Annotated in this window: 163 protein-coding genes, 2 tRNA genes, 1 other RNA gene and 3 pseudogenes (2 of these 169 cut by a window edge); 64 read left to right on the top strand and 105 right to left on the bottom strand. The window is 57.1% G+C overall.

Translation table 11 applies throughout. The annotated features are described in order from the left end of the window. From HDF08_RS11980 to HDF08_RS11970, 3 genes are all read right to left on the bottom strand, one after another. Positions 1-263: the beginning of a YncE family protein gene (locus HDF08_RS11980; protein WP_179638672.1), read on the bottom strand. It extends 814 nt beyond the left edge of the window; 263 of the gene's 1,077 nt are visible here — the first part of the coding sequence; the start codon lies at positions 261-263; its stop codon lies beyond the left edge, outside the window. Positions 264-351: 88 nt separating this feature from the next. Continuing rightward, positions 352-2,295 (bottom strand): alkaline phosphatase family protein, encoded by a 1,944-nt coding sequence (locus tag HDF08_RS11975; RefSeq protein ID WP_257030990.1) that lies wholly within the window; start codon positions 2,293-2,295, stop codon positions 352-354. Positions 2,296-2,525: 230 nt separating this feature from the next. Then, positions 2,526-4,241: a multicopper oxidase family protein gene (locus tag HDF08_RS11970; RefSeq protein WP_179638671.1), complete on the bottom strand. Its 1,716-nt coding sequence runs from the start codon at positions 4,239-4,241 to the stop codon at positions 2,526-2,528. Between the two features lie 166 nt (positions 4,242-4,407). Between HDF08_RS11970 and HDF08_RS11965 the strand changes: the two genes are divergently transcribed. Beyond that, entirely contained in the window at positions 4,408-5,211 is an 804-nt protein-coding gene (locus tag HDF08_RS11965) for a glycosyltransferase family 2 protein (RefSeq protein ID WP_179638670.1), read from the top strand. Here the strand turns inward: HDF08_RS11965 and HDF08_RS11960 are convergent. Beyond that, positions 5,193-6,518 (bottom strand): ArnT family glycosyltransferase, encoded by a 1,326-nt coding sequence (locus tag HDF08_RS11960; protein WP_179638669.1) that lies wholly within the window; start codon positions 6,516-6,518, stop codon positions 5,193-5,195. The two genes, HDF08_RS11965 and HDF08_RS11960, sit on opposite strands and share 19 nt — an antisense overlap. Positions 6,519-6,534: 16 nt before the next feature. Beyond that, the gene (locus tag HDF08_RS11955) at positions 6,535-7,176 is read right to left on the bottom strand and encodes an O-methyltransferase (RefSeq protein ID WP_179638668.1); all 642 of its coding nucleotides are present in this window, start codon (positions 7,174-7,176) and stop codon (positions 6,535-6,537) included. A 314-nt stretch (positions 7,177-7,490) separates the two neighbouring features. Between HDF08_RS11955 and HDF08_RS11950 the strand changes: the two genes are divergently transcribed. The 3 genes from HDF08_RS11950 to HDF08_RS11940 are packed head-to-tail and all read left to right on the top strand — an operon-like array spanning position 7,491 to position 11,442. Beyond that, positions 7,491-8,351, top strand: a complete 861-nt coding sequence (locus tag HDF08_RS11950; protein ID WP_179638667.1) for an MIP/aquaporin family protein — start codon at positions 7,491-7,493, stop codon at positions 8,349-8,351. Beyond that, complete coding sequence (glpK, locus tag HDF08_RS11945) at positions 8,348-9,844, top strand: glycerol kinase GlpK (protein WP_179638666.1); 1,497 nt, start codon at positions 8,348-8,350, stop codon at positions 9,842-9,844. Before HDF08_RS11950 ends, glpK begins: the two co-directional genes overlap by 4 nt. After that, on the top strand, positions 9,841-11,442 hold the full coding sequence (locus tag HDF08_RS11940) for a glycerol-3-phosphate dehydrogenase/oxidase (protein ID WP_179638665.1): 1,602 nt from the start codon (positions 9,841-9,843) through the stop codon (positions 11,440-11,442). Before glpK ends, HDF08_RS11940 begins: the two co-directional genes overlap by 4 nt. 33 nt (positions 11,443-11,475) lie before the next feature. On the opposite strand, the gene HDF08_RS11935 is transcribed toward HDF08_RS11940, so the two are convergent. After that, positions 11,476-12,237, bottom strand: coding sequence for a heme-binding domain-containing protein (locus tag HDF08_RS11935; protein ID WP_179638664.1), 762 nt, complete (start codon positions 12,235-12,237; stop codon positions 11,476-11,478). 1 nt (position 12,238) lies between these two features. Then, positions 12,239-13,234, bottom strand: coding sequence for a metallophosphoesterase family protein (locus HDF08_RS11930; protein ID WP_179638663.1), 996 nt, complete (start codon positions 13,232-13,234; stop codon positions 12,239-12,241). 140 nt (positions 13,235-13,374) lie between these two features. Here HDF08_RS11930 and HDF08_RS11925 point away from each other — a divergent pair, with 140 nt between their 5' ends. Next, positions 13,375-13,974, top strand: coding sequence for an RNA polymerase sigma factor (locus HDF08_RS11925; RefSeq protein ID WP_179638662.1), 600 nt, complete (start codon positions 13,375-13,377; stop codon positions 13,972-13,974). Further along, complete coding sequence (locus HDF08_RS11920; protein WP_179638661.1) at positions 13,971-14,774, top strand: anti-sigma factor family protein; 804 nt, start codon at positions 13,971-13,973, stop codon at positions 14,772-14,774. Before HDF08_RS11925 ends, HDF08_RS11920 begins: the two co-directional genes overlap by 4 nt. Positions 14,775-15,076: 302 nt before the next feature. On the opposite strand, the gene HDF08_RS11915 is transcribed toward HDF08_RS11920, so the two are convergent. Then, positions 15,077-15,961, bottom strand: coding sequence for a 5'-3' exonuclease (locus HDF08_RS11915; protein ID WP_179638660.1), 885 nt, complete (start codon positions 15,959-15,961; stop codon positions 15,077-15,079). A 134-nt stretch (positions 15,962-16,095) separates the two neighbouring features. On the opposite strand from HDF08_RS11915, the gene HDF08_RS11910 reads away from it, so the two are divergent. Further along, complete coding sequence (locus HDF08_RS11910) at positions 16,096-16,476, top strand: RidA family protein (RefSeq protein ID WP_179638659.1); 381 nt, start codon at positions 16,096-16,098, stop codon at positions 16,474-16,476. Between the two features lie 43 nt (positions 16,477-16,519). On the opposite strand, the gene HDF08_RS11905 is transcribed toward HDF08_RS11910, so the two are convergent. Beyond that, entirely contained in the window at positions 16,520-16,855 is a 336-nt protein-coding gene (locus tag HDF08_RS11905) for a bactofilin family protein (RefSeq protein ID WP_179638658.1), read from the bottom strand. Between the two features lie 262 nt (positions 16,856-17,117). Between HDF08_RS11905 and HDF08_RS11900 the strand changes: the two genes are divergently transcribed. Continuing rightward, entirely contained in the window at positions 17,118-17,798 is a 681-nt protein-coding gene (locus tag HDF08_RS11900) for a hypothetical protein (protein WP_179638657.1), read from the top strand. A 229-nt stretch (positions 17,799-18,027) separates the two neighbouring features. Here the strand turns inward: HDF08_RS11900 and HDF08_RS11895 are convergent. Then, positions 18,028-18,102 (bottom strand) — tRNA-Cys (locus HDF08_RS11895). A 67-nt stretch (positions 18,103-18,169) separates the two neighbouring features. Next, a tRNA-Gly gene (locus HDF08_RS11890) sits at positions 18,170-18,244 on the bottom strand. A gap of 162 nt (positions 18,245-18,406) precedes the next feature. Between HDF08_RS11890 and HDF08_RS11885 the strand changes: the two genes are divergently transcribed. Continuing rightward, on the top strand, positions 18,407-19,861 hold the full coding sequence (locus HDF08_RS11885) for a PAS domain-containing sensor histidine kinase (protein ID WP_179638656.1): 1,455 nt from the start codon (positions 18,407-18,409) through the stop codon (positions 19,859-19,861). Here the strand turns inward: HDF08_RS11885 and HDF08_RS11880 are convergent. The 5 genes from HDF08_RS11880 to smc all read right to left on the bottom strand — a co-directional run bounded on the left by HDF08_RS11880 (position 19,836) and on the right by smc (position 28,245). Further along, positions 19,836-21,746 carry a type II secretion system protein GspD gene (locus HDF08_RS11880; protein ID WP_179638655.1) on the bottom strand — a complete coding sequence of 637 codons (1,911 nt, stop codon included), beginning with the start codon at positions 21,744-21,746 and terminating at the stop codon, positions 19,836-19,838. The two genes, HDF08_RS11885 and HDF08_RS11880, sit on opposite strands and share 26 nt — an antisense overlap. 27 nt (positions 21,747-21,773) lie before the next feature. Further along, the gene (locus tag HDF08_RS11875; RefSeq protein ID WP_179582483.1) at positions 21,774-22,052 is read right to left on the bottom strand and encodes a helix-turn-helix domain-containing protein; all 279 of its coding nucleotides are present in this window, start codon (positions 22,050-22,052) and stop codon (positions 21,774-21,776) included. A gap of 51 nt (positions 22,053-22,103) precedes the next feature. Beyond that, complete coding sequence (locus HDF08_RS11870; protein WP_179638654.1) at positions 22,104-22,640, bottom strand: CvpA family protein; 537 nt, start codon at positions 22,638-22,640, stop codon at positions 22,104-22,106. 5 nt (positions 22,641-22,645) lie between these two features. Next, the gene (locus HDF08_RS11865; protein ID WP_179638653.1) at positions 22,646-23,557 is read right to left on the bottom strand and encodes a phosphoribosylaminoimidazolesuccinocarboxamide synthase; all 912 of its coding nucleotides are present in this window, start codon (positions 23,555-23,557) and stop codon (positions 22,646-22,648) included. Positions 23,558-24,357: 800 nt separating this feature from the next. Further along, a complete protein-coding gene (smc, locus tag HDF08_RS11860) occupies positions 24,358-28,245 on the bottom strand; it encodes a chromosome segregation protein SMC (RefSeq protein ID WP_179638958.1) in 3,888 nt (1,295 codons plus the stop codon). Positions 28,246-28,577: 332 nt separating this feature from the next. Between smc and HDF08_RS11855 the strand changes: the two genes are divergently transcribed. Further along, complete coding sequence (locus HDF08_RS11855) at positions 28,578-28,772, top strand: hypothetical protein (protein WP_179638652.1); 195 nt, start codon at positions 28,578-28,580, stop codon at positions 28,770-28,772. Positions 28,773-29,114: 342 nt separating this feature from the next. Further along, positions 29,115-30,425: a hypothetical protein gene (locus HDF08_RS11850; RefSeq protein WP_179638651.1), complete on the top strand. Its 1,311-nt coding sequence runs from the start codon at positions 29,115-29,117 to the stop codon at positions 30,423-30,425. Between the two features lie 96 nt (positions 30,426-30,521). On the opposite strand, the gene HDF08_RS11845 is transcribed toward HDF08_RS11850, so the two are convergent. Beyond that, entirely contained in the window at positions 30,522-31,655 is a 1,134-nt protein-coding gene (locus tag HDF08_RS11845; RefSeq protein WP_179638650.1) for a citrate synthase, read from the bottom strand. A 116-nt stretch (positions 31,656-31,771) separates the two neighbouring features. Then, positions 31,772-32,854: an NAD(P)/FAD-dependent oxidoreductase gene (locus HDF08_RS11840; RefSeq protein ID WP_179638649.1), complete on the bottom strand. Its 1,083-nt coding sequence runs from the start codon at positions 32,852-32,854 to the stop codon at positions 31,772-31,774. 121 nt (positions 32,855-32,975) lie between these two features. Here HDF08_RS11840 and HDF08_RS11835 point away from each other — a divergent pair, with 121 nt between their 5' ends. The 3 genes from HDF08_RS11835 to HDF08_RS11820 all read left to right on the top strand — a co-directional run bounded on the left by HDF08_RS11835 (position 32,976) and on the right by HDF08_RS11820 (position 36,947). Further along, positions 32,976-33,803, top strand: coding sequence for a TolC family protein (locus HDF08_RS11835; RefSeq protein WP_179638648.1), 828 nt, complete (start codon positions 32,976-32,978; stop codon positions 33,801-33,803). Between the two features lie 598 nt (positions 33,804-34,401). Then, complete coding sequence (locus HDF08_RS11830) at positions 34,402-35,583, top strand: acetyl-CoA C-acetyltransferase (RefSeq protein WP_179638647.1); 1,182 nt, start codon at positions 34,402-34,404, stop codon at positions 35,581-35,583. Between the two features lie 146 nt (positions 35,584-35,729). Beyond that, positions 35,730-36,947 (top strand): OmpA family protein, encoded by a 1,218-nt coding sequence (locus HDF08_RS11820; RefSeq protein ID WP_373563179.1) that lies wholly within the window; start codon positions 35,730-35,732, stop codon positions 36,945-36,947. A gap of 134 nt (positions 36,948-37,081) precedes the next feature. Here the strand turns inward: HDF08_RS11820 and HDF08_RS11815 are convergent, their stop codons facing one another. Next, positions 37,082-38,545 carry an L-serine ammonia-lyase gene (locus HDF08_RS11815; RefSeq protein WP_373563157.1) on the bottom strand — a complete coding sequence of 488 codons (1,464 nt, stop codon included), beginning with the start codon at positions 38,543-38,545 and terminating at the stop codon, positions 37,082-37,084. A 682-nt stretch (positions 38,546-39,227) separates the two neighbouring features. Between HDF08_RS11815 and HDF08_RS11810 the strand changes: the two genes are divergently transcribed. From HDF08_RS11810 to rho, 4 genes are all read left to right on the top strand, one after another. Then, positions 39,228-40,082 (top strand): hypothetical protein, encoded by an 855-nt coding sequence (locus tag HDF08_RS11810; RefSeq protein WP_179638645.1) that lies wholly within the window; start codon positions 39,228-39,230, stop codon positions 40,080-40,082. Between the two features lie 301 nt (positions 40,083-40,383). Further along, on the top strand, positions 40,384-41,976 hold the full coding sequence (locus HDF08_RS11805) for a YifB family Mg chelatase-like AAA ATPase (protein ID WP_179638644.1): 1,593 nt from the start codon (positions 40,384-40,386) through the stop codon (positions 41,974-41,976). A gap of 518 nt (positions 41,977-42,494) precedes the next feature. Beyond that, positions 42,495-42,716 (top strand): DNA-directed RNA polymerase subunit omega, encoded by a 222-nt coding sequence (locus HDF08_RS11800; protein ID WP_179582507.1) that lies wholly within the window; start codon positions 42,495-42,497, stop codon positions 42,714-42,716. A gap of 189 nt (positions 42,717-42,905) precedes the next feature. Beyond that, a complete protein-coding gene (gene rho, locus HDF08_RS11795) occupies positions 42,906-44,156 on the top strand; it encodes a transcription termination factor Rho (protein WP_174336882.1) in 1,251 nt (416 codons plus the stop codon). Between the two features lie 237 nt (positions 44,157-44,393). On the opposite strand, the gene HDF08_RS11790 is transcribed toward rho, so the two are convergent. Then, positions 44,394-45,053, bottom strand: a complete 660-nt coding sequence (locus HDF08_RS11790; RefSeq protein ID WP_179638643.1) for a riboflavin synthase — start codon at positions 45,051-45,053, stop codon at positions 44,394-44,396. Positions 45,054-45,057: 4 nt separating this feature from the next. Beyond that, positions 45,058-46,356: a bifunctional diaminohydroxyphosphoribosylaminopyrimidine deaminase/5-amino-6-(5-phosphoribosylamino)uracil reductase RibD gene (gene ribD, locus HDF08_RS11785; protein WP_179638642.1), complete on the bottom strand. Its 1,299-nt coding sequence runs from the start codon at positions 46,354-46,356 to the stop codon at positions 45,058-45,060. A 622-nt stretch (positions 46,357-46,978) separates the two neighbouring features. On the opposite strand from ribD, the gene HDF08_RS11780 reads away from it, so the two are divergent. From HDF08_RS11780 to HDF08_RS11770, 3 genes are all read left to right on the top strand, one after another. Beyond that, positions 46,979-47,689: a nitroreductase family protein gene (locus tag HDF08_RS11780; protein ID WP_179638641.1), complete on the top strand. Its 711-nt coding sequence runs from the start codon at positions 46,979-46,981 to the stop codon at positions 47,687-47,689. Beyond that, positions 47,686-48,126 (top strand): MarR family winged helix-turn-helix transcriptional regulator, encoded by a 441-nt coding sequence (locus HDF08_RS11775; RefSeq protein WP_179638640.1) that lies wholly within the window; start codon positions 47,686-47,688, stop codon positions 48,124-48,126. Before HDF08_RS11780 ends, HDF08_RS11775 begins: the two co-directional genes overlap by 4 nt. Positions 48,127-48,558: 432 nt before the next feature. After that, on the top strand, positions 48,559-51,255 hold the full coding sequence (locus HDF08_RS11770) for a beta-glucosidase (RefSeq protein WP_179638639.1): 2,697 nt from the start codon (positions 48,559-48,561) through the stop codon (positions 51,253-51,255). Positions 51,256-51,379: 124 nt separating this feature from the next. On the opposite strand, the gene ftsY is transcribed toward HDF08_RS11770, so the two are convergent. Beyond that, complete coding sequence (gene ftsY / locus HDF08_RS11765; RefSeq protein ID WP_179638638.1) at positions 51,380-52,381, bottom strand: signal recognition particle-docking protein FtsY; 1,002 nt, start codon at positions 52,379-52,381, stop codon at positions 51,380-51,382. A 271-nt stretch (positions 52,382-52,652) separates the two neighbouring features. Between ftsY and HDF08_RS11760 the strand changes: the two genes are divergently transcribed. After that, positions 52,653-53,075, top strand: coding sequence for a pyridoxamine 5'-phosphate oxidase family protein (locus HDF08_RS11760; RefSeq protein WP_179638637.1), 423 nt, complete (start codon positions 52,653-52,655; stop codon positions 53,073-53,075). A 29-nt stretch (positions 53,076-53,104) separates the two neighbouring features. Here the strand turns inward: HDF08_RS11760 and HDF08_RS11755 are convergent, their stop codons facing one another. Further along, positions 53,105-53,320: a hypothetical protein gene (locus HDF08_RS11755; RefSeq protein WP_179638636.1), complete on the bottom strand. Its 216-nt coding sequence runs from the start codon at positions 53,318-53,320 to the stop codon at positions 53,105-53,107. A gap of 109 nt (positions 53,321-53,429) precedes the next feature. On the opposite strand from HDF08_RS11755, the gene HDF08_RS11750 reads away from it, so the two are divergent. Then, positions 53,430-53,966: a Uma2 family endonuclease gene (locus tag HDF08_RS11750; protein ID WP_179638635.1), complete on the top strand. Its 537-nt coding sequence runs from the start codon at positions 53,430-53,432 to the stop codon at positions 53,964-53,966. 35 nt (positions 53,967-54,001) lie between these two features. On the opposite strand, the gene HDF08_RS11745 is transcribed toward HDF08_RS11750, so the two are convergent. The 11 genes from HDF08_RS11745 to HDF08_RS11695 all read right to left on the bottom strand — a co-directional run bounded on the left by HDF08_RS11745 (position 54,002) and on the right by HDF08_RS11695 (position 63,429). Next, complete coding sequence (locus tag HDF08_RS11745) at positions 54,002-54,943, bottom strand: ketopantoate reductase family protein (protein WP_179638634.1); 942 nt, start codon at positions 54,941-54,943, stop codon at positions 54,002-54,004. A gap of 47 nt (positions 54,944-54,990) precedes the next feature. Then, on the bottom strand, positions 54,991-55,233 hold the full coding sequence (locus HDF08_RS11740) for a hypothetical protein (protein WP_179638633.1): 243 nt from the start codon (positions 55,231-55,233) through the stop codon (positions 54,991-54,993). A 72-nt stretch (positions 55,234-55,305) separates the two neighbouring features. Further along, on the bottom strand, positions 55,306-55,512 hold the full coding sequence (locus HDF08_RS11735; RefSeq protein WP_179638632.1) for a hypothetical protein: 207 nt from the start codon (positions 55,510-55,512) through the stop codon (positions 55,306-55,308). A gap of 156 nt (positions 55,513-55,668) precedes the next feature. Further along, entirely contained in the window at positions 55,669-56,670 is a 1,002-nt protein-coding gene (locus HDF08_RS11730; protein ID WP_179638631.1) for an NAD(P)H-dependent glycerol-3-phosphate dehydrogenase, read from the bottom strand. Next, entirely contained in the window at positions 56,667-57,278 is a 612-nt protein-coding gene (gene plsY, locus HDF08_RS11725; RefSeq protein ID WP_179638630.1) for a glycerol-3-phosphate 1-O-acyltransferase PlsY, read from the bottom strand. The genes HDF08_RS11730 and plsY overlap by 4 nt, the downstream gene beginning before the upstream one ends. A gap of 84 nt (positions 57,279-57,362) precedes the next feature. After that, on the bottom strand, positions 57,363-58,634 hold the full coding sequence (locus HDF08_RS11720; protein WP_179638629.1) for a competence/damage-inducible protein A: 1,272 nt from the start codon (positions 58,632-58,634) through the stop codon (positions 57,363-57,365). Between the two features lie 78 nt (positions 58,635-58,712). After that, entirely contained in the window at positions 58,713-59,165 is a 453-nt protein-coding gene (locus HDF08_RS11715) for a cupin domain-containing protein (RefSeq protein ID WP_179638628.1), read from the bottom strand. Positions 59,166-59,347: 182 nt separating this feature from the next. Continuing rightward, positions 59,348-61,165: an ATP-binding protein gene (locus HDF08_RS11710; protein WP_179638627.1), complete on the bottom strand. Its 1,818-nt coding sequence runs from the start codon at positions 61,163-61,165 to the stop codon at positions 59,348-59,350. A gap of 171 nt (positions 61,166-61,336) precedes the next feature. Then, entirely contained in the window at positions 61,337-62,410 is a 1,074-nt protein-coding gene (locus HDF08_RS11705; RefSeq protein WP_179638626.1) for a Vgb family protein, read from the bottom strand. Between the two features lie 270 nt (positions 62,411-62,680). After that, a complete protein-coding gene (locus HDF08_RS11700) occupies positions 62,681-63,190 on the bottom strand; it encodes a phosphatidylglycerophosphatase A family protein (RefSeq protein WP_373563156.1) in 510 nt (169 codons plus the stop codon). Continuing rightward, positions 63,190-63,429, bottom strand: a complete 240-nt coding sequence (locus HDF08_RS11695; RefSeq protein ID WP_179638624.1) for a DNA gyrase inhibitor YacG — start codon at positions 63,427-63,429, stop codon at positions 63,190-63,192. The genes HDF08_RS11700 and HDF08_RS11695 overlap by 1 nt, the downstream gene beginning before the upstream one ends. Before the next feature lie 73 nt (positions 63,430-63,502). Between HDF08_RS11695 and HDF08_RS11690 the strand changes: the two genes are divergently transcribed. Then, positions 63,503-64,321: a hypothetical protein gene (locus HDF08_RS11690; protein WP_179638623.1), complete on the top strand. Its 819-nt coding sequence runs from the start codon at positions 63,503-63,505 to the stop codon at positions 64,319-64,321. Positions 64,322-64,346: 25 nt separating this feature from the next. Here HDF08_RS11690 and rimO read toward each other — a convergent pair whose 3' ends face one another. The 4 genes from rimO to HDF08_RS11670 all read right to left on the bottom strand — a co-directional run bounded on the left by rimO (position 64,347) and on the right by HDF08_RS11670 (position 68,330). Next, entirely contained in the window at positions 64,347-66,203 is a 1,857-nt protein-coding gene (gene rimO / locus HDF08_RS11685; RefSeq protein ID WP_373563178.1) for a 30S ribosomal protein S12 methylthiotransferase RimO, read from the bottom strand. A 116-nt stretch (positions 66,204-66,319) separates the two neighbouring features. Continuing rightward, on the bottom strand, positions 66,320-66,736 hold the full coding sequence (locus HDF08_RS11680) for an OsmC family protein (RefSeq protein ID WP_179638622.1): 417 nt from the start codon (positions 66,734-66,736) through the stop codon (positions 66,320-66,322). 76 nt (positions 66,737-66,812) lie between these two features. Then, positions 66,813-67,604, bottom strand: a complete 792-nt coding sequence (locus tag HDF08_RS11675) for a hypothetical protein (protein ID WP_179638621.1) — start codon at positions 67,602-67,604, stop codon at positions 66,813-66,815. Positions 67,605-67,877: 273 nt separating this feature from the next. Continuing rightward, positions 67,878-68,330 (bottom strand): putative quinol monooxygenase, encoded by a 453-nt coding sequence (locus HDF08_RS11670; RefSeq protein WP_218884553.1) that lies wholly within the window; start codon positions 68,328-68,330, stop codon positions 67,878-67,880. A gap of 221 nt (positions 68,331-68,551) precedes the next feature. Here HDF08_RS11670 and HDF08_RS11665 point away from each other — a divergent pair, with 221 nt between their 5' ends. Then, complete coding sequence (locus HDF08_RS11665; protein ID WP_179638620.1) at positions 68,552-69,115, top strand: TetR/AcrR family transcriptional regulator; 564 nt, start codon at positions 68,552-68,554, stop codon at positions 69,113-69,115. A 57-nt stretch (positions 69,116-69,172) separates the two neighbouring features. Here the strand turns inward: HDF08_RS11665 and HDF08_RS11660 are convergent, their stop codons facing one another. Continuing rightward, positions 69,173-70,633, bottom strand: a complete 1,461-nt coding sequence (locus HDF08_RS11660; RefSeq protein WP_179638619.1) for a GH1 family beta-glucosidase — start codon at positions 70,631-70,633, stop codon at positions 69,173-69,175. Between the two features lie 160 nt (positions 70,634-70,793). On the opposite strand from HDF08_RS11660, the gene ffs reads away from it, so the two are divergent. The 4 genes from ffs (at position 70,794) to HDF08_RS11640 (ending at position 73,607) form a co-directional block, all read left to right on the top strand. Beyond that, positions 70,794-70,891: signal recognition particle sRNA small type (ffs, locus tag HDF08_RS11655), an RNA gene on the top strand. 323 nt (positions 70,892-71,214) lie between these two features. Then, positions 71,215-72,231 carry a beta-ketoacyl-ACP synthase III gene (locus tag HDF08_RS11650; protein WP_179638618.1) on the top strand — a complete coding sequence of 339 codons (1,017 nt, stop codon included), beginning with the start codon at positions 71,215-71,217 and terminating at the stop codon, positions 72,229-72,231. A gap of 117 nt (positions 72,232-72,348) precedes the next feature. Then, complete coding sequence (locus HDF08_RS11645; RefSeq protein ID WP_257030989.1) at positions 72,349-72,921, top strand: PadR family transcriptional regulator; 573 nt, start codon at positions 72,349-72,351, stop codon at positions 72,919-72,921. Next, the gene (locus HDF08_RS11640; protein ID WP_179638617.1) at positions 72,921-73,607 is read left to right on the top strand and encodes a DUF2306 domain-containing protein; all 687 of its coding nucleotides are present in this window, start codon (positions 72,921-72,923) and stop codon (positions 73,605-73,607) included. The genes HDF08_RS11645 and HDF08_RS11640 overlap by 1 nt, the downstream gene beginning before the upstream one ends. Before the next feature lie 10 nt (positions 73,608-73,617). On the opposite strand, the gene HDF08_RS11635 is transcribed toward HDF08_RS11640, so the two are convergent. Both HDF08_RS11635 and HDF08_RS11630 read right to left on the bottom strand, forming a co-directional pair. Then, complete coding sequence (locus HDF08_RS11635; RefSeq protein WP_179638616.1) at positions 73,618-74,355, bottom strand: YqaA family protein; 738 nt, start codon at positions 74,353-74,355, stop codon at positions 73,618-73,620. 80 nt (positions 74,356-74,435) lie between these two features. Then, entirely contained in the window at positions 74,436-75,278 is an 843-nt protein-coding gene (locus tag HDF08_RS11630) for a menaquinone biosynthesis protein (RefSeq protein ID WP_179638615.1), read from the bottom strand. A gap of 60 nt (positions 75,279-75,338) precedes the next feature. Here HDF08_RS11630 and HDF08_RS11625 point away from each other — a divergent pair, with 60 nt between their 5' ends. From HDF08_RS11625 to HDF08_RS11600, 6 genes are all read left to right on the top strand, one after another. Next, positions 75,339-75,533 carry a DUF3565 domain-containing protein gene (locus tag HDF08_RS11625; protein WP_179638614.1) on the top strand — a complete coding sequence of 65 codons (195 nt, stop codon included), beginning with the start codon at positions 75,339-75,341 and terminating at the stop codon, positions 75,531-75,533. 59 nt (positions 75,534-75,592) lie between these two features. Then, a complete protein-coding gene (locus HDF08_RS11620) occupies positions 75,593-76,366 on the top strand; it encodes a DoxX family protein (protein ID WP_179638613.1) in 774 nt (257 codons plus the stop codon). 96 nt (positions 76,367-76,462) lie between these two features. Then, complete coding sequence (gene dprA, locus HDF08_RS11615; RefSeq protein ID WP_179638612.1) at positions 76,463-77,647, top strand: DNA-processing protein DprA; 1,185 nt, start codon at positions 76,463-76,465, stop codon at positions 77,645-77,647. A 270-nt stretch (positions 77,648-77,917) separates the two neighbouring features. Continuing rightward, on the top strand, positions 77,918-80,827 hold the full coding sequence (gene topA, locus HDF08_RS11610; RefSeq protein ID WP_179638611.1) for a type I DNA topoisomerase: 2,910 nt from the start codon (positions 77,918-77,920) through the stop codon (positions 80,825-80,827). An 18-nt stretch (positions 80,828-80,845) separates the two neighbouring features. Next, a complete protein-coding gene (locus HDF08_RS11605; protein WP_179638610.1) occupies positions 80,846-81,271 on the top strand; it encodes a DUF4760 domain-containing protein in 426 nt (141 codons plus the stop codon). A 161-nt stretch (positions 81,272-81,432) separates the two neighbouring features. Next, positions 81,433-81,717 carry a DUF427 domain-containing protein gene (locus HDF08_RS11600; protein ID WP_179638609.1) on the top strand — a complete coding sequence of 95 codons (285 nt, stop codon included), beginning with the start codon at positions 81,433-81,435 and terminating at the stop codon, positions 81,715-81,717. A gap of 50 nt (positions 81,718-81,767) precedes the next feature. Here the strand turns inward: HDF08_RS11600 and HDF08_RS11595 are convergent, their stop codons facing one another. The 16 genes from HDF08_RS11595 to HDF08_RS11520 all read right to left on the bottom strand — a co-directional run bounded on the left by HDF08_RS11595 (position 81,768) and on the right by HDF08_RS11520 (position 98,083). Further along, complete coding sequence (locus HDF08_RS11595) at positions 81,768-83,267, bottom strand: ATP-binding protein (protein WP_179638608.1); 1,500 nt, start codon at positions 83,265-83,267, stop codon at positions 81,768-81,770. A gap of 273 nt (positions 83,268-83,540) precedes the next feature. Continuing rightward, positions 83,541-84,566, bottom strand: coding sequence for a ketol-acid reductoisomerase (gene ilvC, locus HDF08_RS11590; RefSeq protein WP_179638607.1), 1,026 nt, complete (start codon positions 84,564-84,566; stop codon positions 83,541-83,543). A 40-nt stretch (positions 84,567-84,606) separates the two neighbouring features. Next, the gene (locus HDF08_RS11585; RefSeq protein ID WP_179638606.1) at positions 84,607-85,305 is read right to left on the bottom strand and encodes a hypothetical protein; all 699 of its coding nucleotides are present in this window, start codon (positions 85,303-85,305) and stop codon (positions 84,607-84,609) included. Between the two features lie 101 nt (positions 85,306-85,406). Continuing rightward, a complete protein-coding gene (locus tag HDF08_RS11580; RefSeq protein WP_179638605.1) occupies positions 85,407-86,414 on the bottom strand; it encodes an SRPBCC family protein in 1,008 nt (335 codons plus the stop codon). 6 nt (positions 86,415-86,420) lie between these two features. Continuing rightward, positions 86,421-87,035, bottom strand: a complete 615-nt coding sequence (gene ilvN, locus HDF08_RS11575) for an acetolactate synthase small subunit (protein WP_179638604.1) — start codon at positions 87,033-87,035, stop codon at positions 86,421-86,423. After that, entirely contained in the window at positions 87,017-87,601 is a 585-nt protein-coding gene (locus HDF08_RS11570; RefSeq protein WP_179638603.1) for a GNAT family N-acetyltransferase, read from the bottom strand. Before HDF08_RS11570 ends, ilvN begins: the two co-directional genes overlap by 19 nt. A gap of 98 nt (positions 87,602-87,699) precedes the next feature. Continuing rightward, on the bottom strand, positions 87,700-88,272 hold the full coding sequence (locus HDF08_RS11565; RefSeq protein ID WP_179638602.1) for a hypothetical protein: 573 nt from the start codon (positions 88,270-88,272) through the stop codon (positions 87,700-87,702). 251 nt (positions 88,273-88,523) lie between these two features. Beyond that, positions 88,524-90,269, bottom strand: a complete 1,746-nt coding sequence (gene ilvB, locus HDF08_RS11560) for a biosynthetic-type acetolactate synthase large subunit (protein ID WP_179638601.1) — start codon at positions 90,267-90,269, stop codon at positions 88,524-88,526. A 248-nt stretch (positions 90,270-90,517) separates the two neighbouring features. Further along, positions 90,518-92,206 (bottom strand): dihydroxy-acid dehydratase, encoded by a 1,689-nt coding sequence (gene ilvD, locus HDF08_RS11555; protein ID WP_179638600.1) that lies wholly within the window; start codon positions 92,204-92,206, stop codon positions 90,518-90,520. Between the two features lie 30 nt (positions 92,207-92,236). Beyond that, a complete protein-coding gene (locus HDF08_RS11550; protein ID WP_179638599.1) occupies positions 92,237-92,749 on the bottom strand; it encodes a hypothetical protein in 513 nt (170 codons plus the stop codon). Next, the gene (leuD, locus tag HDF08_RS11545) at positions 92,746-93,396 is read right to left on the bottom strand and encodes a 3-isopropylmalate dehydratase small subunit (RefSeq protein WP_179638598.1); all 651 of its coding nucleotides are present in this window, start codon (positions 93,394-93,396) and stop codon (positions 92,746-92,748) included. The genes HDF08_RS11550 and leuD overlap by 4 nt, the downstream gene beginning before the upstream one ends. Beyond that, complete coding sequence (gene leuC, locus HDF08_RS11540; protein ID WP_179638597.1) at positions 93,396-94,853, bottom strand: 3-isopropylmalate dehydratase large subunit; 1,458 nt, start codon at positions 94,851-94,853, stop codon at positions 93,396-93,398. Before leuC ends, leuD begins: the two co-directional genes overlap by 1 nt. Then, positions 94,850-95,563 (bottom strand): hypothetical protein, encoded by a 714-nt coding sequence (locus HDF08_RS11535; protein WP_179638596.1) that lies wholly within the window; start codon positions 95,561-95,563, stop codon positions 94,850-94,852. Before HDF08_RS11535 ends, leuC begins: the two co-directional genes overlap by 4 nt. A 5-nt stretch (positions 95,564-95,568) precedes the next feature. Continuing rightward, positions 95,569-95,751, bottom strand: coding sequence for a hypothetical protein (locus HDF08_RS11530; protein ID WP_179638595.1), 183 nt, complete (start codon positions 95,749-95,751; stop codon positions 95,569-95,571). Positions 95,752-95,756: 5 nt separating this feature from the next. Next, entirely contained in the window at positions 95,757-96,866 is a 1,110-nt protein-coding gene (gene leuB, locus HDF08_RS11525) for a 3-isopropylmalate dehydrogenase (RefSeq protein WP_179638594.1), read from the bottom strand. A gap of 23 nt (positions 96,867-96,889) precedes the next feature. Next, positions 96,890-98,083, bottom strand: a complete 1,194-nt coding sequence (locus tag HDF08_RS11520) for a 2-isopropylmalate synthase (protein WP_179638593.1) — start codon at positions 98,081-98,083, stop codon at positions 96,890-96,892. 120 nt (positions 98,084-98,203) lie between these two features. On the opposite strand from HDF08_RS11520, the gene HDF08_RS11515 reads away from it, so the two are divergent. The 3 genes from HDF08_RS11515 (at position 98,204) to HDF08_RS11505 (ending at position 100,512) form a co-directional block, all read left to right on the top strand. Next, a complete protein-coding gene (locus HDF08_RS11515; protein WP_179638592.1) occupies positions 98,204-99,127 on the top strand; it encodes a LysR family transcriptional regulator in 924 nt (307 codons plus the stop codon). A 93-nt stretch (positions 99,128-99,220) separates the two neighbouring features. Next, positions 99,221-99,712, top strand: coding sequence for a Spy/CpxP family protein refolding chaperone (locus HDF08_RS11510; protein WP_179638591.1), 492 nt, complete (start codon positions 99,221-99,223; stop codon positions 99,710-99,712). Between the two features lie 164 nt (positions 99,713-99,876). Beyond that, positions 99,877-100,512 (top strand): porin family protein, encoded by a 636-nt coding sequence (locus HDF08_RS11505; protein WP_257030988.1) that lies wholly within the window; start codon positions 99,877-99,879, stop codon positions 100,510-100,512. Between the two features lie 86 nt (positions 100,513-100,598). Here the strand turns inward: HDF08_RS11505 and HDF08_RS11500 are convergent, their stop codons facing one another. From HDF08_RS11500 to HDF08_RS11485, 4 genes are all read right to left on the bottom strand, one after another. Further along, positions 100,599-101,126, bottom strand: a complete 528-nt coding sequence (locus HDF08_RS11500; RefSeq protein ID WP_179638590.1) for an outer membrane beta-barrel protein — start codon at positions 101,124-101,126, stop codon at positions 100,599-100,601. Between the two features lie 102 nt (positions 101,127-101,228). Further along, positions 101,229-101,873, bottom strand: a complete 645-nt coding sequence (locus tag HDF08_RS11495) for an outer membrane beta-barrel protein (protein WP_179638589.1) — start codon at positions 101,871-101,873, stop codon at positions 101,229-101,231. Between the two features lie 15 nt (positions 101,874-101,888). After that, a complete protein-coding gene (locus HDF08_RS11490; RefSeq protein WP_179638588.1) occupies positions 101,889-103,760 on the bottom strand; it encodes a hypothetical protein in 1,872 nt (623 codons plus the stop codon). A 91-nt stretch (positions 103,761-103,851) separates the two neighbouring features. Next, positions 103,852-104,949, bottom strand: coding sequence for an energy transducer TonB (locus tag HDF08_RS11485; RefSeq protein WP_179638587.1), 1,098 nt, complete (start codon positions 104,947-104,949; stop codon positions 103,852-103,854). Between the two features lie 381 nt (positions 104,950-105,330). Here HDF08_RS11485 and galE point away from each other — a divergent pair, with 381 nt between their 5' ends. After that, positions 105,331-106,302, top strand: a complete 972-nt coding sequence (galE, locus tag HDF08_RS11480; protein ID WP_179638586.1) for a UDP-glucose 4-epimerase GalE — start codon at positions 105,331-105,333, stop codon at positions 106,300-106,302. An 83-nt stretch (positions 106,303-106,385) separates the two neighbouring features. Next, positions 106,386-106,973 (top strand): DUF421 domain-containing protein, encoded by a 588-nt coding sequence (locus HDF08_RS11475; RefSeq protein WP_179638585.1) that lies wholly within the window; start codon positions 106,386-106,388, stop codon positions 106,971-106,973. Between the two features lie 34 nt (positions 106,974-107,007). On the opposite strand, the gene HDF08_RS11470 is transcribed toward HDF08_RS11475, so the two are convergent. Beyond that, positions 107,008-107,193, bottom strand: coding sequence for a hypothetical protein (locus HDF08_RS11470; protein WP_179638584.1), 186 nt, complete (start codon positions 107,191-107,193; stop codon positions 107,008-107,010). 73 nt (positions 107,194-107,266) lie between these two features. Between HDF08_RS11470 and HDF08_RS11465 the strand changes: the two genes are divergently transcribed. Continuing rightward, the gene (locus tag HDF08_RS11465; RefSeq protein ID WP_257030987.1) at positions 107,267-108,607 is read left to right on the top strand and encodes an amidohydrolase; all 1,341 of its coding nucleotides are present in this window, start codon (positions 107,267-107,269) and stop codon (positions 108,605-108,607) included. Between the two features lie 97 nt (positions 108,608-108,704). Here HDF08_RS11465 and HDF08_RS11460 read toward each other — a convergent pair whose 3' ends face one another. Beyond that, positions 108,705-108,866, bottom strand: coding sequence for an MFS transporter small subunit (locus HDF08_RS11460; RefSeq protein WP_179638583.1), 162 nt, complete (start codon positions 108,864-108,866; stop codon positions 108,705-108,707). Between the two features lie 58 nt (positions 108,867-108,924). Next, positions 108,925-110,301, bottom strand: a complete 1,377-nt coding sequence (locus HDF08_RS11455; protein WP_179638582.1) for an L-lactate MFS transporter — start codon at positions 110,299-110,301, stop codon at positions 108,925-108,927. Positions 110,302-110,509: 208 nt separating this feature from the next. Between HDF08_RS11455 and acs the strand changes: the two genes are divergently transcribed. Continuing rightward, on the top strand, positions 110,510-112,465 hold the full coding sequence (gene acs, locus HDF08_RS11450) for an acetate--CoA ligase (protein ID WP_179638581.1): 1,956 nt from the start codon (positions 110,510-110,512) through the stop codon (positions 112,463-112,465). Positions 112,466-112,473: 8 nt separating this feature from the next. Here acs and HDF08_RS11445 read toward each other — a convergent pair whose 3' ends face one another. After that, positions 112,474-114,870 (bottom strand): PAS domain S-box protein, encoded by a 2,397-nt coding sequence (locus HDF08_RS11445; RefSeq protein WP_179638580.1) that lies wholly within the window; start codon positions 114,868-114,870, stop codon positions 112,474-112,476. A 66-nt stretch (positions 114,871-114,936) separates the two neighbouring features. Beyond that, the gene (locus HDF08_RS11440; protein ID WP_257030986.1) at positions 114,937-115,527 is read right to left on the bottom strand and encodes a YybH family protein; all 591 of its coding nucleotides are present in this window, start codon (positions 115,525-115,527) and stop codon (positions 114,937-114,939) included. Positions 115,528-115,605: 78 nt separating this feature from the next. Here HDF08_RS11440 and HDF08_RS11435 point away from each other — a divergent pair, with 78 nt between their 5' ends. Beyond that, a complete protein-coding gene (locus tag HDF08_RS11435; protein WP_179638579.1) occupies positions 115,606-116,997 on the top strand; it encodes a dicarboxylate/amino acid:cation symporter in 1,392 nt (463 codons plus the stop codon). A 71-nt stretch (positions 116,998-117,068) separates the two neighbouring features. Here HDF08_RS11435 and HDF08_RS11430 read toward each other — a convergent pair whose 3' ends face one another. Next, on the bottom strand, positions 117,069-117,428 hold the full coding sequence (locus tag HDF08_RS11430; RefSeq protein WP_179638578.1) for an HU family DNA-binding protein: 360 nt from the start codon (positions 117,426-117,428) through the stop codon (positions 117,069-117,071). Positions 117,429-117,677: 249 nt separating this feature from the next. Then, on the bottom strand, positions 117,678-118,691 hold the full coding sequence (sppA, locus tag HDF08_RS11425; protein WP_179638577.1) for a signal peptide peptidase SppA: 1,014 nt from the start codon (positions 118,689-118,691) through the stop codon (positions 117,678-117,680). A gap of 188 nt (positions 118,692-118,879) precedes the next feature. Between sppA and HDF08_RS11420 the strand changes: the two genes are divergently transcribed. Beyond that, complete coding sequence (locus tag HDF08_RS11420; protein ID WP_179638576.1) at positions 118,880-119,695, top strand: dolichyl-phosphate beta-glucosyltransferase; 816 nt, start codon at positions 118,880-118,882, stop codon at positions 119,693-119,695. Positions 119,696-120,616: 921 nt separating this feature from the next. Here HDF08_RS11420 and HDF08_RS11415 read toward each other — a convergent pair. The 4 genes from HDF08_RS11415 to HDF08_RS11400 form a co-directional block, all read right to left on the bottom strand. Continuing rightward, positions 120,617-123,337: an ABC transporter permease gene (locus HDF08_RS11415; protein ID WP_179638575.1), complete on the bottom strand. Its 2,721-nt coding sequence runs from the start codon at positions 123,335-123,337 to the stop codon at positions 120,617-120,619. Then, positions 123,334-123,681, bottom strand: coding sequence for a PadR family transcriptional regulator (locus HDF08_RS11410; RefSeq protein ID WP_179638574.1), 348 nt, complete (start codon positions 123,679-123,681; stop codon positions 123,334-123,336). The genes HDF08_RS11415 and HDF08_RS11410 overlap by 4 nt, the downstream gene beginning before the upstream one ends. A gap of 374 nt (positions 123,682-124,055) precedes the next feature. Next, positions 124,056-126,209 (bottom strand): hypothetical protein, encoded by a 2,154-nt coding sequence (locus HDF08_RS11405; RefSeq protein WP_257030985.1) that lies wholly within the window; start codon positions 126,207-126,209, stop codon positions 124,056-124,058. Positions 126,210-126,710: 501 nt separating this feature from the next. Continuing rightward, on the bottom strand, positions 126,711-130,727 hold the full coding sequence (locus HDF08_RS11400; protein ID WP_179638572.1) for a chitobiase/beta-hexosaminidase C-terminal domain-containing protein: 4,017 nt from the start codon (positions 130,725-130,727) through the stop codon (positions 126,711-126,713). 790 nt (positions 130,728-131,517) lie between these two features. Between HDF08_RS11400 and HDF08_RS11395 the strand changes: the two genes are divergently transcribed. The 4 genes from HDF08_RS11395 to HDF08_RS11380 all read left to right on the top strand — a co-directional run bounded on the left by HDF08_RS11395 (position 131,518) and on the right by HDF08_RS11380 (position 139,861). Then, positions 131,518-133,566, top strand: coding sequence for a TonB-dependent receptor (locus tag HDF08_RS11395; protein ID WP_257030984.1), 2,049 nt, complete (start codon positions 131,518-131,520; stop codon positions 133,564-133,566). A 757-nt stretch (positions 133,567-134,323) separates the two neighbouring features. Next, positions 134,324-134,551 (top strand): gamma-glutamyltransferase, encoded by a 228-nt coding sequence (locus HDF08_RS11390; protein WP_218884552.1) that lies wholly within the window; start codon positions 134,324-134,326, stop codon positions 134,549-134,551. A 621-nt stretch (positions 134,552-135,172) separates the two neighbouring features. Further along, positions 135,173-138,313 (top strand): TonB-dependent receptor, encoded by a 3,141-nt coding sequence (locus HDF08_RS11385; protein ID WP_353069204.1) that lies wholly within the window; start codon positions 135,173-135,175, stop codon positions 138,311-138,313. Positions 138,314-138,733: 420 nt separating this feature from the next. Continuing rightward, entirely contained in the window at positions 138,734-139,861 is a 1,128-nt protein-coding gene (locus tag HDF08_RS11380; RefSeq protein WP_179638569.1) for an NAD-dependent epimerase/dehydratase family protein, read from the top strand. Here HDF08_RS11380 and HDF08_RS11375 read toward each other — a convergent pair. The 10 genes and pseudogenes from HDF08_RS11375 to HDF08_RS21695 all read right to left on the bottom strand — a co-directional run bounded on the left by HDF08_RS11375 (position 139,858) and on the right by HDF08_RS21695 (position 150,664). Next, positions 139,858-140,556, bottom strand: coding sequence for a glycosyltransferase family 2 protein (locus tag HDF08_RS11375; protein WP_179638568.1), 699 nt, complete (start codon positions 140,554-140,556; stop codon positions 139,858-139,860). The two genes, HDF08_RS11380 and HDF08_RS11375, sit on opposite strands and share 4 nt — an antisense overlap. Continuing rightward, entirely contained in the window at positions 140,549-141,976 is a 1,428-nt protein-coding gene (locus tag HDF08_RS11370) for an MptA/MptB family glycosyltransferase (RefSeq protein ID WP_179638567.1), read from the bottom strand. Before HDF08_RS11370 ends, HDF08_RS11375 begins: the two co-directional genes overlap by 8 nt. Beyond that, positions 141,973-142,701, bottom strand: coding sequence for a TIGR04282 family arsenosugar biosynthesis glycosyltransferase (locus HDF08_RS11365; RefSeq protein WP_218884551.1), 729 nt, complete (start codon positions 142,699-142,701; stop codon positions 141,973-141,975). Before HDF08_RS11365 ends, HDF08_RS11370 begins: the two co-directional genes overlap by 4 nt. A 27-nt stretch (positions 142,702-142,728) precedes the next feature. Then, positions 142,729-143,466 (bottom strand): class I SAM-dependent methyltransferase, encoded by a 738-nt coding sequence (locus HDF08_RS11360; RefSeq protein WP_353069201.1) that lies wholly within the window; start codon positions 143,464-143,466, stop codon positions 142,729-142,731. A 90-nt stretch (positions 143,467-143,556) separates the two neighbouring features. After that, entirely contained in the window at positions 143,557-143,934 is a 378-nt protein-coding gene (locus HDF08_RS22160) for a molybdopterin-dependent oxidoreductase (RefSeq protein WP_353070427.1), read from the bottom strand. Positions 143,935-144,706: 772 nt separating this feature from the next. Continuing rightward, positions 144,707-145,282, bottom strand: a pseudogene (locus HDF08_RS22155) (cytochrome b/b6 domain-containing protein); the annotation flags it as partial. Between the two features lie 315 nt (positions 145,283-145,597). Next, the gene (locus tag HDF08_RS11345; protein WP_218884648.1) at positions 145,598-146,035 is read right to left on the bottom strand and encodes a response regulator; all 438 of its coding nucleotides are present in this window, start codon (positions 146,033-146,035) and stop codon (positions 145,598-145,600) included. A gap of 211 nt (positions 146,036-146,246) precedes the next feature. Next, a complete protein-coding gene (locus tag HDF08_RS11340; protein ID WP_179638564.1) occupies positions 146,247-148,322 on the bottom strand; it encodes a beta-galactosidase in 2,076 nt (691 codons plus the stop codon). Between the two features lie 58 nt (positions 148,323-148,380). After that, positions 148,381-149,697, bottom strand: coding sequence for a xylose isomerase (xylA, locus tag HDF08_RS11335; protein WP_179638563.1), 1,317 nt, complete (start codon positions 149,695-149,697; stop codon positions 148,381-148,383). 583 nt (positions 149,698-150,280) lie between these two features. Further along, positions 150,281-150,664 carry a hypothetical protein gene (locus HDF08_RS21695; protein ID WP_257030981.1) on the bottom strand — a complete coding sequence of 128 codons (384 nt, stop codon included), beginning with the start codon at positions 150,662-150,664 and terminating at the stop codon, positions 150,281-150,283. A 373-nt stretch (positions 150,665-151,037) separates the two neighbouring features. Between HDF08_RS21695 and HDF08_RS11325 the strand changes: the two genes are divergently transcribed. The 3 genes from HDF08_RS11325 to HDF08_RS11315 all read left to right on the top strand — a co-directional run bounded on the left by HDF08_RS11325 (position 151,038) and on the right by HDF08_RS11315 (position 155,024). Continuing rightward, complete coding sequence (locus tag HDF08_RS11325; RefSeq protein ID WP_179638562.1) at positions 151,038-152,309, top strand: ROK family protein; 1,272 nt, start codon at positions 151,038-151,040, stop codon at positions 152,307-152,309. 20 nt (positions 152,310-152,329) lie between these two features. Then, the gene (gene xylB, locus HDF08_RS11320) at positions 152,330-153,811 is read left to right on the top strand and encodes a xylulokinase (protein ID WP_179638561.1); all 1,482 of its coding nucleotides are present in this window, start codon (positions 152,330-152,332) and stop codon (positions 153,809-153,811) included. Between the two features lie 130 nt (positions 153,812-153,941). Further along, the gene (locus HDF08_RS11315) at positions 153,942-155,024 is read left to right on the top strand and encodes an ATP-dependent DNA ligase (RefSeq protein ID WP_179638560.1); all 1,083 of its coding nucleotides are present in this window, start codon (positions 153,942-153,944) and stop codon (positions 155,022-155,024) included. Between the two features lie 30 nt (positions 155,025-155,054). Here HDF08_RS11315 and HDF08_RS11310 read toward each other — a convergent pair whose 3' ends face one another. The 9 genes from HDF08_RS11310 to HDF08_RS11270 all read right to left on the bottom strand — a co-directional run bounded on the left by HDF08_RS11310 (position 155,055) and on the right by HDF08_RS11270 (position 176,735). After that, on the bottom strand, positions 155,055-156,419 hold the full coding sequence (locus HDF08_RS11310; RefSeq protein ID WP_179638559.1) for a DNA polymerase domain-containing protein: 1,365 nt from the start codon (positions 156,417-156,419) through the stop codon (positions 155,055-155,057). Between the two features lie 586 nt (positions 156,420-157,005). Beyond that, entirely contained in the window at positions 157,006-158,568 is a 1,563-nt protein-coding gene (locus HDF08_RS11305; protein WP_179638558.1) for a tetratricopeptide repeat protein, read from the bottom strand. Then, positions 158,565-162,389: an FG-GAP-like repeat-containing protein gene (locus tag HDF08_RS11300; protein WP_179638557.1), complete on the bottom strand. Its 3,825-nt coding sequence runs from the start codon at positions 162,387-162,389 to the stop codon at positions 158,565-158,567. The genes HDF08_RS11305 and HDF08_RS11300 overlap by 4 nt, the downstream gene beginning before the upstream one ends. 20 nt (positions 162,390-162,409) lie before the next feature. After that, complete coding sequence (locus HDF08_RS11295) at positions 162,410-164,008, bottom strand: tetratricopeptide repeat protein (RefSeq protein ID WP_179638556.1); 1,599 nt, start codon at positions 164,006-164,008, stop codon at positions 162,410-162,412. Positions 164,009-164,020: 12 nt separating this feature from the next. Then, a complete protein-coding gene (locus tag HDF08_RS11290) occupies positions 164,021-167,665 on the bottom strand; it encodes an outer membrane beta-barrel protein (protein ID WP_179638555.1) in 3,645 nt (1,214 codons plus the stop codon). Between the two features lie 406 nt (positions 167,666-168,071). Beyond that, positions 168,072-169,196, bottom strand: coding sequence for a multiheme c-type cytochrome (locus tag HDF08_RS11285; protein WP_179638554.1), 1,125 nt, complete (start codon positions 169,194-169,196; stop codon positions 168,072-168,074). Positions 169,197-169,202: 6 nt separating this feature from the next. Next, the gene (locus HDF08_RS11280) at positions 169,203-170,606 is read right to left on the bottom strand and encodes a hypothetical protein (RefSeq protein ID WP_179638553.1); all 1,404 of its coding nucleotides are present in this window, start codon (positions 170,604-170,606) and stop codon (positions 169,203-169,205) included. A 223-nt stretch (positions 170,607-170,829) separates the two neighbouring features. Continuing rightward, complete coding sequence (locus HDF08_RS11275; protein WP_179638552.1) at positions 170,830-174,360, bottom strand: glycosyl hydrolase 2 galactose-binding domain-containing protein; 3,531 nt, start codon at positions 174,358-174,360, stop codon at positions 170,830-170,832. A gap of 278 nt (positions 174,361-174,638) precedes the next feature. After that, positions 174,639-176,735 carry a hypothetical protein gene (locus HDF08_RS11270; RefSeq protein WP_179638551.1) on the bottom strand — a complete coding sequence of 699 codons (2,097 nt, stop codon included), beginning with the start codon at positions 176,733-176,735 and terminating at the stop codon, positions 174,639-174,641. A 1,458-nt stretch (positions 176,736-178,193) separates the two neighbouring features. On the opposite strand from HDF08_RS11270, the gene HDF08_RS11265 reads away from it, so the two are divergent. From HDF08_RS11265 to HDF08_RS11255, 3 genes are all read left to right on the top strand, one after another. Next, positions 178,194-179,333, top strand: coding sequence for a GntR family transcriptional regulator (locus tag HDF08_RS11265; RefSeq protein ID WP_257030980.1), 1,140 nt, complete (start codon positions 178,194-178,196; stop codon positions 179,331-179,333). A gap of 248 nt (positions 179,334-179,581) precedes the next feature. Continuing rightward, complete coding sequence (locus tag HDF08_RS11260; protein WP_179638550.1) at positions 179,582-183,154, top strand: TonB-dependent receptor; 3,573 nt, start codon at positions 179,582-179,584, stop codon at positions 183,152-183,154. Positions 183,155-183,395: 241 nt separating this feature from the next. After that, positions 183,396-184,811 carry a glycoside hydrolase family 32 protein gene (locus HDF08_RS11255; RefSeq protein ID WP_179638549.1) on the top strand — a complete coding sequence of 472 codons (1,416 nt, stop codon included), beginning with the start codon at positions 183,396-183,398 and terminating at the stop codon, positions 184,809-184,811. 381 nt (positions 184,812-185,192) lie between these two features. Here HDF08_RS11255 and HDF08_RS11250 read toward each other — a convergent pair whose 3' ends face one another. The 3 genes and pseudogenes from HDF08_RS11250 to HDF08_RS11235 all read right to left on the bottom strand — a co-directional run bounded on the left by HDF08_RS11250 (position 185,193) and on the right by HDF08_RS11235 (position 190,331). Further along, on the bottom strand, positions 185,193-186,470 hold the full coding sequence (locus HDF08_RS11250) for an MFS transporter (protein ID WP_257030979.1): 1,278 nt from the start codon (positions 186,468-186,470) through the stop codon (positions 185,193-185,195). Continuing rightward, positions 186,467-187,138, bottom strand: coding sequence for a carboxymuconolactone decarboxylase family protein (locus tag HDF08_RS11245; protein WP_179638548.1), 672 nt, complete (start codon positions 187,136-187,138; stop codon positions 186,467-186,469). The genes HDF08_RS11250 and HDF08_RS11245 overlap by 4 nt, the downstream gene beginning before the upstream one ends. Continuing rightward, positions 187,101-190,331 (bottom strand): annotated as a pseudogene (locus HDF08_RS11235) (TonB-dependent receptor). Before HDF08_RS11235 ends, HDF08_RS11245 begins: the two are co-directional and overlap by 38 nt. Before the next feature lie 211 nt (positions 190,332-190,542). On the opposite strand from HDF08_RS11235, the gene HDF08_RS11230 reads away from it, so the two are divergent. Beyond that, positions 190,543-191,127: a carboxymuconolactone decarboxylase family protein gene (locus HDF08_RS11230; protein ID WP_179638545.1), complete on the top strand. Its 585-nt coding sequence runs from the start codon at positions 190,543-190,545 to the stop codon at positions 191,125-191,127. A gap of 389 nt (positions 191,128-191,516) precedes the next feature. Then, a complete protein-coding gene (locus tag HDF08_RS21690; protein WP_257030978.1) occupies positions 191,517-192,140 on the top strand; it encodes a 4Fe-4S dicluster domain-containing protein in 624 nt (207 codons plus the stop codon). A gap of 727 nt (positions 192,141-192,867) precedes the next feature. On the opposite strand, the gene HDF08_RS11220 is transcribed toward HDF08_RS21690, so the two are convergent. Continuing rightward, positions 192,868-195,255: a glycoside hydrolase family 31 protein gene (locus HDF08_RS11220; RefSeq protein WP_179638544.1), complete on the bottom strand. Its 2,388-nt coding sequence runs from the start codon at positions 195,253-195,255 to the stop codon at positions 192,868-192,870. 943 nt (positions 195,256-196,198) lie between these two features. Here HDF08_RS11220 and HDF08_RS11215 point away from each other — a divergent pair. Next, the gene (locus HDF08_RS11215) at positions 196,199-197,209 is read left to right on the top strand and encodes a LacI family DNA-binding transcriptional regulator (RefSeq protein WP_179638543.1); all 1,011 of its coding nucleotides are present in this window, start codon (positions 196,199-196,201) and stop codon (positions 197,207-197,209) included. 171 nt (positions 197,210-197,380) lie between these two features. Here HDF08_RS11215 and HDF08_RS11210 read toward each other — a convergent pair whose 3' ends face one another. Both HDF08_RS11210 and HDF08_RS11205 read right to left on the bottom strand, forming a co-directional pair. Beyond that, entirely contained in the window at positions 197,381-199,774 is a 2,394-nt protein-coding gene (locus HDF08_RS11210) for a glycoside hydrolase family 2 protein (RefSeq protein WP_179638542.1), read from the bottom strand. 55 nt (positions 199,775-199,829) lie between these two features. Beyond that, on the bottom strand, positions 199,830-202,052 hold the full coding sequence (locus HDF08_RS11205; protein ID WP_257030977.1) for an alpha-galactosidase: 2,223 nt from the start codon (positions 202,050-202,052) through the stop codon (positions 199,830-199,832). 254 nt (positions 202,053-202,306) lie between these two features. Between HDF08_RS11205 and HDF08_RS11200 the strand changes: the two genes are divergently transcribed. Next, a complete protein-coding gene (locus HDF08_RS11200) occupies positions 202,307-204,061 on the top strand; it encodes a carboxypeptidase regulatory-like domain-containing protein (RefSeq protein WP_257030976.1) in 1,755 nt (584 codons plus the stop codon). Between the two features lie 64 nt (positions 204,062-204,125). On the opposite strand, the gene HDF08_RS11195 is transcribed toward HDF08_RS11200, so the two are convergent. The 3 genes and pseudogenes from HDF08_RS11195 to HDF08_RS22150 all read right to left on the bottom strand — a co-directional run. Beyond that, complete coding sequence (locus HDF08_RS11195; RefSeq protein ID WP_179638540.1) at positions 204,126-205,916, bottom strand: CRTAC1 family protein; 1,791 nt, start codon at positions 205,914-205,916, stop codon at positions 204,126-204,128. 53 nt (positions 205,917-205,969) lie between these two features. Next, the gene (locus tag HDF08_RS11190; protein ID WP_353070426.1) at positions 205,970-208,552 is read right to left on the bottom strand and encodes a tetratricopeptide repeat protein; all 2,583 of its coding nucleotides are present in this window, start codon (positions 208,550-208,552) and stop codon (positions 205,970-205,972) included. A 60-nt stretch (positions 208,553-208,612) separates the two neighbouring features. After that, positions 208,613-209,032 (bottom strand): annotated as a pseudogene (locus HDF08_RS22150) (FG-GAP repeat domain-containing protein); the annotation flags it as partial. A 1,147-nt stretch (positions 209,033-210,179) separates the two neighbouring features. On the opposite strand from HDF08_RS22150, the gene HDF08_RS11185 reads away from it, so the two are divergent. The 4 genes from HDF08_RS11185 (at position 210,180) to HDF08_RS11170 (ending at position 217,928) form a co-directional block, all read left to right on the top strand. Continuing rightward, positions 210,180-213,908, top strand: coding sequence for a TonB-dependent receptor (locus HDF08_RS11185; protein ID WP_257030973.1), 3,729 nt, complete (start codon positions 210,180-210,182; stop codon positions 213,906-213,908). Between the two features lie 115 nt (positions 213,909-214,023). After that, entirely contained in the window at positions 214,024-215,454 is a 1,431-nt protein-coding gene (locus HDF08_RS11180; protein WP_373563155.1) for a tetratricopeptide repeat protein, read from the top strand. Positions 215,455-215,660: 206 nt separating this feature from the next. Beyond that, on the top strand, positions 215,661-216,716 hold the full coding sequence (locus tag HDF08_RS11175; RefSeq protein ID WP_257030972.1) for a hypothetical protein: 1,056 nt from the start codon (positions 215,661-215,663) through the stop codon (positions 216,714-216,716). A 3-nt stretch (positions 216,717-216,719) separates the two neighbouring features. Further along, on the top strand, positions 216,720-217,928 hold the full coding sequence (locus HDF08_RS11170) for a hypothetical protein (RefSeq protein WP_179638536.1): 1,209 nt from the start codon (positions 216,720-216,722) through the stop codon (positions 217,926-217,928). Between the two features lie 216 nt (positions 217,929-218,144). Here HDF08_RS11170 and HDF08_RS11165 read toward each other — a convergent pair whose 3' ends face one another. Then, complete coding sequence (locus HDF08_RS11165; RefSeq protein WP_179638535.1) at positions 218,145-221,804, bottom strand: carboxypeptidase-like regulatory domain-containing protein; 3,660 nt, start codon at positions 221,802-221,804, stop codon at positions 218,145-218,147. Positions 221,805-222,262: 458 nt separating this feature from the next. Here HDF08_RS11165 and HDF08_RS11160 point away from each other — a divergent pair, with 458 nt between their 5' ends. Further along, positions 222,263-223,267 (top strand): tetratricopeptide repeat protein, encoded by a 1,005-nt coding sequence (locus HDF08_RS11160; RefSeq protein WP_179638534.1) that lies wholly within the window; start codon positions 222,263-222,265, stop codon positions 223,265-223,267. Positions 223,268-223,391: 124 nt separating this feature from the next. Here HDF08_RS11160 and HDF08_RS11155 read toward each other — a convergent pair whose 3' ends face one another. Then, a complete protein-coding gene (locus HDF08_RS11155; protein WP_179638533.1) occupies positions 223,392-225,134 on the bottom strand; it encodes a CRTAC1 family protein in 1,743 nt (580 codons plus the stop codon). A gap of 171 nt (positions 225,135-225,305) precedes the next feature. Continuing rightward, on the bottom strand, positions 225,306-226,811 hold the full coding sequence (locus HDF08_RS11150) for a cytochrome c3 family protein (protein ID WP_179638532.1): 1,506 nt from the start codon (positions 226,809-226,811) through the stop codon (positions 225,306-225,308). A gap of 331 nt (positions 226,812-227,142) precedes the next feature. On the opposite strand from HDF08_RS11150, the gene HDF08_RS11145 reads away from it, so the two are divergent. Then, complete coding sequence (locus HDF08_RS11145; RefSeq protein ID WP_179638531.1) at positions 227,143-228,162, top strand: LacI family DNA-binding transcriptional regulator; 1,020 nt, start codon at positions 227,143-227,145, stop codon at positions 228,160-228,162. Between the two features lie 121 nt (positions 228,163-228,283). On the opposite strand, the gene HDF08_RS11140 is transcribed toward HDF08_RS11145, so the two are convergent. Next, positions 228,284-229,972, bottom strand: a complete 1,689-nt coding sequence (locus HDF08_RS11140) for an alpha-L-fucosidase (protein ID WP_179638530.1) — start codon at positions 229,970-229,972, stop codon at positions 228,284-228,286. A 72-nt stretch (positions 229,973-230,044) separates the two neighbouring features. Then, on the bottom strand, positions 230,045-230,686 hold the 3' portion of the coding sequence (locus HDF08_RS11135; protein WP_179638529.1) for a glycosyl hydrolase family 95 catalytic domain-containing protein. It continues 2,040 nt past the right edge of the window; the window shows 642 of its 2,682 coding nt (coding positions 2,041-2,682); its start codon lies beyond the right edge, outside the window; it ends in the stop codon at positions 230,045-230,047.

Below are 230,686 nucleotides of genomic sequence, written 5' to 3'. Positions count from 1 at the left end.
TCGCCGATGAGCTTGCCGGTGTCGGTGTCGACGACCATGACGCGATTGGTTCGGGGAATGTAGAGGCGGTGCGCGGGGGCGTCGAGAACGAGGAAGCCCCATCCGCCTTTACCGCCGAGGTTCCATTGGTCCTGGACATGAAACTTCGGCAAGACGGTTGGGCTTGCAGCGTGGAGGAGATGGGTGGCGGCAGCGATTCCCGCGAGGAGGAGGGTTGAGGGAAGGAGTTTTGCGATTAGTTTTTGCAGGCGGAGATTCTTCATTTGATTGATGGCCAATGTGGTTAATAAATTACTTCGACGGCCAGCGTGGGCTGACCGTCGAATGGTTGGATCTTGAGACGTGCTGCGGTTATTTGGTGGAGAATTGGAAGTCATCCGTTAGATCGCCAATTGCTGGGCTGTTCGTCGGGACGTAGGGGCTGGTTGCTTTCTGGATCGGGTTCGGCAGGTTGTCGCGGCTGCGGTCGGAGATGGTGGGCAGGCCCCAGTTCTTCTCGATGAACTTCATGAGGGAGACGTGATCGCCGTACTCGTGCGAGACTTTTCCGCCGGTGGAGTACTTCGAGACAACGATGAGGGGGATGCGGGTACCGTCGCCGAAGAAGTCGACGGGCTGGATGTAGCCGGAGTCATAGTATCCGCCGCCTTCGTCGAAGGTGACGAAGATGGCAGTGTCGGCCCAGAGGGTCGGGTTGGCTTTGACGCCGTCGATGATCTTCTTGGTGAAGCCTTCGAAGAGGTCGAGTTTGGAGGAGGCCGGGTGACCATCGTTGAAGCCGCTGGGCTTGACGATGGAGACTGGGGGCAGGTTGCCGGTGTCGATGTCTTCATAGAGCTCAGTCGTGTCCGCGATGTAGGTCTGGCGGGCAGCCTGGGTTCCCATGAACTGTGTCTGATACTGGAAGGGATTGCAGATGTTGCAGTACTCATCGAACGAGTTCGACTCGGTGGGGTCGGTTACGTACAGATCCCAGTTCTCGCCGAAGTATTTGAAGGGAATGTTGTGAGCAACGAGATTGTCGCCGATGCTCTTCTGGCTGGTTGGTGGAATAGTGAAAGGCGAGTACTGCGAGGTGAGGGTACCGTCGCCGTTGTAGCCGGGGTTGTAGTTGTTGACTAGGTAGTAATCGCCCTTGACGCAGTTCGACTTCACAGGCCGCTTGAGGGACTGGAGGTAGTTGGTGACGGCTGGAACGCCTGGCTGGCTGATGTCGCCGCAGTCGACGTAGCTGCCGCCGCCGTAACCATCCTGATCGTAGAAGTCATTGGTCGCGACCTGGGGGTTGGGGTTTTCGATTTCGTTGGTGGGGGGCTTGGTGGCGGCGCCTTTGGAGTTGGTGTAGAAGATGGCATCGCCGAAGCCGAACATGATGTGGTTGGCGCCGGTGCCGCCCATGACGGACTGGTGGAAGTTGTCGCTGATGGTGTAGTCATCGGCGAGCGTCTTGAAGTAGGGGGCGTCGCCCTGGGCCATGTTGTAGAAGCCCATGGAGGTGGCGCCTTCGCCGGTGGTCGTTTCGTTGAAGTTGGCTGGCTGCTTGGCTCCATTGCCGCCGGTGCCGACCGAGACTTCAACCCAGGGGAAGAGGTCGTTCAAGCAACCGCTGGCGTTCTCTTCGGTGGCGTAGTCGGCGTTGCAGTCGGTCTGCTGCCACATCTGGAAGAAGCGGTGTACGGGGCTGTTGGTGTAGGCGTCGTACGGCATCTTGGGTCCGCTGAGCTGGAAGACACCTTCGCGCAGGTTGGTGTCGTTGGCAATGCGAGTGTCGGGCTTGCCGCCAGCGATGCCGGTGGCACCGGTGAGCAGGAACTTGTTGTAGGCGGGAGCGAGACCGGTGTCAGCAAGTTCGGCGACCTTAAGAGTAGTGAAAGGTGCGCTGGCTACGCTCTGCTTTTCAGGTCCGCCAGCGAGAGCCGCGGGCAGGGTGCTGTAGATGCTCTTTTCCTGTGGGCTATTGGAGTACTTTCCGTTATCAGCGGTGGTGCTGTCGACGGCCGAGAACTGAGCGGAGAGGGAGTAGTTCGGGCCGGGCTTGCCGTTGGCGTTGACGATGCCCTTAGAGAGGAGGTTCGAGACGGTCTCGCCTGCCTTCGGCTTGTAGGTGGCGTAGACGTGATCGAAGGTGCGGTTTTCCCCGATGATGATGATGACGTGCTTGATAGGAGTCTTTGTTTCGGGGACGGCAGTTTGGGCGTAGGCGGATTGTGGCAGTCCCGCAAACACTTGCAGCGCAATCAACATCATCGCGCCGCACTTCAATGTCCCGTTAGGGGCGTTGACAGTACGTTTCAAAATGATACCTCCGGAAAACTGAGGGAACGAATTGACTCGTTGGGGAATACAACCTCAGTGGGATAACCGTAGAGGTAGCGGCATGGTTGGTGTGTCACGTCCAAGTGAAATGATCAATAATTACGGTTACGTTATTGATAGGATTTCGTCGCGAGAAAAATGTTTTTGAATATAACAATCGATTCGCAATCCTGTCACATTCGATTTTGCTCGCAGCGGGTGCGAGTGGGTTACACGATTAGCTTGTAGGGCCTCATCATCTCGTTGTCTTCGTGCTCCAGGATGTGGCAGTGCCAGACGTAGAGGAGTTCGTCGCCTGGAGAGACCTGTGCTCCGTGGGGAAGATCAAAGCGCATGATGACGCGGGTGACATAGCCCGGGTAGGACTTGATCGTATCTTTGTAGGCGGGGCGCTCGTTGCTCTCGGGCGCCATTGGCCTTCCGGTGAAGACGAGCTTGCCGGTCTGCTGGTAGGTTGGCACATCGAAGGTCTGGCGATTCAAGACCTGGAAGCGCACGAGATGGATGTGCAGGGGATGGACGTCGCCGGTGATGTTGATGAAAGACCAGATCTCGGTTGAACCAGCCGTTGGATCTTCGGTGATGGGTTCGTGCCAGCGTGCGTTGCCGAGAAGGCCGGTGATGACGTAGCCGTCGGAGGGGCGCTCTTTTTCTGAGACGAGGAGGAGGCGTTCCCGGGTCGTATAGGTGGGGACAAGCGGCTCGAATGGGACGAGTGTTTCTGAGACGACGCTGGTGTCCTGGCTGGAGAGGGGCTTGTTCACCTTGAAGAGCAGGACGTCTTCGGCGAGGTACTGACCGCCCATGGTGTAGGGGGCAGGGGCGTCGTTGACGAGCGAGAAGGATTTGCCTTCACAGCCAGAGAAGTCGATGACGATATCGAAGCGCTCGCCTGGGGCTATGAGGAGGTAGTGAAGTTGGAGCGGGGCAGGGAGAAGGCCACCGTCGGTGCCGATCTGCTGGAAGGATGGGGTGTCGAAGGAGTCGTTCTGGATCTTTCCGGTGGCGTCTGAGTTGAAGAGCCGCAGGTGATAGAAGCGCGCGTTCGCGGCGTTGACGATGCGGAAGCGGTATCTGCGCGGTTCGACCTCGAGAAATGGGGCGACCTTTCCGTTGACGCAGTTGTAGTCGCCGTAGAACTCCTGAATCCAGATGGGGTGTTCCTTGGGGCCGTTAATAACTTTTGGGTAGTAGAGGGATCCGTCGTGGTGGAAGAGGCGATCCTGCAGCATGAGGGGGATTTCGTAGTCGCCTTGAGGGAGGTTGAGTGCTTTCTCCGCTTCGTCGCGAATGAGATAGAAGCCTGCTAATCCGGCGTAGACGTTCAGCCTGGTGATGCCGAGGCAATGGTCGTGATACCAGAGAGCGGTTGAGGGCTGGCAGTTGGGATATGTCGAGGGGCGGGGGTTGAACTTCGCGCCATGCGGCCCGTGTTCGCCTTGCGCTGTGAACCAGGCTTCGGGGTAGCCGTCGTCGTCGGGCATGGTGCAGGCGCCGTGGAGATGGGCGACGTTGCGGACGGCGGGCAGTGACGATTCGGCGCCGTGTATGGAGTGATCGATGGGGAGTAGATGCGTTGTAGGAAGCTTACTGATCCAGTTGATGCTGAGGGGCTGGCCGCTCCGGGCTTCGATGGTGGGGCCGGGCCAGGAGCTGTTGTATCCCCACAAGGTCGTCGGCGGGAGGTCGCGGTGAACCTTGTGTTGGAACTGGCGCATTTCGACGTCGATGACTTCGTTTGGTTTGCCGGTGGTGCGGATAACCGGCGGGATGGGCAGGGGGTCGACGTAGCTGGTGAGTTTGACTCCACTGCGTACCTGGGCGGGCGAGGCCATGGCCTGTTGCATTGCAGGCACGGTTTTGCTAAGGGTGAGGCCGGCGGCGGAGGTGAGACCGCGCTGGAGTAGGCGGCGTCTGCTTAGCATCGTGCGGCGCCTGGGCTGTATGGATTTTTTGCGAGGAAAGGGTTCATTAATTCAGATTCAATTTGCTTGTTTCTAATACGGCTGCAAAGAAAGACACTAGTCTGATCTTGTTACGGCAAGATGAAGGTGTCCGGATATGGCGCTAAGGGAAATAGAATGAGGGGACATGCCGAAAGCGACACTCTCTGTAGCCATCATCACCTTGAATGAAGAAGCCAATCTCGCGCGGACGCTGGCCAGTGTGGGGTTTGCGAATGAGGTGATTGTGGTGGACTCAGGCTCGACCGATCGCACTCTGGAGATTGCGGAGTCGTTTGGGGCAAAGATTTTTACGGAGCCGTGGAAGGGATTTGCGAGGCAGAAGAACTCTGCCATTGAAAAGTGTGTGGGGACGTGGGTACTTTCGCTGGATGCGGATGAAGAGCTGACGGCGGAGTTGCAGAGGGAGATTGGGCAGATGCTTGAAGGGGACGCCGAGGTGCGCCCACCTGTGGATGGCTATCGGCTTCGACTGCGGCATGTCTTTCTCGGACGCTGGATGCGTCATGGAGGCTATTATCCGGATCTCAAGCTGCGTTTATTTCGGCGTGTGGCGAGCGCTGGTGCGGCCGGCTTCACTGAGCGGCCGGTGCATGAGTCGGTGCAGGTTGCGGGGAGGGTGGAGATGATGAAGAACGATTTTCTCCACCATGGTTATCCTGAGTTGAATATTTATCTGGAACATATGAACCGCTACAGCAGTCTTGGCGGCAAGATTGTTGCGGCAAAGGGGAAGGTCAGCCGCTCGTGGGTGGCTTTCTGCTGGAACGTTGTTTGGGTTCCGCTGCTGACGTTTGTGTGGAACTTTGGGTTTCGGCTGGGTTTTCTGGATGGGCGCGAAGGGTTGCTGCTCCATCTTTATCATTCGGCTTATATCAGCTGGAAGTATGCCAAGGCGTGGCAGATTGGGCGTTACGTCGGCTCTCGCTGAGACGCTCGAGTGGCGGACTGGAAGAGGTAGACGGTGAGGATGGTCATGAGGGGTTCGAGCGGGTGGCGAAAGCGAGCCTGGACGGTGACGAAGTAATAGGTGAGCGGTAGAAGTGCGAAAGCCCATGCGAAGAGGATCGCTCCAGGGATGCGCTGCTTGAGCGCTAAAAAGAGACCTAGAAGTCCGGCGAGGCTGACGAAGCTGTAGTTCAGGACACGGAAGGCTTCGTTGAGGACTCCTTTTTCGACCGGCTTGGGAACGCTGATCCAGTAGAAGTAGAAGCGCTTGAGAGCGAGTTCGAAGAATCGCATTTTGTGGGTGCGGATATGTTCGCGTGCGAGTTTGCCTTCGTGCTGGACGTAGGCGTACTCTCCCATGGTTTTGTATCTGAGGTACTCCGGGCATACGTCACAGACGGGCACTCTTGTGCCGACGGTGAAGCCATTGTAGGAGTCGAGAACGGAGTCGTGCAGCTCTGCGCCGAGGTTGCCGCGAATGGGGATGAATGCGTGAAAGACTCTCTCGTTGCGCAGCATCCACGGTGCGAGACAGGCGAGAAAGATGATTGCCGAGAGGATGGCTTTGCTGATTGCGGGGCCGAGGGCGGGTTTTGGCTTTGCTCCTCCGAGGAGCATCCAGATGCCGCAGACGGGGAGGAAGAGAAGGATCGTTGAGTTGAGCAGGGCGATCATGCCCCAGAGGAGTCCGAAGAGGCACCAGCGGAGGGTGGTTTGAGGATTGGGTGCTGGAGGTTCTTCTCCGATGCTGCGAACACGCAGGGCGATCACGATGACGGCGGAGAAGAGGAAGGCGGTGAGGGCCATGTCCCAGACCCAGTGGACGGCGTATTGCAAGGCGGCGGGGTAGAGCGCCCATAGCCAGGCTGACCAGAGGGCGATCTTGCGGGCTCGTCCGGTGGGTTGAAAGCACCTTGCGGCGATCTCGAATATGAGGAGAGCTGTTGCTGCGGAGAAGATGCTGTTGATGGTGAGGATGACCCAGGTGGATTTCGCGGTGTAGACGCCGAAGAGTTTGAAGACACCGGCAAGGAGCAGAGGGTAGAGCGGCGGCACCCAGGCGGTGGGGCCGGAGTGGCCTGTGAATGGGTCGGCGTATCCAAAGCCGGTGGAAAGTGCCCGGGCGATGCGGCCCATCTCCCACCCAAACTGCAGGTGATCCTCGGAGGGGCGGATGCGGTAGGTGTGGGCGAGGGTGATGTAGAGAACGCGGAGAAGGAGGCCGGCCCAGAAGAGATACCACGGCGCTCGGAAGGGATGAGAGTGCTTCTGTGTTTGTGGAGTTGGCATCCGCTTAATCCTACGTCTAGCTGCGCCCGGCGCGGGGTTGAGCGATGACGAGTCCGCGAGGCGTGGGTAGAAAGACGACGGAGAGCAGGCCTTCGGCCTCCATTGATTTCGCAGCGTCGCGAACGACTTTGTGGTGCGAACTGGCGTCGTGCATGAGGATGAGTCCGTTGGGGTTGATCTGGGGAAGAAAGCGTTTGACCTCCTGCTCGCGGATCGGCATGTCGGAGTCGGAGAAGAAGAGATCGATGGTGCCGTCAATCTTCATCTCAAGGCTGGACTGGTTGCGGAGTTCGATCCAGGGCTTGAGCGGGGAGGCATCGAGGCGTTCTTTGGCGCGAGCGTAGACGACGGGGTCAAACTCGCAGCTGATGACTTTGCCGAAGCCGTTGCGCTCGAGGCCCTTTGCAATCCATTCGGTCGAGACGCCTAGGAACGATCCGGTTTCAACGACGAGCCTGGGCTTGATGGTTGTCACCAGCGTCGCGAGGAATTCGAGGACTTCGAGCTCGGCGGTCATGGAGTCGACCATGCTCCAGTGCTGGGGTTGCGGGCACTCGGGCGTGGCGCGGTGGGTCTCGGACTGGAGCGTACCGGCGGCGCGATCATGCTGCAGCATGACCTTGTGTTCCTGCTTTATCTTCTTGCTGAATAAACCCATGCAAAACTCCCTGATATTCCATTATGCGGGATTGGATGGCGCAGGGACGAGTGGGTACAGGGGTTCAGGCGGTTGGCGAGAGATGGCTTTGGTGTCTATTTCACCGCTGTGGTCGCAGGTAGAAGCCTGTGGCGGTCTCGTCGACCTTCCCGTCTTGGCGGACGGGCCGATACCGAATTTGGCCGGTATTGTGAGGCAAACCTTCGCTTGCGGAGAAAAATGTAGATAATGGCCAGCGAGCGGAGAGACGGAGTTTTCGACTTCCGTGGTTCTTCCCAAGTAGATCGAACAGACAAGCAAGGAGAAGACGCTGAATGAGCAAGACGTTCGTGGGGCAACTGATATCAGAAGCTGTGGCTATGTTCATTGTGATTGCCTTTGGAGATTCGGTCGCGGCAATGTACACGCTTTACAATCCAAGCCCGTACCAGCAGGCCTATTGGGGAGTGTGTATTGCCTGGGGGCTGGCGGTGACGATCTCGATCTACACGACGGCTTCGGTGAGCGGGTGTCATGGGAACCCGGTGGTAACGCTGACGCTCGCAGTCTATCGAGGGTTTTCCTGGCATAAGGTGCTTCCGTATTGCCTTGCACAGGTGACAGGAGCATTTTTGGGGGCGGGGATCGTCTATACGCTGTTCTCGCCGGTGATCGACAACTTCAACCTGACGAACCACCTCACTCGAGCTGGGGGCGGGGCTGCGGGAGTTTTCTTTACTCACCCGGGTTTGGCGATCACACCCATGCATGCCTTTGGCGATGAGATTATTCTGACTGCGTTTCTGATCTTTGGGATCTTTGCGATTACGGAGCAGTACAACGAGATGGCTCCCGGCGCGAATGCGGGAGCGCTGATGATCGGATTCCTGGTGGCGTTGATTGGCGCCTCGATGGGTTATCTGGAGGCGTGGGCGCTTAACCCTGCGCGCGATTTTGGACCGCGGCTCTTCTGCTTCTTTATGGGTTGGGGTTCTTCTGCGCTTCCTTCGCCACAGAGTTATTGGTGGATTCCCATCGTTGCCCCGCTGATCGGCGGAGTTTTGGGTGGCGGAGCATACCAATTTCTGATTCGGCCTTTTTTGCCAGCCAGACAGAAAGCACTGCTTGATGTAGTGAAGCAACTCTCAAAGGACGAATCGTCCTTCGAACTGCGAACATCCAAGGAGATAAGATGAAGTACGTACTCTCACTCGATCAGGGAACGACGAGCTCTCGCGCCATCCTCTTCGATCACGATGGGCAGATTGCGGGAACTGCGGCGCATGAGTTTCCGCAGATCTATCCGAATAGTGGCTGGGTAGAACATGATCCCTTCGACATTCTGACGTCACAGCTGAGCTCTGCAATTGAGGTGATGGGTAAAGCGCGAGTGCGTCCAAGAGATGTCATCGCTCTGGGGATTACCAACCAGCGGGAGACTACGATCGTTTGGGATCGCGAGACGGGAAAGCCGGTCTATAACGCGATCGTCTGGCAGGACAGCCGTACCGGCGCCATGATGAAGAGGCTCGCTGATGAGGGGGCTGAGGAGATCGTTCGGCAAAAGACAGGGCTCCTTCTAAGCCCCTACTTCTCTGCGGGCAAAGTGGCGTGGATACTGGAGAATGTTGAGGGAGTGCGTGCCCGTGCAGAGGCGGGAAAGTTAGCCTTCGGAACGGTTGACAGCTGGCTGGTGTGGAATTTGACCAGTGGTAAGCGTCACGTCACGGATAGGACCAACGCTTCACGAACTCTTCTCTACAATATCGTTGAAGACAAGTGGGACGATGACCTGCTGAAGCTTTTCAATGTTCCCAAGAGTCTTTTGCCTGAGGTGGTGTGGTCTAACGAGAAGGTGGGAGAGGTGACGACCTCGCTTGGGCTGGGCGAAGTTGAGATTGCAGGTATTGCCGGGGATCAGCAATCGGCCTTGTTTGGGCAGCTCTGTGTCTCTCCTGGCGATGCGAAGAATACTTACGGTACGGGTTGTTTTCTGTTGCAGAATATTGGCGGGAAGTTCACGCTTTCGAGCCATCGCCTGATTACAACCCTTGCCTGCAGCACAGACCGGAAGCTTGCTTATGCACTTGAAGGCAGCATCTTTATAGGCGGCGCTGTGGTGCAGTGGCTTCGGGATAACATGAAGTTTTTTCGGAAGTCCTCGGAGGTGGAGGCGGTTGCGGCCACTGTACCTGACTCGGATGGTGTGGTCTTTGTGCCTGCATTTACAGGTCTCGGAGCGCCTTACTGGGATGCCGAGGCGAGGGGGTTGATCATAGGCCTGCAACGCGGAACGCAGATCGCTCACATTGCGAAGGCGGCTGTCGAGAGCATTGCGTTTCAGGTCGCGGACGTTCTTCGCGTGATGGATTCAGATACCAAGAATCCCTTTACAGAGCTTCGCGTCGATGGGGGAGCCGCAGCCAACGATGACCTGATGCAGTTTCAGGCGGACCTGCTAGGTGTGCCGGTTCGTCGTCCTGCGGTGCTGGAGACGACTGCTCTTGGTGCCGCCTATCTGGCGGGCCTGTCCAGTGGATTCTGGAGCAGCATCGATGAGTTGAAGCTGCATCGCAAGGCGGACACGCTCTTCGAGCCAAAGACGGATAAGAAGCAGATGCAAAAACTGCAGGACAACTGGAGAGAGGCTGTCGAGCGCTCTCGCCACTGGAACAAGGAGAGCAGATGAATCGCGATGAGATGTTAGCCCGTGTACGCAATCGCAAAGAGCCCTGGGACATTGTTGTGATCGGCGGAGGAGCCACAGGCGCTGGCGTTGCCGTTGATGCGGCATCGCGAGGGTATGATGTGTTGCTGCTGGAGCGGGAAGACTTTGGCAAAGGTACATCCAGTCGCGCCACCAAATTAGTTCATGGTGGTGTTCGTTATCTTGAGCAGGGAAACGTTTCGCTGGTGATGGAGGCGCTGAAGGAGCGGGGGATACTTCTGCGGAACGCACCTCATATCGTGAAAGATCTGAAGTTCATAGTTCCCAACTACTCCTGGTGGGAGGCGCCGTTCTATGGGATTGGGATGAAGATTTATGACTTCCTTGCAGGCAAGTACAGTTTTGGCTCGTCCAAGGTGCTTTCCCTGGAAGAGACGTTGCAGCTTCTGCCCACGATTCGCAGGGACGGACTGCGCGGCGGGGTGATGTATCACGACGGGCAGTTTGATGACACGCGTCTCCTGATCAATCTGATGACTACTGCCGCGGAGCATGGTGCGACTCTTTTGAACTATGCGGGTGTGGTTGAGCTAAAGAAGGACGAGTCGGGCTTTGTGCAGGGTGTGCGGGCGGTCGATAGTGAGAGCGGGGAGAAGTTTGAGATTGAAGCGCGTTCCGTGGTGAATGCGACAGGAATCTTCACCGATGAGATCCGCCGGCTGGCGGAGCCCGGGGTCGAACAGATGATGGCTCCCAGTCAGGGTATTCACCTTATGTTCGACCGCTCCTTCCTGGTGGGCGACACAGCTTTGCTTGTACCCCAAACAGACGATGGTCGCGTACTGTTTGCGGTTCCCTGGCACAACCGCACTCTGGTCGGTACTACGGATACGCCCATCGAATCGATATCGTATGAGCCGCTACCCTTTGAGGAGGAGATCGACTTTGTGCTTGAGACGGCGGGCCGCTATCTGAGCCACAAGCCGACTCGGGAAGATATTCTCAGCGTCTATGTTGGCATTCGACCGTTGGTAAAGGCTGCAGGGGCCAGCGACGGAAAGACTTCATCGCTGTCGCGCGACTATACGATTCATATCGACCACTCCGGTCTGCTGACGATTGTCGGGGGAAAGTGGACGACCTATCGACATATGGCCGAAGACACAGTGGACCACGCCATGACTCTCGGAAGACTGGACGAAAGACCATGTGTCACGGCGACCATGCACATTCATGGATACCATCAGCATCCCGAGGAGTTTGGGAGTTTGTCCGTCTACGGCTCCGATGCACCGGCGATCCTGGAGCTATCCAAAGAAAGGCCTGAACTCGGCGGACTCCTGCACCCTGATCTGCCATACACTGCGGCAGAGGTTGTGTGGGCGGCACGAAATGAGATGTCTCGCACGTTGGATGATGCTCTGGCGCGACGCACTCGAGCGCTGCTGTTGAACGCGCGTGCTGCAGTAGAGATAGCGCCTGCGGTCGCGTCCCTGCTGGCTAAGGAACTCGGCAAGGATGCGGCGTGGGCGGAGGAGCAGGTGAGGATTTTTGGTGCGTTGGCAGCCCAGTACATACCACAGGGGACGAGGTATCCGGCCGCGCCACCTGTGGTATGAACCGGGTGATTTCGGTGTAGAGCCGATCTCTTGCTATTGCTTTAGGTAAGCGATCAAGTCCCGCCGGTCTTCGGCCTTGGGAACACTGAAGCTCATCTTGTTATCCGCTATCAACAAATCCGGATCGCTCAGCCACCTCTCCAACGTCGCCTGGTCCCAAGTCAGACCGGAGTTCTTCAGTACAGCTGAGTATGTAAATCCAGGGCTGCTTCCGGCTTTCCTGCCGAACACACCCGCGAGGCGCGGTCCTTCACGATCCGCGTCCATCGCATGGCACCCTGTGCAACGTCTCTCAAACAGGGCCTTTCCGTGGGTAGCATCGGCGGCTCCCTCCGAAGCTACTTCGCTCTTTCCCACATTCTTTCCTAGCATCGAAAGGGTAAGCACATCGGACTTGGAAAGGGCTGCATTCCAATGCAATAACCGATACTGCATGGGAGGCATCTCTCCACTCTTCGTCTCTTGAACAATCTTCGACATCAGCACATCCTGCTGATCCGGGGATAACTGTTCCCATTGCGACAGATTCATCTTTTTCCGCGCTTCAACGATATCCCGCTCGATCAGCCATGATCCCGGAGCGATCCGCGCATACATCGGCCACCGCGTCTCGCTTGAATGGCAGTCAGCGCACTTGGTTATCAAGACTGCCTTTGCATCCGACGGCATCTTCGCACTATGCAACAGCGTGCCGAGCCCATTTGCGGGCTCGACACGCGGAATGCCAAACGGGTGCACAAATCCGAACCCGACAACGGCAGCCACAGTCAATATTGCTACAGACCACACGCGCATTTTAAACGGTCTCCGCGAGTGTGGAGTCGATAACTGCCAGGTGATTGTGCCCGCGAACAACCTTAACTTTTGTCACGCCAAGCACACTCTCCAGCTTGCCTGCGGGGACTGTCATCGGCCCCGGATTTGGCGCAGCTCCGGGAGCAGGCTGTGGAAACGCGGTCGACATCGCGGTGTGGAACGCCACGTTGCCTTCGACCTTCTGGACGATCTGGTGAATATGCCCATTCAACACCGTCACCGAACCAAACGGTTTCAGCATAGCTAATGCCTGCTCGCCGTCCTTCGTCCCCCAGCCCCACTTCTCGTACACCATCCAGAGCGGAATGTGCGCAAACACCACGATCGGTGTGGAATGGCTCAGACCCGCCAGATCTGACTTAAGCCACGCCAGTTGGTCGCTGCCCAGGTTGCCCATTGCATCCACCTGCACGCAGTTGTTCAAACCGACAAAGTGAACGCCCTTGTGGTTGTAGCTATACCAGCCGTTGCCAGCGGTGCCCTTGCCGAAACGTTGTTTGTACTGAACGCCATCGTCGATATAGTCATGCTCCCCGGGGACGTAAAACACTTCGCCCCTGAAGCCTTTGATCACCTGCGAAGCTGTATCGAACTCTGCCGCCTTCGAGTTCTGCGTGATGTCTCCGGTGTGAAGCATAAAATCCGGAGCCTTCGCGCCGGCAGGCGCAAGATTTGATCTGTCGATCGCCTTCTTGAGCGTGTGGGTTACATCCGGATTTGCACCTTTGTTGAAGCCGATATGACAGTCGCTTATCTGTACGAAGGAGAAGTCTTCAACTTTGCCACTCCCTCCGCCGCTCTTGATCGCCTGCGCCAACAGCTTTGAAGTTGGCACGCCGCCAACCATCGACCACAGCAATCCTGTTCCAGCCCATGCCATGCATCCCAGAAAATTGCGCCGGTCGATGCCATCGTTTTCCGACTTTGCAGTATTTTCGTGCTCCTGTACTACTTCGTCCTCTTTAAACCGGTTCATGTCAAACTCCATTTTGCGTATTTTTGATTGCCTGCACCTCCCTAAACTGAGTTAGTTCACTTTTATTCCAGCGCATAGGCAAATAATTCGTGGAATAATCTGTCTGCGATTTGGTTAACGGTAGCGATGTTTCCTAATCGATGCTGTTCTATGCCGTATTCCTGCAACTCGGCAATCTCACACCCACCGAGGCACACTGCACCGTGTCGTCCGCCACCACCCGTAGCGCAGACTTCGAGCAACTCGCGCTGCCACTGTTTGGTTCGCTCTACAACCACGCCTTCTGGCTGACCCGCAATCAAGCCGATGCCGAGGATCTGGTGCAGGAAACCTTCTCCAAGTCGCTCCGCGCGTTTGATTCGTTCCAGTCTGGCACCAACTTCAAGGCGTGGATCTTTCGTATTCTCCGGAACACCTTTTTGACCACACGCACCGGCATCGCGGCGTCCCGCACCGTTTTCCTCGAAGATCATCCGGAGACTCTCAACGCCACTGCTATTGATTTCACTCCAGAAGACAATCTCATTCGCCTCGGCGATCAGGCTGCTCTTCACAGCGCGCTAGAGCAACTTCCGCCGCTATTCCGGGAAGTATTGCTCCTCTGCGACGTTGAGGAGATCAAGTACAAAGACATCGCCCTTATTCTCGATGTCCCTATCGGCACTGTTATGTCACGCGTCTCTCGCGCCCGCAGCACTCTCCGTCAACTGTTGCAGCCGCAATTTGGGGAATCGCTATGAATCAGATATCTCAAAACGATCAATCAACGGAACATCTCAATCCGAATGTGGTCAATGCTTTTATTGACGACGAGCTTTTACCAGAGGAACAGCAGGGAGCTCAGCATCATCTCTCCACCTGTCATAGCTGCACGCTCCGCGTCCTCTCCGCGACACGACTGAAAGCTGCTACCGGCCGCGCTGGCCAACGCTTTGCCCCGCCGCCCGAAGCCCTCGCTCGCCTTACCGCCCATCTTCATTTGCAACCAACGCAGACCGAGCCAAGGGGGAAGAAGGTCGTATCCATCGATTCTTTTCGCGCTGCGGCCTGGACGGCACTCGCCGCGGCTATCCTGCTTACCATCTCATTCTTTGGCTGGCGCCAGCTGCATCAAAGGGACACCCTCGCTGCTGAACTCCTCGACCAGCACCTCTCTACTCTTTCCGCTGGAGCGACCCCAGAGGTCATCTCCACGGATCGGCACACGGTCAAACCCTGGTTTCAGGGGCGTCTTCCCTTTAGCTTCAACCTTCCCGAAACCCTGCCCCCCGACACAATTCTGAAGGGAGCTGATCTCACCTACTTCAACGGTCAACCGGCGGCCCTGCTCCTTTACACCATTCATAAACACGAAGTCTCTATCTTTGTAACGCAGCGATACACAAGCCCGACCCATGGCCCTCTGCCGAACACACGTGCAGGCTTTTATCTTCGAACCGCTACCACATCCGACCTGAATCTTTTTGCAGTCAGCGATGTGAATCCCACCGATCTCGATCTCCTGGTGGCCGCTTTGGTTTCTGTACAGAAACCTGCGTGAAGTTGATTGAACATTCCTTCGACAGGAGAGTGCTCTTCTGCAAGTGCTCAGCATGTGGAGTAGATTTCGCACTGTGTTCGCGTGGCCACGAGTCACAAGCCGATTTGTCAATTTGCCATCGCGGCTGAAGAGTCTGGGTTTGTTTACAATAGTGGTCGTGCGTGTCCGTAAGTAATGCACACTCAGGAGATGTGGCTTTTTAGTAAAGTCGGAGGCGCGGTTTCTACTTCCACGCGATAGCACGGGCTATTCCAAGCTTTCGGGCGGAAGATATGCCGTTTCAAGCCTGGTTAGGCGCGGAACTAAATCTTGCCGTCTTCCCGGGAACGCGGAACGCGCTTCGCAGAGAACTTAGCCTTGTCCAGGCGATCTGCCATTGGAGGAAAGTCAGGCGTAGGCCCCGTCCAAAGCAGATCGTCGACAGTTGCGAAGAGGGGAAGATTAGGACGAAGCATAGCAAGGTCTCGGAAGAGAAAGGCAAGATCCCGCTTGCTGTTGAAAACTTCGGACAGGCTCTTCCGATTGGAGACGTTTACCTGCCAATCCTTTGCGTCGGGTGGAATTGCTTCCAATCTGCCAAAACGGGATAGGACAGCAGAAGCAGACTTCGCACCCCATCCTGGTAGGCCAGGATAGCCGTCTGCTGTGTCGCCAACTAAGGCGAGGTAGTCCGGAATGGAGCGTGGTTTGACTCCGAACTTCTGAACGACTCCCTCTTCATCCCGCTCTAAACGTCTTCGACGGTCGAGTTGCACAACTCGCGTACCTTGAACGCACTGTGCCAGATCTTTATCGGGGGTACTAATGACCACACGCTTGACTCTAGGGTCCTTTCCTGCGAGAAAAGCTGCCGACGCCAGCGCGTCGTCTGCCTCATACTCTTCCATCGCCCACACCACCACTCCGAGTGCCTCGAGCGTTTCTTCCAGCAAAGGGAACTGGGCTAACAGCTCAGGGTCCACGCCCTGCCCGGTCTTATATCCGGGCCACATTCGGTTCCGGAAGGATTCAATCACATGATCTGTCGCCACCCCAATGTACGTCTTACCGGCCTGCATCATGCCCAAAAGTGAACCGAGAACGCCGCGCACCGCAGCGACCTCGCGACCTTCGCTGTCTCTAGCGGACGGCAGGGCATAAAAATGCCGGAAGAGCTCGTAGGTCCCATCGATGAGGTGCACTTCCATAACGCTCCGTCAGAGTTTCGAAGTAACTATCCCGCCACCAGGTTAGACAAGGTAACTTGTATCGATGTGCAATCGAATCTGTAGCAAACACGGCCCAATTCGCAAACTTTAGTGAAACTCCAAAGGAGTTCATCATGACGCGTCAAACCATCTTTACCTCCAAGGCCGCGAAGCCGTCACCGACTTATAGCCAAGCTGTTAGGGCAGCAGGTCTCGTGTTTGTTTCGGGCACAGCACCAGTAGAGCCGGAGACGGGTGAAATCAAAGGGACAACCATTCAAGAACAGACACGGCAATGCCTGACCAATATTGCCGCTATTCTAGAAGAAGCTGGAACTTCAATGGAAAAGATCGCAAGTGCCACGGTTATTCTGGCGGACGAGGATGATTTCGCCGGCATGAACGAGGAATGTATGCGATGGTTTCCCGAGAATCCGCCTGCACGTCAGGGCGCCAAGCTGCCGGCACGCATTCCGGGCCTCAAGATCTCAATCGCTGTCATCGCTGAGGCTTAGGGTTGGCGTTAGACAGGAAAAGTCTAAAGTTTCATCGCCAAATTCAGGAGCGGCGAACGTCTATGTTGCCTTTGACGAACGCTCCATCTGCGATAGATATTCTCGAGACGATCGCATCCCCGCTCATCGATCCCTCACTTCGAATGTCGAGGTGATCGCTTGCCTGACAGTTCCCGCGGACTTGTCCAAGCACAACTATTTCATTCGCTATGAGCAGAGCCTCGGTCTGACCGGCTCGTCCCACTGTGATCGTCTGTCCGGGAAGCGCAATGGAACCCTCAACTTTACCTTCGATATGCATAGCCTCCATCCCTGTTACCTCACCTTTGAGGATAAGAGACTTGCCTATCAGCGTCCGATGCACGTTTGCTTCTACCATTTCGATTGCCTTCCTGAACTCGCGATGAATTGAATTGCTGATGACCTTCACGGTATCCAGAGTGCAGTCACCTGGACATAACACTTTCGTGTCGATGTCATTGTTTGCGCTTATGGGACTAATCACGCAAGACGAATCGATATCACCCCATCAGCTCACACCACTGTTGGCGAGCCGTCTACACTATCAGTGGCGAACCAACGCCGCCGGACCTCCTCTGACCATATCCCCCCTGGGGGGACACCTAAGGAGTACTCACCTAATGCAGCAATCCCTTCCCGGCGCTCCCACCCTCACCGCTCCGCGCTTCTATATCACCGGTCGCCAGCCGCTCAGTCCTGCGGTTATCCTGCTTGCTACCGTCGCCGCCGGTGCCGCGCTCTGGTTAGTTCTCTATGCTTTGGGTCACAATAAACGTCTACCTCTTATCTCCGGCGCTGCCCGATCCGCAAACGCCTCATCAGAAGCGTTTTCAGACGAGAAAGACGATCCAAACCAGATCGACACCATTGTTCTCGGTGATCCCGCCGACGCTCCTGTGCCAGCACGCCGGGGAGACCATGTCAGCCCCGTTCACCCCACCATCCTCGTTCGCCTACCGCGTTTTGGGGACCAGGTAGGCCTCATCCCAGATACTCCCGCCGGACGCCTTCTCTACGCTTGGCTCGCCGCGTTCAACCAGGCAAGCTACCCCGCGCTTGGCAACGCTCTGCCAAACGTCGCTCTCGCCCCTGCAGCCGCTGCCCAGATCGAGCTTCGGAATCAGACCGGCGGCTTCAATCTACTATCTGCCAAAGAGGTCCAGCCCGGAGTCCTTGTCTTTCGGCTTCGCGACCAGACTCCCGCGGCGATCGAGGTTCTCGGCACCCTCCAGGTGCGTCCGGACTCCAGCCCTGCCGCCATCGCAAGCTTTAGTCTCCGTGCCGTTTCCCCAAGCAGCTAGTACGCCTCAAGCTGGTTGCAATCCTCTTTGGAAGCCGTAGCAACAGCGCTGCGAGTGTTACTTCGCTGGAGCGTAGTGCTCAGTCAGATCGAGGAGGATACTTTCGCGAGAGGCCCACGCAACGTGTACTCGAGCTTCGGTTTCCTTCGTGAGCCGCCCTTTGTGTACATCGATCGCATCTTTGATCGATGTATCTACGTATCCACGAGGTCAAAAGATATTGATATTTTGGAGGCGCGGGTCGGGATCGAACCGACGCATAAAGGTTTTGCAGACCTCTCCCTTACCACTTGGGTACCGCGCCTCTGGTGGGCTATGTGATTCTGCCCTGCTGGATTGTAGGAGAAGTGTACCGCAGGCAGGATGCTATTTGGAGCGGGAGACCGGGGTCGAACCGGCGACATCTTCCTTGGCAAGGAAGCACTCTACCACTGAGCTACTCCCGCTCTACAGATTCAAGTATAACGGCCATGTTCCGTATGGTCAACGCGCTATGAGGTGTCGTCGTAAATCCGATTGCGTTTCTGAGCGACATGGGAGGCAAAAATGTGCATCTCATTTGTTGATTGGCGCAGACTTAGCGAAAGTGCCAGATCGAAATGAGGTAGATGACGCAACCATTACTACAGAATGTAGGGCAGATGCAGCATTGGCAGGCGCTGCTTGACTCTGCCGGAGAGGGCATATGGGGTCTCGACCTTAAAGGGAATTGTACGTTCGTGAATCGTATGGCGGTGAATTGCTTTGGTTTTGCGAGCGAGGAGATTCTGGGCAACAACATGCATGAACTGGTGCACCATCACTATCCGGACGGGCGTCATTTTCCTGGCTCCGAGTGCCCGATTTACGATGTGGTGCGGAAGAGTAAAGTTCTCAGGCAGCTGACGGACACAATGTTTCGGAAGGACGGGACTAGTTTCGTTGCAGAGCTCTCCGCGCAGCCGGTTATCGTTGAGGGATCTGTGATCGGAGTCGTGGTGACGTTTCGAGAGATCACTGAAGTGCGACAACAACAAGAGAAGATTCGACGGGCCTATGAACTGGCAGAACAGAAGACGGCTGAGCTGGATGCTGTTATCGAAAGCATGCCGCATGGGGTTTATATCTCGACTTCTAATGCAAAGCTCCGCTCCAACCACGTTGCGAAGATGATGAGCGGCGGAACCTTTCCGCCGGAGTTGAAGACACTGGATACGGCGCTGGCTGGGCAGTGGTCCACCGAGACGGTAAAGACGTCCGATCGCTGGATTCGGAGTGTTGCCGCGCCGATTTTTCTGAATGGAAATATACTCGGCGGCGTCGCTGTGAATACTGATGTTACGCAGGCCCGGCTGCAGGACGAGGCGCTGAGGAAGTCAGAGAAGCTGGCGGCGGTAGGGCAATTGGCTTCTTCGATTGCCCATGAGATCAATAATCCGCTCGAGTCGATTACGAACCTGCTCTATCTGATTCGACAGTCGGAATCGATGGAAGATACGCAGCACTATGCGGCTCTGGCTCAAGGAGAGTTGGCTCGCGTCACTGAAATTACATTGCAAACCTTGCGGTTCAACCGACAGCATAGCAAGCCGATCGAGGTGGATATGGCGGAGCTGTTGCGTACGGTGATGGCTTTGTATACCGGGCGGACTCTGGTCAGGAACATTGAGATTGATTTGAAGCTGCTGGCAACTCCGAGGGTGAGGGTGCTCGAAGGAGAGATTCGCCAAGTGATCAATAACCTGGTGAGAAACGCACTCGACGCGATGAGCAGAGGGGGACGGCTGACGATAAGGCTGCATCCGCAACGGGGTAGTCTAAGCGGCGCTCACGGGGTGCGTTTGACGGTTGCAGATATAGGTGAGGGAATCAGGCCAGAGATGCAGGAGCATCTTTTTGAGGCGTTCCAGACGACGAAGGAACTTACCGGAACAGGGCTTGGGCTTTGGGTGAGCAAGGGGATTGTTGAGAAGCACGGCGGGCGAATCCGGGCAAGGACACGACGCGGCGAGAGACATGGCACTGTGTTTTCGGTTTGGTTGCCGGTGGAGGGGAGTCCTAACCTGGTGGCTCAGGTAAATTGATTGCGATTCTAGGGCCTACGGTGAGGTTGGATCGGCGACGGGTGATGTGGGGCGTGAGGAGAAGGAGGAGTTCGCCGGAGCTGGTGTCTGTCAGGCGGTCCGCGGTAAGGGTTTGAAAGCCGGGTAGCTCACTCAATATGGGATATCCGTTGATACTCGCAGATTCGCTTCTGCTGAGGCTGCTGACCATGAGCGCAGTGTCTCCGTCGTCGAGAGTTACGTCCGAGGCGAATTGCTGGCTATTGAGGATTGGGATGTTGTTGATCGTGCCGCCGTTGAGTGCCTCGATCTTCAGGTCGATGTGCATTTTGATTGCGCCGGACTTCTGCACGGTTGGTGTTGCCTTCAGGGTCAAGCCGAGATCCTCGTATTGAATCTGGGGAATTGTCGCTGCTGTACCGGCTGCGGAGTTGAGGAGGCTGGAGACGGGGACTCCGTTGATGGTGGCGTTCGAGGGCACCGAGGAATTGCTGATTCCAGAGGAGTAGGTTGCGGTAGTAATGGGGTAGCGTTCTCCGACCCTGAAAGTGGCGGACTGCCGGTCGCCAACTCGAATCTGAATATCATTGAGGGCGCGGGTGTCGCTTGCACTGAGGGAGAGGCTGAAGGCTGCAAACTGATTAGTAGTGACGCCTGTCTGGGTGAGGCCTCCGCCAAAGAAGCCGACGGTGTTGGAGAGCAAAGTGCTCTGGACGAGGCCTGACGCGATGAGTGCAAGAGCTATGACGATGTTGCTCGACCCGGCTGGAATCAGCCCCTGGGCGATGGCCTGGTTGACGAGGCTTTGATTGGAGCTGACGATACTTTGCGCCGCTGAAGCTACGCTGTAGATGCCGACCTGTTGCGGAAGCTGTGCGCCGATGTTGCGTTGATTGGTCTTGTTGACCGAGTAGAGTTGAAGGTCGATCATGACCTCACTGCCACCGTCGATGAGATCGGCGAGGGTGAGGTTGATGTAGGTCAGGGTCTCCTGAGGGGCACGGAGGACGAGGGTTCCAGAGGCCTTCCCAACGGTAATCTCTTTGATATCGAAGATATTTTTTACAAGGGTGCCGAGGTTGTCCATCTCTTCATTGGTCATGCCGGGGATGTAGATTGTCTCCTGCAACTGACGTTCGAGGCGCTGGCGGTTCTCCTGGGTGTCTTTGGCTATGAAGACGCTTTTGGCATCCAGAGGGACAGCGAATAGATGGGTGATGTTCAGGAGGACTGGGACAGCCTGCTGATAAGACGAGTCGTCGAGATCGAAGCGCAGATCTTCTCTTTGGACCGATTCATCAAATACTGGACGGACGCCATAACCTGACACGACCTGGCGAATAACGCTCTGAACATCGGCGTGTAGATGGAAGTTCTTCTTCCCGGGAGCAGGCTCGAGGGTGACGGGCCCCGCAATGGCAGGGCCTTCACGAATCCAAGGTTCTATCTCCGGATGGAATGCCTTCGGGAGTTCGCCGTTGTCGACCTGGGAGCCTACGATCTTATTCTCGGGGTCCAGGAGGCGGGCTTCGGCGAGGAGTGTTTCGGCCTTTTCATGCTGGCCGAGGAGACGCGCTTTACCCGCCTGCTGTATCAGATCGGAGACGTGGCGTTGGTGGGTGATGCTTAGCGCCAGGGCGTAGTCATGGTTGGAGGAGTTGAGAGTGGTTGCTTCGCGGAATTTCAGTTCAGCGCCGGTTAGATCGTTATGATCCAGTAGTCGCGCACCAGAGAGGTAGGCGTCTTCAGCGGCGCGAACGTTTCGTTTGGAGACAGAGTCAGACGCGCTGGCGTTTGGGCCCGGATTGGACTGGGCCAGGGTGGGAAGAGAGGCGATGCCGATAATCGTGAGCGCGGCGGTATATTTTGCAACTGCGGCCGCACGGGCTTGGAAGGTGGGTCTCATCGACTGCTGATTAGACGGACGGGGACGTTAACGGGCGCTGGCAATATTTTGGATGTGTGGGCGCTCGCTTCTGGGGGGGCGGCGCATGCCGTTGCGGATCTGGGCGGTGTCCATGTCGAGCTCAGCGAGGGTACGACTAAGGGTGTTGCGGTGCATACCGAGCTCGTCGGCGGCCTTGCACTGGTTTCCCTTGTGGTGCGCCAATACTTCGAGGATGTAGCGCTTCTTGAACTGACGTACGGCCTCCGAGTAGGGGATGCCGGCGCTGTGCATCTGAGTGATCAAGCCGTCCATTTCGCGCTTCAAGGTTATTCCTCGCTGGCGGCTCCTTCGTGGAACCGCACTCTCATTGTGCCTCTACCGTAGCGGTTTGATCCAATAGGGCGCGTTGTGCTTGAGTTGAGCGGCGCCATCCAGAATCCGTTGCTGAAGGTCGTGAGGTACAACGAAGGATACCGCATGCGCCCCCGCAAGGAAATAGGAAGATAGCTGCGAATTTTTAATCCAAGTGGAATGAGGGTAGAAGGCGGCGATCGCCATCAGGATGGCTACTCCGAAGAGGCAACCACGGGCGAACCCGAAGACTGCGCCGAGGATACGGTCGAAGAAGCCGAGCCCGATGGCATGGGCGGTGCGGTTGAGGGCTCGGCCGAGCAACGCACTTAGCACCATGACTCCCATGACGAGAAAGAGGAAGGAGACCATCTCTGCGATGGATGGTGTGGCGATGACACGCAGCAGGTAGAGTGCCAAGCGATTGTAGTTCCAGCCTGCGATTAGGATTCCCGCGATCAGGCCGCCCAGGGAGAAGATCTCCCGGATAATGCCTCGGAAAAAAGCCACGATGGTGGAGTAGGCCAGGGTTGCTATCAGGAACCAGTCGAAGAGGTTCATGCGGCTTAAAGGTTTGTGCGGCCGGTGAGCAAGCGGTAGGCTTCGAGATACTTCTCGCTGGTACGGAGGACCACCTCACGTGGGAGCGCTGGTGCGGGAGCCTGCTTGTTCCAGTGAATCGATTCGAGATAGTCGCGGACGTACTGTTTGTCGAAAGAAGGTTGCGGCCCACCAGGGTTGTAGGAGTCTGCTGGCCAGTAGCGTGAAGAGTCGGGCGTCAGTACCTCGTCGGCAAGAACGATCTGCTCGTTTCCCGATTTGTCGGTGACGAGGCCAAATTCAAATTTGGTGTCAGCGAGGATCAGCCCTTTGCTGGCTGCATGCTCAGTTGCTTTTTTATAGATTTTGAGTGTAAGTGAGCGCAGTTCATCGGCATAGGTAGCGCCTAGCGTCTTTTCAACCATTTCGTAGGAGATATTTTCGTCGTGGCCGCCGGAATGAATCTTTGCAGCCGGGGTAAAGATTGGCTCAGGTAGGCGGTCCGACTCTCGAAGACTGGCAGGTAGTTTGATGCCGCAGATGGAACCGGTTTGCTGATAGTCTTTCCAGCCGGATCCGGAGATATAGCCGCGGACGACACACTCGATAGGGAACATCTTCGCTCTTTTGACGAGCATGCTGCGTCCTTCGAGTTGGTCGAGGAATGGCTGTAGTTCAGACGGAAACTGTGCGGTATCGGCGGTGATCAAGTGGTTTGGGACGATCGGTTGGAGGAGATCGAACCAGAAAAGCGAAAGCCGGGTGAGGATCCTCCCCTTGAAGGGAATGCCACTGCCGAGAACGTGATCGAAAGCAGAGATGCGGTCACTAGCCACGAAGAGGAGCTGGTCGGCGGAGAGGGCGTAGATGTCACGAACCTTACCGCGGGCTGTGAGGGGAAGCGATCCGAGATCGGTTTGAATCAAGGCTTTTGCCATGGGCTTGACGGTACCACCTTTGTGTTCTGCAAATCAGGCTGGAATAGACAGTAAAAGCCTAGAGCAGCGGGAGTAACTTGTCGACCGTTCCCGGGGCCTGCGATGGCCACCGGGGGCACCGACCGAGGACGGTTCCTTTGTCAGGGAAGGGGATAGCGAAGGCAGCAGTTGAGTTGCATTCGCTATCACTGAAAGGGATGGTTCGGGCTCTACGACGGAGGAATGGTGCGAAGGGAGGACGATAGGAGACGATCACGTCCGAGCCCTTATTTCCGCTGCCTGGGTCACCCCATGGTTTCACTTTGTAGAACATGTTGTTGCCGACTGGCACCGACTTGTAAGACGAGGGGTCAAAGATCTCGCCTAGTGGCATAAGGATGCTTGCTCCAAAGACCGGAATCAAAAGGATTGCCGCGCTAAAGTATGTCAGCCATCTTGGTGTGAGCCGAGTAAAGAGGAGAATCAGAAGCTCATAGGACGCAATGGCCAGCCAATTGATGAAGATGTTCAACCTGTCAGATGTCGTCCCCCACCTGGTAGCAGCGAAGAACGCATGAAGGAGAAGCAGGATGATGGAAAGGGTGAAGATAGAAGACCTGACACGAGGTGGGATGCGTTCCCAAAAGATCCGCAGTAGAAGCATCGCCCCTGACAACAAAATAAGAACAGCAGTTGTGAGCGGTATATTCATGCCGTCTTTAGATTAGCTGCTTTCGCGATGAGATGGGACAAGAGCATGACGGCGTGAAAAAAAGCTGGAGCGAGTGGTGAATCGCTCCAGCTGCGCAAAGGCCAGGGCATTACGCTACGGCGCGGCGGTTGTCGGGGACTTCGCGGCGATTGAGGTTGACGCTGACGATCTTCGAAACGCCTGGCTCCTGCATGGTGACTCCGTAGATGACGTCCGCCTGGGACATCGTGCGTTTGCTGTGGGTGATGACGACGAATTGAGTGGTCGCGCTCATCTCGTGAATGAGCTTTGCGAAGCGGCCCACGTTGGTTTCGTCGAGTGGAGCATCGACTTCATCGAGGATGCAGAAGGGGGCGGGTTGGAACTGGAAGATTCCGACGAGCAGGGACAGAGCAGTAAGAGCCTTTTCCCCTCCAGAGAGCAGAAGGATGTTCTGCAGCTTTTTGCCTGGGGGCGAAGCGACGATATCGATGCCGCTTTCGTTGGAGTTCTCGGCATCCGTGAGCTTCATGAACGCCTGGCCACCACCGAAGAGCTTGGTGAAAGTGACGGAGAAGTTGTCGTTGATGACTTTGAAGGCCTCATCGAATTTGAGACGGGAGACGTCGTCGATCTCTTTGATCGAGGCCTGAGTATTTTCGATGGAGTCGAGCAAATCCTTGCGCTGTGTCTCGAGGAAACTATGCCGGGTGGCGGTTTCGTTGTACTCGTCGAGAGCCATCATGTTGACCGGACCCATGGCTTCGAGCTTCTGCTTGAGGGTGCGTGACTCATCTTCCTGAACGTGGAGGTCGTCGCCTTCAATACGGGCGATGGTGTGGTCTTCGCGGAGGGTGATGGCTTCCGCGCCGAGGTCGTTGAGGCAGGTGGCGTCGATATGTTCAATGTCGGAGGCGAGCTTTGCGGCACGTGCGGTGAGAGCAGCGCGCTGTTCGCGCAGTGCCTCGGTTTCATGACGCAACGTGCGAAGCCGGGCATCGAGTTCGGCCATGGAAGCACGGAGCGCGTGAGCCTCTTCGGTGAGCCGTGCGCCTTGAGCTACGGCGTTGGCGCGTACCTCCGAGAGCTCGGCTTGCTGAATGGCGAGCGTGGCTGTTTCCTCCTCGCGACGAAGTTTTTCTGCTCCGGCCGAGGCTAGCTGTTGGTCGAGCTGTTGGATGCGCTGGCTCTGGCCGTTGTGAAGGCGGGTAGTCTGCTCGAAGTTTGCGGCGGCGTTGCGGCGGCGTTCTTCCAGGCCGGCGAGTGCGGCGGAGGCTGCTGCTGCGCCCTGCTGAAGCTCTTCGCGGCGGCGGCGCAGTTCTTCGAGTTGCTCCTGAAGCGCGGTGAGGCTCGCCTCAAGCGTACTGCGTTCGTTCTCGAAGGCGGTTGCCTCCTGCTGGCGCCGGGAGATCAAGTCTGCTTTCTGATTGCGGGCCTCGCGATTGCGTTCGTTGGTCAGAGCCCAGTCCTGCAGGCGGCGCTCGATGCGGGCGACCTCCGACTCCATCTGGCGCAAAGCCGCTCCGGAGTTGGCTGATTCACGCTCGGCGTCGCGACGCTCGTGGGTCTTGCCTTCGATGGCGGACTGGAGGGCCGCGATTTGATGCTGCAGCTCGATGGTGCTGCGATCGGTCTGAATTAGTTCTTGTTCTGTCTTTTCGAGCTTTTGCTGGACTTCGGCTAATTCGCGTTTGAGAGCCAGAGGCCCCTGTGTGCGGGGGCGCCCGCTGGTGACTGTGACGTTGTGGAAGGTCTCGCCGGTGGGAGAGAGGAAGAATGCCTGAGGGTTCGAGAGGGCAAGGGAGCGTGCGGTGTAGGAGTCTGGGGCAACGAAACCCTCGCGGAGCTTGGGCAGAATGACCTCGAGGGATTTACCGAAGCCGTCGAGAACACGGACGCACTCTTTAAGAGGGATGACGCCTTCGATTTCGTCGATGTTGGTCTGAGCGATGCTGGGCATGCCCTCGGCAAAGGCGAAGTTGGCCTGGGAGTCATTGGGATGGACGAGGAAGGTGGCGCGTCCAGTGACGTCGGTCTGGAGGAGATGCATGCCTGCGTTGGCGGCATCCCAGGATTTGACGACGACATAATTGAGCTCGTCTCGGAGGAATTCATCGACGACATTTTCATATTTACCGTCGACTTCGAGGAAGTCTGCGAGAGTGCCCACAGCTGCCATGCCGTCGGAGTTCTGCTTATAGGCGTCAGTCTTGAAGAGATTTCGAACGGTGTCGGTGGAGTAGCTGTGCTCGCGAATGAGCGCTTCGAGGGAGGTGCGCCGACCGGCGAGGGTTGCTGCTTCGCCTCGCAACTGGTCGCCGTGGCGTTTGGACTCAGACTCTTCATTGCGACTTGCTTCAATCTGAAGGCGAAGTTCGACGATCTCGACTTCGAGACGTTTAAGGCGTTCGGTCACTGACTCGAAGGACAACTTGACCTGGCCACGCTGCAGGCCCAGGGTCTCGAGTTCTTGTCTGGCGATCTCGGACTCGGAGAGGAGGCGTTCCGCTTCGCGATCCAGGCCGGCGAGAGCTGCAGCTGCCTGAGCCTCTTCGTTGCGAGTCTGTGCGATGCGTTGAACCAGCTGCATGGTGGAGCGGCGGTTTTGTTCGGTCTGTTGTTCTGCTGACGCGACGGCACGTGCGGCCTCCTGCGCCTGCGCTTGATGGCTCTGTGCGGCTTCACGGGAGCTTGTCGACTCGGCTGTAGCGTTGTTGAGGAAATTCCGATGTTCTTCGAGCTCGGCGGTAAGGCTTGAAAGCTGTTCGCGGGCTTGGGCGAGATCGTCGGAGCCAGTCGCGAGCCGGTTGGTGAGTTCCGTGATGCGGTCGGCGTTCGAGGCGGAGCGGGCAGAGATGCGCTCGAGTTCGACGGCAGACTGGTTTGCCTGAGCTCCGGCTTCGCGAATCTGCTGATCGAGACTGTAGCCCGAGTTGACGCCCTCGGTGTGCTCGGCGTCCATCGCTTCGACGGTTGCAGCCTGAGTATCTATCTGAGTTGCAAGAGCAGAGATTTTTCCCGTGGTGGCGGCCTGCTCGATATCCAGCTGCGACATGCGACTGGCGAGTACGACACGGAGGCGGGTGCGGAGTTCATCGCGGAGTGCCCCATAGCGTTCCGCCTTGGCAGCCTGGCGCTTGAGGGTAGTCATCTGCCGAGTGACTTCGTCGAAGATGTCGTTGACACGGGCAAGGTTTTGGCGTGCGGATTCCAATCGCAGCTCGGCGAGGCGTTTCTTTGTCTTGAAACGGGTGATGCCCGCGGCCTCTTCGATGATGGAGCGACGGTCGTGCGGCTTGGCGGAGAGGAGTTGGCCGATGCGCTCCTGGCCGATGATGGCGTAGGACTCGCCGCCGAGGCCTGTGCCCATGAAGATGTCCTGAATGTCTCGCAGGCGGCAGATCTTGCCGTTGAGCAGATATTCGCTGTCGCCGGAGCGGAAGAGGCGGCGGGTGATAGTGAGTTCGCCGGCGCGGACGGGGGCGCGGCCGAACTTTCGGCGACGAATCTTCAGAACGACGTTGTTTGGATTTGCGAGTTCTGCTGCCGCGTCGGCTTCTGCAGGGGAAGGAACCACATGAGGACCTTTGGCCTCACCTTCGATGACGGTGCCAGGTTGGGCTTCGGCGACGGCCTCCTCGGTCTCTTCTGCTCGCAGCTGGCGAAGTGTTGTCTCGTCCCAGTCGGTGGGGAGGCTCTCGTCGATGACGATTTCAGGGTCGTCCTGAAGACTGGCGCCGTCGTAGACTTCGGGGTCGACGAGGGTGAGTGAGACCTCTGCCATACCCGTAGGCTTGCGATCGCGAGTACCGGCGAAGATGACGTCTTCCATCTTGAGGCCACGGAGACTCTTGGCAGACTGTTCGCCCAAGACCCAGGTGATGGCGTCAGAGATGTTGGACTTGCCGCATCCGTTGGGGCCAACAATGGCGGCGATTCCTTCGCCGGAGAGCTGAACCTCGGTGCGATCACAGAAGGATTTGAAGCCGAGTATCTGGACTTTTTTGAGCTTGAGCAAGTGCACCTCTGCGGGGCGGACGGCAAGTGATCCGGAACTCGCCCCTGTCGATAGGACTACTTCAACTGTAGCTGCGGTTGTGTACGGAATCAACGGGTACAACACCACCTGTTGTGGATAAGACGGACGAAACACCATAAATAGGTGACTCGAGCAAGATGCGCTCTCAGTAACCCGCTTTATAACCATTCTGTCCCGCGATTGGGATGTTGATGGAATGGTAATCGAGCCATTTACGCGAGATTTTAATCCGACAGAGACGTAAGCGAAAAGGAGCGACGCGTAGGTTCGCGGAAGTAACCACAGCAGAAGTTTCCGACAAAGGGAGATCAATGGCACACGAAGCGCACAAGAAAGCAGCGGAGCATCACGAGCACGCAGCAAAAGCACACCACGCAGCAGCCGAGCACCATGCAAAAGGCGATCATGTAGCCGCCCACGAGCATGCTGTGAAGGCGCATGAGCACTCCACCCAGGCACACGCTCATTCGGGCGAAGCTCACCAGAAGTCTGTGGCGCATCAGTAACTTACTGCGGTAGAACAGATGCCCTGGCTGACTGGCGTTGGTCAGGGCGCATCTTTTCCTGGTGCAGGTTATTTGCAATCAAATCCTTAGGCGCGGTTGTTCGTGTATAACACTTTAATTGCAGCTAAAGGTTGGGTGGGCTTGCGTTTTGAGCAACGGCGTTTCTATAATCCGCATCATCATCCCGAGATGCCAAGAACACTTCAACCGCCTGGCCGAAGGGTTAGGCACGGCGAGGACAACGACCGAGCAGTATGATCGGTCTCTGCTTCGTCTTATATCCAAGTGACCCCGGAAGTCTCGGCGACACATTTGAAAGAAAGATTTATTGAGGAGTGTGGAATGAAGAAGGTAGTCGTTGCGTCTCTCCTGGCGGTCGCTAGCATGGCAAGTGTTACGGGACCCCTTTTAGCACAAACCCAGGTAAGTCTTGGTTCCAACGCGCAGGCCACGAGCGGCGGCGTACAGATGTCCCCTGCCGAATACAAGGCCTATAACGATGCAATTAGCCAGACGACTCCGCAGACGAAGGCTCCTGCACTTGAGCAATATCTGACGGCTTATCCCCAATCTTCGGTGAAGGCGTCGGTACTGGAGCAGTTGATGCTGTCCTATGCGGCGTTCGATCCAGCTAAGACGCTGGATGCAGCGGATCGGCTGCTACAGGTTGATCCGAATAACCTCCGGGCGCTGACCTTTGAAGTGTACTTCCGCAAGCAGCAGGCGGAACAGGCGACGGATCCAGCGGCGAAGCAGACTGCGTTCGACTCGTCTGCGTCCTATGCGCAGAAGGGACTTGCGGTAACGACCAAGCCAGCGGACATGAGCGATGCGGACTTCGCCAAGGTCAAGGATGCGGCTACTCCCGTCTTCTATGGTGCGATTGCCGAGGCAGCACTGAACAAGAAGGACGATCCGACGGCGATCACGGATTTTAAGGCTGAGCTAGGCAGTGTGCCTGTTGCGCAGACGCAGACTCCGGGACCGATGTTGCAGGATACTTTTGAGCTTGCCCAGGCCTACTATCAGTCGACTCCGCCGGACTATGTAAACTGCACCTGGTATGCCACTCGCGCTGCGGCCTTTGCGCCGGAGCCATATAAGAGCCAGATGCTGCCTCTGGCGAAGTTCTGCTACAAAAAATACCACGGTGCCGACGATGGTTACGATGCAGTGACAACTGCGGTGCAGACGAACCTGAATCCGCCGGCTGACTTCAAAATTAAGCCAGCTCCGTCGCCTGCAGATATCGTTGCGGGGGTTATCTCGGGCACTCCGGATCTTTCTACCCTTGCAATCAGTGATAAGGAGTTCATTCTGACGAATGGCAAGCCTGAGGATGCTGCGAAGGTATGGGACACGATGAAGGGTAAGTCAGTCCAGTTCCCAGACTCGACCGTCATCGCTGTCACAGATACAGCTCTGCAAGTTGCGGTCTCTGACGATGCAGTGCAGTCCAAGACGGCGGACTTTACCTTCCAGCTGGCTGCTCCGTTGAAGACGCCACCTGCGGTGGGAGCGAAGGTTACCGTAAGCGGCACCTATGCTTCCTTCACACCTAGCCCAATTCAGATTACGATGAGCGATGGCGCGGTGGTTGAGCCGAAGAAGACGCCGGCGAAGGCACCTGTGCATCATCCAGCTCATCACTAAACTGCGGATAGCTACAAAAAATGCAGCCCTGACGGGCTGCATTTTTCGTTTGAAGAGATAGACGCATCTCCCCATGGCGATATTAAGTGCTTCAGGTTAACGCTTTTCTATTGGAATGTAGGTCGCCGGGTAGGCTGGGCCGGTGTAGTCGGCGCGTGGGCGTATGAGGCGGTTGTCGTCATGCTGTTCTATGACGTGGGCGGCCCAGCCGGAGATGCGGCTGATGGCGAAGATGGGGGTGAAGAGATCTATGTCGATGCCGAGGGTGGTGTAGGTGGAAGCAGAGTAGAAGTCGACGTTGGCGTTGAGTTTCTTTTCCTGCTTTACGAAGAGCTCGATCTTGCGGGACAAGTCGAACCACTTAGTATTGCCAGCTGCTTTGCCCAACTCCTCGGACATGCGGCGGAGATGGGTCGCTCGAGGATCTTCGGTATGGTAGACGCGGTGGCCGAAGCCTGAGATCTTCTTCTTTTCGGCGAACATCTGTTTGACGTACTCGACGGGGTCAGCCCCAGCCTTGTCGATGGTATATAGGAGTTTCATCGTGGCCTCGTTGGCTCCTCCGTGAAGAGGACCTTTGAGGGCGCCGATGGCACCGGTAATGGCGGAGTGAATGTCGGCGAGGGTAGCTGCGATGACACGAGCAGCGAAGGTGCTGGCGTTGAGCTCGTGGTCGGCGTGAAGGATGAGGGCGATATCGAAGGCGCGGGTCGCGGTTTCGGAGGGCTTTTCGCCGTTGAGCATCCAAAGGAAGTTAGCGGCGTGGGAGAGAGACTTGTCGGCTTCAACAAGAGACTTGCCCTTGCGGATGCGGTCGAAGAGAGCGACGATCATCGGGATCTGTGCTGTGAGACGAAAGGATTTGCGTACGTTGGCGTCATGGGTGCAGTCGGCTTCGTCCGCGTCGTAGATGCTGAGAAGTGAGACAGCGGTGCGGAGAACCTGCATCGGGGTGGCGTTGGCGGGGGCACTGCGAAGGAAGTCGACAATCTTCGAATTGAGCTCGCGCGCGGCGGACAGATGGTGGGTAAACTCTGCCAACTCGCCAGCGGACGGAAGCTTGCCAAACCAGAGGAGATAGGTGGTCTCCTCGAAGCTGGAGAGCTGGGCGAGTTCGTGAATATCGATGCCTCGATAGGAGAGAACGCCGGCGTCTCCGTCAATCCAGCAGATGGCGGACGTGGTGGCGACAATGCCTTCCAGGCCCTTCGGTGCGACAGCGGTAGACATAAGGCGCTTCTCCAGGAGCGAATTCGATGCGGACTCAAACTAAGTACATCTGGTTATAGCGCAGCGGAGAAACGGTTGTCACGACCGCCTGGGCGAATATCGGCGCCGTTGTGCGACTAAGGCGATGCGACCTGTGTGGAGGCTCGAGCTGGAGAGAAGGGCGAGAGGTCTACGGAGGGCTCTTCGCCGAGGATGAATTCTGCCATGACGCGTGCGGTGGCTGGCGCGAGGAGGATCCCGTTTCGATAGTGGCCGGTGGCAATGAAATGATTCGGTTGAGTTGGGAGAACTCCGAGGAGGGGAAGACCGTCGGAGGTTGCGGGACGCAGGCCAGACCAGGCTTCAAGTTGGGAAGCGTTCGCGATGCCGGGAAGGAGAGTGGCGGCGAGAGTACGGAGACGGTCGATGTTGGCCGGATAGACCGTCTTGTCGAAGCCGATATCTTCGACGGTCGCTCCAATGATGGCGCGGCCGGTGGCTGGGCCGGCTGTACGCGGGACGATGTAAATGCCGGGGGTGCGGATGACCAGGTGCAGTGGAAGCGATGGAGGCAAGACGACGGAAAACATCTGGCCCTTCCTTGGAGCTACCGAAATGTTTGACAGGCGCGAGGTGGCGGCGGCCCAGGCTCCTGCGCAGTTGATGAACTGGGCGGTATGGATTGTGCCGTTTGGAGTGGTGATCTCAACTGCGTCGTCGATGGAGTAGGTAGATAAGACGCGAGTGTGCGGTTGGAGGTCGATGTTAGTGGCGCGGACGGCGGCCAGAAGCGCTGGGGCGAGTTGACGGGGGTCGACGCTTTGCTCGTCGAGGAGGAGGAAGCGGTGGTCGCTGGGAGTCAGAGCGGGTAGGAGATGAGCAAGATCTTCCCGGGTGAGCTCACTTTCGGCAGTGCATGTGCCGGGCGGAACCGACTGTAAAGTAGCGTGGGTCTGAAAGGGAACCCGGATGCCGGAGAGAGTGTGGATACGGTCAAGGAAGTTGGAGTAGAGCGAGAGGCTGAGGGAGGCAAGAGGCAAGAGCTCTGGTGGGTTATCGGGATCGTGGGCAGCCAGCATACCCGCGGCCGCAGTGGACGATTCAGCGAGCGGAGCGCCCTGGTCAAACACCGTGACAGGATAGCCGCGGTCGTGGAGTTCAAGGGCGAGAGAGAGGCCGATGATTCCGGCGCCAGCGATACAGAGGTCGGGGTGGTGCATGGAAATAGTTTAGTTGGCTTTGGAGAGAGGTTATAGTTTGGGTGTGTCTGTTTTACGCGGATCATCGTCCGTGAGTTGTTGATTCGCGCTGCGTCAAAGAAAGAGAAGCTAGGAGAGAGTGATGAGCGAAGAGTACGTGGAGCAGAGGTCGATCTCGGGAGCACTGCTTGGAGTGGTGGCGGTCGCGTTGCTGGCGGCGCTGGGTGGACTGGTGTGGTGCTACGGGCTGCAGAATCATCTTGCTGCGGCGGAACAGAAGATCGTGGCGGCCGACCAGAAGAACGCTGAACTAACGGAAAAGCTGGAGGCGACGAATGCGCGGCTCCGAGCGACTAGTGAGACGTTAGGTCAGAGCGTCGGTGTTGCACAAAAGCAGATCGAGATGCGGACTCAGAGCATCATTGCGCAGCAGAAGGTTGCGACGGCGAAGCTGGAGGAGGAGGCGGCGAAAAACTCCAAACAGATTGGCGCGGTGTCAACCGATGTTGCGAGCGTGAAGACGGATGTGGGCGGCGTGAAGACCGACGTTGCCACGACGAAGTCTGACCTGGAGGCGACCAAGACGCAGTTGAATCGCGTCGTCGGCGACGCGGGGGTGATGAGTGGGTTGATCGCAACCAATCATGACGAACTAGAGGTACTGAAACACAAGGGGGATCGGAACTACCTGGAGTTCACCCTGCAGAAGGGCGCCAAGCCTACGCTGTTGTCGACGATCAAGCTGCAGTTGAAGAAGGCGGACGAGAAGCATTCGCGCTACACGTTGAATGTGAGCTCGGACGACCGGACGATCGAGAAGAAGGATAAGGGGCTGGATGAGCCGGTGCAGTTCTACAACGGCAAGGACCCAGTGCTGTACGAGCTGGTTGTGAATGTGATTGAGAAGAACAAGGTCTCTGGCTATCTGTCGACGCCGAAGAATGGAGCAAAGGCGACTGCGACCCAATAACGACGGGCACTTTCAGATGCAGAAAGGGGGACGCTTATCGCGTCCCCCTTTCTGTTTGCCTTGGTTGGATTACTTTTTGGTTGCCTTTTTTGCTGCCTTCTTCGCTGGTGCTTTTTTTGCGGCTTTCTTAGTTGCCATGTGCCTATTCTCCCTAGTGATTAGACATTGACTCTACAGCTAGCTGCATTGCAGCTAACGAAGGTATAGATTTACGAAATTTCACTGTCAAGCAAAAAATGAAGGAGAAGCAAATTCTTTTTTGCATAGAGAGTTCAAAACGACGACAAGCTTCGTGCTGGGACATTCGTTTTGGAGCCGCGTGGAGCGATGGCAGCTTGCAAATATCGAGAGACAAGACGCCGGTAGAGTACGACCTTTGTGTGATCGAAGTGGCGGGAAGAAATACGAAAGTTGTCATGCGGGCGGAGGCTAATAAGATTTAGTTGGTGGAGGTGGGCTCTTTGAAGAGGAACAAAAAAACCTCGTGTGCATTTCTCCTTCCTTTCGTCAGGCTTGATTTTGTCCTTACGAGAGATGAGCTACCGGTTGGTGCGAAGGTCCAGCCAGAGGAGTAGAGTTTCATCGAGGTATTTGATCGATGAAGGATGTTGTGATTGTTGCTGCAGTGCGGACACCGGTGGGAAAGTTTCAAGGGGCGTTTGCAGAGATGACCGCGGTAGAGCTTGGTGCGATCGCGGTCCGCGAGGCGCTGAAGCGGGCTGGGATTGATGCAGCAAGCGTGGATGAGTGTTTGATGGGATGCGTGCTTCCTGCTGGGCTTGGACAGAATCCGGCGCGACAGGCAGCGTTACGGGGCGGTCTGCCGGATACTGTTTCAGCCATGACGATCAATATGGTGTGCGGGTCGGGTCTGAAGGCCGTGGCGCTGGCAGCGCAGGCAGTGATGGCCGGAGATGCCGAAGTTGTTGTGGCTGGCGGCATGGAGTCGATGTCCAACGCGCCCTACCTGTTGCCGCAGGGGCGAAAGGGATTCCGCATGGGCGACTCCGTCGTGGTGGACTCGATGGTGAAAGATGGTCTGTGGTGTGCTTGTGAGGACTATCACATGGGCATTACTGGGGAGAACGTAGCAGAAAAGCATTCGATTACGCGCGAAGAGCAGGATGCTTATGCGCTAGCTTCGCACCGCAAGGCGAGTGCTGCCTGGAAAGAGGGGCGGTTCGACGCTGAGGTGGTGCCGGTAAGCGTGCCGGGAAGGAAGGGCGCAGTCACAGTAGTGTCGCGGGATGAGAGCGTGCGGGAGGACGCTTCCGCGGAGGCGCTTGCTGCGTTGAAGCCGGCCTTCAGGAAGGATGGGACTGTGACTGCGGGAAATGCTCCAGGAGTGAATGACGCAGCTGCGGCGGTAGTGGTGATGTCGGCGGACCGAGCGAAGGAGCTAGGTTTGAAGCCCATGGTGACGATCAAGGCGCAAGCTACGAGCGGAGCTGCTCCGAAGTGGGTGATGCTCGCCCCTGTAACTGGAGTCCGGAGAGTATTGAAAAAAGCTGGGTGGGAGCGGGATGAGGTGGATTTGTTCGAGTTGAATGAGGCGTTCAGCGTTCAGGCTTTGGGGGTGATGAAGGAGTTAGGGCTAGATGCTGAGAAAGTGAATGTGAATGGCGGGGCGGTGGCGATTGGACATCCCATTGGAGCGAGCGGTGCGCGAGTGCTGGTGACACTGATCTACGAGATGATGCGAAGGGACGCGAAGAAAGGGGTAGCAGCACTCTGTCTGGGCGGAGGGAATTCAGTAGCGCTGGCAGTGGGGCGAGAATAGAGTTTCATTACCAAGATTTCACTAAGGAGGACTACTGTAGTTCGTGAAACAAAATCTTATGCGTCTATCTCTAGGCTCTAGATGTGTGTATCCGAAACCCGGGCCCTGCAAGTTGATTCCTGATTTTGACTCAAAAAATAATCTAAATTTGGTCTAAAAAGGAGAGTTATGGCGGGTTCTATCGTGGAAAGCCTCATGGGTCTGTTGGTCCTCAGGTTACTGGCCCAGTGGCTTCGCAGCTTGGAGAGTCGACTGACACTGTCCAACGTGGTCTGCAGGCGGGGTCTGCCGCTATGCTCGCGGGTCTTGTCGCGAAGGTTGGCCAACCGGGATTTTTGGGACAGATATTCAGCCTTATTACAAACCCCGCGAACGGTCCAAGCGCTCTTTCAGGCCTTACGTCGAATCTAGGGTCGTTGGCCTCCGGCGCTGCGTCCTCTCCTGTCGCGAATCTTGGCAGCCAGTTTTTATCTAGCATCTTCGGCTCCAATATGTCCTCAGTGACCGATTCGATCGGCCGATCCGTAGGTGTCTCGAGCGGCAAGGCAGGATCCCTCCTAGCTATGGCTGCTCCGCTGGTACTCGGAGTTCTAGGGCAGCATGTTCGACAAAATAATCTGAGTGCCGCCGACCTTGGTTCGACGTTGAAGGCTGAGGCTCCAAGTTTCCAGCGCTTCCTGCCTGCTGGACTCGGTAGTCTATTTGGCGGGGCTTCGAATGTAGCTTCGAATCTGACAGCTGCGGTTCCGGCGAAGGTCGCGACGGGCAACCGTTGGTTGTGGCCTGTCGTTTTGCTGGCTGCATTGCTGCTTTGCCTGTTCTGGTTCTTCAATCGAACCAAGGCGCCAGTCAACGATGCGGTGCAGACCACTTCAACTGCTGCTTCCTCCGCTGCTTCGGCTCTTGGGGATTTTTTCAAGACGAAGCTGCCGGATGGAGTTGAACTGAATATTCCCCGATTCGGTATTGAGAACAAACTGATCAGCTTCCTGGGAGACTCTTCTAAACCGGTGGATACGACGACGTGGTTTAATTTTGACCGCTTGTTGTTCGACACCGGGAAAGCCACTCTGCAGCCATCGTCACAGGAGCAGCTAGGCAATATTGCTGCGATTCTAAAAGCGTATCCCAACGTTCATGTGAAGCTCGGTGGCTACACCGATAACACCGGAGACGCGGCAACAAATGTTGCGCTCTCCGATGCGCGGGCTAAGAACGTGATGCAGGCTCTGGTAGCGGCAGGGGTTGATCCATCGCGGCTGGAGTCGAAGGGCTATGGGGATCAGTACCCGGTTGGCGACAACGCCACTGAGGAGGGACGGGCTCAGAATCGCCGTATCGCTCTGCTGGTGACGCAAAAGTAGCAAAGCTGTTCGAGTGAGTGTTCTAAAGGGCCGATGCAGAATCTGCATCGGCCTTTTTCTTTGCGAGAACGAAAGCAGTGATGTCCGAAGGCGGAGGCTTGTCAAAGATAGTCAAAGATAGTCGAGCGATGTCACTAGCACTCGATAATGTTGAGAGCGAGACCGGCAAGCGAGGTTTCTTTGTATCGGGACTGCATGTCGAGACCGGTCTGATACATGGTTGCGATGATCTGATCGAGTGAGAGTTTGTGGTCGCCGGTCTCGTGCATGGCCATGCGGCAGGCGTTGATGGCTTTGACTGCTCCCATGCCGTTGCGCTCGATGCAGGGGATCTGGACGAGGCCGCCGATGGGATCGCAGGTCATGCCGAGGTTGTGTTCCATTGCAATTTCGGCTGCATGTTCGACTTGGGCGTTCGTACCATTGAGCGCGGCGACCAGTCCGCCTGCGGCCATGCTGCAAGCGACTCCGACCTCTCCCTGGCAGCCTACCTCTGCGCCTGAGATGCTGGCGTTCTCTTTGTACAAAATACCGATGGCAGCGGCGGTAAGAAAGTAACGGAGAATGCCCTCTTCTTTCTCTGCTTCGGTTCCTTCAATAAAGCGCATGTAGTAGTTGCCGATGGCAGGAATCACTCCGGCCGCTCCATTCGTGGGAGCGGTTACCACTCTGCCGCCGGCGGCGTTCTCTTCGTTGACAGCCATGGCGTAGACAGTAACCCAGTCGATGGGTGCGAGTGGGTCTTTGGAGCCGATCGTGTTTAGGCGCTCTGCGAGGCGATGGGCGCGGCGGCGAACGTTGAGTCCACCTGGGAGGATGCCTTCGGTGGCGATACCGCGTTCGGTGCACTGCTGCATGGTTTGCCAGAGGGCGAGGATACTGGCGCGGATCTTGTCCTCGGGGGATTGCGCTGCGGTCGAGGCGGTGGCTTGAGGGCGGTTGATGATGTTGTCGGGGTCGTTGAGCAGGGCGACCTCGTTCGCCAGCAGGAGATCGGAGATGGTGAGGTTGTGTCGCTTCGCGGTGGCGAGGAGGTCTTCCGCGCTGCGAAAGGGATAGGGAACGGTGCGAGAGCTAGCAGGCGCTTCGGCGGTGCGCTCGGCTAGGAGCTCCGGGTGGGAGACGATGAAGCCGCCGCCGATGGAGTAGAAGATCTCTTCGGCGAGACTTCGACCGGCGTTGTCGAAGGCGGTGAAGCGCATGCCGTTGGGGTGCGAGTGCACGGCGGGATCGGGGTACATCTGGTTGCGGCGAAAGTTGAGGTCTTCGGCTTCGTGGAAGGGGATGGTTTTGCTTCCGCCGAGAGAGATGGTGTTGGTGTTGCGAATAGCGGCGATCTTGGTTTCGACGGTGTAGGGGTCGACGGTGTCGGGCGCTTCGCCGAGGAGGCCGAGGAGGATGGCGCGGTCGGTTCCGTGGCCGATGCCGGTAAGGGCGAGCGATCCGTAGAGGTTGACTTTGACTCTTGCGGTTGGTTCGAGGAGATTTTTTTCAGTGAGTTCGCGGGTGAAGCGGAGGGCGGCGCGCATGGGGCCGACGGTGTGGGAGCTTGAGGGGCCGATGCCGATTTTGAAGAGTTCGAAGAGGCTGGTGTTCACGAAAGTTATTGTAGGGTGCGGTGGGTGGCTTTGGTCGGAGGCGCTGATTTGTCGGATTTTGGCTGCGACGCGTGGAAGCCGGATGGCGAGGCGGCGGTTATGCGTGATTTTGTTGCCATCTTCGTCCCCTCCTGTCCCTTCTGTCCTGGGGGTACCCCCCCCCATATTACCCGCGTGTAAGTATCTTTGTTTGAATGGTTTATGGGTAGTCATGGTCCGCAAAATATTGCAAACAAATGAGTTACCCGCAGATATGTGCAAACAAACGAGTTAGCGTGCAATGCTGTCCGGAGCCTTTGCTTTCTTTCGACTACTAGAAGTATAGCCAAGCGGACCTAACTAAAGTGCCAAGTAGATCTCCTTGTGGTTCAGTGGTTTAGATGGGTTTGGGGCTTGACATGCGATTTTTGGGCTAAATTCGAAGGAATATTCGTGGGATTCTCTTGCACCTGTTTGTTTGCGGGCACCGTGCGGATTCTTCGCGAGTGCCAACCCCTCGCTAATTGCCCACCGTCTTGGCGAAGACGATTCGTTTTCTGAACTGTTCACGTGATGAGGCGGTAGAGCGAACCACAAAGAAAAACTGAACGTCAACACAGACTGTAGAAAACGCCTTCTCTATGTTCAAGCGTTATGTCTTTCATTCGATTATCCTAATCCCGGAATAGCGGGGTTAGAGATATTGAGCAAGAATCGGAATAATCGCGGCAATACTAAAGACAGTCCCAATCGCGGTGAAAATCCAACCCAAACCGAAAAATGTCGGTTCTCCATACCCACCGTTCAGGCTGTAAGAATAGAACCTTCCTCCGAAGACAAGGAGAAATATTCCAACGAAGAGAACTACCGAAGAAAGCAACTCGATCTTTCCGTTTATTTGAACTGGATAACCGCAATCGCGGCTGCTATTAGTCTCCTTGCCCTCGCGGCCCTCTTCATTAGCTTGTGGTTCACTCGTATAGCTACTCAGGCTGCAACTAAACAAGCCACTACTGCTCAAAGAGAATTTGAATCGTCGCAACGGCCATGGCTAGCCACCCAGTACGCGCATGACGCCCTCCTCGTAATAGCTCCTGACTCGATATCTCTCCAAATGGCCGTCTCTATGTCCAACGTCGGTCATTCAATAGCCCAAAACGTTATTTTTCGCCCTATCCTCATGGAGAACTGGAGAGGAAACCTCACTGATTGCGAAACTTGGTCCGAAAATGTGGAGAAACAAGCCGCAATCGTAAGTGGGGGTATCGTAATTTTCCCAAACCAAGTCCTTGGCCCGTTTACTAGAGCAGCATTTCTGACTAAGGATAAGATCGCTGACGCTTTCAGAAATCCCGACCGCCCTGGGAAGGTTACCTTCAAGGTCGTAGGATGCGTCGCTTACACTTCCTCCATCGACGACAAACCTCACCACACTAAATTTGTATTCAACGTCATGCCGAAAGGTTCCAGCATCCAGAACGACTTTGATTTGGCACCGACATCTCAAAATATCCCCGTTGATTTGGAAATGGATATAAATCAAATAACAGCCAACTGAGGCAAGCAAACTTGTGATAGCCGCGCGGTGTCAGGATAAATTCTGAACTTCCGTGCCAAGCAACTATTCGCCAAGCAACTATTCGTAGATGAATCAACCCTCACCCTAACAAAGGAAAATCATTGAAATATTGGTGGGATTCGCTTCCACCTGCTGGTTTTTGCGGGCTCCGCTAGCTGCTACGACTCGCTAGTTGCGCACTGTTCCTGTTGAAGAGTATTCGCTTCCTGAGCCGGGGAGGAAATGAGTCGGGTGCTATACTCGGCAAAATCTTCCGTCCCAAGGGTTCATCGGCTTATCCATGCTTTTCAAGGCCCGTAGTGCTGCTGTATATGGAATTGACGCCCACATCATCGACGTAGAAGTCGATTTTTCCAATATCAAATTAGACCAGGAACAGTTCCACACTGTCGGGCTACCCGATGCAGCCGTGCGGGAGAGTCGTGACCGGGTGCGTTCTGCGATTAAGAACTCCGGATTCGAGATTCCTCCTACGCGGATCACAATTAATCTGGCTCCGGCAGACCTGAAGAAAGAAGGTTCGGGGTTTGACCTGCCGATTGCGATTGGGATACTGGGCGCCTATGGCTCACTGCACATAAAGGATCTGAGCGACTACCTGCTGGTGGGGGAGTTGGGTTTGGATGGCAGCCTGCGGGCGGTGCAGGGGATGCTGCCGATTGCGGTGGCGGCGCGCGCGAAGGGGATTCCGAACCTCATCATTCCGGCGAGTAATGCCCGGGAGGCGGCGGTCGTTGAAGGGGTCAATGTTTATCCGGTGAAGTCGCTGCTGGAGGTGCGAGAGCTGTTGAACTCGGCGGTGATGGGTGGCATCAAGGCGACTCCCCTGAAGGTGGAGACGACCGATCTGCTGAACGAGATGCAGCACTTTCCGTTCGACTTTAAAGACGTGCGCGGACAGCAGGTGGCGAAGCGTGCGCTCGAGGTTGCGGCGGCAGGTGGGCATAACATTTTGATGATTGGGCCGCCGGGGTCGGGCAAGACCATGCTCGCCAAGCGTCTGCCGTCCATTCTGGCTCCGCTCCGGTTTGAAGAGGCGCTGGAGACGACGAAGATCCACTCGGTGGCGGGAGTTTTGGACTCTGAGCAGGGGCTGGTGGCTCATCGGCCGTTCCGGTCGCCACACCACACGATCTCGGACGCCGGGTTGATTGGCGGTGGGATGATGCCGCGGCCAGGCGAGGTGTCACTGGCCCACAACGGGCTGCTCTTTCTGGATGAGCTGCCGGAGTTTCCGCGAAACGTGTTGGAGGTGCTGCGGCAGCCGTTGGAGGATGGCCATGTGACGATCGCCCGTGCGGCGATGAGTTTGAGCTTTCCTGCGCGGTTCATGCTTGCAGCCGCAATGAATCCTTGTCCCTGTGGATATTTTAACGACAAGTCTCGGGAGTGCATGTGCACGCCACCGATGATCCAGCGGTATGTTTCGAAGGTTTCGGGGCCATTACTTGACCGGATTGATATTCACATTGAGGTTCCGGCTGTGCAATATAAGGAGTTGCGGGGCAGTGCGGCGGCGGAGGGGTCGGAGCATATCCGGGCTCGAGTGCTGGCTGCGAGGGAGCGGCAGCATGAGCGATTTGGAGCGGCGGCGGAGCGGACGAAAGGGACGGCGAAGGCGGCTTCGCGGCAGATATTTTCGAACTCCCAAATGAATACGCAGCAGATACGTTCCTACTGTGAACTGTCGTCTGACGCCGAACGGCTGCTCGAACGGGCGATGCTGCAACAGGGGTTGAGTGCACGGGCACATGACCGTATCTTGAAGGTAGCAAGGACGATAGCCGATCTGGGCGGCGAGCGGGATATAGCAGTTAAGCACATCGCAGAGGCGATTCAGTACCGTACGTTAGACCGAAGCTACTGGGCATAAGCGGGCAGATGAGGAAATTGATCCTTTTGCGTAGGGCTAATGTATACCGTTTCTAGAATTTCATTATTTCGAAGTTCCCGAAAAAAGTATTGACCTTGAGCGTCGAACAGTTTACTTTCCATGAAGTCGCAGTTGGTCTGGGACCATCAGGATTTCCCAAAAAGATGGACCGGCAAGCTGTGATGACCTGCGACTTGCCAGATTTCTGGCGAGCCTCCTGTTTCACACCTGGGCGCGGCGAGCGCCGAATCCTACGGAAGAGACAGATTCGGCAAGAAACGCTAACTAGCAGGCCGGGCAGTCTGTTCGGCTTGCAAACGCGATATGTCAGATATCACGATGTTGAGATTTTTGACAGATTGCGGGAGTCCCCGGACGCATTTTTTGCGTCTAATGCACGAGGCTAATTTACGGCAGCGGTCCTAGAAGGTTCAAAGACTGGTTGCCACATTTGAATCACTTCGAGCGAGTTAGCGCTAACAAGACGCTTCCGCTTCGGAAATTGAAAGGGAGAAACTATGCGCTCGGATCTTATCTTTGGAGCTCTCACGCACGTGAACAATCGTTATGAGCTTTGTCAACTGGCGTCGAAGGCGACGCGTAAGCTGCATAAGCCAAATACGCGGTTGCAGGACACCACCAACGAAGTTCTGGATCGCTTCAAGGACACTATCCCTATGGATGAGTCTGGCGAAGCTGTCGTAGAAAAGGTACAATTGCAAGAGCGCCGCGCGGCTTAACGCGCGGCTGTTTCACCTCAGTAACTTTACAAACAAACAAAAAATTCAACAAAATCTTTTTTCATCCGCTTTGCCACCCGCCCGCACTTCCAAGCTTCGTCAACTGGCCTTCCGCACGACCCCCCCGTCAAGCAGATCCCGCCTCAGTTCCAAACAATCCCTCCTAAAATTCAAATTTCCAGGTAAAACATGACGATTTCCGAGTTAAAAGAACACAATATCGCGGAGCTGGGTAAACTGGCGCGCGGTCTCGACATTGCCGGAACCAGCGGTCTCCGCAAGCAAGACCTTATCTTCAAGATTCTGCAGGCGCAGAGCGAAAAAGAAGGTCATATCTTTGCGGAAGGCGTGCTTGAAATCCTGCCTGATGGTTACGGCTTCCTCCGCTCTCCCGACTACAACTACCTGCCCGGCCCCGATGACATCTATGTCTCTCCTTCACAGATTCGCAAGTTTGACCTGAAGACAGGGGACACGATCAGCGGCAATGTCCGGCCGCCGCATGAGGGCGAGAAGTACTTCGCGCTGGTCAAGATCGAGGCGATCAACTTCGAGTCGCCGGAAGAGACGCGAAACAAGATCCTGTTCGACAACCTGACGCCTTTGTACGCACAGGAGCGGGTGAAGATGGAGACGGTTCGCGAGCATATCTCCGGCCGTGTGATGGATCTGCTGACGCCGGTGGGTAAGGGGCAGCGTGGGTTGATTGTGGCTCCGCCGCGTACTGGTAAGACGATGTTGCTGCAGTCGATCGCGAACAGCATTACGGCGAATCATCCGGAGGTGGTGCTGATCGTGTTGCTGATCGATGAGCGGCCGGAAGAAGTGACCGATATGCAGCGTAGCGTCAAAGGGGAAGTGATAAGCTCCACCTTCGATGAGCCAGCGGCGCGACACGTTCAGGTCGCCGAGATGGTGATCGAGAAGGCCAAGCGGCTGGTGGAGCACAAGCGCGATGTGGTGATTCTGCTGGACTCGATTACGCGTCTGGCGCGTGCGTACAACACGATCGTTCCGCCTTCGGGCAAAGTGCTCTCAGGCGGTGTGGACTCGAATGCGCTGCAGAGGCCGAAGCGCTTCTTCGGTGCGGCTCGCAACATCGAGGAGGGCGGTTCGCTGACGATCATTGCGACTGCGCTTGTTGATACCGGCTCGCGCATGGATGAGGTGATCTTCGAGGAGTTCAAGGGAACCGGCAACATGGAAGTGATTCTGGATCGCAAGCTGGTGGATAAGCGTGTGTTTCCGGCGATCGATATCCAGCGCTCGGGTACGCGCAAGGAAGAGCTGCTGATTCCGAAGGAGGATCTGCAGCGGACCTGGATTCTGCGCAAGGTGCTGAATCCGCTGTCGCCTGTTGAAGCGATGGAGTTGCTGACCGATAAGCTGGCGAAGACTCGTAACAATCAGGAGTTTCTGCACAACATGAGTTCGATCTAACTTCGAGTTCCAAGTTACGAACTGCTAAGAAGCGCGGCCTTTTGGTCGCGCTTTTTTCTTTGTGCTCGATGCGTTGTGATGTTGCTGCGGACGGTTAGAGCAGTGTTCTCGAAGGTGAAGACATAGGAAAGCGCCCTAACGCCGGGCGGCCACCACGGGGCCTTCGGCAGGACCTTCGTGGAGTATTGGACGCTTCGCGTGAGATGCAACAGCTTTACAGCAATGGGGAATCCACAGTTAGTAGCCGTTGGCGATGAGGTACTGCTCGGTCAGGGCGAATTTTTCTGAGGAGTGCTGGCGTTCGGCGTATTTGCTGAGGACATCGACCTCGATGTTGAGGAGGGTGCCGGGGGTGAGGGTGTGGAGGCTGGTGGCGGCGTAGGTGTGGGGGATGATGGCTACCTCTACCTCGTTGCCGACGATGGAGGCCACTGTGAGGCTGATGCCTTCGATGGTGATGGAGCCCTGGGGGACGACGTAGCGGGTTAGTGCGTCGGGGAGCTGGAGGCGTAGACGCCAGTCGGTGTCGGGTTGGTTGGGTGTGATGGGGGAGAGGGATTGAAGGACGGCGGTGCCGTCTACGTGGCCCTGGACGACGTGGCCGCCGAGTGGCGAGCCTGCGGGTGTGGGGAGCTCGAGGTTGACGATGGCGTCGGGGCGCAGGTGGGTGAGGGTGGTGCGGGCGATGGTCTCGGCGGCGAGGTCGGCGGAGAAGCGTGGGGGAAAGGCGTTTGGTTCGATGCTGAGTGCGGTGAGACAGACTCCGTTGACTGCGATGCTGTCGCCGGTGTTGAGGCGCGCGGTTAGCGTGGGCGAGGCGATGGTGATGCGGGTCGCGCCTGCGGTTGGGGTGATGGCTAGAAGCTTGCCGGTGGTTTCGATCAGGCCAGTGAACATGGTGTTAGCTTATCGCTTTCGACGGCGGGGGGCCGGGGTTGGGCGGGAGCAGAGGCCAGGGATCGTGGAGGTAGCCGGTCACGCAGGCGTCTTGGCCGTAGGCAGTGCGGGTGACGCGATGCAGGGACTCTTCAAAGAGGTAAGGAGAGCCGATGCCCTGGGCGAAGGGGATGGCCTGGTCGCCGAGTTCGGCCTCGGCGTAGAAGAGCACGGCTTTGTCGACGAGGTTTTGCTGGAGGAAGGCTCCGTTGAGATGAGAGCCGCACTCGAGCAGGAGGCTGAGGATGTCGCGTTCGGCGAGGGTGGTGAGGACGGCGGGGAGGCTGAGGCGTCCGGTGTGGCTGGGGATGTGTTCGACCTCGATGCCGAGTGAGCCGAGGGCGACTGCTTTTGCAGTTGGAGCGAGTTCGCCACAGAGGATGAGGAGATCGTTCTTGGCGGAGCGGATGAGCTGCGAGGTGAGGGGTATTCGGAGCTGGGTGTCGAGGACGACGCGGAGCAGAGGACGGAGGCGAGGCAGACTGCCGGGTGCTGCTGCGTGGCCGCTTTGCGCTGGATCGGGCACTTCGCTGCGCGTTGGATTCTGCACTCCGCTGCGGTCGGTTAGTTGCGGGTTGTCGGCGAGGACGGTGCCGATGCCGGTGAGGACTGCGTCGGAGGCGTGGCGGAGGAGTTGGACCTCGTAGCGGGCGGCGGGGCCGGTGAGCCAGTGGGGCCGGTTGGGGAAGCGGGAGGCCGGCGGCGGTGCGAGTTTGCCGTCGACCGAGAGCGCGGCCTTGAGGGTGACGAAGGGGGTGTGGTGCTGGATGAAGTGGGCGAAGGCGTCGTTCAGGTCGCGGGCTCGATCCTGCAGGACTCCGAGTGTGACCTCGATGCCTGCGGCGCGGAGTTTGGCCAGTCCCTGACCGCTGACGCGGGGGTTGGGGTCCTGGGTGGCGACGACGCAGCGACGGACGCCGGCGGCGATGAGGGCGTCGGCGCAGGGGCCGGTGCGGCCGTGGTGGCTGCAGGGTTCGAGGGTGACGTAGGCGGTGGCTCCGCTAGTGGAGAGGCCACGTTGCGCGGCTTTCTTGAGGGCTACGATCTCGGCGTGGTCACGGTCAGTGTAGAGGTGCGCGCCTTCGCCGATGACCTTCGGAGCGCCTCCGCTGGGTGGCGTCTGGGTGAGGATGCAGCCTACCTGCGGGTTGGGCGAGGCCAGCCCGATGGTCTCCGCGGCGAGCTTGAGGGCTCGCTGCATGAAGGCCTGATCCTGAGAGTCCTGAGAATCTTGGGTGGCACGGGTTGGTGGTGATAGTTCCATTCGGCTTGGATGTTTGCCCTGTCTCCGAAGTCAGCCTGCGGCCGGGGGTACCCCCCATATTACCCGCGTGTAAGATGCTTTGTTTGAGTTGCTTACGAGAGACTTGCACCTGTAAATACGGGCAAATAAAGAACTTACGGCTAAATAGGTGGCATCGAAAGGGTTAGCGGCTTAATGACGAAAGGGCTCCGCACTTCGGAACCCTTTTTTTGTTCTTATAGTAAGTATAACGGATTGGGCATAACTCATACGCCACGCGAATGTGCGGGACTGGCGCGGGTTTTCGCGGTTTGGGGGCTTGACAGGATTTTAATCGTCAACGGCTGAGGGCTTTCTTCGAGTCTTTGCAAATGCTGAGGACGAATTGATTCTGGGTGGATTTTTATGGAAGGGAGCGGCAAGGTGCGACAGCAGATTCGAAGTCCCTCAAGCCCCTGACTCTGATTCGATCTGCCGCAGAATCATCCATTCTGACAAGCCGACTTGTCGTTACTGATCTTGCCTTGATGAGTGATTTGGCGATTGGGGCCACCTGACAGCTCGCTTCCAACCAGCTTCGGACGGGTCATGTTGCAATAACAACATTGATATGTTGTTATAGCAACATAAGAGGTAGCGAGCCATGAACGAGACCCTGGACGCGATCTTCCAAAGGCGAGCGGTTAGGATCTTTGAACCCGTAGAGATCTCCGAAGAGCTACGCGAACAAATTATCAATGCAGCCTGCCATGCTCCCTCAAGCTTCAATAGCCAGCCTTACAAGTTTTATTGGGTGCAGTCCGCGGCAAAGAAGGCCCTGGTGGCGAAACTTTGCCTTGGACAGAAACCCGCGGAAACCGCCTCCGCCCTGGTCGTGGCGGTTACAGACCTCGGCTCGCTGTCAGCCACATCGCAAGGCCAGCTAGAGTGGATGCGCAAAAACAACTTCAGCGAAGAAAAAATTCACGCCTATGAGCGCAGAGCAAAAGTCGGCCGGATACTGTTCATGCCTGGACCATTCGGAGTGTTTGCTGCGATCAAACGGGCCTTCTTCCGACTGCTAAATCTGCGGATGGTGATCGGGATGCCGCCGCTGTCCCGACAGGACTTGTTCAAATGGGCGACGAAGAGTACCTCGTTGGCTTGCCAGAATCTGATGATCGCTGCCGAAGCGCTGGGAATGAACACTTGTCCGATGGAGGGCTTTGATACCCGCAGGCTCTCTCAATATCTGAGTTTGTCCGGCCGGCACCATGAGATCGTGATGGTGATTGCGATCGGGAAGAAATCGCTTGCCCACAACGAGCCACCGCAGTGGCGAAGACCTCTCGATGCAACGGTGTCCGTCCTATGAGCATCCTCCCGAGGAAAGAGATTCCCGATGACATTTTGAAAGACTCGGTTCTCGCCCATCTCGCAGCGGCGTATTTCTCGGTGGGGAAGAGACTGGAGCGAAAAACCCAGTGCTCGGCGACACGCGGTTTTATCCTGTCAGCATTGCGTGGCGGAACGACGTTGAATCAGAATCAGATCGCCACGCTTTTGGGCTTCGACCGCACCGTCGTGCACCGGGCTGTCAAGTCACTGGCCCAGGAAGGGCTCGTGTTGGAGCACCGGGCAAAAACGGGCAGAGCAATTCGAGTCCAGCTGACGGCCAAAGGAAGGAAGTATCGAGAACGGCTGATCGAAGCTCGGGAGATCGCAGAAGAGAGTGTCCGGCGGCAGATGACCTCAGAGGAGCGCAAGACGCTTCTTCGGCTCTTGAAACTGGTTGCGGAATGTGATTTCTGAGGCCGTTCGCCGTAGGCACGGGACCAGCAAGGCGAGTTGGTGCTAACAGGTCAAATCACTCATTGACGACTGTTGGAGTTCCAATAGCCGTCAGAGACCCTTCTGTTGATATTGGTGTTCGCAAGTACGGAGGCACGCAACAGTTTGAAAAGCTGCCTGTACGGTAGACCTCGATCTTTTTTGAACAGAAGAAGCCCTCCAGCTTTGTTGGAAGTAGACCATTGCGGAGGCGTTTCGGCTACAATCCTCGAACTTGAAAAAAGCAGTTTGCTTTGTTGCTGAAAGCTCGGCTGTATGCGGGAGGAGTCGCGAATGGCGTTCGGTCGGCATGAAGCAACTGAATTGTAGACAGGCATGCGGGGAGCTTCTTCTTGCTCTCTTGTTAGCGGCAATGGAACACGTTTCAGTCAGAGAGAGAAGGAATATCGGGCTATGGCTTTGAAGAAGAGCAAGTATCTTGCAGTCGCTTTTTGTCTGGGTGCATTGAGCGTTGTGTCTGTTGCCTCGTGGGCGCAGGCGGTTCCGGCGGAGAAGGCGGATGAGGCCAGGGTGGACCGGCTGCTGAAGCAGATGACGCTGGAAGAGAAGATGAACCTGATTCGCGGTGGGCTCGAGGACCCCACTGTTTATCAGGGGCAGGCGGGGTATCTGCCGGGAGTTCCGCGGCTGCATGTTCCTTCGCTGCGGATGGCCGATGGGCCGCCGGGCGTGTTGTCGCGGGTGGCGGGGCAGGCCGAGACGGCGACGATGGGCGTTGCTGCGACCTTTAGTGCGAAGGATGCGGAGGCCAATGGCGCGGTGATTGGGCGCGAGGCGCGGTCGCTGGGCATCGATGTGGTGCTGCAGCCGTTTATCAATATCGATCGCGACATTACGTTTGCGCGCGCGTACAACACGTTTGGCGAAGATCCGATGCTAAGTGGCGCGATGGGCGCGGCGGAGGTTCGCGGGGCGCAGGCGCAGGGTGTGATGGCGATGGCGAAGCACTATGTGGGGTACGACTCGAATGGGTACAACATCTTTATCGACCAACAGACGCTGCATGAGGTGTATGCGGCACCGTTCGTGGATGCGATCGGGGCTGGGGTGTCGTCGGTGATGTGCTCGTACAACCGCATCAATGGGCCGTTTGCGTGCGGGAACAGCGATACGTTGAAGACGATCCTGAAGGATGAGATGGGCTTCAAGGGGTTTGTGACCTCGGACTGGGGCGGCGTGCATAGCGTTCTGTTTCTGAACGAGGGGCTGGATATGGAGATGCCCGGCGCGGCGGCGGACGACAGTCCGTTCAAGGCGTTCATCAATAACTATTTTGTGACGGCTCCGCCTGATAATACGCCGGTGAAGCCTCTCGACCCGGATGCGCTGGCTGGGATTCTTGGCGGTCCTATTCCTGAGGAGCCAAAGGCGAATGGGCTGGACCTGGGTGGTTTCCCGCGCGATAACGACAAGACGACGATGCGGGAGGCGCTGAAGAATGGCACGGTGACCGAGGCCACGATTACGGCGGCTGCGCGGCGTGTGTTGTATGAGATCGATCGGTTCGGCTATCTGGATGGCAAGCAAAAGCATACGGTGACGACGCAGGCTGTTGAAGAGAATGCTGCGGTGATTCGCAAGACGGCGGAAGATGCTGCGGTGCTGTTGAAGAATGAGCATGCGCTGCCGTTGGGCTCCGATGATTTGCAGTCGCTGGCGTTGATTGGGCCGGGTGCCGGGCAGGTTGCGGCGATTGGTACGTTCGGCGAGCGAAGCCCCGGGTTGACGGAGCGGCAGATTAGCCCGATGGTAGCTCTGAAGAAGGGCTTTCCGGAGGCCAACATTACGTATGCGGTGGACGACGATATGACTGGGGTTACGGTGCCTGCGTCGATGCTGTCGCATGATGGCAAGCCGGGACTGCTGCGTACGGAGGCCAGAGGAAGCACCGTAGTAGACGCGCAGTTGGACTTTACACATAGCAACGGCAGGACGCTGCCTGCGAATGAGACGGTGAGCTGGAAGGGAACGCTGACGGTGCCCGCAACGGGTGAGTACTGGATGTACCTGCAGGTGCTGGGTGCGCGCGGAAAGCTGATGATCGACGGCAAGCGTGTGGGACAGACGGGCGCTGCCAAGGGAACGGTGCACGGCGATGTGCAGTACGCGACCCAGGACAACGGGTTCCCGACGACCGATGGGCTGGATAACGTTCGGCGGGCGGTGCAGCTGACTGCTGGGCCGCACTCGATTACGGTGATAGCGAGCGGCGATACTTCGAATGCGCCGGAGCAGATTCGGTTGAACTGGACGACGCCGGAGCTGCGGGAGAGCAACCACAAGGCGGCCATCGAAACGGCGAAGAAGGCGCATACGGCTGTGGTGTTTGTGTGGACGCGAGGGAAGCCGGACTTCGCTCTGCCAGGGGAGCAGGACAAGCTCGTGGATGAGATTGCTGCGGTGAATCCGAACACGATTGTGGTGATGAATGTGAGCCAGCCGGTGGCGATGCCGTGGATCGGCAAGGTGAAGGGCGTGCTGCAGATGTGGTGGCCGGGTGATGAAGGCGGATGGGCTACGGCGGATGTTCTGCTGGGGAAGGTGAGTCCGGCTGGGCGGCTGCCGTTTACCTGGGCGAAGCAGTTGACCGACTATGCGGCGAATGCCCCGGCGCATCCGGAGCGGTCGGCTAAGGGTGTCGATGGGAAGACGACTTACTCGGAGGGCGTGGATGTTGGGTATCGGTGGTTCGATAAGGAGAAGATTGAGCCGCTGTTTCCGTTTGGGTTCGGGCTCTCGTATACGAGCTTTGCGTACTCGGATTTGAAGGTCGCGAAGGCTTCGGATAATGGGCTGGATGTTTCGGTTCGGGTGAAGAATACGGGTAGCGTGGCGGGAGATGAGGTGCCGCAGGTGTATCTGGATGCTCCGGAGCAGCAGCCTGATGGTGTTCAGTTTGCGCCTAAGACGCTGGCGGCGTTTGATCGCGTGACGCTGGCGTCGGGTGAGAGCAAGGATGTGACGATGCATGTGTCGCCGCGTGCGCTCGAGTACTGGTCGGTGGCGGAGAAGAAGTGGGTGCGGTCGGATGCGCGGCGGGTGCGGGTTGGCTCGTCGTCGCGTGATTTGAAGCTGACTGCGGAGAAGTAGAAAGATGCGAGGGGCCTGTCCTGCCGGACGGGCCCACTGCGCGTGGGGCGGTCACTTCGTGACTTGTGTACCTTGTCTTGACTCGGGAATGGTTTCGGTCCTCGCGATGCTCGGAGGGACTGCTTCAGTCGAGTAGGGAGTCGATGAAGCTGGCGCTGTCGAAGGGGATGATGTCTTCGAGCTTTTCGCCGATGCCCGCGTAGATGACTGGGAGTTTCAGCTCTGTTGCGATAGCCAGGACGATGCCACCTTTGGCTGTGCCGTCGAGCTTGGTGAGGACGATGCCGGTAACGTGGGCGGCTTCGGTGAAAAGGCGGGCTTGCGTCAACCCATTTTGACCTGTCGTCGCGTCCATGACGAGGAGGGTCTGGTGTGGGGCGCCGGGGATCAACTTCTCTGCTGTCCGACGCATCTTGTCGAGCTCTTTCATCAGGTCGGTCTTGGTGTGGAGGCGGCCGGCGGTGTCGACGATGAGGATCTGCGTATTGCGGGCTTTGGCGGCGGTGCAGGCGTCGTAGAGGGCGGCTGAGGGGTCGCCGCCCTGCTTGGTCTTAATGATCTGAACGTCGGAGCGCTGGGCCCAGACCTCTAATTGTTCAATCGCGGCGGCACGGAAGGTGTCGGCGGCGCAGAGCAGGACGGTGCGGCCCTGCGCAGTGAAGTGTGCGGCAAGCTTGCCGGTGGTGGTGGTCTTGCCGGTGCCGTTGACCCCGACCATCATGATGACCTCGGGCGGCGTGGGGGGGTGGGTGATGGGGCGGGCTACGTTGTCGAGGATCTGCTTGAGCTCGGCTTTGAGGAGACGCTTGAGGTCGTCGCCGCCCTGGATGCCGACGCGGAGGGCGCGCTGCCGGAGGTTCTCCATGACGAGGGCGGTGGTGGGGGCGCCGAGGTCGGCGGCGAGCAGGAGAGGCTCGAGGTTGACCAGGGTGGTCTCGTCGACCTCACGGGCGAGGGCGATGACGGAGCTTATGGACTCTGAGAAGGACTCGCGGGTGCGGGTGACCGCCTGCTTCATCCGGTCGAAGAGTCCGCGCTTCGGCTCCTGCGGCTCTGGAGCTACTGCGGTGGGCTGGTCGGGTTGCTGGTCGGATTTGTCGCGTTTGCCGAAGATGGAAAAAGCCATGCTACTGCTAGTTTAGCAATGTTGAGGGAGAGGCTCGACTCGCCAGTGTTCAACGCTCGTTAGCGCAAGACCAAAGCAGGCCAACCTTGCAGCCGGCCATATGAAAATTTGAAATACGAGGATCCCTCACTACGTTCAGGATGACGACTTCAGAGGGGACGGAATAGCGAGTGGGATGGGGCGGTTAAGCTGAACGGGGCTTTCGATCGTTGACTTTCGTGGTGACGGGCTTATCGTTGATGACGGGAATCGTTGTTGGTTATGGACGAATATGACGAAGGCGGAGCTTTACGAGTTCCTTGCGGGTCATAAACTTGCTGTGGTCGCAAGCATCTCGGGCGACGGTGTGCCGCAGTCTGCGCTTGTGGGGATTGCGGTGACGGAAGATCTTGAGATTGTCTTCGATACTCTCAACACCACTCGCAAATACCGGAACCTTACTTCCAATCCGAAGGCCAGTGTGGTGGTGGGATGGGAGGGAGAGAGGACTATTCAGTTGGAAGGCGAGGCGTCTTTGCCGGTGGGCGAGGAATTGACGCGGTATAAGAGTGTCTACTTCTCCGCTTGGCCGGATGGGGTGAGTCGTCAGGGCTGGCCGGGGTTGGTTTACTTTGTCGTTCGTCCGCGATGGATTCGATATAGCGACTTTGATCAGCGGCCTCCGTTGATTGAGGAGATGGTATTTGGTGCTTGATAGGAAGCTGCTCGACAGCGCCCTTAGCGTTAGGCAGCGGCTTCAGATGTGGGTTGTGAGACGAGGTATGAGGTCTGGTGAGGTTTGTGCCACTTGGGAAGGAGCTGTCTGCCCTTGTCGCTCAGCAGAAGATAGGCAGCGATGAAGACGAGGATCATCACGACGCCGCTGAGGAAGACAACGAGGGTGAAGTTTGGTCCCTTTGGGTATTTGCGGTAGTTGGCGGTGGAGGTTGGCTGTGTCATGTCACGTAGGATGCGAGTTTGGCCGGTGCAGCAGGTAGGCGGGGCGCTGGCTGATGCCGCGTCTAGCGGACGCTGTGGATTATGATGAGAGGCAGTGAGGTGATCGACCATGGCAGCTTCGACGCTGGTTCCGTTGCAGGAGTATCTGGAGACGAGCTATCGGCCCGACCGTGACTGGATCGATGGTGAGGTGAAGGAACGGAATATGGGTGAGGGACAGCACGCGGTTTTGCAGAAGTTTTTTACTTTATTATTTGGAACGCGAGAGCAGCAGTGGAGTGTTCGAGTTTTGCCGGAGCAAAGGGTGCAGACCTCGACCGAACATTATCGGATTCCCGATATCTGCGTGACGCGGAGGAGCGCACCGTTTGAGGCGATCGTGCATACGGCTCCTTTGTTATGCATTGAGATTCTTTCGCGGGAGGACCGGATGAGCGAGATGCAGGAGCGGGTGGAGGACTACCTCGGCATGGGGGTTGAGATCGTCTGGCTAGTGGATCCGAGGAGAAGGAAGGCCTTTGTGAACGATGCGCTGGGCTTGCGCGAGGCGGTGGAGGAGCTTACGGTGCCGGGTACTGCGATCCGGGTTGCGGTGACCGAGGTCTTTGCTGAACTGGATGAGCTTGAGGGCAAGGCTGGGGTCTAGTTCGATTTGCTGGGTTGGCTGAGTTGTGGGAGCCTTCAACTTAACTTGAGGTTGTTCTGGTAGACGCGGAGGCGAACGCAGCAGGCCTGGAGCAGAGGCGTTTCGAGGTGGTGGGCGTGGCCCTGGTCGAGCAGGTCGCCGAGGATGGTGTCAACCTCGATGGGAGCGCCTTTTTGCAGATCGCGATACAGGGATGAGGTGAGCTTCGAGTCTTTGGTGGTGGCTTGTTTGCGAAGCCATTCGTGCAGGGGCGGCGGGTAGGGGAAGCCACAGGCTTTGCCGATGGCGGTGCACTCGTCGACGGCCTGGAGCGCAGTCTGTTCGCCATCGGGCACGGAGTTTACCTCCCCGATGGGGCCGCCGAGGAGGCAAGTTACGAGGCCGAGGGAGGCGATCATGACCCACTTATGCCACATGGCCTGGGTGATGGTGGTGGAGAGTTCGGTGTCGAAGCTCGCGTCGCGGAGTGCTTCGTCGAGTGCGCGAATGCGCGGGGTGATTTCGCCGCTGCGCTCGCCTTCGCCGTTGCGTTCGCCATAGATGAGCTTTTGCATGGGCGTCATCTGGACGATGCGGTTTTGATCGTCGAGTTCGGTCGAGACCATGCAGACACCGCCTAAAACTTTTTGCTCGCCGAAGACTTGGCTTAGCGTCTCCATGTGGCGCATGCCGTTGAGCACGGGATAGATCATCGTGTCCGGCCCGACGGCGGGTGTCAAGTCTTTGATCGCCTGATCGAGTGCCTGGGCTTTTACGCTGAGAAAGATGAGGTCGTAGGGAGTGGTGATCTCGCTGGTGGTGATGGTCTTCGGCTTAAGGGTGGCGTCGCCGTGCGGGCTTAGGATGCGAAGACCGTCTTTTTGAAGTTGCTCTGCTCTAGCGGGTCTGACAAGAAAGGTGACGTCGCGGCCTGCCTGCGCGAGACGCGCTCCGAAGTAACCGCCAACTGCACCAGCGCCGACAACGAGAATCTTCATCTTGCTTCTCCAAGAGGTTAAGCATTAAGACTAAGGATCAATCGAGCTTAGCTTAGTTGGATCTTGTCAGCCGGGCTGAAAGATGGACTGGCCGGCATGATCTGTGAAGTAGGGTGAGGTTCTTTGGGGTTAGGAATCGCTTTGGTCTGCCGTGTCTTGATGAAGATGATGGCGGCGACCATGATGACCAGGATCGCAACTGCGAAGGCTACGACGACTGGAAGGAATGAGGAGTCGCTCTCGCGCTTCTCTGGAGTGGGATCGCTGTTGGATGGGGTTGGCTTGCTCATGAGCCATTGGATGCTTGAGTCAGCCGCTGGATTTGCACGCTGGGAGGCGATTCGATTTGGCCGGGCAGAGGTTTAGTTCGGTGCGGAGGTAGATGCCGGAGCGGCGTGAGACGGCCAGACCGACGGGCGCACGAGCAGGAGGAGATAGAGGAAGAGGATTGCAATGAGGACGAGGCCGCCGATGAAGATGTGCGGACGGAATCCCATGTAGGTCTTGTGCCGGGGAAGGTCGGGGGGAGGGATGTGACCGTGTTCGTGTTCGTGCTCGTGATCGTGCATGCGTACCAGCTTAGGCGTAAAACAGCCTGTGTGCCAACTGCGGGGGGCGTCCTGCCGGACGGGCCGCCTGCGCGGCGCGCGGTCACTTCGTGACTTGTATATCTTTTCTCGGTGAGTTGGTCTCTTCGGTCCTCCCTTAGTCGGAAGGGAATAAGGCTATTCGTCGCGGCCTGGGCGGGCCATGAGTTCGCGGATGGCCTCTTTGGGACTCTTGTTGTGGTGGAGGATGGCGTCGACCTGCTCGGTGATGGGCATCTCGACGGCGTAGCGTGCGGCCAGGCCGAGGGCGGCGGCGGTGCTGCGAACGCCTTCGGCTACCTTGCCGTTGAGGCCGGCGATGATGTCCGGAAGCTGGCGGCCACGGCCAAGTTCGATGCCGACGGCGCGGTTGCGCGAGAGAGAGCCGGTGCAGGTAAGGATGAGGTCGCCTGCGCCGGAGAGGCCTGCGAGGGTTTGACGGCGGCCACCGCAGGCTACGGCGAGTCGGGTCATCTCGGCGATGCCGCGGGTGATGAGGGCGGCGGAGGAGTTGTGGCCGAGGTTGAGGCCGATGGCGACGCCGGCGGCGAGGGCGATGACGTTTTTGAGCGAGCCGCCGAGTTCGACGCCGGGGACGTCCTCGTTGGTGTAGACGCGCAGGCTGGGCGAGGTGAAGTCGCGCTGGATGGTCTGGGCGACCTGCGGGACTTCGGAGGCGACGACGACTGCGGTGGGCATGCCGGCTGCGACCTCCTGCGCGAAGGAGGGGCCGCTGAGAACGGCGAAGGGATTGCGCGTGGCGGAGGTGACCGAGGCGACGACCTGCGACATGCGGAGGAAGCTGGTCTCCTCGATGCCTTTGCTGGCGCTGAGGATGATCTGGCCGCGGGTGAGCAGGGGGGCGATGTGGGTGAGGACTCCGCGCAGATGTTGCGAGGGGGTGACACAGAGGAGAATGTCGGCCTCGAAGATAGCGCGTGGGAGGTCGGAGGTGACGTGAATGTCGACGGGCAGGGTGAAGCCGGGGAGGTACGGGAGATTTTCGCCGGCTTCGCTGAGCTGGTCGGCGAGGGCGGGGGAGTGAGACCAAAGGAGGATCTGGTGTCCTCCGCGACGGGCGAGGGAGAGAGCGAGGGCGGTGCCCCAGGCACCAGCACCCAGGACGGCGATTCGGCTCATGCAACCGCCTTTTTTTTGCCGAAGCGGCTCTCGGTGCCTGCCAGGAGGCGGCGGATGTTTTCGTGGTGTTTGACGATGACCAGAAGCGGAATGAAGATGAGGCCGGCGATGACCAGGGGAGTTCGTTGCGGCAGGAAGTAGAGGCCGAAGAGCGGGAAGGTGGCGGAGCCGATCATGGAAGCGAGGGAGACGTAGCGGGTGAGGAGAAAGATGACGAGAAAGATGCCGAAGGTGCATGCGGCTGCGGCCAGACTAAGGGCGAGCATGACGCCGAGCGCGCTGGCGACGCCTTTGCCGCCGCGGAAGCCGAGCCAGATGGGGAAGACGTGTCCCACGATGGCGGCGACGGCGGTGATGACGGCGAGGTCGTAGTTTCCGGGTGCGAGATGCAGGGCGATCTTTACGGCGAGGAAGGATTTGCCGACGTCGAGCAGGAGCGTGGCGATGCCGAGGCCTTTGGCTCCGCTGCGGGCTACGTTGGTGGCCCCGATGTTACCGCTGCCGGTGGCGCGGATGTCTTCGTGGCGAAAGATCTTTACGAGCAGATAGCCGAAGGGGATGGACCCAAGGAGGTAGGCGAGCGGAATGGAGAGGAGCCAGGGGTTCATGTCGTCCGAATGAGTTTAGCAAGTGCGTATGAGGATGGTCTTACGGTCGGCGTGTGAGTGCCGCTGGCGGATTGCGGCGTGCGGCTAGAGGATGTGGTGGCGGATCAGTTCGAGGGCATGCTGGCTGGCCCACCAGCGGATCATCTCGCGGTCGCCGCGGAGGTTGAGCTCTTTGACCTGGGTGGTTTGGGCGCTGGCGAGTGCGATGTAGACGAGGCCGATGGGTTTGTCGGCGTCGGGGCCGGGTGCTCCGGGGCCCGGGCCTGCGATGCAGGTGATCGAGACGCCGAGCGAGGCTCCCGTGCGCGAGCGGATGCCTTCGGCGAGGGCGCGTGCGACTTCGGGGGAGACTGGGCCCTTGGTGGCGACGAGTTCGGAGGGAACGCCGGCGAAGGTGGTTTTGAGGGCGTCGCTGTAGACGACTGCGCCGCCGAGGAAGTAACGCGAGCTGCCGGCGATGGCGGTGAGACGCTGCGCGAGGAGGCCGCCGGTGCAGCTCTCGGCGGTGGCGAGGGTGAGGTCACGGAGGCCGAGGTTGAGGAGTACGACCTCTTCGAGGGATTCGCCGTGGGAGGAGAAGATGGAGTCTTCCATCTCGGCTTCGATCTTTTCGACGAGCTCGTCAACGCGGCGCTGGGCTTCGGCGAGGGTGGGTTTGGCGCAGAGGAAGTGGAGCTGGATCTCGGCGGAGCCGGCGAGGATGGTGGTCTCGACGTCGGAGTACTGCTGGTAGATGGGGGCGGTTCTTGCGTCGACGTGCGACTCGGGGATGAGGGCCATGCGAAGGAGACGCTTGGCGAGGTGGCGCGGGGGAAGATCGGCGGCGAGGCGGGGTTTGACCTCGGTGTCGAAGAGAGGCTTTAGCTCCCGGGGCGGGCCGGGGAGGAGGATAACGATCTTGCGAATGGGCTGGCCGCTGGCATCGAGGACGGCGATGTCGAGGAACTGGCCGGGGGCGCTGCCGGTAGGGTTTTCGAGAATGATGGCGCCGTCGAGCACGTCGGCCTGTTTGACGTTGTTGGGCGGCATGACCATCTGGCGCGCGGCGAAGCGCTTGTGAAGCTGGACGAGGATGGCGGGGTCGGAGCGCAGCGTGAGGTTAAGCGCGGCGGCGACGGCTTCGCGGGTGAGGTCATCTTCGGTGGGGCCGAGGCCGCCGGAGAAGAGGACGATGTCGGCGCGCGCGATGGCGATGGAGGCGGCGCTGGTGAGGTGGGAGAGATTGTCGCCGACGATGGTCTTGAATGCGACCTGGACGCCGACATCGTTGAGGCCGTCGGTAAGGTAGAGGGAGTTGGTGTCCTGCCGATGGGGCGTGAGCATCTCGGAGCCGACAGCGATGATTTCAGCGATCATGTGGGGTGATGGGCTTTCAATGCCTTGCGTGTGGCTCTGTGAATGATGATATGGCTTGCACGGGAGTTTTGTGGAGATTCAATACAGGCGCTTGCTTTGGATGAAGCTTTCGGGTGTTCCGTCGGCGGGGTCTACGAAGTGAACGTCGCTGGGATCGCGGCGCGGGGTGTCGACGGCGAGGACGACGAAGGGCTCTTCAAGGATCTTTGGGATGCCGTGGATGGTGCCCTGCTTGAAGAAGATGAGCTGGCCGGGACCGGCTACGAAGGGTGGGGCTTCGCCGAGGAAGAACTTTGCGCGGCCGGAGAGTACGGAGAGATATTCGTCGCAGGTGGCGTGATAGTGCGCCGCGACTGGACGGTAGACGCGAAAGACGCGGGAGCTGGCGTGAGGCTCGTCGGTGAGACGGGTGTCGATTAGCATGGTGTCGGAGTGGTCTGGAAGGCTGGCGGCGATCTTCTGGAGGTCAAAGACTGCAGAGGCGGCGACTGCGGTGTCGGCGGGTGAGGCATGGTTGGTGTTGGTCGACATGAGGTGACTCTCCCTATGCGTTAGATGACGCATAGGGGCCTGACGCAGCGTGCAATTTACAGAGTTGGACGAGTGGATTCCTGTTTGGGGTGGATGATCCTTCTGAAGACTCTCTATGTAGAGTCGATACACGGGACACCTGTATCGGCTACAAGATGACCTGCGGCATCGTCAATTTAGCTTTAGTTAACGGAGAGATCGCTCTGTGACTGATGTCCGTTGAGTTCTGCTGCGGCTGGGTGTCGCCCTCCCTGAACGGGCAGGAAGATGGAAAAGACTGTGCCGCAACCTGGGATGACGGTGCGCGAGCGGACGCGCAGGCTGCCGCCGTGTTTTTCAACGAGTTCGCGCGAGACCCACAGGCCAAGTCCGGTACCGGTGTCTTTTTTTGTGGTGAAGAAGGGTTCGAAGACGCTGTTGAGATGTTCGGGGAGGATGCCTTGTCCCGTGTCGGCGACGGTGATGCGGACGCCCGGGCGGGTGGAGTTCCGCGGATCGGTGGCCGCGTTGGCTTCCAGGCGAATGGTGTCTCCCTTGGAGCATGCATCGAGGCCGTTGGCGAGGAGGTTGGAGAGGATCTGGCGAAGCTCTCCGGCAGTGCCAAGAACCTCGCGCTCGGTGGTGGTGTTGACAAGAAGAGTTACCCCAAGAGTTGCCGCACGGGTTTGATAGAAGTCACAAACCTCGTGGACGATGGTGGCGGGCTTGAAGTGCGCGGCGAGAGTGGTCTCGCGATAGAAGCCGAGAGACTGGCGGGTGATGTGGGCGATGCGGGCGAGTTCGCTCTCTGCCTGCGAGAGAAGGTGGCGAACCTCGTCAAGTTCATCGGAGCGGCGGGCAATGTAGACGAGGTTGGTGAGGCCCTCGAGCGGATTGTTGACCTCATGTGCCACCGAGGCAGCGAGACGGCCGGCGGCGGCGAGCTTTTCGGCACGCATGAGGGCGCCCTCGGACATGCGCCGGTCGGTTATGTCGCGGAAGACGAGCACGATCCCAATCATGTCCCCGGAGCTGTCGCGAATTGGCGCTCCACTGTCATCGATGCAGATCTCGGAGCCGTCTTTGGAGACCAGGTAGGTATGGTTGGCCAGGCCGACGACAGTGCCGAGGCGACGCACCTTATCGACTGGATTTTCGACCGTGGCACGGGTGTCTTCGTTGAAGATGGGAAAGACGGTGTGCAGCGAGATGCCGTGGGATTCTTCTTCCTTCCAGCCGGTGAGCCGTTCCGCGACGAGGTTCATAAAGACGATGTTGCCCTCGGTGTCGCAGGCGATGACGGCGTCTCCAATGCTGCGGATGGTGGTGTTCAGCCATTGCTCGCGTGCGTAGGATTCGTCGCCGCGTTGTTTGATCTCTTTGATCTGCTGGGTGTAGGCGGTTGTGAGCAGCCGGAAGATTCTTCGCGTCTCCCATGCGAGAAGGCCAGCGATGAGTGCGGCAGTGAGGACAAGGATGATCCTGGCGTTTCGATTGACGAGGATATTTTCGGCGGAACGGACGGCGCGTCGCTCGATGACGATATTGAGGAACTCATCCATCTGGGCGCGTAGATGATCCATATCCTGCTTGCGCTGGAGGAGATCCTGCTCGAGGGTGACTGGATCTTTCGGGAAGGAGTCAATCTCGTGGTAGGCGGTGAGCTCCCACTGCTTGTGCTCGGCCTGAAGACGTTGCAGACGGGCGACTTGATCGGGTCGCTTGACCAGCGAGAAGAGCGTGTCGAACTCGGGCTCGATCTGCAGGTCAGCGGAGTGTAACGGTTCGAGGAAAACGGGATTGCGGGTGAGGAGAAATCCTCGCAGGCCAGTCTCTTCGTCGAGGATTAACCTGGTGAGCCGATTACCGTGGAGAATGACCACGTCGGCGCGGTCGATAGCGCTTGCGCTTTCTTCGACACGCTGCAGGCCGTACCCAAGGATTAGAGCGAGAACGGCAAGTGCTGCAACGGGTAGAGCGAGAAGCCTAAACAGGAGCCTGTTGTAAAGCCGGGATTCCAAAGCATTTTCCTCACGCGTGCGCTGCACATCCAGATGCGATCCAGAGTAGAGGACTCCTGGTTACTCTTCGATTCTACCGGTACGGGGTCGATCTGGCGACAGGATTGAGGAGGCAGCCGCACCACACTACCAAGGGAAGATGCCTGCAGCGCGGAACGGCCACATGACAGGCTAGATGAGCTTGCGACCTTCGACGTCCATGGCTACGTGATAGAGAGCGTCGCGAGTGGCGAGGGTGGCGTTCCCGTCCTCGAGGAAGGCAAGACCTACGAGATTGCTGCCGGAGACGACAAGGGTGGCCTGGTGATGGCGGTCGATGCGGATGATGCCGCGCTGACCGTGGAGGCTGGCGGCGACGTAGAGGTTGTCGTCGACGTCGACCGCCATGCCCTGGGCGCGTCCGAGGCCCTGGTAGAAGATGGTGGCGTTGCCGTCGCGGTCGATGGCGTGGATGACCTGGTTGGATGAGGTGGTGGGTCCAGTGACGAAGAGGGTTCCGGCGTCGTTGAAGGCGAGATGGTAGGCGGCGATGCTGGGCTCGAGCGTGGCGTAGACGAAGGTCTCACCGCTGGTGCCGTCGAGGTTGGCGCGGCTGATCTTGAAGATGGTGCCGGAGCGGTCGCCGACGAAGAGGTTGCCGTCGCGGTCGAAGGCGATGCCGGTGGCGATGCCCATGCCTTCGGCGTAGGTGGACATGGCGCCTTCGGGGGAGATGCGATAGACGGTGCCTTCGGCGCGGGAGCTGGCGTAGAGGTACCCGTCGGGACCGAAGGCGAGGCCGGTGGCGTTCATAAGGTCGCGGACGAAGGGGCGAATCTGGAAGTCGCGCTGAATCTGGAAGATTGACACCGGGACGGCCTGGCCGCGCGAGCCGGAGACGGTGGCGTAGACGTTGCCGTCGGCATCGACCGCGGGGTTGGCGACGGGGTGGAGATTTTCCGCCATGGGCACGGCGACGCGCACTGGCAGCGGGTTGCTGGACTGGCCGCTGCGATGCAGGATCAGGTCGCCGGTGATGGTTCCCTCGGGGACGCGGATGGTGGCGCGGGTGGGCCGGCTTAGCAGGAGTGGAGCGGAGATGTCACCGATGGTTGCTCGGGCGACGAGGGTGTCGCGAGGTTCGAGGTGGGTGCCGTGAACCTCGATCTCTCCGCCGGGCATGGCCGCGAGGGGCTTGACGCGGTCCAGATGCGGTGCGGGTGCGTCGGGCTTGTCGGGGGTCAGGAGCGATCGAAGTGTGTTCATGGCTGTTTTAGCGTAGACCGGCGTGGATGGGAGTGCAAATGCGACGGAAGATATGTCCTGCCGGACGGGCCCACTACGCGTGGGGCGGTCACTTCGTGACTTGTATACCTTGTCTTGGGTAGGGAACGATGCTGGTCCTCCCGTTGGTCGGGCATAGGCTGATTCCGACCAGCGGGAGGAGCTATGTCGCTGGCGCTGCCTGGACCGGTACACGCGCGTCACGAAGTGACCGCTGCCCGCGCAGGGCGCTCGTCCGGCAGGACAGGATTTCTAGAAGTAAAGGTGGATGAGTTGTGCGATGGCGAGAGCGAAGAGGCCGGCGCCTACGTCGTCAAGCATGATGCCGGTGCCGCCGGGGAGGCGCTCGAGCTGGCGGATCGGCGGGGGCTTGAGGATGTCGAAGAATCGGAAGAGCAGGAGCGAGAGCGCGGCGTGTCGCCAGTCAGCAGGGATGGCGATGAGGGCGATGAGCTGGCCGGCGACCTCGTCGATGACGACGTGGCCGGGATCTTCGCGGCCGGACTCATGGGCGACGATGGTGGCCGCGGGGATGCCGATGAGCGTGGCGAGGATCGCGGCGATGGTCGTGCCGATCGCGAAGGCGACTGGAGCTGGGTGGAGGATGTGGGCGGCGGCGTACCAGAGCAGTACGGCGGAGATGCTGCCGTAGGTGCCGGGGCCGGGCTTCAACAGGCCTGCGCCGAAGAACGTGCCGATGGACCATGCCCAGAGGGTCTTCTTTTCGGAGGGCGGATGGGTCTGGATGTTGGAGTTCGCCACTAGTTCACGTCGTCGTCGTTCTGGCGCTTGTGCTTGTTGGAGCGAGCGAGCTCTTCGAGAAGATCGGGATCCTGGATGGGCGTGGAGATCTTGTAGTCGCCGCTGGCCCATTTGCCCAGATCGATGCGGCGGCAGCGGTCCGAGCAGAAGGGGAAGTCTTCGCCGGTGGCCAGGACGATGTTGCGGCAGGTGGGGCAGCGGAGGGTCTTGATCTTTGCAGCGGGAGATTTGTTCGACATGACATCTCTATTTTAACTCCTCTGAGCGGTGTCGAAGGGAGCATCTAAAGTTTCAGAGGGTGGAGGGCGGAAGATGCCGAGAGCGATCTCTTACTGCATGCGTCTATTTGCAGGCTGGCCTGGCGGCCTTCTCGTGGCATCTCTGCTGTTTTTCGGCGCGTCTTCGAGTGCTTCAAGCGATGCGAGAGCTTCAGGGAGTACGCAGCGTAGTGTATCGGTCACGAATCTGGAGCCTTTGCCTGTTGGGGTGACGTTGCCGGTGCGGCTGGGGCGGACGCTGCGTGCGGGGAAGACACGCGTTGGATCGGCGGTGGTTGCGAAGACCACGCAGCGAGTTCCGGTGACGGAGGGAACCTATCTTGATCGCGGCGCGGTGCTCGAGGGTAAAGTTGTCGCATCGGTGGCGGGAGATGGAACGACAGCCTCGCCCTCGGTTCTGTCGATTGAGTTCACCAGCTTGCGTTATCACAAGCAGACCGTCGCCGTGATGACCAGAGCGATCGCGATGGCAAACTTCGTGCAGGTGGGCGACACGTTCCTGCCGGTGCAGGGTGGCTCGGACCGTGGGAACTCGAGCGAGGCGAGTTGGACGACGGCGCAGGTGGGTGGCGATCAGGTGGTCCGGTCGGGCTGGGTTGGTCCTGTGGTTGGCAGCGGACTGCGCACGGTTGGACGAGCAGATTACTACGGCGTCTACAGCCTGCCTGCGGGTCCTTCTGCGCCGCGAGCGATGGGGGTCTTTTCGACGACGGCTTCGGGGCTCTACGGCTTTGAGAGCGGCGCTTCGTTGAGCTCGTCCGGAGGAACGATCACCTTGAGCAGAGTCGGCAAGAGGCTTGGGATGCGGGATGGAGACAACCTGCTGCTGGAGGTTGTCGCATCTTCGCGCTAGTTGCGCGCTCTTATTCTGCGCGCTCTTATTCGAGGATGCGGGCGACGACATCGTAGTCGTGGGACTCTGTGATCTCGGCGCGGTAGAAGGTGCCGGGGACGAGGGTTTCGTGCGGGCCGAAGTCGTTGATGAAGACCTTGCCGTCGATCTCGGGGGCGTGGAGCGAGGTGCGGCCCTCCCAGAGAAGCTCGGTCTCTTCGGACTCGCCTTCGACGAGGAGGTCGATCTCCCGGCCTACCCACTCTGCCTTGGATTTAGTGCTGATCTTCTGCTGGAGCTTCATGAGCTTGCGACGGCGGGTCTGGATGGTGCGGTTGGGGACCTTTGTTTCGTCGGGAAGGTCAAAGGCCTTCGCGCCCTCTTCGTCGGAGTAGGTGAAGACGCCGAGCCAGTCGATCTTCGCCGCGGTGATGAAGGCTTCGAGCTCCTTGTAGTCGGCTTCGGTTTCGCCGGGGAAGCCCACGATGAAGCTGGTGCGGATAACAATGCCGGGGACGATGCGGCGGGCCTTGGCGATGAGGTCGAGGAAGATCTGCGCGTTGCCGCCGCGCTTCATGGTCTTGAGGACGCTGGCGCTGGCGTGCTGCAGAGGGACGTCGAGGTACTTGGAGATGGTGTCGTGCTTCGCCATCGTCTCGAGCAGGCGCGTAGTGACTTTGTTGGGGTAGGTGTAGAGGAAGCGCAGCCAGCGCAGGCCGGGGAGCACCGCGAGTGCATCGAGCAGTGTTGCGAGGCCGTCGGTGAAGCCGAGGTCTTCGCCATAGCAGGTGGTGTCCTGGCCGATGAGGGTGATCTCGCGGACGCCCTGCTTAATGAGGTTTTCTGCCTCGGCGATGATCGACGACATGCGGCGTGAGCGGAACTTACCGCGAAGTTGCGGGATGATGCAGAAGCTGCAGGGATGATCGCAGCCCTCGGCGATCTTGATGTAGGCCGACGCGCGTGGCGTGGTGAGGATGCGCGGAGTGGCGTCGTTGTAGAGATACTCGGGCAGTGCGGCGGTGGCTCCGTCCCACGACTCGCGGGAGAAGCGGCCTGTTCTCTCGCGGGCGTCGCCCTCTGGACGGGAGGGTTGCGACGCGGTTGAAACCCAGGCATCAGAATCGATGCCTGGGGCACCCAGATTTGTGTTGGAGCCCGGATTTGTGTGGACGATGTGGTCGCCGGCGTGGTTCAGCGGCTCGTCGCCGTGCGTGGTGCCGGTCTCGGCGAGAGACTGCACGATGCGGAGCTGCGGCGCGATCTCGCGGTCGTGTTCGGGGTCGGCGAGGGGGCGCGAGTGTTGCGAGACGGCGCTGGGGGCTCGATCGATCAGATTCTGTCCAGCCTGTTGCATGCTGTTCGATTCCAGTTGCGCGACTTCGCCGTCGGTCTGGGACATGCTGATGGCGTGGGTGTGGATGGTCGCCTCGGGTGTGCCCTGCGGGAGGATGTTGAAGGGAGAGTTATTGTTCGCATGGCCGCTGGGCGTGAGGCCTGCTGCGGCGAGGATGGCTTCGAGTTCGCCGGTGCCGACGACTGCATCCACTTCGGGGATGTTTTTCTGTATCTCGTCGCGGTAGCGTTCGACGAGGCAGCCGGCGACGACGATGCGCTGGGCCTTGCCGCCGAACTGACGTTTGTGCTGAACCATCTCGAGGATCGTGTTGACCGACTCCTGCTTGGCCGAGTTGATGAAGCTGCAGGTGTTGATGACGATGATCTCGGCGTCTTCGGCGCGGGGCGTGAGCTCAGCTCCATTGTGGTGGAGCAGGCCCATCATCACCTCGGAGTCGACGAGGTTTTTGGGGCAGCCGAGGGAGACGAAGCCCACCTTGGGGCGAGCAGCTACCGGAGCTTCGGTTTCGATTGTTACCGTAGGAGTCACAGCCTTATAGTCTATCAACCTTAGGCGTTCAGGCGTCAGAGCGCGTGATTTCTATAGTCAGTTCGCTGTAGTCAGTTCGCCGTCAAAATCATCATTCTGTTGAGGTTGCAGCCGGCCTAAGCTTGAAACTCTCAAATTTCGTTGGCTTCGCACTCCGTGAGAACGAGCGATCGAGGGTGTCGTAGCGTGTTCTGGATCTCGGCCACTGTGTCGGTATGACGCATGAGGTCGAGGATCTCTTCGCGAGGTGCTTTCGCGTCGACGGATGCTCGATAGGTGATGTTCTGCGCGGGCTCTCCTTCGCCCCCGAACTCCCCACTCACATGCGCCTTCACCGACGTGACGCTAATTCCGCGTTTCTTTGCCTCGCGATAGATATCGTTGCAGTAACAGGTAGCGAGTGCAAGAAAGAGCAACTCGCCGCCGTTCGCGCTGGAGCCGTAGCCCTGTAGTTTGGAAGGGACTGTCAGAGCCGATTCACGACCATCGGTACTGAGAGTGACAGTGTGCTCCCCCAGACGGTTCGTAATTCGAGCGGAGATATTCATGAGTGCTCCTCGGAAACCTTCCGTTCCATGTCGAAGAGGAGGGAATCGATGTCGCTGGCATTCGGATCTCAGTCCATCACTTTTGCACGGGCATTGGTTCTGCCGGCTGGGGTGACGAATCTATTTCAGGAGGATTCTCATCGACGATCTTGTAGTTGGCGGGGATTACGAAGATGGAGGCGGCGGGTTCGTGGCGTTCGACGTTGCCGACGGCGACGAGCTGCTCGCCGGTGCGCGGGTCGTTGTGCTTGATGATCATGTAGATGGAGAGCTCGGGGGAGTACCAGTACTCATCGACGATGGCGACGTCTTTACCGGTGGTGCTCATGGCCGCGGGGATGATGTGGGTCTTGCGGATGCCGGTGAGGGTGAGGCCGTCGAGCGGCTGGGTGCCGATATCTTCTTGTTTGAAGTAGGGATTGTTTACAGGCGTGCGCGCGGGAGTGGTGTTTGGCGGCGGGGCAGGCGGACCGGTGTAGATGCTCTCGCGGGCGATGTGCTGGAAGGGGTTGTAAAAGATATTGAGGCGACTCGACGGGTCGTAGATATGAGCGGAGAGAAGCTGGGGTTCGCCTTTGAAACTAGTGGGGACAAGCTGCCGGCGCTCGTTGTAGATGCGCCCTGAAGAGGCGCGGGCGATGTGCGCCGTGGTGGTGCGGGTGTTTACTGTGCCGTCGGGCAGGTTCTCGTGAGAGAGGATCTCGATGGTGGCGGTGAAGGGAGCGTTGGGGACGGGCGTGACGAAGATGCCGGGAACGATGGTCTCGACTCCGCGATAGTCGCGGGGCATCTGCTGCTGGTTCTGTGCGTGGGCTGGAATCGCGAGAAGAAGACTGACGACGGCGTGGCAGGAACGGAAGCAGCGCATGACAAACCTCCCGATGACGAAGAGGATAGCGCAAATAGTGTGGATGGACAGGTGAATTTTGAGGTAAAGGGCGCATTCGGCAGCTCTATGAGTGATTTGCCTGTTCGCAACAGTGAACAGGTTCAGGCTCTGGAAGGTGGCAGACCCTCGTCGACTTATGCGGACTGTGAGCGGGCGTATTCGATTCCATTGATAAAGATGTTCTCAGAGAGTTCAGTCGATCGTCTCGAGATCATGAGACGACCGACATTCTCTAATGCCATTTCGGAGGCTTTACTTTGAGGTAATTGTCTTTCCAAACATGACGCTGAATTTTCCAAACATCACATCGAGCCGATAGAGATGTGCTGGATAGGCCAGCATCTCATCCAGTTCTGCGGACCGAAGAAAGTTACTGCCGCCCGGACCGATGTCATGCGCGTTTCGTGCCGCAGTGTCCGGAAAAGCTTCAAAGATTCCAAAAGTGGTGTCGGAGAACCGGCAGCCAAACCATGGACCGGTGCCTGGTTCCTTTTCTACTCCGGCTAGAATGTCCCGGAGGAATTGTTCCACTTTGTCGCCCTTTCCGGGCTTGGCTTCAAGATTGATGTAGTACGCTTTGTGCCCCGGAGTGTTATCGACGCCACTCCGCACCCAGCCCGGGTGGACCTCAAGTTGCTCAGAGTTGGAATTGGGATTGGGACCAGGTGATATTTCGGCTTGCAGGTTTGCGGTAGCGACGGCCATGTTAGTCTCCTTGACGTTACTTTCTAGTTAAGATGCAACTCTGCGTTCGTGCGGGAGCGCTGCGCTTAATGTTGCTTGTCTTCCCGGTCGTCTACCTGCCACTTGGTAGGTATAGTAGTTAGACACTACCTGCCACTTGGTAGATTCTTAATTCGGACATAATCTTTTATTAGTCGACTCCTTGGTCGCTTATAGGGAAGTTGGCAGTGAGGCAGTGAAGTGTGAGCTCAGATTCTCGAGAGAAGATCCTGTTCGCCGCCACAAAGGTTGCGCAGGCGCATGGCTACAACGGACTCAACTTTCGTGATCTCGCGGAAGATGTGGGCATCAGGGCCGCGAGCATCTACTACCACTTTCCAAGCAAGGGTGATCTTGCAGCCGCGGTAGCGAAGCGCTATTGGGCGAACGCCGCAGCTGCTCTTGAGAGTCTGCTGGCCGAATCCGCCGATTGGGTCAGTGCCCTGCGCCGCTATCCTGAGACGTTTCGCGGGGCGCTTGAGAATGAGAACCGTATGTGCCTGAGCGGCTTCATGGCTGCGGAGTATGACGATCTGCCGGAACCTGTAAAAAAAGAGGTTCAGACCTTTGCCGATGTCAATGTAGCGTGGCTCAGCAAGGTTCTCACGGCTGCGAATGTAGTCAGCTCCGAGGAGAGCGAAGGGCGGGCTCGCGCTATCTTCGCCGCGGTTGGCGGCGCTCAGCTGATGGCGAGGAGCCGCTCGGATATCTCGCTGTATGACGCGGTGATAAACAGCTACCGCGTGGCTGGGCTTCTACCGGCATAATAGGTCGATCTGACGGGCAATCCGGAGATAATCGTCCGGCTTGCCCGTCGAGCGCATTTAAGCGAGGCCGTTGCGTGCGATGACTTCGCGGTAGAAGTGCGCGCTCATCTTGGGGGTGCGCTTCTGCGTGGCGAAGTCGACGTAGTGGATGCCGAAGCGGTAGGCGTAGCCGTCAGCCCATTCGAAGTTGTCCATCAGGCTCCAGAGGAAGTAGCCGCGGACGGGGACGCCCTCGGCGACTCCGCGATGAAGCTGCGTGAGGTAGTTGCGGAGGTACATGACGCGGTCGGAGTCGTAGACGTGGCCGTCGGGCGTGAGGACGTCGGTCGAGGAGGCTCCGTTCTCAGTGATGTATATCTCCTTGATGTTCCAGAGCTGCGCGGCGAGCTTCGGTCCCCAGTAGAGCGCCTCGGGGCCAACATGCAGCCAGGGGCTCATCATGTGCGGGTACGACTCTGGTGATGGAACGAGGTCGAAGCCGGCGTGGGAGTCGTCGGCGCGAACGTAGGTGGGGGTGTAGATGTTAAGGCCGATGAAGTCGAGCGGCGTGCCGATAGCCTTCATGTCAGCGTCCGTAAACTTCGGCGCGTCGGCACCCGCATGTGCGAGGTAGGCGTCGGTATAGCGGCCTTCCATGATGACGGTCAGGTATCCAGCGTTGATCTGACGCATAGCCTTTGCAGCGGCGGCGATGTGCTCTGGCGTTTCGATGACGGGCACGGCGGCTCTTGCATTTTCCGCCAAGCCAACCTTGGTGCCTGCTTTTGCGTGGGCGCGGATCGCCTGCACCCCAAGGCCGTGGGCGAGCACCGCATGATGACGAACCTGATTGACGCCTGCGGGTGGAAGCGTGAGGCCTGGGGCATGGCGAGGTGAGGCGTATCCGCTGACGAACGAGCTCATCTCGTTGAGGGTCATGAAGTACTTGACGCGGTCGGAGAGATGTTCGGCGACGTAGCCGGCGTAGTTCGCGAAGGCCTCGGAGGTGTCGCGCGACTGCCATCCGCCCTTGTCTTCGAGGGCTTGCGGGAGATCCCAGTGGAAGAGTGTGCAGTAGGGTTGGATATCGGCTGCGAGCAGCTCGTCGACGAGGCGGTTGTAGAAGTCGAGGCCCTTTGGGTTGGGCGTGCCGGTACCTTGCGGAAAGACGCGCGGCCATGCGACGGAGAAGCGGTAGGTCTTGAGGCCGAGGTCCTTCATCAGCTTCACATCGTCTTTGTAGCGATGGTAGTGATCGTCGGCAACGTCGCCGGTGTCTCCATTTTTAATCTTGCCCGGAGTGTGGGAGAAGGTGTCCCAGATGGATGGGCCGCGGCCGTCTTCATTGACGGCGCCCTCGATCTGATAGGAGGCGGTCGCAGAGCCCCAGCGAAAGCCTTGGGGAAATGTTCGCGCAGCAGGTGCGGAGGGAGTGACTTCAGCTAAGGCCGGGGTGGCGACGGTTGTGAGTGCGGTGGGGGCGAGTGCGGCGGATCCGAGCAGGCGGGCGAAGGTGCGACGGCTAAATCGATTGAGCAAAGTAGACCCTCGTGATATCTCAAAAATTGTAGCTGCTTCAAAGAAGAGATGACAACGACGAAGGGTGAGAGATCTGCTGAAAGTACTCCTCGAAGTTTTGCACTGGATGGAGATAGCGGCGTCAGCACAGTTCGGGTTTGAAGTGCTAAACTAGCTCATGTGCCGGGTCCTACGCGACGTAATCCCGCCAACCCCGCCAGGTCCGGAAGGAAGCAACGGTAACGGGTCATTACGGGCGCAGTAGGTCGCCCGGTGCACTATCCTCGCCTCCATGTACTTCGCCACAGCTTCCCGCGATGGCGGTAGCCCGGTGCATTATTTCGCACTCCATCTGCTTTCGCCGCAGCCTCTTGTGGTGGCACAGTAGGTCGCCCGGTGCACGATCCCCTCTTGTTCTCCCGTTTGCGACATCACGAAATCTTCCTTCGGCGGTCGAAGTGTGTCTTTTTCAGCACCCTGCTCGTCAATGCAAAGGTGACATGCGTTCGCTTCTCAGAGAGAATGGTCTCCGATGGTGAACGACGGTTCATTTTGAATCAGTTTTTTTTATTAGCTACTGCGACATTAGATGAGGTGAGAGTTTGAGTTTGACGTTGAAACCGCAGACGCGGGTACGCGCGAAGATCAGTTCGGTAGGGACCTATGTTCCGCCGCGTTTATTGACCAATGCGGATCTGGAGAAGATGGTCGCAACCAACGATCAATGGATTGTCGAGCGGACGGGAATTCGTGAGCGGCACATCGTGGACCCAGGGGTTGCGACCAGCGATCTGGCGGTGGAGGCGGCGAAGAAGTGTCTCGCGGCTCGCGGCATCGAGGCTAGTGAGCTGGAGGTGATCATCGTTGCCACGGTGACGCCCGATATGTTTTTTCCGGCGACAGCCTGCCTGGTGCAGGACAAGCTCGGCGTGAAGGGCGCTTGGGGGTTCGATCTTTCGGCGGCCTGCTCGGGATTTCCTTATGCCCTGCAGGTGGGAGCGAAGCTGGTCGAGAGCGGGATGCACAAGAAGGTGATGGTGATCGGAGCGGATGTGATGAGCTCAATCATCGACTACACCGACCGGGCGACCTGCGTGATCTTCGGCGACGGCGCGGGCGCGGTGCTGCTCGAGCCCTGCGAAGACGGGGAGATCGGGATGGTCGACTACTGGCACGAGATCGACGGCTCTGGTGCGGCGGCTTTGAACATGCCCGGCGGCGGCAGCTTGCATCCACCATCAGCCGAGACGGTCGCAGCGAAGATGCACTACGTCCACCAGGACGGGCAGGCGGTGTACAAGTTTGCGGTCCGCAAGATGGCCGAAGCTGCGGAGATCATCCTGTCGCGCAACGGCGTGGAGGGCAAGGACCTTAGCTGCTTCATCCCGCACCAGGCGAACAAGCGGATTATTCTTTCGACAGCGGAGCGGCTGGGCATGCCGGAGAGTTCGGTGATCATCAACATCGATCGGTATGGCAACACCACGGCGGCTACGATTCCGATGGCCATGCAGACGGCGCTTGAGGAGAAGCGGCTAAAGAAGGGCGATCTGGTTCTGCTGGCGAGCGTTGGTGCTGGCTTCACCGTGGGAGCCACTTTGTTGCGGTGGGAGTTCTAAAGCATAGGCTCTAAAGAATTTCGAGCGGGTGAAGCCGAGATGCTTCACCCGTTTTCTTTTAGCCTCTTCTAATAATTTTCTTGTTCAGTGTATCTTTTAGATATATATCTTGAAGCTATGAAGATGGAAGGCGGGTCGACCCCGAATGCTTTGCTTGGACTGCTGAGCCTGAGGCCGATGTCCGGATACGACATTCGCCAGATGGTCTCGCGCTCCATCGGGCACTTCTGGAGCGAGAGCTATGGGCAGATCTATCCAGGATTGAAGCGGCTTGCGGCAGCTGGTCTGGTCGAGAAGAAGACCGAGCGCAACAAGGGGAAGCCGGACCGCAACCTGTATTCGCTTACGGCGGACGGACGCGAGCGACTTCAGGAATGGTTGAAGATTCCAGTCGCGGAAGAGACGGCGAGGAACGAGTTGTTGCTGAAGCTCTTCTTCGGTGTGCACGTCGCGATGAGCGTCAACCGCGAACACGTGGCTTCGAATATGGAGTTTCACCAGAGGGCGTTGAAGGTGTACACCGCTATGGCGAAGCAGCTGCGGCGGGATAAGGCGAACGACCCGAATCTGCCCTACTGGCTGATGACGCTGAACTATGGACGCCACCATAGTGCAGCCATATTGAAGTGGTGCAGAGAGACGCTGGCGGAGTTGGATGAGATAGAAAGCAAGGGAAAAAGGAGGAAGTGATGCATGCACTCGATCCGCTGTGGGTAAAGATCTTTCTTGCGATTCATATTGCGGCTGGGGCCTCGTCGTTTCTACTCGCTCCCGTCGCGCTGGTCACGGCAAAGGGTGGCAAGCAGCATAAACGCTGGGGGATGGTCTATCTGTGGTCGATGGGGATCGTAGCGGCCACTGCGATACCGATGGCCTTCTTCTTTCCAGTGCGGTTTCTGGCCCTGGTGGCGGTGTTCAGCTTCTACTTTGCCTTTTCGGGCTATCGTGTTCTGCAGTTGAAGGAGCTGGCGCGCGGAGGAGGAGCGGAGCCGATCGACTGGATCGCCGGTATCGTCACCTTCGCGACAAGTGCGCTGTTGGCCTGGATGTCGTGGTTCCGTCCCGCCTCCATCGAGGTGATTCCGCTGGTAGGTGTGGCGTTCGGATTCATCGGAATGAGAGGCGCGGCGACCCAGTTGCTCTCGTTCGTGCGCAAGCCGAGGGAGAAGATGTTCTGGTGGTACACGCATCTGGGAAACTTTATCGGGAGCTACATTGCGGCGTGGTCTGCCTTCAGTGTAGTCACGCTGACGCGGGTCGTTGGCAATCACTGGTACGTGTGGCTGTGGCCCGTGATGGTGGGGGTGCCTGCAATCATCCTCACTACGGCGTACTACCAGCGCAAGTTTGCTCCGCGGGCAAAAGCTGCGGCTTAAAGAAGTGGACTCAGGCAGCCGTGTTGGAGTGCTTGGCGATTGCTCGCGAGCCTGGATGGACGGTGCGCGAGGTCTTATAGAGCTTCCAGAAGGCAAAGGCGCAGCTTGCGATGATTCCCGTCCAGATGACAATGAGGACAGGAGTTGCGTACTTTGCCGAAAGGCTGTTCCAAAGATGCAGGATGTGCCGTCCGTAGTAGATTCCGAGCCACGCAGCGACCGAGTGGCGCAGGCATCGGCTGATGATGAAGGTGGTAAGAAATTTTCTGCGCGACATCTTGAGCGCGCCGGCAGCGAGCACGAAGGGGCTGAGCGGCATGGGAGGCGGCAGAATCGCCGGCAGAGCCACGGAGAGGATGGCGTGATTTTCCATCCAGTCGCAGACGCGTTTGAAGATGCGCGGCGGAATGTGCTTTTCGATAAAGGCCATGCCGCCCGACTGGCCTACCTGATAGCTAAACCATCCGCCGAGTCCTGAACCGACTGTAGCGAGCAGAATTAACAGGAACCAGCTCTGATGCTGCGCGGACATCACGATGATCATGATGTCGGTGACGCCGGGCAGAGGCAGTGGAACGAAGGAGCTGTCGACGATTGAGACCAGAAAGACGCCGAACAGGCCAAAGCTGAAGAGCAGATGGAGGAAGGGACTACGCGCATGATGCGTGGAGCCAGCCGTCTGCAGGGCTGCGACGAGGCTCTTGACTGGGATCTCGATTAGGATCGTGGCAGCTGCGCGCAGGCTCATAGAGGTTAAGACGCGACCCACGGAGAAGAAGTCGCTGAAATTCTAAAAAGATTGGTGGAGCGGCGAGTATAGCAGAGGACTTACAGGAGGCGAAGATCGGGCAGAGCGGGAAGAACATCGACCTCCGCGGCGTACTGCCGAAAGAGTTTAATGGCATGCATGCAATCCGTATTTAGAACGTAGTGGATATTGCTAGAGAGATAGTGACGAATGACAGCGGGGCTCAGGTTGATTCGCGGAGCCCACTCTTCGACCAGATCTTCGATGTGCAACAGGCCGTGATTGCGCGAGGCTTCGAGGTCTTCGACGAGTTGAATATCGGTGATTCCAGGAGCCCCCAGAGACTCTGGCCGCACGGCCCACACCGCGGCGACCCAGGGTACGTTGGTGCGGATGTGCCACTCATGAGCGAGATCGAACCACTGGCATGGACCAACCACGGCCTCGATATGTTCGCGGCGTTCGAGGGCGAACAGGGCCGGATCGCCGATCAGGATCGCAGCATCTGCCTGCTGCAGCATGGCCACAGGATCGGCTGAAGCGGGCAGGAAGGCCGGATGATTGTTGGCGAATCTGCGGAAGAGAATCTCCGCATACGCGAGCGAGCTGCGAGAGGCGGTGTCGGCCGAGACCGTCTTCACTGTGCTGAAAGTGTGAGGCGATTTGATGATGAGCTGAATAGAACGAACTTCATTCAACGAAGCGATGGTGCAGCCCGGGACGACGGCGAGCTCCGGCGTAAGCGCTGCGATAGGGATGAGGCCAAGGTCGGCGCGGCCTGCGAGAAGCTCTGCGGCGCACTGCGAGGGCTGGGTGTAGTGCAGCGAATAGCGCTGTGCCAGCTCCTGCGCAAGCGGTGCGTGTTCGAAGTCCCACATCAGCGGTGCGGGATTGAGAAAGTTGATGGCAGCGACACGAAGCATGGAAGATGAAGACGAAGTGTTCAAAGGACTAGTTTATTGGATGTCAGGGGGACGCGCTCGATGCAGAGGCGGGTGGTGGGGTTTTATCAGGATGAACAGCAGCACTGGGCGGCCCGGTTGGACTGCGGGCATGGGCAGCATGTGCGGCACGATCCCCCTTGGATTCTGCGGGAGTGGGTGACGACGAAAGAGGGCAGAGCGGCGCACATCGGAAGCCTGATGGAGTGCAAGCGGTGTGACGAGGAGGATAGATAGCAGACTGGTAGTAGGATTCTCACGACGCAACCAGGTCATTCGGAAAGGGAGCAAAAAGAATGGATGGATTGTTGAAGGTCGGTCGTCTCTTCTTTGCCATCGCGCTGGTGTTCTTTGGTGTAGAGCACTTCATCTACGTCGGCGGGTTGAAGGGGCCGATTCCTGGCCCTCCGTGGATTCCGGGGCCGCACCCGATGGCGGTGCTGGCTGGAGCTGTGCTGATCGCGGTTGCAGTCTGCATTGTGACTGAAAAAATGGCACGACTGGCGGCGGCGTTTCTGGGGGTTGCTCTGTTTTTGTACGTCCTGTCTCTGCAACTCCCCAGACTTATCGCGCACCCGCATAGTCCCGATCCCTGGACCAGCGGCTTCGAGCTTCTGGCTTTGATGGGTGGTGCCTTCGTGCTGGCTCGGATCGAGACTCCGGACGGACTTAGGTTCGAGCCGACAAACAAGACCTTGTCGCATCTAGCCACCTTCGGGCGCGTTGCGTTTGCCGTCGCGCTGGTCGTCTTCGCCGCGCAGCATTTTTTGTATGCGAAGTTTGTGGCGACAATTGTCCCCGCATGGATTCCTGCGCGTCTCTTCTGGGCGTACTTCGTCGGAGTCGCGTTTGTCGCAGCTGCTCTGGCGATCATCACCAGGCAGATGGCACGAACCGCGTCAATTCTGTTGGGCACGATGTTTCTTATCTGGGTTCTCATCTTGCATCTGCCGCGCGTGGCAGCCCAACCGCGCAATGGCGACGAGGTCACTAGCCTGCTAGTTGCATTGGCGATGAGTGGTGTGTCCTTTATCCTTGCCGAGAGTTTTGCCTCCGACTCTGCCGCGTGAGATGCGATACAGTGACGGTGAGCCTCTGCCGGTCGGCGATGTTTGAAGTCGCAGACTAGAGAGGCCCGCGAAGCATACCGATGAAGAGGACCATGAATGGCTTTGGCGCAGCAGGATGCAACAGTGGTAAAGGAGCAGGCGCGTTTGGCCTGGGTGGCGTTGACGCTGACGCCGGGAATGGGACCCACAAGAATCTGGAAGGCGATGAATCGATTGGGGGCGGCGGAGCGTGTGCTGGAGGCGTCGCTGACCGAGTTAGAGGGCGCAGGGATGCCGGCGCAGTCGGCGCAGTTCGTCTTTGAAGGCAAAGCCAAAGCTGCGGCGGAAGAAGAGTTAAAGCGCGTCGCCGAAGCCGGCGGTAGTCTATTGACACCCGAAGAGGAGGCCTACCCCGAGCGGCTGCGCGAGATCTACGATCCACCGTCGGCGCTGTGGATCCGCGGCGATGTCTCTCTGCTGGCCCGACCTGGAATTGCCGTCGTTGGAACGCGTCAGCCTTCGCCGTATGGAGCGGGGATGGCGGAGTTGCTCTCGCGCGATCTTGCGAATCGGCGGATGGTCATTCTCAGCGGCATGGCTCGCGGGGTCGACACCGCAGCGCACAAGGGAGCGATCGAAGCAGGCGGCAAAACCGTTGCTGTCTGGGGCACAGGCATCGACGTCATCTATCCCAAGGAGAACAAGAAGCTGGCCGAGCAGATCGTCGCAACCGGCGGAACCATCGTAAGCGAGTACCCCCTCGGAACATTTCCCGCGCCGCAGAACTTTCCCATCCGCAACCGGATTCTGAGCGGAATGAGTGTTGGGGTGCTGGTCATCGAAGCGGCTGAGTACAGCGGAACCAGAATTACGGCGCGGTGTGCGATGGAGCAGAATCGCGATGTCTACGCTGTCCCGGGGAACGTGACGAACAAGAACGCGTGGGGGCCTAACACACTGATAAAACAGGGCGCTAAGCTCACAGCGACGTGGGAGGATATCTGGGAGGATCTGCCCTCCGAGATCAGGCTGGCCTTGGAGGATGAGCAGGCGGCGACTGGGGGAGGCTCTGAATCGAAACCGGGAGGGGCTGCATCTCTATTTAACGATACGCCGCTTCCCGAGCACGAAAGGATCGTATTCGATCGGTTGCGGCACGACGAGTCAACGCAACTGGACGAGCTGATCGAACAGTTGGAGGCAGAGTTAGGCTCTGCCGAGATCTTCACAGCGCTGTTCGAACTGGAGCTTGCAGGCCGCGTTCGGCAACTTCCGGGAAAAAATTATGTGCGGGCGTTCTGAGCCGCAGTGGCAAGGTTGATTCCCACGGCAAACCGGATGCCGCAAAGATAAACGTAAGCTCATGGTTTCGTTTGACTTGGCAGGTTATCCACAGCGTGGGTCGGCTCGCCGGTTTTGGTTGCTGTGCTATGACCTTCTCAGTTCGATTTCGTCAGTTGAGCAAACATGACAAGATGACGCGTTGGCGGAACTCGTGTTAGGTTCGCAATGGAAAAGGCAAGTGTGGAACGTTTTGCCTCGGCATTTCGTTCTGGTGGATGAAGGGAACAAATGGGTAAATCATTAGTTATCGTCGAATCGCCGGCGAAGGCGAAGACGATTGGGAAGTATCTCGGCAGTGACTACGTGGTGGAGGCCTCGATAGGCCACATCATGGACCTGCCGAAGAACGACATCGGCGTAGAGCTGAAGAAGCGGACGTTTGAGCCGACGCTGATCGTGTCTCCAGGCAAAGAGAAGGTGGTGGATCGGCTGAAGAAACTGGCGTCGAAGGCGGACATGGTCTACCTTGCGCCGGACCCTGACCGCGAAGGCGAGGCCATCGCCGCACACCTCTCCATCCAGTTGCTGCCGATGATGAAGGACAAGTCGAAGGTTCGGCGTGTCACCTTTAATGAGATCACCAAAAAAGCGGTGCAGGCTGCGTTCTTGCACGCACGGGATATCGATGAGGATCTGGTCGATGCGCAGCAGACGCGGCGCGTGCTGGATCGGTTGGTGGGCTATCAGGTCTCTCCGCTGCTCTGGGACAAGGTTCGACGCGGACTCTCCGCAGGACGCGTGCAGACCGTCGCGCTGCGGCTGATCGTCGAGCGCGAGCAGGAGATTAATGACTTCAATCCAGTGGAGTACTGGACCATCGATGCACAGCTTGAGCCGACTGCCAACAAGCAGAGCTTCACCGCACGGTTCGTCGGTGTCAACGGCGTGCCTGCTCGCGTCGCCAACGGCAAAGATGAAGAGGGCAAAGAGCTCTTTCTGTCGAACGCGCTGCCCGATCAAGAGGCCGTCGACGAGGTGGTCAGCGAACTGAAGGTTGCGAAGTGGAGCGTCCGCTCGGTCGACAAGAAAGAGCGCAGAAGCAATCCGAAGGCTCCGTTCACGACGAGCAAACTGCAGCAGGATGCAGCAGGGCGTCTCGGCTTCAACGTGCGACGCACGATGGGCGTGGCGCAGCGTTTATATGAGGGCGTGGAGATTGGCGCAGAGGGCACTGTCGGTCTTATCACCTACATGCGTACCGACTCGACCCGCGTCAGCGCAGATGCAATTGCAGAGGCTCGCGAGTTCATCGGCAAGCTGGGTGCGAAGTATCTGCCGGCAACTCCGAACGAGTATGTCGGCAAAAAGCAGCAGGTGGAGGCGCAGGGTGCGCACGAGGCGATCCGGCCGACCGGCGTAAAGTACACACCGGACTCGATCCGGAAGTATCTGAGCGACGAGCAGTACCGCCTCTACAAGCTGATCTGGCAGCGTTTTGTGTCGAGCCAGATGACGCCAGCGGTCTTCGATCAGACGACGGTAGATATTGTTGCGCAGGCAAAGCTCGCCTATGACTTCCGCGTGACCGGCAGTGTGCTCAAGTTCGAAGGTCACCTGAAGTTCGAAGAAGAAGACAAGCGCGCACGCCAGGCAGCCAAAGACAGAGCAGCGAAGGAAGAGGCAAGCGCGAAATCGCCTGTGGACGCTGATGCCGCCGCGCAGGCTGGAAGTGAAGAAGAGGATGAGACAGAAGCAAGATTGCCGGAGTTGAGCAACGGCGAGGCGCTGCGTCTGCAAAAGCTGGACCCTCTGCAGAAGTTTACCCAGCCACCGCCGCGCTTCAACGAAGCGAGCCTGGTCAAGACACTCGAAGAGAAGGGAATCGGCCGGCCCTCCACCTACGCCTCCATCATTAATACGATTCAGGATCGCGACTACGTCAAGAAGATCCAGTCGAAGTTTGTGCCAACCGAGATTGGCACCGTCGTGACGAAGTTGCTGGTGAAGAACTTCCCCTACATCTTCGACACGGCTTACACTGCGACACTTGAAGGCGAACTCGACGCAGTGGAAGACGGTACCGAACGATGGACCGATCTGCTGAGCGGGTTCTACGACCACTTCGAGAAGGAGCTGAACGTCGCCAGCGACAACATGGAAGACGTCAAGCGGATGGAGCAGAAGACCAATGAAGTCTGCGACAACTGCGGCAGCCCTCTCATCTTGAAGTGGGGCAAGTTCGGCAGCTTCTACTCGTGCAGCAACTTCACCAAAGTAAAGCCGATGACGATTGCGGCTGGCCCCTGGAAGAAGGATCCTAAAGCTGTAACGAAGAAGGTTACAAGTGCGTTTGCCTTCCCGCTGATCGTGAAGTCGACTACCGAAGATGTCGTCGAATATTCGAAGGAGGTCGGCGATGCCAAGGAGATGGCGTCGGCCATCGCCGAAGCTGCGGAACAGGGCAAGAAGGTCACGGTCGAGCCGATAAGCTGCGACTTCACCAAGGAGAACTTCGCCGCAAAGCCTGATCTGAGCGCACCCGGAGCCGACGAGGCGCCCGAGGAGGAGGCCTGCGACAACTGCGGACGCACGATGGTGCTGCGCAATGGTCCCTGGGGGCCGTTCATGGCCTGCCCCGGCTACAACGAAGATCCGCCCTGCAAGACGATTCGCAAACTGAATCAGAAGGTGCAGCAGAAGCCGCCGGTCCAGCTCGCAGAGTCCTGCCCGAAGTGCGGCAAACCGCTGCTGCTTCGCAACGGCCAGTACGGCGAGTTCGTCAGCTGCAGCGGCTATCCCAAGTGCAAATACATCAAGCAGGAGCTGCTCGACGTAAAGTGCCCAAAGGATGGCGGCGATATTGCCGTCCGCAAGACCAAGCGCGGCGACCTCTTCTACGGCTGCGTGAACTATCCTAAGTGCGACTTTGCCTCAAACCTGAAGTTGGTCGACCAGACCTGCCCGAAGTGTGACAGCGCGTATGTGCTTGAGGTCGTCAACGACAAGGGAAGTTACCTCATCTGCCCGAACAATCGCGAAGCTCTACCCAAGCGCCGCAAGAAGAAGGGTGCGCCCGAGGAAGAGCCGACGACTCCCCTTTGCACCTACCAGAAGAAGATCGCAGGACCGGCTCCCGCGCCCGTCCTCGAACGGCCCGATCCCGAGAAGACCCGGGCGATTGTCGAGAGCGTAGCTTAACTAAAGATAAGGAACGGCATGGCCACAGCAGCAGACGCAGAGTTGATTATGAAGCTGTACGAGATCCGCCGGGAAGAGACGCTCCGCAAGGCTCGGAGGTTTCTTGTCTTCGAGTTTCAACCCACGACGCTCGAGGAGCTGCGCGTGGTCTCGAGGGACCCCAAATCGGAGCACAATCCATCGTGGCGTCAGGCGCTGAGCTACTGGGAGATGGCGGCTTCGCTAATCATGCGCGGCGCGCTCGACCCGGACCTCTTTCTGGATTCGAACAACGAGGGGATTCTTCTTTACGCCAAGTTCCACCACTTCCACGCCGAAACGGAGAAGGAGAGTGGCAACCGGTTCATGGCCCAGACCGCCGCTCTGATCGACGCCTACCCCGCAGCCAGATCGCGGTACGAGGGGTTTCTCAAGAACTTCGGGCGGCCCACACCCTCCGTCTGAGTCACGACCTGAGCCATACCCGAAGACCCGAGACTTTCCCTTTTTGCATCGTTTCTGTTACAAATGCATCACGGCCCCAAGCTTCCCCGAATGCTCCCGGCACAGGCGGCCTGGCTCGGCTCGTGAACGTAACTCGTTGAAAAGAATGCAGGTAGTGGATTATGGCGAAGGCAGTTTGGAATGGCCAGACGCTGGCCGAAAGCGAAACCTTTGAGACCGTTGAGGGGAACATCTACTTCCCCGAAGAGTCGGTAAAACGGGAGTTTTTGAAGCCCAGCTCGACGACCTCCAGTTGCCCTTGGAAGGGGCAGGCCCGCTACTACACCATCGTCGTGGACGGTCAGGACAACCCCGACGCAGCCTGGTATTACCCTGATCCTAAGCCTGCCGCCCGCAATGTGAAACACCACATTGCCTTCTGGCGCGGCGTCGAAATCACAAAATAGCTAAAGCGAAAGTTGCAATAGGGAGATCTAAATGACTCTTCCCACTGATTTTAGTAAGCCTGCAGACGATCCAGCGGCAACCGGATCTGGAAACAGGTAGCACCCGGCTTCGACTCCACCGTGACAAACCCAGAGTGCTTATTGACGATGCGCTGAACCGTGTCGAGTCCCAGCCCCAGCCCACGGCCCGGCGCCTTGGTGGTGAAGAAAGGCTCAAAGATCCGCGACCGAATCTCCGGATCGATCCCCGGCCCCGAGTCCCAGACCTCCACCAGCGCCATCTGGCCGCCGCCCTTGGTCAGCAGCCGCAGCGTCCCCCTATCGTTCATCGCGTCCAGCGCATTCTCGATCAGCGCCGTCCAAACCTGGTTCAGCTCGCTGCCATAAGCGCTCACCGTCTCCAGATTCGGATCGAACTCCAGCTCCACCTGGACGTTCCGCAGTCTCGAGTTGAACATCACCAGCGTATTTTCCAGCGACTGCGCCAGGTCGACATCCTGAATCGGCGCCTGGTCCATATACGAGTAGTCCTTGATCGCGCTGATCAGGTCAAAGATCCGCACCGTCGAGTCAACCACCGTCTCCGCCATCCGCTCCACCCGCAGCGAGCTGGCCACCGTCGCCACCGCGATCGGCAGCACCTCCGGGCCAACCACCTCCGCCAACTCGTCGAGCAGGTCGAACGCCAGCGTCGTCTCCGAGAGCGCCGGTGCAATCGTCCACGGATTCGGCACGTTGTGGGCGTTCAGCCACTCCACCAGCATCTCCTCGCGATCCGTATTCGCCAACGGATTCTGCGAGCCCTTCGGCAGGTTTGAGTAGGCGGACATCCGCGCCCGTGCATTCTTGATCCAGGCCTTATACTTCTCCGTCGTCTCATCCGGCAGACACATGTTGCCAAGCTTGTACTTCTGCTCGCCATACTCCTTGAGCTCTCCGAATAGGCTCGCGGCCGAGCGTTGAGCAGCCGAAGCGGGGTTGTTCAGCTCGTGAGAAAGGTTCGCAGCCAGCTTGCCCAGCGCATTCAGCTTCTCGGACTGTTGCTCCATGCGGGTCACCTCGCGCACCCGGTCCAGCAACTGCGAGACGCAGCGCTGCGCCATCGACGGGATCGCCGTCAGCATCTCGGGGAATAGCGACTCGGGAACATCGATCGCCCACACCGAGCCGACCGAGTAGCCTTCACCGCCATAGGTCTTCATGCGGGAGAAGGGAAGCTTGCCCGTCATCGAGCCCGCCCGGCCGATAAATAACGCAGCATTCGAGCGGCGACGGCGTACCTGCACCTCTCCCTGGAGGATGAAGTTCATATTGCAGGCAGGTTCACCCTCGCGGAACACGATCGATCGATCCTGGCCGACGCGCTCGCTCCCCTTGGTCGCAATCCAGGTGTACTCCTCCTCCGTCAGGCCATCCAGCGGCGTAATCGTACGGAGCCCGGCGACGATATCCGAGATAGAAGATGGCTGGGCGGGGGGACCTGCCAATTGATCCGCCGGAGGGACGGGAAGTGTCGGGAGAAGGCTTTCGTAGCTGTCAACAGTGGCCATTCCTGGAGCTCCTTCTGTCGCGAAGACGTCTGAACCAGTTCAGTAGATCTTCCCCTCCATTGTTACAGAGGTTCCGCCTCGCGGTAGTTCTCTGCTCCTGAATTTCAAGCAGAACCTTGGCCAGCCCGGCGACCATTACGGATTTGAGGATCATCTGAGATTGAAACGGAGGAAGCGACACCAGATTGGATGCCGCTCCTGCCGTTTTGATTTGTAAATAGATCTATAAAAGTTACGCCAACTCTAACAGGTACAGACTTTAGACGCACCGGCTCACGCTTTGTGCACCTGGCCGTCTTTTACCACGACCGGATCGAGGAACGGCATGGACTTTCTCAGCTCGGCCCCTACTTTTTCAATCTGATGAGCGGCCTCCTGCTTGCGTATGCGGGTAAACTCGTGGCGGCCGGTCTCATTCTCCACGATAAACCTCTTCGCAAAGCTGCCGTCCTGGATGTCGTTCAGCAGACCCTTCATTGCCTTCTTCACTTCAGGGGTCACGATGCGTGGTCCGGCCACGTAGTCGCCCCACTCCGCGGTGTCCGAGATGGAGTGGCGCATGTACTCCAGCCCGCCCCGGTACATCAGGTCGACGATCAGCTTCAGCTCATGCAGCACCTCGAAGTATGCCAGTTCAGGCTGGTAGCCGGCCTCGACCAGCGTCTCGAACCCTGCCTTCACCAGCGCACTGGTGCCGCCGCACAGAACCGCCTGCTCGCCGAAGAGGTCGGTCTCGGTCTCTTCAGTAAACGTGGTCTCGAGCACGCCAGCTCGAGTGCAGCCGATGCCCTTGGCATAGCTCAACGCCAGCGCAAGCGCATGTCCGCTCGCATCCTGCTCCACTGCAACCAGCCCCGGAATGCCGCCGCCCTCGGTGAACACCTCGCGAACGCGATGCCCAGGGCCCTTCGGCGCAACCAGCGAGACATCGGCCGTCGCAGGCGGAGTGATGGTGCGGAAGCGAATGTTGAAGCCATGCGCGAACATCAACGTCACGTTCGGCTTCATATTCGGCTCAATCTCCGCGTGGTAGACCTTCGCCGCCGTCTGGTCCGGCGTCAGGTTCATGATGACGTCGGCCCACTTCGAAACCTCGGCGACGGTATCGACCTGAAGCCCGGCCTTGCGTGCTCGGTCCGCATTGGGCGAGTCCTTGCGCAGCCCCACGCGAACATCAACGCCCGAGTCCTTGAGGTTCAGCGCGTGCGCATGGCCCTGCGAGCCATAGCCGATGATGGCAACTTTCTTTGCCTGGATAAGAGAGAGGTCTGCGTCTGCGTCGTGATATGCCTTTGCCATTGTTCTATTGTCTTCTTTCAGTTTTGGAGTAATGAAATCTTCAACGCTGGGAACGTGTGGTCGAAGGGGTGAACTTTGTCCAGGTGCGTCCAAAGCGAACATTCGCGCCGCCGCACCTTTGATTATCGTAAGCGCTAAACTGGCGAGTGGAGACATCGTACTTCAGATCGATGACACAGCCGGAGAGTTCGTCTCCTTCAATGATGTGCATATACGGGCCGACCACAAAGCCTTCGGCCTTCACCTCGCCGAGGTGTACGTTGTCGTTAAGTCCATACCAGTAGGCCCTGCCGCTCACGTGAAAGCTGTTTGGAGCGTCACCCTTAGTGATCAGCAGGCGGTCGTTCCTCATGCCTGGGCGACTCTTCCCTTGCTGCCACCACCCAATCCACGCACTCGGCGAAATCCGCGGCGTCGTGGGCAACTCACCAAGACTCGTCGAAGGAACCCAGCCGCTCGTCGAGTCGCCCCCCGTAATGCAGGTCCAGCCACTCTTCTCCGCTCCCACGCTGACAACAATGCCGGGCTTGATCGGCAACGAAACGCACACGCCCGCAGGCCTGTTCACCCCGCACGCAAAGTTGTAAGGAACTGGAGCGGTACCCAGCAGCAGCCGTACTGGCGTACTCGCGGGTGCGCTATCGAAGCTGCATGGGTCTGTCGGCGCGGGCGGCAGGGCGCTCTGGCACCAACCAGGAATCGCCGCAAGCGCGACAACAGCGAAAACCAAAATCTTCATCGCACCAATCCTTGGCTAGGAGCATGCCAATACACTGCGTCTACGTCGTGGTATGCCTTTGCCATTGTGTTTGTTCTTTCCCTTTGATTTGTGTTTAGAGTTTACGTGTGCTCGCAGCGGTGTTGAATCACTTTAAGAATACTGATTTGGAGATTCTGCATGACTGCGTCCGACCATAGTCCGGCGTAGCTGTTGAAGTCAGTAGATAGTCTCTGGTGGCTGGTCAGGTGCAAAAGAGTATCGCCATTCGGTAGTGATTCGAGACGATACTCTCCATCAAGAACGTCGAAGTAGGGACCACCGATGGTCACGTGTTCGTCGAGCGTTGTAGGAGGAATGTGAGCCGTATCCGCCTTAATGCTGAAGGCGATGCGATGCTCAGGCTCCCAGGCCGTAACGGTCTCAATAAAGACCAGACCGCGTTCGAAACTTGCGTGACGAATGCCGCCTGCCCCCTCATACGAGAGCGTAGCCTCGACGGGACGAGGAAAGCCGATCTGGTGTGTCCAGGTCGATTGCAGTTCTGCCGGGGAGATAGGGGGAACGCGAATTATGTTGTGCCAAATAACTGAGGGAGAAGCGTGAATGACGATTTCGCTGGCAACGGTATGCGTCTGCACAGGCATAGTGAGATACGTTTCAGCAGGTGCCAGCAAAAACGGCACGAGTGCCACGCAGGAAACCGTACGGAAGTTGTCGGCAGACTTTCGTGCGACGGCACCGCCGACCAGACCCCCAACAGACGAGAAGACAAGAGCGATAGGCAAAGCAAAGATAAGGCAAATCAAACCTTCTATCCGAAAGACAACCGAGAGAAGGCTTGCGAGCAGAATGCTCGGCCAAGGAGCAACGATCCATAACACTGCGTTTCGATGTACTACCCTCTCCGAGAGATAAACCGTCAACAAGCCTACGAAGAAGGAACCGAGAACGAGGAAAGACAAGGTCATCGTTGATGTGTGGTTTGACCTTTGAGCCAAATTTGCGTCTGTGGAAAGCCGGAACAGTAATCCGTAAACAACTCCGAAGACTATTCCAGCTAATAGCGAGAATCGGCTCGCTCTTGAGGCTTTGCTTTGTAGTTTGAGTTTCTCGTAAAAATCCGGCATAAAAGACTAAGCCTCTTCCTCATGGACATCGGTGAACTCATTCGGCAGAATCTCATCAGCCTCCGGCTTTTCAGGGAACGACGTCTCATTGCTGTGGTCATGGTCAGGCGTGCCGAGCGCCTTCAAGACGCGGCTGGTGTGGTGGCCACGCCGCATCGCCATGCGCCCCGTGCGCGAGACCTCAAGGATCGTATATCCGCTCTCGGTGAGCACCTGGACCAGCCCTTCAATCTTGCTGGCCGCCCCGGTCATCTCAAGCATCACCGACTCAGGCGCCAGATCGACCACACGCGCCCGGAAGACGGTGGCAAGCTCGAAGATCTGCGAGCGAGTCTTTGGCCCGGCCGCAACCTTGATCAGGCAGAGCTCGCGGATGACGGCGTCGGCCCGGCCCACCTCGTCCACCTCCACCGTGATCTCAAGCTTATAGAGCGAGGCGCGAATGCGATGCGCAGCATGGTCCGGCGCCTCGCAGACGATCGTCATCCGCGAGATATCGGCCCGCTCGCTCTCACCCACCGTCAGTGAGACGATGTTGATGTTGAGTCGGCGAAACAGCGAGGCGACACGCGTCAACACGCCGGGTTTGTCTTGGACCAGAGCTACAAAGGTGTGGAGCATGAGACCTCGGAGATGTTCGGGTTGTGCAGGCTGTAAAGTGTGTGGCGCTCATACGGATGGCCTGAGGGAACGCGGGGATGATTGAAGTCGAGCTCAGAACGATGGGTCATGCCTAACTTCTCCATGACGCGACGCGAAGGATGGTTAGCCAGCGTCGTAATCGCAACGACCTCAGCGAGAGCGAGTTGCCGGAACGCAAAATCGACGATGGCACGTGCGCCCTCCATCGCCAATCCCAACCCCTGGTGGTCCAGCGTGAGGCGCCAGCCTATCTCGACCGCGGGTTGAGGGAGATTGGGTACGGCGTCGCGCATTGTCTGCAGTCCTATGGTCCCGGCGAACGCGCCCGTCTCGCGCAGGGTCGCGGCGAAGAAGCTGAACCCCTCACGTTCGAAGGCCGCAAGGTAGCGGTCGATCGACTCGTCGCTCTCCTGGCGTGTGAACGGAGCGGGGTAAAACCTCATAACGGCCGGGTCGGCGTTCATTGCGGCGAAGGGCGCACGGTCAGTCTCCTGCCAGCGGCGCAAAAGGAGACGGGGAGTCTCGAGTTGGAATGTCTTGGGCAACTCATCTTCTCTCAAAAAATAGTTCAGTGCGGCAGCTTCGGTGTGGAGCATAAGTGCCTTTCAGCCGGGTGCTGCGTTTAGTAACGAAGTGCGGCGTTTTAGTTTGGACTATGGGGCAGAGAATCGACCGGCGGTGCAGGGTACTGGCGAAGATAAGTCTTGGGAACCTCATAGAGGATGAGCTCGCCCGGCTTGGCCTTCGGGCTTGCACTGCTGCAAAGATTGCCCGCTGTCACTCCAGCGCTGAGAATCGCTGCAACGGAGTAGTTGGTATAGAGCTCACTCCGTGGCCTGCAGTCCGCATACATATTCGCGAGGATGCGGAGAATGGTCGCCTTCTTCGGATCCACCAGGATAAATCCGTTCTTGTCGGTCCCCATAGCGACCGATCCGATCTGATCCTCGCGAAGAGCCACATTCAACCTCTCATCGTGGACAGGCGCGTTGGTGAGCGCGTTGATCACCCGGATGCGAACCTGACCCGGCGGAGGCGGGGCTTCGGCAACAGTTTGAGCCGATGCAGCAGCCTGAACCGGCGCAGCAGCCTGTGCCGGCGCAGCAGCAGCTTGAGCCGAAGCAGCCACAGACGCCGAGACGGCGAGAAGCGGACAGACAACGCGTGCGAGAACTCCGAGTTTTCTACTCGCTCCAGCTCCGAATCGACTCAGCATCTGTAGCCCCTCTCTCAAAAGATCACAATTGTGCAGCAGGTAAAAATAAACTTCAAAAATCTGGCGTATTTTTCGGCGATCAAAAGCACGCTGCTAACGCACCACGTTTGCCACGCATTTCACCACGTTCTCACCATCAAAAAACCACATCCAGAACACCGTTTTTTCTAAAACACCCCTCAAACCCAAGGGAAAAACAATGATCTTAGCTCCAGCACCACAGCCAGAATTTTTCTGGAGAAACCTAAAGATTATTCGTCCTCCGCCGTCTCCAGAAGCGGATCGTTCGCCGGCCGCCGCACCATCTCATGGAGCGCCGCCCCGGGAGCGATCATCGGATAGACCCCATCCTCTTTCTCAACCTGAAAGTTGATCAGAAACGCCTTACCGCTGGTCCGCGCCTTTGTAACCGTGGGGGTCACATGCTTTCGTTCGCTAACATGCGCCCCATCAATACCATGCGCTCCCGCCAGCTTCACGAAGTCAGGCGACAGAATCGGCGATGCTGCGTAGTTCTTCTCGTAAAACGCCTCCTGCCACTGCCGAACCATGCCCAGAAACCCATTGTTAATCACGGCGATATTGATCGCCAAACCCTCCTGAACAATGGTCGAAAGCTCAGCAGCAGTCATCTGAAATCCACCATCTCCTGCGATCACCCACACATCTTTGTCAGGACAAGCGACCTTCGCGCCAATCGCCGCCGGAAGCGCAAAACCCATGGTGCCAAGGCCTCCGCTGGTGATCAGCGAACGAGGCACATCGTGCTTATAGTACTGCGCCTCCCACATCTGGTGCTGCCCGACATCTGTAACGATGATGGTTCGATCGGCGCGGCCCGCTGCGTGTGCTTCGCGCCAGATGTCGTTGATGACATGGGCTGCATAAAGATGGCCATTGTCGGGCAGATTGATGATGTCGCGAACGGCTGCATCGCCCTTCATCGCATTGACCTCACCGATCCAGGTTGTATCTGTCTTCTTCGCCAGCAAGGGTAGAAGAAGTTCAAGAGTCTCGCGAAGATCGCCTATAAGAGCCACGTCAGCTTTCACATTCTTGTTGATCTCGGACGGATCGATCTCGATGTGAATCTTCTTCGCATTCGGCGCATAGTGCGCAAGGTTGCCGGTAACGCGATCGTCGAAGCGCATCCCGAAGGCTAGTAGCAGGTCGGCCTGCTGGATCGCGTTGTTGACCCACGATTCGCCGTGCATTCCCATCATGCCGAGCGACAGCGGGTGATACGTCGGGAAGGCTCCGAGGCCGAGCAGCGTGCTCGCGACGGGGATCTGTTGACGTTCTGCGAAAGTGAGAACCTGTGCTTCAGCGCCGGAGTGCGTGATGCCATGACCGGCGAGGATGACGGGGCGTTTCGCCTGCTGGATGAGTTCTATCGCCTGTTGGATGGAAGAGGACTCCGCCTGCAGCATCGGGTGAGGGCGGTAGGGCGCGGGAGCAGCAGCTTCAAAGTTGAAGGCGGCGGTGTTCTGCTGTGCATCCTTCGTGATGTCGACCAGCACAGGGCCGGGGCGGCCATTGGTCGCAACCTGAAAGGCTTCGCGCAGTGCTGGTGCGATGTCATCAGCACGCGTGACGAGGTAGTTGTGCTTGGTGATGGGCAGCGTGATGCCAGTGATGTCGACCTCCTGGAACGCATCGGAGCCGAGAACCTTGCTGCCAACCTGGCCGGTGATGCAGACGATGGGGATGGAGTCGAGCATGGCCGTCGCAATGCCGGTAACGAGGTTCGTAGCGCCGGGTCCGCTGGTGGCGATGCAGACGCCAACCTTGCCCGATGCGCGGGCGTAGCCATCGGCCATGTGCGATGCGCCCTGCTCGTGGCGCACCAGGATGTGATGGATGGGAAACTTGCGCAGTGCGTCATAGGCAGGGAGGATGGCTCCGCCTGGGTAGCCGAAGACCTTGTCCACGCCTTCGCCGACGAGTGTGGCCCAGATGATTTCCGCTCCGGTGAGTTGGGGGTTGTAAGTGGTCATGGTTAGCTCCCGAAGGGTCGAATTACAGTGAAGATAAAAACAATGTCGACGATGGTAATGACAGCTCCCAGCACGCGGTACTGCTGTTGTTTCTTTCTGCTGTGAAGGCTACTCCGCATCTCCCACGCTTCCTTTGATCCGCTTCTGGCTATTAGGTGGATAGCCAAGGAGGGCTTGATCATCAGGGACGTTCCAATGAGCAAGGCGTAGATCGTAAGAAGAATTGTTATGCCTTCGATCATGATTGGTTAGGTGGTGACGGCTCCTTCGCTGGCGCTGCTTACGGTGTTAACGTACTTGGCGAAGACGCCGCGTTTGAATCGGGGTTCGGGGGCCTTCCATGTGGCGAGGCGTTTGGCGATCTCGGCTTCGGGGATGTTGAGGGTTAGTTTGCGGTTGGGGATGTCGAAGGTGATGGTGTCGCCTTCGTGGACGGCGGCGATGGGGCCTCCAAGCTGGGCTTCGGGTGCGACGTGGCCGACCATCAATCCACGTGTGGCACCGGAGAAACGTCCGTCGGTGAGGAGAGCTACGGTTTCGCTGAGCTCCGGGATGCCCTTGATGGCGGCGGTGACGGCGAGCATCTCGCGCATGCCTGGGCCTCCACGTGGGCCTTCGTAACGGATGACGCAGACGTCGTTGGGGTTGATCTTACCGGCCTCCACTGCGGCGTGGCACTCGTCTTCGGACTCAAACACGCGGGCGGGGCCAGTGTGATTGAGGCGCTCGTGTCCGGCTACTTTGACGACGCAGCCATCGGGCGCGAGATTGCCCTTGAGGATGACGAGGCCGCCGGTGGCCTTGAGTGGGTGGTCGGTGGTATAGATGACCTTCTGGTTGGGCGTCTCGACAGCCGCGGCGGCTTCTTCGGCGAGGGTCTTGCCGGTGACGGTGATCTGACCGCCGTCGATGAGACCAGCGTCGAGGAGTCGTTTAGCGAGAAGGCGGCTGCCGCCTGCGTTTTGATAGTCCGTGGCCGCGTACTTGCCACCGGGGGAGAGATCGCAGATGTGCGGGGTGCGGTCGCTGATAGCGTTGAAGTCGTCGATGGTGAAGGGAATGTTGAATTCGCGCGCGATGGCAAGCAGATGAAGGACTGCGTTGGTGCTGCCACCCGAAGCGCAGGCGGAGACGTAGGCGTTCTCGATAGCTTTGCGGGTGACGATCTTCGACGGGCGAAGGTCGTTCTTGGCTAGTTCCATGACGAGACGTCCTGCTTCACGGCTGGCTGCGGCTTTCTCGGGAGACATGGCGGGGACGCCGGTGATCTGGATGGGGGAGATGCCGAGGAACTCGCCAGCCATGGCCATGGTGTTGGCGGTGAACTGTCCGCCGCAGGCTCCGGGGCCAGGACAGGCGGCAGCTTCGAGGGCTTCGAGTTCGTCATCGGTGATCTTGCCGGCGGCGTGTGAGCCCATGCCTTCGAAGACCTGGAGGATGGTGATCTCCTTGGTGGTGCCGTCGGGCTGGGGAAGCTTGCCGGGGGCGATGGAGCCGCCGTAGAGCATGAGGCCGGGGATGTCGAGGCGGGCGAGGGCCATGATGGCGGCAGGCATATTCTTGTCGCAGCCGGCGATACAGACGAGGCCGTCGAAGGAGTTGGCGCGGGTGATGAGTTCGATGGAGTCGGCGATGACCTCGCGGGAGACGAGCGAGGCCTTCATACCCTGGGTGCCCATGGTGATGCCGTCGTGGACGGTGATAGTGTTGAACTCCATGGGGGTGCCGCCGGCGTCGCGAATGCCTTGCTTGACGGCGGCGGCGACGTCGCGGAGATGGAAGTTGCAGGGACCGACCTCGGTCCAGGTGTTGGCGATGCCGATGATGGGCTTGTGCAGGTCTTCTTTGGTGAAGCCTACACTGCGCAGATAAGAGCGAGCCGCAGCGCGGGATGGGCCTTCTGTGAGGACTCTGGAATACTTCTTTGCGTCGGCCAAGTATCTCTCCTGTTTCCGTTTTGATCTCTACTAATCTTTGGTGTAGCCGGGAACGTGTTGTGGTGGTGCAGCGGTGGCGTTTGGTTGCGTGATGATCTGCAGATCAAACATGACAGCCTTCACGGCAGTATTTTTCGCGAACGGTTCGGTGATGGTCCAGAGACCTATGTGGGTCTGGGTATCCAGTATTGCCAAGGTAAGGTTCGAGTAAGCGTTTGAGTGGCCCTCTCCGTTCAGAACGTCCATAGTGCCGGTTCTGGCCACCATGTGGATTTCGAAGATGAGGTCTGCGGTAGCTGGCGAGGAAACAAGTTGATACTTTCCGAAGGAAGACAATGCGGTGTAGAGACCGTTGTAGACCTCCGCGCAGGTCTTGTAGTCTTCCTCACATCGATTTGAGAGGAAGATTGTTTTGGCGGCGGCGATCTGTGGAGGGATCGGAGCGTACGAAGCTGCAGGTGGGTTTTTGTTCGCACTGGCGCTAGCAGACCCGGCAGCGGTAACAATAGCCAGCGCGAATATGGCTACAATTTGATTTTTCACGAAGTAGCTCCGCTTATTGAAGCGGACTTCGGCTTCAGCCAGAATTCGGTGTCGTGTTTTGTTTCGTAGGTGTCTAGCGCTGATCCGTGGCGCAGGGTTAGGCCTATGTCGTCGAGGCCGTTCAGGAGGCAGTATTTGCGGAAGGGGTCGATGTCGAAGTGCGCGCTGAAGCCTTCGTCGTCGGTGACGGTCTGGGCTTCGAGGTTGATGGTGATCTTGTGGGCGGGATTTTTTTCTGAACGCTGCATCAGGGTTTGCACGTCGGCTTCGGAGAGGCGGACGAGGACCATTCCGTTCTTTCCTGCGTTGGAGAAGAAGATGTCTGCGAAGCTCGGTGCGATGACGCTAAGGAAGCCGAAGTCGGTGAGAGCCCAGGCGGCGTGCTCACGGGAGCTGCCGCATCCAAAGTTTTTTCCGGCGATGAGGATCTTCGCTCCCTTGTGATGGTGCTTGTTGAGGACGAAGGTCCGGTCGGGCTGGCCAGCGTCGGGGCCGTCCTGGATGCGGCGCCAGTCGTAGAAGAGGAAGTCGCCGTAGCCGGTGCGTTCGATGCGCTTGAGGAACTGCTTGGGGATGATCTGGTCGGTATCGACGTTGGGGCGGTCGAGAGGGGCGGCATGGCTGGTAAGAACGTTGATGGGATGCATTAGTTCGCCTCTTTCTGTATAGGCTGATCTTTGAACTGCCAGGTGCGGATGTCGGTGAAGTGGCCGGTGATGGCGGCTGCAGCGGCCATCTGCGGGCTGACGAGATGAGTGCGGCCACCACGACCCTGACGGCCTTCGAAGTTACGGTTGGATGTGGAGGCGCAGCGCTCGCCGGGAGCGAGGATGTCGGGGTTCATGCCAAGGCACATGCTGCAGCCTGGCTCTCGCCAGTCGAAGCCTGCTTCGGTGAAGACTCTGTCGAGGCCTTCTTTTTCTGCTTGCGCTTTGACGGACTGTGATCCGGGTACGACCATCGCTCGAACCGAGGTGGCGACGTGGTAGCCGCGAACGACAGAGGCTGCGGCGCGCAGGTCTTCAAGGCGGGCGTTGGTGCAGGAGCCAAGGAAGACTCGGTCGATCTTGATCTCTTCGATGGGTTCGCCGGCGTGAAGTCCCATGTACTCGAGGGCGCGCTCGAAGGCCTTTTGATCTGCCTCGCTGGCGGTGGGATCTGCCAGGGGAACGGTGCTCTTGACGCCGGTGACCATGCCGGGTGAGGTGCCCCAGCTGACGGTTGGGGTAATGTCGGCCGCGTTGAGGGTGAGTTCGCGGTCGAAGATTGCTCCTTCGTCAGTTACAAGTTCGGACCAATGGGCTATGGCTCCGTCCCATGCAGTGCTGGACGGGGAGAAGCGGCGGCCTTTCAGATACGCGAAGGTGGTGGCGTCGGGGGCGATCATTCCGGCGCGGGCTCCGGCCTCGATGCTCATATTACAAACGGTCATGCGGCCTTCCATCGAGAGGGCGCGAATGGCGGAGCCGGCGTATTCGACGACGTAGCCTGTAGCGCCGGCGGTGCCGATCTCGCCGATAATGTGGAGGACGATGTCTTTTGCGGTGACACCGACGGGAAGCGTGCCTTCGACGTTGATGCGGAAGGTCTTTGGCTTGTCCTGTGGGAGCGTCTGCGTAGCCATGACGTGTTCGACTTCGCTTGTCCCTATCCCAAAAGCTAAAGCGCCAAACGCCCCGTGAGTGCTGGTGTGGGAGTCACCGCAGACGATGGTCATTCCAGGCTTGGTGAGGCCAAGCTCTGGGCCGATGATATGGACGATGCCTTGCTCGGGTGACTGGACGTCGTACAGTTCGACTCCGAAGTCAGCGCAGTTTTTGCGTAACGCCTCGATCTGTTTGGAGGCGATCTGGTCGACGATATGAAGGCGGTCCTCGATGCTGCTGGTGGGGACGTTGTGGTCTACGGTGGCGACGGTGCGGTCGGGGCGACGCAGCTTGCGGCCGGTCATGCGGAGACCGTCGAAGGCCTGGGGGCTGGTGACCTCGTGGACCAGATGCAGGTCGATGTAGAGGATGCTGGGTTCACCCTGGGGTTCGACGACGAGGTGCTGCTGCCATACTTTTTCGAAGAGTGTCTGGGGCTTCGTCTGGGGAGTGTTCATGGTTGTGCCTTTTGCTCGGTTGATGGAGGGAGGGTGAATGTATTGGCTCCGATGGCTGCCGGTTGAATCTGATGAGGCGTACCATCGGGGTCGACGAGAATGGCGCGAGTGATCTGTTGAATGACGGTGCTGCCGGAGGGCGGTTGGGCGGTCCAGCGGGCGACGCTGTGAGTCAGCGCCAGGGGGATGTGGTCTGGGTCGATGGGATGGTTGGCGAAGATCCAGAGAGTGTATTCGGCGCCGGGTTCGCTGGGGGTTCTGCTGTCCTTGATCCAGTCGATGGCGGCGAAGATGATGAAAGGATGGGGAAGTCCGAGGTCGACCCAGAGTAGGCCGCGCGCCGGATTAAAGCGGAAGACACAGCCGGTGATTGAGAGATAACGATTGTCGTCGGCGCGAACTTTATCGGGGACTGACAGGAAGTCGAGCGCGGTCTCGTCGAGTGGTTTGTAGCCGGTCTTGGGACTGCCCCAGAAAGTTTGCGGAGCAGTGAGGTATTGGGCCAGGAATGGCCGGAAGCGGGTATCGAGAACCAGTTGGGTCTCGCGGCCGTCGGCCGGCGGGGGGCCGTATTGCCATAGCCACTCGACGTTTTCTTTTGGCTGCTTCTTGTCTTTCTTGATTTGTGGCGAAGAGATTTGTGCGTGCGCGGCCGGAGTTGCGAAGAGCAGCAGAGTGGCGGCGAATTGGATGGCATGGCGCATCTTCATTTTGGTTAGCGACTGCGTCTAGGTTGATTGAACTTTCTTTGACTGAACCACAGCAGGCCGTTGACCAGAGGAAACATGATGATCGCCGTGATGAGGAGCGCCATCGGCGGCGCACCCCGCAGCCAGCGATAGACCAACGCTACGGTGATTGCGAGGTTTGCCAGGGCCGTCTTGAATCTCAAACTCATGTCCTTTAGACGGCGTGCATGGCCTGGCGGCGGTCGATGGACTCGGCCAGGGCCTGGTGTACGAGCTTGCCCATCTCCTGCGTGCTGACTGGGGTTTGGCCGGGTTGCTGCCCGCGAGCGATGTCGGCGGTGCGGTAGCCAGCGTCGAGAACTTTGTTGACCGCTGCTTCGACGGCCCTGGCATCCTGCTCGAGATTCGCTGAATGGCGGAGGACCATCGCGGCGGTTAAGATCGCGCCGAGTGGATTGGCTTTGCCGGTGCCGGCGATGTCGGGTGCGCTGCCGTGAACGGGCTCGTAGAGATTGACAGCGCCGCCGATAGTCGCCGAGGGCAGCATGCCGAGGGAGCCGGTGATGACTCCCGCTTCGTCGGAGAGGATGTCCCCAAAGAGATTTTCGGTGAGGACGACGTCGAAGTTCCGAGGGATGTTCATGATGTGCATCGCCATCGAGTCGACGAGTTGGTGCTCAAGCGTCACGGAGGGATATTCCTTTGCGACTTCGGTGACGGTGGCTCGCCAAAGTTGAGATACCTCGAGGACGTTGGCCTTGTCGACAGAGGTGACCTTTTGGCGGCGGTTGCTGGCGAGCTCGAAGGCCACGCGGGCTACGCGCACGACCTCGTCGCGAGTGTAACGCATGGTGTTGATGGCCTCGTTGCTCTCGCGGTCCCACCAGCGTGGCGCGCCGAAGTAGAGTCCGCCGAGGAGTTCGCGCACGAAGAGGATGTCGACGTCTTTGGTGACTTCGGGCCGTAGCGGGGAGCTCTCGCTGAGCGCGGTGTAGGCGATGGACGGGCGCAGATTGGCAAAGCCTCCGAGAGCCTGGCGGATTTGCAGAAGGCCAGCTTCGGGACGTTTGTCGGGAGGGAGCGCGTTGAACTTGTTGTCGCCAACAGCACCGAGGAGGACAGCATCGCATTCCAGAGCAGCATCGAGCGTGGCCGTGGGCAGGGGAGAGCCGGTCTCAGTGATGGCTATGCCGCCGATGAGGCCTTCGACGAAGGTGAACTCGTGCCCGCCCAGCTCAGCTACAGCGCAAAGAATATTTGTGGCCTGATGGGTTACTTCGGGGCCGATGCCGTCGCCGGCGAGAACTGCAATTTTGAGTCGCATGACGCTCTTTCCTTTGCGTGGATCTAGTGCGTGGTAACGGAGGACTTGTCCGATTGCAGAAGACCGAGCAGATCCTGGTCGTAGATGGATTTTTTGCGGTCGGCGAGTTCGGTGAAGCGGTGATAGACGTCGTCAAGTTGCGTGCGTGTGAGCGAGTGTCCGAGTTCGGTGAGGCGTTGCTCGAGGAGGCGGCGCCCGCTGTGTTTGCCGAGCACCATGTTGGTTGCGGGGACGCCGACGGACTCGGGTGTCATGATCTCGTAGGTGAGCGGGTTGGCCATCATGCCGTGCTGATGAATGCCGGACTCATGGGCAAAGGCGTTGGCACCTACGACGGCCTTGTTGGGCGAGCAGCCGAAGCTGATGAACTCAGCAAGCATCTGGCTGGTGGGGAAGAGCTGATTGAGTTTGATGTTGTTGGTGTAGGGCAGCTTGTCTCGGCGCACCATAAGGGCCGCGGCGATCTCTTCGAGTGCGGCGTTGCCGGCGCGTTCGCCGACGCCGTTGATGGTGCACTCGGCCTGGCGGGCTCCAGCCTGAATGCCTGCGAGGGTGTTGGCGACGGCCATGCCCAGGTCGTTATGGCAGTGGGTGGAGAGAATGACGTTGTCTCTGCCATTAGGACCAACGATGCCGGGAACCTTTGCGAAGAGCATGCGGAAGGTGGCGGCGTACTCGTCAGGCGTTGTGTAGCCGACGGTGTCGGGGATGTTGATGGTGGTGGCTCCGGCCTGAACCGCGACGGTCACGATCTCGACGAGAAAGTCAGGGTCGGTGCGCGTGGCATCCTCGGCGGAGAACTCGACGTCGTCGGCGAAGGTGCGGGCGAGACGGACGGACTCCGCGGCTTGATGGAGTGCCTCGGGGCGAGTGATCTTCAGCTTGGCTTCGAGGTGGAGGTCGGAGGAGGCCAAGAAGGTGTGGATGCGCGCCTTCTCAGCTGGCTCGATAGAACGGGCGGCGGCTTCAATGTCCTCGCGTTTGCAACGGGCGAGGGAGGCGATGCGGGGGCCACGAACTTCGCGGGCGATCATGCGGATGGAGTCGGAGTCGCCCTGGCTGGCGATGGCGAAGCCGGCCTCGAGGACGTCGACTCCGAGGTCTGCCAGCTGGTGGGCCATGCGCAACTTTTCGTCGTGATGCATCGTGCAACCGGGGGACTGTTCGCCGTCGCGGAGGGTGGTGTCGAAGAAGACGATTTGATTGGGCGAGGACATTAGATTTAGCACTCTCGATCTGGACGTTATCATAATGCATGCTTATGATGGCTTGCAGGTATATCAGAAATTCTAATTGCGACATTCAAGCGGTAGATCTCGGCTGCACGGAGGTAAGGATTGGACTTAGTCCAGATGGAGACGTTTCTGGCGGTGGCAGAAGAGCGTAGTTTCTCGCGAGCGGCAGCACGCCTCCATCGTACTCAGCCAGCGGTGAGTCAGGCAATCGCCAAACTGGAGGGGGAGTTGGGAGAGGTTCTGTTTGAGCGCTCATCGAGGGATGGAACGCTGACCGACGCGGGGGAGGTTTTGCGGGAGTATGCCTCTAAGTTGCTGAATCTGCGGAATGAGGCGGCGGGGGCGCTGACGGAGTTGCGCGAGCTTCACAGGGGCAGGCTGAACCTGGCAGCGAACGAGTACACCTGCCTTTATCTGTTGCCATTGCTTGATGAGTTTCGGAGGCAGAACCCCAGGATTAAACTGGCGGTGCAGCGAACGCTGGCCAGCAGGATCTCGGACGAGGTACTAATGCACTCTGTGGAGCTGGGGGTACTCTCCTTTCGCCCGGACGATGCCCAAGTAAAGTCGATGGTTGTGTACCGGGATGAGTTGGCTTTTGTGGTGAATCCGCGACATCCCCTGGCTGGGGCAGGGAAGGTGTCGATCCGGCAGTTGGGTGGGCAAAACTTTATTGCTCATAACATTCCATCGCCGCAGCGACAAAAGGTTATTCAGGCGTTCAAACGGCATAAGACTCCGCTGCAGATGGGGGTCGAGCTGCCGTCGCTGGAAGCGATCAAGCGGTTTGTTGAGATGGGGAATGGTGTGGCTCTGGTGCCGGGGCTGACGGTACGGACCGAGCTTGAGAGCGGGGCGTTGGTGCGGGTTCAGGTGCCGGAGCTGCAGATTGAGCGCAAGCTGCGGCTGGTTTATCGGAGGCAAGCTAGCCTGTCGCATGCGGCGCTGGCCTTTCTCAATGTTGTGGAGGCCTATGCGGCAGCGCATGGCGATCCGTACTGTTTCCAGGCCGAACGGGGGATGTGAAGACCGCTGTGAATTTTGCAAGAAAGCGGAACATTTGCGAAAAAAGGGCGTCTGTACGAATAGACTTGACCGCCGGAGAAACTCTTCCGGCAGATGCAGCATGAGAGTGAGAATCCGATGATGACACTATTTCGCAAACCAGTATTACAAGCAGCTCTTTTGGCGCTCTGTACGACCGCGCTGAGTGCACTTCCCGCAATGGCACAAGACCCATCTCCTCCGCCGGCGCAGGATCAGGCAGGCCCCCCAAATGGCGGCCACCGGAGTGGCGCTCAAAGGGAGGAGCATCAGGTTGAATTCCTGACGAAGAAGCTCAACCTGACTCCTGATCAGGTGACCCAGGTGAAGGCGATTGACGACGATTCACGAACTCAGATGATGGCTTTGCGGCAGGACACCACAACTCCCCAGGCTGACAAGCGGGCGAAGATGATGGACATCCACAAAGCCTCGCAGGATAAGATACGTGCCGTGCTGACCGACGATCAGAAGACGAAGTATGACGCTCTGCAGGCTCAGATGAAGGAGCGTCGAGAGAGTCGCGAGGGTGGGCAGGGAGCGCCTTCTTCTCCTCCGCCGCAATAATGCGTTAGGAAAAGATGGTCGCAGGGGCTGGAGAGATGCAGATCTCCGGCCCTTCTTGCGTCGGTAGTACAACTTCGGGCAGCGGTGCGGTTACAATGAAGAACAGTGAATACGGCGTGCCATAACTTTTGAAGCGCGTTGCCTGCGGGACAGCGTAGGAAGTTATGGGCGAATTCGAAGGGATCCAGCGAAGAATGAAGAAGACGATGTTGTTGTTGGGCGCGCTGACGTTATCTGCGGCCGCCGGTTATGCGCAGGAGAGCCGGCAGGACGTGAGCGTAAGCGGAAGCGCGGCGTTTGCCCCACAGATTACCGGAAACAGCGTGCAGAAAAACACAAGCACGACTATTGGACTGGTTGCGAGCTACCGCTATCTGCTGACGCCGCGGAGCGGACTTGAAGTTAACTACGGATACCAACAGAACACGCAGTACTATCAGGTCTTTGGCAAGGCTAACGGCGGCATTCATACTCTGCAGCAGGAGGTTAGCGCTGCCTACGTCTTCAACCTGAACTTCAAGCACTTTAACCCGTTCCTTGAAGCTGGTCCGGGGGTAATGTTCTTCTCGCCGTTCAAGGATGCGGGATCGACCAACCTGGACGCGAAGCGGAATACAAACATTGGCGCTCTCTTTGGCGGCGGTGTCGCGTATGAGCTAAGTCCAAGCTTCGACATTCGAGCGGAGTACCGTGCGTTCCTGGTGAAGACTCCGACCTTCAGCCTTCCGGGCAATATCTTCAATACCAATCGCTATGAGATTATCTCGACTCCTTCGATCGGTATTGCTTATCACTTCTAACGGTCTGCAGCTTTAAACAGGAAAAGCCCCGGCGTGAACCGGGGCTTTCTCATGTTCTGAATTACGAGTACCTGACAAACAGTCTTCTATCGGAAGCGATAGGCCGCACCCAGCGTGAGGATGTTCGGGGTAAGACTGGAGCCGGCGAAGCTAAACCATTGCTGGTACTCCCAGTCGGCGCGTATGTAGAGGTACGGTTTCACCTTGTAGTCGGTGCCAATACCGGCAGCTATAAGGTTATACGCGAGATTCGGGCGGAATCCGTCCGGGTTGACAGGGAAGTTGAAGACGCCGCGTCCGTAGAGAACCTTGCCATAAGGGACGAAGCGGCGATATTCGCGAAAGTAGCGGCCGCCCACCTCATAGGTCTTCTCGTAGAGATCATTCTGATCTTTGACGAAATGGAATTCGCCCGTGACCCCGATGTGAGAGAGAAAATCGAAGTCAAAGTAGGCAGCGCCGCCATTGAACCGATCTCCGTAGTCGGAGTTTGCGGTGGAGAAGCCGCCACCAATCTTGAGATCTCCTGTGCGAGTGGCCGTTGGATTGGCCTGCGCGCTTAGCATCGATGCGGTCCCCAACAGACCCAGAAAAAGAACAGTCTTTGTCAGCACGTGCACTCCTGTCGAACAGCGTATTCCTTACCGCAGGCTGAAGAGCGCAACGACAGGACATTGAGGTGAAGCAATAACTTCATCATGAGTCAGACTCTCCGGCTAGCGCCAAGTATAAGCAGCACCAATCGTGTAGGCAATTGGGGAAAGGCCATTGGGTGCAAGGCCGGGCCACTTCTGGAGCTCCACATCGAAAGCCCGTACATTGATATGCCGAGTTGCTCGCACATCCAGGCCGCCGCCGCCCGCATACTGGAAATATGTAAATGTTGCCGGCGTGTTGAAGCTGCCAGACTGGAAACCGAAGCGGCCAATACCGAAGAGGACTTTGACATAGGGCTCAAAGCGCTTGTAATGCCATTTGTAGCGCGGGCCCAAGAGGTAAGAGTTCTCGCTGATATCGCCGGGCGTGATGACGGAGATGTGAATGTCGCCTTCGGCTCCCAAATGTTGACCGATATCGTAGTTGCCGTAGATGGTGATGCCCTTAATATATGGCTGCGTATAGTCGGGACTGATGAACGTTCCTGCGGCACCGATCTGTATCGAAGCTGTGCGAGTGGCGGTTGGAACGGCTTGCGCATGCGACCAGTGAGTCAGACTAAGGACGCAGGCGAAACAGCCGATGAGAATATGCCGCTTCAACAGTTGTGCCTCCTTATCAAACAAAAATTGATGCATACGTTGTGTCGAGGGAGCGGGACCCAGACAATAAAAGGCGTGGACGGTCTGAATGAGCAGGTCCATCCACGCTCTTAGGTTTTAGTTTTGTTGTGCGTTGGTTGGTGGGGGAGTGGCAGCCGGTGCTGCTGCGGCTGGTGCTGCTGTATTGTCTGCAGGAGCTGCGGTCAACGGTTGTGCGGCTGGGGCCGCTGCAGGTTCTGCGGGTGCTTTGTAGTAGCTAAGTTTCAAGTAGACCGGCTCAACCTCAAAGGGCATTTTGTCGGCTGCTGTTAGGAGAGGCTCGAAGGCCGAGTGCAGGACGAATACCTGATCGGTCCAGGGATCGAAGCGGAGGAAGCTGGCCAGTGGCATCGCTGCCTGTTGTTTCAGGTCCTTCATATCCAGCTTCGGGCCCTTTGTCGTGATGGCCTGCATCCAGAAGGTAGGATCTGTGTCGCTCTTGACGAGGCCGTCGCCAATCATCGGCTCGTTGAGCGCTTTCAAACTCTTAACTCGCTGCTGTAGTTGCTGGAGGTAGAGGCTGAAATACTGCTGTCCGCCCTCGAGTTCCTTCGCATTGAGCAATTCCATTGCTTTCTTTGCTGCTGCAGCGTTGTCAGCATCGGTGTGATGCATGGGGATGCGGTTGAAGACTGTCGTGGAAGGAAAGAGCAGACGGTCGTTGAAGGCGTACTTGGTGTCGAGGCGGTGAGCGAGAATGATGTGTGCAATCTGGAAAGCCAGAATTGCATTGAGGTTGCCCATCTGTTGCGCGCCGTCTTGAGTGACAACGCCAGTGGTATCAAGCAAGCTCTTTGAGATGACGATGGTATTGCCAATTGCGAGAGACTCCAGCGGTTCTGTCAGCAGCGTTCGGCATCGTATCGGCCTGGAAAGTGTGATGTTGTTGTACGCAAGAATGTTGCCAGCGAGTGCTTCAAGAGTTTTGTCGAACTCGCTTGGCGCATCGAGTAGACCAGCCTGGAAGAGGCGCTCGACGATATTGTCTTCTGCCTGCTGGACCCAGGCGCGCTGTGCTCCCAGAGGGCTGACATCCTGAGCGTCGTTGCTGACGTCGGTTGCGCCGACAACGTCCATTGAGGTGTTTTCGCTCTCTGGCGGCGGGACCTTCAGAACATAACCCCAGATATGATTAATCGCTTTGAACTTCAGAGTGCGTGAGACGCTCCTGGGGTCGCTCTCTTCCACGTAAAAGGAGGTCGGCAGCCAGAGGTCGGGCTGGACGTTGGTCCGCCAGCTGTCAAAGTGATAGAACTCCTTCTGGTCTTCCTGGGTCCCGGCGAAGTCACCGTTGAAGCGAACAACGTTGCCGCTGCGCGCCTCGATCCAGATACGGCCGAAGAAGCGACCGAAGGATTTCTTACCTTCAATCGGGGTTACGTCAAAGACGGCCGTCGGAGTGTTGCCGAGGAAGTCGTTGCGCACGTAGCCAAAGGTATAGTGCTGACGATCGAAGCTGTTGGAATCCATCAGTAGCATCTGCACAAAGCCGGATTCGTGGAAGTTCAGATGGAGACTATTGCCGAGACCGCCGACGAAAGAGACGGAGTGCTTAAAGAATCCGAGTTTGCCGTCATTGCTAGTGCCCTTTGAGGTCTCTTTGTTGACCACATATGAGTTGTCGCCGATGACGCTCTTGAAGTCGACGCGGCTGAGGAAGTGCTCGTCAGACTCCGGAACCTGACCTAGAAGAGGATCCGGCTTCATGGTCTGGATGTAGGTCTCCACAAGAGGAGCCCGCTCCTTGACGGTCTTGACGATCACCTTTTCGCGGGCGATCGCCTTGTCAATCAGTGCGTTCTGCGCGGCCGTCGGTTTGCGCGTTGAGGAGAGATCATCATCCATCTTCTTCTTTTTGCCAGGATGTAGGATGCCTGCTCCCGCGGGGAGAGTGGTTGCGACTAGAAGTGCCAGCAGCAGACCGGCGGTAGACTGTTTCCCGAGAATCATGATTTACGGCTCCTACGGTGACCCCCTGGGGTCAGCCTGATTATGGACTAGATGCTATTTCATGCTGCAACAACGGAACAAAAAAAGTTTCTTATCCGGCGAGTTGGAAAGCTACATTGACAACACCTTCCCAATCGATCGGATGACCCGATGCGTCTGTTGCGGGTTGAAAGCGTGTGGCCTGTACGGCGTGAATGGCAGAGTCGCCAAGGCCGTGGCCGAGATCGCTGGTTACGCCCAGAACCTGGACAGCACCAGAAGAGGAGACCCGAAGGCGGACAGATACGACGCCCTCAATATGAAGGTTGCGAGCCTCCGCGGTGTACTCTGGCTTGGGTTTGAAGAGAACCTTCGGTGCGGTCTTCGCCATTGCCGCAGAAGGCCCGGCTGGCTTTGGCATCGGAGGAGGAGCGTTTTGGCCGAGATTGACGACGCCGGCGGTGCGACCTGGGGCATTCATCGGTCCAGTGCCACCAGTGACTCCAAGCTTGACGCCGACAACGCCAGCTGAGGCGTTATCTCTACCATGCATATTCTGACTGCCAGCTGAACCGGAACCAAGATTGACAATAGTTGACTGCGCGCCCATGCCGTTATTGGAAGCCGGCATCCCCGACATTCCTTTGTTGCCAAGATTGATGGAAGTTGTCGAAGGACGGTTCGAGGGTGCGATTGGGTTGGTCTGTGAGCCGAGGGCGACAGCAGTTGGATGGGGAGAGTTGTTGATCAGCGCAGCCGGCTGAGCTTGTGCAAGGCTGACGACCTTGGGCGCCGGTGGAGGTTGAACGAGCTTGGGAGGTGCCGGAAGAACAACCGGCATCTGCTGCACCATCTTAATCTCAGGCGGCTTCGGAACGTCAGGCAGCTTTACGTCAGGCAGCTTAATTTTCGGCGGCTCGACCTTAACCACTGGTGTAGGCGGAAGTTTTGGCGGCTTGATCTTGATTGGCGGCGGCTCGTCGGGCTTCTTCATCGGAATCGGCTCAGTCAGCTCAGTAAGCTTGTGCCTAGTGTCAATCGTCTTCTTCGCAGCGGCGCCGATGATAATAGCGCAAAGCGCAAGCACAACGTTCAGAGCGATAGAGGTGAAGAGCGAGGACTTGCTCTGGTTGCCGTCGTTCAGGACGCCGAAGTGTGCGAATTGCATATTCTGCGGTGCGGGATCATCACTGCGAAGCGGCTTTGCCATAAAAGTCCTTGAAGTGCCTCGTACCGAGGGCGGGAGAGTTACACCAGTACTGTTATGAAAACAGAACCGATGCGAAGGAGGAATAACTCCGAGGTGCTATGCCGGAGCGCCATAGGGTGATTCGAGCCCGTCGTCTTTGACTCAATGCAACTTGTCACATCACCGGGGGGGTGGAACGCTGTGTCGGCCCGACTTAAGAGACGCAAGCGAGGAAGGAAAAGGTTGTAGCAGGCTCCATGCTTTAGGGAGGTGTCTTTTTCTTTCAGGGCCGGGGCTCTGCTTTTCTCTTTGTTTACTACTACTGCAAGTATAGTGCCGTAAGCGTAAGTGATTGACACTGGCACTTTTGTGGTATCCAAGAAGGGTACTAGGAGACGATGAATGAAGATTCTGATAACAGGTGGAGCAGGGTATATCGGCGGTACGGTAGCGCGGATATTGCTGACTCAAGGTCATGCCATCACGGTGTTCGATAACCTTTGCCACAGCAAGCGCTCGGCGGTCGCTGAAAACACCAAGTTTATCGAGGGCGATATAGCGGATCGTCCTCTGATCGAAAAGACTCTTCGCGAAGGGTGTTTTGATGGCGTGATGAACTTCGCGGCCCTAATCGAAGCTGGCGAAAGCATGAAGCATCCAGAGGTCTATTTCAGAAACAATACTGCGGCAACCCTGACTCTTCTGGAGGCAATGCTGGCTACTGGACACGACCGGCTGGTCTTCAGTTCCACTGCTGCCTGCTATGGGGAGCCTGAGAAAACGCCGATTCTCGAGGACGCGAAACTGCAGCCTACCAATCCCTATGGTGAGAGCAAGCTGCTTGTTGAGCATATGCTTCGATGGATGAACCTCATTCATGGGTTTAAGTATGCGAGCCTGCGCTACTTCAATGTCGCTGGAGCTGTTGAGGGGTACGGGGAGGCGCATGAACCCGAGTCTCACCTGATTCCGCTGATCCTCGATGTAGCGCTAGGGAGGCGGGCGAATATTAAAATCTTCGGCCGCGACTACCCGACCAAAGATGGAACTTGCGTCCGCGACTACATTCACGTGCGTGATCTGGCTGAGGCCCACCTTTTGGCTCTACAAGCGCTTAGCGACTCAAACAGCCGGCTGATCTACAACATTGGTAATGGACAGGGGTTCAGCGTTCTTGAGGTCATTGAGTCGGCGCGCCGCGTGACGGGCAGGACCATTGCTGTGGAGGAGTGCGATCGCAGGCCGGGCGATCCGGCGGTTCTTGTGGCGAGTTCGGCGAAGATCAAGGCTGAGTTGGGGTGGTCGCCTAAGTATGCGGAGTTGGATCAGATTATGGCCAGCGCATGGGAGTGGCATCAGAAGCGATATGCGTAGCAGCGTTTCGAACTGGGCGGCGAGCGTGGAGTGGCGCGCTGCCGTCCCGGCGCTGATGTTGCGATGAGGTAGAAGGAGGCATTTTGATCGAGAGCATGTTTCATCTGCATCTGCCGCTGCTGGAGAAGATTCTCCGGCCGGTTATCGTCTACCTTTTTCTGATTGGATTTTTGCGGTTGTTCGGTAAGCGAGAGCTTGCGCAGTTGAATCCATTCGATTTGGTGGTTCTGTTGAGCCTCTCAAACACCGTGCAGAACGCCATGATTGGCGATGACAACTCTGTATCCGGGGGGATCATCGGCGCGCTATCTCTGCTGACGATCAATTGGCTGCTGTCGCGCCTACTCTTCAATATGCCAAAGCTCAACCAGGCCTTCGAAGGATCATCTTCGGTTTTGATTCGTCATGGGATTGTCGATTGGGAGGAGGCCAAGCGTGAAGCGCTCACGGAGATTGAGCTGCGATCTGTGCTCCACAAGCAGGGATTCGACGACTTCAGCGAGGTTGAGAAGTGCGTTCTCGAGCCGAATGGAAACTTCTATCTCGAAGGGATCAAGTCGATGAGTGATGACGCGCAACGGGCGGAGTTGAGAAAAGCGATCGAGGAGCTGCATCTCGAGGTGAGACAGATGCGTATTGAACTGGCTTCCCGAGGAGCGTTACCGATTTGAATGAGAGGCCTTGTGAGTAAGTGATCTGAGGCAGCTAAGAGTTTGCTGAGTTCTTCTCGAGCGCTTTTGTGTAGCGTTCCGGCGGGGCTGGAAGTTGGGAATCGCGTACGGCGGCGCGATATCCTCCCATATAAATCGAGTACATCACCGCCAGCGCACAACCCACCCCGAAGGCGAAGCCAAGAAAGACGCCAATCAACGATGGCCAGTAAAAATTCACGATAGTTGGAGTCTACCGCGGCCAGCCATTTAGAGTTCTAGTACAAAATAACGTTCGATCCGGGAGAGTTGCGATGCAGACATGGCAGCGAATAGCGGTATGCTGGATCACTGCGACAGCGGTTGGCATGGCAATTCCATCACGCGCGCAAGAGGTCTCGGCGCTGGTCGAGAAGCAGCTTCCGGACTTTTTGACGACCTACAAGAGTATTCATGCTGCGCCCGAACTCTCTCATCATGAGGCTCAGACCTCGGCCTTGCTGGCAGGCGAACTACGCAAGGCGGGTTACTCCGTTACAGAGCGCGTGGGAAAGTATCCTGACGGCTCGCAGGCGTATGGCGTGGTCGCGATTCTCAAGAATGGCGCAGGTCCAACCTTACTAATCAGGACCGACCTTGACGCTCTCCCGGTGACCGAGAAGACGTCGTTGCCTTATGCAAGCTCTGTGCGATCGAAAAACCCTGCGGGACAGGACGTCGGCGTTATGCATGCCTGCGGGCATGATGTTCATATCACCACCATAATCGGGGTAGCGCGCAATATGGCTGCACTGATGAGCCAATGGCACGGGACGCTGATGTTGATCGGGCAGCCGAGCGAAGAGACGATCGATGGGGCGAAGGCGATGTTGGCTGATCATCTGTATGAGCGCTTCGGTCAGCCGGACTTGGCGATTGCGCTCCATGATGCGAACTTCGCGGCGGGCAAGGTCTCGGTGGTGTCAGGTCCGGCGCTGGCTAGTTCTACCTCAATCGATGTGGTGATGCGAGGCGTCGGCAGCCACGGTGCGGCACCGGAGGCGGGCAAAGATCCGATCGTGATGGCGAGCGAGTTTGTGGTAGCGGCACAGACGATCGTGAGCCGGTCTATTGCTCCCGACCAGCCGGCCGTTGTGACCGTGGGCGACATTCATGGCGGTACGAAGCGCAACATCATTCCAGACGAAGTGAAGATGGAGCTGACAACCCGCTGCTACAGCGAGGCGGTACGACAGGCGATCATCGAGGGTGTACGGCGCACAGCTAAAGGAATCGCCATTGCGGCCGGCGTCCCAGAGGACAGGATGCCACTCGTGACGGTGCTTGAGGGCGAATCGACGCCGGCCACGATAAACGATGCGGTGCTTGCGGCACGGCTGCAGAAGATATTTGTTGAGAAGCTTGGTGTCGAAAACGTAGTCGAGAGAAAGCCCGTCATGGGCAGTGAAGACTTTGGAATATTCAGCCTCGATCACAAGATTCCGGCAGTCATCTTCTGGCTCGGCGCCTATGACCCTGCGAAGGTGGCGGAGAGTGAACGCACCGGCTCCGTGCTGCCTTCACCACACTCTCCCTTCTTTGCTCCGCTGCCGGAGCCGACCATACGTACCGGCGTCACGGCGATGACTGATGCAGCAGTCTCATTGCTGCAATAAAAACTGACACCGATTGAGTGGTCTCGGCGTCAACCTATGGGACTTCTTTCCATACATGAGGCTTAGTTCACTAGGGGATGGTGAAGTTATGCTCGACTCACTTCGCTGGAGCCGTGGGCGTGGGCGTGGAGGCAGCAAAGATCTTCAGGGCGTTTTTTACGGTGTAGTCAAGCCCCCAGGCGGTGGGGATGATGACGATGATCCAGGCCGCCGCGACTAGAAGTGGAGAGGATTTTTTGACGTTTGTGGAATCTGCCATGAGAGCACTCCTGAGTCTGGGATACGGGCGGAGGTAAAAGGCACTCCGCCGGGTTAGGTTAGTGGGCTGGCCCAGCGGCGACGGCGACGTTCTGGTCTTTCAGCCAATACTTTTCAGCAACCGGCCGCACCATCAGGTTTGCCACAAAGCCGACGATCAGCAGACCGCACATGATGTGCAGGATGAGCGGATAGGCTTCCTGCTTACTCATGTGATTTGCGACGTAGTGGTCGAGGATGCCGTTGACGATGAGCGGGCCGATAATTCCGGCAGCCGACCATGCGGTGAGCAGGCGGCCGTGGATGGCAGAGACGTTGAAGCCGCCGAAGAGATCCTTCAAGTAGGCGGGAATGGTGGCAAAGCCTCCGCCGTACATCGAAATTACCAGCGCGGCGATAGCGACGAAGAGCGGAATCGAGTCGATCTTGTCCTGGCGCGAGAAGGGAAGAAAGAAGTAGAGAATGGCACCGAGCGTGAAGAAGGTGAAGTATGTTCCCTTGCGCCCGATGAAGTCCGAGACCGAGGCCCAGAGAAACCGGCCGGCCATATTGAAGATGCTCAGAATCCCTACGAAACCGACAGCGGCTGCGGGGCTGATCTGGCCCTTGAAGAGGTCCTGAATCATCGGCGCTGCCTGCTCCAGGATTCCGATGCCTGCTGTGACGTTGACGAACAGCATGACCCAGAGCAGCCAGAACTGTGGCGTCTTCCAGGCCTCGGTGACGGCGACGTTATGGCTCGATATCAGCGCGGAGTGGTTGACCGATGGAACCCATCCCTCCGGTTTCCAGCCCGTTGGCGGGACGCGTATGGTGAAGACGCCGAACATCATGAAGATGAAGTAAAGGACGCCCATGGTGACCATGGTGTAAGGAATTGAGGGCTGGCCGGCGGCTTTGAAGTGAGCCATCAGGTTGCTGGCAAGCGGTCCGCCGATCATTGCGCCACCGCCAAAGCCCATGATGGCGAGGCCGGTAGCCAGGCCTGGACGGTCGGGAAACCACTTGATGAGGGTCGACACCGGGGAGATATATCCCAGTCCCAGGCCGACCCCGCCAATCACTCCATAACCGAGGTAGATAAGAGCTAGTTGATGCGTGCTGGCTCCAAGCGAGGCAATCACGAAGCCTGCGCCGAAGCAGATTGCGGCGTAGAACATCGCGCGGCGCGGACCTGCTTTCTCCAGCCACGCTCCAAAGAGTGCGGCTGATAAGCCGAGGACTGCGATCGCAATCGAGAAGATGTAACCGACCTCTTTGAGGTTCCAGGCGGAACCATCAGCTGCATGCAGAGCCAATAGAGGATTTTTGAAGACGGAGAAGGAATAAACCTGCCCGATGGAGAGATGGATTGCAAGGGCTGCGGGTGGGACCAGCCAACGGCTGTATCCTGCAGGGGCTATAGAGCGGTCACGGTCGAGAAAAGCCAGGGCCATTGAGAACCTCAGGAGTTGGTAGGTCGTTCATCGTCGAGCGGAAGGCACATAAAACAGTTGATTTCTCTGACAGTCAGATGCGAAAACCACCATACATGATTCGGACAGCACCCGTGTCATCAAAATGCAACGCGCACAGGTTGCCCGGTTAGAGTTGTATAGAGTACCTTCACCTTGCGGGATGAAACCATGGAGGGTTGTGCGGGAGATGTCTGAACAGAGTACGGATCTGGATTCGAGTCTGCGGGAGAACCGCGTATTTCCGCCGCCGCCGGCGTTTGCCGCGCAGGCTCACGTGAAGAGTCTTGAGCAGTATGAGGCTATGTACAGGCACAGCGTGGATCACCCGGAGGAGTTCTGGGCCGAGGCCGCTCACGAACTTGATTGGTTCGCGCCGTGGACGAAGGTGATGGACGGCGAAGGAGCACATGCAAGATGGTTTATCGGGGGCAAACTTAATCTCTCGCATAACTGTGTCGATCGTCATGCTCTGGGAGACCGCAAGGATAAAGTCGCTCTGTTGTGGGAAGGTGAGCCGGGTGAGGTCCGCAAGGTAACATTTGGGGAGTTGCATGAGCAGGTGCAGCGCTTCGCGAATGTGTTGAAGTCGCTGGGAATCCGCCGTGGCGACCGAGTTGCGATCTACATGGGCATGGCGCCGGAGCTTGCGATTGCTTTGCTCGCCTGCGCACGAATTGGTGCGGTGCACTCTGTGATCTTTGGCGGTTTTGCAGCTCATGCCATCTCGGACCGCGTTAATGACTCCAGCTGCGTCGCCATCCTCACGCAGGACACGAGCTACCGTCGTGGTTCCGAGGTGCAGTTGAAAGCAATCGTCGATGAGGCGATGGAGAAGTGTTCCACGGTCAAGCATGTCGTCGTCTTCCGGCGCTCGGGCTCTCCGGTAATGATGCAGCCTGGCCGCGATCTGTGGTGGCATGAGGAGATGGAAAAAGCCTCGGCGGAGTGCGCTGCGGAATGGATGGACGCAGAAGATCCGCTGTATCTGCTGTACACTTCCGGGACTACCGGCAAGCCGAAGGGTCTGCTGCATACCACCGGCGGCTACGCTGTGCAGACCTATCTCACCAGCAAGTACATCTTCGATCTGCGCGATGAGGACGTGTACTGGTGCACCGCAGACATCGGCTGGGTGACAGGGCATAGCTATGTTGTTTATGGCCCTTTGCAGAACGGTGCGACGGTAGTAATGTATGAGGGCGCGCCTAACTGGCCTGAGTGCGACCGCTTCTGGAAGATCATCGACGACCACAAGGTGACCATCTTCTACACTGCTCCGACAGCGATCCGAGCCTTCACAAAGTGGGGAACCGAGTGGGTGAAGAAGCACTCGCTCGACTCTCTGCGGCTGTTGGGTACGGTAGGCGAGCCTATCAATCCCGAGTCGTGGATGTGGTACCACCGCATGATCGGCAAGGAGCGTTGCCCAATTGTTGACACCTACTGGCAGACCGAGACTGGGGCCATCATGATTGCTCCAGTCCCTGGCGCTGTGGCAACCAAGCCGGGCTCGGCTACAAGACCGTTTTTTGGAATTGTTCCCGAGGTGGTTACGAAAGAGGGCAAGCCCGTTCCCGATGGCCATGGGGGGCTTCTTGTTGTACGCAAGCCCTGGCCTTCCATGGCTCGAACCATCTATGGCGATCAGGCCCGTTACGAGGCGGCTTACTGGAGCGAGGTTCCCGGCAGCTACTTTACCGGCGACGGCGCGCGCCGCGATGCCGATGGGTACTTCTGGTTGATGGGACGCGTCGATGATGTCATCAATGTCAGCGGCCATCGACTAGGCACGATGGAGGTAGAGTCGGCGCTTGTTGCCCATCCGAAGGTGGCGGAGGCGGCTGCAGTCGGCAGGCCCCACGAGATGAAAGGGCAGGCGATTGCCGTATTTGTCACGCTGGAAGGTGGTCACGAGCCTAGTGAGGAGCTGCGTCAGGAGTTGCGGCAATGGGTCGCGAAAGAGATCGGCGCGCTTGCCCGGCCGGACGATCTGACTTTCACCCAGGCTCTGCCGAAGACACGCAGCGGAAAGATTATGCGGCGACTTCTGCGCGAACTCGCAACCACCGGTGAGGTGAAGGGCGATACCACTACGCTTGAAGACTTCACCGTGATCGCAAAGCTGCGCGAGGGCGAGGAGTGATGGGACCTCTAGCGTAGGTTGGTGCTGGGTTTGGTGGGGAGAGTGAAGTGGAAGATGGTGCCCTGGTCGGGCGCGCTGGTGGCCCAGATGCGTCCGCGGTGTTGATTGATGATGCTACGACATATTGCCAGGCCGAGGCCTGTGCCGCCCATCGCGCGTGAGTCCGAGGCATCGCCTTGCTGAAAGCGGTCGAAGATGTGTTCGAGCTTATCAGCAGGGATGCCTCGGCCCTGATCGCGAACCTCGATTAGCGCTTCATTCTCGTCAAGATTGCGCGCTGTAAGGTGGATCTCGCTGCCTTCGGGAGAGAACTTGATCGCGTTTGAGATGAGATTGTTCAGCGTCTGCAGAATGCGGTCAGGGTCGGCCCAGACGTTGACACCATGAGCGGCGAAGAAGATGCGGATATTCGGCCGCGGAGTGCGCGTCTGTTGAACGCTCGCCGCTCTTCGCAGCAGATCTTCTGCGCTGCACATCATCGAATGGAGCTCTGTCTTGCCGCTGCTGATGCGCTCAAGGTCGAGAATGTCGTTCACCAAACGCACCAGCCGATCGGAGTTACTGATGGCAATCTCAAGCATCTGCTGAGTCTTCTCCGGGCGATTGGTGAGTGCGCCGCCGGCGAGCAGGCCAAGCGCTCCACGAAGTGAAGTAAGCGGCGTGCGAAGCTCGTGGGAGACGGTGGAGATGAACTCGTCTTTCATGCGGTCGAGGGCGCGGCGTTCGGTCCTATCGGTGAATGCCACAACGACACCAAGCGCTTTGGGTGCGCTCGAATCAGGCGACTGCGAGTCGATCTGCGGCCTCGCGACATACTCCACCGGGAAGCAGCTGCCATCTTTGCGCCAGAAGATCTCATTCGAGATGCGGACCGTCGCGAAGTTGGTAAGGCTCTTGCGGATCGGTGAGTCGGCGGAGGCGTAAGGTGTACCGTCGGCGCGTGTGTGGTGGATCAGTTGATGCATGTTGCGGCCCAGCATCTCCTCCTGCTTGTAGCCGAGCATCTGAGCCGCGGCGGAGTTGACGACCGTTACCTTGCCTTCGAGATCGATACCGTAGATACCGTCGCCGACAGACTCGAGGATAGAGTCGGATTGCCGCGTGAGAGTGCGGAGTCTGCCTTCCGCGCGAACCTGCTCGCTGATATCAACACCGAAGCCGAGAACGTACGGTGCGCGTCCGGGCACGACGATCAGCTTGTTCCGGTAGGCGACTACGCGCATATCTCCATCGCTGTGAGAGAGGTGTAGGAGGCCTTGCGCTTCGCCGGTCTCGCCTATCTTTTTCAGGTAAACAGGCAGAGCGGCCTTCCTGTCGGGCACGATGAACTCCTCGAGATTATGCCCGGTCATCTCCTCGATCGTGCGCCCCAGGGTTTCGGCGCCGTGAGTGTTGATCGACAGAAGTGTTCCGCGCAGGTCGTGGGTGCAGACCATGCCCAGCGATCCTTCGACGAGCTGGCGGTAACGCGCTTCGCTCTCGCGCAAGGTCGCTTCGGCAGCGCGTTGAGTTGTCACATCAATGCCGGTTGCAATGATGAATGCAACCTGACCCTGCGTATCGGTCAGCGCAGTCGCGGACCACGCGATGCGTCGTATGCTGCCGTCACGGTTGAGCCATTGATTCTCGTAAGCGGCAGGGAAGTGGCCAGAGCGGAGACGTTCGAAGGTCTCAATGGCTTCGGGAATCTCCTGACGTGGGATCAGCTTGTCCCACGCGTAGCGGCCGACAAGGGTGGGGAAGTCGTAACCCGATGCGTTCTCGCACGCGCGATTGAAACGAACGATTCGACCGGCCGGATCGAATACGGCGACTAGTGCGCCCACGGTATCGAGAACGGCCGAGACGAAGTTTCGCTCCACGGTAAGGGCAGACTCTACACGCTGGCGTGAACGAGCGGCACGGTCCATCTGACGGATGCGACCATTGAGCTCCAGACGCGTGATGACCTGGCGGCTGAGGACGCTGAGAGCCGAGGATTGAGCCGGAGTCAGCGTGCGGGGATGCCGGTCCAGTACCAGCAATGCTCCAATGCTTACTCCGCCGGGAGTTGTCAGCGGCGCGCCCGCGTAAAACCGGTAGAGACGACCATCGATAAGAATGCCATCGGGAGCGTAGTCGGGGTCGTTGCGTGCGTCGGAGATCTCGTAGACCGTGTCGCCCAGAATAGTGGTCTCGCAGGGAAGGCTACCGAGCGCAACGTCTTGTGAGTCGATCCCAAAACGGGAGCGTAGCCAGATGCGGTCCGAACCGATCAGCGAGATAGCTGCGACCGGCGTGTCACAGATCTGCGCAGCCAGGTTCGTCAGGTCATCCAGGATGGGATCGGGCGCACTGTTGAGTACCTCATATTGGTTGAGGGCCTCGATTCGCAACGCTTCGTCTTTGACCAGGAGAGCATTCATTTCAACAGTTCGATCGTAGGGGATGTGCAAAGGATTGCGCACTCCTACTTTTGTTGCAGCAATGATTTACGGCTTTGGAAGGGTGCAGCACTCCTTCGTTGGAGGAGGCTCTTCTGCGCTCGCGTCCAGGGCGACCTTCCAAGTGCCGTTGGGTAACTTCTTCCATATGGTGAAGTAGCGTCCCGAGATCACCACGGGCTCGCCATTTTTATCTTTACTATGGCCTTCATAGTGCCCCCAGGTGAATCCCATGTCGTTGGAAGGGCCCATCTGGGCGCCCTGCGGAGTCCAGGTAAGCTGATAAGTCTTTGGATCCCACTGAGCCTGTGCGGCGATGGCGGTGCGGCCAAGAATCGCAGGCTTACCGTTGTTGAGAGTAACTCCATCTTCTGCGAACCAGCTGCCAAAGGCTTTTCCCCCGCCTTCGGCAACCGCCTGCGAAAAGCGCCCTTCCAGTTCGAGCAACACCAGGGCACCGGGTGTAAGAGTCGGTTGGGATAGCGGGTTGGAGACGATCCCAGGACTCTGTGCTAGGGAGTCGAAACCGGAGGTGGCAATGATCCCCGACCCGGCACCGCTCTGAGCGATCGTTTGAGCGATCAAGGGAGAAGATGCAATAGCGCAAAACATGATGCTGTTGAGGGTTACGCGTAGCATAGTGTGTATGCTATCAGCGCTCGAAAAGGGTTTGGAGAGCATCTGCTTTCTGTTGAAGACTGGTATTCTTCGCACCTGATGTTAAAGACGAACTTTCAGCGCTTTCTGTTGCTTGCGGCTGCGATTTTCCTCTCAGCTGGAATCTTGCAGGGGTTGATCCATGGCCCCGCGGTTCGCTATGCGGGAGTCGCCCTGCGATGTGTCGCCATCGTGCTCTTGGCTCTGTTTGCGCTCCAGCGCCGCTCCCTAACGCCTTGGATATTCGTTGCAATGGTAACCGGGGCCGAGCTTGGCTTCGATGCGCCCGTGTTGGCGATCAGCCTCCGTGTCTTCAGCGACATCTTTTTGCGGCTGATCAAGACCATCGTCGCGCCACTGATCCTCGCCACACTGGTGACCGGCATCGCTGGTCATGGCGACCTCAAGAGCGTCGGCCGGATGGGAATCAAGAGTCTGATCTACTTCGAAGTGGTTACGACGTTGGCGTTGGTCATCGGTCTCGCAGCCATCAACCTGAGCCATGCTGGAGTTGGCCTCTCTCTGCCCCCGGCTACCTCCGGCGAGACGATCGCATCGCAGCCCCCAACTCACTGGCAGGATTTTCTACTCCACGTCTTCCCGGAAAATATCGCCAAGTCCATCGCCGAAGGTCAGATTCTCCAAGTGGCCGTCTTCGCGGTCTTTTTCGGGATCGCCCTGGCCAGCCTCGATGAAAAAAGACGGACTCCGGTTCTGCACCTGTTCGAGAGCCTGAGCGAGGTCATGTTCAAGTTCACCAATGTTGTCATGTACTTCGCTCCGGTCGGGGTGGGGGCCGCGATGGCCTTCACCGTCGGCCAGATGGGTCTTGGAGTTCTGGTGAATCTAGGCAAACTTCTTCTGACTTTGTATGGTGCCTTAGTGGGCTTCGGCCTTCTCGTTTTGCTGCCGGCTGCGCTGCTTTTTCGTGTGCCGGTTCGGCGATTCCTCGCGGCTGTTGCCGAGCCTGCGACGATTGCCTTTGCCACGTCGACCAGTGAGGCAGCTCTTCCACGCGCGATGGAGTCGATGGAGGCCCTCGGCGTCCCGCGCCGGATCGTCGCGTTCGTTATTCCTGCGGGCTACAGTTTTAACTTGGACGGCTCGACGCTCTATCTTGCGGTTGCCAGTATCTTCGTGGCGCAGGCAGCGGGAGTTCATCTATCGCTTGGCCAGCAACTCCTGATGATGGTGACTCTCATGCTGACCAGCAAAGGAGTCGCGGGGGTTCCCCGTGCAACGCTAGTCGTCCTGCTAGCGACGGCGGCCACCTTCCGCCTGCCTACCGAGCCGATCTTCGTCATCCTCGGCATCGACGCGCTCGCTGATATGGCGCGCACATCGGTCAATGTTGTGGGAAACTGCCTCGCCAGCGTTGTTGTAGCCAAGTGGGAGGGAGAGTTCGGCACGGAGCCGATCTCGGCGGTGGTTTTAGAAGGAATGGCCGAGTGACGGACACTAAACTCCGAAGCAAAGAGCAGGTGCCGAAGCACCCGCCAGCTTGGAGATGGGCATCGCCGTGGTTACATTGCCGGGGGATGATGTGGGTCGATGTGCTCTTTGTCAACCGCTTTTTTCGCAGCTGCAGGTCGAGATTTCACAGCGCCGTTCGGATTCACCGAGTCACGAAGTTCCTTCGACGGCTTGAAGAAGGGAACCCGCTTAGCTGGAACATCGACCTTGGCTCCAGTCTTTGGGTTTCGGCCCGTCCGGGCATTTCGCTGGCGGGTCCGGAAGCTTCCGAAGCCGCGAATCTCGATCTTGTCACCGGTCTTCAGAGCTCCGATGACAGCATCGAAGAGCGTATCGACGATAACCTCCCCGTCACGGCGGGTCAGGTCTCCAAGAGAGGTCACTTTATCAACAAGGTCGGCTTTAGTCATAGTGGGTTCCTTTCGTACTAGGGGGAGGGCGATCGGGCCCGGCAAAGCAATCCGTTGTTGTTGATTGTAGACGGGATGGAGGCTAAAAGGTTGTGCAAGAAGTCAAAAGAATCAGTCGACCAGGTATTGCGTCATAGGATGCAAAATCCGGCCTATCGGTCGGAAGATCAATAAAAAAGAGCCCCATTCCTTCGGGGCTCCGTTCTGTTCTTGCAGGGTTTAGCGAGGTAAAGACTGAAGGACCGTATCTTACTTCCACATAAAATAAAAACCCGGGGCACGGTTCAGCAACTGGCTGGGGTTCGGGAACAGGTCTTCGCCGTCGTCGGCGAGCAGAGCAAACAGCCCGCGCTTATTTTTTGAAGGGCGCACCACATTTGGTTCGCCGGAGATTCCTGCCTCCCTGGCAGTCTCCATCAAAGCCATCCGATAGCCGCCTACCTTATCGATCAAGCCTAGGGGAAGGGATTGCTGCCCCGTCCATACCTGGCCGGTCGCCAGAGGTTTGATCTTCTCGTCCGTGGTATGGCGCCCAGTCGCGACGTCATGAACAAATTGCGTGTACATGTTATCGACCAGTGACTGAAAGTAAGCCTCTTCTTTGGGGGTCAGATCACGGCTGGGATCGCCCGCATCCTTGAATTCTCCGGCGTGGATGACCACGTTCTTCAACTTGGCCCAGCGCAACAGGTCGCCATAGTTGGTCCACTCCATGATCACTCCAATTGACCCGACAACGGAGGCATCGTTCGCATAGATCCTGTCGCAGGCGCTGGCGATGTAATACGCTCCGGATGCGCCCACCGACTCGATGGAGGCGACAACCTTCTTATGGCTCTCCTGCCGCACCCGCAGCACCTCGTGGTAGATCTCCTGAGAGGCAGCAGCCCCGCCGCCAGGCGAGTTGATGTGAAGAAGAATCGCCTTGACCGACGAGTCATCCCCAAACTTGCGCAGCTGCGTGTCGATGGCTTCAGGAGAGAGAATCGCCCCGGAGATGTCGATTACCGCGATGCTGTCCGAACTTAAACCCAGCCCAGCCGAACGTCCGCTGACCGAACGCGCCGTGACCCAGACCATAAACGTGACCAGCAGAAACACAGCGGCCAGGGAACCGGCGATGATCCCTATATAAAACCACGCGGAACGTTGGCGCGGGGGAGGGAAGCCTTGCCGTGGTGGATAAGGATAAGCAGGCGTTTGCGTGTAGGAAAACGATGGCGGCGGTGGCGGTGGCGGCGGTGTTGAGTAGTCTTCCGGCATGTTGTGGAGTTTAGCAGGCGTCTTGATTGCGGTGCGCAGTCGCGGGTTGAGCAGCTAGCCGGGGAGAGATGCAGGCAAAGTGAAAAATAGAGCCAATTGATGCGGTTTTTGCGTCAAACATTGCAGTATGATAAATCGCGACACGCTCCGTGTATCTCTCTGGAATCGTTGAAAGAAAGTCTGACGTTATGGCACATCCGCAGCTAAGTATCGTAATTCCAGCCTACAACGAGAGCGCTCGTATCGAGAATGCTCTGGACAGGGTGTTGTCGTGTGTCGCGGAACAGGGCTGGGATGCCGAGGTTCTGGTCGTCGACGACGGCTCCACCGACGATACCGCTGTGATCGTACAACGTTGGATGACGCAGCACCCGCGTCTTCATCTTGTGCAAAACCCCGGTAACCGCGGCAAAGGCTACTCGGTGCGCAACGGCCTTCTTCAGGCCGCAGGCGAGATTGTCATGTTCACCGATGCAGACCTTTCGGCTCCGATGGAAGAGGCGGAACGCCTAATCGCGGCCCTGAACGATGGGGCAGACGTGGCGATCGGCTCCCGCTGGATGGACCGGACTCGTCAGACGATCCACCAGCCGCTCTATCGGCAGTTCTTCGGTCGCTGCTTCAACTGGGTCACTCGAACTGTCATGGGCCTGCCGTTTAAAGATACCCAGTGCGGTTTCAAGGCATTCAAGCGCTCCGCCGCTCAGGTCATCTTTCGCCTGCAGACCATCGAACGCTGGGGCTTCGACCCCGAGATCCTCTTCATCGCTCGCAAGCTGAAGTATGTCATTCGCGAGGTCCCGGTCACCTGGGGTCACGACGAACGCAGCCGTATGAGCTACCTGAAAGACGGCATCAAGATGCTGGAAGACATGGCGCGCATTCGAGGTAACTTCGTGGCCGGCCGATATGACAAAGCCATCGCCGCCATGAAGGACACCAGCGCAATGGTGACTCCTCAAGTGGAGCAGGTGGCCAAGGTCAGCAGCGCGGAAGTCCGCTAGGTCCTTGTGCAGTCTGCCGGCTGGTTTACTACGGCCCCCCGCCTTGGTAAAAAGCGTCTCCCTATTCGGTGCTGTGTCCTTTATGCTTTCTCTTTCCGATTTCTAATATCGCATTAGAAGGATACTGACGTTAGAACGAATATCGACGATTGCAAGGCGCGTCGGAAAATCTTGTCCGAGCCGGTAGTTCGGCCTCCAAGTAAACCGGTAGTTTGCACCCACGAGGGAGAGATTTTCTTGAGGTGTCACTCCGCCCCTAGTCAAATGTAAATGGTGTTAATGCTGCCGATGATGTTGCCCCGCTGCGATTTGAGTATAGCGAGACAGAGACCGCTCGACGCTAAGTTCAGCATCGCAACGGTGAGAACATTCCCGAGGCTCGTTGGAGGCAGCTTCCTTTGCGGACCGCAATGGCGAAGGTGCCAGACAGCAAGCCAATTGTGCCACCGAGAATGTGCAGGATCAAGAGCGGGAATCGCGTACTTTTTACGGCGTTTTCAGCACTTACGATTGCGAAATCATCTGTGAAGTGAGTCTACGCGCTTTGTGGCGGAAACGTTCGTAGTTTGTGAAGTGTATAAGCGCTAACGCCAAGCTCATCGTGCATCATTCCTGAGGAGCTCTATTGCCCATAAATTCTCGGATGGTCGGCAAACAGGAATTTGTCCGGTTATAGAGGTTCACTTTCGAATAGTCCGTTACCTACCCTCGACTCAGAAACCAAAGATTTCTCTTGTCTGGAGCGTTTGTTAAGTGACTTGGCGATAATGCGTTCGTTGACGACCTGCGGGAATCGTGGGAGTACGGCGTTTTGGGACACATCCTCTGGAACCCCGAGTGGGGTGAATTCATCAGCATCCCAAAGATGGTCATCGGGATGGCCACAACCTGCGAAGACAAATCTCGAGGAGCGCCAGGAAGTCATTCGGAGTGAAGTGTAGTGATTGGATCCAAGCGCATGGCGCGCAGCGCTGGGATGTAGCTGGCGGCGAGCGCGACAGTGGTCAGTGCAAGGGTGACGCCAGCGAATGTGGGCAGATCGGTCGACGACACGCCGTAGAGCAGTCCAGCCATGAGGTGAGAGACAATGAGCGCACCCACTACACCGAGGCCGGCACCAGCGACCGCCAGTCCGAGTCCCCGGCGCAGGACCATCTTGAGAATATTGCCTCTTTGAGCTCCCAGCGCGAGACGAACGGCGATCTCACGTCTTTGTTCATTCACAACATAGGAGATCGTCCCGTAGATTCCAAGTCCGGCAAGCAGCAAGGCAGTGGCCGCAAAAAACGCCACCATTTCCATGGAGAATCGCCTAACGGAGAGCGAGGAGGAGAGAACGTCACCCAGCGCCTCCGCACGGAAGACCGGAAGTTCCGGATCGACAGCCTGGACCTGGCTTCGCTCCTGTTCGAGGATGGTGCTGGGATCGAGTTGTCCGCGAAGAAAGATGGCCAGGCTTTTGGCGGGGTGCTGGTATATGCTGCGGTAGATCTGCGGCGTCGCCACGTTGGCCAACGATTCCGTGCGAGCATCCGCAATCACGCCGACGATCGTGGTCCAGGCTGGCTTGGCCGAGTTCAACAGTTCGCGGGCATCCAAGTGCAAGCGGACACGTTTGCCAAGCGGGTCCTGGTTTGGCCAATAGGTGCGAGCCGCAGCCTGATTGATGACCGCAACCTGGGGCGTGTCCTCAAGGTCCTGGTTGCTGAAGAGGCGTCCTTTCAACAGCGGCATGCTTAACAGGTGAAAGTATTCGGGCGAAACGATGGGGCTATCGATCACAGGTGCCTGATTGTCCATCGTCTCGATACCTTCGCGGATCAATGGCAGTGGGCTTGGATTGCTATGGCCCAGGGGAAGAGCGTCCACGTCGCCGATGGCCGCCTCTTCTACACCCGGCAGGATTCGGCTGCGGCGAAGAACCTCGCGCAGCAAGACCGACTCCTGGGTCGCGGTTCGGTAGATATCCTGATTGGGATCGTTAGGCCCCGGAAGCCAGCTTTGAATGGCCATAACGCGGTCAGGATTGAAGCCGGGCTGTACCTTGAACAAGTCCCAAAAGCTGCGCAGCAGAAGACCTGCGGCGACCATGAGCACCAGCGAGAGCGCCAATTCACTGATGACCAGAATCTGGCGGGCGCGCGAGCGTCCATGTGAACCTACAGACCCGCGGCCTTCCTGCCTGAGCGTACCGATCAAATCGACACCGCTCATAAGCCAGGCGGGAGCAAGCCCGAAGATGGTTCCGGCTGCGACGGAGACTGCGAGAGCGAATACCAGCACGCCCCAGTTGATCGATATGTCGCTCATGTGCGGGAGGCTCTCCGGAACCAACTGCAGCAGGAACTTCCTCGTGAAGAAGAGAATCGCACAACCGGCGATCCCGCCAAGCAGGAAGAGCAGCAGACTCTCGGTCAGAAGTTGACGGATGAGACGCGTTCTTTGCGCTCCCAGAGCCTGGCGAACCGCGAGCTCACGGCCTCGCACACTGGCCCTGGCGAGCAGGAGATTGGCGACGTTGACGCAACTGATCAGGAGGACCAATCCTACGGCGCCGAACAGCAAAATGAGAGATTGTCGAACGCTGCCGACCACGCTTTCGCTCAGCGGAGTCAGGCGCACGGTCCACGCGGCCTGTGGCGGATATTCCTCCGGATATTGCTTTTTCAGCGATTCAACCAGCGCATCGAGGTGCTCCTGCGCGGCCGCAATCGAGAGACCGGGCTTCAAGCGCGCGACCGCTCGACTCTGCAGACGTAAACCGCGCCGTGGGGGCGGAAACGGCAGACCGGCCATGCCGGCTCCCAGCCATACTTCCGTATTCCGCTCCTCGCTGGTTGAGCCCAGATCGCGAAAGCCGCGCGGCATGACGCCCACGACGTGATAAACGTCGTTGTCCAGGCGCAGCGCTTTGCCGACAATGTGCGGGTCGGCTCCGAATTCTCTCCTCCAGAGCCCATCGCTGATCACGGCCTCTAGGTTGAAGCCGGGAGTCGCATCGTTTGGATCGAATGTACGACCCAACTGCGCGTCTACACCGAGGACCGTGAAGTAATTCGGCGTAGCGTGCTTGTAGCTGAGACGCTCGGGCTGTGCACTGCCGGTCAGGTTCACGTCTGCGCCGGTGCCGGAGACCGACACGGACTGGAATATCCCGGAACTCTCGAGGTCTCTCCACTCAGGGACGGAGATGCCGACATTTTGCGCGCCTACGCCCGGAAGGTCGTCCTGAACGCGCACCAGCTCGGATGGGTTTGGATACGGCAAAGGGTGCAGCAGCGTGGCGTCGATTACGCTATAGATCGCGGTGGTGGCTCCGATGCCCAGCGCCATAGTGGCGATCGCAATGAAAGAGAATCCAGGAGATTTCAGGAGCATGCGAACCGCGTATCGCAGGTCGAAGAACAAATTCTCAATAAAGGGAATGCTGTGCTCGGCGTGATGGCCCTCCCGAATCGCCTGGGCCGCGCCTAGTTTAAGCGTCGCCTGCCGCCGTGCCTCGGCGGGCGACATTCCGCCGCGGAGATTCTCCTCTGTCTGGAACGCGAGATGTTCGGCGATCTCATCCTGCAGGCGTTGGTCGGCAGTCCGTGATGTGACGAGATTCGACAAGCGTATAAGCGAGCGTCGCAGGAATTTCATGTTAAATCCTCCGCCTTGAGTTTGAAAAAGCGCGCGATGATCGCTGCTGTTTGCTCCCATTCGCGGGTCTCCGCCTGGAGTTGCTTGCGGCCGGCCGCGGTAAGCCGATAGAAGCGCGCGCGGCGGTTGTTCTCCGATGCGCCCCACTCGGAGGCAATCGAGTCTTCATGCTCCAGCCTGAGCAGCAAGGGATAAAGCGTACCCTGGTTGACAGCCAGAAGGTCTCCGCTAATCTGCTCGATGCGCCGGGCTATTCCCCAGCCGTGCTGCGGTCCCAGGACATCGAGTGTCTTGAGGACCATCAGTGCGAGCGTACCTTGCAAGACGTCGGGCTTTTCCTTCATGACAAATCAACCTTTAGGTTTCCAACAGGAATAATATGGCATGCTTCCTTTTGGAAAGCAACAGGAAATATTAACTTTTGCCGACAAACCCAGAAGAGCCGTCGGGAAACGCCGGAACATTGTTTATTGAAGCGGCGAGTTTGATTTCTAACGAAAAGTCGGCAAGTGTCGAGAGATCTGCAAGTAGCTCCAACCTCAACTGTTGACTTCAGGTCAATGCACTCATTGAGTTCTGTGCCGAGAGCCTTGTGAGTTCCTGATCGACTGCGAACTGCCCGGAGCTGTCTGGTTCGGGCTAGTTCGAATGGCCAGTTGTAGCAGTGCACGAAGACCGGTGTTTTGAGGGCAAAATAGAATCTGCCACACACACTAACTCATTGGGTCGGTAGCAGCCCAAACACTGTCACCCCGTTTTGCGTGCCGACGTACACCTTTCCGTTCACGATCACCGGTGCAATAAACTTGTTGCCGTTCCCAAAGTTGTCGCGTCCATTCGCAGCTTGGCCGCTGTTGTACAACTCATGCGACAAATTCGCCGGATCGTACGCGTGCAATACCCCCGGCATCGTCAAGCCAGACTCTAACGCCCACACGATCCCATTCTGCGTCCCATTCGCCGAAATCGTTGGCGTTGGCCCCGGATGCTGGAACGTCACCGACGTCTTGTTCGAAGGATTCGTAGCCATCACCGCATTCGTCAATGGAAACGCCTTCAGCACATCCCCGTCAGCCGCGTAGTACACCACCCCGTTGAAGTACGCTGGCGTCGAGTACACCATCCCCGCCATCGCCCCTGGAATCTCCTGGTAGATATTGCTGTCCATCGGATCGCTCGCCGGATTGAACTTACCCATGTTGTCCCGATCGGCCAGATAGATATTCTTATCTTTGCCCGCGGCCACAATCAGGTGATGCACCCCGCCGCTGGCATCCTTCTGATCCGGCAGCAGCATCGCTCCACCCGATCCCAAATCCAGATCCTCGCTCGACTCCGCGCTCCCGTTATACGTCTCAAAGTAGTCCACCACCGCCAGCTTCCCACTCGCTGTCGAAAGTTTCACCATCGCATTTCCGTAATCGCCCTGCGCCGGAAATCCCGCCGTCGTCAGCGTCGTATCAAACGTCCCATTCGCATCCAGCAGATAGATGAATCCGCTGCTGTCTGCAGCCATTCCATCCCCGCTCATCCAGATCGAACCCTCGTCCCCATCCGGCGTCAAGTTCAGCAGCTGCGTCTGCTGTAGCGTCGACTCGCTATACCCCATCACCCAACCCGTGTACAAACCCGCATCGCAGTGAGAAGTCCAGCCTGTGTAGATCGTGCCGTTCACCAAAAGAAGCCCCGCCCGCTCCGCATATTGCGCAGGATCAAAGACCACGCTGCCGTTCTGGCTATTGTCTCCCGTTCCCGGATAGCTGGCCGCAATCTCCGTGGGTGTGGACAGATCCGCGCCTGTCGTCAAGTCCAGCGCATGCAACCGATGGTGATATCCCCCACTTGTATCCTTGGTCATCCCGATAGTAAACAGAGTCCCATTTGTCCCCTGCTTGCGATCGATTACCGGAGTCGAGGTGATCCCGATCTCCGGCGTAATCTGCGAGCATCCATGATCGTCGCTCGTCGTCTCGCCGCTGCCCAGGAGCGACTTCACCCACAGCTGTACGCCCGTATCCGCGTCGAACGCATACACGCTGTCATGCTCCGTCGCCACATACAAGACATTGTGCAGCCGGCTGCTCGACTGTCCGAGTATTGGTACATTCGCCAGATAGAGCGGCTGCGCATCCACCTTGCCGTCGGCCGCATCAAACGCGATCTTGCCAAACTGCGTCGAGTTCACATTGCTCGGCGTAAGAATCGTCTCCTGCGCATTCAGCCCATCACGCGCGAGGTCGTAGTGGAACGTCGTCACATCCGGCGCGTTCGTCATCGCCACCGACTGCACCGTCAAAACCAGCGACGCAGTATGGACGATGCCTCCTGACGTACCCGTGATCGTCACTGTGGCCGATGCCGACGCCACACTGAGCGCCGCCGACAGAATCGTGCTCTGCGCCTTCCCCGGAACAAGACTCAGTGTCGCAGGATTCGCCGTCACTCCCACAGGCAGTCCCGCAATCGTAACCGCCACCGTGCCGCTGAACCCGTTCATTGCGCCTCCAGTCACACTCACCGGCACACCAGCTGCTCCGCCGACCAACGTCAGCGATGTGGGCGCCAGCGTCAGCGTAAAGTCGGGCGGAGGCGCGGAGATGGTCGCTGCTACCGTGGAGCTGTGCGTCAATGCCCCGGAATTCCCCGTCAGCGTCAGCGTAGCGTTCCCCACCATCGCGCTCGCCGCCGCAGTTACGGTCACACTCTGTCCCGTGCCAGGAGTCAGCATAAGCGTCGCCGGCTGCGCGGTCACCCCAGCCGGCAGTCCAGTAATTGCAACTGCAACCATTCCAGTAAAGCCGTTCGCCGCTGTCGCAGTCACATTCACCTGCTGTCCCCCAGCGCCCGGCATAAGCGTGATCGCCGCAGGCATAGACGCGAGAGAGAAGTCCGCTGGAGCCGGTGCCGGCGCACTTTTCCCTCCGCAAGACGTCAAGGCAACGGAGAACACAATCAAACCGATTCCAGCTCTAAGCCCACTACGCAATCCTGCACCTGGTCCGTTACCAAGACACCCACTCATCGCCTTCGAGACAGGTCCCATAACCACCCTCCGAGACTGAACACTTAACCTGGACTACCCGCACCTGTCCATTCAAGACAAACCAAAACTACATCCATCCGCTCCGCCAGCTGTCACCAAAATGTATAACTCTGGTCCGCGCTCTCAACCCGAGTTGAGAAGCGGGTAGACTTAGACTACGCGCCCGGGGGCGACTTGGACTGCGACCACGTCAAATGAGAGTTTGCTGACCGACGGCCAATCCGCGATAGACAGATGCAGAAAAATCGTATGTCTGTGCGAAATTGAGTGTTGTCGATTCAATTTGACGATCCGTAACCAAAAACCGGATCCATGCAGCATTTGCGTTTGCTAATTGTGATATGTCCAGTCAAGAATGTTAGCGTTCATGCTTGAGCCGCCACTTCCCGCTGTGAAGCCCAAATAGGCAGTTGTGCCACCAAGTACGCTGGCTAAATTCACAGCTTCGGTCGCGGTAAAGCTCGCAGATGTTGTAGTGTCGGTAAGCGTCAATGTAAGGTTCGTACCGTCGTAAGTGACGTGCGCATGCAAGATGTGTCCGCTAGTCAAGATTACATTGGAAGGAGTCAGATTCATGGAAGGTATCGTTGGCTGTGCTCCATCTGTATAGAACCCGGTAGAGTCTGATCCTTCACCGGAGTTGTTGTGAATATCGAACTTGATTGCCAGACTTTTTCCTATTCCAGAAATTCCGCCTCCGTATCCCAGCGCGTTTCCTGTCGATCCAATGGCCAAGGGTCCTTTAGTTTGAATGGCGAAGGTAAAACCATCTGCCACCCCGTTGAGAATCTGAAAATCAAAGTCGGTCGTAAATGTAGCAATGTTGACAGCCGGTGTAAACCATATCGAACTTCTGGAAGAAGTCTGGCTTGCAGTCATCATCTGCAGCGTCGAACCGCTCAGAATCCCAACTCCGTTAAAGATGAAACTGCTTGCGGCACCCGCGAAACCGTTTGGGAAATTGATTACTTCAGTCGTCGGACTGATCGTGTACCCGCCACTTGACACAGAGCTTGCCGAAAGACCTGGAGCAATAGCCACCGCTTGAATAGTCTCAGTTGATCCAACCAGAATGGGGCTGGAATACACCGAAGAACTGGTGCTGGGTGTTGTGCCGTCCACCGTGTAGTAGATGACACTGCCCGCTGTGGAGTCGGAGAGCGTAATGCTTTGCGCACTCGCATATGTGCCTGGCGCGGGGGAGAACGTCGGCACGGCGGTAACACCAGGTACCGCAGCCGAAATCACATAGGTTGCAGTCGTGACAGCGCTTTGCAAGCCAGATGGCGCAACACCTAGCGCTTCGAATGTTGTCGTCGTTCCTGCATTAACCGCAATAGGGTTGCTGTACACCGAAGAGGATGTTGTCGGAGTCGTGCCGTCCATCGTGTAATAAATCGCGGCACCCGAAGTGGTATCACTGAGCGCAATGTTTTGCGTCGTCGTATAGCTGCCACTCGGGGGACTGAAGGTCGGAGATGCAGGAGGAACTGCGGCCACCGAGGCGCTGTAGGTCCAGGTTAGGATCTTCTGGATTGCTGTGCTTCCGCCGGATCCGCCTGTGAAGCCTACATATGCCGTATTGGCTCCGACAATCTGGGGAATATTAATCGCCTGACTGTAGATAAATGTCTTAGCTGCGATGATGTCGGTCAGAGTTAACGTTAGAGTGGTGCCGTCATAAGACAGATGAGCCTGCATGATGTTGCCACTCTTCAAAATGACCCCGCTTGACGTCATATCGACGGCAGGAATCGTGGGCATTGCTCCATCTATATAAAAACCAGTAGAGTCGTCGCCCTCTCCCGAGTTGTTGTGGAAGTCAAACTTAACAGCAACGCTGGTGGGCATGGCTTTCGTGCTTGCATAACCTAACGCCGAGCCGTTGCTTCCAAGTGCAGTGGCCTTTGCATTCTGTATTGTGAACGTGAAGCCGTCCGCTTGCGGATTAATAAGCTGGAATGCAAAGTCTGCCGTAAAGGCGCGAATATCAATGGGTACGTTATAGAAGGCGCTCCCCGCCTGGCTAACGCCTCCGCTCGTGAGTAGAAGGCACGCGTCACTACTGGTAGTAGCTGAACCGTTAAAGGTGATTCCAGTAGCGGTTGAAAAGCCGCTGCCAAAATTTATGCTCGAACTGCCGGGCTGTATAACATAAGCGCCCGCGACAGCGTGATTTGTCAGCCGCGCCGGATCTACTGCTAAGGCGCTTATGGTTGTATTTGCTCCCACCGCTATGGGACTCGAATAGACAGCAGATGAGGTCGTGGGCGTGGAACCATCCAGCGTGTAGTAGATCGTGGCGGAGCTGTCCCTGTCGGACAATACAACCTGCTGCGCTGAGTTATAGGTGCCTCCGGCTGGGGTGAATACCGGCAACGGCGTCAATGGTGACGGAGTGAAAGCTGCGGAGGTTATCGAGCTCTGAAGGTAGTTGGTTCCACTCGCCATCGCTTTGACCGTTGTAGCGGCCGTTAGCCAGATTGGCGAAGTATAGAGATTGGAACCAGTGGTAGGAGCTGTTCCATCCAACGTATAAAAAATATTCGTCGAGGGCGTTGCCGTACTGAGCCATATCTGTTGGGGCGAATCGAAGACACCCCCGTTGGGTATGAAGGTTGGCACCGCAGCAACTGGTTCGCCGTTGAGTAAGCCAAATACATCAAGCTGATGCTGCGCTCCGACGTACACGTTGCCATTCGTGACAATAGGTACAACAAATTTGTTGGACAGACCAGGATTGTCGCGCGGCTGCTTATCGCTTTCATACAAAACCTTCGACAAGTCGGTGGCATCGAAAGCGTAGAGAACCTCGGGAGCAGTGCCCCCGGTTTGCCGCACAGCCCACGCTATACCGTTCTGTGTCCCGTTTGAAGATATAACGAAACTAGCCCCCGGGAAGCCGGAGGTAATAGTGCCCCGGCTGGAAGAGGTAGATGCGAGTACACCATTATTGAGGCTAAACGCTTTAGGGTAGTCTCCAGTACCCCATATATAAACACTTCCATTCCAGTAGGCGGGAGTGCTGAAGATGCCTGTCGTTGCGCCCAGAATATCCTGCAAAGCGTTTGTGTTCGAAGTGCCTCCGGGTAAATAGCCACCGAGATTATCTCGATCTAAAACCACGATGCGTCCTTCTTTTCCCGCCTGTATTAGGAGGTGAGGATTGGGACCTGTTCGATCGGGCAACAGAAGGACCCCGCCGGAGCCCAGATCGTGATCAGCTGCGGATAACGCAGCCTGATTGAAGGTAGTGAAGGCATCAGTCACAGCAAGACTGCCACCTGACAGACTAACTTCCACAACGCTGTCCCCGAGATTGACACTCGGATTGAAAGGAGGGAAAGGAGTGTTCAAGCCATTACCCGTTGAAAAGAACATTCGCCCGCTGGTCCCTCCATTGTCGATTGGCATTCCGGCACCGGACTCCCAGACACCAGCTCCAGAACCGCTGGGAGACAAACAGATAGCCCCAGTCTGGGCAAGTGTTGTGCCATCAAATGCCAACAACCAGCCATGCCATGGGCCGTTATCACCGTGAGAACCAAACCCGGCATACACTATGCCGTTGTAGTAACTTAAGGCCGCGCGGTTCAGCTGCCATAACGGACTAAACGCGATTTGGCCGCCTGAGCTGCCAGCTCCTGTGCCCAACGCCGTCGCTTGAATTACTGTTGGGCTGTTTGGCTGCTCTGCTCCGGTGAGTATGTTGATCGCATGCAGCCGCTGTACATATCCTCCACCTTCCTTCGTCTTGCCGATGACGTACATCGTGTTGCCAGTGACGTTGATCGCAGGGGTACTAGTGATTCCTATTTCAGGAACAATGTCATTTGAGTCAACATCCGCGCTGGGAACCGTGGTTGCGCCAGGCGCAGCGCCATAAGCTGAGTTGAGCAGGCTTATCTGCCACAGTGGCTGCGCATTTGTGCCAGCATTCGAATCAGCATCGAAAGCGTAAACGGAGTCATGCTCGGTTGCTACAAAAACAACGTTGTGTACGAGCCCATCGGTCATCGTAAGGCCGTTGATGTAGAGAGGCTGGGCATAGACATAACCATCTACGGATCTCGAAAAAAGCAGACCGAACGATGAGCCAGTAACATTAGTTGGAGTCAGTAGTGTCTCCTGAATATTTGCTCCCGCCTCAGTATTGTCGTATCGCCAGGTAGGCACATTTACCGAAGTCGCGACTTGGCCCAACGCTGCCTCAGTCATAGCAGTGAATACGCAGAAAAAAAGCGTTGCTCTTAACAAGGACCTCGCAGCTGCTTCAAACCTGCTTGAAATGTAAGGTGGAAGACCTGAGATGGCCAGACCAATAGGCACAAATTTAACCAGCGACATGACTCCCCTCCAGCGTCCCAAGGTTGTTTCGTTGAGAGGGGAGGATGAATCAAATTCCTAACGAGTTTCCAACCAAGGGCCGAATCGAACGACAGAACTGCAGCAGGATCTTTCGCTCCCGCGGCAGGAGGCCAACAAACGTGCCGACTCATGCAGCACATTAAACGCAAAATGTAATGCATCTGAGCCGAACACGTGTATGCACAGTAGTAATGAAAGCTGGTTACTTTGCCGCGTCGTACGAGCGCCAATCGCAACTTCTTTTAATGGGGATAGTTGAAACACCAACCTACTCGCAGCCCTTGGCCACGCAGACAAAGTCCGTTCATTCAATCAACAATGTTGTTCATGACATCTAAGCTGTCGAATTTTCCCTTGATGACCTGCGATTGGAGATGTCAGCACGAAAACATAAGTGTGCCCATCCTCGGCTCCTTCCCCGAAGGATGGGATGTAAACTGCTCCACACCCAATCCCGCAGGCCTAAAACGTCTAACAAACGGTGAAGGATTTGAATTTACGCCTACCTTTCGGGGTCACAAGATGCCTGCTACTTTGCGTCTGTTCCGCAATGGGTCAGGCGAATACGGGAGAGTTACTTCTAAAAGCGACCGATTCCACTGGAGCAGGACTCGAAGCATCCGTGACCGTAATAAGTCAGGGGAACCAATATAGAACCGTCCTTATAACCGATGAAAAGGGAAACGCTGTTATCCGTCGGCTTCCATATGGGGTTTACTCGATCACCGCCGAGAAACAGGGTTTTTCGTCAGTCTCCAGCACTCTGCAAATGGGGTCATCCATCCCCATCGAATCGGTGGTTCAACTCCAGGTTGCCCCGGTGAACACGGTCGTAGCTGTGAATACCGAGGAGACGCTCATCGATCCGGACCGACCCTCCTCCATCATGCAGATAGGCTCGAGACAGATTCAGGACCGCGTCCAGTCTCTACCCGGCAGATCGATACAAGACCTCGTGGTCTCGCAACCTGGCTGGCTCTACGAGGGCAATGCGGTATTGCATCCGAGGGGTTCTGAATACCAGACCCAGTTCGTGGTCGATGGGCTTCCGCTTACCGACAATCGTTCGCCCAGCTTCGGACCGGAGATTGAGGCTGACGATCTGGAATCAATGAGCATCTATACCGCCGGCTTCCCTGCGGAGTACGGTAGGAAGATGGGCGGTGTGATAGAGCTCAACACCAAGCGCAACCCCGACGCAGGCCTGCACGGGCAGTGGATCCTGACAGGCGGGACATATGACACGTTAGGCTCCTATGCAAGAGTGCAGGAGACGTCGGGCAAAAATACGTTTTCGGCAACCGCGTCGGGCGGTATGTCAGCGCACTATCTCAACCCCGTGGTGCCGGAGAACTTCACCAACCGTGGGACTGTCGGCGACTTTTCCCTGAGGTATGAACGGGATTTCAATGAAAAAGACCGACTGATCGTGGTCGCCCGACACGAGTTTTCGCGATTCGAAATTCCCAATGAACAGTTGCAGCAAGCGGCGGGTCAGCTCCAGACCGGCGACAACTTTGAAACCATAGGGTCGGTGACTTATCAGCACATATTTTCGTCTGACAGCCTGGGAACGCTGGAGGGATTTGTTCGCAAGAATGCCAATGACCTCTACTCCGACGTCTTCTCGACACCTATCATCGCTTTCCAGAAAAACTACTTCAAGGAAGGCTACTTCAAGGGAACCTACTCCAGGCACTATCACAATCAGGAGCTCAAAGCCGGGGTCGAGTCAGATAACAGCTTCCTGCATGAGAAGTTCAACTACTCCATTACTGATCCAACACAGTTCGATCCCGATACTCCCCCGGCGCTGAATTTCGCCGCCAGCCGTCCCGACTTAGAACAGTCTACGTTCGTCGAGGACCTCATCCGTTTGGGGAGTTGGACGGTAAGCGCCGGGCTCCGTTGGGACCACTATCAACTCATTCTGAATGAAATTGGAATTAGCCCAAGAGTTTCGGTCGGCTACTATGTTCCGTCTTGGAAGATGGTGCTGCATGCCTCGTACGACCGAGTCTTTCAGACTCCTTCCTTTGAAAATATCCTGATTTCGAGCTCAACTCAGATTGATGCGCTCAGCAGCGACTTCCTTCGTCTACCAGTAAAGCCGTCGAGGGGTAACTACTACGAGGGAGGTGGAACTAAAGCCTTTGGCGACCGGATACGGCTGGATGTGAACGTCTATCGACGCGACGTGAGTAACTATGCAGACGACGACCAACTCCTCAACACCGGCGTCAGCTATCCGATAGCCTTCGATCACGCGGTCATTTATGGTGCCGAAGGTAAGTTGCAGGTCGTCAGGATGGGTCCGCTTACTGGGTTCATCAGCTACTCCTATATGGTCGGCCGTGTCTGGCTCCCCGTGACCGGCGGCCTGTTTCTTGGCGATGACGCGGATAACGCATTGTCGCAGTTGAGTGGACATTTTCCCGACTCGCAAGACCAGCGAAACACGGCGCGCACCCGCTTTCAGTATCAGCTGATGCCGCGACTGTGGTTGGCGGCAGGCGCTTCGTACGGCTCGGGCTTGCCTTTCGAGTACCAGGGCACGTATCAACAGGCAGTCGATGAGTACGGTCTCCAGATCGTAGATCGATTGAACTTCGAGCGGGGGCGAATTCTCCCAACGCTGGCAGTCACCGCATCCCTTGGTATTGATCTATACCAGGGCGACAAGTTTAACTCTCGCTTACAGCTCGACGGCGACAATCTGAATAATCGCTTGAATATTATCGATTTTGGAGGTCTTTTCTCCGGGAACGCAATCGCGCCTGGACGCAGCTGGGCATTGCGCCTGAATTCGTTTTTCTAGCGATATCGGCCGCCCGTCCTACAAGAAGTCGGAGAAGTACCGAATTTGAGACTTGCGTTACGGTAGGAGTTAGTTGGTTGTAGGCATAAGAAAGCGCCGTTGCCAAATACGCCACCGTCCTACTCCCCGAAGCCTCGGCGACCTGAGCAGAGGCTCGGCTGCAACGACAGCATCTCCTTCGTCGATAGTCCAACAGGGCAGGCTCTTAAGGCGTCGGCCAACATGACCGTGAGCGGAAACACAGACCAGCACGACAAACTCTTGGCTCTATGGAAAACTGACGACTCCCGGGATGTCCTGAAGAGACAATGCTGGCCCAGGCTCCTCATTAGCTGAGGAGAAGCAGTAAATCGTCTTCGCGCTGCGGAACCCCTCTAAACTTGCGACACTACTACGAAACTCATTGCTCGGGCGGAGACAGTCCGCTTGGGTAGAGAAGCAAGGCAAGAACGCCTTGATATATCGGAGTGAAACTCTAAACGTACGGCTTTGATCGCACCTCATTTTTTTGTCTGCGAACATTCGACCAGGAGAACAACATTGCGCCGTCGCTCATTCATCGCCGCACTCCCGCTTGCCATCGCGTAGCTTCAGCCATCCGTCGCCATCGCCAGAGTGGCGACCCGAAATCAGGCTCATCGGACACATCCCTGCCGAACTTCCAGCCCTCAAGCGCCGAACGCTTTGTGCGACCAGACGTGCATGCCGGCGACCGGGTCTCAGGTGCCAGCTTCGCCAGCCGTTCCGCCGCTATGGGATGCTCTGGAGCCGCCGGCACAGCCACCCCATCGCGACCTTGACTGCAATCGAAACTCTGAAGCGAGGCGGCTCCGCAATCGCCGCCAACGCCTGCCTTGGCTTCCTCGAGCCGACAAGCTCCGGCATCGGTGGCGACTGCTACACAATGATCTGGGATCCAAAGCTCGCCAAGGTCGTCTCATTAGCCTTAGAGATGCGCGCAAACGGCCGCGTCCTCGCCTACTAACGTGGCCTGAGATCCATCCTTGCCTGACTTAATACGCGCGGCCCATTTTGGATGATCGTTACTGTTTTGGGGAATCGTCGTCTAACTGGAGTGATGTCTTCGGCAGCTTTTGAGCGCCCTTGTACTTTGTTTTTATCCGATCTTCTTGACACGCTCCGCTACGGCTTCCTCTTTGCTTGCCGTTAGCGTTGAGTCGATGCTCGCATCGTGAATGGCGAAATAAGCTCAAAAAACTGACAGAACTAGTTGATTCCAATAACCGTTTGCACTCATTAATTTGTCGATAGATTGGCGAAAAATAAATCCGCTAGTAATGACTCGGCATATTGACATCGCTGGAAATAGGTGAAATTTTAGATATCATCACAAAAAAGTTTATTGTGGAACGGGTCGCGGTCCGCTTCAGATAGTAAATCGAGGCCGACAAGACCGGTCCACCGGCGTTATTTGGGCCCATCAGATCTAATTGCAATACGTACGTTCGAAGTCCTTTTTCGGGCCGCAGTTCTTCCACATAGAAGTCGTAGGTGCAACTTGATTTGCAGGAGGCCTGAAGTGAAAATTTCTAAATTGTTCTCAAGCGGATTCTTAGGTTTTGTTCTGTTGTTACAGAGCGTTGGCGTGTGCCTTGCACAGTCGACGGCGAATCTGTCGGGCACCGTGATAGACCCAAGCGGTGCGGTGGTTCCAGGCGCGCACGTTAGAGTGCATTCGCTTGCCACGGGCCTTGATCGCGAGGTCGTTACCGATGGGGCGGGAGTTTATGGCGTTCCGTCGTTGCAACCAGGCGAATATGAAATACAGATTTCTGGTGCGGGCTTCAGCCTATATACCGTAAAGAAGTTGACGCTGGAAGTGAATCAGACGGTTGCGGTGAATGCGCAGCTTGCTCTAATATCGGCCGGCGAGACGGTGCAGGTGGACAGCGGCGCACCGCAGATCGAGACACAGACCATGACGGTCGGGCAGGTCATCGACAGGACAACGGTGCAGCAGATTCCACTGAACGGGCGGCACTTTCTGGATCTGACGGTGCTGACGCCCGGCGGCGTGGTTGCTCCGACAGCCGGAAGTCTGACGTCCGCGAGCCGCGGCCTGGGTGCCAACTCCTTTGACTCAGCAGGCAATCGCGAAGACTCGGTAAACTTCCAGATCAACGGCGTGAACCTGAACGATATCAGCCAGAACCAGATCACCTTTCAACCGTCGATCAGCACCACCTCCGAGTTCAAGATCGATAACTCGACGTTCAGCGCAGAGTATGGCCGCAGCTCGGGCTCGATTGTGAACGTTGCCACGCGCTCCGGCACAAACCAGTTTCATGGCGAGGCGTTTGACTACTTCCGCAACGACGCGCTCGACGCGCGCAACTACTTCAACCGCAATTTCAGCCCTGCAACCGGATTACCAATTCCTGGCCTACCGGGCGAGAAGGCGCCGCTCAAGCGCAACAACTTCGGCGGATCGGTGGGCGGTCCCATCTGGAGAGAACACACCTTCTTCTTCGGCAGCTATGAAGGCCTGAGGCAGAAACAGGGCATTCTGCAGAACAGCACGGTGCTTACGGCCGCTCAGCAGGCGCAGATCGCGGCGAACGCGGCACAGTTTCCCGCTGCTGCAAAGCTGGCGGCGCTGCTTCCGCTCCCGAACAGCGGAAGTAATTATGTCGCGTTCACGCCTGGCCCGGTCAACATTGATCAGTTCACCGTCGACATCATGCACCAGTTCAGCACCTCGGATTCGGCGCATGGTTTCTATGCCTTTCAGAAAGACGTTCGTACGGAGCCTGCGTTGCAGGGGGATACGATTCCAGGATGGGGCGATCACCGCAACGCGCATCGGCAGATACTCACCTTCAACGAGACGCATGTCTTCAACCCGAACTTCGTGAATGAAGTGCGTCTCGGCTTCAACCGCATCTCCATCGCCTTCAACCCGGCCAATCTTACTAATCCGAATGATGTAGGCCTTGGCGATGGCCTTCAGGGCAATGTTGGTCTGCCGCAGATCACGCTCTCCGATATTGGTCTGGTCTTTGGTGGGCCCGCGGGATTCCCGCAAGGACGCAACGACACGCTTGGTATTCTTTCGGATACGGCGACATTGCTGCGCGGTAGGCATAGCATCAAATTCGGTGGTGAGTATCGCCGCTATCTGAGTGCCAGCTTTGCCGGGAACATCGGGACGCTTACCTATGTGAGCACAGCCAACAACTTCGAGATGGACAACGCCACGGTCTTTAGTATTCAACCGAATACCGTCACCAGCCGGGTCTACGACACCGCAGTCGGAGGGTTTGTACAGGACAACTTCAAGCTCACACCGAAGCTGACACTGGAGTATGGCTTGCGCTTCGAGTGGAATGGTACGCCGGTCGAGGGTGCGAACAGATTTGTGCTCTTTAATCCGAATGGAAATGGGGGGCCAACGCTGACGCAGGTGGGCACCAATGGAATTTCTGCCAACGGCGCCTACTCGCAGAACTACAACATCGAGCCCCGGCTGGGATTTGCGGCCGATGTCTTCGGCACCGGGAGGACCGTGGTGCGTGGAGGCTATGCGTACCTGGTCGACCAACCGGTTTCGAACGTAGTGGGCGGACTGTACACCAATCCCCCCTTCAGCACGGCAGTCTCTTATAACGGAGCTCCCATTCCTGTCTCGACGCTGTATGCATCGGCGAAGGCTTCGGCCATCGGGATCAGTTCGGTCAACCCTAACCTCAGGAACGGGTACATCGAAAGCTTTAATCTGAACGTGCAGCAGGCGCTTGCCGCCGGCATGGTTGCCTCGATCGGGTACTACGGATCGGTTGGACGCCATCTGCGCATTACAACCAACGAGAACCAGGCATCCGGGCCAGTTGGATCCCCGCATCTGTATCAGAAGCTCTCACCCAATAGCCCCATCGATGCCAACGTCTCCATTGCTTCGAACATTCCGGAGGTAAACAGCATCGGCATCTCGAATTACAACGGGATGTGGGCGACGCTCAGTAAGACCATGAGACGCGGACTTGAGTTTAATGTGAACTACGAGTGGACGAAGTCGATGGATCTCAACTCGCTCGGGTCACAGGGAGGCCTTACTGCGGCAGGTGGTGCTCCGCAGGACAGCAACCATCTCAGCGGCAACTACGGGCTGTCGGATTTCGACACGCGCAATCATTTCGCCGGAACCGCGATCTATAACCTGCCCTTCAAGGGCAACCGCCTGGTCTCGGGTTATCAGCTTTCGACGATCGTTCAATACCAGACGGGAAACCCCATCAACATACTCTCAAGCAGCTCAAACTACAACGGCCTTACGGGTGCTGTACGCCCCAACAAGGTTGGTTCAATCACAACGCATAAATCGCAGACTGCGATTGCCAATGTAACCTTCATTCCGCACTCGAATGTTTGCGCCATTGAACCGACTTTGGCCGTTCCGGACGGATGCAGTCTGCAGATTCAGGGAACGCAGGCGACTCCGACTGCAGCCATCGTCTACACCGGCATCGGCAATATTCAGCGGAACGCAGTGACTGGACCTGGATTTGCGGACGTCGATCTTTCCGGAGAGAAGGACACGAAGCTATTTGAAGGGTTTAACTTTAGACTGCGTGTGGATGCCTTCGACATTCTCAACCATCCCAACTTCGGTCAACCGTCTGGTAACACGCAGTCTTCGACCTTCGGCCAGATCTCCTCGACCCGCTTCGCCACCAGCGATGGCGGCTCTTCCCGTCAGCTTCAAATTAGCGGTAAGTTTGTGTTCTAAATAGACTGGACGGCGCTTCGCTGAGTTGCTCTCAGCGGGGCACCCCTTTGTTTAACATGCGTTCTCAACCTGTTTTTCACTTTGAAAGCCTATCGCTTCTAGCGCCGGGCGGAACGCCTGATGTCGGACTTTCATGCCCTTAAGTTATGTCAAAGCAGCTGGCTCGAGACGGAACACCTCATCAGTTGGTGGGTAAATAGGGCAATTACGAATGCCATTGTGACGCATCCCTCTGTAGGTCTTCGGAATTCGTGTGTGTTTGTTCCGAGCCAACGGTTGCGACGCCAGTTGACCCTTCTATGGGTTTGATGAGCAGGCAGCACGGATGGCGCAGTTCCTTCAGAATAGCGCCTTCAACATCGATATATTTGCAATCGAAGGATCCAGCAAAGGAAAGATCGCTAGGTTAAGATAGAGGTAATGTCACATCCAAAACGCGCATTGGTCACAGGCGGCGCTGGCCTGATCGGTTCTCACGTCGTCGATCTCCTCATTCGTGAGGGCTGGAGCGTTCGTATACTCGACAACCTCGAACCGCAGACGCACAAGAACGGAAGGCCGATGTGGATGAACCTCGCGGCGGAGTTCCGCCAAGGCGACGTGCAGGACTATAAGACCATGCACGAAGCACTACTCGACATCGACGTCGTCTTTCACGAAGCGGCCTATGGCGGCTACATGCCTGAGATGGCGAAGTATGTGCTCGTCAACAGCTTCGGCACGGCACAGATGCTGGAGATCATTCGCGATCATAAGCTGCCGATCCAGAAGGTTGTCGTCGCTAGCTCGCAGGCCGTCTACAGCGAGGGTGCGGCGCTGTGCGTGGAGCACGGTCATGTTGTTCCGCTGCTTCGCCCCGCGGAGCAGTTACGCGCAGGCGACTTCAGCGTGCACTGTCCAATTTGCGGCAGACATACGATCTCGATCCCTACGCCGGAGGGGACGCCGGGCGGCGGCGAGACAGTCTACGCGCTGACCAAGGTGGATCAGGAGCGGCTTGTGCTTTTATGGGGCAAGCAGACCGGCATCCCCACGGTGGCGTTACGCTACTCCTGCACTTATGGGCCGCGCCAGTCGCTGTTCAATCCGTATACCGGCGTCATCGCGATCTTCTGCACTCGGCTGCTGAACAACCAGCCGCCGATTCTGTATGAGGACGGCGGACAGACGCGCGACCTCTGCTTCGTTGAAGATATTGCCCGTGCCAATCTTCTGGTGGCGACGACCGACAAGCTGGACGGTCAGCCGGTCAACGTCGGCAGTGGACATGCCACCAGCGTACGCGACCTTGCGGGTATCATCGCCGAACAGCTCAGTATTCCTCTCGCACCGCTGGCACGCGGCGAGTTCCGTCCCGGTGAGATTCGCTCGTTGATCTCCGACATCAGCCGTATCCGCAGCATTGGCTATGAGCCGCAGACTACGCTCGAACAAGGCATCGCGAAGTATGTCGCGTGGATCAAGACACAGGGTGCGGTAGAGGACTACTTTTCAAAGGCTGAGACAGGATTGCGCGAGAAGGGTATCGTCCAGAGCATTGCTGTCTAAGATTTGCGCGACATGCCAACCCGGAAGGCGACGACGAGGATGCGGACGCCTGCCTTGAAGGAGGTGCGCAGATCGCCGGAGACCTTACTGACGCCGCCGATTCTGCGCCGATAGTTCACAGGCAGCTCGAGAATGCGCAGCTTGTGCTGCGCCGCCTTGATCTGCATCTCCAGGTTCCATCCGTAGGTCATCTCCGACATCTGCAGCCGCTCGAAGCTGGTGCGACGAATCGCGCGGAAGGCTCCCATGTCGGTGTAATGGACGCCCTGCAGCATGCGCACAAGAAAGCCGACGAGGTGCGCTGCAAAGATCTGACTGCCGAGCATCGAGCCTGGCTCGACGTGTCCGCGAATGCGGGAGCCGATCACGAAATCGGCCTCATCGCGCTCGATGGGTTCGATTAGTCGCGGCAGGTCTTCAATGGTGTCGCTGCCATCGCCGTCGAGGTAGACAAGGATGACGCTGCTCGCCAACGCCGCCTCCGATCCAGCCTTGCACGCTGAGCCATATCCGCGAGAAGCCTGAACTACACGCGCGCCTGCGGCAGCGGCAACCTCTCCGGTGCCGTCAGTCGAGCCGTTATCCACAACGATGCACTCCGCGATACGATCCCATGGCATCGAGGCGACGACGTGGCCGATGGACTCGCACTCGTTCAGGGTGGGGATGATGACGGATATCTGCGACTTACTCATGAGGCGAGCGCCTCTGCGCGACGCTGTGGCGCATCGTCCATTGTCGCCATACGACATCTATTCCCAGCGCAACGAGCACGCCGGTGTAGAGGATGCGGTTCAGCAAGAATTCGGACTCCGCCGTACCCGCGCCCAACTGCGTCGCGCAGAGATAGAACAGGCCGCTGGTGTATGCCAACAGCGGAAGGCTCGGCATCAGGGTGAAGAACGGCACCAGCCATGCGACGTACCATGGATAGTGCGGCGAGAAGAGCAGCATCATGGCAAAGGCCAGCACCATCGCGGGGGGAAGAAAGTTTGCGGTAGCAGGAAGGTTGAGGGCTTCGGTCCAAAGTGAACCGCGCACCTCGCCGGGAGCGAGGCTGCTCGCCGTCTTCCAGCACCACACCAGAATTGCAGCGAAGACACAGGCTACGAACACCATATACGCTGGTACGGGCAAAACGTGCAATCCCGGAATATGCTGCGTCAGCTCCAGCAAGAAATAGCGTGCGCCGGAGCGCATGCCTTCTTCTTGAATGTAGCCGCCGAGAAATCCGAAGACGCGCATGCCTACGGTAGCGTAGCAGGCATAGGAGAACGCGCCGAGTGCCGCCAGAATCGCGGGCATTTTGTAATCACCACGGCGGAAGAGCGCGGGAAAGAGTATCAGAGGATAGAACTTGATGAAGATGGCCGCACCGAGAAAAACCCCTGTAGCAAGTGGCCTTCCGCGATAGCGCGCCAACAGAGCGAGAGCGATGAACGCCATCGCGGCGGAGTCCAGGTGCCCGGAGCTGCCGATCTCCCAGATGAGCAGCGGGCACCAGGCGTAGAGCAAGACTCTCTCCCGCGCGAAGCCCATGCCTGTAAGCAGGTGGACCAAGGAGTACATGGTCAGCCCCTCCATCAGGATCATCGCCAGCTTCATAAACGTGACGGTGGGATTGAGAAAGGTGATGAGGAAGAACAGAAACTGCGAGACCGGAGGATAAATCGTGTGCGCGTAGTCGCGCCGGTTGATGTGATCGAAGAGGTCCTGATTCGGAGCACGCAGAGCAGTAAGCGCAGGATCACCCGGCACATAGCGATACGGCGAGATGTGTGCATGTTGCACTACTCCATCCCACGCGTAGCGATAGATATCCGAAGACATGAAGGGTTCCGGCAGCAGTGTTACCAGACGACACGCGATCGCTATGGTCAGAATGATCGCAAAGGTATAGCGGTTGACCGGCTGTGTCAGAATGAGGGCCATGGCCGCGAGATAGACCAAAACAGACCAGCCGCTAACGCCGGAAAAGCCAATAGTAAAGTGATGGAACTCCTTGATGAGCTGACGTGTCAGGTCGAGCAGGATGAATCCAAGCACGCTCAACACGATGTTCGTCAGCCATGCCCTTACCCCCGCGTGGCGTAGTTGTATTCTTTCCTGGCTCATGGCTGCGTCTCCAGGTCCAGCAAAAACTTTCTGCTGTGCTCTGCCGCGTATCCCTTCAACGTTGCGAACGACGGTCTTGTTCCATCAAGCAGTTCCGCGCGAAGGATCTCAAGCGTTGCGCCATCGTCGACGTCGTACCACATGGGTAATTCGACAAGCTCGATGCCTGCAGCGCAGACCGCCGCAACGGTTTCTTCGTACACGACTGAGGTACTCCACGTAATGTTCGTGAAGGGCCGTGGATGCGGCTGCTTCAGGCCGATCAGATAGTAGCCTCCGTCGTTCGATGGGCCCAGCACGATACGATCGCCCGACTGTAACAACGCCTCGACCGCCTGCGAGAATGCTGCCGCCGGCACTGTCGGCGAGTCCGAGTCGATCAGGCACACCGCTCCGAATCCGCAGGCAAGCAGGTCCTCCGCCGATGCCAACAGCCGCTCGCCAAAGCTGTCGCCACGCTGTGGAATCAGCGAGAACTCCGGCGGCAGCAAACCATCGAAGAGAGCCTCATCCCCGATGGGCGTATACGAGATAACTCCGGCACTGTGTCCCTTAGGCTGTAATGCTGCGATGTTCGCCGTTGTGTCCTTCAAAAAACAGGTATTGATGGCAGCCGACTGCTCCAATGTCAGAGGCGGTGCCAGCCGAGTCTTTACCTTGCCCGGCCTCGGAGCCTTCGCCATTACGGCCAACGCGCAGACCGAAGCCAAAGTGGCATCTTTCATTGTAGGGTTCAGGATCGGATACAGCACTCAGGCAACACTCCAGTTCTTCAACGTGTGCTCCTCCACCCTCTCACACACTCCCTCTAAGGTTAGATCTTCCTCTGCATACGGCTTTTGACAGACGGCATACTGATATCCAGTGGTGCTCTGGATGCTTACCGACTTCCAAGGTTGTGTGTGGATCAGGTCGCAGAAGGCTTTGTGGCAGAGCACTTCCGCTTTATGCGGCTTGCCGCTCCATCGTCCGGAGCGACTGATGATGTTTGCCGCAAGATGCATCCCCAGCAGGGGAATGCGCGTCTTAAATGCGGATGTTGGTTCCGCGAAAAAACATCGGCCACCGGGTCTCAAAATGCGAAAGACTTCAGCCAGCACCGCCTCTCTGTCTGGGACGATCAGCAGGAGTCGCGAGCAGATCACTGCATCTACCGGAGCGTTTAGTTCCGGTAGCGCCTGAGCGTCGCCTTCGCGGAAGCTGCAGTTCTGTAGACGCAGATTGGAGGCACGCACCTTCGCCCACTCCAGCAGACGTGCCGACATATCGATGCCCATCGTGCGAATGGTGGGATAGCGTTGCGCCAACCGCCGCGAATAAAACCCCGGACCACAGCCGACCTCAAGGACATAGGTTCCACTCAATGGGCCATCTTCGGGAAAGAGAGCCTCAGTAATCTCCGCGGTATGATCGCGAAACAGGTACTCGCGACAGATCGCATAGAACCACGCGCACTGCTCAAACAGATTGTCACTATGGTCTCGAATCACTGAGCAGGGTGGACTACAGTCAATTGGTTTCATTGTGCGTCAGTCCCATCGCCCCCAGCCAATATTACAGCCCCGCATACCAGTCATACCCTAGTTTGGTCCAGTAGTCATCCGGTTCATATTCGTATAGCTGATCAGACCTATGCGTTTGATCTGCTTGTAGCCGTACTTCGTCGGCATGTGGAGCCTCAGGGGCGCTCCATGAAATTGGGTGAGTGGAGCGCCCATCAGCTCCGTGACAAGTAATGTCTGGGGATGACGACATACTTGCATATCGTATCCGGTGTAGTAGTCGCCGCCGGACGTCTCCATGTAGACGTACCTCGGCTCCTGACCATCGATGAGCGCGGGAGGGTACGCGTCCAGAAAGTCCACCATCTGTACGCCCCGCCCAATAGACGATCTGGCTCCAACCTTCGATGCATTTGAATTGCGTGACCAGTTCGTGCCTGGGGAGGCGCAGGACATCCTGCAGCGTGAGAAGCAGGCCTGGCGTGCCCGGCGCGAGCGTCGAATGGCTCTGCCCAGCCTCCTTTCGACCCCGCGGCATGTGACCGCTTCGGCTCTCGCGCTTCACTTCTTGATCAACCATCTCCGCTGGGGCCATCTTTTTTGCCGTACCGGGCGGTGGCGTCTTGTTATCGTGGCCTTGATCCTCATGCGATGCGGCGGCGACGTACTTGTACTCCCAGGCAGTTACATCGCGGCTGAATCGCGGATGGTCTGCATCATCGCGACCGACAAGCTGCAGGCGATAGTTCTCCGGAACCAACTCCATTTTCAGACCATAGACCCCGTTAACCCGCAAATTCTCGGCCTTGCGGAGTGAATACGTCGGAGCTAATGCCCGATCATCGAAAATCGTCCGTGACAGTGACGCGTTGGCATTGAACGCTCGTCGAAACGGAGAGGGCTGCATCTCCAGCCGAGAGCGATCGGTAATCCAGTCGTACAGATTGTAGCCTGCAATGGCTGCAACAGCCGCGACGGCAAACGAGCGGCGCGTGTGCTTGCGCGAGTCAGCTAGAACGGCGGCGTTCTGCTCAGCCAGATGCGCAGCAACGGACTCCTCCAGGCTATCCTCAGCGGCTTCGACGAACTCGGGTTTCGGCGACACAGACGGATTCTCGTCTTTCGCAGAAGGCGTCGGAGCACCTTCGACCGCTGGCGATGAAGGAGCTTCTTCTGGCTCGACGGGAACCGCGGAGGGCTCGTCCTCGCTTGAAGCGGCAAGGAAACCCATTGTGATCCAGAAGTGCTCCCAGCGCGCCATCTCGTAGCCGCCGAGGATCGTCGTCATCCAGTGAAGCTGCGTCGGCTTGTAGATCGCCAGTCCACTCACCAGCATCCCAAATCCCATGACGATCACGCCTGAATAAGCGATGCGCTGGGCCCCGTTGTATTTTGTCTGCGGTGGTAGCCCTTTTCGCAAGTGCAAGTCCACTAGTGTCACCTGAATCGCCTCCTGCAGGCTCGTCCGCTCCGGAACTAGAAAGTGCCACTCGCCTGAGATCGCCAGAAACGACCCATAGGCAATGCCATTTGCGGCAAAGATCCACATAAAAAAGAAGTGATGTCCCAGTCCCTGGGTGACGTGATACGGTGCGTTCATCGCCTTCCAAAACCAATTCGGAAACAGGTGGAATAATGTGAATTTTCCGATTCCAATGCGATATATCTCATGCGGATGCTGGTAGGCATTGTCCGTGTCGTTCCAATAAATCAGCAGTCCGCTCCAGATCATCAGGAAGAGCACGGGAAAGTTAATCCAATGCATCCACCGAATGGCGAGCGGATGCTTTCGGTCAATCCGCATTGGGGCCGACAGCTCCCGTGTCTTTGTCATCTCTACGCGCAACTTGTTTAAATGATCGCCATTATCTAAAAAACACGAACGACAGTCTCGATTAGAGCGGCTAGGCTTCAAAAGGTTACAAGAAAATCATCGCTACGGACCCATTCGTTTATGCGTGGCATGATCGGCTAAGGCAGGATGTACTCTGAGGGTTCAGGTGTATTCGTGTTCTTGCGGATTGATGGAAAATGCGCAGTCCGGAATACGCAGGTCACTTTAACACGGAGCAGTGAAGTGTTTCCCCGGCCTCGCTCGCCAACGGTGCTGCGAACAAAGTCAGTATCGCAGCTTCGCCAGTAGATCCGCAGGATGTACTGGTTTCGGCAGCAAGTCGAAGTCATATCCCTGAGCCCCAGCATCTTCAAGCAAATCGACGGTTGCGGCCTGTCCCGAGAGAAGCAAGCTTTTGCATTCAGGGTGAGCCTGTCGAAAATAGATTGCTAATTCAACCCCGGTCATGCCGGGCATCATCACGTCGGTGATGAGGAGGGCAGGAAGTCGCGCGGCTCTTGCGGCGATTGCCATTTCAGGTGATCGAATGTGCTTGCCTCGAAGCCTAATTGATTCAAGGTGATTGCTAGGGGTCTGGGCTATCACAAATTCATCATCAACGACAAGACAACACGTTTCGTCGGCGTTGGAGATTAAAAAGCGCGAGTTGCCGTTGACTGGTCTTATTGTGCCGCCTTGAGAACGCGCGTACCCGCGCGGCAAACAGAAAGCTGGCAAGGTTAGGCACGCTCAAGTCGAAGGCGCCGGTTATCATCAAATCAGTTTGACGAAAACGTGTGCTGATACATCGAAGCGCACCAAGAGGTCACGTGAAGGCACGAAACTTTGGGCTGCCAGCATTGAACTGAGGCCCAACACTAAGATGAGCGTGCAGTATCGTTCCATTTTCGCTGCACGAGACAAAGCGATCCTCCTACTCAGTACCGGCCAACTCCTTAAGCACTGCGACACCAAATCGGGGAAGGGAAACGCTGGTTGTATCGCCACCCTTGAGCACATCCTGCATTGCATGAGGCAGCTGGATGAGGTGCATCTCAGACCCGTAGTTCGTCAGGATGAGAATCCTGGTCTTTGTGTTTGACCTTATCGTCACATCCACATCTGTTGGGATCTCAGGCAATACCGTCGCGACTCCGCTCTGCTTGAGCATCCACTCTGCCGCGTGTTTCATCGCAGGCTCATTGAGCGCCGCACCTATGTATGTGACCGTTCCCCGTCCAACTTTCCTCGTCACGGCTGCAGGCTGCCCGTCCAGCCAGCCATTGCTTGCGCCGTAGCGCATCAAAACCTGGGTCGTCTGTTCCGTTACGCTTAATTGTTCGGCCCAGATATTATTCTGCGCGTCGCCCCACACGCCACTCACAGGGATGGCTTGATCCAACGCATAGAATTGTTCGACTCTTGCTCCCAACATCGCGGCTAGTGGCCCGGGTTGCCGTTCTGAAAAGAGACTATTGTCTTCGTTCTTCATAGCGCTTCGCTGTCCGAGCACCAAATTGCCACCCGCGAGGACGTAAGCCTGTAAATTTTTGGTGGCCTCCGGGGTCAAAACGTTGAGCGCTGGAGCGACAACCAGTTTGTACTGCGCAATAGGTGCGGTATCGCTAATCACATCAACTGAACGGGCCAACTGATGTAGTGGAGCGTAATAGCTCAACAGTGCATCGATAGGGTCGAAGGCTTTGTTGTGTCTCTGCCAGTTGATAGCCCAACGACTCGAGTAGTCTTGCAGCACAGCAACCTGAGACTGTATGGTTGTTTCCGCCAACGATGGAGCAGCTTTCTCAAACTCTGCCCCAATTTGTTTTACCTCGTTATATAGCGGAACAGGGGTCCCATCTGCTCCAACCAGCGTGCCGTGATACTGCTCCTGTCCATTCAGGGCACTTCGCCATTGCCAGTACTCCACAGCTTCCGAGCCATGCCCTATCGCATTCCACGCCATGGCTCGAACCTCGCCCTTGTCGAGCGCATTGTTGTCCGTTTGCCAGTTCACAGATCCAGGCTGCGTCTCCATCACCCAGAAGTTCTTGTGCAAGAATCCGCGGGTCAGATCGTGAGTCGCCCCGTTGCGCACTGGGTCGAGATGCCCAGTGCCCACATAATCGTCCCACGAGGCAAAGTCGAGGTCCTGCGCTACCGTGTAGTGATCGTAAGCGTCGAACCATCCCATCATATTCGTGGTGATCATCTGCCGAGGCTCAGCATGAGCACGGATCGCATCTAATTGGTTCTTCTGATAACTCCGCCAAGTGTCGGAGACAAACTCTTTCCAGTTCAGCATCAGACCCGGGTTGCCCCCGTGATTGGCAATCGGGATCTGGTTCCAATCCTGATACGTCTCACTCCAGTAGGCGGTGGTCCACCGATTATTTAGATTCTCAAGCGTGCCGTACTTCGCGTGAAGCCAGTTCTGAAATTGCGTCTGGGTTGAAGGTCCGAAGCTTTCGTTGGCGTATTCGTTGTCAATCTGCCAGCCGACCACATTCGCATCGTGACCGAAGGCCTCGGACATCTTCTCCGCGACTCTCCGGCTGAGCTCGCGATACTTTGGATCGCTCCAGTCAAACTGCTGGCGGCTTCCGTGCCCGTCTTTCCGACCGTTCTCCATGGTGCGGAGAGTCTCTGGATATTTCTGCGTGAGCCATGCTGGCGGTGCGGCGGATGGCGTGCCTATGACAACCGCAATGTGATGCCGCTCTGCTGCACGTACCGCATGCTTCAACCACTCCAGATGAAAATCACCTTCGTGAGGCTCGATAGTGCTCCATGCAAACTCACCCACACGCACAAAATTTATGTGCGCCTGTTCCATCAGCGTGAGATCTGCATCCCAACGACTCTCCGGCCACTGCTCGGGATACCACGCCGCGCCAAGGCCCAATGCGGAGCGGCGCGCATCTGAGGGCAACGGTGCCTGCGAAAGGGCAGGGAAGATTAATGCCAATGAGACCAACGCAGACAGTGCAATCCGGTTCCGCAAAATCATCGTAACTCCTTCATGTTCTCCTCACCGACGTTCGCGGCCCGGTGCGGTCTTTCCTTGACTACAGGTAACGATTGATCAAGTTTTCCAGTTGCTCTTGCCGTCCCGATCGAGGTTGCGGGTTGATATTGCGCTCCTCGCTTCGGGCAGCGATCTCATCCAATGACTCTTTGCCCGCAAGAATCGCCTGGTTCTCCGGTAGATTCCAACCGGCATAGCGTGTCGAAACAATCTCAGCGAGACGCCCTTCCTCCTGGACCTTCGCCGCGATCAGGAACGCGCGTGCACACATATCCACACCGCCAATGTGTGCGTGCAGCAGATCTTCCGGCTCCGTAGACTGTCGCCGCACCTTTGCATCGAAATTCATACCGCCCATCCCCAGACCGCCGGCCTGGATTACCTGGTACATTGCCAGCGTCATCGAGTACAGATCTGCGGGAAATTGATCCGTGTCCCAACCGAGCAGTGGATCGCCGCGATTGATGTCGAGAGAACCGAGAATTCCGAGGTCAGCAGCGGTCGCAATCTCATGTTCGAAGGTGTGCCCTGCCAGCAACGCATGATTCGCTTCCAAATTCACCTTCACCTCGCTCTCGAGGCCAAACCTCTTCAGAAATCCAAAGACTGTTGCGGTATCGAAATCGTACTGATGCACAGTGGGTTCTTTCGGTTTAGGTTCAAGAAGGATTTGCCCACTGAATCCGATTTTGTGCTTATACTCCACCACCAATGAGAGCATGCGACCCATCTGTTCAAGCTCACGCTTCAGACTTGTGTTCAGGAGTGTCTCGTAGCCCTCGCGGCCTCCCCACAACACATAGTTTGCACCGCTTAATCGTTTCGTGACGTCCATGCAGTGTTTGATCGTCGTTGCACTGTAGGCAAACACCTCGGGGTCAGGGTTAGTTGCGGCGCCTGACATGAACCGCGGATGGCTGAAAAGGTTTGCCGTACCCCACAACAACCGAGTCTTTGACGACTCCATCTTCTTCGCCAGGTAGTCCGACATGCTGAGAAGATTCGCAATGGATTCACGTAGAGTTGCGCCCTCAGGCGTGATATCGCGATCATGGAATGTATAGAACGGGAGATCGAGAACGCGAAAAAGATCGAATGCAGCGTCAGCTTTATCATGGGCGGCTTGCATCGCATCATCGCGGTTCATCCAAGGACGATTTATTGTCGGTGCGCCAAACGGATCGCTACCGTTCATCACTAAACTATGCCAATAAGCGACTGCAAATCGCAGATGATCGCGTAGCGGCTTTCCTAGTACCGATCGGTCGGCGTCGTACCAACGGTACGCCAGACCGGATGTGCTGGCTGATCCCTCGTATCGGACTGTCGTAAAGTCACTGAAAATCGATTGCCCCATATATCCCCCAATAAAATTTGCTTTGTGCCTTTGTCTTATAGAGAACTTACTCGATCGAGTGCTCCGCTGGACGAAACCGCACAGTGTAGAAACCGCCGAAGAGGGTCAGTAGAACGCCCCACCAGAGTGTCGGTTGCAAATTCGCCAAAACTGTGGACGGTTCGTGACCGAAGTGCTCAAAGGTGCCTTGGCCTAACAGAACCAGACCATCGGCAAGCATCAAGATACGGTAGAAAAACCATATCGAGAGCTTTGCTTTGCGAGTTTGACCTCCTTGTTCTTGCGAGTGATTGTCCCTCATCGTTTCTCCTTCAGCTCTGTTTAAAAACTATGTTCAGAACGAAGAACACAACGATCACTACTGCTGCCAGAAGGCTGGTTTCTGCAGAGACTTTCTGCGCCGTCGCTGCGTAGCGGAGTTACTCCGTAGACCAATCCAGCAAGTTGGGCGGTGGGTGTAGCTTTCGTCATCGGGCTTACGGCGACCGTCACGCCAACGCAGATCAGCCAGCTCCACAACACATGATAAAGGTTCTTCGCCATCGGACGTGCGTCGGGACTCATTGCGATATATCGCAGACCCTCACCATTCATACGCACCCAGACAAACATTCCTATTGAAGCGGCGGTTCCGGCAATAGCCCCCGAATCCTCCGGCTTTCGTAGCCCTCTTCCACAGCATGCCCAAGATCACAGTCCCGAAGAGCGGCGCAATGAAAAAGCTGTATAGCGCTTGCACGTAGTCCGTGATCGAGGCCGCATTCATCCCGAGATTATGCTGTCGCAATCGACACGAGCATCCCAATAGCCGTTGACCATCGTCCCATAGTGACGTAGTGCTTGACCGATGCTTTTTGTTGATGAACGCGCCGTAGATGTAGTAGGTCCAGACAGTGATGAACGCGCCATAGATGTAGTAGGTCCAGACAGTGGAGAACGCGCTGATATTGCCCGCCATGTCGCTCATAAAAATTTCCCAAAAAGGTTGGTGATCGTCGGGATGATCAAAAAAACGTTATTTTACTCGCGACCCGAACTATATCGACCATGCGACTAAGTTGTCAATGGGTATTGCTTGGACTGCAAATAGACATCCTCGTGCCACCCGCGCAGAATAGATGTTTACAGGCTATTCATACCTTCCCCTGAGGTTGCTTTACTTCTCTCTATAAATTGCGGTAAGGCACCGTTATACTAGGCCTTGACGAAATAGTTCTTGCGATTTTATTAACTCGGCGAGAGACACATCCCCTTTGCAAACTAAAGGTTGACTAATTTACGAGAGGCCTACTTCTTCGACTATCGATAACTAATGAGCTTTCAGCTTATGCGAGCACGCCATGTTTGCTAAAGAAATAACGGAGCGCGTCGAGAAAGGCTTCAGGCGGATCGATCTCGCTTACGTCGAGCTCGCATCAAGCGAGATCGCCCGCGACATCAACCGCGACATCGTGTTGGAGATTGTTCGGTCCAAGCAACCGATCTCGCGTGCGGATCTGTCACGCGTCTCAGGCTTGCAGCCCAGCACCGTCTCTAATATCGTCGAGCAGCTGCTTCAGGAGACCTGGATTGTTGAAGGGGCGGTGGCCCGGAGGCCACGCGGCCGCCGCCCGACGATGCTATCGCTCAACGACAATCTCGTCATGTTGGTAGCCGACCTTCGGCCGCGAAGAGCAATCCTTGCCATCATTGATCTCAACGGGCGCATGCTCGCGCATGAAGAGATCAGTATCTTCTCGGACCCTGAGCGATCTGTGGCGGGAATGATCGAAGCTATGCAGGCGATGCGTGATCGCTTTCCCCACAAAACCTTTGAAGGGGTTGGAATCAGCGTGCCTGGCCGCGTCCACCCAAAGACAAACCATCTGATTCACGCCCCCAACTTGAAATGGGCGGACTACGACATTAAGGGAGCGATCCAGAAGAAGCTTCACCTCCAGGTCGAGCTTGACAACGATGCAACGGCTTGTCTCCTCTCCGAACTCTGGTTTGGACGCATGGACAAGACACGGAATGCCGTTCTTATCAGCCTTTCGGAGGGACTTGGCACTGCAATCTTTGCCAATGGGCAGATTGTCTCTGGTCTCAACGGCCTCGCGGGCGAGTTTGGGCATATTCCGGTTGATCCTGCTGGGCCTCTTTGTGGTTGCGGAAAGCGGGGTTGCTGGGAGACGCTCGCGTCATCCGATGCTGCCCTCCGTTTCTATTCTGAGCTCAGACCAAACACAAACATTACCTCCATTCAAAATCTTATGCACTTAGCCAAGGAAGGCGATTCGCACGCAATCAAAGCGATCAAGAAACAAGCCCTTCATCTAGGACAAGGGCTCCGACTCGTCACAGCAGCCCTTTCGCCAGAACTTCTTCTCATCACTGGTGCTCTTACGACTGCGTGGTCCACCTTCGGTTCCATCGTGCAAGAAGAGTTGATTTCCGGCATTCTCGCAGGCTCTCCACCTCGCCTGGAGATTACGACTGGGGGAGAGATGGCTCGCCTTCGTGGAGCTGCTGCCATCGCGCTTCAGCGTCACTCCGGCTATCACAGCTCATTGCGCCGTAGTATAAACACAAGTAAGCGCTCAGAGTCTGCAACCAAAACGCTCGCAACATAACGGAAGACGAGACGCCAACCATGTATCTCGGTATTGACTGCGGCACTCAAGGAACAAAGGCTCTCTTGATTGACGAGCATGGCATCGCACATGGTCGAGGACACGCGACACATCAAATTATCCAGCGACCTTCCGGCGCTCGCGAGCAGGAACCTCAATGGTGGATTGAGGCACTCCGACTCTCAATCAAGCAAGCAATGGCGAAGGCTCCTGGCCGTCCGATAAGAGCCCTCGCAGTTTCGGGCCAGCAGCACGGCTTGGTCGTTCTTGATGAACGCATGCAGGTGATTCGTCCCGCCAAGCTTTGGAACGACACCGAAACCGCATCGCAGAACGCCGAACTGATCGCCCGATTTGGAGGTGAGCAAACTTTTCTCAAGCGCTTTGGCATCATTCCCCTTACCGGCTACACGGTATCAAAGCTGCTTTGGCTGCAGCAGCGAGAACCAGAAAACTTCGCAAAAATTCGACACATTCTTCTTCCTCATGAGTACCTCAACTTCTGGCTTACCGGCAATCTCTACGCGGAGTATGGAGACGCCTCTGGCACGGGCTACTTCGATGTTCGCAGCCGTGCCTGGGCTGCTGAGATTCTCGCCTCTATTGACCATGGCACCGGGCAGCTTCTTCGTGCGCTTCCGGCACTTGTTCCTGCAGAGCGGATCGTTGGAAATGTAAAGCCAGATATAGCCGCGGATCTTGGTATCTCCAACTCTTGTCTTGTCGCCAGTGGCGGTGGAGACAATATGATGGGAGCAATTGGCACAGGTAATGTCACGGAAGGCGTTGTTACCATGAGTCTTGGCACCTCCGCTACCGTCTACTCGTTCCGCGATGAATTCGTGCCCAGCTTGGATCCAGGCATCGCTCCCTTTTGTGCGTCCTCGAACGGCTGGCTTCCTCTCGTGTGCACCATGAACGCAACTAATGTCGTCACACAGATGTTGAATACGCTTGGCCGCTCAGTCACTGACATAGAGTCAGCTATGACAACTACAGTGCCGGGGGCGGATGGTCTCACTTTCATTCCGTTTCTCAATGGCGAACGCACGCCCGACCTACCGTCTGCGCACGGCTCTATTCTCGGGGTCTCGGCGTCCAATTTCACTCCAGCCAATCTCATCCGGGCGACGATTGAAGGAGTCAGCTTTGGCGTTCTCGATGGCCTCGATCTCATCCTCAATGGTAAAAGCGCAAAACGCATTCTACTCATCGGAGGTGGTTCACGTTCAACGCAATGGCGTCAGCTTCTGGCCGACGCGAGTGGCACAGACGTTCACGTTCCTCTGGAAGAAGAAGCCGGGTGTCTCGGCGCTTGCATTCAGGCCATCTTTGCCGCTGGTAGCGAGGGCGGTTCTCGAGAAACCTTTGTCGAGATCTGCGATCGTTGCATCAAGCTTGATGACAGGGGGACAGCTTCGTCTAATCCTATAATTGCGCCCCAATACGCTGAGGTGCGTGCTGCGTACAAGCAACATCGACTCGCTCAATATGGTGTCTAGCAACACGAAACACAATCGTATTTGCAGAGCCTCGACCTGTGGGAGGCGGCCAGTTTGAGCGCGAATATAGCGAAAAGCCACTGAAAGATAGCGATCAACCGCGACAAGGACAGCCCGCATCAAACACAGCATGCGCTTACCGTTGTCGCCGCCGATCCTGCCAATGCTCGCCAAGCGGGTCGATACGATCCCCTCCGATGCAGACGTATGGATCTTTGAGCCGAAGTGGGACGGATTTCGCGCTATTATTTTTCGCGACGGAGAGGAGTTGCTACTCCAAAGTCGCGATGGCAAGCCTCTCGATCGCTACTTTCCAGAACTGCGCGACCCGCTGCTCAAGCTATTGCCGCAACGATGCGTCCTGGATGGGGAGATCGTCATTGCGCGGGATGGCGGTCTTGACTTTGAGGCCTTGACGCTACGCATACATCCTGCGGCTTCGCGCGTGAAGACCCTCGCTGCCCAATCTCCGGCTTCGATTGTCTTCTTTGACCTGCTTCAACTTGACGACCGTGACCTGCGCGACGAGCCTTTCGCCGTGCGGCGCGGCGAGCTTGAACGAGTCCTTGCAAACTTGCACATGCCGCTGCACCTGACGCCCGCAACACGGAACCGCACAATTGCGCAGGACTGGTTCACACGTTTCGAAGGGGCGGGGCTCGACGGCGTGATTGCCAAACCCATCGCGGGGCCATATACGCCAGACAAACGTACCATGCTCAAGATCAAGCACGAGCGTGACTGCGATTGCGTTGTCGCCGGTCTTCGGTGGCACAAGGATGGCGAAGGCACCGCGGTTGGCTCGCTACTGTTAGGCTTGCATGACGCTTCTGGGAGGCTACAGCACGTCGGGGTCTGCGCCAGCTTTACCGCCACCAAACGCAGGGAGCTAGTGGAGTTTCTCGCACCCTATCGCGAAGATGCGCTCCGCAACCATCCCTGGGAAGACTGGAAAAGCGAGGACGCACATGCCAGCGGCCGCATGCCCGGCGGCCAGTCGCGATGGAGTGGTGGCAAAGACCTGAGCTGGGTGCCGCTCCGCGTTGAGCTTGTGGTCGAAGTCGCCTACGAGCATATGCAGGGCACACGCTTCCGCCACCTGGCGCACTTCAGGCGTTGGCGTCCTGACAAGGTTCCAAGGGACTGCACCTACGAGCAGCTCGAGGTCATTCCGCCTGAGGAATTGATGAGCATTTTTCCGGAGCGAATCTAGCCGCGAGTCAACAGGCTCCAACCGAGCGCTTCACGTCCTTTTTTTCGTCTCGCGCCACGCCCGTGTTGGGTCATCGTCCGGATCCGGCGTATCCTGCGACGGCCGTAGCGTCTCCGGCACATGTCGCAGATTCACACGAATGCGATACCACACGTACGCCGACCCGCGCATGCGGTCCAACAGCACGTCATCCGGTGCCAGCAGCGCCGCAGCTTCGGAGTGCTGCTGCTTCCACCGCTCGAGCCCTGCTTCCGCCGCAGCTTTGTCGGATGACTGTGCAACCACGATCAGGGGCATCGTGGGCTGCCGTCGTCCTTTCTTCGCGACAGGAGCGGCCGCCGGATCAACCTCTTCACCTTCAGCTTTGACCACCTTACTTGACTTGCCGGAGCTGCGGGCCTTCGATGGTTGCACACGCGCAGGCTCACCCTCCACCTTACGGAAGTGAGGAGGCCATGGCGCATCGCCGAGACCCACCGCCTCATCCCGCTCAGCCATTGTCAGCAACGCATCGAGCACACCCGCGTGTTCGTCCATGGCAGCGTGCGGGTCACCGATCTTCACGAATCGATCCGGAATGGTAAGCACGGTGAAGTCCGCTGGATCGCATCTCATCACTTCATCCCACCGCAGCGGTGTGCTCACTCGCGCATCGGGCAGCGGCCGCACCGAGAAGGCGGAGCAGGTCGTCCGATCTTTCGCATTCTGGTTGTAGTCCAGAAAAACTCCATGTCGCTCTTCCTTCCACCATTTGCTGCTCGCCAACGAACATCGTCCCTCCACCGCGCGAGCCAGAGCCAGCGCGGCCCGGCGCACTTCGGTAAAGCTCCACCTCGGTTCAATCCGGATATTGATGTGAATACCACGTGATCCACTGGTTTTCGGCCACGCCACCAGACCCAACTCGTCGAGAAGAGCTTTCACTTCCATGGCTACAATGCGCACGTCGCTCCATCCGACTCCGGGTTGCGGATCGAGGTCCACGCGCAGCTCATCGGGATGATCGAGGTCTCCCGTGCGAACCGGGTGCGGGTGCAACTCTATGCAACCAAGGTTCACAATCCAAGCGAGACCGGCGGCCTCATCCACCACCACTTCGTCTGCGGTGCGACCGGACGGGAAGGACAAGGTCACCGTCCGCATCCAGTCCGGGAGATCACTGGGGGCGCGCTTCTGATAAAACGGCTCCGCCTCCGCGCCATTTACAAAGCGTTTGAGGACCACGGGACGATCCACGATGCCGCGCAGCGCACCTGGCGCGATGGAAAGGAAGTAGCGCACAATGTCCAGCTTTGTCAGCTGGACGCCCTTTGAAAAGTAGGGCTTTGACGGGCTGCTGATGCGCACCATGTGGCCCGCGACCTCAACCAACTCTGCATCATCTGTCTTCGCCATGACATTCTCCTCGCTCCTGGCAGTTGTGATGCGCTTCACCGGTCCAGGAGTGGTTGAATGCCGGGCAGAAAGGCGAGCCGGCTAGGTCTCCATCCTCGGAAATAGCCGGAATGCCAGCAGATCATCGCGTCTGGTCCGCAGTTTCGATTCGCCTGGAAGTCAACGTCGTGGATCTTCTACTTCCTTTATCGGAATTTTGAGACCAATGAAGGGTTTCGTCGGATCAATGTTTGGCTCAAGCCTGATAGCGTATCCACGCGCGATATTCATTTGATTTCTAAGCGGGGAGCATACATGTCAAAGGTGCGTGTAGTAGGACTTTTACCCTTTCGTTGGACGGTTTCAGCCCGGGGATAGATCAGAGCCTGGACGATCCGCTGGGCAAGCGCGGCCCAAATATCTTCAAGTGGTTTTTCATACCAAGACATTCTGCGCCATGCACGGTCAGGAAGGCGGATCGATCGCCATGGGCGACGTGTTCGCACGGCGGACGGTGGAAAAAATTTTGGCGCCTGATCCGTGCTCGCACTGATTCATCCGCAGATGCAAATCTAACAAAGTGTTTAGGATCGCCATTACTGCGAGGTTAAGGGCATTGGAGCGGCAGACCGGAGTGCGGTCTTGGTGCGCCGGTTGCCGAGATGAACTGTGCTAGATCAATGCCGGTGAATGCGGCGGAGGCCTGGCCGCCGACTTCGCGCGACTGGCGGAAGAGCTGCATCTCGCGGTCGGAGTCGGCGGCGCGGCCCATGCGCTTGTAGGCGAGAGCGAGGTGGTAGTGTGGCTCGGGGTCGTGCGTGAGCCTGAGAGCGGTTTCGTACTCGGAGACTGCGTCGGCGAAGTCGTTGCGGCGGAAGTAGCTGTCGGCAAGCTGCTGGTGGGCTTTAGCGAGGGCTGAGTCTAGCTGGATGGCGTGCATGAGCAGGGCCTCGATTTGCGCGGCGTTGCCTGGAGGATATGCGCGGGCGAGCGCAAGGGCGTAGAAGTAGTTTGCGTTTGCGCTGTTGGAGTCGAGCGCAAGATAGCGTTTGAAGGTGTCATGAACGCGGCTCCGCTGATCAGTTGAAGCGGCAGCGGATGTAGCGAGGAACGAGTAAGGGCGCGGGTCCGCCGGGTCGATATCTGTGGCTGTAAGGAAGTTCTGGAGTGCCGCGTCGATGTCGCCTTGAAGGAAGCGGGTGGTGCCTGCTCCAATCTGCATGGAGACTGATTTGGGATAGCGGGTGATGCCTTCAGTGAATGCGGCGGCAGCATTGGCGAGCGAGCCGGAGAGGAGCAGTTCGTATCCGATGCCGAAGGAGCTCTCTTCGGAGGGCAACAGAGCGACGGCCACGCGGTATTCCTGTGCGGCTTGTGGGAAGAGGCCAGAGCCTTCGTCGGCGCGGGCAAGGAGCTGGTGGAGCTCAGATGTGTCGCGGGTGACGAGAAGCCGTTTGAGTAGCTTTAGCGCGGCGTCGAAGTTGCCTGCTTCGAGCCAAGCAGCGGCGAGGGTGCGGGAGGCAGATTCGTTGGCGGAGTCGAGCGCCAGGGTGTGTTGCAGCGGCGGGATGGCTTGGGAGGGTTGATCGTGGGCAACGTACAACTGGCCGAGCCGGAAAGATGGTTCGGGCTGATCGGGATGCTGTGCGACGGCTTGGCGGAGTTGGGGTTCGAGGACGCAGGGCCAGTCCTTTGCAGTTGACGTAGCAAAGGAGGTGTCCTTGCGCCTCAGCTCGGCGATGCCGCGCAGCACACCAGTGGAGGCGGTTGCGATGGATGCGGAGTAGCCGCCGGGATCGATGAGGCCGCGGATGCCAGAGGATTGGAACTCGAGCGGAGGCGCGGGGGCGCGGGCGAGGACGATGTCCGCGTTGAAAGGGGCTGATTGGAGATGAATGGAAAGTGGGCCGGATGCAGCGTAGCCCGTGAGGACGGCGGAGAGTGCGTAATCGCCAGGTGGAAGGTCTGCGGCGAAGCGGAAGCGTCCGGATGAGTCACTGATGGCCTGCTGCGTGGAGCGACCTGCGAGGGTGAGGGTGACGTTGGCGAGGGGGTTGCCGTCTGAGTCGCGAACGGTGCCGGAGACGGATGCTGAATCGGCTGCGGAGCTGAAGGTTGGTGAGAGGATGACGAGCAAGAGCAGGCAGGCGAGAAGGCGAAGAGGTCTCATGGCGTTCCCATCCTGTCGAGCGCGGATTGCACGGCGGCGTTGCCCGGATGGCGGGTAAGGAAGGTAGTAAGGATCTCGCGGGAACGATCGCGCTGGCCGGCGCGGTTGTAGAGGGCCGCGGCGTTGATCGCGGCGCGGTCAAAGTCCGGAGCGAGCCGGCGGCAGCGCTCGAACTGCTCCAGCGCTTGGTCGGTCAGGCCGAGGCGGAGCAGGACGGCGCCGAGATTATTGATAGCGTCGGGGTTGCGAGGGTCAAGACGGATTGTGGTTTCGAGTTCTTCGCGGGCGTGCTTCAAGTCGTTCTGCGCGACTAGTGTCACGGAGAGGTCGAGATGAAGCTGGGCGACGCCAGGCGCGGTGGCGATCAGCTCTTCAAGGATCCTCTGGGCTTCGGCGGCGCGGTTCTGAAACTGGTATATGCGCATCATGTTTTCGATCGCGTTGGCGTGGTGCGGATTGATGACCGCGGCGCGGCGGAACTCATCGAGAGCCTCGTCATACCTCTGCTCGGAGCCAGAGACTGTGCCGAGGTTGTTCCAGGCGTCTGAGTCTTGCGGGTTGAGGCGCGTCGCTTCGGTGAGATACTTGCGGGCCTCGGGGTAGAGCTTGCGGTTGAGGAAGATGGTGCCGAGGTTGAACCAGGCAAGCTGGTTGTTGGGATCGGCGTCGATGGCGCGGAGGAAGGCGAACTGGGCGGCTTCCTCATGGCCGTACTCGGAGAAGGCGATGCCGAAGGTGAGGTAGTCGTGCTGCATGGGAGCGCCGTAGTAGGGGCCGGGAAACGGCATGGCATGAGCGAGGAACTCGTCAGACGTGCGCGGCGCGGAGTTGGCGTCGGTGATGACTTCCTGCGCGGCGACGAGGCCGGTGTAGACGCGGACGATCGCGCCCTGCACGTCGAGGAGGAAGGAGACGGGCAAGGGCATGTCGCGGCGGCGATCGAAGAGGTATCGGTACTGGATGTTCCAGGGGCCGAGTTCGCTTTCAGTGGCGATGTGGATGGGGAATGCGGAGGTTGCGAAGGCGGTTGCGGATAGCTCTTTATCGGAAGATGCGGAGACAACGAAGAGCGCGAGGTTAGCACTAGTGAATGCCGCAGAGGCTTGCGTGAGGTGTTCGAGCTGTCTGCGGCTGTCTTGTTTCGCGGTGCAATCCGCGCCGAGGAAGGTGAGGAGGACTTTCCTTCCCTTGAGATCGCTGAGTTGATGGATATCGCCGGTGCTGTCGGGAAGCTTGAGGGCGGGGCCGAAGAGCGGGGCGATCAACCATGTGGCCAGCCTCGTATCAACTTGTGCGGATAGCTGCGAGGGAGGCGGAGCAGAGGCGGTGTGCGATGGAATGGATCGATAGGGTTCTGCTTTGAAGGTTGGCGTGCCTTCATCGATCTGAATGCGATGGTCGATTGGGAGGCCGTCGTAGCGATCGACGTTGCCGGTGGGCCAGCAGATGGAGATGGAGATCGGTCCCGATGCGCTGCCGAGGCCGAAGGACAGTTCCTTCGTGTGCTGCGAGGCGAAGCCGCTGCCTGCGGAGATGAACTTAGTCTGGCGTTGCGCGCCGGACTCGATAGTGACGGTCGCGCCGATTGCGTCGCGGTTGCTGGTGTGTCCGGTGAGGCGAAGGACGATCGAGTTGCCGATGTCTTCGAGGTCGTTGCGGAGTAGGCGCAGCTGTGGGCCTGTGCGGTTTTTGAGGACCACTTCGAGGCGGCCGTCGTGGTCGAAGTCGCTGAGCGAGAAGGCGCGAGCGTCGTCGATGAGGTCGAGACCGACCGCGCCGGAGACCTCCGAGAACGTGCCATCACGGTTGTTGGCGAAGAAGACGTTGCGCTGGTAACCACTCCAGGAGTAGCCCGAGCGGAGAAGCTCGTTGATGGCGTTCCAGGCGAGTTCGTACTCGGGCGATGCTCCGGCGGAGGTAGCGGAGCGTTGCGCGACCTGCCGCCAGAAGAAGCTCTGTAGGTCATAGTGGTTGGGACTGGAGACAAAGCCGTTGGCGACGTAGAGATCCGCCCAGCCATTGTTGTCGAAGTCCCATGATGCGCTCGACCATGACCAGCCGCACTTGGCCGATCCGGCATGGGTGGTCCGGTCGGCAAAGCTGCCATCGCCGTTGTTGCGATAGAGCGAGTTGCCGGCGTTGTGCTTGCGATAGAGCGCGCGGATAGTGGAATCGACGCCGGGAAGGAACTGATCGTCGGCGGTGATGCGGTTGCCTTCGGCGAGCCACATATTGGCAACGTAGAGGTCCTGAAGACCATCATTGTCGTGGTCGATCCAGCAAACACTCATGCCTGGCCCGTAATCTTCGACCCCTGCTTTGGCGGCGATGTCGGTGAAGGTGCCGTCGCCGTTGTTGCGGTAAAGATTCTTGCGGCCGAAGTCGTTGGCGACATACAGATCGGGCCAACCATCGTTGTCGTAATCGCACCAGGCGGCGGCGAAGCTAAAGCGGTTATTGTTCTGGTCCATGCCGCTTGAGACAGTGACGTCTTCGAAGGTTCCGTCACCGCGGTTGCGGAAGAGGAAGTTTGGCGGCCCATTCTGCGCGTCATAGTAAGGCGCGGGAAACTGGTGATGGTTCAGGCCCTTGTAGTAACTGTAAGTGCAGAGATAGACATCGAGGAGGCCATCGCGGTTGTAGTCCACAATCGCCGCGCTGGTAAAGGTGCCTTGCGGCAGCCGGCCGAAGTGGAAGGCATCAGGGCGGGGTTCGAAGCGGCCATTGCCCAGGTTCTCGAAGAGAAGGACGCCGCCGGTGCGGACGACGAGGAGGTCCTGCCGCCCACGGTTTCGGAAATCTGCGAGGAGTGCAGAGGCGGTGCCGTCGAGGATGCCGGTGCCGGAGGCTTCGGTGATGTCTTCAAAGGTGCCATCGCCTCGGTTGTGATAGAGGCGGTTAGGAAGACCGGCGGGCTGGCAGACGTAGAGGCTGTCGTATCCGCTTGCGTCAATGTCACCGACGGCGATGCCGTGGTTTCCATAGACGTCGATGCCGGTAGCACCGTCGAGCGCGGTGCGACATGCGTCGATACCAAGCGACAACTGTGTGCTCGGGGAGAGGCAGCGGCCTGTGATCTCGGTGAAGCCGGGGCCAGTAAGGCGGCTTCGGAGTTCGGGATCGGCAGCCCAGTGCGTGATCTTCCACTCGGCAGCGTCTTCTCTTGCCCACACTAGCTTCCACGCTCCAACCCGTTGTTCGCGTGCGCCATCGTGTGTTTTTCCGACAAAGTTGTAGCGGATGTCCGTGTCGATGGTTAGCGGAGAGGTCGTTGCGATGCGGATGTCGCAGAGGTCGAGCTCAAGGGTTTCAATCTTGGCGAAGGGAGCGAGGTATATGGCCAGTTCGGCGAGGAATTTCTCTGGGCTGCTGCTTTGCGAGACTTGGAAGCTGCGGCGCTCGATGTGAAGCGCGCCGGAGTTGCGAAGTGGGACCGTTTGGAATTGAGCCATCGAGCAGGCTATGAGCGATTCCGCGAGATGAGTGCGTATTGCACCGATTACAGATGTCTCGGCATATATTGAGGCGACCCATGAATCCAGCACTTCAATAATGTCGACAGCATATTGCTCACAAACAAAGATGTCTGCTGCAGGATCGAGTTTGGAGATGAAGCGTTCGAGCAGCAGAGGGTAGAGCGTTCGCGAGGTTACCAGGCATGGGGGAGATAGAGGTGGCGGCGGAAGCAACAGCGCTGCGCGGAGTTTGGCCGCACGCAGCGCGAGAACGATACCTCCGGAGCGAACGAACGATCGGCGGGAGAACCACGTCGAAGAGGCGGGATCGGGAAGGTCCGAGGTGGGATGTACGTTTTCGGTCATTGAGTCTTAAGCTCAGGAAGTCACTGCAAGGAAGATCCGCCAGTCATCTCGCGCATTTCGATGTTGGCGTTCGCTCGGCGTTGCGCGATGAGAGCCTTAGCCTGGTCTTCTGCCTTCTGAGCGAGGACGACGTTGCCGGTCTTGCGGTAAAGACGTGAGAGCTGAAAGTGGATGCTGCCGTCCTGATCTCCGGGAAGAGCGAGTTGATACTCCCGTATGGCAGCCTCAATGCTGCCTTCCTTGGCGTCGGCGTGGGCGAGCAGGAGGTGGACTCGGGGCTGCATCTCGGGGGGTCCGGCAGCGCACTTCGCGAGATAGGGCCGGGCTTCGACGTAGTGGAAGTTGGCAGCCAGGATTTCGGCCATGAGGAGGTTTAATTGCGGGTCCTGCGGGCGGTCGGCGAGAGCGAGCCTGTCGGTAGCGGCGGCTTCGTCGAGCCGGCTCGTGCCAATGTCAGCGACGACTGAGCCGAGAAGAGCCCCGGGGTCGTGGGGATCAACTTCGAGGGCCTTCCGGTATTCGCCGAGGGCACTATCCATCTGACGCTGGTCACGGTAGAGGTCGCCCACCATGTCGAAGCTGGCGGCGGAGTGCGGGGCGAGATCTTCAAAGCGAGCGAGGGCGGCTACGGCCATGCGCTCATTCGATTTGATGGACCAGTAGAGGGCTTGGGGTTCTTGCGGGGAACGCTTCAGAGCTTCGTCTGCCTGCGCGGCGCTGTGTTCGTAGTCGCCTGCCCAGAAGGCGCAGGCTGCTGCGTCGAGCAGAGCGGCAGTAGCATCGCAGGCGGCCAATGACGCTTTATTGAGGGCAGAGCTGAGTTGCTCGTCGAGCTTCTGCAAGGCAGTTTGCGAGTTTGCGGGAATAGGAAAGAGATCGGGGTGCGATTCAAGCCAGCTTACTGTGCGGGCAAGCGTAGCGTGCTGGGCAGGAGTGGCTTTGGCGAGCGCGCGGTTGTAGGTGTCTACGGCTTCAAGAGGACGGCCCTGGGCGAGGAGCTCGTCGGCGAAGAGCGCGCGGGCCCAAACAGATTGCGGCTGGATCGTGGCTAAGTCCTGGCCATCGGCGGCGACGACGTTGAGCGACGCGGTGCCGAGGCCGAGCCATGCGGCCGGGTTATCTGGAGTGAGGCGGGCGGCAGTGGCATAGGCAGACTCTGCCTCGCGGGGTTTGTTCAGGACAGCGTTGGCTTTGGCGAGAGTGAGAAGGACTTCGGGATCGCTGGGCTGAAGGGTGTGCGCTTTGTTGAGATAGGGCACGGCCAATTCGGGCTTGCCGGACTGGATATACCCCTTGCCGAGAAAGAGCATGGGAATATAGAGGGTCGGTCTCAGCCGCAGAGCGTGCTTCAGACTGATGACGGAAGGGCCAATCTCGCCGGCTAGATACTCCATGACGCCGCGGTTAGACCACAGCTCAGGCGTGGCAGGAGCGAGAGTTGTGGCGCGAGCGTAGATGGCCGCAGCTTCAGCGTACTCTCCGGAAGACTGAGCGGCGCGCGCCCTCTCAAGCAGTCCGTCGAGATCTTGTGCCTGGCCGCGCAAGGGACAGGCACAAAGCACACCGGCGAAGAGCGACAACGAGAACGCAACACGCCGAACAAGTTGAGACAGCCGCATCAGACGACCAATCTACCAGATCACCTTCAGAGCGAATTGGATGGATCTGGCGTCGAATGCCTGGGTTATATAACCAAACTTTCCGACACCGTCGTCCACGCCAGTATCGGGAGTAAAGAAATTCGCGTGATTCGGCAGGTTGTAAAACTCCGACCGGAACTGGAGGTTGATGGTGTCGTGGAGCTGCCAGACCTTCTGTAGCGATGCGTCCCAATTATCATAACCAGGGGAACGCAGGCGGGAGATATACCGAGGGGTATTGCCAGGGGTATACGCGGGAGCATTCTCGAACGCTGCAGTGTTGAACCAAGTGCCGGTGCCAGGAACGGTATTGCTTCCTATGCCGGGGTGAGAGACATGGGGGTCCGCGATCTGTTGCGCATGCTGATTGCCGCCGAAGTAGTTGGAGTTGTTGTTGCCGGTGATGCTGAGCGGGAGTCCCGTCTTGATCGTGGTGATGCCTGATACCTGCCATCCGCCAATCACTGCGTTGGTAACCCGGCCAGCGTTGCCGGCAAACTTCTTACCTTTACCGACAGGGAGCTCGTAGATGTAGTTCACCACCAGACTGTGGGTCTGGTCGGTTCCGTCGACAGACCTGTCGAATCCCGGATTGTAGTTGTTCCGATAGCCGTTCGAGTTACCCCGATAGGCCCAGTCGGCCGTTCCGCCGGTGTCATCGATGAATCTTGAAAAGGTGTACGAGACGAGGACATTCAATCCCGCATGGAAGCGATGATTGTAGTCGATCAAGAGCGCGTTGTAGTACGAATCGCCGATGGTAGGCTCGTTCTCCTGCACGCCGCAGTACTGCGGGAATGGCTGAAGCAGATGGGCCTGCTGAATGGTGGGAGCATCGAGGCCGCAGGAGCTGGACTTGATGACGCCATAGAACGGATTGGGCACCATGGCGACCAGATTGTTATTGTTCGCCGCCGTAACCAGCGAAGGATCCAGCTGTGTGCGGTTGATGTAGTTGGCGAGCAGGTGGGTTCCGCGGTTGCCAACGTAGCTCGTCGTCAGCACGTCGTTTGTTGTGAACGCATACTGCACTCCCAGCGAGAACTGCTGCAGGAGGGGAGAATGGCGGTTGTAGTGAACCCCGGTGCTTGCGTTAAACCCTACGTCGGTCAAAGGTCCGAGCGCGTTGCCGGTAGGCGCCAGCAACCCATTGGGGAAGGGATTGCTGAGGTTCGTTTTGAGGGTGAGACCACCATTATCGCTGGCGTCGTAGTTTGTCGCCTGGCTATATCCGGGGCTGGACTGGATACCAACGAAGGAGGATGGAGGAAAGAATATCCCGTACCCGCCGCGCAACACAATGTGCGTGTTGAGCTGGTCGGTAAAGCCGAAGCGCGGCGCGACGTTGGTCAGATTCAGATTGTTCAGGCCGCGGTTGCCAGAGGTGCTATACACCTCTCGTCCGGGAAGGGAGAGTCCAACCGAGTTGCCGATGGGGTTGATGCCGGTGTAGTCGAAGTAGGCCTGACGGTTATGCCGCTCCGTGAACGAAGGCTGAAACTCGTAACGCAGTCCGAGGTTGAGAACGACTGTCTTCGTTACCTTGAAATTATCTTGACCGTAAAAGCCGATGTAGTGCCTCTGGGGGGCGGTATGGAAGGCGTTAAGGGTGGTAGGGTTACCGTTCGTTCCGCTGTCTGGCGTTCCGATCAGCAGCGACGCAAATCCATAGCCTGCAGAACCAACCGGGCTCGTGTTCAGAAACTGCGAAGTGTAGTCCGGCTGAAAGCTGAACTGAGTATTTGCAGGACCATTGCCGTTGTTCTGCAGGATGACGTCGATAAAGCCGAAGGAGAGATCATGCTGCTTTAGCGTCTTGGTTGCGTCCACACTCACGCTGCCGACATTCGCGATGCCGGCTCCGAAGCCGCCTTGGACGGGTCCAAGCGAAGAGCCTCCGTTGCCGACAAAGATCTCAGGGAACTGGTTCGAACCGTTGTTGAGGGCCGCCGGCAGTCCAAGGGTTGTCTGGTCGAATGGGTAGCCTTGGTATAGGCCGCCCTGGTTCCAGCGATGGAACCCGGCGTTTGCGCTGATCGCAGTGGTCGCATTGAAGATATGGCTGAATCCAGTGGCGATGCTATAGCGGTTATTGGGGCGGATATTGCCCGGACCGCCGGGATCGTTCGCGCCATAGTAAGTGGGCGAGTTCGTCTTCTGCTCATGCTTATTCGCATAACGGAAGTACATGCGTGTTGCATCGGTGAAATTGTGGTCGACACGGACGATGAACTCGTTCGAGGTGGTCGGCGCCGAGGCGGTCGCAAAGAAGTTATTGCTTACGCTGTTGTTGGATGGTGTAGGGTAGTACGAGATGAGCTTGGCACCGACGGGGTTGATAGCGGAGGAAACGTTGTTATTTTGGAATGGATCGCGGTAGTAGCAGGTCGACGTTCCGCCCGAGCAGCTAACCTGCTTGCCGGTAGTGGCGTCGACGGTTCCATTGGTCAGGATTCGCCCGGTCGCAGGATTGAAAAGCTGATTCACCTGGATGGTGTTGCCAAAGGGATCGAGGACGTTGGTGGTCGCGCCGTTTGTTGTCTGCGTGACCAGGGCTCCCGTTAGCAGCTGCGAGAAGTCGCCTGTGCGCATGGCGGCAGTCGGAACGGTAAAGGTGCTGTTAACCGGGGATCCTTGACGCAACCCCTCATAAGCACCGAAGATGAAGGTCTTGTCGCGCTGCTTATACAGTCCGGGAATGTAGAGCGGTCCCCCGGCGGAGACGCCAAACTGGTTGCGCCTGAATTGTTGTCTCGGACTGCCGTTATGGTTGTTGAAGTAGTTGTTGGCGTCCAGGTCGGAGTTCCGGATGAACTCAAAGACGTCGCCATGAAAGTTGCTGGTGCCGGACTTGGTCTGGATATTGATGACGTTGCCGGTGCTGAATCCATTCTGGGCGGTGAAGGAGTTGGTCTGGATCTTGAACTCGCCGACGGCCTCGACAGAAGGCACATAGATGGCTGCGCCCCAGGTGCTGTCCGTATCCCAGATTCCGTCGATCAGGTATCCGGACGTACCAAAGAAGCCTCCGCCGAAGTTGAGAAATGAGACGTCCTGGTCTGCCTTGCCGGAGGTTCCCCCTTCGCCGAGTTGCTGACTCTCCGAGGTGTTCGAAACAGAGGAGTTGAGGGTCGCCAGAGCGATCACGTTCCGGAGGTTGAGCGGGAGGTCTTCGACTTGCTTCGAGGTGATCTCGGCGGAAAGGTTGGCGTCGCCGGTGTTCAGCAGCGGCGCCTGGCTCGTGACTTCGATCTGCTCACTTTCGGCACCAATAGGAAGCCGGATGTCCTGATGGGCGGAGCGCTCCGCGACGAGGGAAATCCCTTTCTGCTGATACGACTTGAATCCCTTCATCTGAACCTGCAGGCTGTACTGTCCCGGTGGCAGCAGCGGGACAGTAAAGTCGCCGTTGGCCTCCGTCTTGATCGCACGGGAGACACCGTTGTCGGATCCCGAGACGATGACGGTCGCCCCTGAGATGACCGCGCCGGTGGTGTCAGTGACAGTCCCGGTCAGGGTCGCTGATGTGGTGAGGTCCTGAGCAACGAGAGCAGGCGACACGGTGACGAACGTGAGAACTGCGAAAATTGAGAAAAAGGCAATCCAGACCGTGCCTGAAGAGCGAAAAACTTTCATGTTCAAGCTTCCTCCGAAAATTCCTACTCGCTCGTCCGGAACTTTTTCATGTTCCGTAACGTGACAAGCGCGAGCAGGATAGCGGCACCCATTACCGACATCCGACACAGAGCAGGCAAGGTGTACTACGGTAAGCTGAAACGTAATCTCTCATAATCATTTTCATTTCAGTTACTTACGAGCTTGGTAGGGTACTGTCCGCAACGCAATATTTTCTGCGGGACGGAGCCCTCAGATCAGTGGCAAGATCAGCGGGAAGCGCCTGCAAGAACCGGAGTTCAAGGCTGAGGAACGGAAATTCAAGGAATGCTTGCGCGCACGATACGAATCTGGTGATCCGTGAAAGAGGCGTGGGTTTGGGGAACCTCAACCTTTGGCATGTGACAGGTGACGCAGTTGTTGGTGGCTACCTTGCACCCAGGTGCGGATGGGATCGGATTGGACGTAGAAGGGGGATGATCGCGAACCTGTTGAGCCGACCCTGAGTTGTGGCAAGCGAGACAGTTGTGGTCGTAGGCTGCACTCTCGCGGACCAGCGGCCGGTGGGGGTCATGACAGGCGATGCAGGTGATACGTGCGTCGCCGGTCTTTCCCCAGCAACGGCTCTTCTCCAGGCGGTAGGGCTGAAAACGGACCGAGATCGCGCCGAGGTTGGCTGGCATAAAGACAGCGACATCGGAGAAGGTGCGGTGACAGGAGCCGCAAAAGTCGACAGAATCGGCAGGCGACATGGAAGCGGGTTGATGACGGAGGCGATGGTCTGGCGAACCTTTCCGGTTTTGGCAGCGACAACATGCGCAGCGCCAGGGCCGTGGCAGGCTTCACAGGTGACGCCGGGGACGGATTTTTCTGGAACGAAGACGTTCGATAGAGTGGAGGCTGTCGTGTGGCAGGCGAAACAGCGCTGTGCGGTCTCGAATGCAAGTTCGTGACCGAGGGCGTCGTGTGGGCTCGAAGGAAGCTGTCCGGAGTGGCCGACGGTGATGTCTAGGGCGTTCAGAGCGGTGTAGTAGCTGAGGCGCGACTCGATGTAGCCGTCCTTTTGCCTGAGGAGATAGGTCTGGCCGGTTTCGCTGTTGCCGAAAGCCCAAGCGACGGCTCTGGAGTCGGAATGAGACCCGGAGGCTGAGACGGAGTCGACCAAGTAGATGGTGCCGCTCGTGGTCTGCTGAACTGCGTACGAGAAGGTGCTCTCCTGAAACTTCAAGGGTGAGTGGAGAGAGAGCAGTGAGGCTGGTGTCGCCGCATGGTACATGGGAGTCTGGTGCTGAAGAGAGGCTATGTCTGCGTGGCAAATCGCGCAGGCGGCCTCGCCCGCGTACTCGCCAGCGGCGACGTCGCCTTTGGTAGGCCAAAATGCGCGGGCGTACATGCGCTCCTGAGTCGTGAGGCTGGTAGGCGTCGTAACAGTGCGGGGAGTCTGGTTTGAACGGGCGTAGCAAAGGGTGACGGTTGCGATGGCTGCGACGCAGGAGATGTGGCGGATCGCGGGCCGGAACCGCGTCGCTAAGCTCGGTCTAAGGACTGGCACGCTGGTCTACCAATACGACGTGGCAGCCACATCGACCGCGACCGGGGCGAAGCCGACAACCTTGATGCGGAGGACGGCCTGCATGTTCTTCCCCTCCCAGCCAGGTGGCGCGGACTTCAGAAGGTCGTTCATCCTGTCGGGGCTGGTAACGAACTCCGCTGCGGCCTGGGTGCCAAACGAGCCTATGCCGCCAATGGAAAGCACTGGCCCCCCGGTATTCGAATGTTGCAGCCGTGATATCAGAGCGTAGTCTTCGGTCGCCGGAACCCCGTTTTCTTCGTTGATCTTCCAGCTATGTGCGGGGTCCGCGCGGTTTTCGATTTTGACGCCATCTCGAAACGAGTAAGGGAGGTCCTTCGTCGTCTCCAGTGTCCACGTGTCGTTGAAGCCGCCGACTAGCACAGTGGGAGTATTGCGAATGTCACCGATGGTGATGTCCGATGCAGACCTGAGATTATATGGCTTGTCCCAGCCCTTCATGAGACTGACGACCTGCGTGACAGCTGCGAGATCCGCGACACTTACGAAGGTGTCCTTGACCGCCGTCAGATCGTCTGCCTGAATGGTGCCGCCCTTGGGGAGATCTACAAAGAACTCGGGACCATTGTGTTCGATTCCACGCTCTTTTTTGTAGCGTGCGAGGTATGCGGGCGTAAAGCGATAGACGGCGTTTGATCCGACGTACACCAGGACAGGCTGGCCGGAGCGGGTAAGCGGTGCCCAGAATCTCTGCTGCAAAATATTAGAGCGGACTGTCCAGGCCTTCCAGCCGGCGAGAACGAGCAGAGAGAAGATCACTGCGGCAAGCCCGATGTAAACTCCTGCCCGGCGCGCCTGCGGGGGGTGGTCGAAGTTGACGGACAGCGGAGCAGCCTGATCAAGCACAGGCGGCGCTATCAGGGCTGCGCCGGCTGTAAGGGCCGTCGAGTCATGGGAGCCGGAGTCGAGGGCGGACGCGGAGACCGGAATTGGCCTCAAACCGTGGTCCTCTTTTAGCGCGTGTTCGTAGTGAAAGGTGACCCGGTACGATCCGGGCTTGAGCTCGATGTGGACGATCTCAAGGGGTGCGTCTGAGTTGGCGTGGGAGTTAGGCTCGACGGCTTGGTAGAACTGGGCAAGGCGCTTGCGGACGTCGGCGGCGCGCATTCGGACGACTGGATCTTCGCTGGTGTCGTAGTTAGCGGCACGGCCGAAGACCTCGATGCCGAGGATGCGTTCGCGCAACGATGCGTCATCGCCATGCAGGGAGTGCTTGACGACATAGCTAAGAAGATCCTGGCACTGCCTGCTGGTACGAAAGGGCTGGCTTTGCAGAATGAGGTGCAAGGTGGCGCGAACCGCCGCGTCGCTCGGCTCCAAACGGGGTAGCGGGGAGGAAAGACTCTCGGGCGCGTGCGGCACAGTTGGCATGTTTGTTCCCATTTAATATCGATAAGCTAACCGGCGGTAGTATACCCCCGCTGGATCGTCCAGCACTAAGTGATACAAGCCTCGCAGCAGGGGTCTACCCGGTCATTCAACTTCCAGGATGTGGGCCTGCCGTCGCTGAGTGCGCGGGACGCATCGTAGACTGCCCCCTAAGTGCGAGATGCGGAGCATAGACGCCGTGCGAAGGGCAGAGAGAACTCGCAGACTACGGAGCGAGCGCAATGGAAGCCGGTGTAACGTTCCATCCACGCAGATCGACTTTCATCATCGTGGTTGCGCTCGTCGTGGGATAGGCAATCTCAATCGTCTTCGTCGCGCCGGGAAGCAGTGAGACGTAGTTGTCGCTGTAGTACGCGGGCAGGATGCGCAGCCCGGTGGTCGCATCCTTGAGCGTGAGCTTGGTTGCGATTGCAGCTCCGGTTCCGGAGTTCACAAGAGTGATGGTCGCATGGCCTTCGCCTCCGTTTACCGTGGAGATCTTCCCCATAGCAGTGAGGTTTGCAGCAGGCATCTCGTTCATGCGGCGGTAGTCGGACTTCTTCGCTGCGAGCCAGTAAAAGTTGTCGGAGAGCAGCTTGCCAGCGCTGTCCTTCAACTCAAGCTTGACCAGAACCGTGCCCGCAGCCTCCAGAGAGGCCTGAAGCTCCATCGCAAGCGCGGGCGTCTCGGCGTTTGCAGCGGCGGTGAGGGTGGCGGTCTTGTCGAGCAGTGGCTTACTCCTTGTGTCGAAGACCTGCGCCGTGACCGTCACGTTCGTGAGCGGTACAAGCGTGTTGTTGATGATGGCAACATCGTGCGCGGGAAGATTCATTTGAACATGGATCGGCTCCGCAGCTTTTTTCACTCCGTAAAATGAACCATGCGTGTCATAGTCGTGGCTGAAGATCTGCCACTGTGTGCTCGGCCATGCGGGCTGCGTCATCCACAGCAAGCGGCCGCTGTTGGGCTGCCAGAGATGCGCGTTGAAGCCTTCGAAGACAGCGCGGTGACCCTCATAGTTGAGCATCTGCGCCTTGCGATCGAAGTCTGTAAGGCTCGTCGCCGGACCGAACTCTTCATTGATCGTTTGAACAAATGGCTCAGTCGCGCCGTTCCCGCCCTGATGCCAGTCGTGGTAAGCCCAGTCGTCGCTGATGGGCCACTGGTCTTCTTTCGGAAGAAATGCCTGGAAGGCTTCCAGAGTTGGCGGCGAGGCGAGCCCAACTTCTACTGCAAAACCAAGAGACAGCTTAGTAAAGTAGTCCTCTGGCTCCTGGTATTTGTATGGACCGCTATCATGCAGATTGATCTTGTTCGAGTCAGCAGAGTAGTAGCGGGTGCCGTCGAGTTCGGTGATTAGTTTGTTGAGTCCGACGTTGATCGCAGGCGGAGGAACGCCCTCGTTCCGGCCGCACCACACGGCGATCGAAGGATGATTGCGGTAGCGGGAGATCGTGTCCTTCGCGTTGGCGAGAAAGAGCTCGGAGTCGTCGGGTTCGAGATTCCAGTTCTGTGTCGAGTCCCAGAAATCATTCCAGATCAACATGCCATATTCGTCGGCGAGCTCGTAGAAGACGTCTTCGGTGTCCTGGCCCATCCAGTTGCGAATCATGTTGACGTTGGCTTCCTTGTGCAGCCGAAAGAAGGGTTCTATGCGTTCGCGCGAGACGCGCTTGAGCATATCGTCCATGCCCCAGCTTCCGCCTTTGACAGCGATCCGGATGCCGTTCACCTTAATGACGAGCGCAGTGCCAGGCTTCATGTCGGCATCCGGCTTGAGCGCGGGTGAGTCTTCCATGCCGGGAACGATCGAGGTTATCCAGCCTTCGGGTGTCTCGCGAAACCCTTCATGGGACTGCTCGATGACCGGGCCTTTGCCGAGCAGCTTAGCCACCGTCGGCGAGTCCTCGACGCGGCGAACGTGGCCGCTGGCATCGAAGGCGCTGATCTCGTAGGTGATCTCGCGGATGCCGAAGCGCTCTTCCCGAACGTCGGAAGCCTTTCTACCTTGCTCAAAAACAAGCTTCATGGTGTGCAAGTCCTGTGCGCCATAGCCATTCGGCCACCAGAGCTTCGGATGCTGCACAATAAGCTGCGGAAACTCCTTGGGCGATAGTTCGACGGATGTGCCGCCTGATGGAACAATCACAGCCTTCGAAAGATGGACATCGTCAAACGCAATCCCGACCGTGCCGCGAACGGCGGCCTTGGTGTCGTTCGCGAGCGGCACACGGACTGTGATCTCGGCCGTGGTGATGGCTGGGTCTGGATCGCTGAGATGCGTGATGATCTGCGGAACTGCGACTTCGACTGCGCCGCTTGCGGTCACCACTACATCCTGCCAAATCCCGATGTTGCGGTCGCGAATGCCGGGTATCCAGTCCCAACCCTCGGTCGCGCCGAAAGTCGGGCCGTCGAGCATCATCACGCCACCGTTATCGCCGGAGCCTGCGGCGAGGCTCTGCTCATGCGCGATGCCAGGATGGAATGGGGGCTCTATGAAGACGGCGAGGGTGTTCTTCTCGCCGGGTTTGACGAACTGTGTCACGTCGAACTCTTTATGGCGGAATGCACCTAGGACGTCACCGACGCGGTTGCCATTGATGAAGATCGTCGCGCGGTAGTTAATGCCGTGGAAGGTCATTGCAAGCTTCCTGCCCTTCATCGTTGCGGGCGGGGTGAAGGTGTTGCGATACCAAAAGCTATGCTTGGAGAGCGACTCGGGGATGGCCATGTTGTCGAGGCCGAAGTCCGGGTCTGGATAGACGCCACGTGCGATCAGCGTCGTCAGGACGGTCCCAGGAACAACAGCGGACATCCACTTCGCGTCATCGAAACTCGAGCCGGCGATTTCGCTGCCGGATACCTTGATATCCGCAGCGTCTGCGAGCATCCAGCCGTGGCGAAGGATGAGCGTATTGCCGTCGTTGATCGCGGCATCGGTACCCACCGCCCAAGGAACCGCTTTGGGCGCGAGGAATGGCGCAGAGCTATGCGGGAGCAGCGACGGGTCCTGCGGAGCCACCATTCCGGATGGGCCCTGCGTCTGGATGGGCCATGGCCGCGAACCCTCTTCAAACGGAAGATTGTCGAGACCCGCCGGCACTGTAGACATGGCTGAGATCGCATCCGCAGAGAGCGGCGTTGAGCGCAGACTGACCTGCGCGAGCAGGCCACCGAAGTGCTTCGTGCCAGGCCAGGAAGAGTCTTCGGTTGGGGCCATGAGGATCGCGCTTGACGAGACGCCGAGTGCAATCGTCCCCGACGCGACTTCGGCTCCGTCCGCTAGGAGGTGCGATCTGCCATCGGCGTCGACTGATACTGCCAGCGAATGCCAGACGCCGCGGGCGAGCGGAGTTGCGCCGATGAGCTCGTGGCCTTCGCCCATTCCGCCTGCCCAGAATGCGGGGCGGCCATCCTTCAGCGCGAGATAGCGCGGGAAGTTCTCCCTTGGATGGCCGACTCCGGCGAGGAAAGCAGTCTGTGCAGGCTCATCGGACTTGAACCAGAGCGACATCGACCAGCTATGCTGTGCTGCTGCGAGAGCCTCATGCTCATGAAGATTCTTGCTGAGTCCAATGCCCCCCTGAAGGATGTGTGCGTTGTACGGGCCGTACGCCACTGCCGGTTGGGCCATGATGATAAGACTTGGCACGGTGGGACTCTGCGCCATGCCACGGCCAGTTGCGGCGAAAGCGATGAGAGCAACTGCGCCGATTCGTCCGCCCAAATTGCAAATGATGGATCCAGCAATCATTAATTCATTCCCTCTTGAATTCATCCCTCTTGATTAAGGTTCCGGATTTGTAATTCCAACCAGGTTACTTTTGAGCGGTGAGGCGGAGCAACAGCACTCCAGCGACGGCACAAGTGCGATATAACGGCTTTAATCGACTTGTGTGTCCACAGCTCGAGGAATAGCTTGTTCTCCCCGCCGTGGTCGAGCTTCCGGAATACCGCGACCCACTTGTCGGAGAGACGCGTGAGCGTGAGTCATAGCAGAGAAGCCGGGAAAGATTGCAAGAGCTACACGCACTACGGCGCCACCGTAGAGTAAAAGCTCTTGGGGATTGGCTGGCGATCGATGCCAGGGCCCTCCCAAAGCAGAAGAGGCTGGTCCGAGACTGGCCCGGGAGGCATCTGCGCGTTTTCGAGGCCGACCCTGCGCTCAATGCGGATGTGGTGATCTCCGGCGGTAAGCGCAGTGCTGATGCGCATCGCTTGCACGGAGTCGCCTTCAGAGCCGCATACCTGCCGACGTGCTTTGGGCGAGTGCGCCGAGTGTCCGTCGATGCTCATCGTCGCCTCCAGGCTGGTCAGTAGCGTGAAGGTGTAGCCTCCGTTGGCTGGGACGTGCAGGATGCGGTCGAAGACGCTAGCTCCGGGCAGCAAAGTTTCAAGAGCCACCGACGCGGGGGCAAGCCTGGCCTGAGCGATCACAACCGGCTGGCTGCTCCATCCCTGCTGCGATTGTTCGCTGTTGCCGCCGCTCACATGCAGGAGCACGCGAAAGCGGCCCGATCCGTCAAGCAGCGTCCCCTTCGAGTCCGGAAAGCGGTGGCGAACACTGCGGCCTTCGCTTCGTGTTCCATCGCCGAAGAGCCACTCGAAGCGGCGGCCCTCGGTCGCGGGATCATCTGCCGTGAATTCGACAGATTGCTTTGGCTTGAGCAAACCTGCAGTGTAGGTGAAGTGAGCTTTGATCCGTGCCGGCTCAATCACCGGACTCGTAGCTCCTCCCTCAACGTCGGTCGCTGCGCCCTCAAAACCTTGTTCGGTTGCACCCGTGAGCGTCACTCCGGATACATCACCCTTCAAAATTGGAGCGACCATCGCCGGACCATCCATAGCCCACATGTCTTTGAAGGCGATGTCGCGGACACTCGGGTTGGGCTGGTCGATGTTGACGAGCGAATACCAGTCCTCAAGACGAATGTCCCGGAACCGGTAGTCAGAGTGCGAGCCTCTGCCTTCGGGATCGGCCCAGAGTTCGAAGAACGCAAAAGGAACTTTGCAGCCGCCGTAGCCGGTGTGGATCACGTCCATGTTGCTCATATGAAAGTGGGCGCTGTTGAACGTCTTCTGGGGCCACGCGACGCGGATGGTGTTCGAGATACTGGTTGAAGCGATCGTGTCTTCGATTGTGATGTTGGTGACGTCGTGTCCGGGAATGCGCATCAACGCTAGTTCGTACCCGTCCCAGTTACCCTGAAGCGCGAAGACGTCGTCCGAGGCGCGGAAAAAACTGTTGCGAATCGTGGTGTCGCCGCCGCCAAGCCAGTCGATGCCGTCCTGGTTGGCGTCGTTCGGATTGCCGCCAATCACCTTAACGTTGTAGATGCCTATGTGGCGCGAGTCCTTCATCTGGACCTGCCAACTCCGGCTGCGCGTTATGCACGTAATGCCGTCGAGCTCGATGTTGCGTGCGTTGTCCATGATGATGCAGTGCCAATTCTTCTTATGTATCCAGCCGGTATCAAAATACGGATTCTGCGGGCCGTCGTAGATGATGGTGCCGGTACCGAGGACATGTACGTTCTCGACCTGCCAGATGTTGAGCGAGCCGAATAGGACCGCGCCGCCGGCGAGATAGATGGTGTCCCCGGAACTGGCATCGATGTTCTCGTGATAGACGCCGGCGCCGTAGTAGCGGACGTGTGGCGTTGAAGCCGTGATGCCGGAGTGGTCGATGGGGTTGGCGAAGAGGAAGAGAATCTCAGCATCGGCAAAGTGGTCGCCGGGGCGCGTGATCGTCAGCTTCGATGGCCCCGCCATGGTGAAGCTGATCGTCGCTCCGTGGCGCGCAGGGCGAATGCCAAAACGCATCGGTTGAACTTCAACACCGCTGTCCCAGAAATGTGGATCGTCCGCCGTGACCGAGACATGGACCGGACCGGAGGTATCAAAGTTCAGCAGGTAGTAGCCCGTCGCCGCGTGCAGTACGTCCGTGCTCTGTCCGTTCAGGCTCACGCGGAAGTGCGAAGAGCTTACCTCCGCCGGCACAGGATACAGTGTTAGTTGTGGGAGTACACCACTTGCGTACGATGCTTGGCTGAAAACAGCCGTAAAAATCCAAATCGTTGAGAGCACACGAAAGATCAAATCGTTGCGTGAAGCGGAAAAGTGGGACATTTACTCAGATGACTCCAGGGATAAGACTTGCATCTAGAATGGAATTGCCTTCGGTCGCTCTCAGTGCACCGTACAGCGGCTGTTGCCGGTTAGAGGCGGTCGTGGCATGCATCGCCCTGGCATGAGTTCTGGTCTGTCGTATTTCTATAAGCACGGCGATAGAACTGTGAAATTGAACGGATGGGATTACGAGGTTCATTGCCAAACAATCCTTGGAGTCATTTTTTGGTAGCCAAGCCGACTGTGCTGCTAATCTGTTTTTAACGGGTCAACATTATCAGTCTCCGCAAGGGAAAACATCGTCGGCAAAGCTTATTGTCGTAATTGATACTGCCTTCGAAAGCGATATGAAGCAGAGACCAGCGTGATCCTTACGGGATAGTGAGACCCTTCAGAAATACAAAGCTGTTGCACATCAGGCATTCTAACGACGGTAAACGTCAAGGTACTGTACGGTATTACTTTGACGTAATCTGTAATTGACGGAATTTCTACAACTTCGTGTGGGTAACTTACTGTAGAGAATACGTACTAAAAAGAGAGGTCAAACCGATTCATACCCGAGTCAAGTCGGAGCGAAGCCGAGCGCACCTTCAACATTTTTCTAAAATGTTTTGACGGAGCTGCAGCACTCTATCGATTCGAACCTTTTGACCGGAATAATCTGGATTCGTGCGGGCGCTCGATGCCGGAAGCATTCTTCAATATCATTGAGTCCTGCCTAGAAGCTATCGGTGATCGCTCAAACGACACGCAAGTTGATGGAGCGCTTAGTTAAAGCTATTCTACGATTGCCAACCTGCATGATAGAGGTGCTAAGTGGCGCTTTTATCGTCTGAGTCAAGATCCAATGCGATCCGTGTGCTTGGACAAGAGATGGCCTCTCATTTCGATTATCTTTAGTGGCGGTTCAATCTTCGGGAAGCGCGGCAAGCTTAGAAACCTGCTTGCGAAGAGGCTTCGTCGCGGCCGATACAATATCAATTGGCGATGAGATTCGCGATGCTAGGCCGCCAATCGTGTGGAGTTGCATTTGGAGACAGGAACTTGACACCCTTATCAACTACCTCACGGCCATTAGCCAGTGTCACAACTATAGCTTTGAGAATGTGCTGGAAATTGAGCGGCAGATGCAAATCATCCTCGAAATTCCTACAGGTGAAGCGTACGACTTTAGACGTTTGGTGTACTGGACCCCTTATGACGGGGTTCTAACTCGCGATTCAGCGCTAAGAGTAGGAAGCCTAATCCCGGCTTTGGGAGATCTGCACACATATAGATTTTCGGTCTTCCAGAGGCACATCAAAGCACCAAGCCGAAGGGCATAATAGCCGTATGGTGATCCGTATCGAACCAGACTCGCGTATATTCAAATCTTCTGTTAGTTGTCTAGTCTAAAGCTCTATCAGCTTGTCAAAATACTGCCGTGGGTTGACTATGGAGCTGGCGAGGACCGACATGGCCGAGATGGAAGATGGTTTCGACGAAAGTGAAGATCGGGATAGCAGCTCGCAGCCCAAGTATCTCAATATCGTACAAACGTTAAGGCAGAAACTAAACTCGGGCCACTACCGGGGAGGTGCCCGGCTGCCGAGCGAGGCGGAACTAACGCGACGGTTCAAGGTGAGCCGCATGACCGTCGTTAAGGCTATTCAGCATTTGCAGCAGGAGGGCCTAGTCGTGAGGCGCGTGGGGTCCGGAACCTACGCGGCGCCCCAGGACGGATCGGAGAGCCTCGTTTTCGGCCTGCTCATACCTGATCTCGGCGAAACTGAGATTTTCGAGCCCATTTGTCGCGGCATGGTTCGATCTCCGCAGGCGAAGCGGCACTCGCTGCTCTGGGGACATTCCTTCGCCAGCGCGGACAACAAAGAGGAGCAGGCCAAACAGCTCTGTCAGCACTATCTCGATCAGAAGGTCAATGGAGTCTTCTTCGCGCCGCTCGAGTTCAGCCCGCATCGTGAGCGCGTCAATAGAGAAATTCTCAAGAAATTGGATCAGGCCACCATCCCGGTCGTACTGTTAGACCGCTGCGGACTGAGGTTTCCCGCCATGAGCCGGCACGATTTGGTCGGTCTTGACAATCGGCGTGCAGGGTACCTCATCACCGAACACCTGCTCAAGCTGGGGGCGAAAAACATTGCGTTTCTGGCCCGAAAAGGTTCGGTGGAGACCGTAGAGGCCCGCATTGTCGGTTGCCGCGAGGCACTCTTCGCCGTGGGCAGATCGTTGGTTGAAATCGTCATTGTTCCTGAAGACGCGATTGATTCGAAGACGATCCGCGAGGTCCTCGACCGTAGATCGCTTGACACACTCGTTTGTGCCAACGACCACATCGCGGCCAATCTAATGCAAACCCTGCTCGGGTTGGGCAAACGGGTTCCAGAACAGGTCCGGGTCGCCGGGTTCGACGATGTCAGCTACGCCGGATTGCTGCCTGTCCCTCTCACAACAATGCACCAGCCATGCGGCAATATCGGCGCAGCTGCTATGTCGGCAATGCTCGAAAGAATAAACAATCCTTTTCTTTCTCCTCGCTCCATCCTTCTCGACGCCCACCTAGTCGTGCGGCAGTCCTGTGGAACCTTGACCGACTAAGCGAACTCATCCTAATCAGCGCAGCGATGTCCCCATCAATGCAAATCCTCTCTCTTACGTCTTTTGACAAAAGGTCTAAGTGTCGGAATTGGTATATTCAGATTAATCACATTTACCTATACCAATTTCTTGACATATGTATACCTAAATCACTAAAAATGTCTTCGGATCAGAAGGTGCGCAGCGAGCTTTACGCAAAGGTGAATGCGTTACTCCCTGCGGACTCTCGCTACCTCAGGAGGCGGCAAATGAAACAGCAATGTTCTACGGCAAAAGGTCTTTCAAACCGCCGAAATCACATCTCTCGCATTTTTGTGGTGTGCCTCGTCATTCTCCTGCCGTTCCTCGGCCATCCGCGGGCATTCGCGCAGACCAGCTTCGGGTCGATCGTCGGCACCATTAAGGACTCCGCTGGCGCGACCGTAGTCGGTGCCCAAGTCACGTTGACGAACAACGGCACCGGTCAAACGGAAACTGCGAACACAGGCAGTGGAGGCAACTACACCTTCCTCAACCTCAATCCGGGTTCCTATTCAGTCGTCGTCTCGAACCCTGGCTTTAAGGCGTTCAATCTATCGCATGTCGACGTGACCATCGGCGGCACGACGCGTGCCGATGCAGCTCTCTCTCTAGGCGATGTGTCGCAAAGCGTGACGGTTGAGGCGTCGGAAAACACCAGTCTTCAGACGGACAGCTCCTCGTTGGGCGGGGTGGTTGAGGGGAGACAGGTTCTTGAGTCTCCGCTCAACGGTCGGAATGTAAACAACCTTTTGGACTTCGTTCCTGGCGTTGTGCCCGGCGGCGGAACCTCGGGCAATACTATGGCCAACGGAGGCAGCGGTAGCTTCCAGGCGGGTGCACAGACGCAGGCAATCGCATACGGCAACTACCAGATCGGCGGCGGCTTCAGCGGACAAAGCCTATTCTTCGTCGACGGCGTGCTGTCCAACATCCCGGAGAACAACGTCAACTCGCTGGTGCCCACACAGGACGCTGTGCAGGAGTTTCGCGTTTCGACGAATAACGTGACCGCAGAGTTTGGCGGTTTCGCAGGCGGGGTCATTCAAATCTCCACCAAGAGCGGCACGAACGAGTTTCACGGCTCGGCTTATGAGTACTTCCGAAACACGGTGCTTGATGCGAACGACTGGTTCAGCAACCATCAGGGACTTCCGCGGCCGCCGCTGCATCAGAATCAGTTCGGAGCCAACGTCGGTGGCCCGCTCATCAAGAACAAGCTGTTCTTCTTCTTCTCCTACGAGCGCGAGACGCTAACCTCGGGAAGCATCTCTACCTACACGCTTCCAACCGCTGCGCAATTGAGCGGCGACTTCTCGGCTCTGGGAACGAACATCTATAACCCTGCGACCGGCGTGCAGTACTCCTGCAACGGGCGCCTCAATGTTATCTGCGCTCCCGATCCCACCGCAGTAAAGATCCTTCAGCTCGAGGCTCCACTTCCGAACCGTCCGGGACTGACGAACAACTATGTCGCCACTGCGCCAATCTCAGGCGCACAGAACCAGTACAACGCTCGCGTGGATTACAGCCTGGGTAAGGCGGATCAACTCTTCGCGCGGTACACCTTCTGGAATCCGCACAACGGCGACAGTGATCCGTTGGGGACCAAGACTGGCGCGGGGCCGACCGGCAATACGACCACAGAAGCAGTTGTGGGCGACAATCACGTCTTCAATCAGTCAACTATCGCCGACCTCAGGCTCTCCTACCTCGAGAACTACAACTTTCAAGTTCCCCTCTCGAATGGATTCAACCAAAGCGCCATCAACGCAAACTACGGCGCGCTACAGTCGCAGCAGGTCAACAACCAGGGTCTGCTACCAGGCCTCGGTATCCAGAACTATAGTGTGGGAGCTGAGCTCTCGCAGCTCTACTGGCTAAACACCGCATACTCGATCAACGGAAGTCTGACCAAAGTCAAAGGCCGCCACACTATCAAGGTCGGCGGTATTGGACGCCAAATCGAGTGGACTGGCTTCGGCAACAATCAGGGAGTTGGACTGAGTGCGCTCTCGAGCTTTACCGCGAGCCCCTCCGATCCCACCTCTGGAAACGCGCTTGCCTCCTTCCTGGCAGGCGTGCCATCGAGCGTTGGTATTAATGAGGTTGGTGCAACTCGTGCCTTCCTTCACTCCTACGGCTTCTACGGCGTTGATACTTACCAGGCGAGCAATAAGCTAACGCTGAATCTCGGCGTTCGCTGGGAGCAGCCCGGATCCTACTCTGAGGTTAACAACAACGACACCGTCCTGCTCCCCAACCTAGCGACTAGTCTTCCGGCTGTTACAAATCCCGTCACTGGCTCGAGCCAGGCGACGGTCGGCGGTCTCTCCTTCGTTGCAAGCCCGGATTACTCCTCGCGACGTGAGGAGCAGCTCCACTGGAAGCTCTTCTCTCCACGCGTTGGATTCGCCTATCGTCTGGACGATCAAACCGTCGTTCGCAGCGGTTACGGTATCGCCTTTCTCCCGGCCGAAATTACGGCGGACGGACCTGGAGGCAGCCCGATCAACTCAGCCTCGACAAGCCTTGCCAACACACCGGGCACCAGTTACGCCGGAGAGCCTACGGTCGCTAATCCCTTCCCGAACGGGATCAACCTGCCACTCGGACGCAATCCTATGGCCCTCACGCAGCTTCTAGGACAAGGGATCGGATCTCGCATCCCCGATCAACCTTACGGTTACGTACAGCAATTCAACTTCGGCATAGAGCGCGCCTTGAGTAACAAGTCGACCTTCACGCTTGCCTACGCCGGAGCAAAGGGCACCCACCTTGTGCTCTCACAGGGCTTCACCGGGACCGGCATCAATCTCAACCAACTGCCTGATCAGTACGACTCTATTGGCGGCGACCCCGGCTCAGGGACCGGTCTCTTCACCCCAACACCGAACCCATACGCAGGAAGGTTCTCCTCGGGTGGCCAACTGAATCAGCCCACGGTGCTCCAAGGCTACTTGCTGAAGCCGTACCCGCAGTACACGGGAGTCAACCAGAGTGTCCCGCGGTTTGGCGCCTCCACTTACGAGGCGCTGCAGTCAAGTTTCACACAGCGCACCAGCCACGGAGGTCTCATCCAGGTTGCCTACACCTGGGCGAAGCTGCTTAGCAACACGGACAACACCAGCAGCTTCCAAGATGGACAAGGTGGCCAAGGCGTCGTGCAGGACAACTACAACGTCAAGGCGGAAAAGTCGATTAGCCTTCAGGACCTGACCAACAACCTCGTGATCAACTACGGCATAGATCTTCCGTTCGGCCGCGGCCAGATGTATCTCAATCGTGCGAACTCTTTAGTCAACGCGGTCGTCGGCGGATGGCGTGTGAACGGCATCACGACCTTCCACAGCGGACTGCCGGTGCCGTTCTCTACCAACGGAAACTTCCTGAGCCAGTACTTCGGTTCCGGACCTATTCGGCCGAACGTCATTCCCGGTTGCGTCAAAACCGCGACGGGGTCGGCGCAGAACAGAGTCAATTCGTGGTTCAACACCACTCCAAATTCGGAAGGCGGCAAGGGTTGCTTCTACAATCCGGGCCAATTCCAGTTCGGCGATGAACGGCGCGTGGATTCAAACATCCGCTCTGCCGGCGCGGCCAACTTTGACTTCTCCGCAAACAAGAGCTTTCCGATATTCGAGCGCGTGACCGGAAAGTTTAGCGTGGAGACTTTCAATCTTTTCAACCGCGCGCAATTCGCGCCACCGAACAGCAACCTGAACGATCCCGCATTCGGTACCGTCACGAGACAAGTCAATCTGCCGCGTACCTTGCAGTTCGCCATGCGTGTGTCGTTCTAATCTGAAGGCGCACCGAAGGAGTGACCGCCGGTGCGCTTCTGTTTTGCAAACCTATCGTTTCTGCAAAAGCTATTTTTTGCATTCACAAAGTTACGCGAATTGTGAGGGAGTGCTGTTAGTGAAACAACCGTCTGGAAGATTCACGAGCCGTCGTGCTTTTCTGTCATCGGGCGGCCTGGTGACCGCAATGACTCTGTTGCCAGGTAAGCTCGTGGCGGCCTTACCGGCAGGAGGCCCTGAGATGCCCGCAAGCACTCTTGCGGCTGACCCTATGCGCCCCCAGTTTCATCTGCTGCCCGCAAGAAACTGGATGAACGACCCCAATGGCCCGGTATACTTTAACGGGCAGTACCATATGTTTTTTCAGTACAACCCCCAGGGTCCGACGTGGGGCAATATGAGCTGGAATCACGCGGTAAGCAATGACATGCTGCACTGGTCTCATCTTCAGCTTGCACTCACTCCTACTCCCGACGGACCGGACTCCTTTGGAGTCTTCTCCGGATCGGCGCTGCAGGTCGGCAAGCGTGTCTACTTCGTCTACACCGGAACGAAGGTGAGCACAGCCAAGCTCGCGACGATTCGCGACGGCCAGGACAGGATTCAGGAGTCGCAGTGTCTCGCGTGGTCCGACGATCCGCAACTCATCAAGTGGACCAAGAACCCGCAACCGGTTGTGCCGCTTCCCCCCGAGGGCATGAAGATCACCGGCTTTCGCGATCCGTCTGTGTGGAAACAAGGCGACTGGTATTACATGACGATCGGGGCGGGAGTGGCCAAGATCGGTGGATGCGTTCTGCTCTACCGATCGAAGGATCTGAACGCGTGGGAGTACATGCATCCGCTGTCCAGCGGATTGTGGAACGGCAAACCGGCCTCGAATCCATGCGATAGTGGTGAGATGTGGGAGTGCCCCGAGTTCTTCGCGCTCGATGGCGGCCATGTACTGATCTACTCGACCGAAGGCAAGGTCTTCTGGCAATCCGGCGTGCTCGATCAAGTCACGATGAAGTTCCAAAGCTTTAAAACGGGACTGCTCGATCTGGACGCATTCTATGCGCCGAAAACACAGCTTGATGCGCATGGCCGCAGGATCCTATGGGGATGGATCCCCGAGAGGCGGCCGGAGGCTGCAATGCGCGAGGCCGGATGGTCCGGCATGATGAGTCTGGCGCGTGTCATGAATCTCGACAAAGATGGTTCTCTTCGCCTTCGCGTGCTCCCGGAATCGAGGCATTTGCGTGCAGGTGCCGTTCCAAAACAGCAGTCGGCAACGGGAGCTAGGGCGGTGCTCAAGGGCGCCTCCGGAGAGGTGATATGTTCAGGCGTCAAGGGAAAAAGCTTTGAGCTAACCCTGGCGAGCAACTCTGCCGAGCTTCTCCACATCAGCTACTCGAGCGTGGAGCATAGGTTGAATGTGGCGGGACACGAGGTAGCCCTTGAACCGACGGATGAGCCGAGAATTCATATCTTCGTAGACGGCTCAGTGATCGAATCAATCGTAAGCGAACGCGTGGGCTATACTAGTCGCTTCTACTACAGCGCAAAGACCGCACCCGATATTACGGCTAGCGTAAAAGGCGAAGGTCAAATTACCGCATGGAAGATCTCACCGATTACGGGCAATCGTCTTACCACGCCCGCATCCCAGGTGTAGCAATCGGCTTCGAGATCACTTTTGAATCGCTATCTTGAGAAGGCAGCGATCGTAGGAGTGCTGGGCGGCTCCTATTTGGCCTTGACAACGCAGTCATCGCCGACACCACATCGCAACTTACCGAGATCTCTCAACTGAATCCAACCACCTTCGGCCTCGCCGTCTCTATCCATGGGCTTATCCCTATCGTCACATCACGTCATCGCGCGCCGTCGTCTGCAGTCCATCGACGTAGCGGTTGTAGATCGAGAAAACTACGGTAAAGAGTACGGTGTCGTGAGTGCGAAGCGGTGTTGGCGCGCCTCGTCCACGAGTTTCGGAGAAAGGCACAACCAGCGGTGATCGCTGGCATGTCTTTAAGAACTGCACTATGCGGCATGGTTATTTCTCCAACGAAATGCTGGCCGAGGCCAGGCTGATATCAGTTGCGTGATATGGATTGCGGTCGCTTCGGAGGAACACGCTGAGTCCGGCGGCTAGTAACGTGGTGAATGCCAAGCCGACAATGCAGCGCGGTTGATAGGAACCAGCGCGGTCGTAGAAATGTCCCACCACCATGGGGCCGGTTGCGCCTCCAATCGCGTAAGCGGTCCATGTAAGGCCGTAGAGTACAGAGAAGTGTTTCCGCCCAAAGTAGCGTGCCAGCAGGTAGGGTGCGACGTCCGCTTCGCTTCCGAGTCCGATGCCAAGGAGGGCCGCCCCCAGAAGAGCCATGGCCGAGGTGCCCGAGAAGGCAAGGACGAGCGTGCCGGCGGCGGAGAGCAAAAGGATACCGGTCTGGATTCTCTGCGCGGGGAATCGGTCGATCAAGAAGCCTGTAAATAATCGGCCGATGATACCTGCACCGCCCTTTACTGACAGGGCAAGGGCAGCGGCCTGGACGGTGATGCCGTGTTCGGTGAGCATGGCCGCGAGATTTGTTACCAGGCCATTTTCACCGAAGGCCGAGAGCATGATGATGAAGGCAAGTATCCAGAAGGGTGCGGTGCGGAGTGCCGATCCGACGGTCGCGCCGGACATTGGGCTTTCATCCACTCGCTGCGGCACAGACCTGTTGCGTACGAGAAGAGCGGTGACCGGCAAGCTAAGCAACGCAACTCCACCGAGCATAAGATAGGCGTCGCGCCAGCCATGGTGATCAATTACCCATTGCGTAAGCGGAGGGATAAGAATGGACCCTACACCGCTGCCGGTAAGGAGGAGAGCGAGTGCGAGCCCGCGGCGCCGGTTGAACCAGGTAAGAATGGTGCGCGTATAGGCGAATTGGGCGGTGCCGTTGGCAACTAATCCCAGGACGAAGTAAGTCAGGTAGAAACGTTGGATGCTCGGACCGAGTCTACTGAGCGACGCCAACGCTAGCGCGAAGATTACGATTGAGGGCAAAATAATACGGCGCGGCGGAAGACGGTCAAGCAGAACACCGATTCCGGGAGAGACGACGGCTACAGTGATCGCTGCCAAGGCGAAGGTGCCGGAGATGGCTTCGCGCTGCCAGCCGAATGCCGCATGCAGGGGGTTCAGGAACAGGCTGAACGTGTAAGGCACGATGGGAGCGAAGCTCACCATTACTCCGACGAAGGCGGCCATCGCCACTTTCCATCCCTGGTAATTAATGGAACTCTCATCGTCCTGGAGCTTCAAAATAACCTTGTCGCTCAATCGTTGCTCCCGTGTTTTGGCGCTTCGGACGATCCGGGTTCTTCCTGAGGAGCATTTGCGTACATGGAAAGCAGATCCTGCGAGGGCAGCCCAAACGCATTCACAACCCGATTGAAACAGGCGAAGAGCGCCGTGACATGGATGGCTTCCGCAATCTGCAGATCAGTCCGACCAGAGTCGTGTAGTAATTCGATGTCGACGCGAGAAACGCTTTGCGCATCGTCTGTGATCTTTTGCACGAAGCGAAGAAGGGATCCCTGTTGCGAAGTAAACTCCTTGGAATCGACCTCACATTGCATTACTGCTGTAAGCAGTTCCTGCGAGCCACCATTCGTACGGAGAAAGAACCCGTGACTGTCAGCGCAATAAGCACAACTATTCAGAGAGGAGACAAACGTCGCGATCAACTCTTTATGCCGTCGATCGAGTGCGCCGTCTACGAAAAGCATGGATTGTGCGAGACCCATCATGTGCTCCAATAGAGGCGGATGGGTTGCAAAGCACTGCAGAATACCCGGTACGCGTGGCCTGCCGAAGTCGGTGCGAAACCTCATGTAGAGGCGTTCAACCTCTGGTGGGGCGTCATTCTCGTTTACGATCGGTAGGTTTGTCGATTGGATAGGAAGCAACTTATCCAGGGCGAGTTTTTGACCTTCCCGCATGATCATGATTAGAACTCCAATCTTGCGGCAAGCTGAAATGCTCTAGGTCCGCCAGAGCCAAAGAACCCTCCTGCGGTCGTAACTGCGGAGTAGAAGTTCGACTGTACTGTCTGAGCGGGTTGACCGTTTTGCGCCGATTGAAAAGGGCCGATGGAGATGCTTCGTCCTGCATAGTTCTTATTGCTGGTGCCACGGATGTTCGTTTCGTTGAAGATATTGAATGCTTCTCCAATGAGGTTGAGGCTAATTCCTTGAATTTGAATTGCTTCTGCAACCGAAAGTCGAGAGAGCTGAATGGACTGAAGAAGTTGATGTTTCCCGGGACGTGCTGAAGGAGTCCTCCCGCAAGGCAAGGAAACGTAGCGGGACACGCGGGAAGAGCGTTCCACTTATCGATCATAGCGTTCAATTGATTGCTGTTTTTAATCTCGCGACCGAGGGAGTTACGAGAGATGAGAGGGAGGCGAGAGCCGTTTGCGCTGTTAATGGCGGTCCCCGGTAGGAAAGTGTCGGCAGGCACGCCGGACCCGAAGGCGTAGATCGGCGCGAAGGAGATTTGCCAAGGGAACTGCACTTCTCCGTAGAGGGTGATTCGATTCAGCTCATCGGTGACGGCGTATCCCTTCTCGAGTTGGGGCTGGTTGATTCCTTCGACGAGATTGACCTGCTCGTTGGCGTTGCTGTTGGTGAGTTGATCGTCGTCGGAGTAGTCGAGTGTCTTCGATAGGGTATAGCTGATGTTGTATTGATATCCTATGCGGCTTAGGTGCGACTGCCTATGCTGGAGACTAAGGATCAGGCCCTCGTACCAGGACTTTGCCCTGGACTCGATAAGGGTGATGTTGTCGGAGATTCCGCTGAGCGGATCGGTCAAACTGCAGGGCACGTTGTTGCCCGGGCATGAAACGTAGGGAGAGTTTGAACTGGTGCTGCGAAGCAGATGGCCATTCAACTGACGATTTGCGAAGACGTGCAGCCCGTCTGCTGACATAGCCTAGCTGTCGCCAAACTGCTGCTGAAAGCCAAGAGAGAATTGTTGAACCAGAGGATGATGGGAGTCGGGGCCCATGCCGATCATGCCAACTCCGCCTGTCTGATGGGGGCCGCTGAATGGCGCTGCAAGGCTGGGGCTGCCTGTGCCGAAGCTCGCTTGGGGAGCAAAGCATGCATTGAGACTGGGCGGCCCAGGCACAAAGGGGGAGACGCAGTACGATCCGGCGTATTGGGTGACGGTGAGGGCGCGGTCGTTCTGCACGAGTTCTTCGGCGCCACTTTCAAGAATGATGCGGTCGTAGTAGATTCCGTAGCCGCCGCGGACAACTGTTTTGCCCAGGCCGAAGGGATCGTACGCGAAGCCGATGCGAGGACTGAAGTCCTTCATGTCGGGTGACTTTTTAAGGTCGATCACGTTCGCCATCCAGGTGCATGGGTTCGTCGGCACCGTAGTCAAGTTGGGGCAGGGGTCGTGGGCGCTGGAGGTCCCGGTGAGGTTGGAGTCGTACTCCCAGCGCAGGCCAAGGTTGAGAGTCAGCCGGGGCAGGACGCGCCAGTCGTCTTGGGCATAGAACGCAAGGTAACCGTTGAAGACTTTCGGGATCGGCACCGGCGTGACAGGCGCGCTGCTCTTGATTCCGACTGCCTCCGGAATATCAAGATCGTTGATTTTGCCGTCTCCGTTCAAATCAGCAAAGGCGAAGTTGGTCGTAAGGATTACCGTGCCGGTGCCGAAGACGTTGATCTCTCCGTGCGCGGTGTAGTGCTGAAATTCACCGCCGAGCCGGAGAGCATGTTTCCCAAAAGACCAGGAATAAGCATCGCCGAACTGATATCGGTTCAGAAAAGTGGCTTGTGGAAGATTGAAATTTGCTCCATCTGCAATATCAGGAAAGATGAGTTCGTTCGTCAGGTTCAATTGCGGATTCGTAGTGGGCGCACTGGGTGAGTAGGGCGGAATGTCGTTATAGAAGTTGTCGTAGTGGAAGGAAAAGTTGTTGATGCGGGTGGGCGAGAGAACAGTTGTCAGTCCTGCAACGAGCGAGTTGAATCGGTTGAGGGAGTTCTGACGTTCCGCTGACGTGAAGGAGGGTGTGGTCTGGGAGGGTGTGGCCTCGCCGGTATCCGTCGAACGATTGAAGGAATATCGAGCCATCAGAGTGTTCTTCGCACTTAACTGCTGGTCGTATCGAGTCGACCAGAGTGCTTCACGAAGTGGAGAGGGAGCAGAGGTGTTTTGAATTTGAGAGGTCGTGAAGTTACGCGTTCCGGTCTGGAGCGCTGCGTTCTGGTCGCGGTATTCGAAACCCGTGAAGAGCCATGCCTTTTCCTTCCGGATCGGACCACCCAGCGTTGCGCCGTACTGTTCTCTGTCAAATGGCGGCGTGGGAAGGGAACGGTCGAATGTCGCCGGCAGTGCCTGCAGATTGCGATTGCGCTCGTAGAAAAACAATGACCCGTGATATTGGTTCGTTCCAGTCTTTGTGACGATATTGATAATGCTGTTGCCTGATCGCCCGACTTCGGCCGTGAATCTCGCGGTCGCAATCTGAAACTCCTGAATCGAATCCTCAGGGAAGTTAGAGAGTGTTCCTCCGACCACCTCGTCGTTGTTGTCTCCGCCGTCGACAGTAATGTTGCCACCTCTACCGAATCCGCCTGCTGAGCTTACTTCGAGGGTGTTGGTCTTCGTCGGGTCGAAAGTGGGTGCGGGACGGTTTCCTGGCACCAGATAGGCAAGTTCGAGGAAGTTCCTGCCGTTCAGCGGAATACTCGCAATAGTCTGCGATGTGATCTGACCCTGAATCATGGACTGCGTAAGATCAACATCCCGTCTGCTATTGCTGTTGACATCGATCGTGCTCGTCTGAGCAGCAACGCTCAGCGTCGTATCCAGCGTAATGGACTTTCCAGCTTCGATCTGGACGTTACTGTAGCGCACGTCAGCGAATCCTGTGGAGGCGAGTACAACCGTGTAGCTTCCAGGTTCAAGATTCGACAACGTGAAGGAGCCGTCCGCGCCGGTTGCACCTTCTCGTGTGGTGCCTTGCCGCTCATTGGTCGCGGTTATATGCGCACCTTGGATGAGCCTGCCGCTCGGGTCCCTCGTGATCCCGCCGATCGAGCCGCTGGGCAGTTGAGCATGCAACGATGAACCGAAAGCCAGGATGCAAGCGATAGTTCCAACCGGGGAATACAGGCGCATCGGATAGAGCCTCCAAAAAATGTAGAAAACCGGTTTTGCGTACGGCCTGAAGACAAGGAAGGCATACACAAATAATGTGGTTGCGGTTGACGCGAATCCTATAGATCACATGGCAATCTGTCATCCTTCATAAGGTGGAGAACGGACTCCATCTATTTCGGGACGTGATTTATGGCGTATGCTTTTCGCATATAAATTTTGGAGAACTCCTATGCCGCACATTAAATTGCCAGAAGGATTGCAAGGTATACGCAGCGCGATGGCGCTTCGTCCAGAGACCGCCAAGCCTCTCAATGAACTCACGGAGGCTTTGTTGCACACGCCGAACTCTCTCCCGCAGGGAGACCGCGAATTGATCGCGACCTATGTCTCATATCTGAATGACTGTTATTTCTGCCAGACCGTTCATGGTTCTATCGCGGCTGCTTGCCTCAACGACGACCACGAACTGGTGAAGCGTGTGAAGGTTGACTTTCACGGGGCGGACATCTCGGAGAAGCTGAAGGCGCTACTGGTGATCGCAGCGAAGGTGCAGAAGGGCGGTAAGCAGGTATCGGCGAACGACATAGAAGCTGCTCGGGAGCAAGGCGCGACAGATATGGAGATTCACGACACGGTTCTGATTGCAGCAGCCTTCTGCATGTACAACCGGTACGTCGATGGTCTGGATACATGGCAACCGCGCGACGAAGAGCTGTATCGGCAGCGAGGCAAGAAGACCGCGCAGGAAGGGTATGTCTCGATAAGCCGTGGATATCTGCCTGCGAAGGCGCCTGAAGTCGGAGCGCAAAGTTGAGACTGCCGTTGTACCGCCGGGTGAACGATGTCAAAAAAAGCTAGCTTGGACGGCATTAGACGCAGGCCTTACACTCCGAGTCCGGATACTCTCGCACTGTTGCGAGTGTCGGGTAATGCAATCAATGGTGTCGGCGAAACTGCCGTTCGTAGAGCTTCCCCATTCTTCTGGCATCCGCCGAACCAGCATCCGTACGGCGATTTGCAAATTGTTGCCCGGCAGAGCTCGCGGCGTTGTCCCGGTGCAGCGGAGGCCTTTGCCGCTGCGTACAATCACCCAGAGCTCTGTCCCATAGCGGAACAACGAAATGTGGCTCCTGCCGAGCAGCTTACATCTGAGATGAAGGCATTGCGCTCACTCACGAAGCCGATGCAGTCGGCGTTGCAGCGATGGATCCGCTGTATGTCTTCGAGGGTTACACAATCGAAGAGCCGTGGGTCATCGTACTTGCGCTCGCACACAACTACGAGCGCCTTCGGCAGGTTCCTTCGGATGAAACGAACGGGATCGGAGTGAGCGACGTTGGCGATCAATACGCCCGAGGCACACGAGCGTCCTATGCGCTTGCGAACTGGATACGCTCGCAAGGATACGACGCACACGCGTATCCAGGTCCAATGGCTGATGCGTTGCTGCTCGTCCCACCAGCAATCGCATCGGGTCTCGGTGAGCTGGGCAAGCACGGTTCTCTGATCAGTCCACAGTTTGGGGCAGGCGTTCGTCTCGCGGGCGTTACAACCGACATGCCCCTTGTCGCAACAGATCCGATCCGCTTTGGAGCTGATGATTTTTGCCAAAGCTGCCAGGCGTGTACCAGGGCCTGTCCTCCCAGTGCCATCCTGGAACAGAAGCAGATGGTCCGTGGTGTGGAACGCTGGTATGTAGACTTCGACAAGTGCATCCCCTATTTTGCCGAGGCGGCATCCTGCGGAATCTGTATTGCAATCTGCCCATGGACGAAACCAGATGCGCGATCCAAGCTGCTCGCCACAATGGCTAAACGGATTGCTTGATTCAGGAATGGACCTCGCAAGTGAATCCCTATGTCGCGTCCTGCAAGTACATTCTTCTCATCAGCCTTGGTAAAGGTCCTTGTGCTAACAAGGCAACTGTCAATTCGCGAATGGTCGGCAAACTGGAATGTGGCGGTCTTTTCAGTTGGTAATAAATCGCCCAGTCACTCATTTAGCCATGATCGGCAAGCGGAAATCGGATTCCGCCAGGGAAGTTCTTCGGCTAGATCAAAAAAAAAAGTCTGCTTTCATGGTCTCGCTTCGCTCCTCTGAAAAGAGAAATATCCCCACTGGACACCTAAAGAGAAAAGAAAAGCCTAAACAAGCGAGAAGAGAACCTCGGCGGGCCCATCCCTACGCCGCTTGCTCATCCCAGTGTGAGTTGCGCGCGTCGCTGAAAATCTACCTACAGACTTCCCGATCGCTGACACTGCCACGGCCGGATGGCATCACGCTTAGACTACTTTACCGCTACCAATAGTTAAGCGAAAGCACGCAGCAAAGATGGGCCGTTTATTCGGACCAGCGACCCTTCAGCCGTTACTACGCTTCAATATGACTGGTCCGCGGACACAAGCGCCTTTCCTTTCAAAATCTAAAATTGTGACGTCGACTTCCGCGAAGCGTTCCGGCCGCACCACCATCAGCTACAAACGGGCTGGTTCTTACTAAAGAATGGTATTACGCGGCGGGACAAATTATGGCAACGATTAAATTAATGAGAATCTTAGCGCACGATTTCAACCAGACCAGTCTCTTTTTCGTCCCAAGCATTGGCGCCTTCTTGTTTCAGCTTGCCGGTAGCGTCGTCCCACTTGAGAGTTGTAATCTGCCTGTCTCCTTTTTCATAGGCGTAGGTTGTGCCGTCGTCGTTGTAGAGCGTGAACTCTCCATTTGCTCCGGGGTACACTTTTACCTTTGCGATCGCCTGCTGACCATGCGTGCTTTCGACTGGAGCTCCCAACGGTAGGATTGATCCAGCTCTCACAAAAAGCGGAATAGTGTCGATAGGAGCGTTCGCCGTAAGTGTTTGGCCGCCATGCAATCTCTCATTCGTCCAGAAGTTGTACCAGTCAGCACCATCTGGGAGGTAGACTTCGCGGGTGTTGGCTCCTTGCTCAACCACCGGCGCGACGAGCAACGCAGGACCGAACATGTACTCGTCGGTTATATTCGAAATTTTGTTGTCATGTGGAAAGTCCATAAACAGCGCCCGCATGAACGGTGCGCCGGTCTGATGAGTAAACCAGCCTAACGAGTAGATGTAGGGCATGAGCGTGTACCGCAGCTTCAGATACTTCTCAAGGATCGGCTGGGCCTCGGTTCCGTAACTCCAGACCTCGTTGTAGCGTCGAGTACCATGTGTGCGCATGGTTGGGAGAAAGGTTCCATACTCGAACCAGCGTACGTAAAGCTCCGGATAATCATCATATTGCCCCACATTATTGCGCGCGCTTGTGGGATCAATGAGTGGTGTATGAGACGGAGTATGCCTGTAGGGAAGATCTTGCCAACCACCGATATCGTTACCCGCGTAGGCAATGCCAGAGGCTGCGGTATTGAGGCCAGTTGGAATCTGGCGCCGCAGAGTATCCCATGTGGGCGAGATGTCCGACGACCAGAAGATTGTGCCATTTCGCTGGGCTCCGAGATAAGCGTCCCGCGAAAGCGTGAGAGAACGTTGTTGCGGCTTGTCCCGGCGAATGCCGTCATAGATCGCTCCGGTGTGCGATAACGGATACACATTGAAGTACTGTGTCCCTGGACCGATGCTCAGGTAAGCTCCGTCAGGCGGAAGGTCTGGTTCGGTTTCGTCGGCCCAGAAGAAGTCGAAACCTTTTGCAGCAATATTGTCTCGAATCAGGTTCCACCACCAAGTGGCTGCCTCGGGGTTTGTCGTATCGATGTCTGATCCTGCTTTATCGTATGGCATGCCGTCAACTGGCTTGCCCGGTGCCGGCTCGTCGGCGGTCACAGGAAGTCCACTTGCGTAGTGTTCGAACCAGCCTTTGTTGAAGAGGAAGTCGTAATAACGCGACCCTGGCGCAAAACGTGGCCACACGCTAATCATCGACTCGACGTTGTCAGTATGTAGTTGCTTATTCATGGCCACAGGATCGGGCCATGCCTGGACATCGAAGTCATACTGACCCATCTGAGTGTAATAGAACCAGTCCACGACGATGATATCCAAGGGCAGATGGCGTTCGCGATAGCCTTTGGCTACGGCGAGCACTTCTGCCTGCGAGCTATAACGCTGCTTGCACTGAATGAAACCGTATGCCGCCTTTGGCAGCATCGGTGTCGCGCCTGTAAGCAGCCGATAACCCTCATAGATCTCGTCGGTGGTATCTCCCGCGATGACAAAAAACGAAACTCTTCTGCCGAGCGTCGATGTCCATTTTGTTTCGCCGTCAAAGGCTGGATAAATGGTTGTGGACGATGGGTTGTCCCATACGATTCCGTACCCCTTATTTGTGACCAAAAACGGAACACAGTACGATGGAGAAGCAGGGGCGAGATAATTAGCCACACATGTGATAGGGCGTTGCCGGTGGTCGAGGTAGCCTTCTTGATTTTCACCCAGACCGTAGTAATGCTCGTCGTCGGCTGCCCGGAAACTTGCGCCGACGGTGTAAAGTGGCAGGTCCTCCGCCTTTATACCCCGCGCATTCTTGAGAGTGTCGTCTTTTTGGTTCAACTCAGCCATCTGCCAGCCATTCATCTCAGTGAGCGAGGAACCGTCCGGCAATGTGACAGAAATGTCTGTGCCGGGCACAGAGCCTGAAAAGAACTTTGCGGTATCCGGGAGTCTTTCATTTGGACTCCGTTGATGCTCCGGAGCAACTATCACGGTCATTCGCTGACTCTTGTAGACGTCGGCACCATCTCCCCGCAAGGTGTGTATCCAGCCAGTTTGTTCCGGCTTAGCCACGAAGCCATAACCTGGACCAATCGCGGCCTCTCGGGCAATCATGCTCAATGTGACACGTACGATGTTTGGCGCATAGGGCTCGATCGTGATCTTTTGACCGTTTCTCTGGAGTGGCAGTGATTGTCCCAGTGAGATTGCCGGAACAGCTAGGAACAGCAAGGTAGAGAACCAATGATTCATTAGCGCCTCTTGAGTGTGATACCGATCTTTCGACAATACGATACTTCTGCATCGTAAGCAGGCAACCGGATACCATGGCTTCTAGGCAATGCGCGAAACGGTGCGTTGGAAAAGCGGATACAACATATGTGGCTCTCCTGAATCAGGGTTTTAGCGATCAAGCATCGTGTTGAGGCGAAGCCTGTTAACCCGCAAACGCTGCGTTAAAAAGCACGGCAAGTTTGCGTGGCGAACCCGTCTGTTGGCATCGGGAGAAAAGAACGACAGCGGAATTGTCAAGAATTTTATACGTAAACTGTAATGTTTACGCAAACCTGCGTACATGCACAGCAAGACTTCTGTCAAGCTACGATTTGTCAGCCGAAGTTACCCTCAAGAGTTATGTCTCCACGTAGCGTGATGGGGAGACGTATTGGTAGGGGTGTAGCGGGTGTCGAGCGAGGCATTCCATGACGGCAGCTCGGTGATTTTGCTTATTGGATGGCTGCAGTCTGACCCGGGACACAATAAAGCAGGGGTTCCGGTTCGAACCCGTTGACCTTGAATGAGCTGATCACGGAGCAGATGGGGGCACCTTTCCGCTTGCATTAGTTGGGCCAAAAATGTTTGCAAGAGTCATTCCTACTCCTCCTTTCACTTTATTTCTTGTCATTGGCGCGTGAGCGCGAATCGCCGTAGCCGCATCGCAGTTGAGAGAGTGCTTAACGACCATGGCTTCGAACAAGGTCCTCATAGTGTCGAGCAGAGGTCTTGTTGGCTTGACCGTTCCCAATCGCAAACGCAAGAACATATCCCAGAATCAACCTCTCAAATAGACATTTGGATACAATCTTCCGAATGCGTTGATAGAAGATATATTCAATTCATGTCCGGTTGCTATCAGCATCGGTCAAACGATGATTGCGAAAATCGGTTATGGCTAACGCCGTTCTCGCGGGGATTTATGAATATTGAAGCTGTCGCCAGACGCGCCAACGTTTCAACTGCCACAGTTAGTCGGGTAATCAATCGACCAGAACTGGTGCGGGCATCGACGGCTGCGGCGGTTCTGGAAGTCATTCGTGAGTTGAACTTCTACCCCAACCGGAATGCGCGAGCGTTGGGAACTGGCCGCAGCAGCATGTTTGGGCTGATCATTTCCGATATCACCAATCCCTTTTTCCCTGAGTTGGTGAAAGCGTTTGAGACCATTGCGGTAGAACACGGACAGGAGGTGCTGGTCGCGAACACTGATTACAATCCGGTTAGGATGGAGCATTGCCTGAGCCGCATGCTGGAGCGCAAAGTGGACGGGGTCGCCATTATGACCTCCGAGATGGATGAGGCGCTGATAGGGCCTTTCGGCAAACGTGGCATTCCGCTGGTGTTTTTAGATGGCGGGAAGCCGGCGCTTGGAGTCAACACTATCAATGTGGACTACAAGACAGGCATCGGACAGGCGATGAAGCATCTGAGAACGCTAAATCATCGCCGGATCGGATTTATCAGCGGCCCATTGAGGCTGATCTCGGCGCGGAAACGTCTGGACGCATTCATGAAGGGCATGGCAGTCGATAAGCCCCGCATGAAAGAGACATGGATCGAGGAAGGAGATCATCGGATCGAAGGCGGAAAGATTGCGATGAAGCGCATGCTAACTTCTAAGAAGTTGCCGACGGCCGTGATGGCGTCGAACGATCTCACTGCGATCGGGGCGATCGACGAGATCCATGAACAGGGTTTGCGGGTGCCGGAGGATATCTCGGTGATCGGCTTCGACGATATTCACATGAGCGCCTTTACCCATCCTGCTCTGACGACGATCCGCCTGCCCAGAACGGAGATTGCACAGATTGCCTTTCAGGCTCTGTTTGAAAGTTATGATGGGCACCAGATTGAACCGCGTCCGGGAAGAAACCGCGTAATTGAGCCTGTGCTGGTGGTCAGGAAGTCGACGGGACCACCGAAAAAGTAAAGTTGGTTTTGTCTGAGATTTGTAGTACGGCTCAGGGAAGGCTTTGTCACAGGGCGGTTTTTACTGCGGTCCGTGCTTTCGCACGAATATCCCATCCTATCGCGATGGGACTGCGAAAGGATGGGATATTCGGTCTCTGTGGAACTAGCGTTGCGGCAATGGGTGAGTTGGTCAGGCTTGTTCGGGTGAGGCTGCGGAGCACTGAATGTCGACGGTCTGCTCGCCGAGGACTGGGTGAATGGCGCGCAGGCGGAGGCTGCCAGGCTGTTCCTTCGTGCGGATCCAGATGGCTCCCGTGCCTCCAATGAGACTGAAGGGGTTGTCGCCGATGATCTCGCCGGGACCTTCGAGTTCAAGCCGGATGGCATCGTTGGCGAAGGGGCGTACCTGGCCGAATTCATCGTTGACTCGGAGGACGACGCGGGTGGTGTCGGCACCGTCTGCGATCAGTTCATGATCGTCGGGCAACAGCACGAATTGCTGATCGACGCCCTTGCCGGAGTAACGTTTTGAGATGACCTGTTTGCCGCCGATGTAGCCTTCGATGCGGAGGTCTCCCCAGGCGCGCAAGCCTTCGCCGAGCGGGATGGTGAAGGGCGCGTGTTTAAGGGAAGGGAACTGTTTGCGGTCGGGATCGCCTTCGCCGACGAGGCGTTCGCCTTTGGAGTCTTCGACGAAGAGCTTGAGGTGGTCGCAGTTGGAGGAGATCATGGCGGTGGTGAAGCCGATCGATTCGTCGTTGCGAGCCCAGTGGAAGGCGGGTTCGAGCACGATCTCTTCGGCGGGTTCGCACATCGATTTATAGAAGCCTGCGGCGGACTTCGGTGTGCGGAAGATGTCCATGACGCCGTGGTAGCAGATGCGGTCGCCGGAACCGAAGTTGTTATGCGTGTTGTAGTCGAAGGCGCACCAGCCGATGCCGCCTGAGTATTGGGGGTTGGAGGCGAGAGTGTCGTGGACGCGAGCGTGGCGGACGACGAACTCCTGCAGACGCTCCTTGCTGTCGATGGTTTTGGTGGGAAAGGTGTGGCCGACGAACTCGGTGTTGAGGTAGAGGGGATGGTTTGGGGCCTTCAGTGGCCAGCCGAAGTCGTTCATGGTGAAGACATCTTCGAGGAATTCGGACTCCTGGAAGTAACGGATGCCGCCGGTCTGGCGCAGCTCGTCGAGCGCGTGCGCAAGGGCGTTGGTGCGGGTGTAGAAGTCGTGGTTGTCGCGTGACTCGTTGATGCGGACGCCCCAGAGGATGATGGACGGGTGGTTCCAGTCGCGGCGGATCATGCGGCGAACATTATCGACCGCGATATCCTGCCAGGGCTTATCGCCAATGTGCTGCCAGCCGGGAATCTCTTCGAGGACGAGCAGGCCGATCTCGTCGCAGGCGTCCAGGAAGTACCGGGACTGCGGATAGTGTGAGGTGCGGACGATGTTGCAGCGAAGATCGTGCCGGAGGATCTTTGCGTCTTGTCGTTGGACGCGTGCGGGCATCGCCTGGCCGACGAAGGGGAATGTCTGGTGGCGATCGAGGCCGTGGAGCTTGACGATCTTTCCGTTGAGCGAGAAGCCTTGCGGGGTGAACGTCGCCTCACGGAAGCCGATGCGGCGTGCGTCTTCGTCGATGACTTTGCCGTTTTCGAGAAGTTGGACGTGAACCGTGTAGAGGTGCGGAGTTTCGAGATCCCAGAGGTTGAGCTTGCCTAGCTTATCGAGAGTAAGCGTGTAGGAGCCGGGGACCGGGGAGGTGGGCGGAAGAGCGCCGAGCGCCTGGTCGGCATCGGCTTCATGGTGTTCGATTGGCGACGGTTCGGAGATCTTTTGTGTGGCGATGGCGATGACCTTGTCCTCGTGCTCGCGACGGAGTTCGGCGCGGATCGAAAGTGCTCCGAGACGGGAGTCGGGGGCGCGATCCAGGAAGCATTCGACCTCAACGGTGGGGGCGGCACTGAGCACATTCTTTGGACGAGCGTAGATGTTTTCAAGGAAGGTCTGGGGGACGACGCGGAGTGATACCTCACGATAGATGCCACCGAAGGTGAGGTAGTCGACCTCGTTGCCGAAAGGGGGGATGTCGGCGCGCTCGGTGGAGTCGACGTCGACGGAGAGGAGGTTTTTGCCGGAAGGGTCAAGATGCTGGGTGAGTTCGAAGGAGAAGGGCGTATATCCTCCGCGGTACTCGCCGAGCTTCGTGCCGTTGAGATAGACGGTCGATGCGGTCATGACGCCTTCGAAGTCAACAAAGACGCGCCTTCCGCGTGCGGCGGCAGGGACGTTAAGGGGTCGACGGTAGAGGGAGATGAACTCGTAGGTCTTGTCGTCAAAGCTGTGCCAGGGCAGACGAACGTTGGTGTGCGGGACGACGACCCGGGTAAAGCTGGAATCGTCGAACCCGGGGGAATGGCCCTCGCTCGATGTCTTGGGGCTGTAGCGCCAGCCGCGATTGATGGGCAGGATCATGCGGCTGCCAGGAGTGGTGACGGGGGCGATCGCATGGCTGGTGGCGGCGGGGGCTATGGCACCGGCTGCAAGGACTGTTCCGGTGGAGGTGAGAAAGTTTCTGCGGTTCATACTGTCGGGTCCGTTCTATGAGTTAGAGAAGATTCGTTTGGGATTGAAGGAGGTGTTATTTGTGTTCGACCTTCTCGAAGACAATTGCGGTGCTGTCGTAGTCGCCGATGAGATGAAGGGAGATGCCCGGTCCCATGAGTTCACTACCGGTCATCTCCTGCGGCAAGCCTGGCGCTTTTAGTGGATCGAGTGGTTTGACCCGGTAGAGGGCTGCCGGCTCGAGTCCCTGAGCGCGAAGAGTTTGAAATGGTTCTCCGTAGTGTTGCGAGTGCAGAAAGGCGAAGAGTACTGCCTGATGGCCATCTTCGGCGACGTACTCGAGCGCTGTCTGCTCGCTGGTCTCAGGTGCGATGAGACGATACAGCGCGCCTTGCTGCACGGTGGAGCGGATGGTTTTGTAGAACGCTATGAGATTTGTGGCGAGAGCGGATTCGTCAGCCGTCCATTTGGTGACGTCGCTTCCGATTCCGAGAGCACCAGTCATAGCGACCGTAAAGCGGAACTGCAGCGGGATGATACGGCGGTCGAGGAAGTTTGGGACGTCGGTGACCCACGCCACCATGACTCCAAGGGTGTAGGCGTGGGAGAAGCCATCCTGGATGGAAAGGCGGTCGAGAGCATCGGTGTTGTCGGAGGGCCAGACCTCGTCGGTGTAGCGGAGAATGCCGAGGTCGACGCGGCCGCCACCGCCGGAGCAGGACTCGATCTCGAGCTTCGGGTGTCGTTTGCGCAGTTCGGCGAGTATCTCGCAGAGGTTGTTGATGTAGCGAACATAGATCTCCTTCTGCTCCGGCAATGGCACTGCATCCCAGCCCGGCTCGGACCAGTTGCGGTTGTAGTCCCACTTGAGGAAGGCGATGTCGTTCTCGCTTACAAGCTTGTCCAGAAAGCTGAGGATGTACTGCTTTACGTCATCGCGGGCGAGGTTGAGCACGAGTTGGTTGCGGGCTTCGGTGCGCGGGCGGCCAGGGAAGTTCATCGCCCACTCGGGGTGCTTGCGATAGAGATCGCTGTCCGGGTTGATCATCTCGGGTTCGACCCAGATGCCGAAGTCCATGCCGAGTTGATGGACGCGATCGATGACGGGTTTGAGGCCGTGGGGGAACTTCGTCTGGTTGACGTACCAGTCGCCGAGACCGGCGTGGTCGGTGACGCGCTGGCCGAACCAGCCGTCATCGATAACCATGCGCTCAACGCCGAGGCTGGCGGCCTTTTCGGCGAGGGCCAGCTGGCCGGCTTCGTTGACGTTGAATCCGGTTGCCTCCCAGGAGTTGTAGATGATGGGCCGTGGTTTGGGATGCGGTGCTCCGGGCAGAATCTGCTGTTGCTGGAAGCGGTGAAGAATTCGCGAGGCTTCGCCGTGTCCTTTGCTGGTGTAGCCCGCGTAGAAGATGGGGGTTTTGAGAGATTCCCCCGGACCGAGAGGATAGGAGAAGTCAAAGTTGTTGTAGCCGCCCGTGATTTTGACGCGATGGCTGAAGGTTTGTTCGACGTCTATCTGCCAGCTCCCGCTCCAGCCGAGTTCGGCGAACCAAACGGGGCCTGCTGTCTCGGTGGTCTCGCCGGTGCGTCCGATGGCGAGCCATGGATTGGACTGGTGTGAGGTGCTGCCGCGGCGGCTTTCCAGCACGCTGTGGCCAGGCACAAGGGGGACGGTGTGCAACTGCCACTCGGCTCCCCAGCGGCCACTTAGTGAGCTTAGCTCGTAGGAGGTACTTGGAGGCAGGTTGAGGGTTGCGGAGGCGGCTTGTTCTACCGTGATGACTCCCTTGGTGCGATTTTCGATTTGAGACCAGCGAGCGAGAATACCTGGCGCGTACACCTTGTAGAAAAGATGGACATAGACCTCGGCGAGGCGGTCACGGAGTGTGATCTCCAATTGATTGCCGTTGGGGCCGTCGGTCTGTTTGCTATCGAGATAGTCGAGGAGGAGCGAACGGTTGCCGTCCGGGAAGCTGATTTTGAGGGCGGGCTGCGTCGGTATGCCGCCACCCCAACCGGCGTATTCGAGTGGGGTGGCCGACACGGAAGGATCGAAGGAGGCGGCCTCCGGGTAGGCTTTTGGCGTGGCTGGAGTCGACGGCCCTTCTAGGCGTGGACCCCAGTACATTGTCTGGAGACCGTTCTGATCGTTGACCCCTATTTCGTAGGTCATCTCACCTGCGGACAACTGCCAGACGCGTGTAGCAGGATCGTAACGAATCGCAGACTGAGGGAGCGCAGCCCCTGAGGTCACTAGCGCCGCAAGAAGAACGAGGTAGACTTTACGTCCAGGCAAGAAGAGCTCCTTAGTTTGGAGAGTCAAAGTATCTGCGCGGCGCAGAGCGCGGGTTCGTTCGATCTTGTCTAATGTACGCGCATACATTGCAGGCTAGCAATTGTAAATTTGTGGATGCTACAAGGGATCGTGCTTGCAATTCGCGTTTATATGATGATGGTTGCTACGCCAAGTCGAGAAATGCAATTCAAAACAGGGCAAACGCGATTCACCTTCCTCCTGAAAGAGACGGAGTTATAGTTGCAGTCAAGTACATGAAGAACCCCACTAACAACCTGTTTGAGACGAGTGCAGCGAATTCACCGAGGGTAATATCGCGCGAATTACTTTCTCACGCCAAAATGGGCGCTGCTAGTTGGGTTCGTGGTGTTTTGGTGGCTGTCGCTGTGCTTCTGTTTGTTGTCTCCCTTGACTTGGCATTTGCGCAGCAGATCTCTGCTGACGTGACGGGGGTTGTACAGGGAACTGTCCATTCTCCAAACGGTAAACCTGTCGACGGCGCAGTCGTGAGGCTCGAACAGAAGGGGGCTCATGCTGGTATCGAGATTCAAACCAACGCAGATGGCACGTTCGCGTTTTCGCCCATTCAACCGGGAATATATCGGCTGAGCGCGGAGAAACCGGGATTCCGTGGCCGCGCTGTAACTGTCACACCATCTTCAAAGGGCACCCAACAGAAGGTTGATCTGGTCCTAGAAGATGGAGGTTCAGGCCAATTTACGCCCGGGACAAACTCTTCGTCTTCCGGACAAGCTATGGCGTTCGCCGACAAACCGAACTTCACCGTTGCGGGAGTGACTGATTGGACGGCGGTAGGGGGGCATGGATCGGACTCTATGCTGCGGACCAGCGAAGCTCTCGCGAGTGAAACAGTTACGCTCAAACCATGGGATCAGACAGGCAGTATTGGAACAGCTGATGCTGCTCCTGTTAGAAAGGAGATTGAAGGCAAGTTGCGCTCAGAGTTGAAACATTCTCCGGGAAGCTTTGAAGCGAACCATAAGCTTGGTGAATTCTATCTTCGAACTGGCCGGTACGGCGAATCGTTAGCGCCTCTACAAAATGCATATCGGATTAATCCGGAGAATCTGAAGAACCAGTACGACCTAATTCTGGCTTATGACCGGAGTGGTCGTACTGCGGCGGCCCTCGATCGCGTCCATGAGCTACTCAAGCAACATGGGAACGGGAAGCTATATCGGCTTGCGGGTGAGTTGGATGAGACATCAGGCAATCCTCTAGCCGCCGTTCATGAGTATGAGGAGGCGGTCCAACTGGAACCCAGTGAACAGAATTATTTTGAGTGGGGTTCTGAGTTGTTAATTCATCGAGCTATTTGGCAGGCACAGGAGGTCTTTCGCAGAGGCAACGAAACCTACCCTAGGTCGGCCAGAATGCTTACGGCCCTGGGTGCGGCTCTCTTTGCCGGCGCGCTGTACGAGGAGGCGGCCGCTCGCCTGTGCCATGCTTCTGATCTTGACCCGATGGACTCTGAGCCGTATATGTTTATGGGTAAGATGCAGATTGTGGCTCCCGATATATTGTCGTGTGTTGAGCAGAGACTGGCACGGTTTGTAAAGGAGCAGCCTGATAATGCTCTTGCCAACTATTTTTATGCGATGGCGATCCTAAAGAGGCAGCACTATTCGGAGGAGACCCAGACCATGAATCAGGCCGAGGCGCTGCTTGCGAGAGCTGTCTCTATCGATGCAAAATGCGGCGACGCTTACCTCCAGCTCGGGATACTGTCTGCGTCTCGATCCGAATTTTCCGAGGCGATCGATTTTTATAAAATGGCAATCGAAGGGGAGCCGCAGCTGGGCGAGGCCCATTACCGGCTCGCGCTAGCCTATGACCGAGTCGGTGAACGAGCGAAGGCCGAAGAAGAGTTCAAGCTTCACGATGAGATCAAGAGTCAACAGGCAGAGGCCATTGAGAAGAAACGCCGCGAGGTTAAGCAATTCCTCATCATTCTGCCAGATCAGCCCGTTCCTTCGACGGCACGATAAAAGCAAGCAGACTGATCCAGCGCTTGTCGACTGCGCATCGCTGATGAGAACCGGTCACATCTCCCTATGTGGAGCGCGAGGTGGAGGAGGGCTTGAAAGTTGCGACGATTCCGTAGCCTTCGCGGATGGTTAGTATCTGATTCGGTTTGACCTGCAGGAATCGTTCGATCTTTTGCGTCGTCGGCCACTTGACTTCAATTACATCCACTACTTCGGCCTTGCCCAGACCGAAGTGAATGCGCAGATCGCTCTGCGACATCACGCTTGTACCGCTATGGACTTCGTCCATTTGTATGTGCTTGCCAATTATGACCCGCACACGAGCTCCGATTGCGGTGCGATTGCACTTCACGCCAAGTAGTTTGATCTTGATCCAGTTTTGTTTGTTGCCTCCGTTGTTGCGAAGGAGTGATGGCAAATCGTTCATGTTAAGAATCAGCACATCCATGTTCCCGTCGTTGTCATAGTCTCCGAAGGCCGCGCCCCGGCTGGAAAAATGTTCGGCGATGCCGAGCCCCATCGACGACGAAACATCCTTGAAGCGTCCATTGCCAAGGTTCTTGTAAACCAAGCGCGGGTTCTTGAAGGTCTGATCGAAATGGTAGTTGTCGATCTCGGGGTAAACGTGTCCATTTACCTGAAGGATGTCCTGCCAGCCATCATTATCATAGTCAATAAAAGCGCATCCCCATGCGACATAGCGGTTATTGATTCCAACCCCAGAGGGAAACGTAACATCGCTGAAGGTTCCATCGCCGTTGTTGTGGTAAAGGTTGCAGGTGTCGTCCGCGAAGTTGGTCTTGAAGATGTCGAACCAGCCGTCGCAATCGTAGTCGGCGACCGCGACACCCATTCCGGCCTGCTCATGGCCGCTATCGCTGTAGGCGCAACCGGCGATAACGGCGACATCGGTGAACGTTCCGTCGTGATTGTTCTGGAAAAGAATACTCGGTTGTGAGTCCACCGCAACATAGATGTCAGGCCAGCCGTCGTTGTCGAAGTCGTAAGAGACGGAGGTTATAGAGTATCTCGGGCCGGGTTTCAGGATGCCCGACTTTTGCGAGACGTCGGTAAAGGTGCCGTCTCCATTGTTGTGATAAAGAATGTTCGTGTCGCCAGGAAGGCCGCGGGGGCCGCACATGATGGGCACTCCCTTCCACTGACAATAGTGCGTATCGTCTGCGGCTGGAATTGTCTCCGGATTCAACTTGAGATAGTTACAGACGAAAAGATCGAGGTGGCCGTCCCTGTCATAGTCGAGAAAGGTGCAGCCAGCGCCCCAACGGAACTGTTCCTGATAAAGGCCGGCATGATGAGTGACATCAGTAAAGGTTCCATTTCCATTGTTGTGGAAGAGGATGTTATGCCCCCAGAACGTGCAAAATAGATCGTCCCATCCGTCGTTGTCGTAGTCGCCGATGCAGACGCCGGTCTGCCAACCGGTGACGCCCAGACCTGACTTCTCGGTGACATCAGTAAACGTGCCATCGCGATTGTTCTTGTAGAGATGAGATATTGGTGCCTTTCCAACGGGCCAATGGGCATCCAGTCGATTCCCATTGGTGAGATAGATGTCCAGCCAACCGTCGTGGTCGTAGTCAAAAAAAGCCAGCCCACTTCCCTTGGCCTCGATAATGGAGCGCTTGTGGTCGATACCGCCCCACACATTTGGGATTGTCAATCCGGCTTGCTGCGCGACGTCCACAAACTGCACTGGGGGCAGGGGATTTGATTTGGCGGCTTGGATCAGCGTTGGGTCTCTCCATTGCCAGAGCGGAGTGGTTAGCGCTTCCATCAATGGGGTGCCAAGCATAACAAGAGATGAACCGAGGAAGCGACGCCGGGGAAGATTCATAGGTTGCGATTATAGAGGGACAGGATTGGTTGGGTCGGGGTTTGAAACTTCGATTAAGGCACTTCGTTCAACATCTCCGTGGCGTGTATGGCGCTCGGGTTCTCAGGCTGAATGCGGAGCAGATCCTGCAAAACCTCTTTGGCTTTTTTCCTGTCGTTGCGCAATGCGTAGAGCCGAGCAAGATTGAGATAGGACTGGTCGAAACTTGGGACGATGCGGATGCAAGTCTTGAACCGCTCCTCTGCCTTCGCGTAGTCCTGCTCTCTCACGAAAAGAACGCCAAGGTTGTTCAGTGCTTCAGGATAATCGGGACGCAATCCGACGGCTTTTTGCAGATAATCCGATGCGTTTTGCATCTCGCTTTTCTGTGCGTAAAACATACCGAGACTGTAGTTGATTTCAGGATTGTCGGGTTCAATTTCGATCGCGCGGTTCAAGCAGTTCTGTGCCTTCTCCACAGCGCCCTGTCGTCGGTACACATTTCCCAAGTTCAAAAGAGCAATGGCATAGGTTGGTCTGAGGAGTAATGACTGTTGAAAGTTCTGGATGGCTTCGTCAGGATGGCCTTCCTGGGCAGCCATCATTCCAAGATTGTTCCACGCCTCGGGATAGTTTGGACGCAGCTTCAGCGTTTGTTGAAGGTATTGGCGTGCCTGCTTGAAGTCATTTCTTCGCAGGCTGAGTGTCCCCAGGTTGTAATAGCCTTCCGGATCATCCGGTTTTGCGGCGATGACCTGCTTGAATGACTCAGCGGCCTGTTCGAGATAACCATGCTGAAAGAGCGCTACCCCGTAAGTAAAGTCATTGCGTTGAAATCCGCCTTGGTAGAGCACTCCGCCTAGAGGCATCGCCTTTTGCATGCGACCCGCTGCCGTGGTTGGAACAGACCTTACATCCTCGAGGAGACGCTCGGCGCTAAGCAGTCCCTGATAAACCTTGACGATCATGCCGTCTCTGTCCAGCAGGAAGGAGGTTGGAATCGCTAGGTCTCTGCGACGATCGAACAAGTAGCGATAGATGATGTTATAAATTCCCGCTATCTCTACGGTTGCGAAGACAAGCGGAAAGGAAAATTTCTCTTGCGCCGCGAATGACCGAGCTTTATCGAGATCGTACAGTTCGTCGACGCCCATTGCGAGGATCTTCAGTTGGCTTGCGGTGAAGGCTGACCAGTGATGATTAAGAAGTCTCAGCTGGTCGGGACAGAGCGGCGCTGTTGTTGCCCAGAAGTTGAGAAGCACAAAGTTACCGCGTAGAGCTTGGAGACTTCGCATGCTGCCCGTGAGATCAGGTAGGGAAAACTCTGGCGCCATTATGGGTTCAATGAGCCACGTATCAACCTGTGATGGTAGAGGCTCTAACGTCGGCGGGGCGCCTGCTTGTGCCAAGGAAGGGTTGGGGGCGGCGAAGGGTTTGGCTATAAATGCGGGGGCACCCTCTTCGATTTCGATCCGGTGGTTTACTGGTAAATTCTCGAATTTTTGAGAAAGCCCACTCGGCCAACAGATCGTGACGCTGGTCGGTCCCTCCGACTTCCCAACCCCAAAGAACACCTCTTTGGAATGCTGAGCCAGAAACCCGGAGCCTGCTTGCAGATACTTTGTCTGACTGAGGGTTCCAGCTTTGACCGTAATCGCAGTTCCGATCGCATCGCGATTGCTTTTGGTGCCTCGTAAACGGAATGCAATCGAGGCGCCGATATCTTTCATCACATTATGAAGGATCCGTAGCTGGGGGGCGTTGCGGTTTTTGAGGATGAGCTCCAAACGTCCGTCGTGGTCGAGATCGGCGAGGACGAAAGAGCGGCCGTCCTCTGGGAAGTCCAAACCGAGCGCACCCGAAACCTCAGAAAATGTGCCATCGCGGTTGTTCCTGAAGGCTACATTTCTTTCATGGCCGCTCCATGAGGTGTCCGATCGAATCAATTCGTTAAGAGCGTTCCAACCACGCTCGTAGGCCAAAGCGGGGACAGCGTCTTCGGGAGACTTCGCAACCACTTGCCGCCAGAAAAAACTGCTGAGATCGCTTCGCTCTGATTGACGCTCAGAGGCGGAGATGTACCCATTGGCGACATAGAGGTCAGGGTAGCCGTCATGATCGAAGTCCCACAGATCTGAGCACCAGGCCCATCGGCCCATCTCTACTCCGGCTCGCTGGCTGATGTTTTGAAACTGCCCATTCCCTTGATTTCTGTAGAGCGCATTTCCCCGCGCGTGCCGCTGGTAGAGTGCGCGGATTTCTTCCGAAGCCTTTTCCTGAAAGTGCATTTGCGTTGAAACCCTTTGGCCCGCCGCCGACCACATATTGGCGACATAGATATCTTGATTTCCGTCGTTATCAAAATCGGACCAGCAGGCACTCATCCCTGCTCCCACGTCCTCAACGTTGGCCGAGCTCGAGACTGCGGTGAACGTTCCGTCTCCGTTGTTCCGATACAAGTTATTGCGCCCGAAGTCATTGGCCACGTATAAATCGGGAAAGCTATTAGAGGTGGATTCGCCCCAGGCGCACGCGAAACTGTATCGGTTGTTATCAACATTCAGTCCTGCGGCTTCGGTATTCTCGACAAAGGTACCGTTCCCCTGATTGTGCAGCAGGCAATTGGCTGGGCCATTCCGGGCGTCGAAGTAGGGCACTGGATAGTGATACTGATCGAGGCCCAGGTAATAGCTGTACAGGCAAAAGTAGATGTCGAGAAGTCCGTCGCGATCGTAGTCGGCAATCGCAGCATGTGTGAACGATCCCTGAGGAAGACTCGTAAATTGGAAGGCGTCGCGCTTGATCGCAAACGTTCCGTCCCCTTTATTTAGGAATAGCAGGGGGCCGCTCCCGCAAACCACCAGAAGGTCCTGAAACCCGTTATTCCTAAAGTCGGCGAACAGAGCGCATGCGGTATTGTCCAGCACTCCGACTCCGGATCTTTCCGTTACGTCTTCGAAGGTGCCGTCACCCCGATTGCGGTACAGGCGGTTCGGCAGACCTGCCGGCTGACAGACATAAAGATCGTCGAATCCATCGTTATCGAAATCCCCCGCGGCTATGCCGTTGTTGCCGTAAACGTCGATGCCGCATGCGCCATCCAAGACCGTACGCCAATAGTCGGACCCGCGAAGCATTTGCTTTGTATACGATTCCGTTCCACCGAAAGATTCATGGGTGACGTCAATGAAGACGGGCCCGTCAGTGACGCTCAAGATCTCTTCCGTAGCCTCCCATCTTTGTGCCTTCCAAGTTTCCAATGCGTTCCGCGATTCGTCGTAGGACCACTCGGTGCGCCACGATCCAACTCGCTCCTCGCGCTGTTGATCCTTTCGACTGGCGACGATGTCATATCGGATATCCAGACGAACCGTAAGGGGAGCGCTCGAGACTTCCTTGATATCAGTGATTTCGAACTCTGCGGTTTCCACGCACGAGAGCTGCCCTAGCCATCTTTGAACCTCCTTGAGAAATCGCTCACGTCCAGGGACAACCTGGGACGAAAACTGTCGCTTCACGACATGTATCGCATCCCCTGAGCCTAGCCTGATCTCTTTGGTGGGAGCCAGTGGCGAGGCTTCCACGGAAGAATCCAAGGAGCTGGCTAAGGCTGAAAGATCATTGGCTGATGCCTCGAGGGCTCGGCTCCAATGATTCAGTTGTGACCCGATTTCAAAGGCGTATTTCTCGGTGATGTACTCATCTGAACCCGGAGGAACTAGACGGAGAACATCTTCCAATGGAGATTTTTGGGGATAGTGGGGTCTGAGCCTTAGGTCGGCGTAGGAGAAGTTTGAAGCTTGACTTGGGAGGGTCTCCAAGGGGGCGAGCAGGAATGAAGATGCATGGAAGGCAACTGGACGGAACAGGACAGGTGCTAAGCCTAAGCTCTTGAGGAGCTTTCGCCGTGAAAGAAAGTAACTTCCGCTTTTGCGATGCGACATTTAGGGTAGGTCCGTGTAGATGGCAATGTTAGCACCGGGCAAAACACAGCTGGGATCGTGCCTCGGAAACACAACTCACCGCGGAAGAAGCCCATCTATCTGCAGACGGCAGTCTCAACCTTTTGGTTGACAATAGTTATCCGGTTGTACTAAATTCCTCCCGTTGACAAATGTAAACGCTTACTTTTATCCGGAAAAGCTTTACGTGTCTATTCAATAGCCTTTCGGGTTCGGCGAAGCGCAATGACCATGGAACGAAAAAATTGAGGTAATTCGGATGGCTTTTGATCGCAATGCTATGAGCTGGTATAGACGTTTCGGCTTTATAACCCTTTCATGTTTGTGCCTTCTCCTGGCTCAGACCCAATGCGTCTTTGGGCAGGTCGACGAAGGAGCAATCAACGGCACGGTCGTAGATGCCGCAGGTGCGATTGTTCCGAATGCTCACGTGACCTTATTGAACACGGACCAAGGGTTGTCTCTGGAGACCGTTACGAACAGTGCCGGTGTATATATCTTTTCGCCGGTCAGGATCGGCAACTATACGATTACGGTCACGAGCCCGGGGTTTTCTACAACCTCGCAGAAGAATCTAGTGGTGGCTGTCGGACAAAACCTGCAGGTAAACGTTCAACTGAAGCTAGGCGAAGCGACGACAACGGTTGAGGTGACGACTGCGCCGCCGCAGCTGCAGACGGATGAGTCGTCGGTTGGGCAAGTGGTAACTGAACGCACTATTAACAGCCTGCCTCTGAATGGGCGCAACTTCACGTTTCTCGCGCAGCTTGGCGCGGGCGTGAATTCATCTCAGGCGGACACACGCGGAAATGCAGCCTCTGGAGCGTTTACGGCGAATGGACTGCGGCCCGCGCAGAACAACTACCTGCTGGATGGAATCGACAACAACTCCAACGCGGTAGACTTCCTGAACGGAACGAACTTCGTCATTCTTCCTCCGTTGGACGCGATCCAGGAGTTCAAGGTACAGACAGGAGACTTCAGCGCTGAGCTTGGCCGTGCCGCCGGCGCTGTTCTGAACGCCACGATCAAGTCCGGCACCAACGGTCTTCACGGCGCGGTCTGGGAGTTTTTCCGCAATGACAAGCTTGACGCTGCAGACTACTTCGAAACCAAGAAAGGCGAGTTGCGGTTCAATCAGTTTGGAGCCACCATCGGCGGCCCAGTCATCAAGAACAAGATCTTCTTCTTTGGTGACTATGAGGGCTTCCGGCGCGTGCAGGGTAATACTCAATCGGGTGTGTCGGTACCGTCCGCTGCAGAGACGGGCAGCGGGTACACCAATCTGGCTGACTTGATCAGTGGGCAGTCGGGCCCTGCACGCACAGACGATGTGGGCCGATCAATACCGTTTGGTACGGTTTTAGATCCCGCTACGACGCGAGCGGTTACAGCAGGAGCGCTTGACAGCGTATCGGGCTTCAAGGCGACTACTACCGGGTATGTTCGCGATCCGTTCGGCACATGTGGTCCAGGAACACAGACATTTACGCTCGCCGGTTGCAACTTGAACCAGATTCCTGCTTCTCGCTTAGACCCGAACGCAATCAAGCTGCTTAATCTCTTTCCGGCGCCGACCAGCGGAGGCTTCTCCTCGAACTATGTGACGAGTCCAAAGCTCTACGAGCACCGCAACGCCTTTGACGTGCGCGTGGACTTCAATCCTGAGCCAAAAGACCAGATCTTCGCTCGCTTCAGCTATGTCGACGACCCACAGTTTATTCCTGGACCTTTCACGGGCATTGCCGACGGAGGCAGCTTCCAGCAGGGAGATCAGACGGCGAAGTCCGATCAGGCGGTCTTGGCTTGGACCCATGTGTTTACCCCGGAGATTGTGAACGTTGCGCGAGTTGGCTTCAACCACCTGCACACCACTCGATTCGGACCATACGGCAATACCACCGGCATCCCAGCCTCGTTCGGAATTCAGGGCGTCCCGCAGTCGCCTGAGAACGGCGGCCTTCCAACCATTTCCATCAGCGGCCTCAACAACCTGGGAAGCAATGACTTCCTGCCGTCCGATGAAGTCAGCCAGACCCTCCAGATTGTGGACGACTTTACGAAGATTTATGGAAAGCACAGCTTTAAGATGGGCGTTGAGTACCAGGATGTACACTTCAACACCCTGCAACCGGCGTACTCGCGCGGGGAGTTCGACTTCAATGGCAACTATGCAGGCGTCCCCGGCCAGGGCGGCGACCAGACCGGCCGTGCGCAGTTTCTCCTGACACCAACAGCGGCAACCTATCCGAATGCAGGCGGGGTGGGCTTTGTTGGAGGAGCGAACGAGGTCCATGCTTCCAATATCAGCAAGACCTATGACACCAGAACCTATCTCGCTCTCTATTTCCAGGATGACTGGAAGGTTACTCCCAAGATGACCCTTAACTTAGGGTTGCGCTGGGACTACTTCAGCCCCATCTCCGAATCGAATGGCGCTCAGGCCAACTTTGTTCAAAGTGGTCCACCCAATGGCGTACCGACGTACCTGATCCCGGCGTCAGGAAAGGCAGATCGATCACTGTCGTCTACCGCCAATAATCCTTCTCTCAACGGGGACGGCTTTATCGACCTGTTGGCGAAGGACGGAATCAAGCTTGAGGAGACCAATCGATACGGGAAGGCACTTGTCCAGACGCAGAAGAATAACTTTGCGCCGCGCGCGGGCTTCGCCTACCAGATCAACCCGAAGTTTGTGATGCGTGGAGGGGTTGGACTTTTCTACAACGCGTTTGAGAACCAGGGTTACGGACCGAACATCGGCGAGAACTATCCCTTCGTCTACAACTTCGACTACAAGGGAAACGGCAGCGACTCCGCACCCTTCGGTGCTGGTCCCAACCCCTATGGCACGTGCGCAACCTCACCGGGCGGAAGCGCCCCGATCGGCACCGGACTCAGTTGCAGTTCCTTTACTCCTCTTGCAGTGAACGCCGCAGGCTTGCAACTTCAGGGGCTTCAGTTCAAATCAATTACGCCAGTTACGCTAAGTGCTAACTTAACCTTCCAGTATGCGATCACTCCCACATTGTCCGCGCAAGTCGCCTACGTCTTAACGGACGGCAACAACTATCTAGCGGGTGTCGGCAGCAATCATGTCTCTCAATTTCTGCCGGCGAACGTAAGCACAACTCCCTACGTTCCATTCCAGGATTTTGCGCAGAATGCGAGCTACCAGCAGACACTCGGGGTTAGTAACTACAGCGGTTTGCAGACCAAACTGGAAAAGCAGTTTTCCAATGGGACGAGTTTTCTGGCCACCTATACTTATTCGAAGTCGCTCACGGATGCTGCCGACCTGTTGAACGGCGGCAGTACAGGCAACTCAAACGGCTACCGCGCGATCGCGATCCCTGGTCTTGGGCCCAGATTCGATTACGGTCTGTCAGACTTCGATATCCGGCAAGTGGTCCATTTGAGCGGCAGTTACCAGTTGCCGTTCGGCAAGGATAAGAAGTTCCTGGCCAACTCCGGGAAGCTCGCGGATGCGGTCGCCGGAGGGTGGAGTCTGAACTGGATCACGACGCTCCAAGGTGGGCAGCCTATTACGCTCACTTGTCCGACGCAAACTACCTCCGGAACCTACTGCAACGATGTGCAAGTGCCCGGACAGAGTCAGAAGCTTGGGTTGCACAAGGACTCGAACGGAAAACTTAGTTGGTTCGGAAACCCGTTGGCCTTCCAGCAACCCTGTCTGCTGGGGCCAAATGGTCCCATTGTAGGCACCCCAACAGGATGTTTCCCTCTAACGGGTAGTGCTCTTTTGGGTGCCGGGCCGTCAACTACGACGGGGCCCGGATTCCATCGGCTGGATCTCTCGGCGTTCAAAGCATTCCAGCTTAGTGAACGATTCTCGATGCAGTTCCGAGCTGAGTTCTTCAACATCCTGAATCATCCGAACTTCAATTCTCCTAACTTCGGCGGTAACGGCGTGACAGCGATCGGAAATTCGGGCAACTTTACCAGTTCGACTTTTGGCGAGATCGGTTCGACTCGCGACGCCCCTTACGATCCGAGGCAGATTCAATTCGCTCTCAAGCTGTACTATTAATCTGAGTTGAAATACGCGGGAAAGGCGCCTCCAGCGGCGCCTTTCCCATATTTGTTTTCCAGGGTGCTCAATTGCGCGTATCGTTGTACTTGTACGGCGATTCCAGAGGTGGACTGTGAGCAATAGGCCCCGGTTGCGGCTCGTAGTTCTTGGTGGCTCGCTTCTGGTTTGCTCGGTATTTGCGGTGGATGGCTCGGCGGCCCAAGACAGTCGGAGCCAGGAGCTGGATCGCCAGTTTCAGTTGGCAGTAGCCCAATACCATGCTGGAAAGTTCACGGAGGCCGGTGCCCAACTGGAGCGTCTCTTACCGAGTGTGCCGAAGAACTTTGAAGTTCACGAGCTTCTAGGCCTGACCTATGCTGCACAGTCGCGGGACGAGAAAGCTGTGAAGCAGCTGGAGATAGCCGTACAATTGCGACCGGATTCGGCGACTGCGAGAACAAATCTGGCGACGGGCCTTTTTAATTCAGGGAAGCTCGTACTAGCTGAATCACAGTTTCGTAAGGCGCTCGATCTCGAGCCTCAGGAGTTTGATGCTAACCACAACTTAGCTGACTTCTATCTTCAATCCAATAGGATTGCGGATGCTCTCACTCTGCTTGAGCGGGCACAGCGAATTAATCCTTCCTCGTACAATAACGGCTACGATTTGGCTCTTGCCTACGTTCTCACTGGTAGATTAGGCGATGCGCGGCAGCTAATTCGGAGCATTATGCAACAAAAGAATACTGGCGAACTGCACAACCTTCTGGGTCAGATCGAGGAGAAGGATGGAAGATATGTGGAAGCGGCGAACGAGTTCGAAGTTGCCGCTCAAATGGATCCGAGCGAGGACAATCTGTTTGCCTGGGGAAGCGAGCTTCTTCTCCACAGGACGTATGAGCCAGCCATCGACGTCTTCCATCAGGCTAGCCGGCATTATCCGAATTCCCCACGTCTACTCATCGGGTTAGGAATGGCCCTATATTCACAGGGCAGGTATGCGGAATCGATCGAAGCTTTGCTTACAGCAGCGGATCTCGACCCTACCGATGCCCGATGTTATCTGTTTTTATCCAAGTCGTACCTTAGCTCTCCCAATCAGGCGGATGATGTAATTGAAAGATTTCGGCGATATTCGGAACTGCAGCCACGCAACGCGCTGGCGCAGTATTATTACGCTGTTAGTTTATGGAAGGGGAAACGGCTGGAAGAAGCCAGTGTGGATTTTCGGGCGGTGGAGTCTTTGCTGCAAAAGGCGATTGCGTTAGATGGAACACTCGCCGACGCGCATTTGCAATTGGGCATTCTGTACGCAGATCAGCATGAGTTGTCAAAGTCGCTTCCTGAGTATCGGCGGGCGCTGGAATTGAATCCTAGTCTTCCAGATGCTCATTACCGTCTCGGCCAGTATTATGTTCGCGCCGGACACAAAGACCGGGCACGGGAGGAGTTCGCCCTCTATCAAAGACTGGAGGCGCAACACATGGCCGCGGTTGATAAGGAAAGGGCCGAGGTCCAGCAGTTTGTGTATTCGGCGAAGTCCGGCTCGGGAACCAAGCCTTGAATGCCGGCGTCAGCGATCGATGTCGAACAAGAGAGAAGAAGTTGCGCATGATCGAAGTTAGGAGGACATAAGGTGGATTTGAGTTGAGGGCATCATCGTCATCCAGCGAGGCGACTCTTGTCCGATCTCGAACTGCACAGCGTCTTAGTCGCAGCAGGCGCGACTTCCTGCGCAGTACGGCTGGATTGGCGCTGGGAAGTGCGCTGATGGGAAGCAGCCCCTTTGTGTATGGAGAGGCTGCGGCAAAGAAGCGGAAGATCATTGTCATTACGTTTGGTGGAGGTGCTCGGGATCAAGAGACATTCGCTCCGGAAGGGCAGGAGAATATCCCACACATGCTCCACGAACTGGCTCCGCAGTCCAGTTTTTTCACGCATGTGACAAATCAGGGGATATTGGGCCACTATGTGGCGACCGCAAGTCTGGCGACCGGCGTTTACGAAACGCTCAATAATTTTTCGGCGGTTCCGCCTGAACATCCTACGGTGTTTGAGTATTTTCGCAAGGACCTGAATCGCCCGTCGTCGAGTGCATGGGTGGTCGCGCCCAGCAACGGGTTTAACCGAATTGGCGAAAGCAACTATCGTTCCTATGGTCCCGGCCTGGGAGCGAAAGTTATTTTACCGAAGCATCTACTGAGTGCGGCAACATCCGGCGCGGGTGCGGATTTCAACCATTTGCTTCGTGACAATTATGAGACACCGCTATATGCACCGCAAATTGGAGGCGGCGAATTCGAACTGCAGCAAATGGAAAGAATATTGAAGCTCTCGGTAGATGATTTCATGGTGCACGCACGAACTGTCTCGAGCCCGGATGAGCTTTCCGTATATATTGCAAAGCGTCTGATGCAGCAGGAATCTCCAAGTTTGCTTTGGATTACGATGCACGATATCGATGTCGCTCACACCGGCGCTTACTCGCTCTATATTGAAGCAATTCGGCGCACAGACCGTCTTTGTGCGGAGCTTTGGAAAGCGGTTCAAGCCGAACCCGAGTATGCGGGTAATACGACGATGTTTATCCTGCCGGATTTTGGACGCGATGCCGACGAGGATGCCGGCGGGAATGGATTTCAGCACCATCGCACGGGTGACGCAGCGTCACGCACGACGTGGATGATGGCTCTGGGCACAGGCGTTCGACAGGGAATGGTGTACGATCGTCCGCTGCAATCGATCGATCTTGTCCCCACTCTCGGCGCAATGATGGGATTCTCGCCGAAGCTGTCACAAGGCGCGCCGATCCACGAGTTGTTATAGGGTATGCTGCCAAGGGACCTCAAAGCCGAACAGTTTTTTGGGTATCCGCCCGAGGCAAGAAAGCTCGTCGTGGCTCACCTGGAATCACTGAAGCAACTGCCGCTGAGCTTCGTGCCAAGCTTACTACGGGAGGTCATTGAATACGATTACAAGTTTCCCGCAGAGCATGCGGCAATCGATCGGGAACTTGCTGCTCTTAGTTCTCTAACGCCCGCGCAGGTCCATGAATGCTTTCAGGCATTCTGGCAACTTTCTCTATCCGGGAAACTTGAGAGCCTTGATTGGATCAACCAGCCAGCCCAGTTTGTCGAACAGTTATCGGCATACCTTTGGACAACTCATCAACTGGATGCGTTCAGGGACGCAGCGATCGCTTACGGCAACCGTACGCGCATAGGAACGGCGGCGCCCCAACCAAATGCCATGCGCAGACTTGGAGTTGCGGTTATCGGGCAAGGCGTTGTGTCTTACGACGAGCCTCTGTTCCGTAATCTGCGCGAGCACGGAACTTATTTTAGGCAAGTCAAGCCGGAGAACGGAGTTAAACTTCTGCTGGCCGCGGTTGAAGCCAGGGCAAAGGCATATCCGGTTCCTTATGGACATTGGTATGTCGATGGAGGGCAGGCAGCGAAACACAGCCCATTGCTCACTTGCGTGTTCTTTCAGGAGCTTGAACCCGTACGCGCCGCATTGCTAAAAAATATTCAAATGGAGATTGGAAGACCGGGAATGGGCCCTGAGGAACTGCGCACACACATGGCGCGTCTATCTCCAATGGACCTCGGTCTCGACAAAGGAGGAGAAGAGGTGTTGCAGCGCTTTCAGGTGAAGCTGCTCACAGAGGGTTCTGGTACCCAGATATTCAGTACGACCTTTGTCCAGTGGACGGCGCGCGAAGCTTTGCGAAGGGCGCAACCCCTCACCTTATTTGTGCGTTTTGCCCCCCGGCAACGGCAGAGACCAATGAATGAGCTGATGTCCGGTAGCGAGAGCAATCCCGAACTCGATCTCAGGGGCTCCTTGATTGATGCGGATATGGGCGCCTACTATCATTGGATCAACCAGCAGCGACTCCCGGGATCTGAACAGTCTTCGTTTTTGGTTTGGTTTGAGGACCACGGCGAGGCCCTCGTGATTGCTCCATCACTGCCTAGGGGCACAGAGTCGAACTCGATGCTTAGTCTCGCGGAGTTGCTTTCAGTTGTCGGATGATCGCCGGGCAATCCTGACTGTGAGGCGTTGTACGGCCCAAGATTCGAAAGCGGCTCCGAATAAATGACGCCTTGAACGACCAGCTTATCTTTAGGGCTAAGCCCATTTCACTGCAAGCAATTTCCGGGCACAGCTTGATGATGTGCACGTAGCTGGACCTGATCAGAGCCTGGGAACAGAATATTTCTCTGCTCCCAAGCTATCTTCTTTCGACAGTTAGAACTCCGCGCGGAAGGTGAGTTGAAGCGAACGTGGGCTGTTGGCAGTGCTGCCGACCGTTCCGAAGCCAGCATCGTGCGGGTTGTTGTCGGGATTGCCGAAGACGTGGCGGTTGAAGGCGTTGAAGGCTTCGGCACGAAACTGGAAGGATACGCGTTCGGTGATGTGAGTCCGCTTGATCAAGCCGAAGTCTTCTTCGAGATAGCCGAATGAGCGATCGTCGGACTCATAGGCGGGTTTGTCGCCGAAAGAATAGGAGGTAGTTCTAGTGACATTGGCGTTGGGATCGCTTACGCCGGCAGGGTTGTACCAGAGGTTCGATCCTGCAAGTGCGGGGTTGAACGATCCATTCCTTCTGGCGGTTGAACGCAGATTCTGGCCGGGCACGAAGTTGTAGCGGATGCAGTTGTCGTATCCGGGGACCCCGGTTGCGCAGCCGAAGCCGAGTGGCTGGCCACTTTGGTATCTTTGGATGCCGCTGACTGACCATCCGCCGACAAGGTAGTTGACTACGCCGCCGCGGCTCAGGAAGCTCTTGCCCTTGCCGAAGGGCAGGTCGTAGATGTAGCTAATGACGAAGATCTGGGGCGTATCCTGCGGCGAGATAGCCTTTTCTGCTTTTAGATTGAGTGGGTTCTGAATGCTCGCGGTGTAGGAGCCCCCGAGGCTGCCACCGATGATGTTGCCAGTGTCCGTGAGAATCTTGGACCAGGTGTAGGAGGCGAGGAGATTAAGCCCATTGTGATAGCGGCGTTCCAGCTTAGCAGTTAGCGCGTTGTAGGAAAGCTGGCCGTGGTTTTCGCCGTAGGCGCCGGTGTTTACCAAGTGATATTGAGGGAAGGGTCTGAGAGCTTGCGCGACGGTTCCCTGAAAGCCTGCATAGGGGGCGGCGACTCCGTCGACTGGAGTTCCGGAGCCGGTGAAGGAGTCGGTAAGCTGAGAGCCGAGGCCGAAGTTCTGTTGCGGAAGATTGTTGAGGTAGAGCAGGTTGGAGCCGAGATGAACGCCGCGCTCGCCGAGATAGCCGAGGGTAAGGATTAGGTCGGTCGCAAACTGCTGCTGAACGGTGGCGGTATAGGTCTGATCGTAGCCGGGCTTGCCGAAGTCGCGGCGGGTGTAGTTGACGTTCTGGCCGTTGAGCTGGCTGCGGTCGAAGCTTGGAGTGGAAGGGATTGGAGGAACTCCGAAGGCTCCTGGATTGGCGATTCCGGGGCTGTTGAGCGAACCGGGATCGAGCAGTTCGCCAGCGGTGAAAGGGTTAGCGTTATTGTTTACCTGGCTGATGGAGGAGTAGCCAGCAGGCACTCCGCCGTAAATCTGTTGCCATTGGAGGATGGGAGCATTGAGGCCGCTGTAAGCAGCGGAGAATACGGTCTTGTGATCGAGGGAGCTTGGAGACCAAGTGATGCCTACGCGTGGCTCGATGTTCTTGTAGTAGACGTTGGAGTAGCGGGAGCTGAAGCCATCTTTACCGGCACCGCTGCCGGCGAACTCCAGTGCCCCGGGGGTGTTGGTGCCGGCGGCTCCGGTGTTGACGATGTCGGGATTGAACTGGGAGCCGAAGTTGTGTAGCTCTTTGAAGGGAAGGTCCACATCGTAGCGAAGTCCAAGAGATAGGTTGAGGTCCTTATTCATTTTGAACTCATCCTGAACGTAGGCGGCGCTGTACTGGCCTACGTTTCGGATGGTGACGAAGTTCTGCTTGACGGTGGCCTGAGCGACCTGCCCTAGGAGGAAGCTGGCGAAACCGTCTCCGCTGTTGGCGGTGGTTGTAGCGGTTCCGGCGGTCTGTGCGCGGCTGAAGACAAAGCTGCCGCTATCCACGCTAACGAAGCTGGAGATGGAGACCGCATAACGGTACTCCCCACCGATAGTGAGGTTATGCTTGCCTTTGGTCAGGGAGATGGCATCGCTGACGTAATACGAGTTGTCGGAGATCTTTGAATTGAATCCGTTGTTGTTTGGATCGACATAATCGCCGAGATTTACCCGACTGCTCTCATTGCCGGACACGCCATTGAGAATTATGCCGGGAAAGTAGTTCCCGGTGCCGCCTGGAAGTCCGACGAGCTGAGAGTAGTCTTTGCCCTGCGATGGCGTGATGAAACCTTCCTTGTTGAGTACGCGGGTGAATGCGATCAAGGCGTGGTTCAGTACGGTTGGCGAGAAGATGTGATCGTATCCGACGCGGACCAGGTGAGTGGGAAGATCCTGAGAGGTGAGAAACGAAGTAACTGGTAGTTGGAACTGGGGAAGATTGTTGTTGTTCCGGACGTTATCGCGCACGTTGTAGGAGACGAACACTTTGTTGTTCTGTCCGAAAGCCTGATCGAAGCGAATAGATTCGGCAGTGCTAATGATGGGATAGGTTCCGGCGAAGACGAAGTTATTAGTAAGGGCGCTTGAGGCCTGCGGAATGTAGGCTGTGATGGCGCTGGCGACTGGGCTCAGCGGAGAGGTGATGATGTTGTTGGGATAGGCGGTGCGGCACTGCTGGCCATTAACGGTCCGGGTAGTGGCCGGGTTGAAGACCTGTCCGGCGAGGATGGGAGTTCCGTCGCAGGGATTGATGATTTGGTTGTTGTTCGCGTCGAGTACGGGGGCGCCGAGATTGCCGGAGAAGTCGCCCTTGAGGTTCGCCGGGGTGGGGAGAGTTATGAGGTTCGAATAGCCTTGAGTTTGACGGAACTGTTCCCACGCGAAGAAAAAGAAAGTCTTATCGGTTCCATTGTAGAGATGCGGAATGCGAACTGGGCCGCCAAGCGCGACGCCGTAGTTGTTTTTGTTGTCGGGCGGTGTACCGTTGCTGGAGTTGGAGCCGTTCTGACCCTTATTCAGATTGTTGAACCATGTGTTGGCGTCAAGCGCGGTGTTCCGATAAATCTCGAAGGCAGTGCCATGATAGTCGTTGGTGCCGGACTTTGAGGCGTAGCTCTGAATACCGCCTGTGGTTCTGCCATACTGCGCCGGGATACCGCCGATGAGGACCTTGAACTCGCCCGTGGCTTCGACGGAAGGAAGGATCTCGTTGGCAAATCCGTCCCCGAAGCTCTCGACTTGTAGGCTAGCGCCATCGAAGAGGATTTCGCTGCCGAACGCTTGGCCGCCTGAGACGCCGCCCTCGAAGGTGCCTCCACTCGTTCCTGTGCCGTAGGTGGCGGGAGTGAGGAAGACGAAATCCTGCGAGTTGCGGATTGCGGAGCCATTGGTGGATAGTGGCAGATCTAAAACCTGCTTGGGAGAGACTACCGTTCCGACGTCGGCGCTTTCGGTTTGGACCTGGGGCGCGTCAGCGTTGACCGTCACTGTTTCGGTCTCCAAACCGACAGACAACACGACGTCGAGTGTGGTCGTGGACTGGATTTGAACGGTAACGTTGGTCTTCTCGAGCTTGCGGAAGCCGCGAGCTGTAATCGTGACGTCGTAGCCGCCGATTTGGAGGGAGGGGAAGTGGTAGTCCCCGGCCGAGCTACTGACAGTAGTGGCCGACTGCCCGGTGGCAAGGTTGCGCGCCACGATGGTGGCTCCGGAAACGGTTGCACCACTGGCGTCTGTGACAAGCCCTGAGATCGCGCCCTGGTTGGACTGTGCTCGCGCGTAACCGGCGATGAGCAGAAGAGAAACGCTCAGCAGACCGAGGAGAGCTTTAAGTTTCATTGTCGTTCGCATTTCTTGTAAACCTCCAAAATTGGCAGTCCCTTGCGGACCTATACGTCATGTCATGGAACCTAGTCGGCCTGTCTGTCCTATAGCGCGACACTTACCGAATTCGGATGGAAATACTACGTTTCAGTAAACGCTTACTAGTTCTTTTTCAAACGCGGTCATCCTATTAGGTCCAAATCGGAGATGTCAATAAAAGAATTTATTTTTTTGTCATTCTTTAGGTGGATTGATTAGGTTTAGGTGCAATTCGAGGTTCAGCCTGCACGGTTGGGCATTGTGGCTAAGCGACCGTATCTATAATGTTCGGGATGAAACCGCATGAAATATTTCGGCGCACGTTCATTCGCTTTCAGGTCTTTTCAGAAAATCTTTACTCGCAAACGTCGTCAGCTAAAAGGAAGCGCAAACTCGCCCTTTTGAAGATCGTCGTGGACAGAAGGGAGACCTATTTGGGATGGATTGGATTCCTCGCTTTTCTGCAACTGGCGATTTCGGCGGTGGGGCAAACGCTCCCAGTACGGATAGGCTTGCTTGAGTTGAATGGATTTTCAGGTTCTTGGGTGTTGTATGGAGATCGTTACGATCAAACCAGCGGCAAGGAGGCAAGAGCGGAGAATTCATTGCAGCAAGCACGGGATCAAATAAAACGATCTGAATTCGCTGCTGCAGAGCAAGTCCTGCGAACATTTTTGCAGCGCGAGCCTGCTTCCGCCGATGCACTTTATCTGCTGGGCGAGGTGCTGATGCGTAGAGATCAGCCGAAGGAGTCGCTAAGAGTTTTCACTCAGGCTGCTGCAGAACGCCGACCTACGGGCGAAGAGTTGCGCCTGGTTGGGCTGGACTACGTTCTGCTACAGGATTACGCCGATGCAATTCGATGGCTGAAGCAGGCGACGGATCTCTCTCCGGGCGATGCGGATACCTGGTACAGCCTGGGACGCGCGCAGTACAGCAAAGGAGATTACGGCGGAGCTGAGACGTCCTTCCGGAGGGTGCTTACCTTGGATAGCCGCAGCGTAAAGGCGGAGAACAATCTGGGGCTTACACTTGCGTCTCAAAATCATCTGGAGAAGGCGATGGAGGCGTATCGTAAGGCCGAAGCGCTACAGCAGGGCTCGGCGTTACAGAGCGAACAACCGCTACTAAATCTTGGGCTGTTGCTACTGGATCGAAATCAGCCGCAGGAGGCTGCTGAAAAACTAGCGCGGGCAGCCGCGATTGCTCCGTCGTGTGCGCAGTGTCAAGAGGCGCTTGGCCAGGCTTTGCTGGCTCTCAACAGGCTGACGGAGGCGGAAGCGGCGATGGAGAAAGCGGTCGCGCTGGAACCGAAGAATCCGCGGTTCCACTTTGTGCTGGGGCGCGCCTACAAGCAGAGCGGCGAGGTGGAAAAGAGCAAAATCGAACTGCAAAAGAGTGCAGAGCTATATGGTTCTCATTCCACTACGGCGCAATAGGGATAGGTGGGTTGGTTTGATGCGCTGGCGGCGACTGAATCGGATTTGTCTTGGTGGGGTGGGCATAACCGGAGGCATAGCTGATGTCCTCGAAGGTTCCGAACTGACGAACGCTCCTCGAAGATCAGCGCCTGGAGGACTCTGCTGGACTGGTCTCCGCGGTCGATTGAAGAGGTTCGTCCACCTGAAGAATTCGGTCGGACTTTACCTCACCTAACTTCTGGACGACACCACTAGGCCACCGAATCTCAATCTCCTTTGCGACTATATCCGTTCCGAGGCCAAAGTGCGCGCGTTTATCGTTAGAGGAGAGATAGCCCCCCGCGGTCGAGACAGTGACATATTGAGATCCTTTGGATGTTGTCAGCTTTATCTCTGCGCCGATGGCATCCCGGTTGCTGCGGTGGCCGACCAGGCGCAGCGTGAGCCAATGATTCTGCGTCGCCGTTTCGTTATGCAGGATGTGGGCGGCTCCGCCGTTTGTCGTGACTACTGCGTCGATGCGGCCGTCATTGTCGAAATCGCCCACCGCCATTCCGCGACTGACCCAAGGCTGAACGAAGACGCTTCCTGAGACCTCGGACACGTCGACAAAGCCGTGACCAGTGTTGCGCGCAAGAAGCATCGGCTCTTTGTAGTGAAGTTGAGGTGAAGTGAGTTCGATAGTATCGAGATCATGTCCCTGGGCAATGAGTAGATCCTTGAGCCCGTCATTGTCGTAGTCGAGAAAGTGAACGCTCCAGCCGGAGTGGAGAAGAGTGATGCGGCCAATGCCTGACATGTAGGTGTCGTAAGTGAAGCTGCCGTCGCCGTTGTTTTTGTAGAGGGCGTATCTCTGGTTGGCAAGATTGGTGATGACAAGATCGGGAAGACCATCGTTGTCGTAGTCTTCAAAGTCGATGCCCATACCGGCGTAGGTGCGGCCATCGCCGTCGACTGCGATCTCGGCGTTGAGCCCCATCTCCTCAAAGGTGCCGTCTCCGTTGTTGCGGTAGAGGAACTCCAGCATGGAATCGTTCGCGACGGCTATATCGATCTTGCCGTCACGGTCAAAGTCGGCGAGCGCGATCCCGAGACCTTTGCCGGGGACAGAGAGGCCGATTTTTTTAGAAACCTCGGTGAAGTGGCCGTTTCCGTCATTGTGGTAGACCAGGGGAGCGATCGCGGGGAAGATGTCTGGATGGCAATAGGCGCGATAACCGTCGCGATGCTCGCCGCACCAGACCTCTTCAAAGTCCCATTTGACGTAGCGGAGGACGACGAGGTCGAGTAGGCCGTCGTTGTCGAGATCGATCCAGGCCGCACTGGTCGACCAGCCACTGCCAGCGGTTCCGGAGCTCTCGGTGATGTCGGTGAAGCTGCCGTTGCCGTTGTTGTGATAGAGGCGATTGCCGCCATAAGCCGTCACGTAGAGATCTTCAAAGCCGTCATTGTCGAAGTCTCCCACTGCGACACCCATGCCGTAGCCGACGCCTTTGAGCCCAGAGCGCTCGGTGACATCCTCGAAGGTACTGTCCTTTTTCTGGTGATAGAGGCGGTTCCAATCGTGGGGGCCGGACTTCTGCGGAATGGTGCCCTTTGTTGTTGGGCTGTCAAGGTGAGCTCCGTTGACGAAGAATATGTCAAGGAGGCCGTCGTTATCATAGTCAAAGACGGCGACTCCCGAGCCCATCGTCTCAAGCAGATACTTTGTCGAGGTATGGGACGCGACACCTTGAAAATGAATACCACTGCTTTGGGTGATATCGACAAATTTGCCGGGGATGACGGGCGGTTGTTGTGTGGCAACGTGAGGAGGAGGTGAGATCTGCCCGAAGACAACAGATGCAATCAGGAAGCAGAGCGAAGCCGCACTGCCGGTGCACACGGATCTCGCAACGAGAAGGATTGGGAATCGTGTTCTGAGGTTCCGGGCCTGAGATGAATCTGCTAAGGACACTGTTCGCTCTTTCTGCTTCTTTGATGTGCGATTTCGATCTATTATCTCGATCTATTTTGACGATTGGACAAGACTCACCTGACAAATCCCAGTCTTGGTCTACCTGTTTTCTTTCGCTTGGGGAGCAGCACACGGCCGACTGCCGTCCTCCAACGCTGTGAGAGTATGGCGCGCCTCTCCCATTCCAGGGCTGTAGACGAGCACAGTTCTGAGCGTGTCTTCTGCGGCTTCTTTAGATCCAAGCATGCACTGCGCCTTGGCGAGATTCTGTCCGAGGGCGGGGATGTCCGCGTTTTGACGGAAGGCTCGCTGCCACGAATCTGCAGCTGCCTGGAGGTTACCCGCTCGGGCGAGGAGAGTACCTAGATTCGTTGCGGCTGCCAGGTTCTCGGGATCGTTTTTCAAGACATCCTGGTAGTAGGTCTTGGCGTGAGCGTCATCCTGATTCAATTGGGCTATGATTCCGAGCGCGCGCAGCACTGCAGGGTCCTCGGGATCAGATTTTTCCGCCGCAATGAGCATCTGCCATGCACGCGATCTTTCGGTTGTGAGTCCTTTAACCACAACGAGGTTGTAGTACGCCAGAGCGAGGTCGCGCGATTTGCTCGTGCTGGCTAGAATCGGAACCAGCTCCGGGGTTCGAGCCGGAACGGCTTCCAGATCGGGTTGGGCGGGATGCTGTCGGATGCGGTGATCGGTCCATGATACATGGGGGATGTTCTGCGCTCCGGTTTTTGGCATATGGCAGCTGGTGCAGTCGCGAGTTACGACGTAGTGCTCGGCGACATATTTGTCCTGAGTGTGACAAGTGAGACATTTGGTGCGATAGAAGTTGGTGCGCTCTTCAGCCGTTGGCGAAGCGTGAGGATTGTGACAGGTCATGCACGACATGCCGGGCCCGCTCGCGATCCTGCACCTGCTGGACTGGAACTGCTCGATCTCGCTGACGGCACGCTGGGTCGTGTTCTCGCCGACATAGACAAAGTAGGACATGAAGTCGGTGAGATCGGCGCCAGGTTTGAAGTCGAGTACGGACCGGTCGCGGCGTTCGACACTTGTATCGCCTTCGAGATGACAAACACTGCAGATACTATCTCTCTTTGCAGGCGAAAGCTTGACGGGGTTGACGACAGCGGTGCGTCCGCTAGAGGCAACATGTTCGCGGCTATCCCCGTGGCAGCTCTCGCAGGTTATGCCTACGTACTCGAAGGGTAGTCCGCGATAGAGATTGTCGGTGCCTTCTACCTGCTTGTTCACGCTGCTCATGTGGCAGCGCAGACAGCTTGGGTTGAGCGTGAGCGCTCCGGGGAGTTCCCGCGACCGCTGAAAGCCGGGCTTCATGGCGTAGCCTTTGAGGTTTGCGTAGTAGGCAATCGGACTTTCCAGCAGGTATCCGTTCTTCGAATAGAGGTAGGTCAAGCCGAGGTGACCAGAGCCTAGGAAGTAATGAAGCCGCTCTTCGATTTCGATAGGAGGCGCCGTGGGAAGGGTATAGTCAAGTGTAGGGTGCGCTTGGTTGCTAACTGTGTAAATGACGCCGGATGGAGCGTGCCGAAACGATCCTGGGATAAGTCGTTCGCCGGCTAGTCCGCTCGCGTTGGCCATAGGTGTCTTGAGGTAAGTCTCGAATATCGTACGGTGACATTGGCTACAGACGGCGTCGGCGTCGCGCACTGGTGTAGCAGCCTTGTCCTGCGGTAACCCACGCAGTGAGAAGGCGGCAGCTAAGAAGAGCGGTAACGCCCGCGGCAATCTCCTTAGAAACATTAACTCACTTTCCATACAGCGTGCTCGCCTAAGTCTTCAAACTGCGTTTCAAAAGTAGAACCACAGTTTAGGTAAAGGTTATCTCGACCTGAAAGCTAGAAGATGCAACGGCGTTTGTCAACAATGAGCAACGCTATCGAGGCCAAAACGTATCTTGTATATTCACTCCATGGCTGTCCGAATGAAAGATGTTGCGCAAAGTCTCGGCGTCTCGATCGTGACGGTCTCAAAGGCGCTTAAGAACCATCCCGATATTGCGAAGGCAACACGCGAACGAGTGATGGCGAAGATCAAAGAAGTTAACTACCGGCCGAATCTGATGGCTAGGAGCCTGGTGACCGGGCGCAGTTCTCTCGTTGGTCTCATCGTGCCGGACCTAATTCACCCCTTCTTCTCCGAGATCGCGAAATCGCTCTCAAGTGCGCTGCGCAAGAAGGACTTCTTCCTGCTCGTAGCCTCCTCCGAGAGTGACGCTGTCCTCGAAGATGCCGAGATCGAGCATATGCTCGCTCACCGGCTGGATGCCCTGGTGGTAGCCACAACACAGTCGACCTCGGAGAAGTTGCGCAAGGTCAGCGAGAATGGGCCGCCGCTGATTCTTCTCGACCGCGACTTTCTGGATTTTCGCTCTAACTTCCTCGGATCGAACGACTACAAGGTTGGTGAGTTAGCAACGGAACATCTCATCGCCATCGGTCGCAAGAAGATCGCCCACATCCGAGGTCCGGAGAACAGGGTAGGGAAGAGCCGTTTCGAGGGATATCAACATACTCTCGAGCGCCACGGGGTTGCCATCGATCCTCGGTATGTGATCGCACCGCTCGGCTCAGTGGATGTAGATGGCCGGAGGCGAGGGGAGACGGCGATGAAGCACCTGCTAAGCCTGAAGATGCGTCCGGATGCGGTCTTCTGCTTCAATGACATGATCGCGTCCGGTGCCATGATGGCCGCTTTGGACGCCGGCCTGAAGATACCTCGTGATCTCGCAGTCATTGGTTGCGGAAACTATCACTACGATGAACTGCTTCGCGTCCCGCTTTCGACAATAGACCAGAGGATTGAGCCCCTGGGCCTTCGGACCGCGAAGATGATCTTCCGTCTCGTTGAAGCAGAAGGGCCGATTCGTCCCCAGCGCGTCATACTGGAGCCAGAGCTGGTGGTTAGAGAATCTTCCAGAGTTGTGAAGTAGGAAAGCAAAGTTCTCCAGTGTCTCGGGTCAAGCCACATCTCCTGTCGAGAGATGGTCGCGATTGATATGGTGGATGAATCCAGTGTGCTGAGACCAGAAAAATCAACAAATGTCTCAAGCCTTAACTGGACGTATTAAGGCGAGACACCTCAATCCGAAATCCGTACGCGATGTCGTTCGGCTTCTGTGTCGGCAGTTTCACAACCAGTTCGTTCGAGTTCCGCTCGAAGGAACAAGGCTCTCCGACGCCGAGCATCTCGACTTTGCTGATCTCGCTTGGAAGCTCTTTCGATCCGCGAGCGAACGTCTTGATCTTAAGTTTGCTATCTGCGGGCCAACCGAGCGCGATGACGTAAAGACGGCCATCCTTAACGGTGAAGCGCATGTCCTCGGAGGTATAAGGTCGGCCATTTCCCTCGTTGAAGTTACCAGTTTTCACCGGGTCCGGTGGGCCTTCTCCATACACGGTGAAAGGCCGCGTGCCGAAGATGGCCTCTCCGTTTATCGGCATCCAGGCTGCTAGGTCAGCAAGGATTTGCCGCTCGTCGGAATCGATGGTGCCGTCACCCTTCAACGGGATATTCAAGCACAGATTTCCGTTCTTGCTGACGACGTCCGCCAACAGATGAATCACTGTCTTTGCATATTTATACTTGTGCTGCTCAAAGACTTCACGGCTATAGTGCCAGTCGCCGATGCAGGTATCGGTCTGCCACGGAAGCGGAAGAATGTCATTCGACCTGCCTCGTTCGAGATCGAGCGCTGCGGCTCCTCTATGCTGTGGAACAAACTCTTTCCCGAAGACAACGGCCTCATTGCGTCCTCCATGAAGGGCCATATTCGAGTTGTAGAAGTGGGTCGTAATATCGACACCGGTTTGGCCCAGCGGGAGCCCGGTGTCGTCGAAGTAGAGCATGTCCGGTTTATAAGTGTCGAGAAGATCCCTGCAACGCAAAAACCAGGTGTTAGTAAAGTCGGGATTATCAGCTGGGGGAAATTCATCCCAAACGCGATCGTTCGCATTGTGCCAGCTAAGCATCTTCTGGGCTGATGTGAAGCCATCCGGGACGACCAGATTGGGTCCCACGTAGAGCTCCTGGGGATTTAGGCCGACCAAGCTCTTCTTTGTAAATCCGTCATACCGCACACCCGCCAATGGACCCTCCGCATCGTAGCCGTATGCAGTCTGGAACCAATGCCACGCATGGGCCGAATGGTTGCTGACCCCGTATCGCAAGCCGCGTCTTTTACAGATCGCACCCCAGGTCCCGACAATATCCTTCATTGGACCGACTCGCGTTGAGTTCCAATCGTGATATTTGGACTTGTAGTTGTCGAAGTTATCGTGATGATTGGCAAGCGCCATGAAGTACTTCGCGCCAGCGGCCTGGTACAGATCCATCAGGGCCTCAGGATCCCAGCGCTCTGCCTTCCACATGATGTCGATATCCTTGAAGCCGACCTTTGAAGGATGGCCGTAGTTCTTGACGTGGTAGTCGTAAGCCGGATCGCCCTGAAGGTACATCCTGCGGGCATACCAATCCCCCTGCTCGGGCACGCACTGTGCCGTCCAATGGGCCCAGATGCCGAACTTCGCATCTCGAAACCAGTCCGGTGTCTCGTAATGTGCTTTAAGCGACTTCCATGTAGGTTCGAACGGCCCCTTTGCAAGAGTGCGCTCAAGGCTGGTCGCAACTCTCCCTACCGGGTTTGCCGGGGAATTGATAACGGCACCCAGAAGTCTTGACGTGACGGCAGCTTGTCCCGCGCCCGCGAGAAGACCGAGTGCACCTCGTCTTGAAAGTTTCATGAACTCTCCTGCTGATTCTGTTTCGGTGTTGGGCTACTTTGATCGTAATCATTGTTACGATGAGTGAATTGACTATTTGTCGGAGACCCCTGCGACCAAATGATATTGTTGTCCCTTGCGCACACGTATCGTAACTATCTCCCTATCTTTGTCTGGAGTGAGGTCGACTGCGTCCCCCTTCGTGTTGGTGGCCATAATAAGGCGCAAACCTCTCTGAACACGGAGCCGGTGAGTGCCATCGCGCAAAGCAAGAAGTTCCGCGTCGACTAATTTGCCGTCCTTCCATCGCAGTGCAACCTCCAGTCCACCGCGCGTGCGCAGACCCCTGATAGAGCCGTTCTTCCATGCGATTGGCAGTGCTGGTAAGAGTGCGACTTCTTTATCGTGGCTTTGTAGGAGAAGCTCGGCAATAGCAGCCGTAGCGCCAAAGTTTCCATCGATCTGAAAGATGCTATGCGGGGGTCCAGCTGATTTCGAACGCGCCGTCTTCTCGCCGGAGCTGGTGGCAATGGCTGTCTCCAGGGTTTCGCCCAGCGGGTGTGTGTCGAACAAATTCGGTCCGGTGCTGTGCTCGATCAGCATCTTGAGCGACTCCCAGGCCATGTCTCCGTCTTCCAGACGTGCCCATAGACCGATGACCCAGGCGCGGCTCCAGCCCGTATAAGCGCCACCGTTGGCAAGACGCCGCTCAACCGATCTTCGCGCTGCCTGCGC

It is taken from the genome of Tunturiibacter empetritectus, from assembly GCF_013410875.1.
Taxonomy (GTDB): domain Bacteria; phylum Acidobacteriota; class Terriglobia; order Terriglobales; family Acidobacteriaceae; genus Edaphobacter; species Edaphobacter empetritectus.
This window is presented reverse-complemented; position numbering and strand designations above follow the sequence as displayed.

What these genes read in the sequence shown, in the direction of transcription:
- HDF08_RS11970 (WP_179638671.1), bottom strand. Translation starts at nt 4,241, where the DNA reads ATGCTAAGCAGACGCCGCCTACTCCAGCGCGGTCTCACCTCCGCCGCC.
- HDF08_RS11965 (WP_179638670.1), top strand. Translation starts at nt 4,408, where the DNA reads ATGCCGAAAGCGACACTCTCTGTAGCCATCATCACCTTGAATGAAGAA.
- HDF08_RS11960 (WP_179638669.1), bottom strand. Translation starts at nt 6,518, where the DNA reads ATGCCAACTCCACAAACACAGAAGCACTCTCATCCCTTCCGAGCGCCG.
- HDF08_RS11955 (WP_179638668.1), bottom strand. Translation starts at nt 7,176, where the DNA reads ATGGGTTTATTCAGCAAGAAGATAAAGCAGGAACACAAGGTCATGCTG.
- HDF08_RS11950 (WP_179638667.1), top strand. Translation starts at nt 7,491, where the DNA reads ATGAGCAAGACGTTCGTGGGGCAACTGATATCAGAAGCTGTGGCTATG.
- glpK (WP_179638666.1), top strand. Translation starts at nt 8,348, where the DNA reads ATGAAGTACGTACTCTCACTCGATCAGGGAACGACGAGCTCTCGCGCC.
- HDF08_RS11940 (WP_179638665.1), top strand. Translation starts at nt 9,841, where the DNA reads ATGAATCGCGATGAGATGTTAGCCCGTGTACGCAATCGCAAAGAGCCC.
- HDF08_RS11935 (WP_179638664.1), bottom strand. Translation starts at nt 12,237, where the DNA reads ATGCGCGTGTGGTCTGTAGCAATATTGACTGTGGCTGCCGTTGTCGGG.
- HDF08_RS11930 (WP_179638663.1), bottom strand. Translation starts at nt 13,234, where the DNA reads ATGAACCGGTTTAAAGAGGACGAAGTAGTACAGGAGCACGAAAATACT.
- HDF08_RS11925 (WP_179638662.1), top strand. Translation starts at nt 13,375, where the DNA reads ATGCTGTTCTATGCCGTATTCCTGCAACTCGGCAATCTCACACCCACC.
- HDF08_RS11920 (WP_179638661.1), top strand. Translation starts at nt 13,971, where the DNA reads ATGAATCAGATATCTCAAAACGATCAATCAACGGAACATCTCAATCCG.
- HDF08_RS11915 (WP_179638660.1), bottom strand. Translation starts at nt 15,961, where the DNA reads ATGGAAGTGCACCTCATCGATGGGACCTACGAGCTCTTCCGGCATTTT.
- HDF08_RS11910 (WP_179638659.1), top strand. Translation starts at nt 16,096, where the DNA reads ATGACGCGTCAAACCATCTTTACCTCCAAGGCCGCGAAGCCGTCACCG.
- HDF08_RS11905 (WP_179638658.1), bottom strand. Translation starts at nt 16,855, where the DNA reads ATGGTAGAAGCAAACGTGCATCGGACGCTGATAGGCAAGTCTCTTATC.
- HDF08_RS11900 (WP_179638657.1), top strand. Translation starts at nt 17,118, where the DNA reads ATGCAGCAATCCCTTCCCGGCGCTCCCACCCTCACCGCTCCGCGCTTC.
- HDF08_RS11885 (WP_179638656.1), top strand. Translation starts at nt 18,407, where the DNA reads ATGACGCAACCATTACTACAGAATGTAGGGCAGATGCAGCATTGGCAG.
- HDF08_RS11880 (WP_179638655.1), bottom strand. Translation starts at nt 21,746, where the DNA reads ATGAGACCCACCTTCCAAGCCCGTGCGGCCGCAGTTGCAAAATATACC.
- HDF08_RS11870 (WP_179638654.1), bottom strand. Translation starts at nt 22,640, where the DNA reads ATGAACCTCTTCGACTGGTTCCTGATAGCAACCCTGGCCTACTCCACC.
- HDF08_RS11865 (WP_179638653.1), bottom strand. Translation starts at nt 23,557, where the DNA reads ATGGCAAAAGCCTTGATTCAAACCGATCTCGGATCGCTTCCCCTCACA.
- HDF08_RS11855 (WP_179638652.1), top strand. Translation starts at nt 28,578, where the DNA reads ATGGCACACGAAGCGCACAAGAAAGCAGCGGAGCATCACGAGCACGCA.
- HDF08_RS11850 (WP_179638651.1), top strand. Translation starts at nt 29,115, where the DNA reads ATGAAGAAGGTAGTCGTTGCGTCTCTCCTGGCGGTCGCTAGCATGGCA.
- HDF08_RS11845 (WP_179638650.1), bottom strand. Translation starts at nt 31,655, where the DNA reads ATGTCTACCGCTGTCGCACCGAAGGGCCTGGAAGGCATTGTCGCCACC.
- HDF08_RS11840 (WP_179638649.1), bottom strand. Translation starts at nt 32,854, where the DNA reads ATGCACCACCCCGACCTCTGTATCGCTGGCGCCGGAATCATCGGCCTC.
- HDF08_RS11835 (WP_179638648.1), top strand. Translation starts at nt 32,976, where the DNA reads ATGAGCGAAGAGTACGTGGAGCAGAGGTCGATCTCGGGAGCACTGCTT.
- HDF08_RS11830 (WP_179638647.1), top strand. Translation starts at nt 34,402, where the DNA reads ATGAAGGATGTTGTGATTGTTGCTGCAGTGCGGACACCGGTGGGAAAG.
- HDF08_RS11805 (WP_179638644.1), top strand. Translation starts at nt 40,384, where the DNA reads ATGCTTTTCAAGGCCCGTAGTGCTGCTGTATATGGAATTGACGCCCAC.
- HDF08_RS11800 (WP_179582507.1), top strand. Translation starts at nt 42,495, where the DNA reads ATGCGCTCGGATCTTATCTTTGGAGCTCTCACGCACGTGAACAATCGT.
- rho (WP_174336882.1), top strand. Translation starts at nt 42,906, where the DNA reads ATGACGATTTCCGAGTTAAAAGAACACAATATCGCGGAGCTGGGTAAA.
- HDF08_RS11790 (WP_179638643.1), bottom strand. Translation starts at nt 45,053, where the DNA reads ATGTTCACTGGCCTGATCGAAACCACCGGCAAGCTTCTAGCCATCACC.
- ribD (WP_179638642.1), bottom strand. Translation starts at nt 46,356, where the DNA reads ATGGAACTATCACCACCAACCCGTGCCACCCAAGATTCTCAGGACTCT.
- HDF08_RS11780 (WP_179638641.1), top strand. Translation starts at nt 46,979, where the DNA reads ATGAACGAGACCCTGGACGCGATCTTCCAAAGGCGAGCGGTTAGGATC.
- HDF08_RS11775 (WP_179638640.1), top strand. Translation starts at nt 47,686, where the DNA reads ATGAGCATCCTCCCGAGGAAAGAGATTCCCGATGACATTTTGAAAGAC.
- HDF08_RS11770 (WP_179638639.1), top strand. Translation starts at nt 48,559, where the DNA reads ATGGCTTTGAAGAAGAGCAAGTATCTTGCAGTCGCTTTTTGTCTGGGT.
- ftsY (WP_179638638.1), bottom strand. Translation starts at nt 52,381, where the DNA reads ATGGCTTTTTCCATCTTCGGCAAACGCGACAAATCCGACCAGCAACCC.
- HDF08_RS11760 (WP_179638637.1), top strand. Translation starts at nt 52,653, where the DNA reads ATGACGAAGGCGGAGCTTTACGAGTTCCTTGCGGGTCATAAACTTGCT.
- HDF08_RS11755 (WP_179638636.1), bottom strand. Translation starts at nt 53,320, where the DNA reads ATGACACAGCCAACCTCCACCGCCAACTACCGCAAATACCCAAAGGGA.
- HDF08_RS11750 (WP_179638635.1), top strand. Translation starts at nt 53,430, where the DNA reads ATGGCAGCTTCGACGCTGGTTCCGTTGCAGGAGTATCTGGAGACGAGC.
- HDF08_RS11745 (WP_179638634.1), bottom strand. Translation starts at nt 54,943, where the DNA reads ATGAAGATTCTCGTTGTCGGCGCTGGTGCAGTTGGCGGTTACTTCGGA.
- HDF08_RS11740 (WP_179638633.1), bottom strand. Translation starts at nt 55,233, where the DNA reads ATGAGCAAGCCAACCCCATCCAACAGCGATCCCACTCCAGAGAAGCGC.
- HDF08_RS11735 (WP_179638632.1), bottom strand. Translation starts at nt 55,512, where the DNA reads ATGCACGATCACGAGCACGAACACGAACACGGTCACATCCCTCCCCCC.
- HDF08_RS11730 (WP_179638631.1), bottom strand. Translation starts at nt 56,670, where the DNA reads ATGAGCCGAATCGCCGTCCTGGGTGCTGGTGCCTGGGGCACCGCCCTC.
- plsY (WP_179638630.1), bottom strand. Translation starts at nt 57,278, where the DNA reads ATGAACCCCTGGCTCCTCTCCATTCCGCTCGCCTACCTCCTTGGGTCC.
- HDF08_RS11720 (WP_179638629.1), bottom strand. Translation starts at nt 58,634, where the DNA reads ATGATCGCTGAAATCATCGCTGTCGGCTCCGAGATGCTCACGCCCCAT.
- HDF08_RS11715 (WP_179638628.1), bottom strand. Translation starts at nt 59,165, where the DNA reads ATGTCGACCAACACCAACCATGCCTCACCCGCCGACACCGCAGTCGCC.
- HDF08_RS11705 (WP_179638626.1), bottom strand. Translation starts at nt 62,410, where the DNA reads ATGAACACACTTCGATCGCTCCTGACCCCCGACAAGCCCGACGCACCC.
- HDF08_RS11695 (WP_179638624.1), bottom strand. Translation starts at nt 63,429, where the DNA reads ATGTCGAACAAATCTCCCGCTGCAAAGATCAAGACCCTCCGCTGCCCC.
- HDF08_RS11690 (WP_179638623.1), top strand. Translation starts at nt 63,503, where the DNA reads ATGCCGAGAGCGATCTCTTACTGCATGCGTCTATTTGCAGGCTGGCCT.
- HDF08_RS11680 (WP_179638622.1), bottom strand. Translation starts at nt 66,736, where the DNA reads ATGAATATCTCCGCTCGAATTACGAACCGTCTGGGGGAGCACACTGTC.
- HDF08_RS11675 (WP_179638621.1), bottom strand. Translation starts at nt 67,604, where the DNA reads ATGCGCTGCTTCCGTTCCTGCCACGCCGTCGTCAGTCTTCTTCTCGCG.
- HDF08_RS11670 (WP_218884553.1), bottom strand. Translation starts at nt 68,330, where the DNA reads ATGGCCGTCGCTACCGCAAACCTGCAAGCCGAAATATCACCTGGTCCC.
- HDF08_RS11645 (WP_257030989.1), top strand. Translation starts at nt 72,349, where the DNA reads ATGAAGATGGAAGGCGGGTCGACCCCGAATGCTTTGCTTGGACTGCTG.
- HDF08_RS11640 (WP_179638617.1), top strand. Translation starts at nt 72,921, where the DNA reads ATGCATGCACTCGATCCGCTGTGGGTAAAGATCTTTCTTGCGATTCAT.
- HDF08_RS11635 (WP_179638616.1), bottom strand. Translation starts at nt 74,355, where the DNA reads ATGAGCCTGCGCGCAGCTGCCACGATCCTAATCGAGATCCCAGTCAAG.
- HDF08_RS11630 (WP_179638615.1), bottom strand. Translation starts at nt 75,278, where the DNA reads ATGCTTCGTGTCGCTGCCATCAACTTTCTCAATCCCGCACCGCTGATG.
- HDF08_RS11625 (WP_179638614.1), top strand. Translation starts at nt 75,339, where the DNA reads ATGCAGAGGCGGGTGGTGGGGTTTTATCAGGATGAACAGCAGCACTGG.
- HDF08_RS11620 (WP_179638613.1), top strand. Translation starts at nt 75,593, where the DNA reads ATGGATGGATTGTTGAAGGTCGGTCGTCTCTTCTTTGCCATCGCGCTG.
- dprA (WP_179638612.1), top strand. Translation starts at nt 76,463, where the DNA reads ATGGCTTTGGCGCAGCAGGATGCAACAGTGGTAAAGGAGCAGGCGCGT.
- topA (WP_179638611.1), top strand. Translation starts at nt 77,918, where the DNA reads ATGGGTAAATCATTAGTTATCGTCGAATCGCCGGCGAAGGCGAAGACG.
- HDF08_RS11605 (WP_179638610.1), top strand. Translation starts at nt 80,846, where the DNA reads ATGGCCACAGCAGCAGACGCAGAGTTGATTATGAAGCTGTACGAGATC.
- HDF08_RS11600 (WP_179638609.1), top strand. Translation starts at nt 81,433, where the DNA reads ATGGCGAAGGCAGTTTGGAATGGCCAGACGCTGGCCGAAAGCGAAACC.
- HDF08_RS11595 (WP_179638608.1), bottom strand. Translation starts at nt 83,267, where the DNA reads ATGGCCACTGTTGACAGCTACGAAAGCCTTCTCCCGACACTTCCCGTC.
- ilvC (WP_179638607.1), bottom strand. Translation starts at nt 84,566, where the DNA reads ATGGCAAAGGCATATCACGACGCAGACGCAGACCTCTCTCTTATCCAG.
- HDF08_RS11585 (WP_179638606.1), bottom strand. Translation starts at nt 85,305, where the DNA reads ATGAAGATTTTGGTTTTCGCTGTTGTCGCGCTTGCGGCGATTCCTGGT.
- HDF08_RS11580 (WP_179638605.1), bottom strand. Translation starts at nt 86,414, where the DNA reads ATGCCGGATTTTTACGAGAAACTCAAACTACAAAGCAAAGCCTCAAGA.
- ilvN (WP_179638604.1), bottom strand. Translation starts at nt 87,035, where the DNA reads ATGCTCCACACCTTTGTAGCTCTGGTCCAAGACAAACCCGGCGTGTTG.
- HDF08_RS11565 (WP_179638602.1), bottom strand. Translation starts at nt 88,272, where the DNA reads ATGCTGAGTCGATTCGGAGCTGGAGCGAGTAGAAAACTCGGAGTTCTC.
- ilvB (WP_179638601.1), bottom strand. Translation starts at nt 90,269, where the DNA reads ATGACCACTTACAACCCCCAACTCACCGGAGCGGAAATCATCTGGGCC.
- leuD (WP_179638598.1), bottom strand. Translation starts at nt 93,396, where the DNA reads ATGCATCCCATCAACGTTCTTACCAGCCATGCCGCCCCTCTCGACCGC.
- leuC (WP_179638597.1), bottom strand. Translation starts at nt 94,853, where the DNA reads ATGAACACTCCCCAGACGAAGCCCCAGACACTCTTCGAAAAAGTATGG.
- HDF08_RS11535 (WP_179638596.1), bottom strand. Translation starts at nt 95,563, where the DNA reads ATGAAGATGCGCCATGCCATCCAATTCGCCGCCACTCTGCTGCTCTTC.
- HDF08_RS11530 (WP_179638595.1), bottom strand. Translation starts at nt 95,751, where the DNA reads ATGAGTTTGAGATTCAAGACGGCCCTGGCAAACCTCGCAATCACCGTA.
- leuB (WP_179638594.1), bottom strand. Translation starts at nt 96,866, where the DNA reads ATGCGACTCAAAATTGCAGTTCTCGCCGGCGACGGCATCGGCCCCGAA.
- HDF08_RS11520 (WP_179638593.1), bottom strand. Translation starts at nt 98,083, where the DNA reads ATGTCCTCGCCCAATCAAATCGTCTTCTTCGACACCACCCTCCGCGAC.
- HDF08_RS11510 (WP_179638591.1), top strand. Translation starts at nt 99,221, where the DNA reads ATGCAGCATGAGAGTGAGAATCCGATGATGACACTATTTCGCAAACCA.
- HDF08_RS11505 (WP_257030988.1), top strand. Translation starts at nt 99,877, where the DNA reads ATGGGCGAATTCGAAGGGATCCAGCGAAGAATGAAGAAGACGATGTTG.
- HDF08_RS11495 (WP_179638589.1), bottom strand. Translation starts at nt 101,873, where the DNA reads ATGGACCTGCTCATTCAGACCGTCCACGCCTTTTATTGTCTGGGTCCC.
- HDF08_RS11490 (WP_179638588.1), bottom strand. Translation starts at nt 103,760, where the DNA reads ATGATTCTCGGGAAACAGTCTACCGCCGGTCTGCTGCTGGCACTTCTA.
- HDF08_RS11485 (WP_179638587.1), bottom strand. Translation starts at nt 104,949, where the DNA reads ATGGCAAAGCCGCTTCGCAGTGATGATCCCGCACCGCAGAATATGCAA.
- galE (WP_179638586.1), top strand. Translation starts at nt 105,331, where the DNA reads ATGAAGATTCTGATAACAGGTGGAGCAGGGTATATCGGCGGTACGGTA.
- HDF08_RS11465 (WP_257030987.1), top strand. Translation starts at nt 107,267, where the DNA reads ATGCAGACATGGCAGCGAATAGCGGTATGCTGGATCACTGCGACAGCG.
- HDF08_RS11460 (WP_179638583.1), bottom strand. Translation starts at nt 108,866, where the DNA reads ATGGCAGATTCCACAAACGTCAAAAAATCCTCTCCACTTCTAGTCGCG.
- HDF08_RS11455 (WP_179638582.1), bottom strand. Translation starts at nt 110,301, where the DNA reads ATGGCCCTGGCTTTTCTCGACCGTGACCGCTCTATAGCCCCTGCAGGA.
- acs (WP_179638581.1), top strand. Translation starts at nt 110,510, where the DNA reads ATGTCTGAACAGAGTACGGATCTGGATTCGAGTCTGCGGGAGAACCGC.
- HDF08_RS11445 (WP_179638580.1), bottom strand. Translation starts at nt 114,870, where the DNA reads ATGAATGCTCTCCTGGTCAAAGACGAAGCGTTGCGAATCGAGGCCCTC.
- HDF08_RS11440 (WP_257030986.1), bottom strand. Translation starts at nt 115,527, where the DNA reads ATGCTACGCGTAACCCTCAACAGCATCATGTTTTGCGCTATTGCATCT.
- HDF08_RS11435 (WP_179638579.1), top strand. Translation starts at nt 115,606, where the DNA reads ATGTTAAAGACGAACTTTCAGCGCTTTCTGTTGCTTGCGGCTGCGATT.
- HDF08_RS11430 (WP_179638578.1), bottom strand. Translation starts at nt 117,428, where the DNA reads ATGACTAAAGCCGACCTTGTTGATAAAGTGACCTCTCTTGGAGACCTG.
- sppA (WP_179638577.1), bottom strand. Translation starts at nt 118,691, where the DNA reads ATGCCGGAAGACTACTCAACACCGCCGCCACCGCCACCGCCGCCATCG.
- HDF08_RS11420 (WP_179638576.1), top strand. Translation starts at nt 118,880, where the DNA reads ATGGCACATCCGCAGCTAAGTATCGTAATTCCAGCCTACAACGAGAGC.
- HDF08_RS11415 (WP_179638575.1), bottom strand. Translation starts at nt 123,337, where the DNA reads ATGAAATTCCTGCGACGCTCGCTTATACGCTTGTCGAATCTCGTCACA.
- HDF08_RS11410 (WP_179638574.1), bottom strand. Translation starts at nt 123,681, where the DNA reads ATGAAGGAAAAGCCCGACGTCTTGCAAGGTACGCTCGCACTGATGGTC.
- HDF08_RS11405 (WP_257030985.1), bottom strand. Translation starts at nt 126,209, where the DNA reads ATGCCTGCGGCGATCACGCTTATGCCGGGCGCTGGGGGACAGCAGGTG.
- HDF08_RS11400 (WP_179638572.1), bottom strand. Translation starts at nt 130,727, where the DNA reads ATGTCGCTGGTTAAATTTGTGCCTATTGGTCTGGCCATCTCAGGTCTT.
- HDF08_RS11395 (WP_257030984.1), top strand. Translation starts at nt 131,518, where the DNA reads ATGGGGTCATCCATCCCCATCGAATCGGTGGTTCAACTCCAGGTTGCC.
- HDF08_RS11390 (WP_218884552.1), top strand. Translation starts at nt 134,324, where the DNA reads ATGCTCTGGAGCCGCCGGCACAGCCACCCCATCGCGACCTTGACTGCA.
- HDF08_RS11380 (WP_179638569.1), top strand. Translation starts at nt 138,734, where the DNA reads ATGTCACATCCAAAACGCGCATTGGTCACAGGCGGCGCTGGCCTGATC.
- HDF08_RS11375 (WP_179638568.1), bottom strand. Translation starts at nt 140,556, where the DNA reads ATGAGTAAGTCGCAGATATCCGTCATCATCCCCACCCTGAACGAGTGC.
- HDF08_RS11370 (WP_179638567.1), bottom strand. Translation starts at nt 141,976, where the DNA reads ATGAGCCAGGAAAGAATACAACTACGCCACGCGGGGGTAAGGGCATGG.
- HDF08_RS11365 (WP_218884551.1), bottom strand. Translation starts at nt 142,701, where the DNA reads ATGAAAGATGCCACTTTGGCTTCGGTCTGCGCGTTGGCCGTAATGGCG.
- HDF08_RS22160 (WP_353070427.1), bottom strand. Translation starts at nt 143,934, where the DNA reads ATGTCCTGCGCCTCCCCAGGCACGAACTGGTCACGCAATTCAAATGCA.
- HDF08_RS11340 (WP_179638564.1), bottom strand. Translation starts at nt 148,322, where the DNA reads ATGATTTTGCGGAACCGGATTGCACTGTCTGCGTTGGTCTCATTGGCA.
- xylA (WP_179638563.1), bottom strand. Translation starts at nt 149,697, where the DNA reads ATGGGGCAATCGATTTTCAGTGACTTTACGACAGTCCGATACGAGGGA.
- HDF08_RS21695 (WP_257030981.1), bottom strand. Translation starts at nt 150,664, where the DNA reads ATGAGCGACATGGCGGGCAATATCAGCGCGTTCTCCACTGTCTGGACC.
- HDF08_RS11325 (WP_179638562.1), top strand. Translation starts at nt 151,038, where the DNA reads ATGTTTGCTAAAGAAATAACGGAGCGCGTCGAGAAAGGCTTCAGGCGG.
- xylB (WP_179638561.1), top strand. Translation starts at nt 152,330, where the DNA reads ATGTATCTCGGTATTGACTGCGGCACTCAAGGAACAAAGGCTCTCTTG.
- HDF08_RS11315 (WP_179638560.1), top strand. Translation starts at nt 153,942, where the DNA reads ATGCGCTTACCGTTGTCGCCGCCGATCCTGCCAATGCTCGCCAAGCGG.
- HDF08_RS11310 (WP_179638559.1), bottom strand. Translation starts at nt 156,419, where the DNA reads ATGGCGAAGACAGATGATGCAGAGTTGGTTGAGGTCGCGGGCCACATG.
- HDF08_RS11305 (WP_179638558.1), bottom strand. Translation starts at nt 158,568, where the DNA reads ATGAGACCTCTTCGCCTTCTCGCCTGCCTGCTCTTGCTCGTCATCCTC.
- HDF08_RS11300 (WP_179638557.1), bottom strand. Translation starts at nt 162,389, where the DNA reads ATGACCGAAAACGTACATCCCACCTCGGACCTTCCCGATCCCGCCTCT.
- HDF08_RS11295 (WP_179638556.1), bottom strand. Translation starts at nt 164,008, where the DNA reads ATGCGGCTGTCTCAACTTGTTCGGCGTGTTGCGTTCTCGTTGTCGCTC.
- HDF08_RS11290 (WP_179638555.1), bottom strand. Translation starts at nt 167,665, where the DNA reads ATGAAAGTTTTTCGCTCTTCAGGCACGGTCTGGATTGCCTTTTTCTCA.
- HDF08_RS11280 (WP_179638553.1), bottom strand. Translation starts at nt 170,606, where the DNA reads ATGCCAACTGTGCCGCACGCGCCCGAGAGTCTTTCCTCCCCGCTACCC.
- HDF08_RS11275 (WP_179638552.1), bottom strand. Translation starts at nt 174,360, where the DNA reads ATGATTGCTGGATCCATCATTTGCAATTTGGGCGGACGAATCGGCGCA.
- HDF08_RS11270 (WP_179638551.1), bottom strand. Translation starts at nt 176,735, where the DNA reads ATGTCCCACTTTTCCGCTTCACGCAACGATTTGATCTTTCGTGTGCTC.
- HDF08_RS11265 (WP_257030980.1), top strand. Translation starts at nt 178,194, where the DNA reads ATGGCCGAGATGGAAGATGGTTTCGACGAAAGTGAAGATCGGGATAGC.
- HDF08_RS11260 (WP_179638550.1), top strand. Translation starts at nt 179,582, where the DNA reads ATGAAACAGCAATGTTCTACGGCAAAAGGTCTTTCAAACCGCCGAAAT.
- HDF08_RS11255 (WP_179638549.1), top strand. Translation starts at nt 183,396, where the DNA reads ATGCCCGCAAGCACTCTTGCGGCTGACCCTATGCGCCCCCAGTTTCAT.
- HDF08_RS11245 (WP_179638548.1), bottom strand. Translation starts at nt 187,138, where the DNA reads ATGATCATGCGGGAAGGTCAAAAACTCGCCCTGGATAAGTTGCTTCCT.
- HDF08_RS11230 (WP_179638545.1), top strand. Translation starts at nt 190,543, where the DNA reads ATGCCGCACATTAAATTGCCAGAAGGATTGCAAGGTATACGCAGCGCG.
- HDF08_RS21690 (WP_257030978.1), top strand. Translation starts at nt 191,517, where the DNA reads ATGGATCCGCTGTATGTCTTCGAGGGTTACACAATCGAAGAGCCGTGG.
- HDF08_RS11220 (WP_179638544.1), bottom strand. Translation starts at nt 195,255, where the DNA reads ATGAATCATTGGTTCTCTACCTTGCTGTTCCTAGCTGTTCCGGCAATC.
- HDF08_RS11215 (WP_179638543.1), top strand. Translation starts at nt 196,199, where the DNA reads ATGAATATTGAAGCTGTCGCCAGACGCGCCAACGTTTCAACTGCCACA.
- HDF08_RS11210 (WP_179638542.1), bottom strand. Translation starts at nt 199,774, where the DNA reads ATGAACCGCAGAAACTTTCTCACCTCCACCGGAACAGTCCTTGCAGCC.
- HDF08_RS11200 (WP_257030976.1), top strand. Translation starts at nt 202,307, where the DNA reads ATGAAGAACCCCACTAACAACCTGTTTGAGACGAGTGCAGCGAATTCA.
- HDF08_RS11195 (WP_179638540.1), bottom strand. Translation starts at nt 205,916, where the DNA reads ATGAATCTTCCCCGGCGTCGCTTCCTCGGTTCATCTCTTGTTATGCTT.
- HDF08_RS11175 (WP_257030972.1), top strand. Translation starts at nt 215,661, where the DNA reads ATGGGAAGCAGCCCCTTTGTGTATGGAGAGGCTGCGGCAAAGAAGCGG.
- HDF08_RS11170 (WP_179638536.1), top strand. Translation starts at nt 216,720, where the DNA reads ATGCTGCCAAGGGACCTCAAAGCCGAACAGTTTTTTGGGTATCCGCCC.
- HDF08_RS11165 (WP_179638535.1), bottom strand. Translation starts at nt 221,804, where the DNA reads ATGAAACTTAAAGCTCTCCTCGGTCTGCTGAGCGTTTCTCTTCTGCTC.
- HDF08_RS11150 (WP_179638532.1), bottom strand. Translation starts at nt 226,811, where the DNA reads ATGGCCAACGCGAGCGGACTAGCCGGCGAACGACTTATCCCAGGATCG.
- HDF08_RS11145 (WP_179638531.1), top strand. Translation starts at nt 227,143, where the DNA reads ATGGCTGTCCGAATGAAAGATGTTGCGCAAAGTCTCGGCGTCTCGATC.
- HDF08_RS11140 (WP_179638530.1), bottom strand. Translation starts at nt 229,972, where the DNA reads ATGAAACTTTCAAGACGAGGTGCACTCGGTCTTCTCGCGGGCGCGGGA.